Origin of the sequence: Xenorhabdus sp. KJ12.1 (genome assembly GCF_963876495.1) — a bacterium.
Classification (GTDB): domain Bacteria; phylum Pseudomonadota; class Gammaproteobacteria; order Enterobacterales; family Enterobacteriaceae; genus Xenorhabdus; species Xenorhabdus stockiae.
This window is the reverse complement of record NZ_CAWNQH010000061.1, coordinates 57,672-233,951: the sequence shown is the minus strand read 5'-3', so window position 1 is coordinate 233,951 and position 176,280 is coordinate 57,672. Positions and strand designations below refer to the sequence as shown.

The window sequence follows — 176,280 nt, the reverse complement described above, 5'->3', positions numbered from 1 at the left end:
GGGCAAGGCAGAAGGCCGCACCATTCAGGCGGTTAATGGGAAAGTGATCACGGTCACGACGACGTATTCTGAAACGCCGATTGCCGAGTCCGTCTGGGCGATTGATGCCACCGATTTAGCCATTCAGTTATTCCGTGTCACCGGCATTAAAGAAGGGGATGACGGTGTTTCGTTTGAGATTACCGCCATTGAGCATAACCCGGATAAATACGCCCACATTGATACCGGTATTCGTATTGATGAACGGCCCATTTCCCTTATTCCGCCGGGGGTACAGTCGCCGCCGAAAAAGGTTGCGATTAGCAGTGATTCGGTGGTTCATCAGGGCATTGCGATTACCACATTGCGGGTGTCGTGGGACGCCGCCGAAAGTGCCATTGCCTATGAAGCCGAATGGCGTCGGGATAACGGTAACTGGATAGCCGCACCAAGAACCTCAACGCAGGGTTTTGAGGTGCCGAATATCTACGCCGGACGCTATCAGGCACGGGTACGGGCGATTAATGCCGCTGAAATCTCCAGTCTGTGGGTCAATGCACCGGAAACGCACCTGAAGGGCAAAGCCGGTAAGCCACCTGCGCCGTTAGGTTTTAAAGCCACGCCGATTGTGTTCGGTATCCAGTTAGACTGGGGTTTTGCACCTCACACGGACGATACGCTGAAAACCGAAATCCAGTACAGCCCGACGAGTGACGGCGAGGGACTGATGTTATTGTCGGATATTCCCTATCCACAAAAGACCTATGTGATGCAGGGACTGGCTGCCGGGGTCGCGTTCTACTTCCGTGCCCGACTGGTGGATAAATCCGGTAATCCCTCCCCGTGGACGGACTTTCTGCGCGGCGAATCCTCCACGGATGCGAGCTGGATTATTGATGCTGCCGGTAATCAGTTTCTGACAGCGGAAGCGGGAAAACGCCTGCAATCGGATATCGATTTTACCAATGAGGCGATTTTAGGGAATGCGGCCCTGATTGGTTCCGTAGTCCAGCATCAGCTGAAAGAAAATGGCGAGATGCGTGCAGAGATACTGGAAGTCAGAACCACCCAACTGACCGACAAAAAAGCCCTGGCTGAAAAGCTGGAGAAAGTGCAGGTCGATGTCGGTAAAAATGCCGCGGCTGTTCAGACCAAAGCGACGGCGGTATTTGATATCGACGGGAACGGGTACGGGATTTATGACGTTGGGGTCGGCGTCAAGTACAACGGTCAGTTCTATAAAGCCGGGATGGTACTTGGCGCTGAGGTGAAAAACGGCAAGGTGACGACCAGCATTGGGTTTAACGCGGAAAACTTCGGCTGGTTTAACCCGGTTAACGGGAAAATGGAGCCGTTTATGGTGGCAAAAAATGGGCAGTTGTTTGTGCGGGATGCCTTTATTGATGTGGCGAATATTCGCAAGTTGGTTGTCGGGGATGAAATTAAATCCGCTAACTTCGATCCCCGCAACAGAACCGGCTTTAGGCTGGATATGCGCACGGGGGAAATGACCAGTTACGGTCAGGGTTCAGGTGGTTACTGGGTCGAAACCAACAACCTGAAGCAACTGTTTGACAGTCGTGGCCGCTTGCGTATCCGAATGGGGTTTTGGTAATGGGCATGGGATTAGAGATTTATGACGAGCAGGGGCGGGTGATTATCACCACAAACAACATTATTCCGCGTTTTCTCGGTACACACCAGATCCCCCTGAGCAAGTCCGGCAGCCTGTATTTGCCGGGTCTGAGTGAGGGCGGCAATGTCACTGCCCGGTTCTTTCTGCGTATGCGTAGCTCCGGAGGCTCCGGGATTCAGATTGCCCAGCTTAGCAATGAGTTCACCACGTTCAGCGTCTCTGGCAGCACCTTCAGCTATCACGTCGATTATGACACCTATCGCTGGGAAAACATGGGGCGTGGGGGCGGACAATCTAGTCCGTGGGCGGAAATGCAAAACGTTGTCACGATTTGGGCGATTTAAGATGCTGGGATTAGAGTTTTACACCGATAACGGACTGGTGCAACTGTCCGATAAAACACCGTCACTGGGCTTTCTTAGAAAGGCCGGAGCGGATGAAAGCAATATCGGCTGGGACGAGCGCTACTATAACTATGCCGAAGTGTACGGCGCAGGCGGGAAGTATTTCTTTGCGCCTATCTCACAACTGTCTGTCCGGGGTAACAGCGGACTGGAGGTCTACAGCGAGCGCGGGGAGCTGATGTTCTCGTCGGCCATGAAATTACTGTCGTTTGTGCGGTATTTTTCTGTTGATGTGCCCAATAACCAACACCGACCACTTGTGCATGTGGGAGAGGCCGGGCGGCGTTACGGAGTTATGCTGATAAAATCCCAGTCTCGCCAGCATTATAAAAATATCCGGTTCTCGCCGGGGGCCGATAATCCGCCTTTTTATGATGATGAATGGGATTATGATGTGTATGTCGAGTCATTCAAGCCCCGGTATGGTAATGGCCGGATTGAACTCGCTTATACCTATGACTATCTGCGTCATGAGGCCAGCCCGAGTAACCCCGGTACATGGCGTGGCCCACCGCCCTTAATGGACGGCTTTATCGTCGATTTAACCATGATAGAAGGTTAACCCTCTCCGTTTTATTCATTTTGGAACTCAATCATGATTTATTCACAAGGCACCCTTTCTACCGTGTCTGGTTCAGCGCGTGTTCGTGGAACGGGGACGCAATGGAAAAGTAACATTAACGGTATTGCAGCCGGGCAAATTATCAGCATCCGGACTGATAACGCAATCGTGCAAAATGTTATTCAGTCGGTGAACTCAGACACCGAACTGATACTGGCTTTTGAAATATCAGTCACGTTAAATCAGACCCGTTATGTGATATCCACCACGGTTCCCGATACCGTTTCGGATGGTGTGAGGCACATGGCGGCCATTAACAGCTACATAACCCAATTCTTGCAGAACATGGATAAGTGGATGAGCCAGAACGGGGTAGTGAATATGATATTGCCGAACGGGCAAACGGTGTCGTTACAATCGATACGGGCATTGCAGGCAGCGATGGAAGGGAAGCTGGATAAAAGCCGGAATGGGGCGGACATTCCAGACAAACCGGGGTTTATGGGAAATCTCGGTTTTACTGGCTCACTGCGTACGCCGGGATATGCAGTTATCCCACTAAACAATAGGAAATTGGTTATCCAATGGGGGACGGCGGCAATCCCTATCGCAGGTTCTATAACGGTCAGTTATCCGTTATCAGTGGGTCAAAAGTTTGCTCAGTTTGTGAGTTCAATGGATACAGGTTCAGTCAATAATTATCGGGTAAGTATTGCTGATTCGACGAATAATACACTCACGCTGACATCCACAAATGCACATAATATTACCGGGGTTATGTGGTTAGCCATCGGGGAGGTTGTATGAATCAATATTATTACTCACCAGAAGCAAACGGGTTTTATCAGCGTGATGTGCATACCGACATGCCTTCTGATGTCGTTGAGATAACGGATGATGAATATTTGATTTTGATGGGCGCGGCATCAACAGGGCGGGAGATTAAAGCCGGTAAACATGGCAGACCGGTTATCGTTGAACCTGTCCTTGATCATATTGCCATCGCGGAGGCGCAGAAACAGGCATTGCTTATTGCTATTAACCAGAAAACACAGGCATGGCAAACGCAGTTAATGCTCGGCATGATCACGGAGGAGGATAAATTAACCCTCACACAATGGATGCGCTATAGCCAGAAAGTTCAGTTGGTGGATTGTTCCACTGCCCCCGATATTGCATGGCCTGAACAGCCGGAGTGAGCCTGCTGCTTGGATGTCCGTGTCCAGATGCCGGCGAATTCGGTGTGGAATGTGAGGCAGAAGGCGGTAGAGGTTGCCACTGATATTGAACAGACTGAATCGGTGGAGTAACGGCATGATTAACCCGCAGAAAATTGCGGGTTAGATGGTTACTCAGAATTAAGCGGCTCTGACGATGTAATTGAAGGCTACATTACGGGGGCGGGTTTCGTCCGCAACAGAAAATCCACCATAGACACTTGTACTATAGGTTCTAAAATAATTACCATTCCACAATCCAGCGTTATTTCCGATCGGATCTTTTGTCGTTTCTATATTCACAGCGAAATTATCGGCTTTCCCATCGCTAAAAACAGTTGTGATCCCTTTTTCCAACATTTCATTATCACCATTACTTGTTGGTAATGCATGAAAATGGTTCTGAAATGCAAAATTTTGGTGGCTAAGGAGAGAACGATTGGGATCAATCTTGCCACTATCATCCCAGCCACGAATAAATTCCCCTCTCAAATCAGGTAATACACCGGACGGATAAGCAAGAGCAAGTTTAGGATACCTTGATTTATTAAATGAATTACCATTGCATATCAGCCAGCCTTCAGGTGGGTTTTCTGTCGGCCAAGGAACAGGAACACCAACAGGCAAGGATAGTCCTTCCATTATTGGCTCTAATCCGAGGTTCTTAACAAACTCTTCCTTATTAGGAATATCTGCTCCATTTTGGTCTTTTGCTAAACGAGTATTGGCATTATCATTTGCGTTATTCGCGTTTTGATTAGCTGTATTGACTAAGTCATTTACTGCTTTAACGGCTTTAGATGTTGCTGCATGAGTTTCACTATCACTACACGCATCATTACTGAGAGTAACAAATCCTCTATCATTCAATGTTGCATATGGATGATTACGACTTGCAGCGTGTTCTGCAATAGCTTCTTTGATTGAATCTTTGACATATTCCGGTGTGGTAACAGTAACCAGATTGCTATTTTCTGAAATGGATACATCTGGCTTTTTATCTTGCATATTCATTCCCTCATCTAATCAACAATTCAGATTGCTAAATAACATGAAGGCGGTGGGAGACTTCTCCGCCAGTGAACATCAATAAAAAGGTTCATCAATACGGGAAAGTACGGCTTGATTTACTTCAGTGAATTAATAAACTATCTGTTATGCTTCTGTGGGAGTGAGTGTAAAAATAACCTTCTCGAACGTGTATATATCATATATACCTGCATCTGTTGTGTATGTCCGTAATCCGCTCATAAGTAAATTCCCATTAGCCATTCTGATGCCGTTCCAATGGTCCGCTATAACATAAGATTTTGGGGTAGGCCTAAAACCAGAATAAAAGCCTATTTGAGCTGGCCAGTACTTAGTATTAGAAACAAATTCATATTCTCCACTTACCCATTCGTAAGTTATCTCTCCTATGGATAAGTGACTACTGATAAAAGAACCACTAAATGAACCGTTGGTATCATTACTGTTAGTTATCGTAAGAGTGTGTTTACGATCTTCACTTATATAAATACCATCTATTGAGCCCATAATATTACCCTCTCATCATTAGTTAATAATGCGCTTTATTAAATAATCCATACTAAAAAATGAATACCAAAAGAATCGTAATAGAATGTGCTAATTATTAAATAACAATAAATGATAGAGGAGTTATAAAGAGGTGTTCATTTTGTAGGCATATCAAATTTTCATAATTGGTTGTATTTTAACCTAACGAAGTGTGTGTCAGAATTAACAAATCCTACTTTTTAACCAATTAACTGCTGATTCTACGTTGGAGTAATAAAACCAATCACTTATCTAAATAGGATAATTCTCCCCTTTTAACTCATTGATTTAATTGAATTCCGTTTCTGAGCCGGAAATAAGCAAAATCAAAAGGTTACGTAAAGGTGAGAAATCTCACTTTTAACTTTTCCGCATGAAATTTAGGAGTCACCGATTTGGGAGGCTCCTCCTGTCATTCAGGAGGGTATACGAAAATTTTCGGACACCTGCGGCAACTTATTGATTATTCCGTGGTCCTCACTTTGGCTCAATCCTTCCGTTTCAAATAGAAAGATTGACTCACCAGTATAAAAGTAAATTTTATGTACAACGCTATGTGCGTTTTATGTATGTACATATTTATGTGCATTAATTGGTATCTTAGTGGTTAATTTTAATTTATCTTTTTGTTTTAAATGAAAATATTTTTGTTAGATATCTTTTTTGTATAAAGATAACTATTTGAGGATAGGTTATTTTTGTGAAAAATGGCGAATTTCAAGAGAAATTTATTTTTAATTGAAAAAAGAAAAACTGCCTCTTTTGAAGACAGTTTTTTATTTAATTAACAGATTTTTATTTTGAAATAGGTAACTTTTTTATTTAGGGAATACTTGTTGGAAAAAGATAAGGATGTGGTTCAGGATCTCATTATGAATTTCTTTCCGGCTTCTATCTCCACCATCTTTACAAATAACTCCACCCTTTGGGTTATTTTTTTCAATAAGAGCGATTGCATTGGGTTTACAATTTGGCCTAAAGCTAAAATGCATTGCATCGTCAATAACGATGTATTTTGATTTCTCTTTTGGAAGGTTTTTAGCCAGATGCTCAGATTCCAGTTCAGCAGGCATATCCCCCACATCAACGCCAGCGGCTATCACGAGTGTTGGTATATTTACCATGCTTAAACTTTGAGGTGAAAAGCCTCTGGTTAGTGCCAGATCAAGGGAAATAATAGCTTTAACTCTTTGGTCACCCAAATCACCATCTAATTTTGCTTTGGTGATTTCATTTTTACCTATTCCTAATTCAGATAATATGTTGCAAGAAGCAAGAATTTGATTGGTTTTGCAGTCAGTACCTAATAAATCTGAGTTGAATCTAGCACCTGTGAGTTCAACAACAGACCAGCCACCTAATGAATGACCAATTGCTGCTATTCGTTCTTTATCAACTAACTCGGCAAAATCAGATTGCTCTAGGATAAAGTCAATAACACGGCTGAGATCCCTCGGTCTTTCCCATAATTGTGCAGCTGATAGGGGATTTCTATCTTCTGTTGTTGTGCCTGGATGATTTGGAGCAGCCACGATAAAACCCTTTTTGGCTAATTCCCCTGCAAGCCAATTAAGATTTCGCCAATTTCCCCCATATCCGTGCGACAGAACGACAAGAGGATGTTTTTCTATATCAGGAATAGCATTTTTTATTACTGAAATACCATAATAAGTGGGATGTTCACCAACAATTACAGTATGTCCAATATTATCGGAGGGGTACCACATCACAAAATGTAATGGACGTTCAGTGTTCTTATCTAAAAATATTTCCCGGAAACCTATATTTTCTGATGCGCTGATTTTCACAGAAAAGCATAGAAACAGGAAAATAGTAGTAATTATACGTTTAGACATTACATCCTCAGCAGACAATAAATTTGAACTGTCTTGTTTTGTAATAAAGCATTACTCAGTAGAGCATTCCTTTTAGTTAATTATCTGATTGCTATTATCTTGAATTAAGTAAGGCATTTAACGAGGCATAGCTTAACTTTGACTGCTCACTATTCTGCAACAAGCCATCCCGTAAAAAATGCTCCATACTCGTCAATGTAGATCCATAAGCTTGTTCGGCAAAGAAAGATCCGCCAGAAACCCTTCTTGCTCCGGCAGCAAAAAACTCTTTTACACTCGGTCCTCCTGCTTGAGCCATAATATTTAATGGGCCATTTATGCGGGAGCTGATAGCCCGGCATACTGATAGATCGGTTAATCCGGGGATAAAAATACCATCGGCACCGGCAGCAAGATAAGTATTAGCACGGGAAATTAAATGCTCGGGATTGGTATCTTCTCCACGAATCCATGAGTCTATACGTGCATTGATGAATAAACTGTAATGTATTTTATTTGCTGCGGTACGTACAGAGGCAATGCGTTCAGCACCATCATTTATAGACCTTGATTTGCCATTGTTGGAATCTTCAATATTAATCCCAACACATCCGACAAAATATAAATCTTCAACAAGATCATCCATACTTTCATCAGGTGCTAATAAACCATCTTCAACATCCGCTGTTACAGGTAGATTGGTACTGGAAGTAATTAAACCCAGTGCCTTCATTACGATTTTTCGGTCAGCCAGTTGATTATCTGGATAGCCTAAACTCCAGGATATTCCGGCACTGGTTGTTGCAATGGCTTTGGCTCCGGATTTTTCTGCTAAGCGGGTACTCATAACGTCCCATGAATTGGCTAATATGAGTTTTCCTTCTTCGTGTAATTGGCTAAAAATTTGAATTTTTTCATCCAGGCTTATTCTTGTCATGTTGGTTTCTCAATATTTTCTTATAAATATATTCCATAATTGTAAATATCATGGATATGCGTTTTCAGAGTGTTACTAAATAATTGCACTGTATATTTATATAGTCAATGTTTTGATCGATAAAAAACACTCAAAATTAAAGCTGTAATATCATTATTGCCGTTATTATTATTTCAAGTGAAAATATATCTATGTGACTGAGTTCTATTCTGGTCTGTGTATCTATGCTATTGGTCATGTTTAGAATGGATATAATATTTATTCGTCATCTTTTAATTTATGAAGACGGATAAAAGCCCCGTCATTTGAAACGGGGAAGTTCATTTATGATTATAAATTATTAAATAATTTTAGTTATCAATGAGATGAAAGATTGCATCAGTGATTTGAACTAAAGGGATATTGTTAACATTTTTGGCATCATATAAGGTAATACACATATCTTTTGATGCTAGTGGGGACCAGTTTTCAGGTTTTGTGATACCATAAAGTGCAACAAGTTTTTTCTTTAGTGCTGCAGCTAAGTGGCAAATACCACCATCGCCAACGACGATTAAAGTCATTTCATTTAATAATGATAAGAAAGAAGGTAATGAATTACATATAACGATTTGGCTATTCCCATTTATACGGGAAACTAGATCTTCAGCTAAATTTATATCATCTGGTAAAGTAGAAATGATAAAATTTGCAGTAGGATGTTTTTTTGAAATTTTATCTGCAATTAGTGCAAGGTTTTCATTGTTAATTAAACTGTTTTTTCTATTGTTGGAAACTGAAAATAAAATCAATGGATTTCCTGAATAAACAGGTTTTGATTGATTGATTATTTTTATCTCAGGAAATAAATCTGATTCTAAATATTGCTCTTTTGGGGAAATTATGCGTAAAACCTTTAATGCCTGATGATAACCTTTTACCGATTTTTTATTAATCGGATAGTTAATTAATTTGGAATCCCATTTTTTATCTGCAACAACAGCATAACGTTTTTTAGCTCCAAGTAACCATAGGAATAAATTATTCAGTTTCATCGGGCTGGGTTTAGCAGAAATGGCAATGTCAAAGTGCTTTTTGCGGAATTTGAGAGCGGTTTTGGCGATAGAAAGATATTTGTTCCCTTTGGGAAGGATGTTGATGTCTACATCAGGACATACATACTTGGCGAGATCATGGTTACCCCGTTCTATGAATAGGCTAATCTCTGCATTTGGGTATTTTTTCTGTAAAAACTTTATTAATGGTTGGGTACAGATAAGATCACCCAGTCCATTTCTGCGTAATATAGCTATTTTCATATTGAATAATAAAAGAAAACTCTTTTTTAATGATAGATTTATAATCTAAAAATAAACCATTTATTTAATATATTCAACGTATTATGTTTTAAATTTCATATTCCTGTTTTTTATGACGACAGCATAGTGTACTTACAGTAATTGACTATAATCTAATCTATCTGATGCTCATCGAAGGAAAAACTCAATGACTATGTTGAAAGAGAGACAACATATGATTGTTCGGGCTATGAATGATAAAAATCATGTGATGAAACCTATCAGTAAGGAAAAACTTCAATTCTTGGGGGAAGCATTTGGATGGGATCAGTTGGCTGACGATATAAATTATTTAGTAAAAGTTGGTTTAGTGAATCATTTCGCTATTCATTTTGATGATAATGGAGGTTATGGCTTTAATCCTGATTCAATGGCTCTTACTGCTGCTGGTGTTGATTACGCTAATATGGATACAATTGATGATGAGATGAAGTCATTCACGATAAAGGTTCATAAAAATACACTTGAACAGATTGAAACAGTCATTAAAACGGCAAATATTCCAGATAATGAGAAGAAGGTGATCTTAGAGTTTATTAGCGAGCAAGGTATTGAAACCGTGCTTGGTAAGTGTATTGATACTATGCTGACGAAGGTAGATCTTGCTACACCTCTGTTTTCTGAAGTTGCCAAAATGAGATGAAATTGGCAGGAAGGATTATCTCTTCCCTGAAGTTTTTCTCTTTTTAATAGTGATACTGGGCAAATTTAAAGATATATCCCGGAAGTGAGGGGAGAGCGCAACTCACTGTTTGTCTACATAATCACCGCTCATTTTGATTACCATTAAAGAAAAATTGGCAGTATATTTAGCGTGGGGTCCATTAATTGAAATACATTAACGAGCGGAAGTAGGCAATGGCAAAAGTGATTATGCGGAGAACAGTATGAAGTATCGTCTGAGCGGGGTTGCTCTTACAGCAGTATTACTGGCGGGATGTGCAAACTCATCAAATAATTATGAACAAGGGCGCTCTGATCCGCTGGAAGGGTTTAACCGGACTATGTTCAACTTTAACTATAATGTTCTCGATCCTTATATCTTACGGCCTGCTGCTGTTGTCTGGCATGATTATGTACCGATGCCGGCGCGAAATGGTATTGGCAATTTCATGAGTAATTTGGAAGAACCGGCCAGCATGGTGAATAGTTTTTTGCGCGGAGATATAAAGGAAGGCGCAAAGCATTTTAACCGATTCTTTTTGAATACCATTCTGGGTATGGGGGGGCTTATTGATGTTGCTTCAATGGCAAACCCCAAACTGGCAAAACAGGAACCAATGCGTTTTGGTAGCACCCTTGGGTACTATAATGTTGGTTATGGTCCTTATGTTGTTTTGCCGGGATATGGTAGTTTTACTGCGCGTGACGAAGGTGGGAATATGGCAGATATGACTTACCCTGTATTGAGTTATCTTACCCCTTGGATGGCTGTCGGAAAGTGGGTATTTCAGGGGCTCGAAACTCGCGCACGTTTGCTGGATTCAGATGGCCTGATAAAAAATTCTTCAGATCCGTATCTGATGATGCGTGAAGCCTATTTCCAGCGCCATGATTTTCTGGCTAACGGAGGAAAACTGCTACCGGAAGAAAATCCTAATGCTGCTGTTATTGAGGATGAATTGGATTCTATCGATTAATTTATTGATAGAATTAACAAAAAAGGATAGCTGGAGCTATCCTTTTGAGATCATCGAAGATAATTAGAATGCGTAGTTAAGGCCGACACCGGCTAACCATGCGGTTCCTTTAGAATCGAACTCGTATGGTGCACCATATCCTAATTTATGGAATTCTGTTGGCAGTTTTTCACTCACGTGCACTTTCTTACCACGCATGTAAGAAATACCCAAATCTACAGAGGTGTCCTTATTAAATGCGTAAGTCGTTCCCGCGCTTAACCAGAAACGATTTTGGTCTGGAATGGAAATAGAGCGATTTTCAGCAGGTACTGGGCTTTCATCGAAAGCGATACCGGTACGGAATGTCCAGTTGTCATCATGGTAGTATGTGGTCCCCAGTGATATACGGTAAGCATTACGAAAGTCTTCATGTTTCTCAAATGCGACTTTACCATTATCGTTTCGGGTTGCTTTTAGTTCTTTGAACGTGCTCCAGCCTGTGTACAGGAAGCTGTAGTGAATTGCCCATTGTGGTGCTACGCGGTTATAACCGGAAATTTCCCACATATCAGGCAGATTCAGATCCAACCGTCCCTGAACTGTCTTACCGTTTAATCCACCCAATATTTCTGGCAGCTCATTACTGTAATCACCTTTTTTGAACTTAATTTTAACTTTTGAACGGTAAGTTAAGCTGTAACGATTATTTTCATCGAACTGGTACAAAAGACCAGCATTCCAGCCATAACCCCAATCTTTCCCTTCTAAACGGGCTATTTCTGTGGTTGCAGGGAGTTTTTTTGGGAGATAGGGGCTGGAACTTACTTCGCCCAGATGCCGTACGATCTCAGCATCAGCATAAATGGTATTTAAACCCAGACCAAAACTAAACTGCTCATTGAGTTTATACGCACCGCCCAGATTAAGATTCCCGGTTACGAGTGAGGTCTTCCCACCAATTGGGCCGGCAGCATAGTTATTACTGAAATTTGTGGATAAACCAAAGTTGCTCGTGAGTGATGCACCCACAAACAATTCATCGGTGACTGGTGTAATGAAATGCAGATTTGGTACTGGGGCATTTGGTGCGATATTTTTTGCGTCAGTGCTGTTTTTTTCGCCAGTAATATCAACTTTTGGCTTAACATAAATAAAACCGCCGGAAAAGGATGGGCGATCAAATAGGGTCATGGCTGCAGGGTTGCGGCTGCCTTCAGAGGCGTCTTCTGCAACAACACCTGCCCCAGAAAATGCACGACCTAGTCCTGATGATGAATATTCATTCAATTGAAAACCTGCAGCATTAGCGTTAGATGAAAGAATCGCAACCGCCACTGCTAATGCTGAACGTGAAAATAGGTTTTTCTGGTTCATAACCAAAACCTCATTGTTTAATTATTATTTAACATGCTACTCAAGTAGCTGAGAGCGCGGAATTGTAGAGTCGGTTCATCACAATGACAAATCAGACCAGTGTGAGAAGTATAGGCCTGAGATCGCAATGTGTTGCAAGAATGTTTTTAAAATATGACGAAAATGATTACTAAAATGGGACTTGCTTAACAAAAAATAGACAGTTGGTGTTAACGAGATGTAAACGCGATTTAATTAACGTGCTGAGATCAATAAAGAGTGAAATAAATGGTATTACGCAGTGTAATTAGTGGTTATTAAAGGAAAGTACAACGTAAAATCAGATTTGGATTTTTATTGTCGGAGAAATAAGATGACTGATGTAATTAAGCGCCATGGGGTTAACGAAACAGCCGCTTGCTGTTGTGTTGATGTTGGTACAGTCATTGATAATGAAGAGTGCACGGCTTCTTATCAACAGATTTTTGCCAGCAGTCAGGAAGCAGATGCAATGCTTAATATATTGACAGAAAAAGCAAAAAAGGTGGAATCTGATCCTTGCATCATCAGCCATAAAATAGAAGAAGTGCATGAAGGTATGCAATTGACCATAGATTTTACATTTAGTTGTCAGGCAGAGGCTATGATATTTCAGCTGGGATTGCGTTAACTACTTTCAGAGTTATAGTTTTCCCATTGTGGTCAAAAATAGTCATACCAATGGGAAAGCTGATGATTATTTGTTGTAACCAATAAGTGTTTCTTCATCTTTTTTTCGCATGCTATCTGTTCAGATCGTATAAATTATAAATCTATTAAAGTTGCGCTTGCTCGCATTTTTAGTTTATTCCTGTTTGCTATTTCCCAACATTACGTTAACAATGCTTCATCAGGTCTGACCTCTTATGAGGTGAGTAAATAATTTTAATCAGTTGATTTAATTAATGATTATTGCAGGAGTTGCTATGAGTCGTTCTTCAACAAAAGTGGCACAACAAAAGGAACGAGTTGCTATTGTCAGTGGGTTGCGTCTTCCTTTTGCTAAACAGGCAACGAACTACCACGGTATTCCGGCTGTTGATTTGGGGAAAGCTGTTGTCAGTGAGTTGGTTATCAGAAGTGGGCTGCCACCAGAGAAGATCGACCAATTGGTTTTTGGTCAGGTTGTTCAAATGCCTGAAGCCCCGAATATTGCACGGGAAATCGTGTTGGGGGCTGGTTTAAGTGTTGGTACAGATGCGTACAGTGTTTCCCGGGCCTGCGCAACCAGTTTTCAGGCGATAGCTAATGTAGCAGAAAGCATTATGGCAGGAACCGTGAATGTGGGAATTGCTGGTGGTGCTGATTCTTCATCTGTTCTGCCAATTGGGGTGACCAAATCACTGGCTCGTACTCTGGTTGATATGAATAAAGCCAAAAGCCTTTCACAACGCCTTAAATTACTGAGCAAGTTGAAATTAAAAGATTTACTACCCGTATCGCCAGCAGTTGCTGAATATTCCACCGGGTTAAGAATGGGCGATACTGCTGAACAAATGGCGAAAACTTACCATATCAGTCGTGAAGCACAGGATGAGCTGGCGCACCGATCTCATTTGATGGCGGCTAAAGCCTGGGAAAAGGGCCTATTACGTGATGAAGTGATATCGGCACATTTTCCTTCATATCGCGAATCTTTGCAGGAAGATAATAATATCCGCAAAAACTCAGAACTTACGTCTTATGCGAAATTACGCCCGGCTTTTGATCGCAAATATGGCACAGTCACTGCGGCCAATAGTACTCCGCTGACTGATGGTGCCGCGGCAGTGATTTTGATGAGTGAATCCGCTGCTAAAGAACTTGGCATGGTGCCATTGGGCTATTTGCGCAGTTATGCATTTTCAGCCATTGATGTCTGGCAGGACATGTTGTTGGGGCCATCATATGCAACTCCACTGGCACTGGACAGAGCAGGGATTACGTTAAGTGATCTTTCCCTTATTGATATGCATGAAGCGTTTGCCGCTCAGACTCTGACAAACCTGAAAATGTTTGCCAGTGATAAATTTGCCCGCGAGAAATTGGGGCGTTCTCAGGCGATTGGTGAGGTTGATATGGATAAATTCAACGTACTAGGTGGCTCAATTGCTTACGGGCATCCATTTGCTGCCACCGGGGCCAGAATGGTGACCCAGACTCTGAATGAACTGCGTCGCCGGGGAGGCGGGTTTGGGCTGACAACAGCCTGTGCAGCTGGTGGCTTGGGTGCGGCGATGGTATTGGAGGTGGAATAATGGCTCTGGATGAAACAATCATGTCAGCAGAACAATCGGTATTCAGTTTTTCTGTCAGAGATGACAGAGTTGGCGTTATTACTATTGATGTTCCGGGTGAGAAAGTTAATACGCTGAAAGCGGAGTTTGTTGAGCAATTTCTGGCAGTTTTCGAGCAGGCACAACAGGTTTCCGGTTTAAAAGGGCTGGTGATTATATCCGGTAAGCCCGACACCTTTATTGCCGGTGCAGATATCACGATGATCGCGGGTTGCCAGACTCAACAGGAAGCAACGGCTCTGGCTGAAAAAGGTCAGGAATTATTTGATAAAATTGCCAGTTATTCTTTACCTATTGTTGCGGCTATTCATGGTGCATGCTTAGGAGGTGGGTTGGAATTTGCATTAGCCTGCCATGCACGTATTTGTTCTCTGGATGATAAAACCCGTCTTGGTTTACCTGAAGTACAACTCGGGTTGTTGCCGGGTTCCGGCGGGACTCAAAGGCTCCCCCGTTTGATTGGTGTCAGCTCTGCATTAGATATGATCCTGACAGGGCGTCAGCTCAAAGCAAAACAGGCAAAACGGCTGGGTGTTGTTGATGATGCTGTTCCTTTGGATATTTTGCTGGATGTGGCAGTTCAATATGTTAAGAAAGGTGTGGCTAAGCGCAAACCTCTGGCATGGTCACAACGTCTGTTAGCGAGCGCTCTTGGCAGGCCATTATTATTCCGTATGGTTCAGCAAAAAACGCGGGCCAAAACTCACGGTCATTATCCCGCTCCAGAACGGATCATTGATGTGATCCGTCTTGGTCTGGAGAAAGGGCAAAAAGCCGGTTTGCAGGCAGAATCCAAAGCATTTGGTGAGCTGGCTATGTCGTCAGAATCATCGGCACTGCGTAGTCTGTTTTTTGCTACCACCTCATTAAAAAATGAGACGGGTTCTTCGGAACTGCCTGCTCAGATCAGGCATGTGGGAATTTTAGGTGGTGGCTTGATGGGGGGCGGGATTGCTAATGTAACCGCAACTCGTGGTCATTTACCGTCGCGTATCAAAGATATTAATGAGAGAGGCATTAATCAGGCCCTGAAATATACATGGGATATGCTTTCCAAGCGCGTCAGTCAACGGCGTCTGACTTCATCGGAGCGTTCTCGTCAGATGTCTCTGCTTTCTGGTACTACAGATTACAGTGGTTTTAAACAAGCTGATATTGTGGTTGAAGCTGTATTTGAAGACTTGGTACTGAAACGTAAGATGGTCGCAGAAGTTGAAGCGAATACAAAGGCGGAGACTATTTTCGCGTCTAACACGTCTTCATTGCCGATTCACCAGATTGCGGAAATTGCTAAACGACCGGAGCAGGTTATTGGCCTTCATTACTTCAGCCCTGTAGATAAGATGCCATTGGTGGAAGTCATTCCACATGCAGGAACAAGTGAAAAAACAATAGCGACAGTAGTCGCATTGGCGAAAAAACAGGGTAAAACAGCCATTGTTGTGGGAGATAAAGCCGGGTTTTATGTTAACCGAATTTTATCTCCATATATTAATGAAGCGGGCTATTGTCTGGTGGAAGGGGAACCTATCGAACATATCGATAAGGCTCTGGTTGATTTTGGTTTCCCGATTGGGCCAATCAATTTACTGGATGAAGTCGGTATTGATGTCGGAACCAAAATTATTCCTGTGCTGGTGGATCAATTAGGGGATCGGTTTACACCGCCGGCAATTTTAGATGCTGTGCTGAGTGACGATCGCAAGGGTAAGAAAAACGGTCGTGGTTTTTATTCTTATGCAACTAAAAAGAGTAAGTTCTGGTCATTGAGGAAAAACAGCAAAGAGGCTGATTCTTCCATTTATTCCCTGCTGAAAGTTCAGCCTGTTGCAAAAATGTCACGTCCAGACATTGCTCAACGTTGTCTGATGTTGATGTTAAATGAAGCTGTACGTTGTCTGGATGAAGCTATCATCCGCAGCCCTCGTGATGGTGATATAGGTGCCGTATTTGGTATCGGTTTCCCGCCATTTTTGGGAGGGCCATTCCGTTATATGGATAAGCTTGGTAGCCGTCATGTTGTGGAAACTTTGCAACGTCTGGCGCAGCAGTACGGAGACAGGTTTGCACCCTGTGAACGTCTGATTCAGATGGCTGAACAGGATAAGAGATTCTACGAATAACGCATATACACTTCCTCTGGTATTTTTTTAAATAAGTGATACCGGTTCTTTTAACTTAAAGGGCCGGTTTTATCTATAATTGCTAAACAATATATTGTGTATGAATTTTTTATTGTTAAGTTATCAGCTTAATATAATAGCCAAACAATACATATATCACCCATTATTAGTAATTTTATTTAACCGTATTTTGCGGCAGAATATCCTCCAATTTTCATTGAGACCTTTTATCAAAGGTTCACAGTTCGTTCTCAATAATATTATTTTGCTTTCGTGATAAGTTACCTGAAAATGGGTGACTTCAATTCAGCTAATTACCTGAATAATTTCAGGGTTATTTTTGGTAGAATGAAAGTAACTATTAGAATTAGTTCTGAAATTTAACTCAACGGTGAATTATGTTCGTGTTTATTATGCGTCATGGTGATGCTGCTTTTAACTCAATTAGCGATGCAACGCGGGAGTTAACGCCGCGCGGCTGTCAGGAATCGCAGAAAATGGCGCTTTGGCTTGGGCAACAGAAGCCCGAGATTGATTGTGTGCTGGTCAGTCCTTATATCCGGGCGGGGCAGACTCTGCAAGTAGTGCGTGAGAGTCTGGTATTACCTGATAGTGAGGAAATGTTAGAAGAGCTAACTCCGTCGGGTGATGCTGAGCTGGTGGCAAGTTACTTACAGGTTTTGGCAGAGCAAGGAAAAAAAGCCATCTTGGTAGTTTCTCATTTACCTTTAGTTGGCTATTTAGTGTCTGAACTTTGCCCTGCGCAAACGCCTCCGATGTTTTCGACATCCAGTATTGCCTGTGTGGAACTGGATAAGCAGACACAAAAAGGCCGCCTGCTATGGCAAACCTCTCCGGCACAATTGTAGCCCTGACCAGACCGCAGGTTAAAACGTGCTTTAGCTAACGCTGTATAAACTCATCCTGTTCAACCAAAATGAGTAACGCAGCGTTTCCTCCCCATTCTTTAGGTGCCTGATGAAAAGCGATAATATCAGGATGTTGCGCGAGCCATAGTGGTGTTTGTTGCTTGAGGATATGCTTACCGTGGCCATGCATAACACAGGCACAATAGACATTTTCTCGACGACAGGCCGCGATTAACGCCCCGATTTCCTGTTTAGCCTGTAACTGAGTTAATCCGTGTAAATCCAGAAAAAGTTCGGGGGGATAATCACCTCGCCGCAGCTTTTTCAGTTCATAATGATTGGCTCCTTCTCGTACATAACGAGTCGGGCCTTCCATATCCAGATTAGGCTGAAACTCGTCAGAAAAATAGTAACTGGCATCGACCTGTTCTTGCATCAGGCGCTCAGGTGCCATTTGACTGATTTTTTTTCTTTTGGGGGAGTGTAAGACTTTATCCTGAGCAATCTGACGGGTTCCCACTACTGACGTTCTAAATAGACTGATGTCTTCTTCATTTAATGTTTTTTTCTTCTTCATTACATACTAATTCATTAACAACTTTCGGTGATTGTACCCGATTTATTAAGATTTTGCTTAGACGCTATTATTTTTGGGTACATGCTGTTCATAAAATTATTTGACAATTGTGTCTGGTTATAAAATAAATGTATATACAACATAACAGGTGTCAGTAACAACAAAAAAATAACAGGACGAAAATAATGTCGATTGAACTGAAAGATACCGACATTATCTGGCGTAATGCCAGACTTGCCACAATGAACCCTACAATCAGTAACATGGATGGCAAGCATAATTACGGTATTCTGGAACAATATGATTTGATCATACGGGATGAAAAAATTCTGGCCGTTCTGCCAACGGAGAGTGTGCCAGCTAACCGTTGCAAGGTGATTGATGCAGAACAGCGATTAATTACTCCCGGCCTGATTGACTGTCATACTCATCTGGTTTTTGGTGGTAACAGGGCATCAGAGTGGGAGCAGCGTCTGAATGGTATTTCTTATGCACAAATCAGTGCTAAAGGAGGTGGTATTAATGCCACAGTCAATGCCACCCGGCAAAGTTCAGCCCAACAACTGGAAATCTCGGCTCAAAAGCGGCTGAGTGCGTTAATAGCTGAAGGTGTTACAACCATTGAAATGAAATCAGGCTATGGGCTGGATTTAGAGAATGAAGAGAAACAACTGGACGTTATTCGGATATTAGGGCAGAAAAACCCTGTTGAAATCAGCCCGACTCTGCTTTCTGCTCATGCTGTTCCTCCCGAATACAAACATAATCCTGACGCTTATATTGACTTAGTTTGTAACACTATTCTGCCCAGTCTTTGGCAAAAACAGTTATTTGAATCTGTGGATGTGTTTTGCGAAAGCGTTGGATTCAGTCTTGAACAGACTAAACGCGTTTTTGATGCGGCCAGAAAATTAAATATTCCCGTTAAAGGCCATGCTGAACAGCTTTCCAATCTGGGGGGAACTGAACTGGTTGCTGATTATCAGGGCTTATCTGTTGATCACATTGAATATCTGGATGAAAAAGGTGTTCAGGCAATTAGCCGCAGTGGAACGGTTGCGGTTTTATTGCCGGGTGCATTTTATTTTCTGAAAGAGACACAATGTCCTCCGATTGCTTTATTACGTCAGTACCGCGTACCGATGGCGATTTCTACGGATTTTAATCCGGGAACCAGCCCGTTCACGTCACTACGCATGATGATGAATATGGCTTGTGTCCAGTTCGGTCTGACACCGGAAGAAGCATGGCAGGGGGTGACTATTCATGCTGCCCGAGCATTGGGCAGATCCGAAAGTCATGGTCAGATAGCAGCAGGTTATATGGCTGATTTTATTGTTTGGGATGCAAAAGAACCCGTAGATATATTATATGAGTTAGGTCGTAACCCCTTGGTTTACCGTGTCTATCGCGGCGTAATTACGCATAATTTTTTGTGAACAGTCTTTTATGAACAATAAATATTAATGAGGGAAATAGCATGAAATTATGGCATCCGACATCAGAAAACATTTGGCAGGGGCGTAATGATCTTGCCGAAGCTAATAATGCTTTACGCATGTTCCAGACGATAAAACAACCCGCTGATTTTTCCCCTGAGCAATATCCGAATCATATTGCATTGTTGGGTTTTGAATGTGATGAAGGAGTGAAACTCAATCAGGGGCGGCCGGGAGCAAAATCAGGGCCTGAGTATTTGCGTCAGTCGCTGGCAAATATGGCGAGCCATGATGGGCATGAATTGCTGGTGGATTTGGGTAATATCCGGGCGAATAGCGGTCAGTTAAGTGAAGCCCAAAGTGCTCTGAGTGAAGCTGTCTATGCCTGTCAGAGCCAGAAAATGCGTACCCTCATTTTTGGTGGCGGTCATGAAACTGCATTTGCTCATGGTATGGGCATTTATCGTGCGTTTCCAACACAGCGGGTAGGGATTATTAACTTTGATGCGCATCTGGATCTACGAAATGCGCCACAGGCAACATCAGGCACGCCATTCCGTCAGCTTGCTGATTATTGTCACCAGCAACAGCGACCGTTTAATTACAGCTGTGTGGGTGCTAGTTTGGCCTCAAATACTCAAGCCTTATTGGATGAAGCGAATCACCTTGATGTCACTATTATTTGGGATACTCAATGTATTGATTCTATGTTGGATAAGGTTCAACAACAGATACAGGATATGCTGAATCAGGCTGAAATCATCTACATGACGATTGATTTGGACGTGTTACCGATTTGGCAAATGCCGTCAGTTTCAGCTCCGGCTGCGCTCGGTGTTCTGTTAGAGCGTTTATTGTCACTGATCCAGCCGATTTGCCAGAGTAAAAAATTACAGGCTGTTGATCTCGTTGAGCTGAATCCATTGTACGATATTCAGGGTATGGGCGGTAAAGCCGCGGCTCGCCTTGCATGGCAAATAGTGCATTGGTGGAATGGATAATTGGCAATACGCTCGGGAGTAGAAAGGAATTTATTGTGACTATTGATTTATCAGACAAAATAACTAAACCCGTACCTCTGTATGCGAAAGTCAAACAATCAATTATTGAAAAAATCCATACCGGGGAGTGGCAACCCCATGACAGAGTGCCTTCAGAATCTGAATTAGTAAAACAATTTAATTGTAGTCGCATGACAGCAAACAGGGCGTTACGGGAACTGACGGCAGAAGGGCTTTTATTCCGTTTACAGGGGGTTGGCTCATTTGTTTCAGAGCCGAAAGGGCAGTCCGCCCTGTTTGAAATTCACAGTATTGCTGATGAGATTGCGGCACGTACCCATCGCCATAACTGTAAGGTATTAAAGCTGGCGGAAGTCACCGCTAATATGACTCAGGCCAAGGAGCTGGGCATAAAAGCAGGTACAGCGGTTTATCACTCAATTATTCTCCATTATGAAAATGACGTGCCCGTACAAATTGAGGATCGTTATGTTAATGCGTTAGCGGCACCGGAATATCTGCGGCAGGATTTCCATCAACAGACAGCTCATGATTACTTATCGATGGTGGCACCGCTGACGGAGGGAGAACATATTGTAGAAGCTGTTGCCGGTGATGCCCGCTCCTGTCGTTTACTGCAAATAGAGGAGAATTCTCCCTGTTTGTTAATCAGTCGCCGAACTTGGTCGAAAGAACATATAGTTTCCAGTGCCAGATTATTATTTCCCGGTCACCGTTATAAGTTGAAAGGGCGTTTTAGCTCGTGAATTGACGTTATGATTGGTTTTCTCTGTACTCAAAAATCTCCTCTTTGCTTTATGCATGAGAGGAGAAGGTAACAAAAATGTAAAGCATATGTGATGTAAAACACAAAACCAGCAAAATCCCTTTCTGAGATTTTGCGAGCAAATTATAACCATCCTATTGATATTCAATAAAAAAGAAAAATAACAAAATTATTGACTTTATCTCCGTCACACTTTTGCCTATTGAATATACATGTATATACAACTATACAGTTAATAAATTTTCATAAATATGAAAAAGGAAAAACTGTGACAACGCAAAATAATAAATTCAGTAATGCGGTTATCCGTGCTCCCAGAGGAACAAAACTCACAGCAAAAAGCTGGCTGACAGAAGCCCCGCTTCGCATGCTTATGAACAATCTTGACCCTGATGTTGCAGAGAATCCCCATGAGCTGGTGGTTTATGGTGGTATTGGTCGTGCAGCCAGAAATTGGGAATGTTATGAAAAGATTGTTGAGACTCTGAAAAACCTTGAGAGCAACGAGACATTACTGGTTCAGTCAGGCAAACCTGTCGGTGTTTTCAAAACACATGAAAATGCTCCCCGTGTACTGATTGCCAACTCGAATCTGGTTCCTCACTGGGCAACGTGGGAACACTTTAATGAACTGGATGCCAAGGGATTAGCGATGTACGGCCAGATGACAGCCGGCAGTTGGATATATATCGGCAGTCAGGGAATTGTACAGGGTACTTATGAAACATTTGTCGAAGCCGGGCGTCAGCACTATAACGGTGACTTGACCGGTCGCTGGGTTCTGACAGCCGGGTTAGGTGGTATGGGAGGTGCACAGCCTCTGGCCGCAACACTGGCAGGTGCCTCATCGCTGAATATTGAGTGTCAGCAAAGCCGGATTGATTTTCGTTTACGTACCCAGTACGTGGATGAGCAGGCCGCAGATCTGGATGATGCGCTGGCACGTATTGAGCGCTATACCCGCGAAGGTAAAGCAGTATCAATAGCATTGTGTGGTAACGCAGCGGAGATTTTACCAGAGCTGGTTCGCCGTGGTGTTCGTCCTGATATGGTAACGGATCAAACCAGTGCTCACGATCCATTACATGGTTATTTGCCGGTAGGGTGGACATGGGAAGAGTATTGTTGTCGTGCTGAAACTGAGCCGGAACACGTTGTTCAGGCAGCAAAAGCATCAATGGCACAGCATGTAGCAGCGATGCTGGACTTCCAGAAACAGGGTATCCCTACTTTTGATTATGGCAATAATATCAGGCAGATGGCCAAGGAGATGGGCATTGAAAATGCCTTTGATTTCCCCGGTTTTGTTCCTGCTTATATCCGCCCGCTTTTCTGTCGCGGCATAGGCCCTTTCCGTTGGGCTGCACTTTCTGGCGACCCTCAGGATATTTATAAAACAGATGCCAAAGTAAAAGAACTATTGCCGAATGATAACCATCTGCATCGCTGGCTGGATATGGCTCGGGAACGCATCAGCTTTCAGGGCTTGCCAGCACGTATTTGTTGGGTAGGGCTGGGCGATCGCGCCAAATTAGGTTTGGCTTTCAATGAAATGGTTCGTAATGGCGAACTTTCCGCGCCAATAGTGATTGGACGTGACCATCTGGATTCAGGCTCAGTAGCAAGCCCTAACCGTGAAACGGAATCAATGAAAGATGGCTCTGACGCAGTATCTGACTGGCCATTGCTGAATGCCCTGTTAAATACCGCCAGTGGAGCAACATGGGTATCGCTGCATCACGGCGGCGGGGTTGGTATGGGCTTCTCCCAGCACTCTGGCATGGTGATTGTCTGTGATGGTTCAGATGAAGCGGCGGAGCGCATTGCCCGGGTACTCCATAATGATCCGGCGACAGGCGTTATGCGCCATGCAGATGCAGGTTATGAACTGGCAATTCAATGTGCAGAAGAGCAAGGGCTGAATTTACCTATGCTCAATACCCGAAAAGAAGACACTCAAGCGGCAGAAATAAAATAAGGAGCGTTATTAATATGAAAAATATCACTATTCATCCGGGAAAAATGACGCTTGAAGAGTTACGCCATATCTATCAGCATCCCGTACAAATAACGTTAGATGAGCAATGCTTTCCGGCGATAGAAAACAGTGTTGAATGTGTTAACCGCATCATCAACGAAAACAGAACTGCTTACGGAATTAATACGGGTTTTGGGTTACTGGCAAATACTCGAATTGCAGAACAGGATCTAGAAGAACTGCAACGTTCGATTGTTATGTCACATGCGGCGGGTGTTGGTGAACCACTACCGGATGAAATTGTCCGTTTGATGGTCGTATTAAAAATTAACAGCTTAGCTCGTGGTTACTCAGGTATTCGGCTGGAAGTGATCCAAGCCTTGATAGCATTGGTGAATGCCGAAGTTTACCCTTGTATTCCGGCTAAAGGGTCGGTTGGGGCTTCTGGGGATTTGGCTCCGCTGGCACATATGAGCTTGTTATTGCTGGGTGAGGGTAAAGCCCGTTATCGCGGGGAATGGTTGCCGGCAAAAGAAGCTCTGGCAAAAGCGGGTCTTCAGCCGTTTACGCTGGTCGCAAAAGAGGGGCTGGCATTATTGAACGGTACTCAGACTTCAACGGCATTTGCCTTGAAAGGCTTGTTTGCAGCGGAAGAATTACTGGCATCAGCCGTTGTGTGCGGTGCGTTATCAGTTGAAGCGGCTCTGGGTTCCCGTAAGCCATTTGATGCACGTATTCATGAAGTCCGTGGGCAGCAGGGGCAAATTGATGTCGCAGCTTTATACCGCTTTGTATTGGAAGAGAAAAGCGATATTTCTGCCTCCCACGAAAACTGCCCGAAAGTTCAGGATCCTTATTCACTGCGTTGCCAGCCACAGGTTATGGGCGCTTGCCTGACCCAAATTCGCCATGCTGCTGATGTCATTATGGTTGAGGCTAATGCTGTTTCTGATAACCCACTGGTTTTCACTGAGCAGGACGAAGTAATTTCTGGCGGGAATTTCCATGCTGAACCTGTCGCGATGGCATCGGATAATCTGGCTCTTGCGCTGGCGGAGATTGGTGCATTGGCAGAACGAAGAATTGCTTTGCTGATGGATAGTAATATGTCTCAGTTACCTCCGTTTCTGGTCAAAAACAGCGGGGTGAATTCTGGTTTTATGATTGCTCAGGTGACTGCTGCTGCACTGGCAAGTGAAAATAAAGCGCTAGCACATCCTTCCAGTGTTGACAGCCTGCCAACGTCAGCGAATCAGGAAGATCATGTTTCTATGGCACCGGCAGCAGGTCGTCGCTTGTGGGAAATGGCGGATAACGTCAGGGGTATTCTGGCAATTGAATGGCTGACGGCATGTCAGGGCATCGATTTCCGTGAAGGGTTAAAGAGTAGCCCGACGCTAGAGAAAGCCCGCCATATTCTGCGTAATAAAGTGAAGTATTACGATAAAGATCGTTTTTTCGCACCGGATATTGAAGCAGCTATTCAATTATTGGCAGAACAGCAACTTTCTGCATTATTACCGGCAGATAAGATCCTGCCGATTGGTAATATCCTGAAAAACCACATAAACTAAATCGTCTGAAGGCCGGTTTTCCCGGCCTTATCGTTGTATTTATCTTTCACATCTAATAATAAAAGAAATAGGGATAAATCATGCAAAACACCTCACAACTCAAGCGTGGGCTAAGTGTTCGTCATATTCGGTTTATGGCACTGGGGTCGGCAATTGGTACCGGGCTTTTTTATGGTTCAGCGGGAGCTATTCAGGCCGCAGGGCCGGCGGTATTGCTGGCGTATATTATCGGAGGGGCCGCTGTTTTTATGGTTATGCGGGCATTGGGGGAAATGGCGGTTCATAACCCTGTGCCCGGTTCATTCTCTCATTATGCCAGCCATTATCTGGGGCCACTGGCGGGTTTTCTGACCGGATGGACTTATGTCTTTGAAATGCTGGTGGTCTGTCTGGCGGATGTCACCGCATTTGGCCTCTATATGAAATTCTGGTTTCCCCATGTTGATCAATGGATTTGGGTTCTCGGTATCGTCTTTTTTATCGGGGCAATAAACCTGTGTAACGTTAAAGTTTTTGGTGAGATGGAGTTCTGGCTTTCCATCATAAAAGTGGTTGCGATCATAGCGATGATTGTTGGCGGCTTTGCAATCATGATGTACGGGTTCGAGCAGGGAACCGGTTTCTCAAATCTGTGGGAACATGGCGGCTTTATGCCGAATGGTGTTACCGGGATTATTGCTTCATTTACCGTTGTGATGTTTGCATTCGGTGGTATTGAAGTTATCGGTATTACCGCCAGTGAAGCGAAAAATCCGGTATATTCTATCCCACGAGCTATCAATGCTGTCCCTGTGCGCATTCTGTTGTTTTATGTTCTGACCCTGTTTGTTCTGATGTGTATTTATCCGTGGAATCAGGTTGGTCAGAACGGCAGCCCATTCGTGCAAATTTTCTCCAGCCTGCAATTTAACTATGCCGCCCATATTTTGAACCTTGTTGTTATCACGGCAGCAATCTCAGCCATTAACAGCGATATCTTTGGTGCAGGGCGAATGATGTACGGCATGGCGCAGAAAAAGCAAGCACCTGCTTTTTTCAACAAACTGACAAAACATGGCGTGCCGTGGGTGACAGTACTGGTGATGTCAGTCATTTTGCTGGTCGGTGTATGGTTGAATTATATATTACCGGAAGAAATCTTCTTGATTATTGCTTCTATCGCAACTTTTGCCACGGTATGGGTATGGCTGATGATCCTGTTATCGCAATACATGATGCGTCAGAAAATGCCTGCGGAAGAAGCTAAACAACTGCAATTCCCTGTACCGTTCTGGCCGATAGCGCCAATGCTGACAATCGCATTTATGGCGTTCATCATAGTGGTGCTGGGTTATTTCCCGCATACACGTGTTGCGTTATATGTGGGGCTAGGTTGGGTGGCATTACTGACTGCCTGCTATTTCCTGTGGGTCAAGAAATCGGGTGAGAAAAAAGCCTGATTAATAAAAAAGATAGTGTTTATGAAAGCCATCTTGTCAGAGCAGGATGGCTTTTATGTTTTTGTCGAACTCACATATGCTTTTCACCTGAAATAATTCACATGCTCAGATAGCTGATTTGTGGCGGGGATCGTGGCAAACTAACAGACTTAATATTATTGAGGTTTAGAGGTGCTTGTGGATAAGATTTTTGTAGATGAAGCCGTCGCGGAGCTGCATACCATTCAGGATATGCTGCGCTGGGCAACCAGCCGTTTCAGTGCAGCCGGCATCTATTATGGTCATGGGACAGATAACCCATGGGATGAGGCTTTGCAATTGGTTCTTCCAACATTGCACCTGCCTATCGATATACCAGAAAACATGATGACATCCCGCCTGACAACAACGGAGCGTCATCGAATCGCTGAATGTGTTCAGCGCCGCATCAACGATCGCATTCCGATCGCTTACCTGACTAACCGTGCATGGTTCTGTGGGCATGAGTTCTATGTTGATGATAGGGTTCTGGTACCACGTTCACCTATTGGTGAGTTGATTAACAATCAATTTGCAGGGTTGCTCCCACAGGAGCCAGCAACCATTCTTGATCTGTGCACCGGAAGCGGTTGTATTGCAATTGCGTGTGCTCATGCTTTCCCTGAGGCAGAAGTTGATGCAGTTGATATTTCTGCTGATGCCTTAGCTGTGACAGAACAGAATATTGAAAACCATGCTCTGTTACATCGCGTCATACCAATCCGCTCTGATATGTTCCGCGATATGCCTCCAATGAAATACGATCTTATCGTGACTAATCCACCTTATGTGGATGAAGAAGATATGAGTGATTTGCCGGATGAATTTCATCGTGAACCGGAGCTGGGTCTGGCTGCGGGAGTGGATGGGCTGGATCTGGTTCGTCGTATTCTTGCGACCGCCCCGGATTTCCTGACAAAAGAAGGTGTGCTGATATGTGAAGTCGGTAATAGCATGGTTCACCTGATTGGACAGTATCCTGATGTACCATTCACATGGCTGGAATTTGAACATGGTGGCGGTGGCGTCTTTATGCTGACCCGTAGCCAGTTAGTCGAATATCACGAACATTTTCACCTGTTCAAAGATTAAAGTTCGTTACACACAATATTAAGCCCAATGGTTAAAGTGTTCTTTAGCACATTTTATGCCCGATAAACTTCAAGTTACAATTGGTAATATGAGGTGAGCCCTTATATCTCCCTGCATTGCGGGGAGATATCACACGCCTCTTGAAGTTGAATTGGTATAGTCAAATAAATCGGGTGAAATAAATTATGCTTTAACCATTTGTTAGTTTATTGTTATTTAACATCTAATCTTAATACATAAGAAATAATGGCAGGATAGGTATGGCAGGCAACAGTATTGGACAGTTTTTCCGTGTTACTACATTTGGTGAATCTCACGGTCTTGCATTGGGTGGAATTGTTGATGGTGTTCCACCTGGTATTGTTATTTCGGAAGCCGATTTGCAAATTGATCTGGACAGGCGTCGTCCCGGGACTTCCCGCTATACCACTCAGCGCCGTGAACCCGATGAGGTTCGCATACTTTCTGGTGTTTTTGAGGGAGTAACAACCGGAACCAGTATTGGCTTATTAATTGAAAATACCGATCAACGTTCGCAAGACTACAGCGCGATCAAAGATGTTTTCCGTCCCGGTCATGCAGATTATACCTATGAACAAAAGTATGGGTTGCGCGATTATCGCGGAGGTGGCCGTTCATCTGCCCGTGAAACTGCAATACGTGTTGCTGCGGGAGCGATTGCCAAAAAATATTTATTCGAAAAACATGGTATTCGTATCCGTGCCTGCCTGACTCAGATGGGAGATATTCACTGTGAAATGAAAGATTGGGATCTGGTTGAGCAGAACCCATTTTTCTGTCCTGATGAAAGTAAATTAACTCAGCTTGATGAATTATTACGTGCCCTGAAGAAAGAAGGGGATTCCATTGGTGCCAGAGTGACCGTTGTGGCTGAAAATGTTCCGGCTGGATTAGGAGAACCGGTTTTTGACCGTCTGGATGCCGACATTGCTCATGCCCTAATGAGCATTAATGCTGTGAAAGGCGTAGAAATTGGTGATGGTTTTGGCGTAATTGGCCTGCGTGGCAGCGAAAACAGGGATGAAATCACCTCTCAAGGTTTTACCAGTAACCATGCGGGAGGCATTCTGGGTGGGATCAGTAGCAGTCAGCCCATTGTTGCCCATATTGCGCTGAAACCGACATCCAGCATTATGGTTTCAGGAAAAACCATTAATCGGCAGGGCGAAGAAGTGGATATGGTTACCCGTGGTCGGCATGATCCTTGTGTTGGTATCCGCGCAGTGCCTATTGCAGAGGCGATGATGGCGATTGTCCTGATGGATCATCTGTTGCGCCAGAGAGCACAATGTGCAGATGTGTCACCTTCGCTTCCAAGCTGGTGAACCAGAGCTTAACAAATATGAATAGGTGCCGAAAGACACCGTGATATCGGATAAGCAATTTTCTGGAGAAATACATCATGGAATGGTCATTACTGGGTCCGGAAGTTTATGGTTTACTCTTTTTAGTTGCTCTGGTTGCAGGTTTTATCGACTCAATTGCAGGTGGTGGCGGGCTGTTAACGATTCCCGCTTTATTATCTACAGGTATTACGCCGGTTCAGGCACTGGCAACAGGGAAACTTCAGGCTGTAGGTAGTTCACTCTCTGCCAGCCTGTATTTTATCCGCCGAGGAATAGTAAACTTACGTTCTCAACGATTTGCTATCACTATGACGGTTCTGGGTGGTATGGCAGGCGCATTACTGGTTCAGTTTGTATCACCGGATTTACTGCGCTATGCCTTACCGGTTCTGGTTATGATTATCGGTCTTTACTTCCTGTTGGTACCCAATATAGGTGCAGAAGATCGACCGCGCCGTCTGGGTCCGATAGCATTTGGTTGCCTTGCCGGGGGAGGGATCGGGTTTTACGATGGTGTATTCGGGCCGGGAACCGGCTCTTTTCTGGCACTTTCTTACGTCATGCTCTGTGGTTACAATCTGGCCAAGGCAACTGCACATGCAAAAGTGCTGAATTGCGCAGCTAATCTCGGTGCATTGGTTTTCTTTATTCTTGGCGGGCAGGTTTTATGGCTGCTGGGTTTTGTTATGCTGGCCGGTCAGATGATTGGAGCACGCTTAGGAGCCGGTTTGGTATTAAGCAGAGGGCAGAAATTGATTCGCCCGATGCTGGTAACCATCTCTTTTTTAATGAGTATCAAATTGCTCCATGAACAGCATGGTGAAACCATCCGTTCCTGGCTGGCATTTTATTTTTAATTTTATATCTGCTGTCTTTCGAGTTACCTTTTTGTCACTTTCTGGTCGTAACTCGAATGTTATCGGATATAGGACATTAATTTTTAGGATTGTATTAATAAATGGCTGAACATCATTATCAACAACTAATTGAAATTTTTGATGATTGCTTTAGCGATGACTATAACACCCGTTTGATCAAAGGTGATGATGAGCCAATTTATCTACCCGCAGATGATAAAGAAGTTTATAACCGGGTCGTATTTGCCCACGGCTTTTACGCCAGCGGATTACATGAAATTTCCCATTGGTGCATTGCAGGTACAGAGCGTCGTAAATTGGTTGATTTTGGTTATTGGTATTGTCCCGATGGCCGCGATGCTCAAACTCAGGCTGAATTCGAAAAAGTCGAAATTAAACCCCAGGCGTTAGAGTGGCTATTCTGTATGGCTGCGGGCTTTCCGTTCAACATTAGTTGCGATAATCTGGACGGTGATTTTGAGCCGGATCGTTTTGCTTTTCAGCGGAAAGTTCATACTCAGGTCATTGCATACCTTGAAAATGGAATCCCCCTACGTGCGGCGCGCTTTATTCGCGCCCTGCAATCGTTTTACAATACCCCTCCACTAAAGGCAGAACATTTTCCTGACCCGGAAGATCCTTTTGCTAACTGATTTGATTTTTGAGGAAAAACAATGCTCGCAGAGTTTGAAACACGCATTCTGGCACAGATAGATGACATGGTTGCATATGCCAGTGATGACGAATTATTTGCTGGTGGATACCTCCGCGGGCATCTGACACTGGCTGTTGCTGAACTGGAGCAGGAAGGTGCCAATACTATTGAACAGCTTCATCAGCGTGTAGAGGAAAGCGTTCAGAAAGCGATTAAGGCTGGCGAATTGACACCGCCGGATCAGGTTTTGATTTTATCCACTTGGAAAAAGCTACTGGATAGTGCGAGATCATAATTTTTGACGCTATTTTGAGGGTTGTTTTACAGCCCTCTCTTACATAGAAATGCGTAGCGCTTCGCAATTAATGATAAATAACAGATAATCTTAAATATTGAATGTTCTTTTATGAAAGAAATAAAGTAAAATTATTGGGTAGTAAGATTTGATTTTTATATATTAAAGTTACGTGTCTGCGTAATTTAATGATTTTGTTATATATTATTTGAGATTTTATTTTGTTATTAGTGGAACAGCTGATGATTTAAAAAATGAATGATGATAGAGTTTGTAGCATTATGGAAAAACAATGTATTTTAAATTTATTGCTAATGTATGAATTTAAAATGCAATTATTAATCTGTTATTTAAAAATTACAAATGTAAATTCTCTTTAAAAACACAGAATAGAAAAAGGATATTTCGGAGGTGGTATATGAGAATTGAGGACAATGTTGTTCAAAGGGAATATGGGGATCACAATCAGCAATATAAAAAGTACTTTTTACCTGAATCGATAAGTTTTAGTACTTTCAACCTGACAGGGAGAACGGAAATGAATGTAATATTAGAAAAAAGATTTGAAAATATGGGGGTAGATGTTTCACAATTAAAAACAGATGTTTCACTGTTAAAAATAGACGTAATAGAGCTAAAGACAGATGTAAAACAATTAAAAACAGACGTAATAGAGTTAAAATCAGATGTAACAGAGCTAAAGACAGATGTAAAACAATTAAAAACAGACGTAATAGAGTTAAAGTCAGACGTAGCAGATCTAAAAACAGATGTAACTGAGCTAAAAATAGACGTAGGAATTATAAAAAATACCTATGCAACTAAGGCTGATATTGAATCAGTAAAGGTGCTTATCCATACTGAGATTGCATCTGTAAATAAAGAAATGGCATCTATCCATAAGACGCTATTAGAGAAAATAACATCTCAGACAAAGTGGATGGTAACAATGATGTTTGGTTTTTCTGGTATTATTATCGCCGCAATGAAATTGATGCTTCCATCCTGAATAATTACCGAGGTGGTATAATGTTTACTATTCGGCCAACACAGTTATCAGATATAAATCAGTTAGCTATAATTGAACATTCCGCTGCGCAACTATTTTGTCTTATACCTGAACTAGCCTGGATTTCTGATGGTCATATACAGACTGAACAACAACATTTGGGTTATATTGTGCAACACAATAGCTGGGTTGCAATAAATAATAAGGGTGTTCCTGTAGGTTTTATTCTGGTGAAAACTCTGGAGGACGGGTTACATATTTTTGAGCTATCTGTGCATGGAGATTGGCAAAGAAAGGGTATAGGCAAGGAATTAATAGAAACAGTTATTCAAGTAGCTAAGCAACGCAAATTACAGTCTGTCACTTTAACAACTTTCCGTAATGTCCTTTGGAATGCGCCTTTTTACCAAAAACTGGGGTTTGTTATCTTGGAACCGCAAGAAATGGGTGAGGAATTACAACAGATTTTGCAAGGTGAAATTGAATATGGTTTTTCGGCAGAACAGCGTTGTGCTATGAAACGCCCTATAATTATATGAACCGATTGTAATTCAGTTAGTGCCCCCAGTCACATAACTTATCTACGTGACTGGAGATTAGTTTCATTATTGCCGTGCGACATCAGTGTAATTTAAGGTTTTTCTGTTTTTACCTTTTTTCCACGTAACAGTTTTCTGACCCAGAAGCGATTAGGGTTTAAAGCCGCTAATGTTTCATCATCAAGCGGTAGAGCTTCACCAAAAATTTGTCCTGCGAGTAACTCAGCACTTAAAGAGGCAGAGCATAATCCACGAGATCCTAACGCACCAATAACAAACAGGTCAGGATAACAAGGGGACTCGTCAATTTTCTCTCCGGACTGCATTTGTTGGGGCAAGTTGGCATACTTTTTCAGAATCTCTTTGAGAACAGGCACATTACCCACCATTGGCATATGATCCCGAATGACACAGCGTATTCCCTGACGAGACTTATTTTCTGATATATCAACCTCTTTTACCCACTCAACATCAGGAAAACACTTCAATAAACGGTCTCGGTTTTCTTGTTGCTCGACGGTGGAATATTCAATATCCAGAAAATTACGCTGGTAACTTGCGCCAATACAGTGATATTGATTCTGTGGATTGGCAGGCGTCATATAACCATCGTAACAGAGTACACTTTTTAGCTGGCTGAGATGCTTGGTAGTTGGGATATGACTAACCTGTCCACGAACAGCAGTCACTGGGAGCTTTTCAGTTTGTTCAAATTGTGGCAAACAGTGTCCATTGGCAATAACAACCACTTTATGGGTTTTAAGCTGTACTTGTCCCTGATGTTCAATATGTAGCTGCCAGCCGTTTTCATATTGAGCCAGACGTATTATTTTATGGTTGAAGTGCGTACACATACCACGTTGTTGTGCGAGCTTGATGGCTTCCTGAGTCAACTGTCCCGGATATAACCATCCGCCCTGTGGATAATGTACCCCATGATAATTGACATCCAGCCCACTAATCTGGCTCAGTTGCTGGCGATCCATTTCAACAGCAATTTCTTCTGGCCATACTGTTTGGAGTATCCCAGATATTTTTTTATCCGATTTTTCATCGTAGGCCAGCTGGCTAACTCCATCCCACTGATGATCAAATAAAACGCCCTGATCAGTCAGGTGATCATATTGGCGACGGGCAAAGGTAAATGCGGAGGTGAAAAATCGCTCTAGTGGATCATTCTGACCATTCAGTAAGGGGTACAATGCGCCTTGTTGATTACCTGATGCATTCTGTGCGAGGTGTTCATCCTGACAATACAGGGTGACTTTTGCACCACGACGCAATAAAGCTAGGGCGGTCAGTGCGCTGGCAATACCGCCGCCAATAATGGCGATATCGTCAGTGTATGTTGCGCTTTGGCGGGTAAACCAGGGAGTATCGGAGCTGGGATTATGAACTGTGGGAAGTAAAGTGCCCGTCAGCATCTCTCTTTTACGTCCGAAACCTTTTATTTTTTTGACATCAAAGCCTGCTTCTTGTAATCCACGGCGAACTAAACCAGCGGAAGTAAATGTCGCAAATGTTCCTTCCGGACGGGAAAATTTTGCCATAGAAGTGAACAGTTGTTCGCTCCACATTTGTGGATTTTTAGCTGGGGCAAAACCATCTAAAAACCATGCATCAATTTTGCTTTTCAAGCCAGAAGTTATCTTGGGTAATAGCTCATTTACATCACCAAACCAAAGATCCAGCGTGATAGCACCATTATCCAGAATTAATCGATGGCAACCTGAGAGTGGTAAGGGCCACTGTTGACATAATTTCTCAGAGAATGGCTGAAGTTCTGGCCAGCGCTGATGGGCATTTTTTAGGTCTGCGATTTTTAATGGATATTTTTCAAAACTAATGTAATGCAGTCTGTTTAATGTGGCATCGGGTGACTGCTGCCTGAAAGCTGAGAAAGCGCGCCATATCGCCAGAAAATTTAACCCTGTACCAAATCCGGTTTCAGCAATAACGCAATCAGAACGAGGGTGTGTGTTAAAACGTTGAGGAAAATGATTACCTTTCAAAAATACATATACCGTTTCTTCCAACCCGTCTTGATTTGAAAAATAAACATCATCAAACTGCTCAGAAATAGGTGTTCCCTGTTCATTCCAGCTTAGGGTCGCGCTACTGATAGCACTGTTTTTCACGATACTGTTTTTCAAAATAAGACCTGTATTGTTGCGAAGAATAATGGGGGATTTTAACGGTCTTGATGCGGTTACACCACCTATAGAGGATCTTAAGAACTGACTCTGATCAATTGTTCCACGATTTTTAACCTGATCGGACTTGTTCAGCGTACAAGTGTACGCTAAAGTGCGAGTAGGAAATCCCGCAGGTAAACATATTGATGAGGTAATTAATGAAAAGAGCAGTAATCACTGGTCTGGGAATTGTTTCCAGTATTGGTAATAACCAGAAAGAGGTGCTTAAATCTCTGAAAGAAGGCCTTTCCGGGATAACTTTTTCCGAAGAATTCAAAGAAATGGGGCTTCGCAGCCAAGTTTGGGGAAATGTCAAACTGGATACAACAGGTTTGATTGACCGAAAAACACAGCGCTTTATGAGTGATGCTTCTGTTTATGCTTACCTGGCAATGGACGAGGCAATTAAAGATTCCGGCCTGTCAGATGATCAGGTTTCTAATTTACGCACAGGGCTGGTTGTCGGCTCGGGTGGTGGCTCTCCTCATAATCAGGTTGTCTGTGCGGACGGTATGCGTTCCCGTGGCTTACGGGGAGTCGGGCCTTATATGGTTACAAGAACAATGGCTTCCGGTATTTCAGCCTGTCTGGCAACACCATTTAAAATTAAAGGCGTGAACTATTCGATCAGCTCCGCTTGTTCGACCTCTGCGCATTGTATCGGTCATGCTGTTGAATTAATTCAGCTTGGCAAACAGGATGTTATTTTTGCTGGTGGTGGTGAAGAGCTTAGCTGGGAAATAGCCTGTGAATTTGATGCAATGGGTGCGCTTTCCACCAAATATAATGAAACGCCGGATCGTGCTTCCCGTACTTATGACCAAAACCGTGACGGATTTGTTATCGCAGGCGGTGGCGGTATCGTGGTTGTTGAGGAATTAGAACATGCATTAGCCCGTGGCGCGCATATTTATGCTGAAGTTATTGGTTACGGAGCAAATTCCGATGGTATGGACATGGTAGCACCTTCAGGCGAAGGGGCTGTTCGCTGTATGAGAATGGCTATGGACGGTATGGATGGTGAAGTAGACTATATCAATACACATGGCACATCGACACCGGTTGGTGACCTGAAAGAGCTGGAAGCTATCAGAGAAGTATTTGGTGATAACACACCTGCAATTTCAGCGACTAAGGCGATGACCGGGCATTCTTTGGGAGCGGCGGGTGCTCAGGAAGCAATTTATAGCCTGTTGATGCTGGAGCACGGGATTATTGCACCGAGCATTAATATCGAAGAGTTGGATGAAAAAGCGCTTGGTATGAATATTATTACAGAACCGACCGAACGCGAGCTAACAACAGTGATGTCCAATAGCTTCGGGTTCGGTGGTACAAATGCATCTTTGGTAATGCGTAAATATTCTGACTGATTTTCTGAAACTGAAAATTTTATCATTCTGAATAAAAGCCAATTCATCAGTTATGTGGATTGGCTATAAATTTTCCTGCTCTTCTGCCGTTTTTTGCGAATGATCAGTAATGTAGGCGGAATAATAAGAACCAGTGCAGCTAAAACCAGCAGAGACTGAGCGATAGCACTGCTCCACAGGATATCAAAACTACCATTGCTGATTGAAAGTGCCCGCCTTAAGTTTTGCTCCAGCATTTCACCAAGCACAAACCCCAGAATAAGTGGCGACATTGGGAAGTTCATTTTCCTGAGAATGTAACCAAAAACCCCCAGACCAACCATTAACATCAGATCGAACGTGGTGCTGTGTACAGCATAAACGCCGACTGCTGAAATACTGGCAATGACCGGCACTAAAAACCACAGTGGAATACTTAGCATACGGGTAAATAGGCCAATCATTGGGATATTCATAATTAGCAATAGAATATTAGCAATAAGCAGTGCAGCGATTAGTCCCCACACGATATCTGGCTGTTCGGTAAACATCGCAGGTCCCGGAGTGATGTTATAGAGCGTCAGTGCGCCTATCATTACCGCAGTAGTGCCTGAGCCGGGGACACCAAGTGTCAGCATGGGAATGAAGGAACCACAAGCGGATGCATTATTGGCCGCTTCAGGGGCAGCAACCCCCCGGATATCACCTTTACCGAACGAATCACTGTTACCACTGATTCTTTTTTCTGTCATGTAGGTGATTGCGCTGGCAATGGTCGCTCCGGCGCCGGGCAGTATTCCGACAAAGAAGCCAATAACTGATGAGCGTAATATTGGCCCGGTACAGGCTTTAGCTTCTTTTTTATTAAACAGTAATCTTCCGGTTTTACTTATTACTTTTTGGCCGGTAGACGTGCTTTCCAGCATCAACAGAATTTCGCTGACAGAGAACAGCCCAATGACAACGACAATAAACTGAATTCCGTCGGAGAGGTGGACACTATCGAAGGTGAAGCGATAAACACCGGTATTGGAATCAACGCCAACGGTGGCTAAACCCAAACCAATCAAGGCCGCCAGTAGCGATTTCACCGGGTTTTGGCTCATCATGCTACCAAGACAGGCAATTGCAAAAACCATCAGGGCAAAATATTCGGCAGGCCCGAATGCTAAAGACCATTTTGCCAGAAGAGGCGCAAATAAAATGATCCCGGCAATAGCCAGAATTGAGCCACAGAATGAACTGACTGCTGAGATAGATAATGCAACCCCGGCTTTCCCTTGTTTTGCCATCGGGTGCCCATCCAGCGCGGTCATAATAGCAGCGGCATCCCCCGGCACATTCAGCAGAATTGAAGATATCCTCCCTCCATATTCACAGCCAATATAGACCGTTGCCAGTAAGATTAAGGCGGATTCTGCCGGGAGCTTCAGAGCAAAGGCCAGAGGTAATAAAATTGCAACACCATTGATTGGGCCAAGACCCGGAAGCAGGCCAACAACAGTACCAATAAAACACCCGATTAATGCAATGACCAGATTTTTAGGGATTAATGCGACTTCAAAACCCTGTGTTAGGTATATCCATGTATCCATTTTGATCTCCTTACCTGAACAGGCTACCAATTGGCAGAGTGACATCTAACAGGCGATCAAAGATAAAAAAGAGAGAGGTGCCTAAGATCAAGCCAGAAACAATTGCCGCGGGAAGCGTGGCGTTAAATAGCAATGCGATACTGACAGTCAATAATGTTGTTGCCAGAGGGAAGCCTAACCACTCAAACGTTCCGGCATAAAAGATCAGTGAGGTAATCAGCAATAATAAACGGAGTAATGTTTGTGGAGCAGGCCAGTTAACTATTTCAGGTTTTCTGAATAGTAGCAGCAGTGCGCACAGTGCCATTAACGAAATAATAGCAATCGGGAAAGGGCGCGGGCCTAGTGGTTCATAACTGTATTCACTATGGATACCCCACCCAATGACTAGCCCTATTCCGCATAGCGCTAACCAGATGACGGCAAAAATACGATCACTCATAATTCAGTCCTTCTTATTTTGCTAAACCAAAAGATTTAGCCATTTCATGGTACTGAGTAACCTGTTTTCTCACATAATCATCCAGCTCTTTGCCTGTCATATTGAATTCAAACAGACCTCGCAGCTCACGCTGTTTTTTAAATTCGTCTGTTTGTTGCAGTTTGTTGAACGTGTCAACCCACCATTGATATTGTTCATCAGAAACTTTCGGTCCCATGTAAAAACCCCGGATCACCGGCCATACAATGTCGTAACCCTGTTCTTTAGCTGTCGGGATATCCGCCAGAACGCCATCAAGTCTTTTGTCTGCATAGACAGCAAGAACACGAATCTTATCACTTGTCAGGTAAGGTAGCGCTTCGCTGATATCGCCGGAAAAAACCTGAATATGGTTACCCAGCAGGGCCGTAAGCGCTTCTCCACCACCTTCAAAGGCGACATAACGCATTTTGTGTGGATCAATACCAGCTTCTTTGGCTAGTAATGCAGTTTTCATCCAATCCTGACCGCCGATGGAGGCACCGGCACCAAATACAATATTGGCGGGATTGCTCTGAAATACATTGATGAGATCTTTTAAAGTCTTATAAGGAGAGTCCTGACGAACGGCAATCATACCGTAATCAGTACCAACACCCGCCAGCCAGCGCACATCATTCACGTTGTAGCGCCCGAATTTTCCCTGAGCAAGATTTAGTAGCGAACCACCGGAAAAGGCGACAATCGTCCCCGGCTCAGCAGGCCGCTGGGCAGCAATAGCATTGTAGGCAACAGCACCGACTCCACCGGGCATAAATGTGACCCGCATAGGAGAATTAATGGCTTTAGTTTCTAATAATGAGACTTGAGCTAATTTACAGGTTAAGTCAAACCCGCCACCGGGTTTGGCTGGAGCGATACATTCAGTTCTGTCAGGGGCGCTGGCTGCAAAGGTATTGACACTGAAAAGTAAACCAGTAGTCACTAATAATGTTTTTAATATTTTCATTTTTTATTCCTCATATGGCACCAGTCCAGTAATGATGACAATGCAATAAATCTCCGGTGCATTATTATTTATAGAACTGAAACCTCTTATTAGCCGTGAAAAATGCCTATATGTGACATTAATCACCTAATGTCATATTTGACTTACTTTGAAATACACCGAAATGTTTAATGCTATGTATAACTGAAATAGAGTAAATCTGATCTTATGTTTTTATATTATATAATCTTATTTAAATGTATCTTTAATAGAATTCACTATTAGAATTCGTTAATGATGAATAAATTTACTTTATGTGTTTTCCTGAAAGAATTTGATATTCATGAAAATAAATTTATAGATTATAGAATCAATAGGTTTCAGTTGAATACTTCACAAGTCGGTCATGAACAATAAATGCTGGGAATGGTAAATAAGTTCAGTTAGGAGGGTATTTTATTATGATCTGTTTTTGTAGTTATCGCCCAATGATATTATTGGGCGATAACCGGTGACAAAATTATTTAAAATTTCTGATGATTAACTTTTGATACTTTTTTCAGTTTGTTTTTTATAACTGTTAATTGGAGTACGTAATTGTTGGGCAATCATCACACCAGCTAACACAATACCTCCTCCGATAAGGTGGTAGCTATACATCTTCTCATGAAGCACTACAATCGCAATAATGGCAGTAAAGACCGGAGCCAGATTCATAAATATCGATGTCATATTTGCACCCAGTCGGCTAACTCCCTGTATCCACACATAAGGTGCAATAATTGAAGCCGGAATACCCGCAAACAGTACAAGAGGGATATTATCACTGGTTAGCTGGACATCTTCTGTCATCATGAAGTTGGGCGAAAGTAACAGCACACCAAACCCGATCTGTATATAAAGTGCCTGCCAGTTGGGTAATGGAATTGCCCAACGTTTGGTCAGGACGCCGTACAGAGCGTAAGCGGCTGATGCAATAAACATCATTACGTCTCCGATCCCTAATCCGTTCTCCAGCAAAGTAGACGGTTCACCTTTACCCACTAGCCATATCAGCCCAAATAGTGATAAAGCACTTCCGAGTATAATTCCAACGGTCGGTGTGATCCGTAGAACAAATATACTGAGTATGATCGTCAGCAACGGAATTAATGAGGTTAAGATCCCAATCAGTGTTGCACTGACAGTATGAGCGGCATAGTAAATCAGGCTTTGATTAAGAACCATACCAAGAAAACCCAGAATCAATAATTTCCACCAGTGTGGGATGATTGTTTTCCACTGTTTTAGTACCGGCAGTAAGATAAAAGGCGTCAAAATCAAAAACGCGACAAACCAGCGATAGAAAGCGATAGCGCCGGGTTCAATTGAGGTTGCTGCGGACTTACTGACTACCGCATTAGCTGACCAAATCAGGACAGCAATAAGGGGAAATAATAAATTTTTCATTGAATTTAATTGTGTGTAGAACATCGTGCACTTAGTGTAGCAGTGACCGATTTATTATATATATCGATAATCCGCCAACTGATGAGGCAATCAGGACAATTTATAAATTCTTCTCCGTTTTTGGAAGTAAAAATGAATTTTTTGAAAGGGAGTTAACCAAATGATGTTTCAGTTACCGGACTGGGATATGCCCAACACTCTCATTTTTCGTGATGAAACCCTGAATGCTGATACTGAATTTATGTTGCATTCCCACCCATTCGGGCAATTGATTTATGTTGTCTGCGGCGTTATGGAGATGACTGTGGAAGGACAACGTTTTCTGGCTCCACCGGAGTTTTGTATCTGGATCCCGAAAAATAGGGTTCATTCGAGTTATAACCGGAAAACAATGCGGTTTTGGATAATCGATATTTCACCGCAATTGAGCAAATCTTTGCCCTCTCATCCATGTATTATCCGGTTAAGTTCTATTTTTAATGCCATTATGCAGGATTTCTTTAGCCGTAAGGTTATTCGGCCACAGACCAATAAAGATCAGCGTCTGGCACAGATCCTTATCGATCAGTTGGAACTTTCACCAAGCCAGAATACTTACCTGCCTTCATCAAAAGATAAACTTCTCGCGCCGATTTTACAGGCACTAGAGCATAATCCCGCTGATAACACGCCATTGGTAGAATGGGCAAAGAAACGTTATACCTCGGAAAGAACCTTATCACGTCGCTGTCAGCAAGAGTTAGGAATGTCTTTTAGTGAGTGGCGACAGCGTCTGCGTTTTCTGCATGCAATTTCTTTACTGGGACAGGGAAAAAGCGTTCATGAAGTTGCATTTGATGTTGGCTATAGCTCATCGTCGGCTTTTATTGCCATGTTTCAACAAATTGCCGGAACAACACCAGAGCGTTTCAGGAAAGGGTGAGTTGAAATTAACACCAATCAGAGTGCATGAGGCTGCGGAAATTTCTAATAAAGAGCCAATCAGAAAGAGAAAGGGAGATTAGTCATTACGTCGATTAAATGGCAGAATAGCGGATCACGCCCACTTAAGTCGTTGGATAAGAAAAGTGAAAATTTTAGTCGATGAAAATATGCCTTATGCTGAACAACTCTTTAAACAATTAGGAGAAGTTCAGGTAATTCCGGGGCGCCCTGTGCCTGAGGGTGTTTTGGAACATGCAGATGCCTTTATGGTGCGTTCTGTCACTAAAGTTAATGAGTCCCTGTTAAAAGGCAGTGCTGTAAAATTTGTCGGTACAGCGACTGCGGGCATGGATCATGTTGATCAGCCGTGGTTAGAGCAGGCGGGGATCGGCTTTTCTGCTGCCCCCGGATGCAACGCAATTGCTGTCGTTGAGTATGTTTTCTCCGCGCTGATGATATTGGCAGAGCAGGATCAATTTCAGCTGAAAGATAAAACTGTCGGTATTGTCGGTGTTGGTAATGTCGGGGGGCGTCTGGCAGCACGACTGGCCGCTCTGGGCGTGAAAACCCTGTTGTGCGACCCGCCACGGGCAGATCGGGGAGATGAAGGTGAATTCTGGCCTTTGGAAAAACTGGTCAAAGAGGCAGATATTCTGACATTCCATACCCCGCTCAATACATCAGGCCCTTATCAGACTTATCATCTGGCCGATGCAGAACTGCTTTCTGCCTTGCCGGATAATCGCATCTTAATTAATGCCAGCCGTGGCGAAGTGGTTGATAATCAGGCACTGTTATCAGCTTTACAAAACGGAAAAAAATTGCGCGTCGTACTTGATGTCTGGGAACCAGAACCTAACCTTTCATTACCTTTGCTGGAGCGGGTGGATATCGGTACACCTCATATTGCGGGATATACTCTGGAAGGCAAGGCTCGTGGTACAACTCAGGTTTTTGAGGCGTATTGTGAATTTTTAGGGAAGCCACAAAAAACCGCATTGTCTGACTTACTGCCTGAGTCTGATTTCAGCCATATCACTGTTCGTGGTGAAGTGACACAAAGCATCCTGAAGCGTCTGATGCATTTAGTGTATGATGTGCGCCGTGATGATGCACCATTGCGTCAGGTAGCCGGGCAGAACGGTGCTTTTGACCAGCTGCGGAAAAATTATCCGGAACGCCGTGAGTGGTCTTCCCTGACAGTGCATTGTGATTCTGAAAGCAGTGCTCAATTACTATCCCAGATTGGATTTGACGCTAAAGTCATTTAAAAACATTTGATCAGCGGAATTCAATTAACCGTATTGAATTAACTGTATTGAGTTAACAACAGGCAGAATTCTCTGCCTGCCAGCAAAATAAAAGAGAAGTGGAGAGAACCAACATGTCAGAAGGTTGGAATATTGCGCTGTTGGGTGCAACGGGCGCAGTAGGTGAGGCGATATTGGCGTTATTACAGGAGCGCCAGTTTCCGGTTGGTGAACTGCATCTTCTTGCCAGTGAACAAAGTGCCGGTAGCATTAAGCGGTTTAACGGTAAGAACGTTACTGTTCGCGATGTTGCCGAATTTGACTGGTCACAGGTACAGCTAGCATTTTTTGCTGTGGGTATGGAAGTCACAGCACAACATATTGCACAGGCAACAGAAGCGGGCTGTCTGGTGATTGATAGCAGCGGGTTGTTTGCCGCTGAACCGGATGTTCCATTGGTTGTGCCGACAGTAAACCCGCATGCGCTGGCTGAGTATCGTAACCGTAATATTGTTGCGGTTGCAGATAGTGCAACCAGTCAGGTGTTAACGGCTATCAAACCTTTAATTGATACTGCGGGTATCGCGCGTTTACAGCTGACCAATATCCTGCCGGTTTCTGTTCATGGTAAAGCCGCTATTGACGAATTGGCGGGGCAAAGTGCCCGTTTATTGAATGGTATTCCACCAGATGAAGGGCGTTTCAATAAACAATTGGCATTCAACTTACTGCCTTTGCTGCCTGATGTGGAAGGAACAGTGCGTGAAGAGCGCCGGATTGTCGATCAGGTTCGCAGAATATTACAGGATGAAGGTTTACCTGTTTCAGTCAGTTGTGTTCAGTCTTCCGTTTTCTACGGTATTGCCCAGATGGTCAGTGTAGAAACACTGCGTCCGGTTGGCGTAGAAGAAGCGCGTGACGAATTTGAACGTCTTGAAGAAATTCAGGTCTCAGAAGAGGGTGATTACCCGACTCAGGTCACTGATGCATCAGGTGCTGATGGGCTGAGTATCGGTTGTCTGCGGAATGATTACGGAATGCCGGAGATGTTACAGTTCTGGTCTGTTGCCGATAACATCCGCTTCGGTGGTGCATTGATGGCGGTTGAAATCGCAGAAAAACTGATGCAGGAGCAATTTTACTGATGTCTGATACAGAACTGAATCAGTCTGTGCCAGAAGCAAAAAAAGTGAAAATTGCACTGGGGATTGAATACGACGGCAGCCGCTATTACGGCTGGCAGCGTCAGCAGGAAGTCAGAAGTGTTCAGGCATGTCTGGAAAAAGCGCTGTCAAAAGTTGCAAATGAGCCAATTGCTGTTTTCTGTGCAGGCAGAACGGATGCGGGTGTCCATGCAACGGGGCAGGTTGTGCATTTTGAAACTTCGGCACAGCGTAAAGATGCTGCATGGACAATGGGCGTTAATACCCATTTACCTGCGGATATTGCGGTGCGTTGGGTGAAAGCGGTAGATGATGAATTTCATGCCCGTTTCAGCGCAACAGCACGCCGGTATCGGTACGTTATCTTTAACCATCGTTACCGTCCTGCGGTATTGGCGAAAGGAGTCACGCATTTTCATTATCCGTTGGATGAGAGAAAGATGCATGAAGCAGCACAATGTCTGTTAGGAGAGAATGATTTTACGTCTTTCAGGGCAGTGCAGTGCCAGTCCAATTCGCCTTGGCGCAATCTGATGCACATTAATGTCAGTCGTCACGGACATTATGTTGTCGTGGATATCAAGGCGAATGCGTTTGTCCATCATATGGTGCGTAATATTGTCGGCAGCTTGCTTGAAATTGGCTGTGGCAATCAGGGCGTACAATGGATGGCTGAGCTGTTAGCACTGAAAGATCGGACAAAAGCAGCAGCAACTGCTAAAGCTGAAGGGCTATATTTAGTTGCGGTGGATTATCCTGCTCATTTTGGGTTGCCTGAGCCGGTGATGGGGCCTTTGTTTTTGGCTGATGAGTTAGTTTCTGACTGATGAACTGGTTTTTGACTGATAAATGCTGATTTTTTCGAATGACGGCAGGGATGTTTGAGTACTACGAGGAATATTATGGAGTTTTTTACTCATTTTATTGATTTCGCGAAGTTCATTGTTGATTTTATTTTACATATTGATGCCCACTTGGCTGAATTAGTTGCCAATTATGGTGACTGGGTATATGGGATCTTATTTTTAATCGTATTTTGTGAAACGGGGCTGGTGGTTACACCGTTCCTGCCGGGAGACTCACTGTTATTTGTAGCAGGAGCGCTGTCGGCATTGGATTCTAACGATCTTAACGTACATATTATGGCCGCATTGATAATTGCCGCGGCAATTATCGGGGATGCTATAAACTATACTATTGGTCGTGTTTTCGGTGAGAAACTGTTCAATAATCCAAATTCCCGGATTTTCCGTCGCAGCTATCTGGATAAAACTCATCAGTTTTATGAGAAACATGGCGGAAAAGCGATAATTCTGGCGCGGTTTGTGCCAATCATCCGAACATTTGCTCCATTCGTTGCCGGGATGGGAAAAATGTCTTACCGACATTTTGCTGCATATAATGTTATTGGGGCATTGATATGGGTATTATTGTTCACTTATGCCGGTTATTTATTCGGTGACATGCCGATTATCCAACAGAATCTGAAATTATTGATTGTTGCAATCATATTTATTTCTATTCTGCCGGGTGTGATTGAAATCTGGCGTCATCGCCGGGCGACATCTAAAAAAGCGTCAGATAATAATTAGATGTCACTAAATGATAGATAGCGACAAACAGGTTTGAGCAGTTTTTTATCCACTCTGTTATAGCATTGTGGTTTAATGGCACGTAAAACAAAAGCTGGCTTATACCGAGGAAATGCAGCCCACGTTATAGGCCAGAATCAGACGGAAAGGTTCATTAATGAGCTGGATTGAAAAGATTCTAAACAAAAGCAAAATCATGCAAACTCGCAAGGCAAATATCCCTGAAGGAGTTTGGACTAAATGCGACAGTTGCAGTCAGGTGCTTTATCGCGCTGAATTAGAGCGTAACCTCGAAGTGTGTCCAAGATGTGACCACCATATGAAAATTTCTGCCCGTCAGCGTTTGCAGTCATTTTTGGATGAGGGAAGTACAACAGAGTTAGGCAGCGAATTAGAGCCTAAAGATATCCTGAAATTCCGCGATATCAAAAAATATAAAGATCGCCTGGCAGCAGCTCAGAAGCAGACTCAGGAAAAAGATGCCCTAGTCGTTATGAAAGGCTTGTTACATGATATGCCGGTTGTAGCGGGCGCATCTGAGTTTAACTTTATGGGCGGTTCAATGGGTTCGGTTGTCGGCGCTCGTTTTGTGCGTGGCGTTGAACAGGCACTGGAAGATAACTGCCCGTTTATCTGCTTTGTCTCCAGCGGTGGAGCACGTATGCAGGAATCACTGATGTCACTGATGCAGATGGCAAAAACCAGTGCTGCATTAGCGAAAATGCAGGATCGTGGCTTACCTTATATTTGTGTTCTGACTAACCCGACGTTTGGTGGTGTGACTGCAAGTATGGGTATGTTGGGTGACATCAATATTGCGGAGCCTAAGGCATTGATCGGTTTTGCTGGCCCACGGGTTATCGAGCAGACCGTACGTGAGAAATTACCGGAAGGTTTCCAGCGCAGTGAATTCCTGTTGGAAAAAGGTGCGATTGATATGATCATGCGCCGTCCGGAAATGAGAGAAAGAATTGCCAGTATGCTTGCCATGCTGACTAATCAGCCACATCCCGACGCGAAAAAAGAAGTAACAGAAATTGTTGCCGAACCTGCTGACGTCGAAGTTGACATAAACATCAACCCTAATAAAGAAGATGTCTGATACTTTACAAATTCCTCAAGCCACATCGTCACTGACGATGTGGCTTTCCTACCTTGGAAACCTGCACTCGAAAGCGATTGATATGGGGCTTGAGCGTATCGGTACGCTTGCCGATAAACTGGATTTATTACATCCGGCCCCTAAAGTCATTACAGTATCCGGTACCAATGGTAAGGGCACAACCTGTCATACCCTTGAATCCATTTTTCTGGCTGCGGGCCTGAAAGTCGGCGTTTACAGCTCTCCACATCTGGTGCGCTATACCGAGCGGGTACGTATTCAGGGTAATGAACCGACAGAGCAGGATTTTTGCCGTGTATTTGCCGGTATTGAATCTCAGCGTGGTGATATCTCCTTAACCTATTTTGAATATGGAACACTGGCGGCATTGCAGCTCTTCAAAGAAGCTGATCTTGACGTTGTGATCCTCGAAGTAGGGCTGGGTGGTCGTCTGGATGCCACTAATATTGTCGATGCAGATATTGCCGCTGTTACCAGCATTGCACTGGATCATACGGATTGGCTTGGCGCGGATCGTGAACATATCGGGCGCGAAAAAGCGGGTATTTTCCGTCATGGGCACTTTGCTGTCGTTGGCGAGCCGGATATGCCTCACTCCATTGCTGATGTTGCCGATGAACTGGGAGCAAAATTATTCTGCCGGGGTAAAGACTGGGATTTTGCCCAAGAAAAAGAGAGCTGGCACTGGCGCACAGTCGATAGACAATTTAACTCGTTGCCGATCCCTAACCTGCCATTAGCTAATGCTGCAACTGCACTGGGCGTCATTCATTGTCTGTTACAGCAGAATGATAAAGTCAGTCAGGCGATTAATGAACAGGCTATTCATGATGGCTTGAAGCGTGCCCAGTTACCGGGGCGTTTTCAAATCATAGGAGAAAAGCCGCGTATCATTCTGGATGTGGCACATAATCCCCATGCAGCCGGATATCTGGCACAAAAACTGGCGGAGTTATCCCGTTTACCGGGCAGTAAGGTACGGGGTGTTGTCGGCATGTTGCAGGATAAAGACATCGCGGGAACGCTGGTCTGTCTTAGCGGGCAAATTGACGAATGGTATTGTGCATCACTACATGAATTTCGTGGTGCAGAAGCGGCTGTGCTGGCTGAACACCTACCTGATGCCCGGATATTCCCGGACGTTGAACAGGCATGGCATCAGGCTATGGAAGAGGCATCAGAGCAGGATATTATCGTGGTCTGTGGTTCTTTCCATACGGTCGCTCATGTTATGGAGTCATTGGAGGAGATAAAGGGACGTGGCAAGTAAATTTCAAAATCGCTTAGTCGGAACCATCGTTCTTGTGGCACTGAGTGTCATCGTGCTGCCGATGCTGCTGGACGGCGATAAGAAATACAATGAGGAAAAATTCGCTTCTATACCATTAGTGCCTAAGCCGGGTGATGAAGAGAATATTGATTCGATTCCGCCACTGACACAAAGTATGCCGTCTGCACCTCCGGAAGGGGCTGCAGAGGCGATGCAGACACAAGTTCAGGAGCCGCAGCAAGATACGGATACATTTTTCGACTCTTCAGCCCCGGAATCAGTATCTGAGCCACCGGCAGCAACGGCAAGAGACACCGGAGAACAGGTAAAACCTGATCTTTCTGTTGTTCCTAAAACAGAAACCAAACCGCAGGTTAAGGTAGAGAATCGCACTGAAAGCCAGCCGGAAGTGAAACCCCGTGCTGCTGAACAGGCACCGCAGGCCGTTGCTTATGTTGTGCAGCTTGGGGCATTAAAAAATGCGGATAAAGTGAATGAAATTGTGGCTAGGCTACGTCTTTCAGGGCATCAGGTCTATACGGTTCCTTCTTCAGCAGTACAAGGCCAGTTAACCCGTATTTATGTCGGGCCGAATGCATCAAAACAGGCTTTGGGGTCTATTTTGCCTGAACTGAGAGAATTAACCGGCTTACAGGGGCAAATTAAAAATTACACGCCATAACATCATGCTGTTACATGCTGGGCTAAAACCCGCCGTGAAAGATCTGGAACCCTTCATAATGCACATAGCTTGTACAGGCAGATATGAACGGTTCCTTAAATTATTTTTAATAGCAGAGTGATAAATCTGCTACGCAAACGTTTTCGTTTTCTGTTAGAATGCGCCCGACCTGAAAGTCGGGAGCCTGTTTTGGATTAAAATATGGTCTGGATAGATTATACAATTATTGCCATTATTGGTTTCTCTGCACTGGTCAGCCTGATTAGAGGCTTTGTTCGTGAGGCACTTTCACTGATCACTTGGGGATGTGCTTTCTTTGTTGCAAGCCACTTCTATACTTACCTGGCGGTTTATTTTACCCGTCTTGGAGATGAGCTGGTGCGCAATGGGGTAGCGATTGCTATTTTATTCATTGCAACACTGATTGTTGGTGCAGTAGTAAATTATGTGATTGGTTCACTTGTTCAGCGAACAGGCTTATCAGGTACTGATCGGGTTCTGGGGATCTGTTTCGGGGCGTTGCGTGGTGTATTAATCGTTTCTGCCATTTTGTTTATTGCAGACTCATTTACTCCGCTTCCCCAAAGTGCGGACTGGAAACAGTCGCAGTTGATCCCTCAGTTCAGTCAAATTATCAGGTGGTTTTTTGACTACCTGCAAAACGCGTCGAGTTTCCTACCGGAGAAATAGCCTTCTCCGCCTGACTGATGAGGAAAGACTACATGTGCGGTATTGTTGGTATCGTTGGTTTTACATCGGTTAACCAGTCGATTTATGATGCATTGACGGTGCTTCAGCACCGTGGACAGGATGCAGCAGGTATTGCGACTATTGATGGTAACAATGAATTCCGTTTACGTAAGGCCAATGGTTTGGTTAAAGATGTGTTTGAAACAAAACACATGTTACGTTTACAAGGAACAATCGGAATTGGGCATGTCCGTTACCCGACAGCGGGCAGTTCCAGCGCTTCTGAAGCCCAGCCTTTTTATGTGAACTCACCTTTTGGTATCACATTGGCACATAACGGCAATCTGACAAACGCACCGGAACTGAAAAAAAGTCTGTTTGAAAATGCCCGTCGCCATGTCAACACAACGTCTGATTCTGAAATCCTGCTGAATATTTTTGCTGATGAGTTAACTCAATTTCCGCATTTCCCATTAGAGCCTGATGATATTTTTGCGGCAATTGCGGCAATGCACCGGAAAATCCGGGGAGCTTATGCCTGTGTCGCGATGATTATCGGGCATGGTTTAGTGGCTTTCCGTGATCCGAACGGGATTCGGCCTCTGGTATTAGGGAAACGTACACTGGCAGATGGCCGCAGTGAATATATGGTGGCATCGGAAAGTGTGGCACTGGATACCTTAGGGTTTGAGTTCCTGCGGGATGTCGCTTCAGGTGAGGCTATTTATATTACTGAACAGGGGCAATTATTTACTCGCCAGTGTGCAGAAACCCCCTCATTAACTCCCTGTCTGTTCGAATTTGTTTACCTTGCCCGACCAGATTCCTTTATAGATAAAATTTCCGTTTATAACGCCCGGTTACGGATGGGAAGAAAATTAGGGGAAAAAATAGCTCGTGAATGGGAAGATTTACAAATAGACGTTGTTATCCCTATTCCTGAAACTTCCTGTGATATAGCACTGGAAATCGCCCATATTCTGGATAAACCTTATCGTCAGGGGTTTGTTAAAAACCGTTATGTCGGGCGTACCTTCATTATGCCCGGCCAGCATGAACGCCGAAAATCAGTCCGGCGTAAACTGAACGCCAACCGTGCTGAATTCCGTGGCAAAAACGTTTTACTGGTGGATGATTCTATTGTCCGTGGTACAACTTCGGAGCAAATTGTGGAACTGGCCCGGGAAGCTGGCGCTAAGAAAGTCTATTTTGCTTCGGCTGCTCCTGAAGTCCGCTTCCCGAATGTCTACGGGATAGACATGCCAAATGCTAATGAATTGATAGCGCATGGTCGTGAAGTTAATGAAATTCGCCAGTTGATTGGTGCTGATGCTCTGATATATCAGGATCTTTCTGATTTAATCACGGCGATGCATGAAGAAAACCCGGATATTGAAAAATTTGAATGTTCAGTTTTTGACGGTATCTATGTCACGAAAGATATTGATCAGACTTATCTCGATTATCTGGAAAACCTGCGTAAAGATGATGCCATGAAATTACAGGGACAGAGCGAAATCGAGAGTCTGGAAATCTATAATGAAGGATAATAACATTCCTATCATTGAGTTATTTCCGGTATTACTGAGGAGCGCATGAAAAAACTGATCGTCGGTCTGACAGGGGCAAGTGGTGCGATTTATGGTATTCGGCTACTACAGGTCTTACAACCTGTAGAGGGCATTGAAACACATCTGATAATCAGCCAGTCAGCCCGGCAAACACTGGCACTGGAGACAGACTACACTTTGCGTGAAGTGCAGTCCCTTGCTGATGTGGTACACGATAACCGTGACATTGCCGCCTCTATCTCTTCGGGATCATTTAAGACATCAGGGATGGTGATCTTACCTTGTTCCATCAAAACATTATCGGGCATTGTGCATAGCTATACGGATGGCCTAATCACCCGTGCTGCTGATGTTGTTTTGAAAGAGGGGCGTAAACTGGTGCTGGGGGTCAGAGAAACACCATTACATTTGGGGCATTTAAGGTTAATGACTCAGGCCGCTGAAATAGGGGCAGTAATTATGCCGCCAGTACCCGCATTTTATCATCGGCCTGAATCTGTTCAGGATATTGTCGACCAGACAGTCAACCGTGTGCTTGATCAGTTTGATATCGACCTGCCAGAAGATCTATTTAATCGCTGGCAGGGAGCAAAACCTGTCAATATTTAACGTATCAGTATTTAAAACGTCAGCGTTCAGTACTGCCTGACGTTTTCCGTCAGTAAATGTTTTAGGGCTTCTTCTAATTCAAAATAGCGGAAGCCGAATCCGGCTTCTTCCAGCCGCTTCGGTATCGCCTGTTGCCCGCCTAATACCAATGCTGCGGCTTCTCCCATAACTATTTTTAATACAAAAGCAGGGATTCGGAATACAGCAGGGCGATGCAGTACTTTTGCCAGTATTGCGCTGAACTGATCATTATGAACAGGATAGGGCGCGGTCATATTGAAAGGGCCCTCCAACTCAGGAGAGATCAGCAGATAGTAAATGCCATTGACCATATCATCAATATGGATCCACGGCATATATTGCCTACCATCCCCTATAGCTCCCCCAAGCCCTAAACGGAACATAGGCAGCATTTTACTAAGAGCACCTCCCTGACTTGCCAGCACAATACCTGTCCTCAGCAAACATACCCGGGTTTTTTCACTGTTAGCCTGTAAGGCCAATTTTTCCCAGCGTTCACAGAGTTGGTGGGAAAACTCATCATGGGGAGGCTCATCTTCTGATACAACGGACTGCCCTTGATCGCCATAATAGCCGACGGCTGAACCGGAAATAAAAACAGAAGGAGGAGACTCACCTGCTTTTATCAGTGCACTTAATTTTTCGGTCAGTTCCCAGCGGCTCTGGCAGAGTTTATCTTTTTGTTTTGGTGTCCATCGCTTATCTACGATAGGCTCACCGGCAAGATTGATAACTGCATCAAAGCCATCCAGAGTGTTCCGGTCATTCAATGTTGTCCAGCATTCCACCTGATCACTGAATAAAGAATAAACTTTTTGTGGAGACCGGCTCAGAACAGTGATGGAGTGGGAGAGTGAAAGTAATTGATAGACTAACCGTCGGCCTATCAGTCCAGTTCCCCCTGTAACTAAAATATGCATAACCACTCCTTGTGAACAAAGCAAAAGCGGGTATATCAGGGATCTCTCAGGCACACCAACTAGGCGGTATCCTGAAAAACGTAAAGTAACTATAGCAAGGGATGATGTATGCAGCAGCGAGATATGCTGTTATCTGCTATCGGCATCAAGTTTTCAGATGAAAAATTCACGTGGATAAATAATTAGGCCCGGTATATTTCGGGCAACTTCACAGCGACAAAGAAGCGACAAGTTTGTTGGGAACAAATTTGACCAGCCAAAGGCTGGCCTTAGGTGAAAGGCAGGAGCCTTTCATTAGCCCCCGATAGCGTAAGTGATGTTACCGGGGGAAGTGCAGCTAGCAAAAAATCAGTTTGGAGAGCTTACTTATTGTAGACGGCCTGCGTAGCAGGACGCTGGCTGATTTTTTCTAACCATTTTTCTACAGCGGGATAATCCTGCAAATTAATTTTTTGATATTCATAGCTATGCGCCCACGGATAAGTGGCAATATCCGCGATACTGTATTCATTGCCGCCGAGAAAAGGTGTTTTTTCCAGCTGGGTATTCAGTACTTTGTATAGCCGCTGAGTTTCTGTTACATAGCGATTTATTGCGTAGGGAACAACTTCAGGCGCATAGCGGTTAAAGTGATGATTTTGCCCGAGCATCGGGCCGAATCCTCCAACCTGCCAGAATAGCCATTGCAACTGCCGGATACGTTCCCGTTCATTCTGGCTCAATAGTTTTCCGGTTTTTTCGGCCAAATAGAGCAAAATAGCACCTGATTCGAAGAGCGATAAAGGTTCTCCTCCGTCGGCAGGTTGATGGTCGACAATAGCAGGAATTTTATTATTGGGTGAAATGGCGAGAAACTCTGGAGTGAACTGTTCATTGGCGCTTATATCGATTGGATAAATCGTATAAGGGAGGCCCACCTCTTCAAGAAACAGCGCAATTTTATGGCCATTAGGCGTAGGAGCATAGTATAGGTCTATCATATAACCTCTAGTAATAATAACGTTAGGATTAATGTTAGATTTATTACATTACCATTGTTCCTGTTTGGCTGTAAAATTCCACCGAAGCAAAAGTCGGCATATATATTATTTAGTAAAGGTTTGAAGATGACTCAAGAAAAATCAGTAGATATTGAGTGGGTTGATATTGTCAATGAAGAAAATGAAGTCATCGCGCAGGCAACCCGTGAGCAAATGCGTAATCAAAACCTGAGGCATCGGGCAACTTATATCGTTGTACATGATGGCATGGGGAAAATTCTGGTTCAGCACCGTACAGAAACAAAAGATTTTTACCCCGGCAAACTGGATGCAACTGCTGGTGGAGTAGTAACGATGGGAGAGCATCTGCTTGAATCAGCCCGTCGTGAAGCAGAGGAAGAACTGGGAATTGCGGGAATTCCTTTTGCTGAACATGGCATCTTCTATTACGAAGAAGACATTTGCCGTATATGGGGAGGCTTGTTCAGTTGTGTCAGCCGCGGGCCATTCGCATTACAGGAAGAAGAGGTTTCTGCGGTTTACTGGTTATCACCTGAAGAAATTACCGCCCGATGTGATGAATTTACGCCAGATTCTTTGAAAGCTCTTTCTCTGTGGCTGTCACGTAATAAAGATCTATCCTGATCCAATAAATATTCCCTTTTCATTGCCTATAAGCAGAATGGAGCCATAACGCTTCATTCTGGTTAGCAAAATCTGATGTCAACTCCCGCTGAATACCGGCAGGAGTGCAACATATTATTCCCAGTAACTCTGTACCAGCACTTTCTCCGTCTGTTGTGCCTTTTCCAAAACCTTCAAAGTGACCAATTATATTAAAACCATTCCAAAACGGCATACTGCCCGCAAGAAATGTGATAACAGAAGAATAGCTGTTCCGTTTTTATATAGAAAGTCAATATCATCAGAAAGCCCTAAGGATCATATTTGATAAACAAAAAATCTTATTTTAAATGCTGAATTATAACTCATGGTTTTATCTGATAATGTTTTTTCTCAGGTTTTATCTATATCTTTTAATCTTTCCTTTAACAGTTTAGCGAGAAAGCCAGATGTTTTTTATTTCCATTCATTAAGTCATGTTTTATTTACCATCTCCTCCTGATATTTTTTATCTATCACATATTAATTAATCTTTTTTTGTGTCGAAATGGTGTTATTTGTTTGTTTTTAAAGAATAACTTTTGATTTTACTTAGATTAAAGTAATTTTTTAAATTGAAACAACAATGGATTAAAGGTATACCAATACCCTGTTACGTAAAACGTTAGTCGTTTATCTTTATAGCGACAAACGTTATAAAATTTATAATGAACAAAATAATAAATATACTTAATATAGGCTTCGTCTTTTAGGTTGGATTCATTAGGGGAATGTTATGGCTTCATTGAATCACGAAAAAAATCTGACAATGGCCGATTTTTACAATGCCATTGTGCGTACCTTTATTGATGTCACCATTATTGGCGGAATTTATTTTTTCCTGTGTGGTTTACAGGGAGAAGCGCCTTCGGCCAGTGTTTATCTTATCATTTATCCTTTAGTTTCGATTGTTACAGTTTCTTTTGAGATTATATTTGATAATGTCAAATCTGCTCCGGATAAATATAGTCATAAGACTCTATCAAATAATGTTAAAAAGTCAGGCGTCCTGATAAACAAGAATGGCAGTGTTTATCGTTTATGGGGACTGATTACCCTCTATGCCTTTATGTTTTATATTATACTGATCCTGCCATTTTGTTTTTTATTACAGAGTATTTCTATTTCGTCACAATTAAATATTTGGTTAGCATTAATTGGCAGTTTTTTATTGATTTCACTTTCAAGTTGTTTCATTGTATCCAGACTTAAACATTACGCTATTGAACTGTATGGCCAACTATTCTCCGCTAAAAAAGGTGAAGTAAAAAAAGAAGACAGTGATTCTCATATAATATTTAGTTATTTTTTACCTTGGGCAATTATTGGTGCTGCGATTGCAGGTTTATTAGCATATGGTTATTTTCGTGCCGAAAGTGGTAATTTTACCGATGTAATTACCGTTTCAATGGTAGCCTTCAGTGCAGGCGGAACATCTTATATTATTTCTCTATGGATAGCTTATGTAACACAAAAACAAGCTATCCTCGATATCAAAGCAAATTTATTACATTTTGAAAAAGATGATAAGCTTGATGAATACTCAATGTATTTTCTCATTCATATCTTCAGTGGTGCTGTCATAACATTAATTTTTATTGCGTCTAAGTTTTTATCGATTGAGCATTTTTCTCTGATACAAATCATAGTTATTGAAACAATTGCCGGCGCAGCAGCTGCTGTAGCGGGTGCATTAGCGGGGTTATTAAGAGGAAGATCAAAAACGTTATCCTAAAAAGTTTAATTAATATTTTTGTCAGAATATCTTGCTAATCTATTTTGGCTGCGGGTATTTGAATACATATTCTAAAATATACTCAATAGATTGAGAATGGTGTTCCTGATAGCAGTGAAAACACTCAATACAGTGCATGAAATATGCGCTGGATACGGGATTGCTTTATTCAGAACGCGAGGGATGTATGTCCAGGACATATTTTTTGCATGACAGAAAAATTAATGGAGATATTGCGATTGTCGGGATGGCAACTCATTTCCCTGATGCCCCGAATTTATATCAATTCTGGGAAAACATCATAGGCAAAAAGGATTCTCTGATCGATATCACGGAGATGTCAAAAGAAGAATATTGGAAAAAAGAAGACTTTTACCATCCAGACCCGACAGCTACTGATAAAACTTATGGTCATCGAGCTGGCTTTGTGCCTGCGATTGATTTTGATCCGGTAGAATTCAAAATTCCTCCTGCAATTCTCGATTCACTCAGTACTGCTCAGTTATTTGCCTTGTATGTGGCTAAACAGGCAATGCAGGATGCTGGCTTGCTGGATCAGCAAAACAGTAAAACTGACCGTGATCGTATTGGTGTGATTTTAGGCGGTGGTGGCAACGGCAATACATCATTTTCGCTGGCTGCCCGCCAACAGGCACCTTATTTGCGTGAAATCATGACAAAGGCAGGTCTTTCCGAAGAAGTCGCGGATGAAATTATTGAACGTGCACACGGAATGTATCTGGAATGGAACGAAGACAGTTTTCCGGGATTTTTGGGGAATGTGGCTTGCGGCAGGATCGCCAGTTATTTTGATCTTGGCGGGACATCCTATATGGTGGATGCCGCTTGTGCCAGCAGTCTTGCCGCAATCAAGGCCGCTATCGGGGAATTACATTCCGGTAGCTGTGATGCTGTCTTGACGGGCGGCGTCAATCTGGAAAACTCCATTTTTTCTTTCCTGTGTTTCAGTAAAACCCCCGCCTTATCGAGAAATAACGTATCCCGCCCCTTCGATCAGAGTGCTGATGGCATGATGCTGGGGGATGGTGTGGGAATGCTGGTGTTAAAACGCCTTGAAGATGCAGAGCTGGATGGCGACAAAATCTATGCAGTCATCAAATCCGTTGAAGCTTCCAGTGATGGCCGTGCAAAGAGTATTTTTGCACCCCGTCTAGAAGGGCAGGTAAAAGCACTGAAACGGGCTTATGCCAGTGCAGGTATTATGCCGGCTGATATTCAGCTCGTTGAAGCACATGGCACCGGCACAGCCTCCGGCGATGATACTGAACTCAAGAGTTTGCACGCAGTCTTTGGGGAATTTCAGCTTCCGCCGAAATCGGTGGCAATCGGCAGTATCAAATCCCAAATTGGTCATACCCGTTGCGCCGCTGGCGCTGCTTCTATGATCAAAGTGGCACTGGCATTACACCATAAGGTATTACCACCAACAATTAATGTGGAAAAACCGACAGATTTGCTAATGTCGGAAAGCAGTCCGTTCTATGTCAACAGTGAATCCAGACCGTGGCTACGTTCAGTCAGAAATGCGCCCCGCCGGGCGGCACTGAGCGCATTTGGTTTCGGCGGAACTAACTTTCATGCCATTCTGGAAGAATATGAGAAACAGGCAAATGGCCGTTATCGGCTGAATGAATCCCCCTGGGTTGTGCTGCTTAAAGGGGAAAACCCCGCTGAATTACTTACGCAGTGTGAAGCCACATTATCCCTCTTTACCCGTAATTCAGCGGAAAATGCCATCCGCCGGCATCTTGAACAACAGGATATTGATAATTTACAGCGGCATCAGGCCAGAATACTGTTCGTTTCTCAGTCGCTAGAACAAACGGTGGAACTGCTTTCTACTGCGATCAGGCAATTACAGAAAAACAGCACAGAAGGCTGGGAGCACCCTCACGGGATCTATTATCAGCCTGAAGGGAAAATGCTGGATGGCAGAATCGTTGCCCTGTTTCCGGGGCAGGGTTCGCAATATGTCAATATGGCGCGGGATATTGCCAATGATTACCCTGAAATGCGTCAGGTACTGGAAGTACTGGATGATGTTGCCGTCAGTGAATCAGGTCACGAATTATCCCCGATCATTTACCCTGTTCCGGCTTTCTCAGATGAAGAATATGCCGGACAGCAGCAGCGGCTGACAGATACCGCTAATGCTCAGCCTGCATTGGGTGCAGTCAGTGCAGGTTATTTCAATATATTGGGAAATATGGGATTCAGGCCTGATTTTGTGGCTGGTCACAGCTATGGTGAGGTAACGGCACTTTGGGCAGCGGGCGTTCTTTCCGATAAAGATTTTCATCGGGTTTCCCTTGCCAGAGGCAGAGCCGCCGCATCAGCGCATCAGCTTTGTGGCACAGGTTCTGATGCCGGTGCGATGCTGGCGGCATCATTACCCCATGACCGGCGTGGAGAAATACTCCACCGTTATACAGGCGTTATTATTGCCAATGATAACTCTGAACAGCAGGTCGTCTTCGGAGGAGATACTGCTCAGATTAATCAGCTGCATAATGAATTGAAAAAACAAGGCATTCATTGCCGTATTCTGCCGGTATCTGCCGCTTTCCATACCCGGTTTATCCAGCCCGCTTATCAGCCTTATCGTGAATATCTGGCGGATATTAACTTCCAGTCACCGGAGTGCCGGTTATTTTCCAGTGCAACGGCAGAACCTTATAGCCGCTCACCTCAGTTGATCAAAGAATTACTGGCAGAGCAGCTGATAAAACCCGTCCAATTCCGCCAGACCATAGAAGCAATTTACCAACAAGGAGGGCGTTTATTTGTTGAGTTTGGGCCAAAAGGTGTTCTGGGCAAACTCGTATCCGATATTCTGAAAAATCGGGAGCACACTGTGATTTCAACTAACCCCACCGATAAAGGGGAGGAGAGATTACAGCTAGCCCGTGTTCAGGCCCGGTTATTGGCAGAAGGTGTAAAACTGCGGGATATCAACCGGTATGTCCGTATTCAGCCTGTGGAAGAAGAAAAGAACAGGCGTCTGACATTCAGATTAAGTGGCGGTTTCTTCTTGTCTGAGAAAAATAAAGCCCGGCGTCAGCACGCCTTACGTGTTGGCGACCATGCTGTTGTTGAGCGGTTTATCGCAGGATCTTTGCCTGTACAGGCAGAAATTGAAAGTCCCCCTGTTTATGAAGTTGAAAGTAGAGTCGAAGTTATCGCTGAAAGTGATCTTAAAAGCGAGATTGAAACCGAGATTGAAACCGAAAAAATGGTAGAGCATAACCAGCCCGTTTCAGCCGAATTTATCCGACAGAACGTACTGACAATTATTCAAAAACGAGATAACCCTATGGAACAGAATAATAAAATAAGTGAAAGCCTGAATGCCGACACACTAAATGAACTGTTGCAGGCCCAGCAAGTGATGAGCCAACTACATCAGCAATTCCAGACAAATCAGAAAGAATATATTCAGTTGCTGAGTATGTTATTGGAAAAACAATACAGTTTGATGGAAACCTGCCGGGATCATCAGAATCTGCCTGTGATGCTCTCCAGCCTGAGTCAGAGTGTTCAATTGTTGGATAAAAATCTTGAACTGTATCATACCAACCACGAGCGTTATTTCATGACTCAGCAGAGTCTGTTCCAGTCCGGACAGGTAACTTCTGCTATGTCATTATCGTCTATGCCATCCTCGCCTAAGTCATCACCATCGGTGAGCCATGTGACATCGCCTGCTGTTGAATACTCTGCTCCGGTTAAACCTGTGGAACCAATTTCGACAGCAGTGACAAACATCCATTCAGCAGAAAAAATGGAAGAGATTGTAGCTGTACGCCCAGTCGTGCCGGAAATGCCTGAAACCGAGGAAATGCCGGTTGCGCCGATGATATCGATGGCTGCTTCCGAACCTGCCAATGAGCCTGTTAAACCAGAGCCGGAGCCGGTTGAAATCAAAGTAAAAACACAGAAACTCACTCCGGAAATAGAAAAGCTGGTCAGGCGTCTTGATCAGATCACCGAAGAAAACATTATCAGCCAACTTGTGAATATCGTCAGTGAAAGAACGGGTTATCCGCAAGATATGATCAGCCCGGAAATGGATCTGGAAGCCGATTTGGGGATCGACTCCATCAAACGGCTGGAAATTTTTGGCGCAATGTTTGATGCCTTCTCGGCAAATCTGGAGTTGTACGGTGAAACATCAAGAAATAAAGACTTGGAAAACTTCGAAGTCGATTCACTGAGTACTATCGCCAGAATGAGTAGCTTCTTCAGGGAGATGGTCGATGAAGCGATTAATGCCTTATACAGCAGGGAGAATGGTTCGGGATCAGCGCAATCTCCATCACTGACAGAAAACCATCCTGCTGAAAAACAGCAGAAAGAAATGAAAGAAATGGTGGCGGACAGAGGCGAGAAATCAGATAAATTACGTTCCCTGGGATTCGTTACATCAACGACATCATCTGCGAGTGCCAATGTAAAAAAGCAGTTGGCTGAATCGCAACGGATAGAGACCTCTGCGGTTCAGCCTGTACTGAATCATCACGCTGTATTGAATAAAGAAGCACCGAACAAAGAAACTGAAAAAGATCCTTTTGCTGCCTCGCCTGTTTCGCGTTTTGCCGTGGTGAAACAGGCATTGCCGATGCCGGAGCGTTTGCAGGATGTTTTTGCATCCCCGAAATGCTGGCTGATCGTCGATGAAGAAACAGCCGGTTCGACCTGTGCGGATACTTGTGCGAATACTTGTATGAATAGTATTGCTGAGTCACTGAAAACGCAGGGCCAGAGAGTCGTCATTATGTCACTGAGGCGGGATCAGGCGTCAATGAACGATGAATCGCTCCTGGATGCTGCCCTGACAGATATTGAACAGCAACATGGCCCTATTGACGGCGTTATCTATTTGCAGGCGGTCAAACAGCAAGTTAAGGGGCTGACTGATGTATTCAGTGAGCAGGATTATCGTTCAGTTGAGACAACTTTTCTGCTGGCTAAACGCCTGCAGGGGAGTCTTACCGGTGATGGGAAAAGATCGGGGTATTTCATGGTGATTATGCGGGGGGATGGTGAACTGCTGACCTCCGGCCGTGAGTACTTACCTGTCGTTTCTGCGGGTATCACCGGGCTGACAAAATCGCTGAACATTGAATGGGTTAATGTTTTCTGCCGGACAGTAGACATTGATACCAGAATCAAAGACAGCGATGTGGCAAAAATAGTGATGGAAGAACTTCAGGATAGCCGGACTGAGATAGGCGAAATCGGGCGTGGCATGAATAATGAACGCATGACATTATCACTGAAGGAAGAAAAAGTACTATCAGTGACGCCCGAGATGCAGGTCAGCACCCGCGATGTTCTGGTTGTCACCGGAGGTGCCCGTGGCATAACTGCACACTGTATTACTGAACTGGCAAAACAGAGTCAGGCGGCGTTTATCCTGCTCGGGCGTACTGATATTACCGCACCGCTGCCGGCATGGTCAGCAGGTAAAACAACCCTGTCTGAACGTAAAGCCGCAGCCATTGATTACCTTCAGGAACAAGGTATTCAGCCGACACCGGTTAAAGTGAATAACATGCTAAGCCGCCTGATCCATATTGATGAGATTAATGCCACATTACAGGCGATCAGGCAGGCGGGGGCACGGGTGATATATCTGCATTGTGATATTACTGTGCCGGAACAAGTGAAAACTGCACTGGAGAAAGCACAGCAGCAATTCGGTCAGATAACGGGGTTGATTCACGGTGCCGGTAATCTGGCGGATAAGCGGATCGAAAAGAAAACGCTGGCCGATCTACATTCAGTTTTTCATGCCAAAGTGAGGGGACTTGAAAATGTGTGTCGCGCAATAGATTGCACATCTTTGCGCCATATCATCCTGTTTTCATCCGTTGCCGGATTTTTTGGTAATGCTGGGCAGACGGATTACTCGCTGGCGAATGAAATACTGAATAAATTTGCTTACCTGTCATTTTGGAACAAAAACAAACAGATAATTCGTTCGGTGAACTGGGGGCCGTGGGATGGTGGTATGGTCAGCGATGTGCTTAAGCGGGCCTATAAAGCTCAGAACATGGTGATTATCCCACTTGAAGAAGGAATACAGCGTTTTGTCCGTGAGTTCTGCGACTCCCGCACACGCCAGATTACTATTGGTGGAAGAATGTATATGGCCCCGAAAAAAATGACACCATGATACTTTAACGGATTTCAAGGTGCGTCGTAGTGGTAAGTTAGCGCCGACGACAAAAATGCACCTTGAAAAACGAAGTGTATAGCAAAAAATAATTATGGCTTGTAAATAATAAAATAATAGACCTGAACGAAAATATCCGCTCAGGGAAACGCTATCATATTAAGGAGTCTCTCCTTTATGGAACATATTGCTATTGTTGGAGTCGGATGTTTATTTCCCGGCGCGGATTCCCCTGAAAAATATTGGGATAATCTATTACATGAAAAAGATTGTTCCACCCCTTTATCCGCTCAGGAATTAGGTGTTGATCCGGCCTGTTATTATTCTTCTGAAGCGGCTAAACCTGACACAATTAATTATATTAATAATGGTCATGTTCGTGATTTTCATTTTGATGGCAAAGGTTATCATTTGCCGGAAGAAGAATTAAATACACTGGATGATCTATTTAAATGGACAATTTATGCCGCAGATCAGGCATTAAATGATAGTGGCTATCGCCAGCATAAAAATATTTTGCAAAAAACCGGATTAATTCTTGGCAGTATCGGTATGCCGACTCACTCCACTAAACAATTAATGAATCCGTTTTATCACAAAATATTACAGCCTTATATTCAGGAATTAATTGCTCAACCGAATTTTAAGTTTAATCAATTTTGGCCTCAGGCTAATCATTCTGAGCAGAATCTAATAACCGGTGGCTATAACGCCACAATTGCTGCATTAGCATTAGGGCTGGCCGGGCCTCGGTATTGCCTTGATGCCGCCTGTGCATCGGCATTGTATGCCATCAAACTGGGAGCGGATTATCTTCTCAGTCATAAGGCTGACATGATGTTGGTTGGCTCAATCTGTCATGTGGATCATATTTATATCGATCACGGATTTAATATATTGCAGGTTTTCCCGGAAAAAGGGGATTCTATTCCTTTTGATAAATCATCCAAAGGGGTAAAAGCCGGTGAAGGTGTTGGCGTTGTAGCTATCAAACGTTACTCCGATGCAGTTCGTGATAACGATAAAATCTATGGGGTGATTGAAGCCATTGGGTTATCTAATGATGCTGGTACTAAACATTTGTTGGTGCCGGATCAACAAGGACAGAATATTGCACTGGAGCGAGCCTATCAGAACTGTCTGCGGGAAATTGATTATATTGAATGTCATGCTACCGGCACCAATATCGGCGATCAAATCGAACTGTCAACGATTGAAGCCTTTTTTGGTGGCAGTAAAAATTCGGATGAAAGTGAAAACATCCCATTAATTGGTGCGAATAAAGCCATCAATGGCCACATGCTGACGGCATCAGGTATGGGTAGTCTGCTGAAAGTGCTGTTAGCCATGCAGCATAATCTGATCCCCGCCACGCCACGGGTCAATCAACTGGTCTCGACACCGCAAGGCAAGCTTAATATCAGTCATATCGTACGGCAGGCGAGACCCTGGCCTGAGCGTCATCGTCCCAAAAGGGCCGGTATTAATGCTTTTGGTTTCGGCGGTGTCAACGGGCATATGGTCATCAGTGAAGATAGTCCTGAACGGCGATCTGCCTGTATACCCTCCCAGATGCAAAAAATGCAGAAAACGGAACGTCTGGCGATTGTTGGTATTGGTGTTCATCTGGCAAAAACGGAAGATAACCAGACGCTGGATCAGGCGTTACAGCAGGGAACCCAACACTTTTATCCGCTGCCGAAAACCCGTTGGATTGGCATGGAAAAACGCCCGGATATTCTGGCGATGCGCGGGATCAGTCAGCCACCGTTAGGCTCCTATATTGAAACTTTTGACGTTGATTGCAGGAAATTCAAATTACCGCCCAATGTTATCGGAGCGCATCTAAGCTGCCATCTATTTTTGTTACCTATTGCGGAGCGGGCTTTTCTTGATGCGGGATATCAGCTGGATGGCAGCAAACGAAATATCGCTGTCATTGTGGCGGGAGGCATTGACTACAGCTGCCTGCGTTATCAGATACGTAATGAAATTAGCTGGCAGCTGGAACAAAGTTTAGCGAGCCACGGCATTCAGCTATCGGCAGAAGATACCATCGCATTACAGGAAATTGTTAAAGATAGCCTGTTCCCGAAACCTTATCCCGAAGGCATTACAGGCGGAATCGGTAATATTGTGGCGAGCCGTCTGGCTGCACATCTGAAACTGAATGGCCCGGCCTTTACGCTTTATAATGAAGAAAGCTCCCCCTTTAAAGCTCTGGAGCTGGCGCAGTTTATGCTGAGCAGACAGCATGTGGATGCAGTTATGATCGCCAGCAGCAGTTTTGGTGGCAGTCTGGAAAATGTGTTATGGGATCACCAATCCGAGCATGGAAATCAGATAGTCGGAGACGGGGGAGGTGTGATTGTCCTCAAACGTGAACAGGATGTCATCAAGGAGAAGACACCGGCCTATGCCATGTTAGATGGAATTGGCATCAGTTACGTGCCTGACCATTCACTTGATTTCCGGATAAATGAAGACGCGATTGTTGCTGCTGCCCGGTCAAGCCTGACTGCTGCGGGCTGTAGTGTGGATCAGGTTGGCTATATTGAACTGTATGCCGGGGGAAGATCCGGCGAGATTGCGACGGAACTGTCCGCACTCGGGCGGGTTTATGGCACACCAGACGGAAAACCCTCCGCCGCTATTGGTACGCTGAAAGCAAATTATGGTCATTTATCGGCATCTGCGGGTTTGCTCGCCATTATCAAATCCGCCCTGCAACTAGCACAGTGTTACTTGCCGATATTACCGGATTATCCTCAGAGACAAGCACTGGCCCAGCATGCTGCGGGTAAATTCCATTTACCGGTACGGACTCAGGAATGGCTTGCTTCAGAGGGTGCTCCGCGCCGTGCAGCCATCAGCCACTTAGGTATTGACCGTTCTTACAGCCATGTCATTTTAAGTGAACCACAAAACGGCAAACGAGTGCATTTGACACAGCCATCGCTATCAAATCAGCCCGGTCTGAAAGTGACGACTTATACCGCACGAGAAAAAACAGTAGAAGAATTTATTCTCAATGAGCAGACACTAGCCCGTTTCGCACCTTTGAGAGCCATTTCTGTACAACAACAGGCCGTATCAGCAAAAGAAACGGAAACTACTCAACCAGCCCTTCCACCAGCGGAAGTGAGCCATTTCATACGCAATGCCCGTACTCAGTTGTGTTATCTGCAACTGGAACAGACATTTTATCAATTGATAAAGCAGAATTTAGCGCAATCCACGGATATAAAATCAACCAATCAGGCGTCGCCAATAGCGAAGAAAACCGCAGTAGCTGCCCCTGTTATTTTTGATGAACATCAATTACTGGAGTTGACCGACGGAAGCGTGGCAAAAATACTGGGAGCGGATTATGCCGAAGTCGATAACTACCCGATCCGTACCCGTATGCCATCCCCTCCGTTTATGTTTGTTTCCCGTATTACGGGGCTTTCTGCGGTTAAAGACAAGCTGGAGCCTTGCTACATCGAATGGGAATACGATATTCCTGAAAATGCGTGGTATGCCGTTAATGGCCGCGTTCCTTCCTTCGTCGCGCTGGAATCATCCCATGCGATGATTGTCGCGTTTACCGTGATTGGCTGTGACATGCTGTTCAAAGGGCAGCTTTGTTACCGCGCGGTTGACTGTAGCACGACAATTTACAGCGAAATGCCGAAAGCAGGAGAAGTATTGCGCGGACGAGTCAATATCACTTCTGTCATACGGGTAGGAAGCCGGTTTCTGGCGGGCTACGAATATCTTTGCTATGTGGGGGATCGTCTGGTTTTCCGGCTGGTGGCCACATCAGGCTTCTTTAGCCGTAAGGAAATCGAAAAAGCGGGTGCATTTGATAGCAAGGCTTATTTCGCCAAGGCCAGAGCCGCAGTCACGGAAAACCCCTTCACGCTTTTAGTCACTGATAAACCTTACCCGAATAAGGTATCACCAGACAGACAGGGACAGAAAACGCCATCGTATGCTGAATTCCTGCCCAGCGCATTTCTGCACTGCGACAAAACCACATTTAATCAACAAGATATCACGCATGTTATGAATGGGGATTTGTCTGCCTGTTTCGGCTCCCGCTATGGGCGCATCCATAGCGAAAACCTGTGTACGCCGGATACCCGTATGTTAAGCCGGATCCTGAGCGTTGACAAAATGGGTGGAGAGTTTGGTCTGGGGCAGATAGTGGGGGAATTTGATATCGATCCTGAACACTGGGCGTTCAGGGCACATTTCAAAAATGATCCGGTTATGCCGGGAACACTATTGGTAGAAGGTTCAGAGCAATTGATGAAATTCTACTTGTTTTATCTCGGATTACATTCTCTGCCGGATCTGGAAGCACAAACACTGACAGAACATACAACCAGCGCCAAATTCCGTGGTGAAGTGAAATGTACGCGGGATGTACTGCAATTCCGGCTGACCTGTAAATCCATTGATGCCCGCTATACCGCTGATAAACAGCAGGACGGCACACTGGATTCAATCACCTTGTTTTTCATCGCAGAAACCCTTTATCGCGGCAATGTTGTAGGTATCAGTGACAACATGGGGGTGAAGTACATCCGTCGTCAGCCACAGCAAACGGCAGAGCCGGAACAGGAAGCCGCAAAATGAATCAGCCGAAAGCTATTTCGTCAAACTTGTTAAAAAACAGTTTATTAAAACACCCCTTATCGATGGAAAGTGTTCCTCGCTTGCAGGATTTGGGCGCTGAACTAAGGGTAGTTAAATCCGGCACTTCTATTTTATTGCTATCAACGGAATTGTTATCAACGGATGAACCAATAACAGACCCGGTTACTGTGCTGGGGAGTCTGCCTGCAATCACGGCAGGCAGTCTGGGGAATGCCGGTTTTATGGCGGATTATGGTGTGGACTACGCCTACTATGCCGGTGCGATGGCAAACGGTATCCATTCTGAAGAGATGGTTATTGCATTGGGGCGGCAACGAATTCTGGGGATCTTTGGTTCCGGTGGTTTGCCTATTCCCCGGATTACCGCAGCGATTGCCCGTATCCGGCAGGCATTACCGGAAGGGCCGTTCGGGGTAAATTTGCTGCATAACCCCGGTAACCCTGACTGGGAAATGGCCTGTGTGCGTCTGTGCATAGAAAATCAGATTCGGGTAATTGAGGCTTCAGCTTATATCAACCTCAGTCCGGCACTGGTTTATTATCGTGTCAGTGGGCTGGCTCAACAGCCAGATGGCTCCGTATTGCGTCGCCATCGCCTGATAGCGAAAGTTTCCCGTCGGGAAGTCGCCCAACATTTTCTGCGCCCGGCACCCGAAAATCTGCTGCAAAAACTGCGGGCCGACGGCCTTATTACGGCTGAACAGGTTGAGTTGGCCCGTCAGGTTTCAATGGCAGATGATATTACCGTAGAAGGTGATTCCGGCGGGCATACCGATCAGGGCGTACTGGCCTGTATTTTCCGTTCGGTTGTACAACTACGGGATGAAATTGCGGCAGATGAAAGCCAAATCGGTTATCAGGTGCGGATCGGCGCAGCAGGAGGCTTGGGAACACCTCATGCCATTCTGTCTGCTTTCGCACTGGGAGCGGCTTATGTCGTCACCGGCTCAGTCAACCAGAGTTGTGTGGAAGCGGGAACATCCTCTGCCGTGAAAAAAATGCTGGGGCAGGCTCGTATCAGTGACGTTGCTACCGCGCCATCAGCGGACATGTTTGAACTGGGTGCCAAAGTACAGGTATTGAAACAAGGCAGTATGTATGCCGTACGGGCACAGAAACTGTACAGCCTGTATAAACAATATGACAGTCTGGATGATTTACCAGAGCAAGAAATAACGTTGCTGGAAAAACAGATATTTCATAAACCGCTGTCAGACATCTGGCAAGAAACTATCGACTATTTCCACTCAACTCATCAGCCCGACATTATCGTCAAAGCAGAAAAACAGCCAAAGAAAAAAATGGCGCTGGTATTCCAGTGGTATCTCGGTCAGTCGTCACGCTGGGCGATTACCGGCGATCCTGTGCGCAATATGGATTACCAAATCTGGTGCGGTGCGGCAATGGGGGCCATGAATGAATGGCTGAAAGGGACTCCTTTTGAGGCGGTTGAAAACCGGCACGTCAGCGACATTGCCAGACTTCTGATGAATGGGGCGGCCTGCCTTACCCGCATAGCATTACTCGAATTACTCAATGTTGCTGTACCTGAACAGATAAAACAGCATCTGTTGTTGAATCATGGGCAATACAGCTCAGAACAGTGTGTCACAGAACAAAATGTTACAGAGCAAAGCGTTACAGAAAAAATAGTTACAAAACAAATGCCTGACCAAAAAATAGAATCTAATCAAAAAACAGAACCTGATCAAAAATCAAAGGTGAGGAGTAAAGAATCTATGGATGCTTCAACAAAACTCTGTCTGGATAACTCAAAAGGCTTTTATAAGAAATGCTGGGATCTGATGCCCGGAGGATCGCACTATAACTTTGGTGATCCTGAGCGTCCGTTAGTGATCCCGTTTAATCGCGGGGAAAAATCCCGGGTATGGGATCTGGATGGTAACGAACATCTGGATATGTTTTGTAAATTCGGTGCATTACTGGTCGGGCATCACAATGAGGCTTACAACAGCTCATTGATCGAATATATGAATAAAGTCACTTCCGTTGATACCTGTGATTTGGAAGTTGCTGTCTGTGAAACGATGGTCAGACATATTCCTTGTGCTGAAATGGTGCGTTTCTGCCTGAGCGGAACCGAAGCTGTACAGAATGCGCTGCGTCTCGCCCGTGCTTTTAGTGGTAAAAACCGTTTTATCCGCTTCCACGGTCACTATCATGGTAATGCAGACAATATCATGGGTTGGCGTAAGAAACAGGATCTGACTTATCCGGTGCCGGAGCAGTTCAAGGGTGATCTGCTGGATACATTGGGACGTGATCCTAACGTGATGACAGATCAGTCTTTTATGTTGCCGTGGAATGATATTGATATTCTGACAGCGACGATAGAGCGTTACCACGATGAAATTGGTGCCGTTCTGATGGAGCCGATCTGCATTAATGGCGGGGGTATTTTCCCGGTCGAAGGCTATCTGGAGAAAACCAAAGCACTGTGTGAAAAATACAATATCGTGCTTATTTTCGACGAAATCATTACCGGCGTTCGTATCGGGCTGGGTGGAGCACAGAAAATACTGGGTGTGACACCTCATCTGGCGACGTTTGGTAAAGCGCTGGGAGGCGGAGCCATGCCAATCTCTGCCATTGCCGGGCGTCGGGATATTATGAATCTCTATACCCGCGGCAAAGTTATTCACGCCGGAACTTTCAACGGTTATCCACTCGGACTGGCTGCCATTCAAACCACTTTCAGCCTGATTGAACAGGACCCCGGTTGTTATGACCGGATGGGCGATATCATGCGCCAGATTTCGAATATCTTTGTGAAAGCGGCAGAAGCTGTCGATTTACCACTGGTAGTACAGGGTATGCCGACGGCGCTGGTGTATCACTCTCAGAATACACCGGTTATGTCTACTGAAGGTTACAGCGATAAAGTCAAATTCTGCGACATCATCATTCGTGAAATTTCCAAACGCTATGGCATTCAGTTCTCTCCATTGTCCCGTATGTACCCCAATCTGCTGATGTCACAGGATGACGTACGTTTCTTCGAAGAGCGGATTTTCGATGCCATGGAAAATGCCCGTAAAGTGATTGATATCGCTTTTAAAGAAGGGATCACCGGATGAGTCGGCAGATTGCTGTTGTAACCGGGGCTGGTGGGGGATTCGGCACCGCGATTGCCAGAACTTTGCTGGATATCGGTTATCAGGTGGCTGCAACAGATATCAGCATACAAAAACTGACGCTCCTTAAGGAGCGTCTCGGGCAGCCGGAATCTCTGGCGATATTTGAAATGGATGTTACTGATCCCGCCTCTGTTGAGCAGGCGGCACAACAGATCACTGAAACATGGGGTAAAACGATCACGGTACTGGTGAATAATGCCGGCATTATTCACCGGACTTTCTGCCTGTCAGGTCAGGGATTACCGGAAGTCGCCAAAATGATAGATGTCAACCTGACAGGCGCCTTTAACTGCACATCGATTTTTGTCCGTTACATGGCAGCGCAGAAATACGGACGCATTATTAACATCGCCTCGATTGCCGGTATTTGGGGAGCGGCGGGTGGTGCGGCCTATGGTGCATCAAAAGCAGGGCTGATTTCTGCCACCGAATCCTGGGGGCGCGAACTGGGGCCTCTTAATATCAGCGTAACCGCAATTGCTCCGGGAGTCTGCAAAACTGACATGCTGGAGCAGTTTGTCAATTCAAGCCCAATGGAATCAGCAGCGGAAGATAAGATCGTACGTTCCATTGTACCTGTCGGACGTTGGGGAACATCTGATGATGTGGCGGAAGTTGTCGGATTTCTGGCGAGTTGTAAAACCAATTATCTCAATACTGCGGTGATCCCGCTGGATGGCGGAATGCGCGTCGGCACCATATGAAACCTGTTTAACCCATTAACGTAGATAGTGTAGAGGATGAACATGCTCAACAATACTCAAAAGGATATCAAAAACATTCTGGTGACCGGTGCAACGGGTGTTATGGGAGGAAGAGTTTTACTTGAAATTCTGATGACAACTGATGCGAATGTGTATTGCCTGACAAGAGCTGAAAATAATCAGCAGGCACTGATGCGTCTGGAAGATTTTTTATTTACCTACGATCCGGAAAAACGGAGCCGCGACAGTTTACATCGCATTATTCCTGTATTGGGTGATATTACAGAAACAAATCTTGGGCTGACAGAACCCTTTTACTCTGAGCTGGCCGGTAAAATTGACAGGGTGATCCATTGTGCTGCCTGGACAAATCTGGTCGCATCTTATAGCCGTCTTGCTGCCGTCAACGTGACGGGAACGGGTCATGTTATTGAATTTTGTCTGCGGGGTGATATCCCCATGCTCTATACCTCCAGTTTCAGTATCGTGGGGGAAAACCTGTACCGTGATGGCTTTGTCATGCATGAAACGGATCTGGATGTGGGGCAGAGATTCGATGACATGGATTATGAGCGCACGAAATTTGAAGCAGAACAGGCTGTTCACCGTGCGGGGGAAAAAGGACTCAGGTGGGTCATTGTGCGTCCGGGTAACATCTGGGGCGATAGCGCCAATGGCAATTACCCACTGAGAAATACCAGAGTCAAAGGTCTTTATTATGAAATGGTCAGGGCGCTGGTCGAAACCGGGCTGACTTTTAGTGCAACGGACGATTTCGATATTACACCTGTTGATTACATCGCGCAGGCATCATTGTATGCCATTTTGAATATCGACAAATTTAACGGCAAAACCCTTCACCTGACGACGCCTAATCCAATCAAATACAACGATATTGTCGCTTTCCTGCGGGAATTCGGTTACCGCATTGAAACCATCAAAAATGAAGTTTACATGGAAGCATTAGCCCAAAGCTGCCTGTATCTCAATGGGCAACCTTATCGTTCAGTTTTTACTGATTTGCTGGCGCTGGTTCATGGTGGTGGAGAAATGAATGAAACGGCCAAATATGCCACCGAAATAACGACAGATTTACTCAGTGGCAGCGGTATTCAATGCCCGCCATCAGATAAAAAACTGCTTTCCTGTTATGTGAACTACCTGATTGAAAATAACTTTATTCCATCACCTCAACAGCAGGGTGAACAGGCCGAAATCCGCTCATTGTCAGCGGGTAGCGGTTATATGGAAAATTTGTTTGATGCAGATTTGTAATAAAAATACGAACTAAAACGGAGTTTACAATGATTGAACAAGATCTCTGTGTGACATTAATTCAAACCGATTTGTTTTGGGAAGATGCAGAAAAAAACCGGGAACACATAGAAGGCTACATCACGCAGCTGGTTGAGAGTGATCTTATCGTTTTGCCGGAGATGTTCACGACCGGATTCAGTATGAAGCCGCAGGCTATCGCAGAAACAATGGATGGCCCCAGTGTTCTGTGGATGAAAAAACTGGCTGCTGAGAAAAACTGTGCAATTGTCGGCAGTATGATCATCACGGAAAACCAGCAATTCTATAACCGTCTGTTATGGGTCAATGCAGATGGCTCCATTGCCTATTATGACAAAAAACATCTCTTCACTTTCGCTCATGAAGATCACGAATATACCGCGGGCAATACCCCACTGATCGTAGAGTACAGAGGGTGGAAAATCGCCACGTTTATCTGTTATGACCTGCGCTTCCCGGTATGGTCACGCAATACTAACGAACAATATGATGCTGCACTTTATATCGCCAGTTGGCCAGCCAGACGCTCTCTGCACTGGCGTACCCTGTTGCAGGCACGGGCAATTGAAAACCAGAGCTATGTCATCGGCGTTAACCGTGTAGGGCAGGACGGAAACCAGCTCGACTATACGGGGGATTCCATGCTGGTTGATCCGTTAGGTGAAATCCTGCTGTACGAAAAAGAAACCGAAGCAGTAAAAACCATGACCATCTCTCTTGCCCATGTTCGGGAAACCAGAGAACGCTTTCCTTTCCTGAAAGATGCTGATCCTTTTGTTTTTCCACCGTCGTTTTAATAGACGCGCTTTAAAAGAAGCGTCTTAAAAAGATCATGTGAAAAGGATCGTTGTAAGGCACGTTTCAGGGCTGTCTGGTTACACAACTGTTTTAATTCAAAGCGAATGTTTTTAATTGAAGGAAGATGGCTAATGGTGATTTCAACCGAGTTTGAGCAAATTGCTGCACGTTTCCCGGAAAATATCGCGGTGACACAGGGAAATGAAAGTCTGACCTATCGCATGCTGTCAGAGCACGTAACTAGACTCAGCCAACCGTTGCATGATCAGGCTGGCAGTCAGTTCGTCATGACATTGATGGAAGAGAGTATTTCTCTGATAACCGCAGCATTAGCCATTATGAAAGCAGGCAAAGTGTTTGTGCCATTATCGCCAAAACTGCCGGAACAACGTCTTGCCACATTGCTGGCCCAATTTCGTGGCACAACGATTGTGACCTGTCGTCAGTGGTTGCCACTGCTGGAACATTTGTCCGAAGATTATTCGCTGGTGTTGGCAGATGAAGTGCTGGCTGATGAAATTCAGGAACAACATTCAATCATTCCGCCTGTCAGAGTAGCTGAAAACGCATTGCCTACCCGGATTCATAACAGTGACATTCAGCACCACAGACTGGCGTATGTCTATTTTACCTCTGGCTCGACCGGACAGCCCAAAGCCATTTTAGGGCGCGAAGACAGCCTGCTGCATTTTATCCATTGGGAAAGCCGTGAGCTGGGAGTGACGCCTGCTGACAAAGTCAGCCAATTGATCAATCAGATGTTCGATCCTTTCCTGCGGGATATGCTGCTGCCTTTGTTGAACGGTGCAACCCTGTGTATTCCTACTGTCCATGATATCCGTTATTCACCGCAGGAATTGCTTGGCTGGATGCGTGAACAGCAAATCAGCATTACCCATCTCATTCCTTCCTTGTTTCAGGTTTTACTGGAATGTCCGCAATCTTCTCATGACCTCCGGTCTCTGCGCTATGCGGTGTTGTCAGGAGAAATGTTGAAAGGTTCGCTGGTGGATCTGTTTTATCAGCGCCGGTTACCGCAGGCTCAATTGATCAATCTGTATGGAACGACGGAAACCACACTGGCACGAGTCTGTTATCGGGTGACAGAGAAAGACAGACAGCGGTCACTGATCCCTGCAGGTAAGCCCATCGATGATACCGTTATCGCCGTGGTAAATGAGAGGGGAGAAAGTGTTACGGCCGGTAGGGAAGGGGAGATCTGGATCAGCACGCCCTATATGAGTGCCGGTTATTTGTCATCGGGAGCTGAAAATAATGCACGTTTTATCACACCGGAACAGGGAGAGCTGGCGGGCCAGCCGGTTTACCGAACCGGTGATCTGGGGCGCATTGATGAACAGGGGAATTTACTCCTGCTTGGGCGAAATGATTTTCAGATTAAAATCAACGGGCAGCGCCTTGAAACAACAGAAATTGAGAGCCTGCTTGAACAGCATCCTGCGGTACAACAGGCCATTGTGCAGGCATTTGAGCAACCGCAGGGTGTCAGGCTAGTGGCCTTTATCCGTCCGGTTCCTGAGACAACCGTGACAGAGACGGCATTAGAGACTTATCTGTCACCCCATCTGGCTGCGGCCATGCGCCCCGCTGATTATCAGTTCCTGTCACAATTCCCGTTGTTATCCAATGGAAAAATTGATCGTAAAGCATTACAGGCACCGACTATTCGCCACAGCTCTATTCACCGGCAGAATCCGGTTCCTCCACTAGGCGAACCGGAAATAAAGCTGGCAGCTATCTGGCAGTCACTACTGCATGTTGACCCGATTGGACGTGACGATAATTTCTTTGCTCTGGGAGGTGATTCTCTACAGGCAATCCGCATGATTGCTCAGGTGTGGGAGCAAACGGGGCTGAAACTGCATTTCAGTGATCTGTTCCGGCAGCCGACACTGGCCCAATGTGCGGCCATGCTGCATGCCAGCGAACAGCCAGAAGAGATAACGGCAGATTTACATACAGCCAGTTATGAACAGCAGGGCATTTATCTGATCCAACAAACGGTTCCTGACCTCCCGATTTTCAATATGGCCTATGTTACCGAATGGCAGGGAGCGCTGGATCAGCATCGTTTACAGCAATCCCTTGATGCTTTATTTGCCCGTTATGATGTGCTGAGAACCGGTTTTGTCATGCAGGAAGGCGAGATTTCCGCCCGGATAGCAGCGACTGTTTCTGCCGATATTCTCTGGCAGGATCTGACCCGATACGGTGCGCAGGCATCATTGCAGGCAGAAAATATTATCAGCCAGTTTGCTTCCTCATCCTTTGAATTAGCTCAGTCACCATTGTTACGCTTGGCAGGGTTGACACTGAGACCGCACAATCATCTGATTGTACTGGTTTTTCATCATTTGATTGTGGATGAAGAATCAGTCAGACAGTTGTGGGATGAATTACTGGAAAACTACACGCAGTTGCAGGCAAGAAAAGAGCTTACTATCCGGTCATCTCATTATGGTCAGCGGGAACATGTACGTATCCAGCATCAGCGGGTGAACGGGAAAACCGGAATGGCGGCCCGTGAATACTGGCAACAACAACTGGCAGGAACACTGCCGTTACTCCAGCTGCCTTATGATTTTCCCACCCCCGCCGTCCGCAGTTATCGGGGACGACATATGTCCTTTAGTCTGCCCTCAGCAGCCCATAAACAGATTGAGAAACTGGCCTATCAGTATAGCGTCACGCCTTATCTGATTTTACAGGCGGGATTTATTGCATTTCTGGCTCGTTATTCACGTCAGAGCGATATTCTGCTGGGAACACCGGTTTCCAATCGTCATTATAGTGAGGAGCAGCAGCCGGTTGGCCTGTTACTCAGCTTATTAGTGATACGAAATCAGGTTGATCTCAGTCATTCATTCGAACACTTGCTGGAACAGGTTAAATCTACCTTCATTGATGCGATTGCACATCAGGATCTGCCCCTCAGCCAGTTGTTACTTTTGCTCAAAGAGGATTCAGGAAAAAACGGAGGTGAAGATAATCATCATCCGGGGATCTCGCCACTGTTTCAGACCCTGTTTACCTACCAAAACACACCCGTTACCCACAAACATCTGGGGGCAGTACAACTTTCTCCGTTACGCCACTGGGATGTGCAAATTGCCAAATATGAGCTGGCACTGGAAATGTGGTGTGAAGACGGAGAATTACAGGGCGTATTTCAATATGCCAGCGACCGTTTCCTGCCGGAAACCATCTCCCGCATGGCGGAAAACTTCTGTTATTTCCTGCCACAATTAATGAACCAGCCACAACAGGCTGTAGGGCGTGTAGCCCTGCTCAGCCCCGGCCAGCAACAGCAACTGACTGAATGGAACCGAACGGAACGCCCTTTCAGCGATAATATTGCGCTGCATCAGCTTATTGAGCGTCAGGTACAACGAGTACCTGATGCCATTGCCGTTGAATTCGGTCAGCAATGCCTGACTTACGCTGAATTGGATCAGCGCGCCAACCAATTGGCCCGTTTTTTGATTCAACAAGGTGTCGGGCCTGAAATTTGTGTCGGATTGAGTGTTGAGCGTTCACTGGAATTAGTGATCTGTTTTCTGGCGATCCTGAAAGCGGGTGGGGTATATGTGCCGATTGATCCTGACTACCCGCTGGATCGCAGCCTTCATGTGATTGAAGATGCGGGGCTACGCTTGTTGATAACACAGGAGCAGTTTGTGTCACGTTATCAGGACGGTAATGTTCCTCTGTTCTGTCTTGAAACGCTGATGCCTCAGCTTTCTGCGTTCAGTACTGATAATCCACAGGTAGATGTCCGGGCTGAAAATACCGCCTATATCATCTATACCTCCGGCTCGACCGGCAAACCGAAAGGCGTTCCTGTCCGCCATCGCGGAGTCTGTAATCTGGCAGAAACGGAAGTGGAATTTTTAGCTATACCGCCGGATAGCCGGATACTCCAGTTCGCTTCTTTTAGTTTCGATACTTCCGTCTGGGAAATCCTGATGGCGTTCTGTAGCGGCAGCACATTATTAATGGCTTCCCGCCTTGCTATCATGCCCGGCCCTGATCTGCTGGAGCAGCTTATTACCCGACGTGTGACTCATGTCACTTTACCTGCATCGGCACTGGCTGCACTGCCTGTGGCTGATTTACCGGATTTGCAGGTGCTGATCGTCGCCGGAGAAGCCTGCGGGCCGGATTTGCTGCATAAGTGGGGGAAAAATCGTCGTTTTATTAACTCCTATGGCCCGACGGAAGCTACAGTGGGGACGACGAATGCCGAGTTGACGACAGATGATAACCAGATTCATATCGGCCGCCCAATCGCCAACTCACAGGTCTGGATTTTGGACGAATATCAGGCACCATTGCCGATTGGTGTTGCGGGCGAACTCTACATCGGCGGGGTGGGTGTGACGGCGGGTTATCTGAATCGGCCTGACCTGACTGCATCTCATTTTATCCCCGATCCGTTCAGCTCCCGACCGGAGGCCCGCCTTTATCGCACCGGCGATCTGGCTCGTTACAGAGCTGACGGCAATATTGATTATTTGGGGCGCATTGACCAGCAAATAAAAATTCGTGGCTATCGCGTAGAACTTGGCGAAATTGAAAGTGCCCTGCGCCAGTATTCTGCTATTTCTGATGCAGTAGCAATGGTACGGGAAGATTACCTGAATGCCAGTGCAATCGTCGCCTATATACTTCCCAACGCGGGGTCTGAACTTGATCAGGCACAGATTGAATCGTATCTGAACGGCTTATTGCCGGAATTTATGTGCCCGTCCTGCTATGTGTTTTTGCACGAATTTCCTCGCCTGCCGAATAATAAAGTAGATAGAAAGCGTTTTCCCAAACCCGTCAGGCAGGAAAACGAAATCGTTGCAGAACCCGCTCAGAACGCCACAGAACAGGCTATTATTCAGGTCTGGCAGGATTTGCTGGGGCATCAGGGGATTGGACGTAATACCTCATTTTTTGCCGCAGGCGGACACTCACTGCTGGCCGCTAAAATGGTCGCTATGCTGGCTGAGCAGTTCCGGCTGTATTTCAGAGTCAGTGATGTGTTTATCTGCCGTACTCCGATGCGGCTGGCAGAAAAAGCCGATTTAACAGCCCGTGTTCATCCTCTGCATCTGGAAGCCGTGCATGAAGCTCCGCTGAGTTTTGCCCAGCAACGGATGTGGTTCCTTGATCAGCTATACCCTGATAGTTGTCGTTATCACATCACCAGTATCAAAACGTTTACCCGCGCTGATTCACCGACCAACACAACCGGAAACTGCGGAGATGCTGAACGGATACAAAACAGCATCATGTTGCTGTTTCGTCGCAATCCATTGCTCAATCTCCGTTTACGGATGGCAGGAACCACACCACGGCAATACTACAGTGAGCAGTTACCTGATTGCCCGCACGAAATTATCGAAGTACAGAATGAGCAGGAATGGCAGCAGCAGTTACAACTGCGGGCCATGCATATGGCGGAAACGCCCTTTCAGTTGATCGGACAACCATTATATCGGCTATTGCTGGTCACGGATGCAAGACAAGGCAGCGCACTGATTGTCTGCCTGCATCATATTCTGGTGGATGAGCAGTCACTGGCGCTGCTGGATAATGAGTTACTGTCATTGTATTTGACAGAAGAGTATCTGGCAGAAGAGTATCTGGCAGAAGAGCCTCTGGCAGAAGAAAACGCCATTCAACCAGTAGCCCCCGATTATATGCAGTTTGCCGCATGGGAACACAGCACAGAAGCCCAGCAAATCTGGCATAGCCAATTAGATTACTGGCGTCAGGTCTATCATCACCTGCCACCGGTAGCGACATTCCCTCAACAGCATTCTGAACGGACTGACGATGTAAAAGCGGCTTATCACCGTCTGCCGCTCTCCTGTGAACAGACCGCCGCCCTGCGCAGGCTGGCAAAACAGCAGGATACAACACTGTTTACCCTGATGATGGCGGCGTTCCAGATTTTATTACAGCGCTACTGCGGGGAAGGTGACGCAACGGGGGATATTGTCGTTGGGATACCTGTATCGCTGCGTGACAAACCCGAACTGCAATCTGTGATTGGATTATTACTCAATACGCTGGCTGTACGTCAGAACGTGGATATCAGGCTGTCATTTACTGAGTTCCTGCATAGCAGTGTGCAGACACTGAATCAGGCAATGGTGAACAAAGATGTACCGTTTGAGCAGGTTGTGGATGCGGTATTACCCGCAGAAAAACGCTCTCTTTCTCCGCTGTTCAGAGTCATGTTTGTATTCAATGCACAGCAGCATAATCAGCAATGCCGGACTGGCACAATAAACAGTCAGTCGATAAATAATCCAGAAGCTAAATTCGATTTAACGTTGTTTGTTCAGGAGATGTTTGTTCAGGAGATGCCTGAGCCGGAAATGACGGATAGCCTGTTATTAACCGTGGAATATCGTCAGGCGTGCTTTGCACCGGAAATGGTGGCGCAACTGGTGACGCATTATGTCCGTCTGCTGAACAGCTTGTGTGATACACCAGAGCAGTCAATTTATCAGTTGCCTATGTTGTCACCACAAGAATATCAGCAGCAGGCGAACGAACTTAATTCCACGGCTCAGCCGCTGTTATATCCGATGGTACACCAGCAATTTGAACAACAGGTGAGCCGGACGCCACAGGCGATTGCCCTGCGGGAACAAGATGAAACCGAATTTGCGTTGAGTTATGAACAGCTCAACCAACATGCTAATCGACTGGCGAATGATTTACTGAAACAGGGTATTGGTCAGGGATCGCAGGTGGGGATCTGTCTGCCGCGCTCCGCCATGCTGGTTGTGGCGATCCTTGCTGTTCTGAAAACAGGGGCAGCATATGTACCCGTTGACTGCACTTATCCGGCAGAACGTGCCCGGTTTATGCTGGAAGATGCACAGGTCGCACGGGTGATCACCAACCATGAGCAGTCGGCCAGATTAGCTCTGCCAGCGCAGCAAAGTATTCTGTTGAATCCTGAACCGTTTATTTCAGAAGCCGTTACCGATTATCAGGGGAATATTGCTAATCCGGATATTGCGATTTCACCGGAGCAGCCCGCCTATATTCTCTATACATCCGGCTCGACCGGCAGGCCAAAAGGTACGATCATTCCGCATCGTGGGCTGCAAAACTATCTCCAACATGCCTGCGAATATTATGGAGACAGGAGCAGACAGGGAAATACTCTCCATGCTTCTATCTCCTTTGATGCCACTATTACCAGCCTGTTCCTGCCGTTATTACAGGGGCAAACCCTGTTTATTCTGCCGGAAAGAGATGATATTCCGGCGTTAATTCAGGCGTGGCAGCAGTTGCCGGATTTAACAATGGCGAAGATCACTCCGGCCCATCTGGAACTGCTGAGCCAGCAGTTATCACCGGAACAGGTAGGGCGGATACCTCTGCTGGTCATTGGCGGAGAAAGTTTGTCTGCCAGTTCCCTGCGCTTCTGGCGACAACATGCACCACAAGTCAGAATTATCAATGAATATGGCCCGACGGAAGCCACAGTGGGCTGTTGTATCTACGACACACTGGCCGGAGAGATAAAAGGTGATGGCGCATTGCCGATTGGCCGTCCGATAGCCAATACACAGCTTTACCTGCTGGATGAATGCCAGCAGTTGGTGCCGTTTGGCTCTGTGGGGGAACTGTATATTGGCGGAGAGGGGGTAGGGCTGGGGTATTTTAATCGTCCGGAGCTGACTGAAAGCCGCTTTATCACCTCTCCTTTCTCTTCATCATCACAGAAAAAACTCTATCGGACAGGCGATCTGGCCCGTTATCTGCCGGACGGCAATTTGTTATTTTTGGGACGCAAAGATCAACAAATCAAACTGCACGGTTACCGAATTGAACTGGAAGAAATAGAGGCTCAACTTTCAGCCTGTCAGGGTGTGGCTCAGGCAGCGGTAGGGATTAGAGACGTTCACGGTCGTCAGCATCTGGTTGCTTATCTGGTCATGAACAAACCGGTGGCAGGCCAGACTGTAACAGAGACAGAAAATGTGAGGCAAGCACTGAGCCAGCGCTTGCCAGCATATATGTGCCCGACTCAATGGATCATACAGGAAGTACTGCCACTGACGGCTAATGGCAAAATTGACCGCAGAAGTCTGGCACAGATTTCGTTACCCGAACAACCTGATTACCCGCATCGTCGGATGCCGGTGACAGCACTGGAAAAACAGCTGACAGAAATCTGGCAACAAGTATTGGATCAACAAAACTTGGGCATTGATGATGATTTCTTTGTGCTGGGCGGAGATTCTATTCTTAGCCTGCAAATTGTGTTCAGAGGGCGGGAAATTGGCCTGCGGATCACACCGAAAATGCTGTTTGATTATCCAACTATTGCAGGATTAGCCGCTGTCGTGACGCAAGACCCTAACAGTAAAATGGCACAGGCAAATAATGCTGATGGTAAAGCCGAAAACAATGCTCAATCCGTACAGGGAGAGTATGCCCTGTTGCCAATTCAGCGCTGGTTCTTTGCCCATCACCATGCTAATCCGCACCATTATAATCAGTCCTACCTGTATGCTCTGGAGCCGGAAACAGATATTTCGCGGCTGGAGCAGGCATTGGCACTGGTAGTTAATCAACATGATGGACTGCGTTCACGTTTCCCGCTGACAGGTGAGCAGGGCCGGAGTTATGGGAGAATAGGTGAAGCGGTCACAATATTGCCGATAGAGCGGTGTCGGATCACAGCAATTCCGGCGAGAAAAGCCCTGCTGCAAGCCGTGGCTGAACGGCAGGCCCAACTGAATATAGAGCATGGCCCGTTACTGACAGCAACTCATTTCATGACCACTGAAGGAGACTATTTGTTGCTGACCGTTCACCATATGGTCATAGATGGTGTTTCATGGCGTATTCTGACCGAAGATTTAAGCCACTATTACCGGGCAATGCTGGCAGGGGGAAAACCGACCCTGATGACAAAAACGGCCTCTTTGATTAATTGGTCATCCCATCTTATCGATTACGCCCAGTCTGAGCAGGCTCAGGAAGAATATCGATTCTGGCAACAAAAACTGAATCAGGCCGTGCCTGCTCTGCCCTGCGATCAGGGAGAAAAACCGTTCCCCGGCTTAGTCAGAGAATCAGCGAAATACCGGCTGGCATTAGCGCCTTCTGTTACCACGAATCTGGTGCAGCACACCGGATATGCCTATCGCACCCATGTAGGCGATTTATTACTGGCAGCGCTGGCGGCAACACTGCAACAGTGGAGTGGTTCCGGATTGCTGCATGTGGATATGGAAGGGCACGGGCGGGAAAGTCTGCATGAAAATGTGGACGTCAGCCGTACAGTTGGCTGGTTTACCGCCATTTATCCTCTGTTACTGGAACTGCCAGCGTTCTGTTCACCGGATAAATTGATTCAACGAGTGAAAGAAGCTGTGCGTCAGGTTCCTTATAGCGGCACCGGATATGGTGCATTACGCTATTCCCAGACAAATGCCAATCATCAACTGCCCGCAATTCCGAAGGCTGATATCTGCTTCAATTATCTGGGCCAATTTACCCGTACCTTCCATCAGACACCATTACAGGGTGTTGCAGATATGGTGCTGGATGATCGTTATGCCGCGGATAATACCGCTTCATATGCACTGGCAGTAGATTGCTACATTGATGAGGGGCAATTACAGATAGAGTGGACGTATAACCGTCAGTGTTATCGGGATGAAACTATCAATAAACTGGTGATGGTGATGAAAGAGCAGCTTCTCCTGCTGACAGATCACTGCGTGGCTCAGACCCTGACAACATATACGCCATCTGATTTCCCGCTTGCCAGCCTGAATGCGGAAACCCTGCACCAGTTGCAGCAACGGTATGGCGTAATAGAAGATATCTACCCGCTGACTTACACGCAGGAAGGGATGCTATTCCATTCAATGGCAGAGCAGGGCCACGGGCTGTATCACGAACAACTCTGCTTTACCCTCAGTCAGCATGAAATAGATATTTCCCGCTTAAAGAGAGCATGGCAGCAAGTAACTGACCACTATCCTGTTCTGCGCAGCCGTTTTGAAATGAGACTTGCCAGTCAGCCGTTGCAGATTGTCACGCCCAATCAGGAAGTGGACTGGCGTCAACATGATTTAAGGTCTTATAGCCGACCGGAAGCTGAGCAACATTATCAGAACCTGTTGGCCGCGGATCTGGCAGAAGAATTTACACCGGAGCAGGGAACGCTGTTCCGCATCACCGTGCTGCAATTGCCGGATGAGGCGATACGCCTTCTGTTCAGCCATCATCATGCCATTCTTGATGGCTGGTCAGTCAGGCTATTACTGACAGCCGTTGAGTCTATTTACCAGCATACTTCTCGTTACCAGCAGGTTTCCCAGCCTCTGAATAATATCCTGCCACCCGCGCCGGCATTCCGATCATTTATTCGCTGGCAACAAAATAACCGCAGAGCGTGTCAGGAATACTGGCAGGTGCAATTAGCTGATGTTGGCGCAGCCACATCCTTGCCCGCTGCTCATCCGCTCAGGGCGGCCAGTCAGTTAAAACAACGTCATACCTTCCGGTTGCCCGCCGTACTTTCGGAGCGGCTGGCTGAAACAGGCCGCCGTTACCGCTTAACCATCAATACGTTGGTACAGGGCGCATGGGCTTTATTGTTACAGCGTTACAGCCAGCAGGATAAGTGTCTGTTCGGTATGACGGTATCCGGCCGGCAAGCAGAATTAGCCGGCATTGATAAAATGGTTGGGCTGTTAATCAGCACACTGCCAATCCATATTGTTACTCACCATTATCAGACGACCACAGACTGGCTGAACGCTATTCAACAGCAGCAGCGGGAACATGAAAGATTCAGTGATATCTCGCTGGCTGATCTGAAATCAGCCTGTGAACTGCCGGAGTTTGAAACGTTACTGGTGTTTGAAAACTACCCGCAACCCAAACAGGGCGATGCCCGGAAAAATCTGTTCCAATTTACTCAGGCGACGGAAAGCACGAATTATCCACTGGTGCTGGTGGCATCATTTTCTGACGGCCTGCATGGTACGTTGGTGTACGACACAGGTTTGTATGATGCCGCTACCGTAGCTCGTCTGACAGGGCATTTTATCCGCCTGTTAGAGCAGTTAATCAATAATATGACGGGAAGACCGGACGATATTGCCCTGCTGGACGAACGGGAAAAGCAGCAGCTACTGACACAATGGCAAGGGGAAGCATTGCCTGTTTTTGCCGGGAATGTGTATAGCCTGTTTGCCCGTCAGGTTCAGAAGTCTCCCCGTCAGACTGCTGTGATTGATGGGCATCAGCAGGTCAGTTATGCCGAATTAGCGCAGCAGGCTGAACAGATTAGCCTGCGTTTGCACCACAATCGGGTTAAAGCGGGAGACAGAGTTGCGCTTTATTTACCCCGTAGTCTGGATTATATCGCTGCGATGCTGGCTGTCAGCAGGATCGGCGCTTGTTATGTGCCGATTGATACGTCTTATCCCACGGAGCGGGTCACTTATTTATTGTCAGACAGCCAAAGCTGTCTGGTGCTGACTTATCAGGCTCTGGCTGCCAATCTTACATATGATATCGCTGTTTTGGCTCTGGATCAGAAGACAGAGCCGTTACCATCGAGCGCGTTACCTCCGGTCATTGATGACGCCAGTGCATTGGCCTATCTGATTTATACCTCCGGCTCCACAGGCGCACCGAAAGGCGTCATGATTGAACATCACAGCCTGATTAACTATCTGACAGATGCCGCTTTGCGTTATCAGGTGACGACCGGAACTCAGAGCCTGTTCCATTCTTCCGTCAGCTTTGATGCCACCCTGACCAGTCTTTACCTGCCGTTGTTACATGGCGGCACCATCACCGTGATTAAGGATGACGCGGATATTGCCGCGATAGCAACGGCATTACAACAACCGTCACCCAAAGATCGGCATTTATTGAAAATCACGCCGGCTCATCTGGGCGTGTTATCGGAATATCTGGATGCTACCGCGAGATCCCATGTGCATTCATTGGTGATCGGAGGCGATGCGCTCAGTTGTGAAACCGTACAGGGATGGCTGCCGGACGGAGGAGATATCGGTGTATTCAATGAATACGGCCCGACGGAGACCGTCGTCGGCTGCTGTGTCCATCGTGCGGACAAACAGCAGGATTTACAGGGCATGATGCCGATTGGTTTACCTATCGCCAACACGCGTCTGTTTGTCCTGAATGATGATTTGTCACCGACTCCCTTTGGCATGGTCGGTGAGTTGTATATCGGTGGGTTGGGAGTGGCGCGCGGGTACTGGGATCGCCCTGAATTAACAGCAGAAAAATTCATCACATTGTCCGTTCCGCTGGAAGGTGGAACACAGGAAAGCATACGGGTTTATCGCACGGGGGATCGGGTTTGTGCTCTACCGGATGAGAAACTGCTCTATCTTGGTCGCCGTGATCGGCAAATCAAGCTTCGGGGTTACCGGATAGAACCGGGGGAGATTGAAGCACAACTGATGCAGCATCCATATGTACAGCAAAGTGCACTGCTTACCTATTCCGATAAAGTATATTCTGGTAAACAGGAAGACATGCAGTTGGTGGCTTGTGTGTCTCTTAAACCTGAGTTTCTGAAACCGGATTCACTAAAGCCAACCGTAAATGACGGTATACCTTCCGACTCTCTATCAGAAATATCAGGACAAATACTCGGTTTCCTCAGCCGGTATCTGCCAACTCATATGTTGCCGCATGTCATTGTACCAATGGATGAAATGCCGCAGACCATCAATGGCAAGATTGATTATCGGGCTTTGCTGGGGCGTTTGCCGGAACTCCTGTCCGGATTGAAACATCTCTCCCGTCAACCGCAAGAAGAAAACGCGTCGTATTCTCCGCAAACGGCACTGGAAAGCCATCTGCGGGATATCTGGTGTGAAGTGCTACGACAACAACAGATTGGGTGTGATCAGAGTTTCTTTGCTCTGGGAGGGCACTCACTACATGCCTTACGTATTGCAGCCCGTATTGAACAGCAACTGGCAGTCAGGCTCTCTCTGGCTGAACTTTTGCAACACCAGACAATTAAGCAACTTGCTCATTTTCTGGATTCTCGTATGACCGGAAAGGTGATCGACAAGAATACACAGTACAACACGATAAAACGTGTCGTACGCGGACGGAAATAAAAAACACAATAACAATGGAATATACCCGAAACCCGCAAAGTTACGGGTATTTAGCCGGAGGTTTTATGCAGGAAAATATATTTCAGTTTAAAGCATCCCTTGCGCAAAAACGTTTATGGTTGCATGAACAACTCGAACAAAAATCCGCCATTTATCACATCACAACTGCGCTGGTGCTTGAGGGACATTTGGATATACCGGCACTCACACAGGCTATCAGCGATATGGTGGAAAGACACGAGTCTTTTCGCACAGGTTTTGTGTATCAGAATGGCTCACTTTATCAGTGTTGCCATGAATCCGTATCTTTACCGCTGGTCACGGTTGATTTGTCTATGCTGAGTGAAGAAGAACAAAAGCAGCGTTTACAGCACGACAGTCAGCAACCGTTTGATTTACAGCAGGCTCCGTTATTGCGTTTTACTCTGTATCAGTGTGGAACTGAACACGGGGAGGAGCGTCATTATCTGGTGATGGTGCTGCACCACATTATTTCAGATGGCTGGTCTGCCGGTATTATCAGCCGTGAACTGACAACATGCTATAACGCACGGCGACAGGGCAAATTCCCCGAATTGCCGGAGTTACCCATACAGTACATTGATTATTCAGAATGGCAGCACGATCAGCATGAAAATGCTGCATTAGCTGAATCGTTGGTATGGTGGAAAGAAAAACTGTCCGGCATTGAGCCTATCGCGCTGCCTTTTGACCACCCACGCCCCAGCCGTCTGAGCCTGCGCGGTAAAACGCACTGTTTCGCATTATCGCCTGAACTGACACAGGCACTGGATCGACAGGCACGTCAGCAAAATAAAACCCTGTTCTCCACGCTATTAAGTGCATTTTACCTGCTGCTTTATCGCTACAGTGGTCAGACTGATCTGGTTATCGGTTCGCCGGTCTCCGGGCGTGGGCAGTTGGAGCTGGAAGGTATTGTCGGATTCTTTGTCAATACACTGGTTTACCGGATTGAGCTGGATCCTCATGCTAATTTCACTCAATTACAGACGCAGGTTTTTAATACTGTACTTGATGGTTTATCCCACCAGCGGGTGAGTTTTGAACAACTGGTGGAAGCTATCAACCCCAGACGGGATCTGAGCTATGCTCCGCTGTTTCAGGTCATGTTTGCCTTTGATAGCTCAGACTCTGCCGGATGGCAGTTAGATGGAATAAAAACCACGCCATTCACGGTTGTGGGGGATTACGCCAAATTCGATCTGACGCTCTCGATGGAAAAAATCTTACAGGCAGATGGCAGAGAACAATTGCAGGGCACATTTGAATACAGTACTGACCTGTTTGATGAAGCAACGATTAAACAGGTTGAGGCTAATTTCTGCTTTTTGTTGCAGGAAATAGCCCGGAACGCCCATGCTGCGCTGACTGAGTATCAATGTATCAATGAAGCGGAAAAACAGTGGCTACTGCAAGAGTGGCCACGCAGCCTGAACACTCATCCGGTCACACACACCTTACATCAGGCATTTGAGCAACAGGTCATGCGTCGTCCGCAGGCTATTGCTCTGAGCACTGACAATGGCAAGACGCTCACTTATGAACAGCTTAATCAGCGGGCCAATCAACTGGCACACCATATTTTGAAAATCAAGATGCTGAAAATCAGGCAGCAAACGGAGGGAACGGTAGAATCAACGCCATTGATCGGCCTTTGTCTGGAACGTGACGAAGAGATGCTGGTTGCTATTCTGGCCGTATTAAAAGCAGGGCTGGCTTATGTACCCATCGATGGCAGCCATGCACCGGAACGGGTTCGTTTCTACGTTGAAGATGCGGGTATTCAGCTGGTTATCGGCACTCCTGTATACCGCACTCTGTTTGATCACGAAAAAGTGGATTATCTCTGCATCGATACTGAAAAAACCTTTATTCAGACTATGCCGCTGGATAACCCTGATATGGCCTGTCAGCCTGATGCACTGGCTTATGTGATTTATACCTCCGGCTCTACCGGTGTACCGAAAGGCGTGGAAATCCCGCACGCCAATGTCATGCGGTTATTCAGTGCCAGTCAACGTCATTTTACCTTTAGTGAAAATGATGTCTGGACACTCTTTCACTCCTGCGCGTTTGATTTCTCGGTATGGGAAATATGGGGGGCATTACTGCACGGCGGACGTCTGAGCATTGTGCCTTATTGGACCAGCCGGACACCGGGCCATTTTTATCAGTGGGTACAACAGGAAAAAGTGACCGTGCTGAACCAGACGCCTTCTGCTTTCCAGCTATTTATGGCGGCTGATGAACAATTAAATAAAGAGGATAAAAACGGAATAAATTCACCTCTGTCGCTGCGTTATGTGATTCTGGGAGGAGAAGCGCTGGAGCCGGCTAATTTGTTGGGCTGGTTTAAAAAACATGGCGATGAGCAGCCTGAAATCATCAATATGTATGGCATTACTGAAACGACAGTACATGTGACCTATCGCAGGATCAGGCAGGCGGATGCCTTGCAGGGGGGAAAAAGCCCGATTGGTGAAGCGCTGGACGATCTGGAGATTTTTTTACTGGATGGACAAGGTAGATTGTCTCCACTGGGAGCCGTAGGAGAGATATACGTTGGTGGTGCCGGTGTGGCTCGCGGCTATTTGAATCGACCTGAACTGACGGCCCAGCGTTTTGTCGATAAACGACAGTTTTTCCCGCAGGCAGAAGCAGGGCAGCGGTTATACCGGAGCGGGGATTTAGCACGTTTGCGGCGGGATGGTGCGTTAGAGTATCTCGGACGTGCTGACCATCAGGTGAAAATCCGGGGCTTTCGCATTGAGTTGGGCGAGATTGAAACAGCCCTGAAACGTATTGATGAAATAGAACAGGTGGTCGTGATGGCTTACCAGAACGAAGGTGAGCATACTTCGCATCTGGTGGCGTATATTGTGCCGGCGGGAACACGTTCGGCTGAAGCATTGTCTGTCGATATGCTCAGGGCTGAACTGAAGCGTACTCTGCCGGACTACATGCTGCCATCTGCCTTTATTTTCCTTGATGCCCTGCCACTGACCAGTAATGGAAAAATTGATCGCAAAGCCCTGCCCGCGCCACAACAGGTACGTCCGCAACTCGCCAGTGAATATCGGGAAGCTCGCAATGAAACCGAACGTGAATTGCTGAAGTTATGGCGGGAAACATTGCCGGTATCGCGGATTGGCATTCATGATAACTTCTTTGCGCTGGGAGGCGATTCCCTGCGAGGTGTCCAACTGACGGGTAAAGCACAGGAGCAGGGCTGGCTGCTGACGCTGGCGGATCTGTTCCAGCACCAGACAGTAGCAGAACTGGCAACCCTGATTGATGAACGTCGCAAAGAACATCAACTGTCAGCGCAAAGTATTGCACCATTCAGCCTGATATCAGAGAAAGATCGCTTGCATTTACAGGCGCAGGCACAGGAAAGATCGCAAAAAATCGTTGATGCCTACCCGCTCAGCCGGATGCAGGCGGGTATGTTCTACCATATGAATATGTCACCGGATGCCAACGTATATCATTGTACCGGAACGTCTCATCTGCGTATTAACGGGGCGTTTAATGAGCAGGCATTCAGGGAAGCAACCGCTCAGACCGTGGCAGCCCATGATGTACTACGCACGGCGTTTGATATGGAGAATTACAGTGAGCCGTTGCAATTGGTCTATGACTTTGCTGAATTACCGATTGTTGTAGAAGACTTGCGTCATTTATCGGAACAAGAGCAGGATGTGCGGGCAAAAGCATTGCTGGAAGCAGAACGGGTGAATCCGTTTGATCTGCTGAATCCGACCCTGCTGCGTTTCTTCATTCAACTGCGCACTGATAACTCCTTCCAGTTTACGATGACCGAATGTCATCCGGTCTTTGATGGCTGGAGTTATAACACCATGATTGTGGAAGTCTTCAATCGTTATGCCACGCTGACAGGACAGACAAGCTGGCAGGCACCGGATAAAAAATCACTGGAGTATCGTGATTTTATTGCGCTGGAGCGGGCTGCTATTGCTGATGAACAACAAAAAAATTACTGGGCCCAGAAACTGGATGACTGCACCATCCTTGAATTGCCACGTAAACAACATACGGAGGGTATTCAGAGTGCTCATTCCCCTGCAACCAGCCCGAAACTGAAATCTGTTTCCCTGACGCTGGATAGTACTGTTTATCAGGGATTACGTCATTTGATGCTGCAACTTGGCGTCCCGCTGAAAAGCGTTTTGCTGGCAGGGCACGTCAAGGTCATCAGTATTTTCAGCGGAGAGAATGACATTCTTACCGGGATCAGCGCGAACGGACGCCCTGAGGCGCAGGGAGGAGAGCATCTGTATGGTCTGTTCCTGAATATTCTTCCATTCCGTCAAATCCTGACATCTGTCTCCTGGAACGAGTTAATCCGGCAGGTCTTTGCTAACGAAATTGAAGCAATCCCGCATCGTCGTTATCCATTAGCCGAAATTCAGCGCCAGTTCGGTCAGCAGCCATTACTGGATGAGGTGCTGTTTAACTATATTGATTTCCATGTTTACGGCCAGATGGCAGCGGAAGTGGGGCTGGAAGTGGTGGACAGGCTGCATACGCAGGACGTCTACGAAGGCACCCATTTTACACTGGATGTCCATTTTCAGCATCTTACGCTCTCTTCGGCGCTGGCCAGTGATCAAATCTCCATCCAACTTGATTACGACGAAAATAAAATCAGCCGTGGATTGGTATCAACGATGGCGGAATGCTATATCGCGGTATTTACGGCGATGGTGGCAGATCCACAGGCATTGCATTGCGCCAATCATTTCCTGCCAATGGTACAGCAACAGAAACTGGAAAATTTCAGTCAGGGAGATGCTGGCTATCAGGGGCCAGAAACACTGGCTGGATTATTTGCTGAACAGGTAGCCCAAACACCGTCTGTGCTCGCGGTTGAATTCGGGGAGCGGCAGCTCAGTTATCTGGAGTTACACCAACAGTCCAACCAGTTAGCACATCTGCTGGCAGAAAAAGGGGTGAAACAAGGACAGTATGTGGCGCTATTGCTGGGGCGCAGTGTTGAATTGATCGTTTCGATGCTGGCACTGGTAAAACTCGGCGCGGTTTACCTGCCACTTAATACCGACGACCCGGATATCCGGTTGATCGAGCAGATAGAAGATGCTCAGTGTGATTTGTTAATCATTGATAGGCGGGTAACAGACCGGTGGCTGCCTGACACTATGCCAGATCTTCCGCCTGTTTTATGGCTGGATGAAGAACAGTCTGCACTGGCACAAATGCCGGTGAGTGATCTGCCGGATTACCTGAATTCTCACGCAGAACATCAGGGCGGTCTGCCTGCTTATATCATGTACACTTCTGGCTCTACCGGTAAACCGAAAGGGGTATTGATCGGGCAAAAAGGTATTATTCGTCTGGTTAAAAATGTCAGCTATATTGATTTCCACGCCTTTAAGCGTTATCTGCAACTGGCTTCCGTCAGTTTTGATGCTTCAACATGGGAAATCTGGGGACCGTTACTGAATGGCGGTTCAATAGTGATCTTCCCGCAAGGTGTGGTTTCTGTCCTTCTGCTGGAAAAAATCATTAAGGAATCGCAGATAGAAAGCCTGTTCCTGACGGCATCCTTGCTTAATCTCATCGTTGATGAACGCCCCCAGCTATTGCAACCGGTAAAACAATTGATTTCCGGTGGTGAGGCGATGTCATCATGGCACGCAGCCCGCATTAAGGAGCGTTATCCTGAACTGATCCTGATCAACGGTTATGGCCCAACGGAAAATACCACGTTTACCACCAGCTATCGTTATCGGGGAACCGAAGGTCATAGTGTGCCAATCGGCAGACCGAATGAGGGCAATCAGGTTTATATCCTTGATAGCTTCCTCCATCCTGTTCCTGTTGGTACTGCGGGGGAGCTATACATTGGAGGTGAGGGGCTGGCGATAGCTTATCTTAATCAGGAAAACATCTACCAAACCCTGTTTATTGAAAATCCATTTGATAAATCCCTCTCAGACCGGCTGTATAAAACCGGTGATCGCGGGCGTTTTCTGCCTGATGGCAACATTGAATACTTGGGGCGTATTGATGACCAAAACAAGATCAGAGGTTATCGAGTGGAAACCGGGGAAATTGAAGCCGTCCTGTGCAAACATCCGGATGTGGAACGTGCAGCGGTTCGGGTGATTGAGGAAAACCGGGGTAAACGGATCGCGGCTTATATCGTTCTGCATGTCGGACAGGCTCTGAATACGATGGAGCTGCGTAATTATCTGGCGGAAAGGCTGCCACGTTACATGATACCGGCCTATTTTCAGGCTCTCTCTTCTCTGCCACTGAATGCAAACGGCAAACTTGATATTGCCCGATTGCCACAGGATATCCCACAGCAGGCTGCTTATCATGAACTGAGTAACGTTTCCCCATTAGCGGAGACGGTTCCCGCTGTCGCTGAGGAAAAAACCAATGTACTGACCGATCCTGTCGTGCTTGCCATTCAGCAGGTCTGGGCCGAAGTGCTGGACATGGAATCTCCCGGTTGTAATCAAAACTTCTTCGATCTGGGGGGAGATTCACTGCTGCTGGCCCGTGTTCATCTGAAACTGCATGCGCTGGGTTATACCCGACTTTCCATTATTGATTTACTGAATTATTCCACCATTCACCAGCTTGCCCGCTTTATCAACGGAGGGCACGGACAGAGTGAAAACGCAGGAACTTCATCGGCCATGAAGAGGATGCAGGGTGCTAAAGAAACCAGTCTGAACAACATCACTGATGGTCGTCAGCGTCTGGCGGAAATGCAGAAAAAAATGCAGCAGAAAAGGTAGCCGGAAGATGAATAGTGGGAATGAGGAATAACGGATCATGAATAACACCGATGGTAATAACGTTCAGAGGGAACAGGCAGTGGAATCAGTGTCTGATTTGGAAATGCACGGTTTTGAAATCGCCATTATCGGTATGGCGGGACAATTTTCCGGCGCGAGTGATGTTGAACAATTCTGGCAAAATATCGCGGCGGGAGTTGAGTCTGTCAGGCCATTGACTGATGCCGAACTGGATGCAGAAGGAATATCAGTGGAGGCCCGTTCGCGGGCCGATTTTATCCGCAATGTTTCCGTGCTGGAGCATCCTGAAGATTTTGATGCTGAGTTTTTTGGTTACTCTCCGCGGGAAGCTCAGGCGATAGATCCACAGCAGCGCTTGTTTCTGGAAACGTCATGGCTGGCATTGGAAAATGCCGGTTATGCAGCGGAAAAGTTTCAGGGACCAATCGGCGTGTATGCCAGCAGTTCCAGCAGCAGCTATTTTATGAATTATCTATTGAATCATCACACTGCCGAAGGGCCGTATTTATCGGACATGCTGCTATTTGGCAATAATAACGATCTGCTTTCGACACGGGTATCCTACAAGCTCAATCTGCGGGGGCCGAGTTTCACTATCGGGTCGGCCTGCTCCAGTTCAATGGTGGCGATACACTATGCCTGCCAGTCTTTATTAGCCGGAGAATGTGACATTGCACTGGGCGGAGGTGTTCACGTTGGTTTTCCCTCCCACAGTGGCTATCACTTCGAGGGCAGCGGCATTCTTTCCCATGACGGGCATTGTCGAACTTTCGATGCTGAGGCATCCGGTACTCTGAGCGGTGATGGCGTTGGTGTTGTGGTGCTGAAACGGTTACAGGATGCACTGGATAGTGGCGACCATATTTATGCAATTATTAAAGGTTCTGCGGTCAATAACGATGGGGCCGAGAAAATCGGTTTCACTGCGCCTTCGGTAGCAGGTCAGACAGCGGTTCTTCAGCGCGCATTGCTGGTGGCAGACGTGGCACCAGAAAGTATCAGTTATATCGAAGCTCATGGTACAGCCACGCACCTTGGCGATCCGATGGAAATGAAAGCCCTGCTCAGTGCTTATGAGCAGCCGGAAACAGGGCAGACGCGCTGTGCGGTGGCTTCTGTCAAAGCGAATCTGGGGCACGTAGACTCGGCGGCAGGCGTGACGGGCGTAATGAAAGTTGCACAAATGATGATGCACCGTTATCTGCCACCTGCGGTCAACTTTACCCGCCTCAATCCTGAAATTAATCTGACCGGTTCAAGATTCTATATACCGACAAAAGGTGAAGCGTGGCAGTGTCAGGGCGTACGCCGGGCGGGTGTCAGTTCCTTTGGTATTGGAGGAACCAATGCCCATATGATTTTGCAGGAAACCCCTTATACTTCCCCGTCAGGCCCGTCTCACCCGCAACAGTTGCTCTCTTTTTCAGCCAAATCACCGCAAGCATTACAGGCAAAGTTACTTAACTTCCGTGATTGGCTGGAAAAATCTCCCCGACTGCCATTAGCTGATATCGCTTATACCCTGCATGTCGGCCGTCATGAAATGGATTATCGGCATAGCCTGGTATGCCATGATCACATCAGCGCGATTACGGCACTGGATAATTATTTATCCCGGGCAGTACAGGAAAATACGTTACGTACCGTTGCTTCGTCTGTCATTTTTATGTTCAGCGGGCAGGGAGCACAATACCCCGGCATGATGAAGGGGTACTACGATCAGGAGCCAGTATTCAGGGCCGCAGTGGATAGATGTGCGGAGATAATGCTGCCTTTGCTGGAGCGTGATATCCGTCCGTTAATCTTCGATACGGCTGAAGCGAATAAAACCCCGGCGTTATATCAGACACGTTATACCCAGCCAGCTCTGTTTGTTGTCGAATATGCGTTGAGTCAGTTGCTGATGGCATGGGGGATACGTCCTACGGCTTGCATCGGTCACAGCATCGGAGAATATGTTGCCGCCTGTATTGCGGGTGTTTTCACTCTGGAAGATGCAGTGAAGATTGTGATCAGGCGGGCTAACTTAATGAATCAGATGCCTGCCGGAAAAATGCTGGCGGTAGAACTTAATGAAAGAACATTACAGGGCTATCTCACTGAGGGTGTTACATTGGCTGCTTATAATGCGCCTGAACTTTGTGTGGTATCCGGCGAAACAGAAGCCATACTGATGCTTGAAGCGCGTCTGTCGGAGGATAATATCGAATCCGGTACGCTGCATACTTCCCATGCTTTTCACAGTGCGATGATGGATGCGTGTCTGGAGCCGTTCAGACAGACATTTGATGGCATAACACTATCAGCGCCAGAATTACCCTTTATTTCTTGTGTAACGGGAACATGGATCACTGCTGAACAGGCTATGTCGCCGGATTACTGGGTACGTCAATTGCGTGAACCGGTTGCGTTCAGTCAGGGAGTGGCGTGCTTATTGTCTCAACAGGAAGTTACTTCAGTCTCCCATATACAGCAATCTCAATCACAAAAAACCTCACCTTCAAAAGCGCCAGTTTTACTGGAAATGGGGCCGGGCAGTGCTCTGACCGGACTGGCAAAAATACAGCTTACAGGTTCAGCGGCACATCAGCGGGTGTTCAACAGTACCCGAAGTATCAAACAAACTATCCCGGACAGACAACATTTACTGAATCTATTAGGGCAGCTATGGCAACAGGGGGTATCTGTCGACTGGTCTGCATTTTATCAGCCACAGAAACGCCACCGCCTTCCTCTGCCCGGATATACATTCCAGCGTCAGCGTTACAGTCTGGATTCATGGATTAGTGATACCTCGCATAAAAAGGCTTCTCATACCCGACAGACGGCTTCAGATAACGGGCGGTTGCCACTGGAGCAGTGGAGTCACCAGATCCGCTGGAAACAGATGACCATACCGGTGGCAGATTATGCCCGGTTAAACGGGCAGGTTTTCCTGATTTTTATGGACGGTTCAGGAGTAGGCAAACAGCTAACAGCTGAACTGACACAATTAGGTGGTGAAGTCTGGCAGGTGATACAGGGCGGACGTTTTAAAGCAGATACAAACACACGTCAGGTCATCATCAATCCGCAGAGCAGCGAAGACTATCAGACATTGGCGGATTTATTTAACAACCGGAAAGTGAAGGTCACTCACATCATTCATGCCTGGTCAATAACGCGTTCAGCTTCCATTGCATTGAACACGGCCTTTACCAATTATGAATCTCTGTTGCATATCGCCCGGCAATTTGCGGTAGACCGATTAGCAACAGATGGAATAGATGAGGATCAACTGAAAACGGTTTCACTAAAAATAGATATCCTCTCCAACCGACTGCATTCGATTACAGAACAGGACAGAAACGATCCGGCTAAAGCGCTGCTGCTTGGCCCATGTCGTGTCATTCCAAAAGAGTTTGAACAGGTGCAGTGCAGGAGTATTGATATTGCCCTGCCTGCTCGCTGGTCACTGCCTTTACTGAATCCTAAGCCGTCTGATGCCGTAATATCAGCATTACTGACAGAGATCCTCAGACAGCCGGAAGAACAGGAGGATCAGGATAATATCGTCGCGCTTCGCGGAAGGCATCGTTATGTTCCGTTGACTGAAACCGCAGTTTTACCCGCGACGGCATCCCCGCTATTAAGACATGGGGGAAACTACCTGATTACGGGCGGATTTGGCGGTATTGGAGCCACAATAGCACTCTATCTGGCGAAGCATTATCAATCCCATTTGATTTTCATCAGCCGCAGTGAATTACCGCCCAGTAATGAATGGTCAGACTGGCTGGAAACTCATGATGCAGACAATAAGCGCTCACGCCATATCCGTTTGTTACAACAGTTAAAGCAGATGGGCGCGTCTGTTTCAGTCATTTCTGCCGATCTGGCGGATGCTTCAAGAGTCAACAAAGCACTGACCGATGTTGTTCTCCAGTATGGGCAAATCCACGGGATCTTTCATTGTGCAGGTATTGCCGATGGCGGGCTGATCCAGAATCGCAGATTCGAAGACTCACTTCAGGTATTCCGGTCAAAAGTACTGGGAACACAGGTTCTGGATAACTGGTTTAAACGTCGCCCACTGGATTTTTTCGTTTTAAGTTCATCACTGGCATCCCACATAGGTACAATCGGGCAGGTCGCTTATTGTGCAGCCAATGCTTTTGAAGATGCTTACGCTTTATCACGTCATCAACTTGTTTTAGATGAGAAAAATTTCAGTAAGTCACATTCAGGCACGAAAAAATCTACCCGCTATCTTGCTATTGGCTGGGATGCATGGCGTGAGGTAGGAATGGCTGTGGATAGCCTGCGTCAGTGGTATCAGGATAATGAAGAACAAGAAAGTATCAGGCACGGTATTCTGCCGGCAGAGGGTTGCCGGTTACTGGAATTATTACTGTCACATGGGGACAGTGTTTATGCTGTTTCTACCCGCGGCTTACCGTTACCGGATACTGACCACACGGTGGAAAACAATATCCCAGCGGAACAGGACCAAAATACGGCAAACACGGGCGAGCAGAATCTGTATCCCCGCCCAGTATTAAGTGTCGCTTATCAGGCTCCCCGCAATCAGACGGAAGAAATTATTGCTGATATCTGGCAGGAAAAAATGGGTATAGGCCCATTAGGGGTGTTTGATGATTTCTTCGAACTGAATGGTCACTCACTGATGGCAGTGCAGATCATCGCAAAAATTAAACAACGGCTACAGGTGGTATTTCCTGTCGGGTTTATTTACGAGCACTCCACGATTGAACAATTGGCTGAGCAGGTCAATCTGCGTAACAAGGTGCAGCCGGACAACCTGATAGGCAGTTCGGAGGAAAGGCGATGATAGCCAAAATGCACAGAGGCAAGGCCGCCAGAAACTCGCACGGCACCGGGAATAACAAGCAGGGAAACTGGTTCCCGTTGGGATATGCCCAGCACTGTTTCTGGTTTGTATCTACTGCACTGGGGGATACAGCTAACAATCAGGTTGGTATTCTGATTGAAGGAGAACTGCGGATAGCGGTGCTGGAACAGGCTATCAATACGCTAATCCAGTCGCATATTTCCCTGCGCACGGAAATACTGGATTACGCACCAATGCAGCGGCTTTGCCAGATGCGGGAGTTTGATCTGCCGCTGTTGGATCTGTCAGCTTATGATGCCGATAAGCAGGAACAACAGGTGACTGAAAATAGCCAAAAATTCCTGCATACGCCATTTAACCTCAAATCGCCTCCCCATCTGCGGGCACAGATTTTCCGGTTGGCAGAATCAAAACATGTATTGTTTTTATGCTTTCCTCACATTGTGGCGGATGGCGGAGCCATCCACTTGTTTGAGCAACAGCTCTGGCGGCTTTATGAACAGGGATGTCACGGGAAAAAAAGCCAGTTAAATTTACCTGATCAAATGCAAATTGATGAATGGGTCTGTTATGAGCGGGAAACCCATCATCAACATGGTCAGCAAGATTTGGCTTTCTGGCGGCAGCATCTGAAGGGATATCCTTATGCGCGTTTTCCTGCTCGCTATCTCAACCAGAATACTCTGACCGATCATGAGTTTTACCTGCCATTTCCTGAAAATAGCTATGACTTGCTGGACACGCTGGCTAAACAGCAAAAAGCAACATTGCAGATGGTTTTTCTGACATTGGTTGCAGAGGTGATTTACACCATGACAGGGCAGTCCCGTTTCTCGCTGAATTCAGTGCTGGAAGGCAGGGAACAGCCCGGAAGTGAAACATTGATGGCACCCATGCTGCGTGTTATGCCGGTGCCTGTCAATCTGGACAGCCTAAAGGATAGAGAAGGAAAAAATGAGGCGACGACAATTGCTTTATTGGAACAGGTCAGGGAAAAGATTTTATCGGCCTATGACCACATGGAATGCCCGTGGAGTTTGCCGGTAGGTGTACTGGCTGAACAGCGCTGGCATAGCAGCCCCGGTATTTATTCTCTGGCAATCCGTGCAGGTAGCTGGCTTTACAGCAAGGTATTCCGGCGTGCCCGGCTCTACCCGCATTTTCTGGCTGATTTTTTGTTTATGGAACCCAGACCACCGCAATCTATCATTCGCCGAGCCAGACGCAGCGTAGAAATTTCACAACCAACGATAAACATTAATATATTACAGGATGTATTCAAATCTGAGACGTCGGGTAGCAGGCTGGATGGGTTACGCCTGAGCAGCTACTGGAAAAGTGAACATCGGGAACATCAGGCGTTGCCCGGTCAGGCCATTTCTACCCAATGGGAAAATGACTCTATCAATATTTACGTCACACTTTCTGAAGATAGCAAACCAATCATGCAAATTAACTGCTGCTGCTTTAATCAGGCAGGGATGGCCTGTTTTACCGGATTGCTGAAGGAAAAACTATCTTCTCTCTCCCAACTTATCACTGAATGAGATACAGAGAATGGCTATTCAGAAACAAGAAGAGAAAGTGATTGAGTTTAAGCAGGTCAGGAAACAGTACAAAGATTATCAGGCGCTGAAAGGCATTTCTCTGGACGTTTATCGTGGTGAGTTCATTGGTCTGCTCGGCCCGAATGGTGCGGGAAAAACGACACTGGTTGAAATACTGGAAGGACTAAAAAAAGCAGATTCAGGCTCTGTCAGGGTATTGGGAAAAACATGGCAGCATGATGCACCTTATCTGCGTCGGCGTCTCAGCGGAGTCTTGCAGGAAACGTTATTTATCAACAAACTCAGAGTGAAAGAAGTGCTTACTCTGTTCGGTAGTTTCTATGGCTGTTCACGTCATCGGGTGCAGGAAGTGATGGAACTGGTTGAATTAACGGAGAAGCACCGGACTTATGTGGAAGGGTTATCAGGAGGCCAGCGCCAGCGGCTGGCTCTGGGTGTTGCCATTATGAATGAGCCGGAAATTCTGATACTGGATGAGCCGACAACAGGGCTTGATCCGCGTTTCCGGCATGATACATGGGACATTCTGAGCAAACTCAACCGGGAAAAAAAATCCACTATGCTGCTGACAACGCATTATATGGAAGAAGCTGAGTATTTATGTGATCGGATTTGTATCATGAATAAAGGAGAAATTATTGCACAGGGTGGCATGGATGAATTACTGAAAAAATACTGTAACGGCGATCTGATTGAGCTGACGACCCGGTTCCCTGAACGTTTGCAAGCACTGAGCCGGCATAATCGGGTATCAAGTTATGAATACGATGAATCAAAAAACAGGATCCGTATGATAATTGACGATTCAGCCAGCTTTGTGACTGAGCTTTTTGAATGTGCCAAAAAAGCCGATACCGATATCAATGAACTGGTGATCAGAAAGAAAACACTGGATGATTTGTTCATGACACTGGCAGGGAGACGCTTCCATGAATAGTGCGCTGATCAACCTGATGAAAACACAATTCAGGCAATATATCCGTGAGCCGGAAATTCTGTTCTGGTCATTTGGTTTTCCGCTTTTGCTGGTCTGGCTATTAGGGCTTTCGTTCTCATCACAGGATATTCCCGAAAGATATATCGGCATTGTTCTGCCAACAGAAGTGGCGGAACAACAGAAGATCAAACAATGGGGAGAGCAGTTTACAGCGCATGAACACACTATCTCCGGCATTATCAATCAGGATGAAATCAAACGGAATAATCTGGTAAAGGTTAAATATCATATAAAATATTACCCTGACCGTGAAGCGGTGATCCTCGGGTTGAAACGGGGTGATATTCAGATGTTCATTGAACAGAATACACAGGGAAAACAGATTCACTACCTTGATCCACAGGATGGTGATGCTCTGCTGACTTACTATTTGCTCAATCAGCAAGAGGGAAAGCAAACAGATAAAAATCTTTTCATTCTGGAAACACCGGGGCTGCGTTATCTGGATTTTCTGATACCGGGATTACTGGCGATGGCAATAATGGAAACCTGTTTAATTGCCGTCGGCTGGGCACTGGCAGAAAAACGTCTCGCGCGGGTTACTCGTCAGATGTGTATTACACCAATGCGTAAGACCACCTTTCTGATGGCACATATTCTGGCCTGTCTTATCATCAACTTCGTTGAAATACTGATTATTTATCAGTTTGCTAAGATCTATTTTGATATAGAAATACAGGGTTCGTTTTACGCCTTCCTGCTTTTACTTTTTGCCGGGAATATCTGTTTTTCTGGTGTGGCAGTGCTGGTGGCATCCCGGGCACGCAAGGCTCAGACTGCGAACGGCTTACTGGAGGTTTCGATTCTGATACTGGTTTTGTTATCTGGGATCTTTTTCAGCTATAAACACTTTCCACAGTGGATGGTCAACATTGTTGAATATCTTCCGTTAACCATTCTGGCTGATAATATGCGTAAAGTATTTATTGAAGGCGGGGACTTATTACAGGTTGTACCTGCCTCTATTGCACTGGTTGTCATTGGTATCATGACTTTTATATTAGGAATGCGAATTTTCCGCTGGTATTAATCTGTCAGTGGCTGCTTTGGCAGCCACTTGAAAAAGTAGATAATGGAAATATTCCACTCTGGTTGGTTTTTTGTTTTTTTATATGGAAAGTTATATGGAAAGAAATCTGATATAGGAAATTTAAATATTAATTTATGAGATTATAATATGTTAAAAAATATTCCGTATATTATTTTTGACGCAGAACCATTCTGTTTTGGTCCGATATCGACTACATTAAATATTGTGGAACAATTAAAGCATCGAAATAAATTGATATCGGATGCTAAGTTAATTTTATTAGGTACACTTACCTCTTCTCAATTAGGTGAAAAATCGAATTTATTTGATATTATTTATGAGTGTGATACGACTTCTGTTACTGAGCTTTTACGTTATTCAGAGCTGATTTCAGGAGCCAGTCTTTACATTAACAATACCAATCCCGGCTCGATCAATTTTGTTTCGCAACTGGGTACACCCATTGTCTATATCGATACGCTATTCTGGATGTGGAGTAATCTCCACGCTGATCTGCACCAAACCGAAAAAACATTTATTCAGAATTTTCATGGAATAGAACGAAATCTTGCCAAATTCCGTGATAAACTTGGTGATTATCAAGTTATACCCCCCATTCTTTCTGATTCTTTGCAACAATGTTTAATGGATGATCATCCATTAGAAGGTGTATTAATTACCCTTGGTGGTATTGACACGGTTTACAGCGAGACAACTGATTTTTACTACCATTTTCTTCAGGAATTGCTATCTATTCCCAATCTGAAAAATGAAAAAAATATTACGATTGCAGGTGGAGGAAGAACAATCGGAAATCTGAAAAATATACTCGCTGAAACACACCCTCATATCCATGTCGATTGTTTTTCAAGACATGATTTTCTGAAAAAATTACGGCGGGCCCGTAAAGTATTATCGAATGCAGGGCTTACCACATTTTATGAATGTGTTGCGCTTAATAAAGATGTTTTTTTCTTGCCCCCACAAAATTATAGTCAACAATTACAGTTAGAAATATATCTTCAACATTATTATCCCCCTGAGTATGGTTTTCTGTGGCAGCCGGAATATGGATACCCTGAAATCCCCGCCTACTTATCAGAGAGAGACGGGCTAGCATTAACTGATAAATGCATCGATTTATTTATTAATCGTCCTATAGAAAGAAAGCGTGCTCTGGAGATGATTGACCAGTTTCTCTCGAAAGATAAAGTTAATGCTCATTTTTCCCAGGATATCTTTGAACATAATGCGAGTGATATTATTGTCGACTATATTGAAAAAACGTTTTTAGCCAAAAGGTTACAGAGTGAGAGAGAAAAGTAATAGGAATATTGTTACTCTGATTTATTGCGTTCCTGTTTCTTACGATATGAGCGCCAGCGATATCGGGGCCAATAAAAGCTGAATAGGATCATCAGTATGGTCAGTGGTGTTCCGCAAAAAGTGATCATGGTATCAATGGGAAACCCGGCTCGATTTGCAAGAATATAAAGCCCGACTGCTTTTGACAGGTAGACCAAAATCCAGGCGATAGAAACTTCGTGCCATACTCTGTCATAGATGGGCTTGCCATAAACTGAGATAGTTTTTAATCCCGGCATGGCTTGCTCCGCCATTGTTTTTGCAGCCGGCTTTCCTATTAGTGAATAAAAACAGAAGACTGCAACCAGTGATGCCGCACTGCTAATTGAACCGAAAACTTCCTCCAGTTTTTTATCAAACAGGGTATATCCGTGTATATAAAGATAGTGACTTAGCCCTGATACTAACAACAGAGCGATCACTACCCAAATACTTTGTGTTTTACTGATAATCCTGAGAATAACTGAATATATTGTTGTCAGCAGTAAGGCAGTACCTACACCGCCTACATGGAATGCAGCATGATACAGAATAATCGGTATAATCATGTTGAGCATCACATCCCGTGATATTAAATAACGCCAGATAGATAAGTTTGTTTGCTGCATTTTTTTACCTGATATTTAAGGGTATTCGGGCTACATACAAAATGGAAACTAAAAGAAAATAAATAAACATGCTGAATATTAATATATAGTCGGAAATGTTTATCCCGCAAGAAATAAATAGAGTTATATTTTTTATTTGAGATGTCTAAACTATTATTAAACCACTCTGTTTTTTGTTTATGGATATTCTTAATGTTATTTCCAATAAATTATGCTTAATGATATTTAAAGTCAGTAATGTGGCATACGATGATTTCCTTTTCTATCTCTTCAGTTGTTAAGAATGTTCTGAATGCAATGTGATTTTTTTTCGTGTAATTAACATCATTATCAGATAAAAAAACTTCACTGTTGCTGCTTGTTATTTTCATTTTGTATTTTTATAAGTGAATTGTTTTGTTTTTGGATTTTTATCCTGATTGAGAGATGCTTTCAATTCACTTGAATTATTATTGCGTTAATTGGATAAATATCTCTAATTGATGCATGATGATTTGTTAAGTAATCTTATTGTAGTTAAAAGATGTATTTTGCCGTTCTGAACTGAATATATCCGAGAATTAATTGGGTATTAATAAGATAAAGGTGCGAAAACATGAGTGTCTGTGAGTCTAAAGAAATATCAGAAATACAACTAACGCGTTGCATACAAACATTGACACGTGCTTTTGATGGGTATCCTTTGATGCGGCATTTTCTGGCTGAGGATAGTCACCAGCAGAGAGTACAGCGTTATCTGGAGGCTTTTCTTCGAAAAGTCGGTATGGCAGTAGGGCATGTGTGGGCTACTGATGATGGAACGGCTGTGTCTATTTGGACGGCTCCCGGTATTGAAGATGCAGCGTCTGTTTTTGTTCCGCTGTCCGTTGAATTTGAAAAGATCGCAGGAGAAAGAGCGAACATAATGCAGGCATCTGAAGCAGTTATGGCGAAAGAACGCCCTGATTTTCCGTGCTGGTTTTTGGGGGTAGTCGCCGTAGATCCTGACTTTCAGGGAAAGGGGCTGAGTCGTGCGGTTATTGATCCCGGGCTTGAGAGAGCTGAACGTGAAGGGTTTCCTGTGTTTCTTGAAACCTCGAATGAAAAAAACGTCAGAATTTATGAGCGGCTGGGGTTTGAAGTCACCGCTGAATATCCGCTTCCTTTCAATGGTCCCATGATGTACGCAATGCTCAGGCAATGACTCGACTCAGTGCAGAAGTACCAATATTCTTCTGCACTTTTTTCTGTTTCAGTTCTCTGAAAAAGTACATTCCCTTTATTTAGTTGATTAACGGGAAGATCATTCATGTAACCGGAAGTTGTTGAACTATCATCAGGCCAGTTTATCTGAATAGTCATGATAATATCTGAGATTTAATTAATATAATCTATTGATTTTAAATAACTATATTTATTTTTTTGTAAAAATTCGTATTTGCAAATATTTTTTAATATACCTGATTGTAAAATGTACCTTCAATAAATGAATAATTACCGAGCAAAACACGGCTGTTTTTCGCTCTGCCTAATTATATACCTCCTTTTATTTATTTTTTATGCAATGTTTATGCATAAACTGAATAAAAAATCATTTTTATAAATTGTGAAAAACATCAAAAAAGTAAATTCATTGTGATTACGTTGTGTTGACTTTGTTAAAAATCAAAGAGATGATGCGATTAATTGTTAATCAGGCCTGGCAATGAAAGGTGTTGAAAGATTAATTTTAAGTTTCAGAAAAGCATTGATTCAATGAATGAATAAAACTAAAAATTAATAGAAATAATTAATGGAAAATATGAGCATATCCATTAATTTAAAAGACTCTTTAAATACACGCCTATTACCACCTTTCTTGTTAATTATTCGAGGTAAAACAAATGACGAAAGAAATTCAGAGAAGTTGGTTTGAACAGTATATGGTTCCTTGTTTCGCACCAGCTCCGTTTATTCCTGTCAGAGCTAAAGGCTCCAGAGTATGGGATCAGGATGAAAAAGAATACGTTGATTTTGCTGGAGGTATTGCTGTTAACGCATTAGGACATGCTAATAATGAATTAAAAGAAACATTAAACAATCAAATGGAAAACCTCTGGCATATTGGTAATGGTTACACTAATGAACCGGTCTTAAAGCTGGCAAAAGATTTAGTCGAGAATACCTTTTCTGATAAGGTTTTTTTCTGTAACTCTGGTGCTGAAGCAAATGAAGCTGCGCTGAAAATTGCCAGAAAATATGCTTTAGATAAACATGGCAGCCATAAAAGCGAAATTATCTCATTTGAAAACTCTTTTCACGGAAGAACATTATTTACAGTGACAGTAGGTGGACAACCTAAATATTCACAAGATTTTGCTCCTCTTCCACAACAAATCACTCATCTCCCTTATAACGATATTGAAGCCATTAAAGCACATATTTCTGATAAAACCTGTGCCGTCATTGTTGAACCCATTATCGGCGAAGGTGGTGTTATCCCGGCAACGCCAGATTTTCTGAAGGCGTTAAGAGAGCTGTGTGATGAATATCAGGCATTGCTGATTTATGACGAAATACAGACCGGAATTGGCCGCACGGGGTATCTGTATGCCTATGAAGAAACGGGAATTGAGCCGGATATACTGACCAGTGCAAAAGGATTGGGCGGTGGGTTCCCAATCGGAGCGATGCTGGTTAAACAGCATGTTGCAGAAGTATTCCAGCCGGGTTCACATGGCACGACATTCGGTGGTAACCCACTGGCAAGTGCAGTTGCTCATAAAGTGCTGAACATAGTGAACCAGAAGGCGTTTTTGGCAGGTGTGCAGGAGCGCCATCAGGAATTCATCCGGCATATGACTGATTTGAACCAGCGTTACCAAGTGTTTAGTGAAATACGTGGTAAAGGGTTATTGCTGGGCGCAGAACTGGCGGACAAATATCAGGGTAAAGCGAAAACATTAACCAATCTTGCTGCGGAAGAAGGGTTAATCGCGCTGATTGCTGGGCCGAATGTACTGCGTTTTGCTCCGGCATTAAATATTGAACAACAGGATATCAACGACGGTTTTGCCCGGCTTGAAAATGCCCTCAAGCGATTTGTTCAGGAATAAACCCAGTTTTTGAGGTGATATCATGATGCTATTTAGATCCGTTCAACATAAAGATTTGGGGGATATCCTCGATCTCTCGTCTCGCGCTGGAGTGGGTTTGACGTCGTTGCCAAATAATCAGGAATATCTGGCAGCCCGGATTTCACGCAGCATTGATTCATTCCATGATGGGCGCGAGCGTTCACAACAGGGATTCTTGTTTACTCTGGAAGACACGGAAAAGCATCGTGTTGTTGGGGTGAGTGCACTGGAGGTTGCGGTTGGGCTGGAGGAGCCTTTCTACAATTACCGTGTTCATAAATCGGTGCGCTCATCCCGTGAATTGGGAATTTACAATTCGTTTGAGACTTTGATTGTAGGGCAGGATCACACCGGATACAGTGAGTTGTGCACCCTGTTCCTTGACCCGGCTTATCATGGGGGGCGCAATGGTATTTTCCTTTCCAGAAGCCGCTTTTTATTTATTTCAGCGTTTCGCCATCTTTTTCCGAAAACTATTTTTGCGGAAATGCGCGGAGTAGTTAATGAACAGGGTGAATCACCATTCTGGAATGCACTTGGGCAACACTTTTTCAACGTCCCGTTTGCGCAGGCTGATTATCTGACAGGCATTGGCACCAAAACATTTATTGCTGAACTTATGCCGTTCCATCCGATTTATGTTCCTTTGTTGCCGGAAGAGGCACAGCGGGCTATCGGGCAGGTACATGAGAATACAGTGCCGGCCCGCGCGATTCTGGAAAAAGAAGGTTTTTCCTACCACGGTATGGTCGATATTTTTGATGCCGGCGCTATTTTGCAGGCTGAGATCGATGATGTGCGAACCGTAAAAGCCAGCCGGCTAGTGTCTGTTAAAAGAAAAGAGAATGCCTTCAGACAGAGTGATGGCAGGCTATGCATTGTTTCTAACCTACATTTTCAGGATTTTAAAGCGTTGCTGCTGAATATCTCTGACGCTATTGATAGTGATGAACTGCGCCTGACTGGCGCAGAAATGGAAGCACTTCAGGTAGAGGAAGGGGATTTAGTTCGCTGTGCTGCTCTTTTTTCCGAGGAAACTTCACAATGAGTGATCAGGCAAATTACATTGATGGTAAGTGGGTAACCGGGCAGGGTGTGCAGGTAGTTAAACATTCGCCTATTGATCAGCAAATTCTGTGGCAGGCACGCAGTGCTTCTGTTAAGCAAGTGGAAGAAGCTGGTCTGGCAGCACGCAGGGCATTTTCAGACTGGGCAAAGCTGGCAGTTGAAAAACGTATTGCCATTGTTCAGGCATTCGCTGATTTACTGGCACAGGAAAAAGAAACAATTGCCCGTGTGATAAGTGAAGAAACCAGCAAACCATTGTGGGAAACCCGGACAGAAGTTCAGTCTATGATTGGTAAAGTTGCTATTTCCATTGAGGCATGGCAGCAACGGACAGGTTATTCAGAAACCGCTATGCCGGATGGAAAGGCAATATTACAACATCGTCCTCACGGCGTGATGGCCGTTTTTGGGCCTTATAATTTCCCCGGTCATTTACCTAACGGCCATATTGTTCCTGCTTTGATTGCCGGTAACACATTAATCTTTAAGCCAAGTGAATTAACGCCGATCACAGCAGAAAAAACCGTGGAGTTATGGATAAAAGCCGGATTACCTGCGGGGGTATTGAACCTCATTCAGGGGGGCAGGGAAACCGGTGGTGCGTTACTGGATTGTCGGGAGATCGACGGAGTACTGTTCACGGGCAGTGCAACAACCGGTTTTCATTTCCACCGCCTGTTGGCTGGTCAGCCGGAAAAAATGCTGGCACTGGAGATGGGGGGAAATAATGCCCTGATTGTCGATGATTATGATGATCTTGATGCGGCAGTGTATACCATTATCCAGTCTGCTTTTATTTCCGCGGGGCAGCGCTGTACTTGTGCCCGCCGATTGTTGGTAAAACAGGGTGAGAAGGGCAATGCCCTGATTCAACGGCTGACTGAAGCTGCTCGTCAGATAGTCCCGTCCCGTTGGGATGCTGAACCTCAGCCTTTTATGGGCGGAGTGATCTCTTTGGCAGCGGCAGAAAGTCTGCTGAATGCTCAATCAGGGTTGCTGGCACTGGGCGGCAAGGCTCTGCTGACACTCACACAACCGGATCCGCATTCAACCTTTATGACCCCCGGCATTATTGAACTGACAGGCATTAGTCAGGTTCCTGATGAAGAGTATTTCGGCCCTCTGCTGACCTTGCAGCGTTATGACACCTTTGAGGAAGCGATTTCCATCGCCAATGATACCCGTTTCGGTCTGGCGACAGGGTTGATTTCACCTGATGAGAGCCTTTTCCTTCGATTACAGGAAGAAGCAAGAGCCGGGATTGTGAACTGGAACAAACCACTGACCGGCGCTTCCAGTAAGGCACCTTTTGGTGGGATTGGAGCATCAGGTAATCATCGTCCAAGTGCTTACTATGCTGCTGATTATTGTGCATGGCCAATGGCATCTTTGGTGACGGACAAACTGTCTCTGCCAGACACATTCGTCCCCGGGCTTGATTTTTTCCGCTCTTAATTTTTTCAGTTAGCTTTTTTCTGACCAGCCGGTTTCTAAAGACCAGCTGGTTTTCTAAGGACAGCAGGGAGAACAGAGGTCACTATGTCGGGAATTGAAGCAAATTTTGATGGTTTAGTGGGAATGACCCACCATTATGCCGGGTTATCAATGGGCAATGAAGCCTCGATAAATCATCGCGGGCAGAAATCCAACCCTCGTAAGGCGGCCTTACAAGGGTTAACAAAGATGAAAGCACTGTCGGATATGGGATTAGTGCAGGGGGTTTTACCTCCACAACAGCGGCCTGATTTATCTGCTTTACGGCAGCTAGGGTTTACGGGAAATGATGCACAGGTGCTGAATAAAGCGGCAAAGTATTCACCATTGCTGTTATCCAACCTCAGCTCAGCCTCTTCCATGTGGACAGCTAATGCAGCAACAGTATCTCCTTCTGCTGATAGTGCTGACCAATGCGTCCATTTCACGGTGGCAAACTTAAATAACAAACTCCATCGTTCACTGGAAAGTGTGACAACATCCCGGGCGTTAAAAGCGGTTTTTTCAGATCCGAATTACTTTGTTCACCATGCACCATTACCTCAACATGCTGACTGGGGAGATGAAGGCGCGGCAAACCATAACCGTTTTTGTGGTGAATATGACGAAGCGGGTGTGCAGCTATTTGTATATGGCCGCAGTGCTTTCCGGGCAGGGCCTGTACCAGAGCGTTATCCCGCCCGCCAGACACTGGAAGCGAGTGAAGCCATTGCACGCTTACATCAGTTAGATGAAAGGCAAACTGTTTTTGCTCAACAGAACCCTATCGCCATTGATAGCGGCGTTTTCCATAACGATGTCATTGCGGTCAGTAACAGGAATGTATTCTTTTATCATGAGCAAGCATTTTTAAATCAGCAGTCAGTCTTGGCTGAAATTGAGGAAAAGCTGGCGCACCTGGGGCAAAACCTGATCCCTGTTGAAGTGCCTGCATCAAAGGTATCCATGCAGGATGCAGTCAGTTCTTATCTTTTCAACAGCCAGTTATTGAGCCTGTCAGATGGCAGTATGGCGCTGATTTTACCGGAAGAGTGCCGCCAGAATACCAACGTATCATCCTATCTACAGTCTCTGGTTGCGACGGGTGAGAGCCCTATCAGTCAACTCCATTTCTTTGATTTGCGCGAAAGTATGCGTAATGGCGGTGGGCCTGCCTGCTTGCGCCTTCGGGTGGCGATGCAAGAAAAAGAACTGGCAGCGGTTAATCCGGCAGTGATTATGACACCGGATCTGTATCTGAGCTTAACTGACTGGGTTGAGCGCCATTATCGAGATTCTTTATATACCGCTGATCTGGCAGATCCTCAGTTGCTGACAGAAGTCTGCTCCGCTCTGGATGAATTAACCCAGATCCTCAGACTTGGTTCAATCTATGAATTTCAGCGTTAATCAGGAGGATTGATGGATTTACTTTCCCCATTACTTGAAAAGAAACTTGAAAGTACACTGAGTTTCCCGTCGACATTAACCACTAAATGGCTGGCAGATGGTGTATTACAGCTGATCCCGCAAGAGAGTAAAAGCGATACGCTGATTATTTCCGCAGGAATTCATGGTAATGAAACGGCCCCGATTGAAATACTGCTCCAGCTATTAACACAACTGGTGCAGGGGAGTCTGTCGTTGCAGCATAACCTGCTGCTCATTTTCGGCAATTTGCCTGCCATGCGTGAAAGCAAGCGCTATATCCATAACGATCTGAATCGCATGTTTGGTGGCCGGTATCAGAATTTTCCTTCCGGAAATGAGACACAGCGTGCAGTTGAGCTGGAATCTGTGATACAGCGTTTTTTTCAGGAGCCTGCGGTTATGGCATCAACACGCCGCTGGCATCTTGACCTGCATACAGCAATTCGTGGCTCCTGCCATGAACAGTTTGCCTTGCTGCCTTTCCAGCAGCGTGAATATTCGCCTGACCTCCTACAATGGCTGGAAGGCAGTGATATTGATGCGATGGTTTTTCATAAAAGTGAAGGCGGAACATTCAGCCAATTTACCAGCCAGTATTTCAATGTAGATAGTTGCACGATGGAAATTGGCAAAGTCTACTCGTTCGGGCAGAACGATCTGGCTAAATTCAGCAATATTACAACAGCATTACAGAAGTTGATTGCTGGCGTATTTTCTGTGAAGCGGCAAAAGCCGGAAATAAAACGTTACCGGGCAGTCGATTCAATTATCAAACAGGACAGTAGTTTCCGGCTTCATATTCCGGAGGATACAAAAAACTTCACGGCCCTGCCGGACGGTTTTGAAATTGCCAGTCAGGAAAATCAATCCTGGAAAATTACTTCTCCGGCAAACTTTATTTTATTTCCTAACGCTAACGTTGCCATTGGTCTGAGGGCAGGCCTGTTATTGGAGCAATTAACCTGATCAATTCATATCTATTCATATAAGAAAACCCTGGAGGTTAATGATGACGAATACGGTAAAAACACCTGCGGAGCAATCCGCAGGTGCGCAGAAACTTCACCGTGGATTAGGAAAACGTCATGTCCAGTTGATTGCCATTGGCGGTGCCATCGGGACTGGTCTATTCATGGGAACAGGGAAGACTATAGCTGTATCAGGAACTTCTATTATTCTGACTTACCTGCTGATCGGCTTTTTTGCCTTTATGGTGATGCGGGCGATGGGAGAGTTGTTACTCTCCAACTTGGATTACCGTACCTTTGCTGATTTTGTCGCTGACTATCTTGGGGAAAAAGCCAGTTATTTTCTGGGCTGGACATACTGGATGAGCTGGGTAGTGAGTTGTATTGCGGATGTCGTGGTCTGTGGTGGCTATATTCAGTATTGGTTTCCTGATATTTCCCTCTGGTTTACCGCGCTGTTTATTCTTGGATTAATGTGTTTATGTAACTTTTTTTCAGTCCGGTTGTTCGGTGAGACGGAATTCTGGTTTGCCATGATTAAGGTTGTGGCGATAGTTGCACTGATTATTGTTGGTGTGGGTATGGTTGCTATTGGCTGGACATCACCAAATGGTGTCACGGCTTCTGTTCGCCATCTGACTAACCCGGAAGTTTTTCTGCCCAATGGTGTATTTGGTTTTCTGGCCGGTTTTCAGATTGCGATTTTCTCTTTTACTGGTATTGAACTAGTGGGCACTGTTACCGCTGAGACGAAAGAGCCGGAGAAGATTTTACCGAAATCCATCAACAGTATTCCCATTCGCGTTATTATCTTTTATGTGTTTTCCATGATGTGCATTATTGCCGTGACTTCATGGCCTCACATTTCTCCGGAAGTCAGCCCGTTCGTTACGCTATTTGCACTGGCAGGATTACCGGCTGCCGCCGCAGTGATTAATTTTGTGGCACTGACATCGGCAATGTCTTCAGCAAACAGCGGATTATATGCCTGTACCCGTATGTTATATGGCCTGTCCACTGAAAAATTGGCTCATGGTTGGTTCGGGCGGCTTTCAGTAAATAGTGCAATTCCTGTTTTCAGCCTGATATTTTCTGTTGTTTGCATGGCAAGTGGTGTACTTCTCTTGTTTATCGTTCCCGATGTGATGAAGTTATTTACCATTGTTTCCACTGTAGCCGCCATCATGGTTGTTTATAGCTGGTGTATGATATTGCTTGCTTATCTGGCTTACCGTAAAAAACGTCCTGACTTACATGAGAAATCCATCTATAAAATGCCGATGGGCATTCCGATGACATGGTGCACTCTGATATTTTTCGCTTTTACCGTGGTTATCATGATTTTTGATTACGATACGCGTATTGCCTTATATGGCACACCAATCTGGTTTGTTATCCTTGAGGTTTTATGGCGTATGCGGAAAAAGCGGCAGCAGCAAAGAAGGGTTATAGATGCAGTTGATTAATTGATAATGTTGAGGATTCATTGAGCCAAAAGATCTGTTTAAATGCTATTTATAGCGCTCGGCATTATCTTATGTTTAATAGCCAGCCAGATGGCTTTTTCCACCGAATCATCTGGCCGGAATATAAGGTAAAGTCAGCGTTCTAAAGCCTCTACGCGCAAACCTGCTGCCCGCCATCCCGGAAAACCTTCTCCGACTCGCAGCGCTTTAAATCCTTCCGACCGCAGTAATGAAACAGCCTGAACAGAGAGTACACAGTATCGTCCGCCACAGTAAGCGAGAATATCCTGATTACGTGGTAACTCATCAAGGTGGTGTTCAAGGGTTTCTGTCGGTATGTTAATGGCGCCGGGAATATGCCCTGCGGCGTAATCTTCTTCTGAGCGGACATCCAGCAATAGTACCCCGTCTTCTTGTCTGCTGAGCAATTCTTCAATAGAAATACCTTCGAAGTGCTCCGGATAACGAATGCTGTCAGAAACGACACGCTGGATCTCAGTTTGCTGATAGGCGAGATAGTCCCGTAAAGCAACAAGTATGTTTGCTACCGGTCCATCGCCAATTCTGTACAGAACATGCTTGCCTTCACGACGGGTCTGGACGAATCCGGCACGTCGCAATTGCTGTAAATGCTGTGAAGTATTGGTAATGGATAGCCCGGATATTTCTGCTAAATATTCCACTGAACTTTCACGCCTAAATACGGCTTCAAGCAGGGTTAGTCGATGTGAGTGCCCGAGTGTTTTAGCAAAATCAGCCATTTCATTAATAGCATGAGCAGTAGGATCAACTGTTTTCATAAGCAACCGTTTCAGATAACAAAAAGTTCGAATATCGAAATGTGCAATATAAATAGCATAGTTAATTCATCTTCACCATTGATCCATTAATTGTTGGAATGATAGATTAATGACCTGATCGCAAAATGAGCAACCCTATGTATAAAACTGATGAGGTAATTTATGAGTTCTAATATTGCCCCTTCTTGGGGGGAACTACTTTCCGGCCGCAACGGCCTGATTTCAATTGCACTCGCAGGTGGCGTCGCATTACATGCAATCAATATCTATATTGCTACAACAATTCTGCCATCCGTTGTTCGGGATATTGGCGGGCTTGAGTATTATACATGGAATACAACTTTATTCATGGTCGCATCAATTATTGGTGCGCCATTGTCTAAAAACGTGCTGAGTCGTTTCGGACCTCGCGCTGCTTATCTTGTGGCGCTTGTCGTTTTTTGTGCAGGAACGCTGATATGCGCAGCAGCAACAGATATGCAGTGGATGCTTGTTGGGCGTTTTATACAGGGTTTTGGTGGCGGGATTTTGTTTGCCCTCAGTTACGCACTCATTCGTATTGTATTTGATGAACGATTATGGCCCCGAGCGATGGCGATGGTATCTGGTATGTGGGGCATTGCAACACTTTGTGGCCCGGCTATTGGTGGGATTTTTGCGAACGGGGATACATGGCGTCTCGCATTTATTGCTCTTTTGCCGGTTGCTGCTGTACTTGCTGTGATTGTGCTTGTTCAGTTGGCGATTTATCAAAAATCTGTGGTGCAGACAGAGCGGGCTGCAATTGGCAAGATCCTGCTACTTGGTGTATCAGTGCTTATTATTTCGATGGCAAGCCTGTCGAAGTTGGTTTTTATCAATATTGCTGGTGTCGTTATGGGACTTGCGATTGTGGTATTGATTGCCCGCTTTGATCGTGAATCGAAAATTAAACTGTTGCCGACAGGTGCTTATGATATCCGTGCTCCTCTTGGCGCCATTTATGCCTGTATGAGCCTGCTTGTTATCGGTATGACAACTGAGATATTTGTACCTTATTTTTTGCAGGTCATTCATGGTTATCGTCCACTAATAGCGGGTTATGCGACTGCATTGATGGCGGCGGGCTGGACGCTTGGTTCGTTGTTCAGTTCCGGGCGTAGCACACAGATTGCACAGATGTTGGTTCGGCATGGCCCCATTCTTGTTGTAATTGCGCTTATCATGCTGGCAATCATCATGCCATCGCAATATCTGTTCAGCCCGGCTTTCGGCATTATATTGATGTGTATTGCACTTGCTGCGGTTGGTATTGGCATTGGCGCTGCCTGGCCGCATATGCTCACACAGGTATTTATGAGCGCGCCTGTCGGTCAGGAAGATCTGGCATCGACCTCGATCACAACCGTGCAATTGTACGCGACAGCAATCGGCTCCGCACTTGCTGGTATTGTGGCAAACATTGCCGGATTCTCTGAACCGGGTGGTTTAGCCGGCGCTCAAGGTGCCGCAGTGTGGCTGTTTGCGGTCTTTGCGATAGCTCCGGTGCTAGCTGCATTTGTTGTGCGTCGTGTACGTATTGGGTGATAAATTAATCAGGCGCTGGTCACTTATGTTGGTGATTAGTGCCTTTTTGTCAGCATTTTTATCAGGCTAATTTATAAGTAATACACTCCGTCAATAAAACTGAAATTAAAAGAGGTAGGGATTATTTTAATTGGGATATTGGTTTGTAACTTTTTTTAGGTAATCTATTTTTCATATTTAATTTTTATGTTTTAATTTGTTTAAAATAGAGTAACTATTATTGGTACAGGTGTTTTACTTGTTGGTATATTTATTTGTTAATCACATTCGGTGAAAAAATGGAATGGATGTTTTTTTAATATTTCTAGTTTAATATAAGAGGCTTCATTGGCTTGATATATAAAATCAATCTGTTTAACCTTTAGGTTTATCTCACAATGAACCTTAAGGGAAATGAAAATGCCAAAAAAAACATTAAGTAATGGTGTTATTTTTTATACTGGAAAAAATTATAGTGGAAGCTTGTATGAATATCCAGAAAATAGTAAAGAAGTAAATTTGATTGGTACACCATTAAATGATAAATTTCTTTCTGTTGAAATAGGAACAAATTCTATTGTGTTTGCCTGGAGACATGGCAGTGATAGCCAATCTGGGCAAATTTACCGTGAGTGGGATACAAGCCAGCCAGATATCAGTGATATCGAAGGGTTATCAAAATTTATAGTCTCTCCGGTAAACCGTGATTTACTGGCTATAAAATTAATTAACAAATCAGGTATTAATCAAGTGTTTAGGGCTAACATTAGGACTTATACAATTCCTGATCCTGTAGATTGTCTTTCAGGCGGAGATTATGAAGTTGTTGGTCTAATTCCCAAAGATGGTCAGATGTATATTACCTCTGTTGTTGTTTTTGATCAGAATAATATTCCAGTTACTCAAGGTGCGGTTTATTTTAAATATAATGGAACTGATATTGATATTATCACTTATAATGAAACCAAGCCTCTTTATATGAAATTTGAAAAAGAAGATAATTATAGGTTTAATTTTATCTTGGAAAAACTTCCTGTTAATCAGTAAAATAAAAGCAATTCACTAGTAAAAATAAAGGGGATGTATTTGAAATATATACACAATGGATTTCAAGGCATGTAGCCAACAAAGAGGCAACCTGTAAGATGAAATGTATACATCCCTGATAATAAATAAGTCGATTTCCAAGTCACATAACTGCATCGTTAGTTATGTGACTTGAGTACTTTTATTGCGGTTTCCGAGGCTCCAGAATTCTACTGACAGAGTCGGCTAGTTGGTTAACCAGGGGGTGTCGCATAATCGAATAGTGTGTGCCACCGATAGGATGGAGTGTGGAAGAGTTTGCCACAACGCCCTGCCAGCCGTGCCATTCATCTCCATCAATAATAAAGTTTTCCGCTTTATAAAGATGGATCGGTAACTCTGACGCCTGTGGAATATAATCTGTGCTCAGCTGATCCAGAAACTCAATCGTACCAATATGCAGGAAGAGATTTTCACGTGTGTAATAGGTAGGTAACCATTGGCAGTCTATACAATGATTAACGATCTGTTCAACATCATTAAACTGATAAAGCACTTCCAGCGTATGATCATTAATCTCCGGTATGGATATTTGCAGATATTTGATAATCCTGTTGATACGTTGTTGTGTCGTATTCATTAATTTATCAGGCAGGGTGGAATATCGACTGATGTTTCCCGAATCAATCATGCCCAAAAATGTGACTTCCTCACCATCATGCATTAATTGCATGGCTATTTCATAGGCGATTACGCCTCCCAGAGACCATCCGGCAAGACGATAAGGGCCGTGAGTCTGTACGTGCCGAATAGCCTGTATATGACTGGTCGCCAGAGCGTTAATAGATATCGGTGGTTCGGCGAGTGTATGAATACCAAGCGCCTGTAGCGCATAAATGGGTAATTCAGGAGGAAGCAGGGCAGCCAGAGATGAATAAACCAGCGGGTTGCCAGTAAGTTCGTGTACAAAAAACAGTGGTGGCAAACTTCCCTCAGGGCTTAGCGGGACTGGATTGATATTGCGGGAGAACGCAGGGGTAATCGTCTGTTTACGCACGGCGATTGCCAGTTCACACAATGTCAGGCAAGTAAACAATGTGGTCAGAGGAATTTCCATGCCTTGTTGATGCATACGTGCTAGTAATTGTGTTGCATTGAGTGAGTGACCACCCAGTTCGAAAAAATTGTCATAGCGACCAACACGATCTAAACCCAGTAATGTCTGCCAGATTTCAGCCAGTGTAGTTTCCAGAGCATCCATCGGTGCTTCGTAATTGTGGGTTATAACGGCTGTCTGATCCGGTGCGGGTAATGCCTGAAGATTTAGTTTGCCGTTGACGGTTAGCGGAAAGGCATCAAGGATAACAAACGCACTGGGGAGCATATAATCGGCAAGCTCTTGGGAGAGTTGCTGGCGGAGATCAGCAGGTATCAGTTTTGCCTCCGGTTCAGCTATCCCCTGTTCGGGAATCAAATAAGCTACAAGGCGCTTATCGCCGTGCTGGTCTTCACGGGCGACCACAACAGCCTCTCGTACTCCGGGATAGCGAGTCAGTTTAGCCTCAATTTCCCCCGGTTCGATGCGAAAACCACGTAGTTTAATCTGAAAATCATTGCGTCCCAGATATTCAATGTTGCCATCGGGTAACCAACGCCCTAAATCGCCGGTTTTATACAGTCGGGCTTTGGTTTCTGTTGAAAACGGATCAGGCAAAAAACGCTCTGCGGTCAGTTCAGGGCGATTCAGATAACCACGGGCAACTCCGCTTCCACCGATATAGAGTTCTCCCATAACACCCATTGGGACGGGTTTACCATGATTATCCAGAATATAAATTTGCGTATTGGCAATGGGATAACCAATCGGCAGGGTTTCTCCGGTATAAGCAGAATGACGATCAACTTTCAATACGGTGGCAATAACAGTCGTTTCCGTCGGGCCGTAAGAGTTAATCCAGTGGCATGACTGGGTTTCCGGCAATGTTTGCCAGATCATCAGGTGGCGTAGTTCAGCTTTTTCACCACCCACAATCACCAGCCGCAGAGACGGGCTGAAACCACAACGTCCGGCGACCATTTCCTGTACCCACAGATGCCAGAATGCCGTTGGTAAATCAGCGACTGTGATTTGCTGCTGTTGCAGGAATCGGGCAAAAGTATTATCCGGAACTCGCAGTTCTGACGGGCACATCACTAAGGTTGCACCGGTGGCGAGTGTGGCGAAGATATCTGATACGCTGGTGTCGAATGCAACGGAGGTAAACTGGAGTACGCGGTCAGCTGGTGTTAGTTCATTGATCTGGCGTTGAACGTGTATGAAGTTAACCACATTGTGATGTTCAATCATCACGCCTTTTGGCTGACCGGTGGAGCCGGAAGTATAGATAATATAAGCCAGATGGTGTGGTGCCAGCCCCAGTTGCTGCGAATCCGGATTATGTGTTGGTTGTTGCGCCATACATTCGGTATGACTGTTATCATCCAGCACCCATATCGGCATATCGGCAGATAAACGGGTTTTTAGGTGTTGTTGGGTCAGTAATAACGTCGGTGTACAGTCTGACAGAATATAGTTCAGAAGCTCGGTCGGGTAATTCGTATCCAGCGGTACATAACCCGCGCCGGCTTTCAAAATACCGAGCAAGCCAATCACCATATCGACACCACGTTCGACACAAATCACGACACGATCATCCGGTCGTACACCGGCATCAATCAGGGCATGAGCCAACTGGTTGGCTTTTTGGTTCAGTTCGCGGTAGGTGAGCTGAACTTCTCGATTCATTGGCTCTGCGTGAATCAGTGCGATGACATCCGGTGTGAGGGTCGCCTGCTGTTCAAACAACTGTTGGAGTAACATATCCTGTGGGCAGTCAATTCTGGCACTGTTAAATTCTTCCAATAACTGACTGCGTTCTGCCGGTGGCAGAATACTGAGGGATTGAATATTCTGTTGCGGCATATTTTGCAATGTTGTCACCAGTGTTTTCAACGCAGTATTCATATAAGCGTTAATACGTGCCGGATTAATCTGATGATTGCATTGTGCGGTTAACGCAAAACCATCTTCGAAATCATCCACATCCAATGACAGCGGATAATTACTACGTTCTTCACTGTTGAATATCTGAATACCTTCCCATACCGGCGACTCGGTTAGTTGATTGCTACGTGGGCTATGACGGAAGTTAAGCAGACTGTTGAAAAGGGGGTGGGGTGCCTGAATACCACTGCAATACTGAGCAATCGTCAGCGGAGTCTGTTCATGTTCCAGCAATTTGCTGAGTTGCAGGTGAGTCTCCTGTACCACTTTTTGTACAGTGCGTTCATGCAACATAATGCGCACTGGCAGCGTGTTAATAAACATACCAAGAACCTGAGAAACCCCCGCACCTTGTAATGAACGCCCTAATAAAACGGTACCGAAAATAACATCTTCCCGTCCGCTGCATTGCGCAAGAACCTGTGCCCATGCGATATGGAACAGAACGGCAGTACTGACACCCTGTTGACGGGTGCAGTCACGTAGCTGATGCGTTAATTGATCATCCAGTGTCAGCCTGGCTTCCTCTATCTTATTGAGTCCTTCATGATTTCCCCACACATTGCGTAAGTTAAAGGGCAGAGTTGGTTCGTCCACATCTCCCAGCAGCTGGTGGAAATAGTCCCGATGTTTTTCAATCGGCACAGTGCGGATCTGAGCGATAAAATTACGGTAAGGCTGGGCGGGAGGTAATGTTAGGGAATGGGGCTCTTTGCCACGAACGGACAGTAATTCCCTGATTTCCGCAATAATCAATCCTAGCGTAGTATGATCGCTGACCAGATGGTGGAAGCACAGGGACAGCAGCCACTCGTTCTTATGGGGATTATAAGCAATATCGGCAGAGAAAAGCGGTGCCTGATTCAGATTGAGGCGCCGCTGGTGTGGATCGGTATATGCCAGTAACTGAGATGAAACATCCTGTTCGTCATCCGGAGCAATAAAAGTATTTATTTTCAGGGTGGCCTGTCGCCAGACCACCTGAACGGGTTGGGTCAATTTCTGCCAGCAGAAAGCAGTCCGCAGGATATCATGGCGGTCTATCACTTGTTGCAGGGCCTGAAGGAAAGCCTCCCGCCGTTCACCGGAATCAAAGGCCAGCAAGCAGCTTAACAAATACGCATCGCCGTTTTCCTGCATCTGGTGATGGAACAGGATACCGGCCTGTAATGGGGAAAGCGGGTAAATATCCTGCACATTAGCCGCACCGCCGGTGACAGTGGCAACAATGGTATCAATTTCGTTTTGTGATAGCGTCACCAGTGGCAACATATCGGGTGTTATTGCTGTGCAATCGTCAGGAATGCCATTGGGGGGAATAAGATTGTCCGACGCTCCTCGTCGCACCTGTATTGCCTGCGCCATATCCATAAGTAATGGTGCAGTAAAGATACTGAGTACGTCCAATGCATACCCTTGGCTGCGCAGTTGTTCAATCAGGCTAACGGCAATCAGCGAATGGCCGCCCAGTCTAAAGAAATGATCGTGACGACCGACCCGTTCCAGCCCCAATAAATCCTGCCAGATGTCCGCCAGTGTAGTTTCTACCTCACCCACCGGCGCAACATAATCACGCGTGATTATCGCGGCGGGGTCAGGGCCGGGAAGCGCCCGACGGTCAAGTTTGCCGTTAGGGGTCAGCGGGAAAGACTGTAAGATAATAAACGCACCGGGCAGCATATAATCGGCAAGGCGCTGGGATAGTTGCGCATACAGTTCCGCCGGAATGAGCTCAGCGCCGTCCTGCGCCAGCAGATAAGCCACCAGTTGTTTCTGGGAGCTTTCATTATCGTCACTGGCATTGTCACGAAGCATAACAACAGCCTCACGTACTCCCTCGCATCGCATCAAGCTGGCTTCGATTTCTCCCGGTTCAATGCGGAAACCCCGCAGTTTCACCTGAAAATCATTGCGGCCAAGGTAGTCAATATTGCCATCCGGCAGCCAGCGCCCGAGGTCGCCGGTTTTGTACAGTCGGTCATTCGGTTCAGTGGAGAATGGGTTGGGCAGGAAATTCTCGGCGGTCAGATCAGGGCGGTTCAGATAACCCCGTGCCACTCCGGCACCGCCAATATAAATTTCACCGGTTACCCCCAGCGGCACCAGTCGCCTATGTGAATCAAGAATATAGATCTGAGTGTTGGCGATGGGGCAACCAATCGGAATGGGACATACAACATCAACAGGCGATGTTATCGCATAGGTGGTTGCAAAAGTGGTGGTTTCTGTCGGGCCGTAGCCGTTAATCAGATGAGCAGGCCGGCACTCAGCCAATTGCACCCGCTGTATTTTGCCCGGATCGAGGACATCCCCGCCGACCAGCAGATAGCGCAGTTGCCCGAACAGCGGCATCAGCGTTTCCCGATAAGCATTGAACAAGCCGGTCGTTAACCACAGGGCTGTGACTTTCCCGCAGATCAAGGTGTCACGGAAATGCTCGGGGTTGAGCAGCACGGATTGGGCAATCACATACAGACGCCCGCCATTGAGCAGAGGCGTCCAGATTTCCCACGTTGAGGCATCAAACGCAATATTAGCGCAATGTGCTACGCAGTCATCCGCTCCGATATCCGCATAACTACTGTTGATCACCAAATGATTCACATTGCGGTGTTCAACCATAACGCCTTTTGGTTGTCCCGTTGAACCGGACGTGTAAATCACGTAAGCCAGATGGCGTGAGGTCAGCCCCCATGCCTGAGCATTCGGGTTATGGGTTGGCAGTTCCGGGGCCGCCTCTAAAGTTCCGGAAGCGTCCAGTGTGTATACAGGCACGGTATCAGGCAGTTTGTCGCGCTGCGCAGCCTGAGTCAGTAACACGACCGGAACGGCATCGTCCAGTATATCCGCCAACCGTTCGGTCGGATAAGCCGGATCAAGGGGCACATAAGCCCCCCCAGCTTTCAGGATACCCAACAGGCAGACGATGAAGGCCGGACTGCGCTCGATACACACGGCGACCCGATCATCAGGTTGAACCCCCAAGGCAATCAGAGCATGTGCCAGTTGATTGGCGCGTTGATTCAGTTCGTTATAGCTGAACGTCTGTGTTTCGCCGACGACAGCAATCGCCTCCGGTGCCAGTATGACCTGTTGTTCAAAGAGCGTTTGGATAAGAGCGGTTTGCGGGAAATCAGACTGTGTGGCATTGAAGTCCACCAACACCTTTTTTCGCTCTTCTTCGGGCAAAATAGGCAAATTGATTATCGGCGTATCCGGTGAAGTCAGGGCTGCATCAAGCAGGACAGCAAGACGGGAGCGGAGAGCCGTCACTTCCGTGGCAGTCAGATATTCACCAGAGTATTTGAACTCAATGGTGGCAGACTGAAAAGTATCTTCGGGAGCCGCAGTATCTATAAATTGCTTGATTCTGACGGAAAGGGGGTAAGGATTTCTATTTTGTGTATTAACACAGGTAACGCGGGTGTCCTCTCCTTCCAGATGTAGATTGGCTTCAAACGGTTCGAGTGACAGGGTGATATCGAATAATTGAGTTATTTCTGTTTTCTGCTGAATATGAATGTGCCGGTTAAGATCTGCAATCGGGAAACGGTGATGTTTATAGCAACTTTTCACCTCCGCGGCTGTTTTGTTCATAATGTCACGGAACGTATCTTCCGGAGAAATGGTCACTTTTATCGGGAGCACGGATGCAAAAAGCCCGATGGTGTGTTTTTGTCGGGTATTTTTGCGGTTGTGTATAGGCATCCCGATGACGATTTCATTCACATCCGTTGTCCGGGCAAAATAGCACACCAGAGCGGAATGTATAATGTACAAGAAGGACGATTTCTGTTCGGTGGCAATGTTTTTGATACGGTTAAAAAGTGTCTGGTCAATTAACCAGAAAATAGGTTCAGTTTGACTGTGCTGCATTCCATACTGCATCGTGCGATTGGATTTCATCGGGTGTAGCAAAGGAGATGGCGGATTTTCATAGCGTTCCAGCCAGAATTGCAGGTCATCCGCGTAGTTTGGTGAGGCCAGATAAGCCAGATCATCTGTAATAAAATCAAGGTAAGAAGGGGCAACTTTGTTCAGAGGTTCTCCCTTCATTAGCCGGTTATAACGATCAATAACCTCCTCAAGTAGTATGAACGCTCCAATCCCATCAATGATTATGTGGTGACAGCAAAACTGCCAGTATCGACGTGTATGACTCACTTTGAATAATTCGGAATGCCAGAGCGTTTCATTTAAGTGAAACGGTTGCATAAATCGGGTATCGAGATATTGCCTTGCTTTGGTTTCTGCATCTGGATGCGATGAAAAATCATAGATGGGGACGGATACAGGGCAATGATCAGCCACTGTCTGAACCGGAAGAGTATGGGTATTAGTGAGCTGTAAACGTAGGGCATCATACTGCTCAACAACCGTTTCAAAGGCGTGAATAAACTGGGTCTCGTCCAGAACGCCTTCAATACAGATAAAAATACCAACATTGTAGTTGGATTGATCTGGTTGGCTGACTTGATCGAACCAGATAGCCTGCTGTGGTGAGCTGAGAGGATAGGAAATCAGATCGGAACTTGTAATGGCTAAGGAACTTTCAGAGGTACGGTTGTGATTGTATGGCATACCTATTTCTCCTAATAGCAATTCAAAATAGTTTTCGAAACTAAAATTTTCACTTTATTTTTATATGGTTAGCGTTATTTCCTTTTGCCTTTACAGACAAATCAAAGATGTCAGAAAAATCCGGACCCTGATGAGATGATTTGTGCTCAAAAGCGTTGTGACTGGCAGAAATAATAAATCAGCAAAACTATATCTATGCAAATTTTTTTTATGGTGATTAAGTGAGCGCCAGAACGTATGTGATCAGGGTTTGTGGGTATGAAATGTGCGTTGTGAAATGGTTAATCGACAATGATCACTATCTGAAACAGGATAATGGCGAACTGAAAGGGGATACGTAGCTGTGGTTTTATAAACAATCCCGGCAATTTGCCGGGATTGTTCAGATAAGAATAACGCGGCAGGAAATTACGCGTTTTCTTGCTGAGTTGCCTGAATAGCAGTCAGAGCAACGGTATAAACGATGTCATCAACCAGTGCGCCACGGGACAGGTCGTTAACTGGTTTACGCATACCTTGCAGCATTGGTCCGATAGAAACCAGATCCGCAGAGCGCTGTACCGCTTTATAAGTGGTGTTACCGGTGTTCAGATCCGGGAAGATAAACACGGTAGCCTGACCAGCAACTGGTGAGTTTGGTGCTTTGGATTTCGCTACATCTGCCATGATAGCCGCATCGTACTGCAATGGACCATCGATGATCAGATCAGGGCGTTTTTCCTGCGCCAGACGGGTTGCTTCGCGAACTTTCTCAACATCACTGCCCGCACCAGAGTTACCGGTGGAGTAGGAGATCATGGCAACGCGAGGATCGATACCAAATGCTTTTGCTGAGTCTGCGGACTGAATGGCGATTTCAGACAGTTGCTCTGCGGTTGGATCCGGGTTGATTGCGCAGTCACCGTAAACCAGTACTTGTTCTGGCAGCAGCATAAAGAACACGGAAGAAACCAGAGAGCTGTTTGGCGCGGTTTTGATTAACTGCAATGGCGGACGAATAGTGTTTGCCGTTGTATGAACTGCACCGGAAACCAGACCATCAACTTCGTTTTGTTCCAGCATCATGGTGCCGAGAACAACGTTGTCTTCCAGTTGCTCGCGAGCCACAACTTCAGTCATGCCTTTATTTTTACGCAGTTCAACCAGACGTGGAACATAACGTTCACGTACAGTTGCCGGGTTAACGATTTCAATACCCGCACCCAGTTCAACACCCTGAGCCGCTGCAACACGGCGGATTTCTTCTGGATCACCCAGAAGAACACATTCCGCAATGCCACGCTCAGCACAGATAGCCGCAGCTTTAACGGTACGTGGCTCATCACCTTCTGGCAGAACAACACGTTTGCCAGCCTGACGCGCCAGTTCAGTCAACTGGTAGCGGAATGCTGGTGGTGACAGGCGGTTCGGACGTTCAGAAGTCGCTGCCAGAGAATCGATCCATTCGTTGCTGATATGCTGCGCAACATAGTTTTGCAGTTTCTCAATACGCTCGTGATCATCCGCAGGAACTTCCAGGCTGAAGCTTTGCAGGTTCAGGGAAGTCTGCCAGGTGTTAGTGTTCACAGTGAAAACTGGCAGGCCAGTATTGAATGCACGCTCACACAGTTCACGAATGGAATCATCAATTTTGTAGCCGCCGGTCAGCAGAACTGCACCAACTTCAATGCCGTTCATTGCTGCCAGACAAGCCGTGATCAGAACATCAGGACGGTCTGCGGAAGTCACCAGCAGAGAACCCGGACGGAAGTACTCCAGCATGTTAGGGATGCTGCGAGCACAGAAAGTCACAGATTTGATACGACGGGTCTGGATAGCGCCTTCGTTAACGATCTCAGCTTTCAGGTGTTTTGCCATGTCAATCGCACGGGTTGCGATCAGATCAAAACTCCATGGAATGCAGCCGAGAATTGGCAGCGGGCTGTTTTTGAATACGGTTGCCGGATCGACATTGGCAACAGTTGCTTTTGTTGCTTCGTCGAAGATTTCAGACAGATCCGGACGGGTACGGCCTTGGTCATCAACCGGTGCATTCAGCTTATTGACAATAACACCGATGATGTTGTTGTTCTTGCTGCCACCGTATTCTGCACGACTCAGTTCAATCTGCTCTTTTAATTGCTCTGGAGTGTGAGTACCCAGTGCAGTGACGAACACGATTTCTGCATTCAGTGTTTTGGCAATTTCATAGTTCAGAGACTGGGCAAACGGATGCTTGCGGGTCGGAACCAGACCTTCGATCAAAACCACTTCAGCGTCTTTGGTATTAGCGTGGTAGTTAGCCACGATTTCTTCCATCAACACATCTTTTTTATTCGTGGCCAGCAGGGATTCTACATGAGCCATAGCCAGTGGTTCAGCAGCGTGAATACTGGTGTGGGAGCGGATGATCGTTGTGGTTCTGTCTTGGGAGCCGCTGTTACGTGGCTGGGCGATAGGTTTGAAGACACTCAGGCGAACGCCTTTTTGCTCCATGGAGCGGATTACACCCAGGCTGACACTGGTTAAACCAACGCTGGTGCCAGTAGGGATCAACATAATTGTACGGGACACGGAAACCTCTTTAACGGTTGCTGGTCAGTCAAGCAATAACCGCCAGCATGGCTGGCGGCTACCGGAAATCTATTACTTATGCAGTCAGGCGAGCTGAATCCTGAGCGATCACCAATTCTTCATTGGTTGGGATCACCAGAGCAGGACGGCTGTTATCAGTTGTGATCACACCGTCTTTACCGAAACGTGCTGCAAGGTTGCGATCGTGATCGTACTCGAAGCCCAGCAGAGCAATTTTCTTCAGGGTCAGTTCACGAACCAGTGCAGAGTTCTCACCGATACCGCCAGTAAATACGATTGCATCCAGACGGCCTTCCATCAGTGCGCTGTAAGCACCAATGTATTTAGCCAGACGATGGCAGTAAACATCCATTGCACGCTTAGCGTCAGCTTTGGTTTCGTAGTTATCTTCAACGTAACGGCAGTCGCTGGTCACTTCAGTCAGGCCCAGTAAGCCAGATTCTTTGGTCAGCAGAGTGTTGATCTGGTCAATGCTCATGCCCATAGCGTCGTGCAGATGGAATACGATAGCTGGATCGATGTCACCACTACGAGTACCCATTACCAGACCTTCCAGTGGAGTCAGACCCATTGAAGTGTCAACACACTGACCGTTAACAATCGCAGAAACAGAACCACCGTTGCCCAGATGGCAAATGATAGTATTCAGTTCTTCTGCTGGCTTGTTCAGCATTTTTGCGGCTTCACGGGAAACGAAGAAGTGGCTGGTGCCGTGTGCGCCGTAACGGCGGATTCCGTGCTCTTTATACAGGTTGTATGGCAGAGCGTACAGGTAAGCTTCTTCAGGCATAGTCTGGTGGAAAGCAGTATCGAATACGGCAATGTTTTTCTCAACCAGATGAGGGAATGCTTTTTTCGCTTCAGCGATACCGATCAGGTGTGCAGGGTTGTGCAATGGTGCGAATGGGATCGCAGCTTCGATGCCTTCGATAACTTCATCAGTGATGATGACAGAAGAAGTGAATTTTTCACCGCCGTGAACGATACGATGACCGATGGCTGAAATTTGTGCAGAAAGTTCTGGCTTTTCAGACAGAATAGTATTAACAATGAAGTTCAGCGCTTCACTGTGTGCTGCGCCGGCACCTAAAGCAGCTTCGTTTTTCGCGCCATCAATTTTCCATTTGATACGAGCTTCAGGCAGACCGAAGCACTCAGCCAAACCAGAAAGATATTCTTCACCATTAGCAGGATCGATGATAGCGAATTTCAGAGAGGAGCTACCGCAGTTAAGAACCAGTACCAGCTTACTTGACATGGAATTACCTATTATCTTGTTGTGATCTAATCTTAAATAAGAAAAATGTTAAAAAAAGAAGCAATTTATTAACAAACGGAACCAAAGTGTTGCGAAAACAGGCGGGTTTTCTGTTTTGTTGCTGCAACCACACAAAAGTCTGTGTAGGATACCGTTTGCCAGCATTAAAGACAAAATATACTTAATGCTATTAATACTACAAAAAAGATTTTATCTTTTGTAGGTATTTTTTAAAAACTATACCTTTAATTGATTGAGGTCATGATGAATACGATGCCACCTGCCAACCAGGGTTGGTTCAAAAAAGTCCAGCTGGGGCAACAATATCTGAAGACGTGGCCACTGGAAAAACAGCTTGCTCCTGTGTTTCCTGAAAATCGCATCATTAAAGCGACCCGTTTTGGCATCCGTTTTATGCCACCGTTGGCGATTTTTACTCTGACGTGGCAAATCGCACTGGGCGGGCAGTTAGGCCCATCTATCGCAACCGCTCTGTTTGCCTGTAGCCTGCCATTACAAGGGCTTTGGTGGCTGGGAAAACGTGCGGCGACTCCTTTACCGGAAAGCTTGCTGAAATGGTTTTACGAAATTCGTGAAAAATTTGCCGAAGCAGGGATCGCGATGATGCCAGTCGAAAACACGCCAACGTATTTATCCTTGGCTGAATTGCTGAAACGTGCGTTCAAACAACTGGATAACTCATTTCTTGATGATATTTAAACTGTCAGTGTGAATTCTGACAGTTTTTGTATCGGTTGACTGATAAATTTCCCATCCAATAAATTTAATACGGTTTTTCAGATAGGTTTTTCATGATCAGAAAAATCTATCTTATCCCGATGTATCCCTGTCCTTTTATTGATTGATGAGCTGGCATTTATTATGCTCTTTCATTATTTAACTTCCTACACCTGCCGTTTTTTAAGTTGTCTTTTTTGGCGGGCAGCTCGAAATCTATAGAGGATAATAGAGCTTACAATAAAAGGTTAAGGGACATTTAATCTTTTTTAAGGGATAAATATTGATGTCGCTGAATAAATATTTATTATCGAATTTATCTATAATTATTGCTATTTTGTTAAAGGGTTTATTATGTATCGTGATATTTTGTAATATATATTAATTATCTTTTGTAAGAGATTTAATTTAATTTATTGGGTGTTTTTTATTTTGTTTTTTAATGGTAATTTGATTTATTTAAATTATTTTCGTTTGAGTTTTTAAATAAAAAATGTTGTTTTGTTACTGTCAGGGGAAGTACTTATTGAATTTGTTTTTGATGATGGAATTGAAAGTTATTCTGGAAAATTAATTTCATAAAATATTTGCTTTATATTAATATGAGGGAATTGTTATGATGAAATTATATTCTATGATTTTTTTTATTATAGTATCATTGTTTCAATATGCTAATGCGACTGAAATGATCAAAGGGGATTTTGATCGTTTTGAAAACTTTACTTTAAAATTTAAAAATAACTCTTCAGATAGAACGCTAACAATAGATAACATAGAGCCTAAGTGTATGTTTGGGGAAGATAAACAACCTATTACTTTGAAAGCTGGCGATAAACATAATGAGAGTTTTAGCGATAGTAATTCAGGTGATTGTATAGCTAAGAATAAATCTATAGAGTGGAATATATCGTCTGATGATGGGGACTCTTGTTCTATTGAGTTGGATCATTATTATAATGATACTGGCTGGTATGTTTTTTTTCATAAAAAGAGTGAGTGCGCTAATTTTAATATTAGTGCTACATGTGATGAATCAAATTGTTTAGATTACACCGTTCGTTTTTATCCTGATACTGATTCGATTAACATTGCTCTTAATATCATAAAAAATGATCCACCTCCATCTCCACCTCCGCCTTATTGTGATGATTGTTTTGATCCTCCGTGTCCTAGTGGGTGGAAAATTGGTGGTTTTGGCGGTGGGGGATGTTGCCCTAGACATGCAATATGCTAGACTTTTTCTTTACAATAATATTGTTGAATTAGAGGTAAATAAAATTTAATTAAGTTGTCACTGAGAATTCTTTTTTTATTAAAGAATTTTTTGGTGGCAACTTTTAGATTTTATTGGAGGAGGAATATTATCATATTGCATATGTGCGATTTTATTTGGTTTTTCAGGTTATGTTTTAAATTTGCAGAACGCGATAAAAGATAAATGGAATTGATGCTTTAATTTTTTTACCTTCGTCAGTACTATCTGAACTTAGTTGAGATTACACTAATTATTAACACATAACTGAGTTTAAAGGAGTTGGGTTTGGAGCTGAAATGTAGAGGTTTTTTATTTGATTTGGATGGTACGCTGATCGATTCACTGCCTGCTGTTGAACGGGCATGGATTAAATTCGCAGATAAGCTGGGTATTGACCACGATGAAGTGCTGAACTATGTGCATGGTACACCAGCATTATTATCAATACGCCATTTTATGCCTGATGCCACAGAAGAAGAGATTATCAGTACGTTTAAGTGGATTGAAAAAATCGAAACAGAAGATATGGAAGGTATTACTGCCTTGCCCGGTGCTATTGCCCTGATTGATAAACTGAATGCGCTGGAGATCCCCTGGGCCATTGTCACATCAGGAACGATCCCGCTTGCTTCTGCCCGCCATAAAGAAGCTGAATTACCAGAGCCAGCCCATTGGGTGACAGCCGAATCGGTTAAAAACGGTAAACCAAACCCTGAGCCTTACTTGCTGGGGGCACAAAAATTAGGGCTGCTGCCGGAAGAGTGCGTGGTTTTTGAAGATGCGGCAGCGGGTATCCATGCCGGATTAGATGCGGGCTGTCAGGTTGTGGTTGTTCATGATGAACCGGGCATTCCCCGTCGTGATGAAATTCATATGACTGTTACCAATCTGGAAGATATCGAAATTGTTAAATCAGGCGGCTATGTAACGATTTATCAAATGAATCAGATAGATTGTTGATCTGAGCCGAAGAATTCTTCATATAAAACAGGTTTAATGCTCCCAGTATAGGTTCTTGTTGATAATCCCCGGCCTGCCTGCCAGCAGGCCGTCTTTTCTGATAGAGGCTGTATTGAATACTGAACTGTTGTGGGTATTGACCCTGTTATTAGTCGCGATTGTCCTTTTTACAACTAATAAAGTCAGAATGGATGTCGTGGCTTTGTTGGTTATTACTGCTTTTGTCCTGAGTGGTACGCTTTCCTTAAATGAAGCCACTATCGGTTTCAGCGATCCTAACGTTTTATTGATTGCAGCACTGTTTGTCATTGGTGAAGGACTGGTGAGAACGGGTGTGGCCTATCAGATGGGAGACTGGTTGGTTAGGGTGGCGGGTAACAGTGAAACTAAAATGCTGGCTTTACTGATGTTATCCGTTGCCGGACTGGGTGCTTTCATGAGTTCCACGGGCGTTGTAGCCATTTTTATTCCGGTCGTTTTAAGTGTGGCAGCCAGAATGCAGACTTCATCCGGGCGATTAATGATGCCATTAGGGTTCGCTGGCCTTATCAGTGGTATGATGACGCTGGTTGCAACACCACCGAATATGGTGGTGAATAGCGAACTGGTGCGTGAAGGGCTGCAAGGTTTTGGTTTCTTTTCCATTACGCCTATCGGAATTTTAGTTTTATTGGCGGGAATTATTTATATGCTACTCGTCCGCCGTTGGCTGGGAAGTAAAACACCGCCAAGACCTGATGAACGCTACCATCGGTCATTTCGTGATCTTATCCGTGATTATAAATTATCAGGGCGCGCCCGGCGCCTTGCTGTTCGGCAGAGTTCACCATTAATAGGCCATACTCTGGATGAATTAGGGTTACGCGCACGTTATGGGGCTAACGTAATTGGTATTGAGCGCTGGCGAAAATTCCGCCGGGTTATGGTTGCTCCAACCGGCGAGACAGAACTGCGTCAACAGGATGTATTACTGGTGGATATGTCCGACAGTGATATAGATTTACGCCAATTCTGTAGTGAGCAACAGTTAGAACCCATGATATTACGCGGTGAATATTTTTCTGATCAATCCCGGGAAGTCGGGATGGCAGAAATTTCCGTGATCCCTGAATCGGATTTATTGGGGCAATCACTGCGTAGTATGAAATTCCGTACCCGCTATGGATTAAATGTGGTAGGTATTCGGCGTAGTGGTAAGGCTCTGGCTGGTAAGCTGTTTGATGAGCCTTTGCTGCTGGGCGATACTTTGCTGGTAATCGGTGACTGGAAGCTGGTACGTGAGCTGAGAACTAAAGCACCGGACTTTATTATGCTGAATTTGCCTATTGAAGTAGAAAGTGCCGCACCAGCCGCATCTCAGGCTCCTCATGCCTTGTTTTGCCTTGCGTTAATGGTGGCGATGATGCTGACCAATGAAGTTCCGAATTTTATTGCTGCTTTGATCGCTTGTTTGCTGATGGGGCAATTTCGCTGTATTGATATGGAGAGTGCTTATCGTGCCATTCACTGGCCAAGCATTATCCTGATTGTTGGTATGATGCCATTTGCACTGGCACTACAAAAAACCGGCGGGATTGATTTGATTGTCAGCGGATTAATGGATATTGCCGGTAATATGGGCCCACGCGCTATGCTGGTTTGTTTATTTATTCTTTGCGCCGTTATTGGGCTGTTTATTTCCAATACAGCAACTGCGGTATTAATGGCACCCATTGCGATTGCAGCAGCCAAACAGATGGCAGTATCTCCTCTTCCTTTTGCAATGATTATTGGAATCGCGGCTTCGGCGGCATTTATGACACCGGTTTCTTCACCGGTTAATACGTTGATATTAGGGCCGGGTGGATATCGTTTTGCTGACTTCCTGAAATTGGGTGTACCTTTTACTTTGGTTGTCTTAGCTATTAGTGTGGCTGTTGTGCCTGTTCTTTTTCCTTTCTGAGTATTTTTGTTGGTTATGTATCTTGAAATCCATTGGGTATAATTACGTGATGTATTTTGAAATAGATTGAACAGATATCAGGCAGCTTAATAAGAATGTTAAGCTGCCTGATTTTTGCAGACCTGGCTGTTTTTATAGGCTAATTTCATCAAGGGAAAGGCTAAAACTCGGAACAAATACGGTTATGAAATAATCCATTTCCTGACTGTGGCGTTTTTCTAATGTTTTTTCTAGCCTGATTTTGGCCTGATTAAATTCAGAATTACCAGCGGATAATTCTTCCAGACATTTTAAATAAGCACATATTGCATCAGCTTGTTTAATAATATGAGTTTCTTCTTCAGTATGATATTGATCATCTAAAATAGAACGGAAATCATTTTGTAATTCAATCGGTAACATATCTATTAATTTATGTTGGGCGATTTTTTCTATTTTTTTATATTCATGAGCAATTTGAGGATTATAGTATTTTATTGGGGTTGGCAAATCCCCGGTAATAACTTCACTGGCATCATGATACATTGCTAATATTGCAATTCGTTCTGCGTTGATATTCCCATTAAATTTACGGTTTTTTATTATTGCCAAGGCATGTGCAACAAAAGCAACCTGTAAACTATGTTCTGAAACATTTTCTGTGCGTACGTTACGCATAAGAGGCCAGCGATTAATCAGTTTAAGGCGGGATAACTGGGCGAAAAAATGGCTCATAATCTTCTCTTACAATGAAACAGGGTGATTATGATTGTGGGCGTTGGTTGGGAGGAAGTAAACCCACAGCCTTCAAGTTGTCTCTTTTTGTTGGCTGCGTTCACTCATCTCGGTCGCATAGTTACCTATGCGACCGGAGATAACTGAGAGGCTAGCCTTTGGTGAGGTAAATTCGTTCCTGACGAATTTGTCATTCCCTCGTCGCCGTGATGCAACTCGAAACCCATAGGGTATATTGGCTGCATCCTGAAGGCTGTGAAATATATAACTGATTTATTTTTAAGTTATTTTTGCCGGTAATTGCCAAGGAAGCGGGCAAATTTTTCAATGGCCATTTGCAGATCTGCGGTATGTGGCAATGTGACAATACGGAAATGATCCGGTTCCGGCCAGTTAAAAGCTGTTCCCTGAACTAATAATACTTTTTCCTGTAACAAGAGATCCAAAACCATCTTCTGATCATCATAAATATTGAAACGTTTTGTATCAATTTTAGGGAACATATAGAGAGCGCCCATCGGCTTCACACAGGAAACACCGGGGATCTGGTTGATTAATTCCCAAGCATGGTTGCGCTGCTCGTAGAGGCGTCCACCCGGAAGAATGAATTCACTAATACTTTGATAACCACCGAGTGCGGTTTGAATGGCGTGCTGCATCGGCACATTAGCGCAAAGACGCATAGATGCCAGCATTTCCAGTCCTTCGATATAACCTTTTGCCTGTTTTTTCGGGCCGTTTAGTACCATCCATCCCTGACGGAAACCAGCAACACGGTAGGTTTTTGACAGACCATTAAAGGTGACAGTAAAAAGATCCGGTGCCAGTGCAGCGATGGAATGGTGCTGGGCTTCATCGTACAGGATCTTGTCGTAAATTTCGTCCGCGAAAATAATCAGGTTATGCTGGCGGGCAATTTCCACGATTTCCAGCAGGAGTTCTTTACTATATACCGCGCCAGTCGGGTTATTCGGGTTAATGATGACGATACCACGGGTGCGGGGGGTTATTTTACGGCGGATATCATCTAAATCAGGGAACCAGCCTTGTTGCTCATCACATAAATAATGGACAGTTTTACCACTGGAAAGAGAGACGGCAGCAGTCCAGAGCGGGTAGTCAGGAGCCGGAACCAGCATTTCATCACCGGTATTGAGCAAGGCCTGCATAGACTGAACAATAAGTTCAGAAACACCGTTACCGATAAAGATATCCTCAACGGTAACATCCAGCATATTCCGCGCCTGATAATGTTGCATGATCGCTTTACGCGCTGAGTACAGGCCTTTCGAATCAGAATAGCCCTGGGCAGTTGGCAGATTGCGGATAACATCAACTAAAATTTCATCAGGTGCTTCGAAACCAAATGGAGCCGGATTACCAATGTTTAATTTCAGTACCTTATTCCCTTCCTCTTCAAGCCGTTTAGCTTCTTTAAGGGCGTTACCTCGAATGTCATAGCAGACATTATCTAATTTGCTGGATTTATTAATGGAAAACATAGGGTGCCTTAACCTTTTTCTTGGCAAAAGTGGATTTTATCCGGCTTACAAAAAATCTAATGTTCAATGTACTCCTCTCAGTCAATCTTTTGAAGAGCCCATGATATCTTTGGTTAAAACGGTTGTTTTAAAGTCTAATGAATAAGTCTGCTATCTAAAAACATGAGTTTGGTTGGTTTATAGTTCTGGTTGTTTTTTATTTTTTGGAATTTAACTCTGCATAATGAGGCGTTTTTAGTTGACGAACTGTTAAAAGATAAGGAATGATGCTGATTTTTAGTTTAAATCATAAAGGCGGGCTGAATTGTCAATAAAAGTAAGATAATTTGTATAATGTATTCTTATAATTTATCTTTGCCGACATAAAATTAATTAAGGTTTTTATCTTAGATACTTCGAGAATCTTTTTGAATTTTTACCCGTAACATTTTCATGACTTTTCAATAAAAGTATTAATTCATTAAAAATACTAATATTGTTTGCTTTGGTTAAGTTTTGCGAATTGAAGTTATGTTATTCTTTGAAGCAAGTCAGAAAAAGACTATTTGTACTGGAAATTGGTGGTTATGTAAGGTAAATAGGTTTTTACTTAGCCATTAATTCAGTGATTGCATAAATTTTGTTAAGAAAGGAGAAAATAAAACCCATGATGATATAAGTAGTAAAAAAATGCAGTAAACCTTTGCCCTCTTTAATAGAGTAGAGTAGTGTCAGAATTGGTATTATTTTATTTGATACTGCTGAAGTAAAAACACCAGGTTAGTTAGTAATTAAAATCAAAAAAAAGTGATGAATAAACAATGATAAATGCAAATCGTCAGATAATAAACCTCGATCTCGATCTGCTAAGGACTTTCGTTGCCGTTGCTGACTTAAATACTTTTGCAGCAGCAGCAGCAGCAGTTTGTAGAACGCAATCGGCTGTTAGTCAGCAAATGCAACGTTTGGAACATTTAGTGGGGAGAGAATTATTTGCTCGCCATGGACGTAATAAGCTCCTTACCGAGCATGGGCTTCAACTTCTTGGTTATGCACGCCAAATCCTGCGTGCTAATGACGATGCTACCGCATCATTGACATATAATGATGCAGACGGTGAACTCAGAATAGGAGCGTCTGACGATACAGTCGATACTCTGCTTCCTTTCCTGTTAAACCGTATTGCTTCTGTCTATCCACGTATTGCTGTTGATGTGCGTATTAAACGTAGTCAATTTATTGAAAGTATGCTGGATAACCATGAAATTGATTTAGCATTAACCACAGCAAAAATTAATCATCATCCTAGTACTGTACTTCGTTCTTCACCAGTATTGTGGCACTGTGCGCCTGACTTCCAGTTGCAGGTAAATGAGCCGGTTCCCCTGGTTGTGATGGACGAAACGAACACTTTCCGTCAAATCGCACTTGATACTCTTGATATGAGTGGTATTCCGTGGCGTATTGCCTATGAAGCTGCATCCTTATCCGCTGTTCGCTCTGCTGTTAATGCAGAGGTTGGTATTACTGCCCGTCCTTTGGAAATGCAGAATGCTGACTTAAGAATTTTGGGTGAGAGTGAAGGGCTGCCGCGTTTGCCAGAAATACAGTTCTTCTTGTATCGAAACAGTAATGAACAAAATGAATCAGTTCTGACAGTTTTTGATGCTATAGAAAATAAGAAAACACCTTATACCGTGACATCCATTGAATCAGATGAAACAGATGATATTGATGAATCTGATGACTCTCTTGAATCCATTGAAGAATCCTCAGTAGAAAATATAAACGAGTAATATTACGTGTGTTTTATAGGCTAATATTTCCATTTTATTTGTGGAAATATTAGCCTGTTTCTAAATATATATTAATAACCTTTTCCTGTTTCCATTCTAATTGCTGATATTTACTGTCAGAAATATCCCTTATTAATTTTATTATCCTTTCTAATTTTAGTTAATGTAATGTTTCTTTGTTAACAACTTTCATTTTTTAAACTGATAAAATAGATCTATTTTCAGAAATAGTCGCGTAATTAAACTCAAATTGTTCCTTTTAGAAACAGTCCATTAATGGTTGAATGAAAACTGTTCTGTTGTTGAATGTTTTTCAATGAAACTGTGCACTTGATCATAAAAATATCCCCCCCTGCACAGTGGAAAGACAGGTTTTTCCTGAGATAATAGTGTAGTAAAGTCGAGTTATCGGTTAGACTAGTTATAGTGTGTTGTTAGTTTTTTGTCCTACTGACACGTTTTAGCGATACACCAGCACAATTCGTTAATCAAAAGTTTGTGCTTTGTAAAATAAATTAGTAAGCATATTTGTCGTAACTGACAAAATTGTTGAGAGGAATAAAAACCAAAATGATCCATGCCTTTCAAGCTATTGATTAGCACTGTTTCAGATTTGGTTGTTATCCCTTCCCATGAATCGATGTGGTGCAACACTGCCGGTTAAAAGAGCAGATACCTTGACACCACTTTTGATGAGTAAGCAACGAGTATGTCAACATCTACTGGAGTTTTGGCCCATAACTGGGCATTTGCGATTTTCCTGATAGGTGCTCTTGGGTTGGCTGCGTTCATGTTATTGGGAGCGTACTTTCTTGGGGGCAGAGCAAAAGCCAGAGCAAAACACGTCCCTTATGAATCGGGTATCGATTCTGTCGGCAGTGCCCGTCTTCGTCTGTCGGCGAAATTTTATCTGGTTGCCATGTTTTTTGTCATCTTCGATGTTGAAGCCCTTTATTTATACGCGTGGTCAGTCTCTATCAAAGAGAGTGGCTGGCTGGGCTTTGCCGAAGCAAGTATTTTCATTTTGGTCTTATTAGCAGGCTTGGTTTATCTGGCTCGCATCGGAGCACTGAACTGGACACCCGCACGTTCAAGACGTCAGGTCAGTCATCCCAGTGCTGATGTTCATACCGCTGATGTCAGTACCACTAATGCTAATACCACCAATGTTAATACCAACAACAGTCAAATGCAGTAATAGCGAGGCATAAAGATGGATTATACGCTCACCCGCATAGATCCGAACGGTGAGAATGACCGTTACCCCCTGCAAAAGCAGGAGCTTGTCAGCGATCCTCTGGAGCAGCACGTCCACCGTAGTGTCTATATGGGTAAATTAGAACATGCTCTGCATGACATGGTGAATTGGGGAAGAAAGAATTCCCTGTGGCCTTATAACTTTGGCCTTTCCTGTTGTTATGTAGAAATGGTGACTTCTTTTACCGCAGTTCATGACGTTGCCCGTTTCGGCGCTGAAGTACTGCGGGCATCTCCCCGTCAGGCTGATTTCATGGTTATCTCAGGTACATGCTTTGTCAAGATGGCACCTGTGATCCAGCGCTTATATGACCAGATGCTGGAGCCTAAGTGGGTTATTTCGATGGGAGCCTGTGCAAACTCAGGCGGGATGTACGACATTTATTCTGTCGTGCAGGGAGTTGATAAGTTTATTCCCGTCGATGTCTACATTCCCGGCTGTCCACCGCGCCCTGAAGCTTATATGCAGGCACTGCTGTTATTGCAGGAGTCTATTGGCAAAGAGCGCCGCCCGCTGTCATGGGTCGTTGGTGATCAGGGGGTTTACCGCGCAAATATGCAATCAGAAAGAGAACGGAAGCGTGGTGAACGTATCGCAGTGAAAAACCTGCGTACCCCAGATGAGATTTAAGGCTTTTAGCCGCTATTTTAAGGCTTTTCAGCCATAAAAATAACCAGAGCAATGTCGTAACTCAAGATTATGTTGCGATCACATTAAACCCTGATCAAGCGTTGTGGTGAAGAATGATGACAGATCAGATAGCGCAAGAAAGCGTACGGCCTGCTTGGGAAACCAGAGATCACCTTGATGATCCGGTCGTAAGTGAGCTTAATCGCCAATTTGGCCCTGATGCGTTTACCGTCCAGCCTACCCGCACTGGTATGCCGGTTGTCTGGATTAAGCGGGAACGGTTAACGGAAGTAATCACGTTCCTGAGAAAGTTGCCCAAACCTTATGTCATGCTGTTTGATTTGCATGGCGTTGATGAGCGTCAGCGTTCTCACCGGGAAGGTCTGCCGGCGGCAGATTTTTCGGTGTTTTATCACCTGCTTTCCATCGAGCGTAACCGTGACATTATGTTGAAAGTCGCACTTGATGAGAGAGACCTGAATATCCCGACTATCACGTCAATTTTCCCGAATGCCAATTGGTACGAACGTGAAACGTGGGAAATGTTCGGTATTACATTTAATGGTCATCCGAATTTACGTCGTATCCTGATGCCACCTACTTGGGAAGGTCATCCGTTGCGTAAAGAGTATTCAGCTCGCGCCACGGAATTCGATCCTTTCATGCTGACCAAACAGAAAGAAGATCTGGAAATGGAAGCCCTGACTTTCAAACCAGAAGAGTGGGGCATGAAACGTGGAACCGAAAATGAGGACTTCATGTTTCTTAACCTCGGGCCAAATCACCCGTCAGCGCATGGTGCATTCCGCATCATTCTTCAGCTTGATGGTGAGGAGATCGTTGATTGTGTTCCTGACATCGGCTACCACCACCGCGGTGCGGAAAAAATGGGTGAGCGTCAGTCATGGCACAGTTACATCCCTTATACCGACCGGATTGAATATCTGGGGGGATGCGTTAACGAAATGCCTTACGTACTTGCGGTTGAAAAACTGGCGGGTATTGAGGTGCCTGAGCGTGTGAAAGCTATCCGCGTCATGCTGTCTGAACTGTTCCGCATCAACAGCCATCTGCTTTATATCAGTACCTTTATTCAGGACGTTGGTGCGATGACCCCCGTGTTCTTCGCCTTTACCGACCGTCAGAAGGTTTACGATGTTGTTGAAGCTATTACCGGCTTCCGTATGCATCCGGCCTGGTTCCGTATCGGTGGTGTTGCTCATGACCTGCCGCGAGGCTGGGATAAACTGCTGCGTGACTTACTGAACTGGTTGCCGAAACGTTTGAATTCTTATGTCAAGGCGGCACTGAAAAACAGTGTTCTGAAAGGGCGTTCTGTCGGTGTCGCTGCCTACAATGCGAAGCAGGCTCTGGACTGGGGCGTGACAGGCGCGGGTCTGCGTGCAACCGGTATTGAGTTTGATGTGCGCAAATGGCGCCCTTATTCCGGTTATGAAAATTTCGACTTTGAAGTACCGGTTGGTTACAACGGCGATTGTTATGACCGCGTGATGCTGAAAGTGGAAGAGATCCGTCAGAGTATGCGCATCCTTGAGCAGTGTCTGAAACATATGCCGGAAGGCCCGTTCAAGGCTGATCATCCACTGACCACGCCGCCGCCAAGAGAGCGCACCCTGCAACATATCGAAACCATGATTAACCACTTTTTGCAGGTGTCATGGGGGCCGGTCATGCCAGCCAATGAATCATTCCAGATGATTGAGGCGACTAAGGGTATTAACAGCTACTACCTGACCAGTGATGGTAGCACCATGAGTTACCGTACCCGTATCCGCACACCGAGTTTCGCACATTTACAACAGATCCCTTCGGTGATACGCGGCAGTCTGGTTTCTGACCTGATCGTTTATCTGGGTAGTATCGATTTTGTTATGTCTGATGTGGATCGCTAACGATGCAAAGTGAATTTAACGCAAACAAGCAGGCACGCCTTGATGTGGTCAACGTGACAGACGCTCAGATACCGGATGAGTTTGTACTGAGTGCCGGGGAACGTGATGCTATCGAGCAGGAAAAACACCACTACGAAGATCCGCGTGCAGCGTCAATCGAAGCACTGAAAATTGTACAGAAGCAGCGTGGTTGGGTGCCGGATGGTGCAATTTCGGCCATTGCAGAAGTATTAGGTATTCCCGCCAGTGATGTGGAAGGCGTGGCGACATTCTACAGCCAGATTTACCGTCAGCCGGTAGGCCGCCACATCATTCGTTACTGTGACAGTGTTGTTTGTCACATTACGGGCTTTCAGGGGGTTCAGGCGGCAATTGAAAAACATTTGAGCATCCGTCCGGGTCAAACCACGACAGATGGCCGTTTCACATTATTGCCAACCTGCTGTCTGGGTAACTGTGACAAGGGGCCGACCATGATGATTGACGATGACACTCATAGTTATGTGAAACCCGAAGAAATTGAAAAATTGCTGGAGCAGTATCAATGACAACGCATTCAGGAGTGAAAGAAATTATCCGCACAGCGGAAGCTCATCCCCTGACATGGCGGTTGCGTGATGATCAACAACCTGTCTGGCTGGATGAATACCGTAGCAAAAATGGTTACAAGGGAGCCGAAAGAGCACTGAAGGGCATGGCTCCTGATGAAATCACCGCACTGGTGAAAGATGCTGGCCTGAAAGGGCGCGGCGGAGCGGGCTTTTCCACGGGGTTGAAGTGGAGCCTGATGCCGAAAGATGAAAGCATGAACATTCGCTATCTGTTGTGTAATGCCGATGAAATGGAGCCGGGAACTTATAAAGACCGTCTTCTGATGGAGCAATTACCGCATTTGCTGGTGGAAGGCATGCTGATAAGTGCTTTCGCGCTGAAAGCATATCGCGGTTATATCTTCCTGCGCGGTGAATATGTTGAAGCTGCTGTTCATCTGCGTAAAGCCATTGAAGAGGCGAAAACAGCAGGGTTACTGGGCAAAAATATTTTGGGCAGTGGTTTTGATTTTGAGCTGTTTGTGCATACCGGCGCGGGACGTTATATCTGTGGTGAAGAAACCGCACTGATTAACTCCCTTGAAGGGCGCCGTGCCAACCCTCGTTCCAAGCCACCATTCCCGGCAACAGCAGGTGTCTGGGGAAAACCAACCTGCGTCAATAACGTAGAAACCCTGTGTAATGTTCCGGCTATTCTTGAACACGGTAAAGAGTGGTACATCGGTTTAAGTGAAGGCAAAAGTAAAGATGCCGGCACTAAACTGATGGGGTTCTCCGGCCGGGTCAAAAACCCGGGCTTATGGGAACTGCCATTTGGCACCACTGCCCGCGAAATTCTCGAAGATTATGCTGGTGGTATGCGTGACGGGCTTAAATTTAAAGCCTGGCAGCCGGGGGGAGCAGGAACCGACTTTCTGACCGAAGAACATCTTGATCTGCCGATGGATTTCGAACACATCGCCAAAGCCGGAAGTCGTTTAGGCACCGCGCTGGCAATGGCAGTTGATCACGAGATCAATATGGTTTCCCTAACCCGTAATCTTGAAGAATTTTTCGCCCGTGAATCCTGTGGCTGGTGTACGCCATGCCGTGATGGTCTGCCCTGGAGTGTCAAAATCCTCCGTGCCATTGAAGAAGGGAAAGGCCAGCCCGGTGATATCGAAACCCTGGAGCAGCTCTGTCGCTTCCTCGGCCCCGGCAAAACTTTCTGTGCTCATGCTCCCGGTGCCGTAGAACCTTTGCAAAGTGCAATTAAGTACTTCCGCGAAGAATTTGAGGCGGGGATTGTCACCAGAGATTACGGGAATACCAGCCTGATTGCAGGCATCCAGCCAAACCTGCTTAAGCAGCGTTGGTAGAGAAGAATTTTTGATTAACGCCTGCCACGGCAGGCCATTGGGAAGCATGCTGACTATGGCTACGATACATGTAGACGGCAAAAATTATGATGTAAACGGGGCTGATAACCTGTTACAAGCCTGCCTCTCGCTGGGGCTTGATATCCCTTATTTTTGCTGGCATCCAGCGCTGGGAAGCGTTGGCGCTTGCCGCCAGTGTGCGGTTAAGCAATATCAGAACGCGGAAGATACACGTGGTCGTCTGGTGATGTCCTGTATGACGCCGGCCTCAGATGGTACGTATATCTCCATTAATGATGAAGAAGCAAAACAGTTCCGCGCAAGTGTGGTGGAATGGCTGATGACTAACCACCCTCATGACTGTCCTGTCTGTGAAGAAGGTGGTAACTGCCATTTGCAGGATATGACGGTGATGACGGGGCATTCATTCCGTAAATACCGTTTTACCAAACGCACACACAAGAATCAGGAACTGGGCCCATTTATTGCTCATGAAATGAACCGCTGTATCGCCTGTTACCGCTGTGTCCGCTACTACAAAGATTATGCGGACGGCACGGATTTGGGTGTTTATGGCGCACATGACAATATCTACTTTGGCCGCCCTGAAGATGGCACGCTGGAAAGTGAATTTTCCGGTAACTTAGTCGAAGTTTGCCCGACAGGGGTATTTACCGATAAAACGCACTCTGAACGTTATAACCGTAAATGGGATATGCAGTTTGCACCGAGTATCTGCCAGCAGTGCAGTATCGGCTGTAACACCAGCCCGGGAGAACGTTACGGAGAATTACGCCGCATTGAAAACCGCTATAACGGCACGGTTAACCACTATTTCATGTGTGACCGTGGCCGCTTTGGTTATGGCTATGTCAATCGCGGTGATCGCCCTCGTCAGCCACAACAGCTTCGTGGTGATCAGTGGATTTCACTGAATGCCGAGCAGGTGATGCAGGGCGGGGCAGATATTCTGCGTCAGGCGAAAAACGCGATTGGTATCGGTTCGCCACGTGCCAGTATCGAAAGTAACTTTGCACTGCGCGAATTAGTGGGTGCGGAGAATTTCTATAGCGGCATTTCAGCAGAAGAGCAGCACCGTCTCGACATGATGCTGGAAATTCTGCAACAGGGTGGAGTTTATACACCATCTTTGCGGGAGATCGAAGATTACGACGCTGTGTTAGTGTTGGGTGAAGATTTGACACAGACAGGTGCCCGCATGGCGCTGTCGGTACGTCAGGCGGTTAAGGGCAAAGCCCGTGAAATGGCGGCAGCTCAAAAAGTAGCGGACTGGCAAATTGCAGCAGTGATGAATATCGGTCAACATGCCAAATATCCGCTCTTCCTGACCAGCGTTGATGATACTCGTCTGGATGATATCGCAGCATGGAATTATCGTGCACCCGTTGATGATCAGGCCCGGTTCGGTTTTGCCGTGGCACATGCCCTGAATAGCATTGCTCCTGCTGTCAATGACCTGCCGGATGAACTGAAAGCGAAAGTAGAAATCGTTGCTCAGGCACTGCGTGGAGCGAAAAAACCACTGATTATCAGTGGCAGCAATGCGGGCAGTGATACCCTGATTCAGGCTGCCGCTAATATCGCATGGGCATTGAAAGACAGTGGAGCCAATGTCGGCCTTTCCTATGTAGCTGCTTATGCGAACAGCCTTGGTCTGGCGATGATGGAGGCACAGTCGCTGGATGTTGCTTTACAGCGTATTGCTAAAGGCGATTCAGACACGGCTATCGTGATGGAAAACGATCTCTACCGTCACGCTCCTGCCGATAAGATTGACAGTGCACTGGATAGCCTGAAAAATCTGATTGTTGTTGATCATCAGCATACCGCCATTATGGATAAAGCTAATCTGATCCTCTCTGCTTCCAGTTTTGCAGAAAGCGATGGCACGCTGGTGAATCAGGAAGGCCGTGCACAGCGATACTTCCAGGTATATGAGCCTGCATTCTATGACAAATCTGTTGTCATGCTGGAAAGCTGGCGCTGGATGCACTCTCTGCATACAACCTATACACAGCGTCAGACGGACTGGACTCAGCTTGACCATGTGATTGACGCTTGTGTCAAAGAAATGCCGCAATTCAAGGGCATCGTCAATGCTGCACCGGATGCCACATTCCGTATCCGTGGTCAGAAACTGGCCCGTTCACCTCATCGTTACAGTGGCCGTACAGCCATGCTTGCCAATGTCAGTGTTCATGAACAGCGCCAGCCGCAAGATATCGATACGGCGTTTGCCTTCTCAATGGAAGGGAATAACAGCCCGTTTGCGGATCGTCAGCAAATCCCGTTTGCGTGGGCGCCGGGCTGGAACTCACCTCAGGCATGGAATAAATTCCAGGCAGAAGTGGGCGGTAAGCTGCGTTTCGGCGATCCCGGTGTACGCCTGATTGAGACAGTGGATGGTGGTCTGAACTACTTTGACAGCATTCCGGCTGCTTTTAGTGCGCAGAAAAATGAATGGTACATCGCACCTTATTTCCATCTGTTTGGTAGTGAGGAGTTATCCCAGCGGGCAGATGTCATTCAGGAGCGTATGCCTGAGCCGTATGTGATGATGAACCGTCAGGATGCTGAACATCTTAATGTGAAAGAAGGTTCCATGATGGAATTTGATTGTTCGGGGCAGCAATTGCGCTTAGCGGTGCGCCTGAGCAGCAATCTTGCTCAGGGGCAGATTGGGCTGCCATTGGGAATGCCGGGTATTCCGCCGGTTCTGGCAGGCAGAGCAGTCAATAACTTACGGGAGGTTGCATAATGAACTGGCTGACTCCCGAATTGACAGAAATTTTGATTTCTGTTCTTAAAGCGATTGTTATTCTGCTGGTTGTGGTTGTCTGCGGAGCATTCATGAGTTTCGGCGAACGCCGTCTTCTTGGTCTATTCCAGAATCGCTATGGGCCAAACCGCGTAGGGTGGGGCGGCTCATTACAGCTTGTCGCTGACATGATCAAAATGTTCTTCAAAGAAGACTGGGCACCACGCTTCTCAGACCGGATGATCTTTACTCTGGCTCCTATCGTTGGTTTCTGCTCTCTGTTACTGGCTTTTGCCATTGTACCTGTCAGCCCGACATGGATGGCGGCAGATCTGAACATCGGTATTCTGTTTTTCATGATGATGGCGGGTCTGGCTGTTTATGCGGTGTTGTTCGCCGGATGGTCGAGTAACAACAAATACTCGCTGTTAGGCGCAATGCGGGCATCAGCACAGACACTGAGCTATGAAGTTTTCATTGGTCTATCCATGATGGGAGTCGTCGCACAGGCTGGCTCCTTCAATATGGTGGATATTGTTAACTCCCAGCAGCACCTGTGGAATATTATCCCGCAGTTCTTTGGCTTCCTGACGTTCGCTATTGCGGCGGTTGCAGTATGTCACCGCCACCCCTTTGACCAGCCGGAAGCAGAGCAGGAGCTGGCAGATGGTTATCATATTGAATATTCCGGCATGAAATTCGGTATGTTCTTTGTGGGTGAATATATCGGTATTGTGACGGTGTCCGCTTTAATCGTCACACTCTTCTTTGGTGGCTGGCATGGGCCTTTCCTGCCTCCATTCGTCTGGTTTGCGCTGAAAACAGCATTTTTCATGATGATGTTCATTCTGATCCGTGCTGCGTTACCGCGTCCGCGTTATGACCAGGTGATGTCATTCGGCTGGAAAATTTGCTTGCCGTTAACTTTACTCAACCTGCTGGCGACTGCCGCAGTGATTTTGTACAACGCTCAATAAAGGGGTGATTAAACCATGACATTAAAAGAGTTATTGGTTGGTTTCGCCACCCAGGTACGCAGTATTTGGATGATAGGGCTTCATGCCTTCCATAAACGCGAAACAAAAATGTATCCGGAAGAACCGGTTTATTTGCCACCCCGTTACCGTGGGCGCATCGTTCTGACGCGTGACCCTGACGGTGAAGAGCGTTGTGTTGCCTGTAACCTGTGTGCAGCTGTCTGTCCGGTGGGGTGTATCTCCCTGCAAAAAGCCGAACATAAAGACGGTCGCTGGTATCCGGAGTTTTTCCGTGTCAACTTCTCACGCTGCATTTTCTGCGGACTGTGTGAAGAAGCCTGCCCGACTACGGCTATCCAGTTGACACCGGATTTTGAACTGGGTGAATTCAACCGTCAGGATTTGGTGTATGAAAAAGAAGACCTGCTGATTTCCGGGCCGGGTAAATACCCTGACTATAACTTTTACCGTAAGTCAGGTATGGCGATTGATGGCAAAGACAAAGGCGAAGCCGACAATGAAGCCAAACCTATCGACGTTAAAAGCCTGTTGCCATAAGGAGCGATATTCATGGAATTTGCATTTTATATCGCAGGGTTGATTGCCATTCTGGCAACACTCAGGGTAATAACGCACACCAATCCCGTACATGCGTTGCTGTACCTGATTATTTCCCTGCTGGCGCTTTCAGTCGTGTTCTTTTCTCTGGGCGCTTATTTTGCTGGTGCACTGGAAATCATCGTTTATGCCGGGGCGATCATGGTGTTGTTCGTCTTTGTTGTGATGATGCTGAACCTTGGCAAATCAGTCGCTGATCAGGAAAGACAATGGCTGAAGCCGAGAGCCTGGATTGGGCCTGTAATCCTTTCGGCCATTTTACTGGCTGTCCTGATCTTTGCTATTCACAGCCTGCCTGAAGCTGCAATCAGTGGCGAAGTAGTCAGTGCCAAAGAAGTGGGCATTAGTCTGTTCGGCCCTTATGTACTGGCAGTCGAGCTGGCATCCCTGCTATTACTGGCCGGGCTTGTAGTGGCTTACCACGTTGGTCGTGAAAGTCGTCAGGGTGAAGTACTCAGCAATCGTGTGGAGGACCAATAATGATACCTTTGGAACATGGTCTGATTCTGGCGGCTATTCTGTTTGCAATGGGTTTCACTTGCCTGATTATCCGTCGTAATCTGCTATTTATGCTGATCGGGCTGGAAATCATGATCAATGCTTCAGCGCTGGCATTTATTGTTGCCGGTAGCTATTGGCTCCAGCCTGATGGTCAGGTGATGTACATTCTGGCTATTACACTGGCAGCCGCCGAGGCGAGTATCGGTCTGGCTCTGTTACTACAGCTATACCGTCGTCGCCAGAACCTGAATATTGATATAGTCAGTGAGATGCGCGGATGAACTTACTCTATTTAACAATTCTGTTGCCACTGCTGGGATTTTTGCTGCTGGCATTCTCCCGCGGCCGCTGGTCTGAAAATCTGTCAGCGACCGTTGGAATCGGTTCTGTCGGGTTGGCCGCATTGGTGACTCTTTGGGTCGGGATGGATTTCCATACTCAGAATGAAGCTGGTGGGTTTGTCTATAGCCAGACATTATGGAACTGGATGAGCGTAGACAGTTTCAGTATTCCGGTCAATCTGGTATTGGATGGTCTGTCATTAACCATGCTGAGTGTAGTCACCGGTGTCGGTTTTCTGATCCACACTTATGCTTCATGGTATATGCGTGGTGAAGAAGGCTATTCCCGTTTCTTCGCTTATACCAACCTGTTTATCGCCAGCATGGTGGTTCTGGTTCTGGCAGATAACATGCTGCTGATGTACCTCGGTTGGGAAGGGGTAGGGCTGTGTAGTTACCTTCTGATTGGCTTTTATTACAAAACGCCTGCCAACGGTGCTGCGGCAATGAAAGCCTTTATCGTAACCCGTGTGGGTGACGTATTCCTTGCCATCGGTATGTTTATCCTCTACGACCAGTTGGGTACGCTGAGCTTCCGCGAACTGGCGGTACTGGCACCGCAGCATATTGAAGCCGGTTCGACAGCAATCACATGGGCAACCCTGATGATTCTGGGTGGTGCAGTAGGTAAATCTGCTCAGTTGCCATTACAGACATGGCTGGCAGATGCGATGGCTGGCCCGACGCCGGTTTCTGCTCTGATCCACGCAGCAACGATGGTAACAGCCGGTGTCTATCTGATTGCCCGCAGCCATGCTCTGTTCCTGATGGCACCAGATATTCTGCATCTGGTGGGTATTATTGGTGCCGTTACCCTGCTGCTGGCGGGTTTTGCTGCACTGGTACAGACGGACATCAAGCGCGTACTTGCCTATTCCACCATGAGCCAGATTGGTTACATGTTTATGGCGTTGGGTGTACAGGCATGGGATGCGGCGATTTTCCACCTGATGACTCATGCCTTCTTCAAGGCTCTGCTGTTCCTTGCTTCTGGTTCGGTCATTCTTGCCTGCCATCATGAGCAGAACATTTTCAAAATGGGTGGCCTGAGCAAACGTATTCCGTTTGTTTATCTCTGCTTCCTGGTGGGGGGGGCTGCCTTGTCTGCCCTGCCGTTGCTGACAGCAGGCTTCTACAGTAAAGACGAAATCCTGTGGGGCGCGCTGGCAAATGGTCATATGAACCTGATGCTGGCAGGTCTGATAGGTGCATTGATGACCTCTCTGTATACCTTCCGCATGATCTTCATTGTGTTCCACGGGAAAGAAAATACCAAAGCGCATTCAGTTAAAGGTATTACCCATACGCTGCCGTTGTCAGTGCTGCTGATATTGTCCACTTTTGTTGGTGCGTGGATTGAACAACCGCTGGCAGGTGTTCTGCCGGGTAACGGTGCAGAAGGGCATGACGGCAAGATGACGCTGGAGATTGTTTCCGGTGTGGTTGCTGTGCTGGGTATTTTACTGGCTGCCGCGTTGTACCTTGGTAAACGGAGTTTGGTCAATGCAATTGCCAACAGTGCTCCGGGGCGTTTCTTCTCAACATGGTGGTTCCATGCCTGGGGTTTTGATGCTCTGTATGACTGGGTATTTGTGAAACCATTCAAAGGTATTACACAACTGTTACGGAATGATCCTCTGAACTCACTGATGAATATCCCTGCAATATTGTCACGTTGGGGCAATAAGGGACTTGGTTTGAGTGAGAACGGACAGGTTCGTTGGTACGCTACCTCTATAGGGTTGGGTGCAGTGCTGGTTTTAGCTCTGCTGCTTTTGGTTTAATTAAGGGACACATTGCGCCATGCTACTACCTTGGCTAATTCTTCTGCCCTTCATCGGAGGCCTGCTGTGTTGGCAGGCAGAACGCTTCGGCACCCGTGTGCCGCGTTGGATAGCGTCTCTTGCGATGGGGCTGACTCTGCTGCTTTCTCTGTACCTCTGGATGCAGGGAGGCTATACGCTGACCAACCCACAAGGCATTCCACAGTGGCAATCAGAATTTATGATGCCGTGGATACCGCGCTTTGGCATCTCCATTCATTTGGCTTTGGATGGTTTGTCACTCTTGATGGTCGTCCTGACTGCGCTGCTGGGTTTAATGGCAATTCTTTGTTCGTGGAACGAAAACCAGCCGTATCAGGGTTTTTTCCATCTGAACCTGCTGTGGATCCTCGGTGGCGTGATGGGCGTATTCCTTGCCATTGACCTGTTCCTGTTCTTCTTCTTCTGGGAAGTGATGCTGGTTCCGATGTACTTCCTGATTGCACTTTGGGGTCACAGAGGATCACAGGGCAAAACCCGTATTACGGCAGCGACGAAATTCTTCATTTATACTCAGGCCAGCGGTCTGGTGATGCTGATTTCGATTCTGGCACTGGCATTCATTTACCACGATGCAACCGGTGAGTGGTCATTCAGCTATGAAAAACTGCTGGATACCCCGATGTCACATACGGTTCAGTATCTGCTGATGCTGGGATTCTTCATCGCGTTCGCTGTGAAAATGCCTGTTGTACCTTTGCATGGTTGGTTGCCGGACGCTCACAGTCAGGCACCAACGGCAGGTTCTGTTGACCTCGCGGGGATTTTGTTGAAAACAGCGGCATATGGCTTGTTGCGTTTTGGTTTGCCTCTGTTTCCTCAGGCTTCTGCGGAATTTGCACCAATCGCGATGTGGCTGGGTGTCATTGGTATCTTCTACGGTGCATGGATGGCTTTCAGCCAGACCGATATCAAACGTCTGATTGCTTACACCAGTGTTTCGCATATGGGCTTCGTTTTGATAGCTATCTATACCGGCAGCCAACTGGCTTATCAGGGTGCAGTTATCCAGATGATTGCCCACGGCTTGTCAGCGGCCGGGCTTTTTATTCTGTGTGGTCAGCTCTATGAACGCCTGCATACCCGTGATTTACGTCAGATGGGTGGCCTATGGGGACGAATTCAGCTGTTGCCGGCCATATCTCTGTTCTTTGCGGTAGCAACATTAGGTATGCCGGGCACTGGTAACTTTGTGGGTGAGTTTATGATCCTGCTCGGCAGTTTCGGTAAATTTACCCTGATTACTACGGTATCTGTGTTTGGTCTGGTTTTCGCCTCTGTATATGCTCTGTACCTGATGCAGAAAGCTCACTATGGTACGCCAAAATCTGATGAGCCATTGCCACGGATGGATGCACGAGAAATTTCCATTTTGCTGCTGCTGGGTGCCCTGTTGGTGATTCTTGGTGTTTATCCACAACCGATTCTTGATACTTCGGCTGCGGCAATGAGCAACATCCAGAATTGGTATTCAGCTTCACTTTTAACTACAAGGCCGTAATTCGCCATGACAATAACTTCTGAACAATTGATCGCACTGTTGCCGCTATTAATCGTCGGATTGACGGTGGTGGTTGTGATGCTGTCCATTGCATGGCGACGCGATCATTTCACTAACGTCACCCTGACGGTAATTGGCCTGAATCTGGCACTGCTTTCTCTCTATTTTGTCGGGCAACAGGAACCGATGGATGTCACTCCGTTGCTCCATGTGGATCGCTTTGCCATGTTCTATACAGCACTGGTGCTGATTGCGAGCCTTGCAACGACGACATTTGCCTATTCGTGGCTGGAAAATTATCCCGATAACAAAGAAGAATTTTATCTGCTGGTGTTGATTGCAGCTGCTGGCGGTATTCTGCTTTCTGCGGCCAATCATATGGCATCCTTGTTTATCGGTATTGAGCTAATCACTCTGCCGCTGTTTGGCCTGGTTGGTTACGCCTTCCGCCAGAAACGCTCACTGGAAGCGAGTATCAAATATATGCTGCTGTCTGCGGCGGCATCCTCGTTCCTGTTGTTCGGTATTGCTCTGCTGTATGCTGAATCAGGTGATTTGTCCTTCGCATCACTGGGCAGAAGCCTGAGCGACAGTAAACTCCATGAGCCGCTGGTTCTGGCAGGTCTGGGGATGATGATTGTCGGGCTGGGCTTCAAACTTTCCCTCGTTCCCTTCCAGCTTTGGACGCCGGATGTGTATCAGGGCGCGCCAGCACCGGTATCGACCTTTCTGGCAACGGCGAGTAAAGTGGCAATCTTTGCTGTTGTGATGCGCTTGTTTGTACAGGCACCTGTAACAGACAGTGAAACTCTGCGTATTGTACTAACAGTGATTGCAATTGCCTCAATCCTGTTTGGTAACCTGCTGGCACTGACACAGAGTAATATCAAGCGTCTGCTCGGTTATTCATCCATTGCACATCTGGGATATTTGCTGGTGGTCTTGATCGCTATTAAAGATCACAAACTAGCAGAAGAAACAGCCGGGGTTTATCTGGCTGGTTATCTACTCGCCAGCATTGGCGCATTTGGCGTGGTCAGCCTGATGTCCAGCCCATACCGAGGCCCTGATGCGGAATCACTGTTCTCCTACCGTGGTTTGTTCTGGCACAGGCCAATTTTATCCGCTGTCATGACTATTATGATGTTGTCATTGGCAGGTATACCGCTGACATTTGGTTTTATCGGTAAATTCTATGTTATCGCAACAGGTGTTGAAGCCAGACTGTGGTGGTTGACCGGTGCGGTAGTATTGGGAAGTGCGATTGGTCTTTACTTCTACCTGCGTGTGATGGTGAGTTTATACCTGCCAGCACCAAAAGCACTGAACCGTGATACCCCAAGAAACTGGGCCCGAACTTCTGGTGGTATTGTCGTGTTACTCACTGCGTTACTGGTCCTGCTCCTCGGTGTCTGGCCACAGCCACTGATTGAGATCGTCCAGCAGGCGAAAAGCGTCATGTAGGGTTTACTCTCAAGCAATGATATAAAGCCCCGGTTATGACTGACCGGGGCTTTTGAGTTTATTTATGCTGGATATATACAATAAATTCAGCACACAATTGGATTTAATTGTGTGCTGAAAATAATTCAAATTCTATCAGGGTATATTAAATAATAGGGAGAGTGTTGAATATCGTTCAGTTTTCACCATTTTGATGTTTTTGTCGTACGTGTTCTGCATATTTACCCCATGCGGCGTCTTCCTTTAACTTTTCAATATTTTTATCTCTCTGAGCAGGACTAGAAAAAGGATTAAAAGTACTCGATATTATCTGCAAAAAATTTGGTGTCTCTACCCAAGGTGGAGCAACGGGTTTACCATCAAGCCAAAATTGGATTTTTGCAGCAACTCTAGAATCTCCTCTATTCCTGAAAATCCACCTTAGCTCTTGTCCTGTTATGCTTTTCACCAAATCTATCCTAGCGGCCCAGTCTGAGCCAATTACATTACGAGGCACTTTGTTTTTGTTAATGAGACCAAGCATATCGATATCATCAAGTATGAAATGGACATAGATACCATTTGTAACTGCCCATGATAACCCACCTTTACTTTTTCTTCCGAAATCCTTGATGGCTACAGCCTCAAATTTTTCAACATAATCGCGTTCAGAATCACAGAGTGTGTTATTACGCTTATCAAATTTGTCCCAATACCTGGGATACCTACGATTTGTAGCTATATTATTATATTTACTAGGTAATTCATGTTTTAGGTGATTAAAAAAACTATTTTTATTTTCCTCATAGTTTGGATCATTAATATGTTTAGGTAGTTTAACACTTAGGGGTGGTCTAGTTTTTATTTCTTCTTCGATTATTTCTCTTTCAAGAAAATAATCATCTATAAAAATTGGCGGTACATTACTCTGATCATGGTGTTCTTTTGCATCACTAAAAGCAGGCATGTTGTCAATATATTTAGCTCTGCTATTATGTAATCCATATATCAAATCACCTACATGAAATCTATCTCTGAAAGGATGTTTAAAAGGCATATAACTACCCTTCTGTTATTTATAAGATATATTAAACATAGCAATGTATGGGAATAGTGCTTTAAACAATTGTTAAACATTAGTAATTAACTAATTTATTTAAGTTATATTTGTTATCATATAATATGTTAGTTTAGGAACTATCATAGTGTGTAATTATATTGACTTGATATATTATGAGATTTATTTTTTATTTGGTATGCTAATTATATTAAATTGTTACTGGGGTATGTATTTATAATGGAGTGAATGCTTATTCAATTGTATGTGTCGAACACTTATCTGGAATATTTAATTTAATATTATTAGGTATTGTGAATATTAAAATTCAACTTCAAGATGCGTATTGTATCTCTCCGTGATGCTGGAGAATATAAAGGTTTACTTAATATTACTAGTTGTAAATTGAAGTTTATCGAGTATATATTAAAATTAGAATCGAAATTATGTGACTTTAATAAAAAGAGAGTTTTTATTTATAATCTTAGAAATAGATTGGTGAGAGTAATGAAAGATTATATATCACGATTAATAAATTATCACTAACCGCAGTAACATGTAAAAAACAGTGTCAGAAAACTCTCTTCTTCACTGTAATACGAGCCAACAAAATTTTGTGGTTTAACCCTCAACCAGTTGGTAGGCAAGGCGATTATGCTGTTCAATAATGACAGGAACATCCACGGTAGTTACTTTACCGTCTTCAACTACGATGCGGCCGTTGATGATGTTGTACGCCACTTTACCCGGGTTACAGAACACCAGCGCTGAGACCGGATCGTGCTGTGCGCCTGCAAGACCAATGCCGTCAAGATTAAACACAGCAATATCTGCCATCATACCCGGAGCCAGCGCACCTATATCATCACGGTTGAGGTTTTTTGCGCCCCCAAGTGTTGCGATTTCCAGTGCTTCACGGGCAGTTAATGCTTCCGGGCCGAAACCTACGCGCTGTAATAGCAGCGCCTGACGTACTTCTGCCATCATATCTGAGCTGTCGTTAGAGGCGGAGCCATCGACTCCCAGCCCCACATGCATTCCTGCGTCCAGCATATGCCGTACTGGTGCGATACCGGAACCCAGACGCATGTTGGAACATGGGCAGTGTGCTACACCGGTGCCGGTACGGGCAAACAGCTTTATGCCGTAGTCGTCGAGTTTCACACAATGTGCGTGCCACACGTCGTGACCAACCCACTCAAGATCTTCCACATACTGAGCCGGGGTTTTGTTGAAGTTTTTTTTGCTGTAATCGATATCACTGATGTTTTCTGCCAAGTGAGTATGCAGTGAAACGCCGTGCGCTCGGGCAAGTTTTGCTGATTCACGCATTAATACTTCACTTACTGAGAACGGAGCACAAGGTGCAACCACGATGCGGATCATCGCACCGCGCTTAGCATCATGGAACTGCTCAATCACACGCAGGGTGTCTTTCAGGATAAATTTCTCATTCTCAACAAGGGAGTCTGGTGGCAGGCCGCCCTGTTTTTTCCCCATACTCATGCTGCCGCGGCAAGCGTGGAAACGCATTCCCATTTCTTGTGCTGCTTCAATACTGTGATCAAGCTTGATGCCGTTCGAGTAGATATACTGGTGATCGCTGGAAGTGGTACAGCCAGAAAGCATCAATTCAGCCATCGCCGTTTTGGTTGCCACTTTCATCATCTCCGGAGTCAGTTTTTCCCAGATCGGATACAGTGCGGTCAGCCAGGTAAACAGTTCGCCGTCTTGTGCCGATGGCACGACGCGGGTCAGGCTCTGGTACATATGATGGTGAGTATTAATCAGGCCCGGAATAACAATATGCCCTTTGAGATCGATAACTCTATCGGCTGTTTGCGGTACTTCGCTTTCCGTTCCGACAGCAACAATGATATTACCCTTAATAAAGACACAACCTCTTTTAATTTCTCGCCTATCTTTATCCATGGTCACAACCATGTCAGCATTTTTCAGTAATAGCGTTTTTCCGGTTGTTGGTATCGCACCGGGGGATTTATCTCCGATGAAATATGACACCAGTCTTTCTTTTGCAGAGGCGGGAAGTGTTGTGAATAAGGGAACCAGCAGCGGGGCTTTTACTAATAGGCGACGTAGTTGGTCAGGTTCTTTATCCTTCATGACTACTCCTAATTTTAATAAGAGACAATAAATCTTATTGTTTAATAGTGAGATGCATATTCTTCTTATTTTAGAAATCAAACTTTGGTTGGGGAGTTTGTTATTCCTATATTCTATCATTCAAGATACATTGAGCTGTATATCATGTTTTTCAATAATCATACAACAATAAATTCGATGTTTTTAAATGGTTTTGATTTTATTGAAATATTTACTGTGAATGTCGTTAATTTCATCAATGGTGGTTTTTTTTATAAGATGTGTTTTTTAGCCATGTGCTTAACTCACTAAATATTAAATTGTTATCTGGTGTTATATGTATTTATATTTATTGCATGTTGTTTCATTGAGGTTTTGTTTATTGTTAATGCAATATGATTTTCAATTTATTGATGGCTTTGCTATTTTTTCGTCATTCAAGGTTTAAATAATTAATTAAATTGAAAATGATGTCATGTCATGTCATGTCATGTCATGTCATGTCATGTCATGTCATTTTATTGCAATCCCACGTTTTTATGATTTTCAGGCCATGGTTTCAATTTATTGATAGTGATAGCTTTATGAAAAAATCATCTTTTCCAATTAAAATTCCACTCTATTATGTCAGGGGCGGGACGTCTACAGGTGTAGTTGTATTACAAAAATATTTACCAGAAAAAAGAGAATTAAAGGAAGAGATTCTTAGGCACATAATGGGTGTTCCTTTGCTAGGTACTGTTAAAGATAATACCCAATCACATGGATTAGGCCGAAGAGTGATTACCAGCAACAAAGCATTTATCATTGATATAGATGATAAATCTAAAAAAGTTATTAGTACGTTTGCCCAGCTTGAAAAAGATAGCAATACGATATCATGGGAAGTTAATTGTGGAAATATGACTTCATCAATACCATTGGTGATAAGAGGTTTACCTGAAGAGAAATTGCTAATGCCTGATGGCAGGCTAAATATTTATAACACTAATACGCGTAAAAATATTTTATGTTCAATGGCTAATGTGTCTCCTGAATATCAATTAACATCTATCCCCGGTGTTATTGGGGATTTTCCGGAAGTTCATGTTTTATTTGAGTCTCCAGCCTGTTCAAAAACATCATCGATTTTTCCTACAGGAAATTTAATTGATATATTTAATGATATTCCTCTTACTTGTATCGATGTTGTTGTACCCATGATCATTATCAATGCAAAAGATTTAGGGATCACTGGTTATGAAAGTGTCAAGGAAATTGAAAATAATACATTATTACAAGAAAAAATTTTGGCAATAAGATCAGGGATGGGGAAAAAAATGGGAATTATTAAGCATGATGGGAAATTAATGAATGAGGATGATTTAAAAAAATCTATAACTCAGCCCAAAATAGCGATTATTGCGCCTCCTGTAAATGGAGGTGATATCAGCATCAGATATCTTACTCCCAAAAATGTTCATTCATCGGTTGCTGTTTCGGGTGGTTGTTGTTTGACTGCTGCCAGTTGTTTTTCTGGAACTATTGCCAGTGATATCCATTATTCCCGCAACGGTAGTGATGATAATGCTACGGTACGTATTGAACATCTGTCGGGGATATCTGAATTCAGTATTATTCTTGATGGTGAAAATATAGCGTATGCAGGTGCTCAAAGAAATGCCCAAATTTTAATGGAAGGTGAGTTTTTTATTTACAATCCGAGTAATGAATTAGAAAGAGTAATGAGAAATATGTGTTACGGTTGATGAATTATCATCAACCGTAGGAGAATATGAATAATAAATTATTCTGAGCGACTATAACTGTTTCATATCTTTAAAAGTCGGCCCCTGAAAATAAATTGCACTGACATGGCAACTGCGGGGCTGGGTCAGAACAAACCGTATGGATTCCCATACCGAACGGCCATTCAACATTTGTTTACCCATTGTTGTGTGATCATCCAGAACTTCATCAAACCCATTAAGTTCAAAGTCGGGAGGGTATATCCCTGTCACGCGAATATTATCTTTACTTAACTGGTGTGAAATCGTGTTGCAGAAACCACTCATAGCATGTTTGGCTGCAAAAAAAGCCGGATGGGCGACAGAGCGGGTGAAGTTCGGGATACCACAGACCGATACCATCGCAATAATATCAGCTCCCTGAGACTGTCGCAGGCTTGGTAATAGCATTTTGGTTAATAACATGGAACCAGTCGCTCCAGAATTTATCGTGCTGATAATATCTTCATCACTATTATTCTCACTCAGATTACCCTCCAGCCATTGCGCAGCACTTAATATCAGAATATCGATGGGCTTACTGTCCTGTAGTAACTGATCGGCAAAATCGCGTACTGATTGTGCATCACTGATATCGCACTCATAGCTTCTTGCGACTCCTCCTTCATTCTGAATAATTTCACAGGTCGCTTCAGCACTTTTTAATTGGCGAGCACAGAGGTCAACATGGGCACCTTCCCGTGCCAGCCAGACAGAAATAGCCTGCCCAAAATCACGCCCCCCACCTGTAACCACAACTCGCTTGCCTTTTAACCCATTTGGTCTGTTTAACGCGTTTAACATGATGTTAACTTCCTTATGTTAGTTATTAACCTGAATGAGAAATCGTTGCACTATTAATTAAATACTATTAATGAATTACACGAAAAATGAGGTTAATGTTTTTTGTTTTCAACTTATTAGCTATTGATGTTATTAATTTGTTAATGCCATTTTTTGTATAACTCTCTATAAGTACAGTTGGTCTGATTTTTATGTTAAGGTGATCATGAACGTAAAAATTGAGTAAATTATGAACACAAAATGTTTGCGTGGCGGGTAACTCCTGATGGGGTTATTTAATTTTATTAAAATTTCGACAAAATTTTTTTGAATGATATAGGAGATAGTGTCGGACACTAATTTTTGAAGGATGAGTATGAGTCAAGATAATACTGGACAGGTAGAAACGAAAACTTACATTAACCCACCAGTCTTTTTCTTCTCGGCATTTTTGATCATTGCATTGGTCGCATTTGCTGGTTTGAAACCAGAGCTTGCCGATAGGTGGTTTAAATCTTTGCAGCAAGACTTGTTTGTTAATGCTAGTTGGTTTTATATCCTTGCCGTTGCGTTGATTTTACTTTCAGTGACCTATCTGGGGTTATCCAGATACGGCAATATCAAGCTTGGCCCCGATCACGCTGAACCCGATTTTAGTTATTTTTCCTGGTTTGCCATGTTATTTTCTGCGGGTATGGGTATCGGGCTGATGTTCTTTGGTGTTGCTGAGCCGGTGATGCACTACCTGTCACCACCGGTGGGTACTCCTGAAAGTATTGCCGCAGCTAAACAGGCTATGCAATTAACTTTCTTCCACTGGGGGCTACATGCCTGGGCGATCTATGCCATTGTGGCTTTAATTCTGGCATTTTTTAGTTATCGTCATGGATTGCCTTTAACCCTGCGTTCAGCGCTGTATCCGATTATTGGCGATAAAATTTATGGGCCGATTGGTCACACGGTAGATATTTTTGCCGTTATCGGGACGGTATTTGGTGTTGCGACATCTCTGGGCTACGGCGTTCTTCAGGTGAATGCAGGCCTTAACCATCTATTTGGCCTGCCTATTAATGAAACGGTACAAGTTATACTGATCATTGCGATCACTGCTCTGGCGACTATTTCTGTTGTTTCCGGTCTGGATAAAGGCATCCGGATTTTATCCGAAGTGAATTTAGGTCTGGCTGTACTCTTGCTTGTGTTGGTCGTCGCTTTAGGGCCAACCGTGCTGTTGCTGAAATCCTTTGTGGAAAACACCGGCGGATACTTTTCTGAAATTGTCAGCAAAACATTTAACTTGTATGCCTATGAACCTAAGTCCAGTAACTGGCTGGGGGGATGGACATTACTGTATTGGGGATGGTGGTTATCCTGGTCTCCGTTTGTTGGCATGTTTATCGCCAGAGTCTCCCGGGGGCGGACAATCAGGGAATTTGTAACTGGTGTTCTGTTTGTACCCAGTGGTTTTACCTTGATGTGGATGACGGCATTCGGTAATAGTGCTATCGACCTGATCGCCAATAAGGGAGCCAAAGAATTAGCTACTGTCGTACAGACAGATGTTTCTCTGGCCCTGTTTAATTTCCTGGAATATTTCCCTCTGCCGATGGTTTTGTCATTTATTGCAATGGTAATGGTGGTGATGTTTTTTGTTACTTCAGCAGATTCCGGGGCAATGGTAGTTGATACACTGGCATCTGGTGGTGCTCATCATACACCTGTCTGGCAAAGAATTTTCTGGGCGGGATTAATGGGCGTTGTGGCTATCGCCCTACTGGTTGCAGGAGGATTATCGGCTCTGCAAACGGTAACCATTGCCAGTGCGCTTCCTTTTTCAATTGTGGTATTAATTTCGATATATGGCTTGCTTAAAGCATTACGGATTGATGCCTATAAGAAAGATAGCCAACAGATGACGACGATAGCGCCTACGGCCAGCCGTAATCCGATACCGTGGCAGCGTAGGTTAAGAAATATTGTCTATTATCCTAAGCGATCGCAGGTAAAACGTTTTATGAGCGAAGTTATCCAGCAGGCTATGAGCATGGTTGCCGGAGAGCTGGAAAAACAAAATAAAGCGGTTTTGATTAATGATGAAGCTGAAGATCGCATTCATCTGGAAGTAGACTTTGGTGAAAATATTAGCTTCGTTTATGAAGTACGCTTACGGGGTTATATTCAGCCAGCATTTGCTCTTGCAGGTTTGGAAGATGAAGAAAAAATTGAAGAACAAAAATATTATCGTGCGGAGGTTTACCTCAAAGAGGGCGGTCAGGATTACGACCTGATGGGATGGACGCAGGAGCAGATCATCCACGATATTTTGGATCAATACGAAAAACACATTCACTTTTTGCATTTAGTCCGTTAGCCAATAGTGGCTATTTGTATGCGTTAATATAACCTGCTAATCCCCGAATTTTAGATTCGGGGATTTTTTTACGTATCTTCTCATCGTTTCCTCATAATGTGATTTACTCCGTATTATTGTGATTTTTATTTCTTTCCGTCAGTAGATTTGATTTGCACTGGCTATTCTTTTATTCATCGATGCCCTTTATGGAAATAACCGCCTGTTAACGAAATATACTGGTTGGATTTCAAAATGCCGCCACAAAGAGGTAATTTGAAAGACGAAGAGTATACGGGGAAATTCAATGCTGAGAACCTTATTAACCCGCGATGTCATCCAATGGTTTCCTGATGTCAGAGATTGGCACGAGGCCATTGAAATCGCCTGTCAGCCACTGATTAATAATGGTGCGATTCAACCCAGTTATGTCGAAGCGATTTATGAGTCCCATGAAAAATTTGGTCCTTATTATGTTGTGGGTTCAGGTATAGCAATACCACATGCCAGACCAGAACAGGGCGTTAATCGGCTTGCTCTGAGCCTGACATTAATAAAACAGGGTGTCAGATTTGGGTCAGCAGAAAATGATCCGGTTAAATTATTGTTTGTATTTGCTACAACAAGTAATTACAGCCATATAGAAGTCATTGCTGAACTGGCTGGGTTATTTGATGATCAGGAAAAAATTAATCGATTAATGCAGACCCGAAATCAGGATGAAATTTTTTCCATTATTCAGGGGTATTAGCCACTACTTTTAGTTAACAGGAAAATAAGATGAATATAACCGTCGTTTGCGGTCATGGTTTGGGCACCAGCCTAATAATGGAAATGAGTATTAAAAGTATTTTGCAGGAATTAGGTGTTGAAGCCAGTGTCGGACATACCGATTTAGGTTCAGCAAAAGGAATAAAGAGCGATATTTTTGTTGCGACAAAAGATATTGCAGAACAACTAGCTGAGCAGCAGGTACATGGAAAAGTTGTTGTATTAGAAAATATGCTCGATAAATCTGCAATGAAATTACGCTTGTCTGCGGCATTGCAAGATCTTGGTAGATTGTAACCGGAGACGCATATGGATTTTTTCCGCTTTCTGATGAATGACGTATTGGCAGAGCCTGCTGTTTTAGTCGGATTGATTTCCTTGATTGGTTTGGTATTGCAGAAAAAACCTGTGACCGAGTGTATTAAAGGTACAGTAAAAACCTTGCTTGGGTTTGTTATCCTGGGCGCTGGTGCCGGAGTTATCGTCTCTTCATTGAGTGGATTCGCCGTTATTTTTCAACATACTTTTGGCATTCAGGGGGTTGTGCCGAATAACGAAGCTATCGTATCAATCGCGCAGAAAAGTTTTGGCAAAGAGATGGCGATGATTATGTTTTTCGCAATGGTGATTAATATTCTGATTGCCCGTTTTACGCCGTGGAAATTCATATTCCTGACCGGGCATCACACATTATTTATGTCGATGATGGTGGCCGTTATTCTTTCTGTTGCCGGGATTCATGGTGCGGCGCTTGTTGCGACGGGATCAATTGTTGTTGGTGTTTCAATGGTCTTTTTTCCGGCAATTACTCATTCTTATATGAAAAAAGTGACCGGTTCTGACGATGTAGCCATTGGGCATTTTTCGACACTCTCTTATGTTCTGGCTGGGTTTATTGGCAGTAAACTGGGGAATAGGGAGCATTCCACGGAAGAAATGAACGTACCAAAGAGCCTGTTATTTCTGCGTGATACATCTGTTTCCATCTCTCTAACGATGGCAATTATTTTTCTTCTCACTTGCCTGTTTGCTGATCAGGAATTTGTGCGACAGATCAGTGGTGGAAAAAACAGCATCATGTATTCTCTGATGCAATCGATCACATTTGCCGCAGGGGTTTATATCATTCTACAGGGGGTCAGGATGGTGATTGCTGAGATTGTGCCTGCATTTAAGGGTATCTCCGATAAATTAGTCCCGAACGCCAAACCCGCACTGGATTGCCCGGTAGTTTTCCCTTATGCCCCCAATGCGGTGCTGATTGGTTTTCTGAGCAGCTTTATTGCTGGAGTCATCGGCATGTTTTTACTTTATTGGCTGAATATGACGGTGATTATTCCCGGCGTAGTTCCTCATTTCTTTGTTGGCGCAACTGCGGGTGTTTTCGGTAATGCAACGGGAGGAAGAAGGGGAGCAATCCTCGGTGCCTTTGCACAAGGCCTATTAATTACATTCCTGCCGGTATTTCTGCTGCCTGTACTTGGCGATATCGGCATCGCCAATACCACATTTAGCGATGCTGATTTTAGTGCTGTAGGAATTTTACTGGGGCTGATTGTTCGTTGATTTTGCCTATGCTGTGAAAGTGAGATTTCAGCTCTTCCTGATGAATATACCATTTGTGATATTTGCTATTGGGAAGATGATCCGGTGCAATATAAACATCCTGACCTTGCCGAAGGTGCTGATTCTATGAGTTTAAATGAAGCCAAAAATGCCTTTAAACAAGGTAGAAGAGTAGAGTGATTTTATGTATTGTGATTTATAGTAAATTTTACGGAATAAAGAATAATAAAATGGAAATCTATAAAAAATACACGATGGATAAAGCGGATAGAATGTTACAGCCTATCATTGGTGGTGAGCTTATCTTATTAAGTTATATCAGTTTTTCACTGGAGGGTAGATTTAAATTTCTGGGTAAAGTAGAAAACTGGGAAAATCAATCCGATACCAAAATATTAGCGGCCATGAATTTTAAAAGATATCTTTCAGATGATATCTTTATAATTAATGATAACTCTTATATAAAAGATGAGGTTTATTTTATGGATGTCAGATATGTTGAGTTATTTGTAAGTGATTATTTAAATAAAAACTCAGAATGTTTCTTTAATGGAGATGCTTTTTTTATTTCTCCGGCTAGAAAAACACTCATTGAGTTTCAACATGACGGTTATATTTTTTTACATCAATTGCCCATTTTGATTAGTGAGAATGAAAAGAAAGTAATTTCAGTAAAAGGATGATAAAAATCTATTTGCTATGAGTTTCAAGTTCACGATTTTCAGTGTAGTCATATGATTTATTTTAACCATTTATTAACAAATTCTTCCGGTGATATAGGGCGATCAAAGTAATAACCTTGTAGGTAATTGACCGAATAGTTTTTCAGCTGATTTGCCTGTTTTTGATCTTCAACACCTTCCGCGACAATTTCTAAATTAAGCCGTAAAGCGAGGTCAATAATATTTTCAACAATATGCTTTGAAAACATATCACTGTTCATTTTACTAATGAAATTATGGCCTATTTTTACTACATTAATGTTCAATTTTTGTAAATAAGCATGATTAGAATGGCCTGTACCAAAATCATCTAAAGCGATTAATACACCTAATTTATCTAATTTATTAAATAGTTCGAGTGTATGTGCATCCAGTTCGAGTAATTCTCTCTCGGTAATTTCTAATATCAGATGGATTGCATCTTCAGGAAATGCCTGTAGAAAGTCGCGGCAATCCTCAACTAAACCACTATCTTTATAATGTTTTGCATTGATATTGAAATTAAAGTGAAAATTTGGCGGTAGCTGATAGGCCAAAGAGGCAAAAAAATCACGAACTTGAGTAATTAAGTTATGTGTTAAGGGAATAATGAGGTCCGATTTCTCAATTTGTGAGATAAAATTTTTAGGCTCTATTAACCCTTGTTTTGGGTGTTGCCAGCGAACAAGGATTTCACATCCGATAAGGGCGTTATTTTTACTACAGATAATGGGCTGAACATAAGGAATAAATTGTTTGTTTTTAATGGCTTTTTTAAATTGATAGTCTGGAATAATAACAGTTTTGGTGTGTTTATATAAAACGATGGCGTATAAAAGTATGAGTATTGTCAATGTTAGCAAAACCCACTCTAATTCTATATCAGGCCTGATATTATTCCGATAATCAGAAAATACTTTCCATAATAGATTACCAGCACTCAGAGTGATGGCGATGAATAGTACCACAAATGCCCGATACAACGTTCGGTATGATTTAAAATTCAGCCCCATCATTTCTCCTTTTTGATAAAGCCCATCATCCAACAGTAGTCTTACTGTCTAGATTTGTAAAATTTTGTGAGCTTGCTGCTGATAAAAAAATGACTGTTTGCTTAAAAAATAACGCTGGCTATCTTACAGGAAGATATTGAATACAGGAACTATATATATATTTATATAGCAAGAATTGAACAACAAATTACGTAATCGGTGGCAGTAATTAAAATAAACCGATTATTGTTTCCATCCTTGGTGAAATAATTAAATTATTTTATTGATTAATGTCAATATTTTGCCACATTATTCCTTCTTTTATTTATTCCCCTCGTATTTTAAGTTATATCTTAAAATCTATTGAAAGTTTATTGTGATGTAATCACAATCGCCACTCGACGGTTCTCTGCCCTTCCTTTTGAACTGCGATTATCCGCAACAGGCTGGCTTGGCCCCAATCCACGGGTTTCTAAGTTAGATCTGTTCATTCCTCCCCGTGTCAGGGCATCTGCAACCGTGTTAGCCCGTCTTAGCGAAAGCTGGTTGTTATAGCTTAATTCACCGTAGTTATCTGTGTGACCATCAAGGCGTGCATGTTCAATGCCTGTTTTGGATAAAATAGCAGCCAGCTTTTTCAATTTTTCCTCCCCAGCAGGTTGCAAGTGAAATTGGTTATTACCAAAAAGGACTTTTTCTGACAGACCAAATAGCCATCCTTCATCCGTTTGCTGAAATCCTTCTTGTTTAAGGACTTTGATTTGTTCCGTTGTCAGTTTGCCCGTATGTTGGCAGGCATTGAGAAGAAAAGGGCTAATCAATGAAATCATTAATATAAAAGCGCGTTTTTTTATCATGATGAATTTCTCGATAAATAGTTTACTTTTGTTGTGTCAGCGGAGTGCCAGCCACCGCCGCGTTGTTTAATGTGATACATGGCGGCATCCGCTTCAGACAGCAACTGTTCTGCTGTTAAAGCACCATTTGACAGAGCAATGCCAATGCTGAGTGTGATACGTAGTTGTTGGCCGCTGGGAAGCTGAATCGGGGTATCCATCGCGTGAATGATATTTTTAGCGATCCGCTCAGCATCTTCTAAACTGGCTGAAGGCAATAAAATGGCAAATTCATCACCACCGAGGCGGGCGACAGTATCTGTTTTCCGCACTTTCTTTTTTAAAGTATCGGCAATTGTGATAAGGACGTGATCGCCTGCTGCATGCCCATAAACATCATTGACATATTTGAGCCGATTACCGTCAATAAATAAAATGGCAGCGCTCTCCCGCATGAATTTGTCATTCATCACTGTGGACAGAACACGCTCAAAAGTTGCACGGTTGGGTAATGTCGTGAGAGAGTCATGTTGTGCCTGCCATGTCAAAGCGGCTTTTTCCGTTTGTAAATGATGCTGCCACTCTTCCAGTTCTTCCAGCAGGTGGTTAAAAACCTGACTGAGTTCATGCAGTTCTGCAATTTGAGCGGAAGGAACCCGCTGAGAAAATGCCCGCCGCTGGCGCACATCATGGGCAACACTGGCAATGTTTTGTAGTGTTCTGACAACGCCGTCATGCATACGCAGGGAAAGGTAGAGTGAAAGTATGGCGCTGATCAGTAGGCAGGCAAACAGTACCAGCAAGGCCTGATAGATAAATTTGGTGATATGTTCACTATTGCCGATTAACCAGACTGAACCCACTTGTTGTTGGTGGTGATAAATAGGAAATGTAACGGGTTCAGGGAATATCCAGTATTCAACCAGTTTCTTAAAATTACCTGTGCGTGTTATCTGGTTGGCATGCCAGCTGGCTAATACCTGATTTTTTGCATCGAAAATCTTTGCTTCGGTAAAACTATCGTGAGCAGCAATCATTTCCAATATTTCGTTTGCAGCTGTTTTATCATTAAATACTACCGCTGCCTGTACGGTATGGGCTATTGTCGATGACATCTGTTTCAGATTATTTTCAGCATATTTCTGCATGGCAAAGAGTGCCAGTAAAGAAAGAAACAGACCGACAACCGATAATGTAACAATAGTAATGATCAGATGGATACGGTGAACTGTCTGACGTAATGTCGGGCGTGATGGCATTAATGAATAACGCTTTTTCATACAGTTATTCCGCCTTACGAGCCAATTGCAGGACATTTGGATCTACGCGTATACCACTGCGAGTCAAAATATCGAGATTAAGGTTAAACGTTGTTTGGGTGCTATCTATATTGAGGCAGAATGCACTACCGATTTCACAATGTTGGTTTTGTTCAGCAATAGTAAGAAGTGGTTTATTATTTTTCTGATTAAATACTTGATGTTGAAGTATAGGATCAATCTGACCGTAGTAAATAATATCACACTTATTGACTAATTGTTCTGTATTGAAATTTAGAATTTCTATCCGTAATTCTATTTCATCAGGAAACATATTAATATTTTTTAAAGCACGAATGTATTTAGAAGGGGTGACCAGACATAAGTGTAATGTCGGACGTGTGACTGGCCAATATGTATAACTGATAATGCCAGAGACGACACGCACAACATTTTCATTTATTTTTATTTGCTCTTTAGTTTCAGGCATAGCTGTTACTATTGAATTACATATCACCATGGTTATACATAAAACCGTCAATACCCGTAAAAATAATTTGGAAGCACAATGTTTGACAACACAGAGAATCCATTCAATTAAGCACATAACGGGATCCCGTTTTTATCTTTCATATTATTAACAGTCATTAATATACACTTAGTCTTTCAAGTCGCCTCTTTGTTGGCTGTATTTACTCATTTCAGTTACTTTTTTTATTAATATATGGTTATCCGTATCACAGGGTTGTCATTCTAAATATATTGGATATGGAACCTATCTCATCATGGCATTCTGTACAAAAATCATTAATCACCGGTTGTAAATGGTCGTATATGAGATAGGTTGCAAAATATATTAAATAATAGAAGGATGAGTTATAAAAACTATTTCCTTTATTTATTAATTTGGTTTTTCAGCAACTCCTATTATGTGCCCATGATTATTATAAGTAATATCAGACACTTTTCCTTGATTCAATCTGTCTATTATGTTTTCTTCTAAAGAAAAGCTTGTTGCAATCTCATCATGGTTTAACGCAGGCCGGTGGCGACGGCGTTCAATACGAAAACGAATTTGATTATACTTTGCCCAGCCGATCAGAAGGAATGCATTGAATATAGCGACAATGATATAGAGGGCAATTGAGCTTAATTCCGAGCTGAATATATACATAATAGGCTTAGGGCCATGATGGGGCGAATTAAATAACCCCGAAATAAACAAATAGACAAATCCACACCAAGCTAAAATAGTCAGTGTGACATCAATAAGACGAGGTAATAATTTCTGTTCTGTAAATATTAAGGGATCTTTCATTATTCTATTCTCTCTATTCCACGATCAGGGCTTTCCCAACGAGCACGTTTGCGGTGGACTTTAAGCATAACTTTGGGAAAAGAGACTAATGTCGTAAACAAGTTCAGCATCCAATATACGACCGGATACCAGATCACCCAGAAAAGTGATGATGCGACGTGTTTTTCATAGCGACGTTCAATTAACAGGCTGACAGTAAACTGAATCAGACAGGTTGCGGCTAATACCAACCCGGTATATCCGGGCGGGAAGAGGGTATAAACCCGAATGGTTTCAGGTAATGTGATAAACATGCCGAGGAAAAACAATATAATCGAAAGGGCAAAGGTAAATGACCAGATTACCGAACAGCAGAATTCGGCAAATAAAACCCACATACGGCGATATTCCCATGCCCAGAGTTTCCGCAGATTTTTGAGAAAGACTTCTGCTCCACCCTGCGCCCAGCGTAATCTCTGTTTCCATAATCCACGAAGCGTTTCCGGCATCAGGATCCAGCAGATAGCCCGAGGCTCAAAGAAGACGGACCAATGACGTAATTGCAGTTTCCAGCTGACATCAATATCTTCTGTAATCATGTCGTTGCTCCAATAACCCACATCGGCAAGAGCACGGCGGTTAAAAGCAGCAACCACACCGGAAACGGTAAACACCTGACCGTAAATCCGCTGAGTACGTTTGATAAGGCCAATGATAGAAGAAAATTCACCTACCTGAATTCGGCCAACCAGAGTAGAGCGGGTACGGATCCGAGGGTTACCGGTCACTGCACCTACACGGGGATGGTCAATCATCGGTTTCACCATCCATACAGCAGCATCACGATCTAACAGAGCATCACCATCAATACAGACCAGATAATCACTGTTGGCAGCAGCAGCTCCGGCCTGAAGCGCGGTAGCTTTCCCCTGATTCTGTTTCAGATGTATCACTCTCAGGGCGCTATGCTGTTTCGCCATATCATCAAGTTCATGGGCGGTGCTGTCGGTTGAACCGTCATTGATTGCAATCACTTCAATATTGGAGTAGCGCTGATTCAGTGCTGCCTGTAGTGTCTCATGCACATTCGGGCCTTCGTTATAACAGGGGATCAAAATGGATATCAGAGGCTCGCCCTCCAGATGGGGCGGCTCATCACTTTGTTTCCAATGTCTTTCACGATAAAACCAGAAATAAACCCCACCTGAAATCCAGATGGCAGACATAAACAGGGGCCAGAAAAACACAAAGTTCAGCATAACTTCACCGGTAAAGGTGACGGCAATACCGATGGGAATACTCAAAACAATACAGAGCACAATAAAAGCAAGAATACGATCAATCATTGAGTGGATACCATTCTGAGGAAAGAACAGGACGGATCGAGTTCATTTCTGGTTGATTATTAATAAAGTCATCAGGGTAGTAACCAAAATTTTGGGCACCATTCAGCTGTAACTGGCGCATCCATTCAGCGAGTTGTTCGCCTGATATCATTCTTTTATTGGATGGTTTGCGCCAGTCTACGGCTTGCAGTTCAAATACCGTTTTACTCAGAGCATCCGGGCGCTGGCCCACAGCTTTCACTAAACGGGATAGCCACTGATTACTTTTTGACAGCGGGATATTTTCCATTAATGGCATTGCCATCGGTGCAACCCAGTCATAATGGGCAAGAAAATCATCCAAATTCTGGGCAAACCACTCTTCGCTGTCCGGTTCCAGAATCGGCAGCGCAAAAATATTACGGGCAGTTTTTACCTGATAACCCCGGACAGATTTGATAGCTTCAGTGAGTTCCTGAGTGAAATCGGTCAGGTATCGGCTTTTGAAGCGGCTCCAGCGGGCGAATTTTTCCGGATCCTGACGAATTTCGGCAATGGAGGCCGGAAAACCTTCCCGCTGATAAACCCTGATTGCATCCGGGCCGGCATCCTCAAAATCTGACATGATGGCATCATCGTGATACAGCACACCCTGAAAAATGGAATGAGCAGCTAGATCCTGATAAATCTCTTTAATTCTGCGGCGGTTTTCTAGGTTATAAGGCGATAACCGGCGGTATTGTGCTTTGTTTACGGATAACTCACCGCTATTTTTGTCATAGCTCAATACGCGGGGCAGGGAAGGCTCTAATTCAAATGCCAGAACCGGCATCCATGCGTAAACATCAATATTTAACCGGCTGTGTATCTGCCAGGAAACCCGGTTAAATAAATCGGCCCGCATTGGTAACCAGCGATTAGGGAAGTAAAGTTCACGTACAGTGCCATCGCCGGTAGGATCTGCAAAAGCCTGTAGGAAAACCGTGTTAATACCGAGGTCGGCAACACGCTGCACCAGTTTGTCGAGATTACTTGCCTGCTGAACAGGGTCAGGATCATAAACATAATCCAGATCAATATGGGCGATACGCAGCGGGAATTTATTCTGAACCTGAATAACCTGTTCCGCGAACTCTTTCAGTGTTGGGTTATTTGTCAGCAAGATCCGCGGAACATTATCCAGATTTTTGGCATTAGCCAGACCGGTATCGAGAGTCAAAGCCAGTTTATAGCCGTGCTGCTTTGCTATATCCAGCGTGACACCACTGTCAATACCGTAAGGCCAGACCCAGACACGCGGCTTTTTACCTGTAGCAGAGATGATCCGCTGAGTGATTGTCCTGACATCCCGCTCCATACGCTGACGGAATTCCTTTTCAGTTTCATATTTGCCTGTTTTGGGATCATAGATTCGGGTGGCAGCGGCAGGTTCGGTATTCCCCTGTGGATTACTAAGAGCACCGTAATGATGCTGATAAGTATGTGAACCAATTTCCACCAGACCGGAGCGGGACATTTCGGCAACCTGTGCCCAGGTGGTAAAACGTTCCCGCGGTACTTGCAGGCCACCAAAATTTACCGGTTTCCCGGCGGGAGCATCAACCCAAATACCGACGGGGGCCAGAATAGCAGGCCAGTTATAGGCTTTCAGTAAAGGAAATACGCGGTGATAGAAACTGCTGTAACCGTCATCAAAAGTGAGTAGCACGGCTTTAGGCGGCAGTGGTGTTCCCCCCTGATTAGCCGTGAGGATCTGATCAACGGTAATAGGTTGATAACCATTGGCGTGCAGCCAGGCAAATTGATCATTCAGAGCACTGGTACGGACGGACATAAAACGTTGGTCAGCACCATCATCTTCAACATCATGATAAGCCAGTACGACAAAACTGTTATGGGGCCAGGGCCGTTCGTTCATCGATAAAGGGCGCTCCGCCGGTGGAACGAAATCAGGCTTTCCGGCGTGGGCCATGACACTGAGTTGAGAAATAAGCAGGCTAACCAGCAAAGCTGAAATCATTAACCAATAGCGAATTACGTTAAAAGTCATAGAAAATCCTTTAGAACCGATACGTTAAATCAAAAGCAGCTTGCAGGTTTTTTTCACGTCTACCGTCATAAGGGCGTTTATCCAGAGTGAGCCGTACGCCTGCATCCACAACATCATTCCACTTAATACGTTGCCCATAACTGACCGTAGTTATCAGCCCTCCGCCATAATCTTTCTGCCAGTACTCGCCGATACCTGCCGTGAGTTGCTGGCTCCAGACGGTCTGATAATGCCGATAAATGATGTGATCCGCTTCCAACGCCGGAAGCAGGGTAAAATCATTTTTGGGATTGAAATAAGGGGTATCTTGCTTGCTGTTATGTGTTGTACCGACTTCCAAAGTTGCATCGAGTTTCAGATAAGGAGCAGTATAGATGCGTTGCATTCCGTTAATGGTATAAGCAAACCGGTTATTACCATCGGAAAAAAAGGAAGGTGCAAAACTGGCACTCCACTGGCTGCGTTCGCTGTATCTCCAGCGGCTATAGATTTGCCCGCCATTAGCGTAAATATTATTGGTTAATGCTCGCAAGGGAGTATTTCGTGCCAGCCGTTCTGCTGATCCACCCAGACGCCATTCATCATTAAAATCGTACCAGCCGGTAAAACGCAGGCCGACATTATTGCCATGACGATAATTCCGGCCAGAAACTTCACCCTCCAGCCAGATATCCCGTGCCCGCCATTCTAAACCGCCACGTAAATCACGGTTTAATCCACGGCCTTCGCTGAACTGAGCGCGGTTATACGCACCACCGGCAAACAGACGCCAGTTATCGTTAATGGGCGGGCTATAAATAACAGCATCAATGTCTGAACTGCTTTTACCGCTGGTGGGGCTGTCTGAATCAATACCCTGATTAACCCTGACACGCAGCTCTGACATATGATGAACATTGCGCAGGCGGTTAAAACGTTTGCCCAGTACATTCTCTGGTGCGCGGGAGATGACATCATCAGCCAGTAAATCAACCTGTTTCCACTCTTGTAGTGCTAAAGCAGTATAACCTTGCTGGATTTCCAGTGATAAATTACGGTGATCAAGCCCTTCAGCCTGTTTTAATTCACTCTCGGCCCGACGAGGCCAGCCTCGATCCAGCCAGATTGCCGCCAAATCGAGACGCAATTTTTGATTGGAAGGGGCTGTACGGGCTAAATGCGTAAAACGCTTTTCTGCCTCAGGTAAATCTTCATTAAGTTGCGCTGATTCCGCCAGAAATTGTTGCCCTTGCAGCCAGCCGTCATTAGGAACCCGGATTGGAGAGCCGTAAACATTCACCATATAAACATTACGTTGTTTGATATTGGCAGCGAGTTTTTGGGCTTCATTTAGGTGCTCACTTTCCACATCGGAATAAAAAAGAACGCTGTCATCTTCCAGTGTGATATGGGAAGTCGGAATTCCTTTATCAGGGTATTTCCCGTTCGGGTAACTCAGCGGGCGCAGAATGTTCCTTGCTTTATCTGGCTGGCGAAGATTCAGATAGGCCGCCGCAGCCCATTTATGGGCATAATCCGGTATTTCTGTGTTTTCTTCTGTTGATGAAGGCTGTTGCAGGCGTAAATATTCTTCAATAAGTTCCTGTGTCCGGAAACGGGCGAGTAATGCCCCAAGGCGATCAATCCGGGCACGTCGGTAATCCTGTTGGGCATCTGGCTGTTCACGCCACTCATTTAGCATATGCTCATAACGGACAAGTGCTTTGTCAGCAATATCAAACCGCTCTGTTTCACTGCGATTCGGGATTATGGCAAGACGAACTAATTCAGCCGCTGCATCGGCTTCCAGCCTGCGTTGTTGACCCGGGGATAACTGTAATTTAGAGGAATTTTGTTGTTCTAAAAGCCATGCTGGGCCATTGATACGGTTGTTTTTTAGACTGAACAGATAATCGTGAGTGGTATTTTTATCATTAGGGAAACGCTCATGGGCGGTGGAGAGCATTTGCATGGCATCCCATGTGCGACCGGCTGCTTCATCAACATAGGCCATTAAACGGTAATTAGCGGCATTGGGATGTTGTGCCAGTAACCTTTTTGCCAGCTGCCGAGCCTCACTGTCTCGCTTGGCATCTGCCAGCGTCATAATCAGGCCTGCTTTTAGATCGTGGTTTTGTTCTTCAAGGACAGAAGCCAGATGCCATAATTGGACGGATTGTGTCCATTGGCGCTGATTGCGATAAGAACGCGCTGCGGCAGCAATACCTCTGGCTGGTAATTCCATAGAATGATAGCGTTGCCAAAGTCCAATCACTTCATTATCTCGCCCGGCCCAGCCTGCAATTTGTAACCAGTCAGCAACCTGAGAAGACGAAAGTTTCCGCCGCTTTTCTTCTTGACGAATATATTCAAGCATGGGGATGGTATTGCCATTTCTGGCTTGCAGGATTAACTCGTCATAATCCGCTTTTGCGGCTTCTGACGTTATTAGACAACTTAGTGATACGAATAACGATAATAGTTTATACCGATATCTATGAAAGCCTATCGGCTTAAAATAAAGATATAGCACGACATCCCCTTTTATACTGCTTATTTAGAAAACAGCAGAATCAGACGAAGTAAAATTGAATTTAGATTAAGAAAAAACTTTTGTTTCTTCATTTTTGAAGAGGCGAAATAATACGTATTGCGTGACTTTATATCAATGGGTAATTCATGAAAAGCAATAAATAAAATATAATTACACTTAGAATAAGTAATATCGTATTGTTACATTTATGGGTAATAATTTAATTAATATTAAAATCAATGTCTTATTATTTTAAGATTTTTCTTATGGTATTTTTTAATTAAATAAATCCATTAAATTCAGAGCTGATAAAATATATTTATTAACAGTATTGATATTCTTTATTGATGATTCGTTTTACTGCTTTTAGTAAGTCGTGATTGTATTTTTCCCACTTTTATCTTCATCAATTTTCCGAATGAGGTCTATATTATTTTGTGACGGTTATTTTATAAAAAATATCCATTTTTATAATTAAATGTGGTGTTTAGGCTTTGTGTTGTTTATTTTTAAAATAAAACATCTTTTATCTTCGAGGGATGATGCATTATCGATGGTTTTATCCATTTGAATGAATAATATTGTGTACGATTTTTTTGATCAAAAAACACAGAAACTCGGTAAAGAATAGCGAATTTAACATGGAATGCCTTTTCTGAAATTAACCTTAGTAGCAACCATACAAACAATAAGTGCTTTAATAATTCCGGCTGGTTCGTATAATCCTGCCTTTTATTATGTTGTTAGTGAGGGAAGTTGTGGATCAGATTGCCAGTATCATCGCTAATGTATGCGAAACTCTCAGAACCAAAAATGTTAGCGAAGTGGGTATTCAATCGTTCAGTTTTCCCCTTTCTGTAACCGATGATACTGACTGGCTGGAATGGTTGGCTGCTCAGCCGCATTACCCTCAATTTTACTGGCAACATCGTGATGGACACGAAGAAGTTGTTGCCTGTGGGCAAATCCGCCTCTTCAGAGATGCCACTCAAGCAGAGAATTTCTTAAATCAACATGCTCAATTTCCTCAAATGCGTATTTGGGGCTTGAACGCGTGGGAAAGGGAAGAAAATACAGATAATGAAGAAAGTTATCTGTTCTTGCCAAGAATAGAAATACGTCGCTGTCATAAGGCCACTTATTTATATCTGAATATTGATGGGCAGGCTGACATCGATAATATTTACGTGTTTCTCAGAAAAATTGCACCCCACCAGCCATTTCAATCATCACGAGTAACGATTTTAAATACCACGCATCGGCCTGAAAGTGAGCAGTGGAATACACTGCTGGAGCAGGCGCTGGATGCCATTACCCGCAAAAAAATGGAAAAAGTGGTAATGGCCCGCAAAACAGAACTCATGCTGGATATGCCTTTGCAAGCAGGCCAATTTATGGCGGCCAGCCGTGAGGTGAATCATCATTGTTATCACTTCATGCTTGCTTTCAGTGATACACAGGCCTTCCTCGCTTCTACGCCTGAACGGCTCTATTACCGCCACCAGCTACAGTTATTTACTGAAGCTCTGGCGGGAACAACAATAAATTCTGATGATGACCAAAAAGCAAAAGAGCTGGGGCAATGGTTATTAAAGGATAAAAAGAACCAGCATGAAAATTTGATTGTGGTGGATGATATTTGCCAGCGTTTACAGGGAGGTGTGACAGCAATCGATGTTGCTCCACCTGATGTTATTCGTTTACGTAAAGTACAACATCTGCGCAGACATATTAATGGTTTTTTAAATCAGGTCTCGGACAGTGATTGCCTGAGTCGTTTACAACCAACCGCTGCTGTTGCCGGTTTGCCACGAGAAGCCGCCCGGCAGTTTTTGGCTGAGAATGAACCTTTTCGCCGGGGGTGGTATGCCGGATCTGCCGGGTATTTGGGACTTGAGCAGAGTGAATTTGCCGTTTCGCTGCGGTGCGCGTACATAGATGGCGCTTTATTGTCATTGTATGCCGGGGCAGGGATTGTTTCCGGCTCAGATCCTGAACAAGAATGGATAGAAATTGAGAATAAGGCAGCAGGGTTACGCTCATTGCTCAGTAATTTATCTATGGAATAGCTGCATGAAATGATGCATGGAGTATTGTCAATAAAATGATATTTCTTTGAACTATCACAAGGAAAGTGTTTTTAAGGGAATGGGAACGGCGAATATCTTATATAATTCATTTTATTAAATAATGAGTTTTCTTTTTAAATAAGTTTCGAACATCTTATGTCAAACAGCGCACTGAACCGTCGTTGGGCGGAACTTTTACTGGAAGCATTGACCCGCCACGGTTTGCGTCATGTGTGTATTGCACCCGGCTCCCGTTCTACTCCACTGACACTTTCCGTTGTAAAACTTTCCGTTGTAAAGAAAGCTGCTGCCCAGAACGGTAAGCTGATATGCCACACTCACTTTGATGAGAGAGGGTTAGGCCATCTGGCACTGGGGCTGGCAAAAGCGAGCGGGGAGCCCGTTGCTGTCATCGTGACATCAGGAACCGCAGTTGCCAATCTCTATCCTTCGCTGATTGAAGCGGGTTTAACCGGAGAACGGCTGGTATTTCTCACCGCAGACAGACCTCCGGAGCTGATTGACTGTGGTGCGAATCAGGCTATACGTCAGCACGATATTTTTTCCTCACATCCGTCACAAACACTCACTTTGCCGCGCCCAACCACTGATATTTCAGCCGGCTGGCTGGTCTCTGTTATTGATAATGCGATGTCTAATCTCAGGCAGGGAGGGCTGCATATTAACTGCCCTTTTGCAGAGCCTTTGTATGGTGATGATGATCAATACCAGTCATGGTTACAGACTCTGGGAGACTGGTGGCAGGGGGATCAGCCGTGGCTTCGGCAATCGATGATGACTGTGACAACCAAAGTTACTGACTGGAATTGTTGGCGAAAAAAACGGGGGGTTGTTCTGGCAGGGAGAATGCGTGCTGAAGAGGGGCAGCTTGTTGCACAGTGGGCAAAAGACATGGGATGGCCATTAATTGGTGATGTCTTGTCTCAGACAGGCCAGCCTTTGCCTTGTGCTGATTTGTGGTTGAATCACCCTCGTACACAGGAAATTCTGGCACAAGGCGAGCTGGTTATTCAGTTTGGTTCCAGCCTGACCGGAAAGAGACTATTGCAGTGGCAGGCAGCATGTCAGCCAGAGGAATATTGGATTATCGATTCTATTGCGGGAAGGCTTGATCCT

119 protein-coding genes and 1 pseudogene (1 of these 120 cut by a window edge) are annotated in these 176,280 nt (G+C 44.9%); 87 read left to right on the top strand and 33 right to left on the bottom strand.

Features of this window, described 5'->3' with window-relative positions; genetic code table 11:
* The 5 genes from AACS92_RS08170 to AACS92_RS08150 form a co-directional block, all read left to right on the top strand.
* A partial coding sequence (locus AACS92_RS08170; RefSeq protein ID WP_153044725.1) for a host specificity protein J occupies window positions 1–1,594 on the top strand: 1,594 nt, incomplete at its 5' end.
* Window positions 1,588–1,959, top strand: coding sequence for a hypothetical protein (locus tag AACS92_RS08165; protein WP_099108465.1), 372 nt, complete (start codon window positions 1,588–1,590; stop codon window positions 1,957–1,959). The genes AACS92_RS08170 and AACS92_RS08165, both read left to right, overlap by 7 nt.
* Window positions 1,937–2,581 (top strand): hypothetical protein, encoded by a 645-nt coding sequence (locus tag AACS92_RS08160; protein WP_153044724.1) that lies wholly within the window; start codon window positions 1,937–1,939, stop codon window positions 2,579–2,581. The genes AACS92_RS08165 and AACS92_RS08160 overlap by 23 nt, the downstream gene beginning before the upstream one ends.
* A gap of 33 nt (window positions 2,582–2,614) precedes the next feature.
* Window positions 2,615–3,388, top strand: coding sequence for a gp53-like domain-containing protein (locus AACS92_RS08155; RefSeq protein ID WP_193756841.1), 774 nt, complete (start codon window positions 2,615–2,617; stop codon window positions 3,386–3,388).
* Window positions 3,385–3,780, top strand: coding sequence for a tail fiber assembly protein (locus tag AACS92_RS08150; RefSeq protein ID WP_099108463.1), 396 nt, complete (start codon window positions 3,385–3,387; stop codon window positions 3,778–3,780). The genes AACS92_RS08155 and AACS92_RS08150 overlap by 4 nt, the downstream gene beginning before the upstream one ends.
* A gap of 159 nt (window positions 3,781–3,939) precedes the next feature.
* Here AACS92_RS08150 and AACS92_RS08145 read toward each other — a convergent pair whose 3' ends face one another.
* The 5 genes from AACS92_RS08145 to AACS92_RS08125 form a co-directional block, all read right to left on the bottom strand.
* Entirely contained in the window at window positions 3,940–4,806 is an 867-nt protein-coding gene (locus AACS92_RS08145; RefSeq protein ID WP_241537854.1) for a phage tail protein, read from the bottom strand.
* A 147-nt stretch (window positions 4,807–4,953) separates the two neighbouring features.
* Window positions 4,954–5,334, bottom strand: coding sequence for a hypothetical protein (locus AACS92_RS08140; protein WP_099108461.1), 381 nt, complete (start codon window positions 5,332–5,334; stop codon window positions 4,954–4,956).
* Between the two features lie 839 nt (window positions 5,335–6,173).
* Window positions 6,174–7,211 (bottom strand): alpha/beta hydrolase family protein, encoded by a 1,038-nt coding sequence (locus tag AACS92_RS08135; RefSeq protein WP_099108460.1) that lies wholly within the window; start codon window positions 7,209–7,211, stop codon window positions 6,174–6,176.
* A gap of 94 nt (window positions 7,212–7,305) precedes the next feature.
* Window positions 7,306–8,127 (bottom strand): isocitrate lyase/PEP mutase family protein, encoded by an 822-nt coding sequence (locus AACS92_RS08130; RefSeq protein WP_099108459.1) that lies wholly within the window; start codon window positions 8,125–8,127, stop codon window positions 7,306–7,308.
* Window positions 8,128–8,477: 350 nt separating this feature from the next.
* Complete coding sequence (locus AACS92_RS08125) at window positions 8,478–9,425, bottom strand: glycosyltransferase family 9 protein (RefSeq protein WP_099108458.1); 948 nt, start codon at window positions 9,423–9,425, stop codon at window positions 8,478–8,480.
* A gap of 187 nt (window positions 9,426–9,612) precedes the next feature.
* On the opposite strand from AACS92_RS08125, the gene AACS92_RS08120 reads away from it, so the two are divergent.
* On the top strand, window positions 9,613–10,107 hold the full coding sequence (locus AACS92_RS08120) for a hypothetical protein (RefSeq protein WP_099108457.1): 495 nt from the start codon (window positions 9,613–9,615) through the stop codon (window positions 10,105–10,107).
* A gap of 244 nt (window positions 10,108–10,351) precedes the next feature.
* Window positions 10,352–11,104: a phospholipid-binding lipoprotein MlaA gene (mlaA, locus tag AACS92_RS08115; RefSeq protein WP_099108456.1), complete on the top strand. Its 753-nt coding sequence runs from the start codon at window positions 10,352–10,354 to the stop codon at window positions 11,102–11,104.
* Between the two features lie 63 nt (window positions 11,105–11,167).
* On the opposite strand, the gene fadL is transcribed toward mlaA, so the two are convergent.
* Window positions 11,168–12,460 (bottom strand): long-chain fatty acid transporter FadL, encoded by a 1,293-nt coding sequence (fadL, locus tag AACS92_RS08110; protein ID WP_099108455.1) that lies wholly within the window; start codon window positions 12,458–12,460, stop codon window positions 11,168–11,170.
* A 352-nt stretch (window positions 12,461–12,812) separates the two neighbouring features.
* Here fadL and AACS92_RS08105 point away from each other — a divergent pair, with 352 nt between their 5' ends.
* The 4 genes from AACS92_RS08105 to sixA all read left to right on the top strand — a co-directional run bounded on the left by AACS92_RS08105 (window position 12,813) and on the right by sixA (window position 17,746).
* Window positions 12,813–13,109, top strand: coding sequence for a YfcZ/YiiS family protein (locus AACS92_RS08105; protein WP_099108454.1), 297 nt, complete (start codon window positions 12,813–12,815; stop codon window positions 13,107–13,109).
* 295 nt (window positions 13,110–13,404) lie between these two features.
* Window positions 13,405–14,715 carry an acetyl-CoA C-acyltransferase FadI gene (gene fadI, locus AACS92_RS08100; RefSeq protein ID WP_099108453.1) on the top strand — a complete coding sequence of 437 codons (1,311 nt, stop codon included), beginning with the start codon at window positions 13,405–13,407 and terminating at the stop codon, window positions 14,713–14,715.
* Window positions 14,715–16,877 (top strand): fatty acid oxidation complex subunit alpha FadJ, encoded by a 2,163-nt coding sequence (gene fadJ, locus AACS92_RS08095; RefSeq protein WP_099108452.1) that lies wholly within the window; start codon window positions 14,715–14,717, stop codon window positions 16,875–16,877. Before fadI ends, fadJ begins: the two co-directional genes overlap by 1 nt.
* A gap of 398 nt (window positions 16,878–17,275) precedes the next feature.
* Entirely contained in the window at window positions 17,276–17,746 is a 471-nt protein-coding gene (gene sixA / locus AACS92_RS08090) for a phosphohistidine phosphatase SixA (protein ID WP_099108451.1), read from the top strand.
* A 34-nt stretch (window positions 17,747–17,780) separates the two neighbouring features.
* Here the strand turns inward: sixA and smrB are convergent, their stop codons facing one another.
* Window positions 17,781–18,323: an endonuclease SmrB gene (gene smrB / locus AACS92_RS08085; RefSeq protein WP_099108450.1), complete on the bottom strand. Its 543-nt coding sequence runs from the start codon at window positions 18,321–18,323 to the stop codon at window positions 17,781–17,783.
* A 185-nt stretch (window positions 18,324–18,508) separates the two neighbouring features.
* Here smrB and hutI point away from each other — a divergent pair, with 185 nt between their 5' ends.
* The 13 genes from hutI to AACS92_RS08020 all read left to right on the top strand — a co-directional run bounded on the left by hutI (window position 18,509) and on the right by AACS92_RS08020 (window position 32,373).
* Window positions 18,509–19,762: an imidazolonepropionase gene (gene hutI, locus AACS92_RS08080; RefSeq protein WP_099108449.1), complete on the top strand. Its 1,254-nt coding sequence runs from the start codon at window positions 18,509–18,511 to the stop codon at window positions 19,760–19,762.
* Window positions 19,763–19,803: 41 nt separating this feature from the next.
* Entirely contained in the window at window positions 19,804–20,763 is a 960-nt protein-coding gene (gene hutG, locus AACS92_RS08075) for a formimidoylglutamase (protein WP_099108448.1), read from the top strand.
* Window positions 20,733–21,530, top strand: a complete 798-nt coding sequence (hutC, locus tag AACS92_RS08070; protein WP_193756840.1) for a histidine utilization repressor — start codon at window positions 20,733–20,735, stop codon at window positions 21,528–21,530. The genes hutG and hutC overlap by 31 nt, the downstream gene beginning before the upstream one ends.
* A gap of 288 nt (window positions 21,531–21,818) precedes the next feature.
* Window positions 21,819–23,528, top strand: a complete 1,710-nt coding sequence (hutU, locus tag AACS92_RS08065; RefSeq protein ID WP_099108447.1) for a urocanate hydratase — start codon at window positions 21,819–21,821, stop codon at window positions 23,526–23,528.
* A gap of 14 nt (window positions 23,529–23,542) precedes the next feature.
* Window positions 23,543–25,102, top strand: a complete 1,560-nt coding sequence (gene hutH / locus AACS92_RS08060; RefSeq protein WP_099108446.1) for a histidine ammonia-lyase — start codon at window positions 23,543–23,545, stop codon at window positions 25,100–25,102.
* Window positions 25,103–25,182: 80 nt separating this feature from the next.
* Window positions 25,183–26,541 carry an amino acid permease gene (locus AACS92_RS08055; RefSeq protein WP_099108445.1) on the top strand — a complete coding sequence of 453 codons (1,359 nt, stop codon included), beginning with the start codon at window positions 25,183–25,185 and terminating at the stop codon, window positions 26,539–26,541.
* Window positions 26,542–26,718: 177 nt separating this feature from the next.
* Window positions 26,719–27,651, top strand: coding sequence for a 50S ribosomal protein L3 N(5)-glutamine methyltransferase (prmB, locus tag AACS92_RS08050; protein WP_099108478.1), 933 nt, complete (start codon window positions 26,719–26,721; stop codon window positions 27,649–27,651).
* A gap of 260 nt (window positions 27,652–27,911) precedes the next feature.
* Window positions 27,912–28,997 carry a chorismate synthase gene (aroC, locus tag AACS92_RS08045; RefSeq protein ID WP_099108444.1) on the top strand — a complete coding sequence of 362 codons (1,086 nt, stop codon included), beginning with the start codon at window positions 27,912–27,914 and terminating at the stop codon, window positions 28,995–28,997.
* Between the two features lie 77 nt (window positions 28,998–29,074).
* Window positions 29,075–29,875, top strand: coding sequence for a sulfite exporter TauE/SafE family protein (locus tag AACS92_RS08040; protein WP_099108443.1), 801 nt, complete (start codon window positions 29,075–29,077; stop codon window positions 29,873–29,875).
* Between the two features lie 101 nt (window positions 29,876–29,976).
* Window positions 29,977–30,528 (top strand): elongation factor P hydroxylase, encoded by a 552-nt coding sequence (locus AACS92_RS08035; RefSeq protein WP_099108442.1) that lies wholly within the window; start codon window positions 29,977–29,979, stop codon window positions 30,526–30,528.
* Window positions 30,529–30,549: 21 nt separating this feature from the next.
* The gene (locus AACS92_RS08030; protein ID WP_099108441.1) at window positions 30,550–30,825 is read left to right on the top strand and encodes a YfcL family protein; all 276 of its coding nucleotides are present in this window, start codon (window positions 30,550–30,552) and stop codon (window positions 30,823–30,825) included.
* A 418-nt stretch (window positions 30,826–31,243) separates the two neighbouring features.
* Window positions 31,244–31,834, top strand: a complete 591-nt coding sequence (locus tag AACS92_RS08025) for a hypothetical protein (protein ID WP_099108440.1) — start codon at window positions 31,244–31,246, stop codon at window positions 31,832–31,834.
* Between the two features lie 20 nt (window positions 31,835–31,854).
* On the top strand, window positions 31,855–32,373 hold the full coding sequence (locus AACS92_RS08020) for a GNAT family N-acetyltransferase (protein WP_099108439.1): 519 nt from the start codon (window positions 31,855–31,857) through the stop codon (window positions 32,371–32,373).
* A gap of 92 nt (window positions 32,374–32,465) precedes the next feature.
* Here AACS92_RS08020 and mnmC read toward each other — a convergent pair whose 3' ends face one another.
* Window positions 32,466–34,511 carry a bifunctional tRNA (5-methylaminomethyl-2-thiouridine)(34)-methyltransferase MnmD/FAD-dependent 5-carboxymethylaminomethyl-2-thiouridine(34) oxidoreductase MnmC gene (gene mnmC, locus AACS92_RS08015; RefSeq protein ID WP_099108477.1) on the bottom strand — a complete coding sequence of 682 codons (2,046 nt, stop codon included), beginning with the start codon at window positions 34,509–34,511 and terminating at the stop codon, window positions 32,466–32,468.
* 215 nt (window positions 34,512–34,726) lie between these two features.
* Here mnmC and fabB point away from each other — a divergent pair, with 215 nt between their 5' ends.
* A complete protein-coding gene (gene fabB, locus AACS92_RS08010) occupies window positions 34,727–35,941 on the top strand; it encodes a beta-ketoacyl-ACP synthase I (protein WP_099108438.1) in 1,215 nt (404 codons plus the stop codon).
* Window positions 35,942–35,991: 50 nt separating this feature from the next.
* On the opposite strand, the gene AACS92_RS08005 is transcribed toward fabB, so the two are convergent.
* From AACS92_RS08005 to AACS92_RS07990, 4 genes are all read right to left on the bottom strand, one after another.
* A complete protein-coding gene (locus AACS92_RS08005; RefSeq protein ID WP_099108437.1) occupies window positions 35,992–37,515 on the bottom strand; it encodes a tripartite tricarboxylate transporter permease in 1,524 nt (507 codons plus the stop codon).
* Window positions 37,516–37,525: 10 nt separating this feature from the next.
* Window positions 37,526–37,957: a tripartite tricarboxylate transporter TctB family protein gene (locus AACS92_RS08000; protein WP_099108436.1), complete on the bottom strand. Its 432-nt coding sequence runs from the start codon at window positions 37,955–37,957 to the stop codon at window positions 37,526–37,528.
* A 13-nt stretch (window positions 37,958–37,970) separates the two neighbouring features.
* Window positions 37,971–38,945, bottom strand: coding sequence for a Bug family tripartite tricarboxylate transporter substrate binding protein (locus AACS92_RS07995; RefSeq protein ID WP_099108435.1), 975 nt, complete (start codon window positions 38,943–38,945; stop codon window positions 37,971–37,973).
* Between the two features lie 519 nt (window positions 38,946–39,464).
* On the bottom strand, window positions 39,465–40,373 hold the full coding sequence (locus AACS92_RS07990) for a DMT family transporter (protein ID WP_099108476.1): 909 nt from the start codon (window positions 40,371–40,373) through the stop codon (window positions 39,465–39,467).
* A 160-nt stretch (window positions 40,374–40,533) separates the two neighbouring features.
* On the opposite strand from AACS92_RS07990, the gene AACS92_RS07985 reads away from it, so the two are divergent.
* The 11 genes from AACS92_RS07985 to AACS92_RS07935 all read left to right on the top strand — a co-directional run bounded on the left by AACS92_RS07985 (window position 40,534) and on the right by AACS92_RS07935 (window position 51,247).
* Entirely contained in the window at window positions 40,534–41,295 is a 762-nt protein-coding gene (locus AACS92_RS07985; protein ID WP_099108434.1) for an AraC family transcriptional regulator, read from the top strand.
* 145 nt (window positions 41,296–41,440) lie between these two features.
* Entirely contained in the window at window positions 41,441–42,568 is a 1,128-nt protein-coding gene (gene pdxB / locus AACS92_RS07980; RefSeq protein ID WP_099108433.1) for a 4-phosphoerythronate dehydrogenase PdxB, read from the top strand.
* Between the two features lie 113 nt (window positions 42,569–42,681).
* Window positions 42,682–43,692 carry an aspartate-semialdehyde dehydrogenase gene (locus AACS92_RS07975; RefSeq protein ID WP_099108432.1) on the top strand — a complete coding sequence of 337 codons (1,011 nt, stop codon included), beginning with the start codon at window positions 42,682–42,684 and terminating at the stop codon, window positions 43,690–43,692.
* Window positions 43,692–44,537 (top strand): tRNA pseudouridine(38-40) synthase TruA, encoded by an 846-nt coding sequence (truA, locus tag AACS92_RS07970; RefSeq protein WP_099108431.1) that lies wholly within the window; start codon window positions 43,692–43,694, stop codon window positions 44,535–44,537. The genes AACS92_RS07975 and truA overlap by 1 nt, the downstream gene beginning before the upstream one ends.
* A 75-nt stretch (window positions 44,538–44,612) precedes the next feature.
* Window positions 44,613–45,302, top strand: coding sequence for a DedA family protein (locus tag AACS92_RS07965; protein ID WP_369800367.1), 690 nt, complete (start codon window positions 44,613–44,615; stop codon window positions 45,300–45,302).
* Window positions 45,303–45,459: 157 nt separating this feature from the next.
* Window positions 45,460–46,404, top strand: coding sequence for an acetyl-CoA carboxylase, carboxyltransferase subunit beta (gene accD, locus AACS92_RS07960; protein ID WP_099108430.1), 945 nt, complete (start codon window positions 45,460–45,462; stop codon window positions 46,402–46,404).
* Window positions 46,397–47,695 carry a bifunctional tetrahydrofolate synthase/dihydrofolate synthase gene (gene folC, locus AACS92_RS07955; protein ID WP_099108429.1) on the top strand — a complete coding sequence of 433 codons (1,299 nt, stop codon included), beginning with the start codon at window positions 46,397–46,399 and terminating at the stop codon, window positions 47,693–47,695. The genes accD and folC overlap by 8 nt, the downstream gene beginning before the upstream one ends.
* Window positions 47,685–48,377, top strand: a complete 693-nt coding sequence (gene dedD, locus AACS92_RS07950; protein ID WP_099108428.1) for a cell division protein DedD — start codon at window positions 47,685–47,687, stop codon at window positions 48,375–48,377. Before folC ends, dedD begins: the two co-directional genes overlap by 11 nt.
* 201 nt (window positions 48,378–48,578) lie before the next feature.
* Window positions 48,579–49,067: a colicin V production protein gene (gene cvpA / locus AACS92_RS07945; RefSeq protein WP_099108427.1), complete on the top strand. Its 489-nt coding sequence runs from the start codon at window positions 48,579–48,581 to the stop codon at window positions 49,065–49,067.
* 32 nt (window positions 49,068–49,099) lie between these two features.
* Window positions 49,100–50,617 carry an amidophosphoribosyltransferase gene (gene purF / locus AACS92_RS07940; protein WP_099108426.1) on the top strand — a complete coding sequence of 506 codons (1,518 nt, stop codon included), beginning with the start codon at window positions 49,100–49,102 and terminating at the stop codon, window positions 50,615–50,617.
* 45 nt (window positions 50,618–50,662) lie between these two features.
* A complete protein-coding gene (locus AACS92_RS07935; protein ID WP_099108425.1) occupies window positions 50,663–51,247 on the top strand; it encodes a UbiX family flavin prenyltransferase in 585 nt (194 codons plus the stop codon).
* 26 nt (window positions 51,248–51,273) lie between these two features.
* Here AACS92_RS07935 and AACS92_RS07930 read toward each other — a convergent pair whose 3' ends face one another.
* Both AACS92_RS07930 and AACS92_RS07925 read right to left on the bottom strand, forming a co-directional pair.
* Window positions 51,274–52,188, bottom strand: coding sequence for a TIGR01777 family oxidoreductase (locus tag AACS92_RS07930; RefSeq protein WP_099108424.1), 915 nt, complete (start codon window positions 52,186–52,188; stop codon window positions 51,274–51,276).
* Between the two features lie 362 nt (window positions 52,189–52,550).
* The gene (locus AACS92_RS07925) at window positions 52,551–53,168 is read right to left on the bottom strand and encodes a glutathione binding-like protein (protein WP_099108423.1); all 618 of its coding nucleotides are present in this window, start codon (window positions 53,166–53,168) and stop codon (window positions 52,551–52,553) included.
* 126 nt (window positions 53,169–53,294) lie between these two features.
* Between AACS92_RS07925 and yfcD the strand changes: the two genes are divergently transcribed.
* Window positions 53,295–53,813, top strand: a complete 519-nt coding sequence (yfcD, locus tag AACS92_RS07920) for an NUDIX hydrolase YfcD (RefSeq protein ID WP_099108422.1) — start codon at window positions 53,295–53,297, stop codon at window positions 53,811–53,813.
* Window positions 53,814–53,832: 19 nt separating this feature from the next.
* Here the strand turns inward: yfcD and AACS92_RS07915 are convergent, their stop codons facing one another.
* Window positions 53,833–54,027: a hypothetical protein gene (locus AACS92_RS07915; RefSeq protein WP_099108421.1), complete on the bottom strand. Its 195-nt coding sequence runs from the start codon at window positions 54,025–54,027 to the stop codon at window positions 53,833–53,835.
* Window positions 54,028–54,567: 540 nt separating this feature from the next.
* On the opposite strand from AACS92_RS07915, the gene AACS92_RS07910 reads away from it, so the two are divergent.
* The 14 genes from AACS92_RS07910 to AACS92_RS07845 all read left to right on the top strand — a co-directional run bounded on the left by AACS92_RS07910 (window position 54,568) and on the right by AACS92_RS07845 (window position 102,152).
* A complete protein-coding gene (locus AACS92_RS07910; RefSeq protein ID WP_099108420.1) occupies window positions 54,568–55,566 on the top strand; it encodes a DUF6347 domain-containing protein in 999 nt (332 codons plus the stop codon).
* Window positions 55,567–55,753: 187 nt separating this feature from the next.
* A complete protein-coding gene (locus AACS92_RS07905; protein ID WP_099108474.1) occupies window positions 55,754–61,765 on the top strand; it encodes a type I polyketide synthase in 6,012 nt (2,003 codons plus the stop codon).
* A 177-nt stretch (window positions 61,766–61,942) separates the two neighbouring features.
* Window positions 61,943–66,391, top strand: coding sequence for a hotdog fold thioesterase (locus tag AACS92_RS07900; protein WP_099108419.1), 4,449 nt, complete (start codon window positions 61,943–61,945; stop codon window positions 66,389–66,391).
* A 62-nt stretch (window positions 66,392–66,453) separates the two neighbouring features.
* Window positions 66,454–69,510: a PfaD family polyunsaturated fatty acid/polyketide biosynthesis protein gene (locus AACS92_RS07895; protein ID WP_099108473.1), complete on the top strand. Its 3,057-nt coding sequence runs from the start codon at window positions 66,454–66,456 to the stop codon at window positions 69,508–69,510.
* The gene (locus AACS92_RS07890) at window positions 69,507–70,274 is read left to right on the top strand and encodes an SDR family NAD(P)-dependent oxidoreductase (protein ID WP_099108418.1); all 768 of its coding nucleotides are present in this window, start codon (window positions 69,507–69,509) and stop codon (window positions 70,272–70,274) included. Before AACS92_RS07895 ends, AACS92_RS07890 begins: the two co-directional genes overlap by 4 nt.
* Window positions 70,275–70,316: 42 nt before the next feature.
* Window positions 70,317–71,549 carry a thioester reductase domain-containing protein gene (locus tag AACS92_RS07885; RefSeq protein WP_099108417.1) on the top strand — a complete coding sequence of 411 codons (1,233 nt, stop codon included), beginning with the start codon at window positions 70,317–70,319 and terminating at the stop codon, window positions 71,547–71,549.
* Between the two features lie 29 nt (window positions 71,550–71,578).
* The gene (locus AACS92_RS07880; protein WP_099108416.1) at window positions 71,579–72,367 is read left to right on the top strand and encodes an amidohydrolase; all 789 of its coding nucleotides are present in this window, start codon (window positions 71,579–71,581) and stop codon (window positions 72,365–72,367) included.
* Between the two features lie 132 nt (window positions 72,368–72,499).
* Window positions 72,500–85,543: a non-ribosomal peptide synthetase gene (locus AACS92_RS07875; RefSeq protein ID WP_193756839.1), complete on the top strand. Its 13,044-nt coding sequence runs from the start codon at window positions 72,500–72,502 to the stop codon at window positions 85,541–85,543.
* 65 nt (window positions 85,544–85,608) lie between these two features.
* Window positions 85,609–92,358: a non-ribosomal peptide synthetase gene (locus AACS92_RS07870; RefSeq protein ID WP_099108414.1), complete on the top strand. Its 6,750-nt coding sequence runs from the start codon at window positions 85,609–85,611 to the stop codon at window positions 92,356–92,358.
* A 37-nt stretch (window positions 92,359–92,395) separates the two neighbouring features.
* The gene (locus AACS92_RS07865; protein WP_241537850.1) at window positions 92,396–97,210 is read left to right on the top strand and encodes a type I polyketide synthase; all 4,815 of its coding nucleotides are present in this window, start codon (window positions 92,396–92,398) and stop codon (window positions 97,208–97,210) included.
* Window positions 97,207–98,778, top strand: a complete 1,572-nt coding sequence (locus AACS92_RS07860) for a condensation domain-containing protein (RefSeq protein ID WP_099108413.1) — start codon at window positions 97,207–97,209, stop codon at window positions 98,776–98,778. The genes AACS92_RS07865 and AACS92_RS07860 overlap by 4 nt, the downstream gene beginning before the upstream one ends.
* A gap of 10 nt (window positions 98,779–98,788) precedes the next feature.
* A complete protein-coding gene (locus AACS92_RS07855) occupies window positions 98,789–99,736 on the top strand; it encodes an ABC transporter ATP-binding protein (RefSeq protein WP_099108412.1) in 948 nt (315 codons plus the stop codon).
* Window positions 99,729–100,826 (top strand): ABC transporter permease, encoded by a 1,098-nt coding sequence (locus AACS92_RS07850; RefSeq protein ID WP_099108411.1) that lies wholly within the window; start codon window positions 99,729–99,731, stop codon window positions 100,824–100,826. Before AACS92_RS07855 ends, AACS92_RS07850 begins: the two co-directional genes overlap by 8 nt.
* Window positions 100,827–100,973: 147 nt before the next feature.
* A complete protein-coding gene (locus tag AACS92_RS07845) occupies window positions 100,974–102,152 on the top strand; it encodes a hypothetical protein (protein WP_099108410.1) in 1,179 nt (392 codons plus the stop codon).
* An 11-nt stretch (window positions 102,153–102,163) separates the two neighbouring features.
* On the opposite strand, the gene AACS92_RS07840 is transcribed toward AACS92_RS07845, so the two are convergent.
* Window positions 102,164–102,799 carry a hypothetical protein gene (locus AACS92_RS07840; protein ID WP_099108409.1) on the bottom strand — a complete coding sequence of 212 codons (636 nt, stop codon included), beginning with the start codon at window positions 102,797–102,799 and terminating at the stop codon, window positions 102,164–102,166.
* A 595-nt stretch (window positions 102,800–103,394) separates the two neighbouring features.
* Here AACS92_RS07840 and AACS92_RS07835 point away from each other — a divergent pair.
* The 7 genes from AACS92_RS07835 to AACS92_RS07805 all read left to right on the top strand — a co-directional run bounded on the left by AACS92_RS07835 (window position 103,395) and on the right by AACS92_RS07805 (window position 112,300).
* Window positions 103,395–103,982, top strand: coding sequence for a GNAT family N-acetyltransferase (locus tag AACS92_RS07835; protein WP_099108408.1), 588 nt, complete (start codon window positions 103,395–103,397; stop codon window positions 103,980–103,982).
* 679 nt (window positions 103,983–104,661) lie between these two features.
* A complete protein-coding gene (locus tag AACS92_RS07830) occupies window positions 104,662–105,873 on the top strand; it encodes an aspartate aminotransferase family protein (protein WP_099108407.1) in 1,212 nt (403 codons plus the stop codon).
* 22 nt (window positions 105,874–105,895) lie between these two features.
* A complete protein-coding gene (gene astA / locus AACS92_RS07825; RefSeq protein ID WP_099108406.1) occupies window positions 105,896–106,942 on the top strand; it encodes an arginine N-succinyltransferase in 1,047 nt (348 codons plus the stop codon).
* Window positions 106,939–108,417 (top strand): succinylglutamate-semialdehyde dehydrogenase, encoded by a 1,479-nt coding sequence (astD, locus tag AACS92_RS07820; protein ID WP_099108405.1) that lies wholly within the window; start codon window positions 106,939–106,941, stop codon window positions 108,415–108,417. The genes astA and astD overlap by 4 nt, the downstream gene beginning before the upstream one ends.
* An 84-nt stretch (window positions 108,418–108,501) precedes the next feature.
* Entirely contained in the window at window positions 108,502–109,845 is a 1,344-nt protein-coding gene (gene astB / locus AACS92_RS07815) for an N-succinylarginine dihydrolase (RefSeq protein WP_099108404.1), read from the top strand.
* A 12-nt stretch (window positions 109,846–109,857) separates the two neighbouring features.
* The gene (gene astE, locus AACS92_RS07810) at window positions 109,858–110,832 is read left to right on the top strand and encodes a succinylglutamate desuccinylase (RefSeq protein WP_099108403.1); all 975 of its coding nucleotides are present in this window, start codon (window positions 109,858–109,860) and stop codon (window positions 110,830–110,832) included.
* A 43-nt stretch (window positions 110,833–110,875) separates the two neighbouring features.
* On the top strand, window positions 110,876–112,300 hold the full coding sequence (locus tag AACS92_RS07805) for an amino acid permease (RefSeq protein ID WP_099108402.1): 1,425 nt from the start codon (window positions 110,876–110,878) through the stop codon (window positions 112,298–112,300).
* 134 nt (window positions 112,301–112,434) lie between these two features.
* Here the strand turns inward: AACS92_RS07805 and AACS92_RS07800 are convergent, their stop codons facing one another.
* Window positions 112,435–113,100 carry an ArsR/SmtB family transcription factor gene (locus AACS92_RS07800; protein ID WP_099108401.1) on the bottom strand — a complete coding sequence of 222 codons (666 nt, stop codon included), beginning with the start codon at window positions 113,098–113,100 and terminating at the stop codon, window positions 112,435–112,437.
* Window positions 113,101–113,262: 162 nt separating this feature from the next.
* Between AACS92_RS07800 and AACS92_RS07795 the strand changes: the two genes are divergently transcribed.
* A complete protein-coding gene (locus AACS92_RS07795; RefSeq protein WP_099108400.1) occupies window positions 113,263–114,666 on the top strand; it encodes an MFS transporter in 1,404 nt (467 codons plus the stop codon).
* Between the two features lie 399 nt (window positions 114,667–115,065).
* Window positions 115,066–115,692 carry a beta/gamma crystallin domain-containing protein gene (locus AACS92_RS07790; protein ID WP_099108399.1) on the top strand — a complete coding sequence of 209 codons (627 nt, stop codon included), beginning with the start codon at window positions 115,066–115,068 and terminating at the stop codon, window positions 115,690–115,692.
* 181 nt (window positions 115,693–115,873) lie between these two features.
* On the opposite strand, the gene AACS92_RS07785 is transcribed toward AACS92_RS07790, so the two are convergent.
* From AACS92_RS07785 to ackA, 3 genes are all read right to left on the bottom strand, one after another.
* Complete coding sequence (locus AACS92_RS07785; RefSeq protein WP_099108398.1) at window positions 115,874–123,295, bottom strand: amino acid adenylation domain-containing protein; 7,422 nt, start codon at window positions 123,293–123,295, stop codon at window positions 115,874–115,876.
* Between the two features lie 408 nt (window positions 123,296–123,703).
* A complete protein-coding gene (gene pta / locus AACS92_RS07780; protein ID WP_099108397.1) occupies window positions 123,704–125,848 on the bottom strand; it encodes a phosphate acetyltransferase in 2,145 nt (714 codons plus the stop codon).
* Window positions 125,849–125,924: 76 nt separating this feature from the next.
* A complete protein-coding gene (gene ackA / locus AACS92_RS07775) occupies window positions 125,925–127,127 on the bottom strand; it encodes an acetate kinase (protein ID WP_099108396.1) in 1,203 nt (400 codons plus the stop codon).
* Between the two features lie 264 nt (window positions 127,128–127,391).
* Between ackA and yfbV the strand changes: the two genes are divergently transcribed.
* The 4 genes from yfbV (at window position 127,392) to AACS92_RS07755 (ending at window position 132,022) form a co-directional block, all read left to right on the top strand.
* On the top strand, window positions 127,392–127,847 hold the full coding sequence (gene yfbV / locus AACS92_RS07770; protein WP_099108395.1) for a terminus macrodomain insulation protein YfbV: 456 nt from the start codon (window positions 127,392–127,394) through the stop codon (window positions 127,845–127,847).
* Window positions 127,848–128,481: 634 nt separating this feature from the next.
* Entirely contained in the window at window positions 128,482–129,099 is a 618-nt protein-coding gene (locus AACS92_RS07765) for a hypothetical protein (protein ID WP_099108394.1), read from the top strand.
* Window positions 129,100–129,405: 306 nt separating this feature from the next.
* The gene (locus AACS92_RS07760) at window positions 129,406–130,080 is read left to right on the top strand and encodes a sugar phosphatase (RefSeq protein WP_304440759.1); all 675 of its coding nucleotides are present in this window, start codon (window positions 129,406–129,408) and stop codon (window positions 130,078–130,080) included.
* Window positions 130,081–130,192: 112 nt separating this feature from the next.
* Window positions 130,193–132,022: an SLC13 family permease gene (locus AACS92_RS07755; RefSeq protein WP_099108471.1), complete on the top strand. Its 1,830-nt coding sequence runs from the start codon at window positions 130,193–130,195 to the stop codon at window positions 132,020–132,022.
* A gap of 132 nt (window positions 132,023–132,154) precedes the next feature.
* On the opposite strand, the gene yfbR is transcribed toward AACS92_RS07755, so the two are convergent.
* Both yfbR and AACS92_RS07745 read right to left on the bottom strand, forming a co-directional pair.
* Window positions 132,155–132,736 (bottom strand): 5'-deoxynucleotidase, encoded by a 582-nt coding sequence (yfbR, locus tag AACS92_RS07750; RefSeq protein WP_099108392.1) that lies wholly within the window; start codon window positions 132,734–132,736, stop codon window positions 132,155–132,157.
* 284 nt (window positions 132,737–133,020) lie between these two features.
* Window positions 133,021–134,238 (bottom strand): pyridoxal phosphate-dependent aminotransferase, encoded by a 1,218-nt coding sequence (locus tag AACS92_RS07745; protein WP_099108391.1) that lies wholly within the window; start codon window positions 134,236–134,238, stop codon window positions 133,021–133,023.
* Window positions 134,239–135,038: 800 nt separating this feature from the next.
* On the opposite strand from AACS92_RS07745, the gene hexA reads away from it, so the two are divergent.
* From hexA to nuoN, 14 genes are all read left to right on the top strand, one after another.
* Window positions 135,039–136,013 carry a transcriptional regulator HexA gene (gene hexA, locus AACS92_RS07740; protein ID WP_099108390.1) on the top strand — a complete coding sequence of 325 codons (975 nt, stop codon included), beginning with the start codon at window positions 135,039–135,041 and terminating at the stop codon, window positions 136,011–136,013.
* Between the two features lie 709 nt (window positions 136,014–136,722).
* A complete protein-coding gene (locus tag AACS92_RS07735) occupies window positions 136,723–137,211 on the top strand; it encodes an NADH-quinone oxidoreductase subunit A (RefSeq protein WP_241537845.1) in 489 nt (162 codons plus the stop codon).
* A gap of 15 nt (window positions 137,212–137,226) precedes the next feature.
* Window positions 137,227–137,901 (top strand): NuoB/complex I 20 kDa subunit family protein, encoded by a 675-nt coding sequence (locus AACS92_RS07730; protein ID WP_099108389.1) that lies wholly within the window; start codon window positions 137,227–137,229, stop codon window positions 137,899–137,901.
* Window positions 137,902–138,014: 113 nt separating this feature from the next.
* Window positions 138,015–139,814, top strand: coding sequence for an NADH-quinone oxidoreductase subunit C/D (gene nuoC / locus AACS92_RS07725; RefSeq protein ID WP_193756838.1), 1,800 nt, complete (start codon window positions 138,015–138,017; stop codon window positions 139,812–139,814).
* Between the two features lie 2 nt (window positions 139,815–139,816).
* The gene (gene nuoE / locus AACS92_RS07720; RefSeq protein ID WP_099108387.1) at window positions 139,817–140,362 is read left to right on the top strand and encodes an NADH-quinone oxidoreductase subunit NuoE; all 546 of its coding nucleotides are present in this window, start codon (window positions 139,817–139,819) and stop codon (window positions 140,360–140,362) included.
* Complete coding sequence (nuoF, locus tag AACS92_RS07715; RefSeq protein ID WP_099108386.1) at window positions 140,359–141,723, top strand: NADH-quinone oxidoreductase subunit NuoF; 1,365 nt, start codon at window positions 140,359–140,361, stop codon at window positions 141,721–141,723. Before nuoE ends, nuoF begins: the two co-directional genes overlap by 4 nt.
* Window positions 141,724–141,778: 55 nt before the next feature.
* A complete protein-coding gene (gene nuoG, locus AACS92_RS07710) occupies window positions 141,779–144,502 on the top strand; it encodes an NADH-quinone oxidoreductase subunit NuoG (RefSeq protein WP_099108470.1) in 2,724 nt (907 codons plus the stop codon).
* Window positions 144,502–145,479, top strand: coding sequence for an NADH-quinone oxidoreductase subunit NuoH (nuoH, locus tag AACS92_RS07705; protein WP_099108385.1), 978 nt, complete (start codon window positions 144,502–144,504; stop codon window positions 145,477–145,479). Before nuoG ends, nuoH begins: the two co-directional genes overlap by 1 nt.
* A gap of 15 nt (window positions 145,480–145,494) precedes the next feature.
* Entirely contained in the window at window positions 145,495–146,037 is a 543-nt protein-coding gene (gene nuoI / locus AACS92_RS07700) for an NADH-quinone oxidoreductase subunit NuoI (RefSeq protein WP_099108384.1), read from the top strand.
* A 12-nt stretch (window positions 146,038–146,049) separates the two neighbouring features.
* Window positions 146,050–146,577: an NADH-quinone oxidoreductase subunit J gene (nuoJ, locus tag AACS92_RS07695; RefSeq protein ID WP_099108383.1), complete on the top strand. Its 528-nt coding sequence runs from the start codon at window positions 146,050–146,052 to the stop codon at window positions 146,575–146,577.
* Window positions 146,577–146,879: an NADH-quinone oxidoreductase subunit NuoK gene (gene nuoK, locus AACS92_RS07690; protein ID WP_099108382.1), complete on the top strand. Its 303-nt coding sequence runs from the start codon at window positions 146,577–146,579 to the stop codon at window positions 146,877–146,879. Before nuoJ ends, nuoK begins: the two co-directional genes overlap by 1 nt.
* Window positions 146,876–148,723, top strand: coding sequence for an NADH-quinone oxidoreductase subunit L (gene nuoL, locus AACS92_RS07685; protein WP_099108381.1), 1,848 nt, complete (start codon window positions 146,876–146,878; stop codon window positions 148,721–148,723). The genes nuoK and nuoL overlap by 4 nt, the downstream gene beginning before the upstream one ends.
* Before the next feature lie 19 nt (window positions 148,724–148,742).
* Window positions 148,743–150,263: an NADH-quinone oxidoreductase subunit M gene (nuoM, locus tag AACS92_RS07680; protein WP_099108380.1), complete on the top strand. Its 1,521-nt coding sequence runs from the start codon at window positions 148,743–148,745 to the stop codon at window positions 150,261–150,263.
* 6 nt (window positions 150,264–150,269) lie between these two features.
* Window positions 150,270–151,727, top strand: coding sequence for an NADH-quinone oxidoreductase subunit NuoN (nuoN, locus tag AACS92_RS07675; RefSeq protein ID WP_099108379.1), 1,458 nt, complete (start codon window positions 150,270–150,272; stop codon window positions 151,725–151,727).
* Window positions 151,728–151,902: 175 nt separating this feature from the next.
* On the opposite strand, the gene AACS92_RS07670 is transcribed toward nuoN, so the two are convergent.
* Window positions 151,903–152,763 (bottom strand): hypothetical protein, encoded by an 861-nt coding sequence (locus tag AACS92_RS07670; protein WP_099108378.1) that lies wholly within the window; start codon window positions 152,761–152,763, stop codon window positions 151,903–151,905.
* A 621-nt stretch (window positions 152,764–153,384) separates the two neighbouring features.
* Window positions 153,385–154,887 carry an 8-oxoguanine deaminase gene (locus AACS92_RS07665; RefSeq protein WP_099108377.1) on the bottom strand — a complete coding sequence of 501 codons (1,503 nt, stop codon included), beginning with the start codon at window positions 154,885–154,887 and terminating at the stop codon, window positions 153,385–153,387.
* Window positions 154,888–155,450: 563 nt separating this feature from the next.
* Between AACS92_RS07665 and AACS92_RS07660 the strand changes: the two genes are divergently transcribed.
* Window positions 155,451–156,614: a PrpF domain-containing protein gene (locus tag AACS92_RS07660; RefSeq protein ID WP_193756837.1), complete on the top strand. Its 1,164-nt coding sequence runs from the start codon at window positions 155,451–155,453 to the stop codon at window positions 156,612–156,614.
* A gap of 51 nt (window positions 156,615–156,665) precedes the next feature.
* Here the strand turns inward: AACS92_RS07660 and AACS92_RS07655 are convergent, their stop codons facing one another.
* The gene (locus tag AACS92_RS07655) at window positions 156,666–157,436 is read right to left on the bottom strand and encodes an SDR family oxidoreductase (RefSeq protein WP_099108375.1); all 771 of its coding nucleotides are present in this window, start codon (window positions 157,434–157,436) and stop codon (window positions 156,666–156,668) included.
* A gap of 355 nt (window positions 157,437–157,791) precedes the next feature.
* Between AACS92_RS07655 and AACS92_RS07650 the strand changes: the two genes are divergently transcribed.
* The 6 genes and pseudogenes from AACS92_RS07650 (at window position 157,792) to AACS92_RS07625 (ending at window position 162,785) form a co-directional block, all read left to right on the top strand.
* The gene (locus AACS92_RS07650) at window positions 157,792–159,786 is read left to right on the top strand and encodes a BCCT family transporter (RefSeq protein ID WP_099108374.1); all 1,995 of its coding nucleotides are present in this window, start codon (window positions 157,792–157,794) and stop codon (window positions 159,784–159,786) included.
* Window positions 159,787–160,072: 286 nt separating this feature from the next.
* The gene (locus AACS92_RS07645) at window positions 160,073–160,516 is read left to right on the top strand and encodes a PTS sugar transporter subunit IIA (protein ID WP_099108373.1); all 444 of its coding nucleotides are present in this window, start codon (window positions 160,073–160,075) and stop codon (window positions 160,514–160,516) included.
* A 29-nt stretch (window positions 160,517–160,545) separates the two neighbouring features.
* A complete protein-coding gene (locus tag AACS92_RS07640) occupies window positions 160,546–160,833 on the top strand; it encodes a PTS sugar transporter subunit IIB (protein WP_099108372.1) in 288 nt (95 codons plus the stop codon).
* A gap of 12 nt (window positions 160,834–160,845) precedes the next feature.
* The gene (locus AACS92_RS07635) at window positions 160,846–162,102 is read left to right on the top strand and encodes a PTS ascorbate transporter subunit IIC (RefSeq protein WP_099108371.1); all 1,257 of its coding nucleotides are present in this window, start codon (window positions 160,846–160,848) and stop codon (window positions 162,100–162,102) included.
* A gap of 15 nt (window positions 162,103–162,117) precedes the next feature.
* A pseudogene (locus tag AACS92_RS07630) lies at window positions 162,118–162,282 on the top strand (CPCC family cysteine-rich protein); the annotation flags it as partial.
* Window positions 162,283–162,332: 50 nt separating this feature from the next.
* Window positions 162,333–162,785 (top strand): hypothetical protein, encoded by a 453-nt coding sequence (locus tag AACS92_RS07625; RefSeq protein ID WP_153044723.1) that lies wholly within the window; start codon window positions 162,333–162,335, stop codon window positions 162,783–162,785.
* A gap of 56 nt (window positions 162,786–162,841) precedes the next feature.
* On the opposite strand, the gene AACS92_RS07620 is transcribed toward AACS92_RS07625, so the two are convergent.
* From AACS92_RS07620 to pgaA, 8 genes are all read right to left on the bottom strand, one after another.
* Window positions 162,842–163,849: an EAL domain-containing protein gene (locus tag AACS92_RS07620; protein WP_241537842.1), complete on the bottom strand. Its 1,008-nt coding sequence runs from the start codon at window positions 163,847–163,849 to the stop codon at window positions 162,842–162,844.
* A 317-nt stretch (window positions 163,850–164,166) separates the two neighbouring features.
* The gene (locus AACS92_RS07615; protein WP_099108367.1) at window positions 164,167–164,652 is read right to left on the bottom strand and encodes an OmpA family protein; all 486 of its coding nucleotides are present in this window, start codon (window positions 164,650–164,652) and stop codon (window positions 164,167–164,169) included.
* Entirely contained in the window at window positions 164,649–165,911 is a 1,263-nt protein-coding gene (locus AACS92_RS07610; RefSeq protein WP_099108366.1) for a diguanylate cyclase domain-containing protein, read from the bottom strand. Before AACS92_RS07610 ends, AACS92_RS07615 begins: the two co-directional genes overlap by 4 nt.
* Before the next feature lie 4 nt (window positions 165,912–165,915).
* Window positions 165,916–166,380 carry a YfiR family protein gene (locus tag AACS92_RS07605; protein WP_241537840.1) on the bottom strand — a complete coding sequence of 155 codons (465 nt, stop codon included), beginning with the start codon at window positions 166,378–166,380 and terminating at the stop codon, window positions 165,916–165,918.
* A gap of 411 nt (window positions 166,381–166,791) precedes the next feature.
* Window positions 166,792–167,208, bottom strand: a complete 417-nt coding sequence (gene pgaD, locus AACS92_RS07600; RefSeq protein WP_099108364.1) for a poly-beta-1,6-N-acetyl-D-glucosamine biosynthesis protein PgaD — start codon at window positions 167,206–167,208, stop codon at window positions 166,792–166,794.
* A complete protein-coding gene (pgaC, locus tag AACS92_RS07595) occupies window positions 167,208–168,533 on the bottom strand; it encodes a poly-beta-1,6-N-acetyl-D-glucosamine synthase (RefSeq protein WP_099108363.1) in 1,326 nt (441 codons plus the stop codon). The genes pgaD and pgaC overlap by 1 nt, the downstream gene beginning before the upstream one ends.
* Window positions 168,526–170,562 carry a poly-beta-1,6-N-acetyl-D-glucosamine N-deacetylase PgaB gene (gene pgaB / locus AACS92_RS07590; protein WP_099108362.1) on the bottom strand — a complete coding sequence of 679 codons (2,037 nt, stop codon included), beginning with the start codon at window positions 170,560–170,562 and terminating at the stop codon, window positions 168,526–168,528. The genes pgaC and pgaB overlap by 8 nt, the downstream gene beginning before the upstream one ends.
* Window positions 170,563–170,572: 10 nt before the next feature.
* Window positions 170,573–173,074 (bottom strand): poly-beta-1,6 N-acetyl-D-glucosamine export porin PgaA, encoded by a 2,502-nt coding sequence (gene pgaA, locus AACS92_RS07585; protein WP_193756836.1) that lies wholly within the window; start codon window positions 173,072–173,074, stop codon window positions 170,573–170,575.
* Window positions 173,075–173,832: 758 nt separating this feature from the next.
* Here pgaA and menF point away from each other — a divergent pair.
* Window positions 173,833–175,143: an isochorismate synthase MenF gene (menF, locus tag AACS92_RS07580; RefSeq protein WP_241537839.1), complete on the top strand. Its 1,311-nt coding sequence runs from the start codon at window positions 173,833–173,835 to the stop codon at window positions 175,141–175,143.
* A 156-nt stretch (window positions 175,144–175,299) separates the two neighbouring features.
* Window positions 175,300–176,280, top strand: the 5' portion of a protein-coding gene (gene menD, locus AACS92_RS07575; protein ID WP_099108360.1) for a 2-succinyl-5-enolpyruvyl-6-hydroxy-3-cyclohexene-1-carboxylic-acid synthase. It continues 729 nt past the right edge of the window; 981 of the gene's 1,710 nt are visible here — the first part of the coding sequence; its start codon is at window positions 175,300–175,302; the stop codon falls past the right edge of the window.

Bases quoted from the DNA above. Each gene is read 5' to 3' on its own strand.
- nuoC (WP_193756838.1), top strand. From the start codon at position 138,015: ATGATGACAGATCAGATAGCGCAAGAAAGCGTACGGCCTGCTTGGGAA.
- AACS92_RS07605 (WP_241537840.1), bottom strand. From the start codon at position 166,380: ATGCCTGAAACTAAAGAGCAAATAAAAATAAATGAAAATGTTGTGCGT.
- fadL (WP_099108455.1), bottom strand. From the start codon at position 12,460: ATGAACCAGAAAAACCTATTTTCACGTTCAGCATTAGCAGTGGCGGTT.
- AACS92_RS07885 (WP_099108417.1), top strand. From the start codon at position 70,317: ATGCTCAACAATACTCAAAAGGATATCAAAAACATTCTGGTGACCGGT.
- pgaD (WP_099108364.1), bottom strand. From the start codon at position 167,208: ATGAAAGATCCCTTAATATTTACAGAACAGAAATTATTACCTCGTCTT.
- AACS92_RS07805 (WP_099108402.1), top strand. From the start codon at position 110,876: ATGACGAATACGGTAAAAACACCTGCGGAGCAATCCGCAGGTGCGCAG.
- astE (WP_099108403.1), top strand. From the start codon at position 109,858: ATGGATTTACTTTCCCCATTACTTGAAAAGAAACTTGAAAGTACACTG.
- AACS92_RS07865 (WP_241537850.1), top strand. From the start codon at position 92,396: ATGAATAACACCGATGGTAATAACGTTCAGAGGGAACAGGCAGTGGAA.
- AACS92_RS07800 (WP_099108401.1), bottom strand. From the start codon at position 113,100: ATGAAAACAGTTGATCCTACTGCTCATGCTATTAATGAAATGGCTGAT.
- AACS92_RS07790 (WP_099108399.1), top strand. From the start codon at position 115,066: ATGCCAAAAAAAACATTAAGTAATGGTGTTATTTTTTATACTGGAAAA.
- AACS92_RS07850 (WP_099108411.1), top strand. From the start codon at position 99,729: ATGAATAGTGCGCTGATCAACCTGATGAAAACACAATTCAGGCAATAT.
- AACS92_RS08025 (WP_099108440.1), top strand. From the start codon at position 31,244: ATGAGAATTGAGGACAATGTTGTTCAAAGGGAATATGGGGATCACAAT.
- AACS92_RS08105 (WP_099108454.1), top strand. From the start codon at position 12,813: ATGACTGATGTAATTAAGCGCCATGGGGTTAACGAAACAGCCGCTTGC.
- nuoN (WP_099108379.1), top strand. From the start codon at position 150,270: ATGACAATAACTTCTGAACAATTGATCGCACTGTTGCCGCTATTAATC.
- nuoI (WP_099108384.1), top strand. From the start codon at position 145,495: ATGACATTAAAAGAGTTATTGGTTGGTTTCGCCACCCAGGTACGCAGT.
- AACS92_RS07785 (WP_099108398.1), bottom strand. From the start codon at position 123,295: ATGCCATACAATCACAACCGTACCTCTGAAAGTTCCTTAGCCATTACA.
- AACS92_RS07925 (WP_099108423.1), bottom strand. From the start codon at position 53,168: ATGATAGACCTATACTATGCTCCTACGCCTAATGGCCATAAAATTGCG.
- AACS92_RS08130 (WP_099108459.1), bottom strand. From the start codon at position 8,127: ATGACAAGAATAAGCCTGGATGAAAAAATTCAAATTTTTAGCCAATTA.
- nuoL (WP_099108381.1), top strand. From the start codon at position 146,876: ATGAACTTACTCTATTTAACAATTCTGTTGCCACTGCTGGGATTTTTG.
- AACS92_RS07905 (WP_099108474.1), top strand. From the start codon at position 55,754: ATGTCCAGGACATATTTTTTGCATGACAGAAAAATTAATGGAGATATT.
- nuoM (WP_099108380.1), top strand. From the start codon at position 148,743: ATGCTACTACCTTGGCTAATTCTTCTGCCCTTCATCGGAGGCCTGCTG.
- sixA (WP_099108451.1), top strand. From the start codon at position 17,276: ATGTTCGTGTTTATTATGCGTCATGGTGATGCTGCTTTTAACTCAATT.
- mlaA (WP_099108456.1), top strand. From the start codon at position 10,352: ATGAAGTATCGTCTGAGCGGGGTTGCTCTTACAGCAGTATTACTGGCG.
- AACS92_RS07845 (WP_099108410.1), top strand. From the start codon at position 100,974: ATGTTAAAAAATATTCCGTATATTATTTTTGACGCAGAACCATTCTGT.
- smrB (WP_099108450.1), bottom strand. From the start codon at position 18,323: ATGAAGAAGAAAAAAACATTAAATGAAGAAGACATCAGTCTATTTAGA.
- AACS92_RS08135 (WP_099108460.1), bottom strand. From the start codon at position 7,211: ATGTCTAAACGTATAATTACTACTATTTTCCTGTTTCTATGCTTTTCT.
- AACS92_RS07995 (WP_099108435.1), bottom strand. From the start codon at position 38,945: ATGAAAATATTAAAAACATTATTAGTGACTACTGGTTTACTTTTCAGT.
- aroC (WP_099108444.1), top strand. From the start codon at position 27,912: ATGGCAGGCAACAGTATTGGACAGTTTTTCCGTGTTACTACATTTGGT.
- AACS92_RS07855 (WP_099108412.1), top strand. From the start codon at position 98,789: ATGGCTATTCAGAAACAAGAAGAGAAAGTGATTGAGTTTAAGCAGGTC.
- AACS92_RS07745 (WP_099108391.1), bottom strand. From the start codon at position 134,238: ATGTTTTCCATTAATAAATCCAGCAAATTAGATAATGTCTGCTATGAC.
- pgaC (WP_099108363.1), bottom strand. From the start codon at position 168,533: ATGATTGATCGTATTCTTGCTTTTATTGTGCTCTGTATTGTTTTGAGT.
- AACS92_RS07730 (WP_099108389.1), top strand. From the start codon at position 137,227: ATGGATTATACGCTCACCCGCATAGATCCGAACGGTGAGAATGACCGT.
- AACS92_RS07660 (WP_193756837.1), top strand. From the start codon at position 155,451: ATGAAAAAATCATCTTTTCCAATTAAAATTCCACTCTATTATGTCAGG.
- astD (WP_099108405.1), top strand. From the start codon at position 106,939: ATGAGTGATCAGGCAAATTACATTGATGGTAAGTGGGTAACCGGGCAG.
- AACS92_RS07640 (WP_099108372.1), top strand. From the start codon at position 160,546: ATGAATATAACCGTCGTTTGCGGTCATGGTTTGGGCACCAGCCTAATA.
- cvpA (WP_099108427.1), top strand. From the start codon at position 48,579: ATGGTCTGGATAGATTATACAATTATTGCCATTATTGGTTTCTCTGCA.
- AACS92_RS07860 (WP_099108413.1), top strand. From the start codon at position 97,207: ATGATAGCCAAAATGCACAGAGGCAAGGCCGCCAGAAACTCGCACGGC.
- AACS92_RS07975 (WP_099108432.1), top strand. From the start codon at position 42,682: ATGTCAGAAGGTTGGAATATTGCGCTGTTGGGTGCAACGGGCGCAGTA.
- AACS92_RS08125 (WP_099108458.1), bottom strand. From the start codon at position 9,425: ATGAAAATAGCTATATTACGCAGAAATGGACTGGGTGATCTTATCTGT.
- AACS92_RS08020 (WP_099108439.1), top strand. From the start codon at position 31,855: ATGTTTACTATTCGGCCAACACAGTTATCAGATATAAATCAGTTAGCT.
- AACS92_RS07835 (WP_099108408.1), top strand. From the start codon at position 103,395: ATGAGTGTCTGTGAGTCTAAAGAAATATCAGAAATACAACTAACGCGT.
- yfbV (WP_099108395.1), top strand. From the start codon at position 127,392: ATGAATACGATGCCACCTGCCAACCAGGGTTGGTTCAAAAAAGTCCAG.
- nuoF (WP_099108386.1), top strand. From the start codon at position 140,359: ATGACAACGCATTCAGGAGTGAAAGAAATTATCCGCACAGCGGAAGCT.
- AACS92_RS07635 (WP_099108371.1), top strand. From the start codon at position 160,846: ATGGATTTTTTCCGCTTTCTGATGAATGACGTATTGGCAGAGCCTGCT.
- AACS92_RS07900 (WP_099108419.1), top strand. From the start codon at position 61,943: ATGGAACATATTGCTATTGTTGGAGTCGGATGTTTATTTCCCGGCGCG.
- fadI (WP_099108453.1), top strand. From the start codon at position 13,405: ATGAGTCGTTCTTCAACAAAAGTGGCACAACAAAAGGAACGAGTTGCT.
- AACS92_RS07935 (WP_099108425.1), top strand. From the start codon at position 50,663: ATGAAAAAACTGATCGTCGGTCTGACAGGGGCAAGTGGTGCGATTTAT.
- yfbR (WP_099108392.1), bottom strand. From the start codon at position 132,736: ATGAGCCATTTTTTCGCCCAGTTATCCCGCCTTAAACTGATTAATCGC.
- yfcD (WP_099108422.1), top strand. From the start codon at position 53,295: ATGACTCAAGAAAAATCAGTAGATATTGAGTGGGTTGATATTGTCAAT.
- AACS92_RS08040 (WP_099108443.1), top strand. From the start codon at position 29,075: ATGGAATGGTCATTACTGGGTCCGGAAGTTTATGGTTTACTCTTTTTA.
- AACS92_RS08005 (WP_099108437.1), bottom strand. From the start codon at position 37,515: ATGGATACATGGATATACCTAACACAGGGTTTTGAAGTCGCATTAATC.
- hutG (WP_099108448.1), top strand. From the start codon at position 19,804: ATGAAATTATGGCATCCGACATCAGAAAACATTTGGCAGGGGCGTAAT.
- astA (WP_099108406.1), top strand. From the start codon at position 105,896: ATGATGCTATTTAGATCCGTTCAACATAAAGATTTGGGGGATATCCTC.
- AACS92_RS07915 (WP_099108421.1), bottom strand. From the start codon at position 54,027: ATGCCGTTTTGGAATGGTTTTAATATAATTGGTCACTTTGAAGGTTTT.
- AACS92_RS07765 (WP_099108394.1), top strand. From the start codon at position 128,482: ATGATGAAATTATATTCTATGATTTTTTTTATTATAGTATCATTGTTT.
- AACS92_RS07665 (WP_099108377.1), bottom strand. From the start codon at position 154,887: ATGAAGGATAAAGAACCTGACCAACTACGTCGCCTATTAGTAAAAGCC.
- hutI (WP_099108449.1), top strand. From the start codon at position 18,509: ATGTCGATTGAACTGAAAGATACCGACATTATCTGGCGTAATGCCAGA.
- AACS92_RS07610 (WP_099108366.1), bottom strand. From the start codon at position 165,911: ATGAAAAAGCGTTATTCATTAATGCCATCACGCCCGACATTACGTCAG.
- nuoJ (WP_099108383.1), top strand. From the start codon at position 146,050: ATGGAATTTGCATTTTATATCGCAGGGTTGATTGCCATTCTGGCAACA.
- fadJ (WP_099108452.1), top strand. From the start codon at position 14,715: ATGGCTCTGGATGAAACAATCATGTCAGCAGAACAATCGGTATTCAGT.
- hutC (WP_193756840.1), top strand. From the start codon at position 20,733: ATGGCAAATAGTGCATTGGTGGAATGGATAATTGGCAATACGCTCGGG.
- AACS92_RS07625 (WP_153044723.1), top strand. From the start codon at position 162,333: ATGGAAATCTATAAAAAATACACGATGGATAAAGCGGATAGAATGTTA.
- AACS92_RS07880 (WP_099108416.1), top strand. From the start codon at position 71,579: ATGATTGAACAAGATCTCTGTGTGACATTAATTCAAACCGATTTGTTT.
- AACS92_RS08035 (WP_099108442.1), top strand. From the start codon at position 29,977: ATGGCTGAACATCATTATCAACAACTAATTGAAATTTTTGATGATTGC.
- fabB (WP_099108438.1), top strand. From the start codon at position 34,727: ATGAAAAGAGCAGTAATCACTGGTCTGGGAATTGTTTCCAGTATTGGT.
- AACS92_RS07830 (WP_099108407.1), top strand. From the start codon at position 104,662: ATGACGAAAGAAATTCAGAGAAGTTGGTTTGAACAGTATATGGTTCCT.
- hutH (WP_099108446.1), top strand. From the start codon at position 23,543: ATGAAAAATATCACTATTCATCCGGGAAAAATGACGCTTGAAGAGTTA.
- ackA (WP_099108396.1), bottom strand. From the start codon at position 127,127: ATGTCAAGTAAGCTGGTACTGGTTCTTAACTGCGGTAGCTCCTCTCTG.
- astB (WP_099108404.1), top strand. From the start codon at position 108,502: ATGTCGGGAATTGAAGCAAATTTTGATGGTTTAGTGGGAATGACCCAC.
- AACS92_RS07890 (WP_099108418.1), top strand. From the start codon at position 69,507: ATGAGTCGGCAGATTGCTGTTGTAACCGGGGCTGGTGGGGGATTCGGC.
- AACS92_RS07930 (WP_099108424.1), bottom strand. From the start codon at position 52,188: ATGCATATTTTAGTTACAGGGGGAACTGGACTGATAGGCCGACGGTTA.
- nuoH (WP_099108385.1), top strand. From the start codon at position 144,502: ATGAACTGGCTGACTCCCGAATTGACAGAAATTTTGATTTCTGTTCTT.
- AACS92_RS07670 (WP_099108378.1), bottom strand. From the start codon at position 152,763: ATGCCTTTTAAACATCCTTTCAGAGATAGATTTCATGTAGGTGATTTG.
- nuoG (WP_099108470.1), top strand. From the start codon at position 141,779: ATGGCTACGATACATGTAGACGGCAAAAATTATGATGTAAACGGGGCT.
- AACS92_RS07990 (WP_099108476.1), bottom strand. From the start codon at position 40,373: ATGAAAAATTTATTATTTCCCCTTATTGCTGTCCTGATTTGGTCAGCT.
- AACS92_RS07735 (WP_241537845.1), top strand. From the start codon at position 136,723: ATGTCAACATCTACTGGAGTTTTGGCCCATAACTGGGCATTTGCGATT.
- nuoK (WP_099108382.1), top strand. From the start codon at position 146,577: ATGATACCTTTGGAACATGGTCTGATTCTGGCGGCTATTCTGTTTGCA.
- AACS92_RS07840 (WP_099108409.1), bottom strand. From the start codon at position 102,799: ATGCAGCAAACAAACTTATCTATCTGGCGTTATTTAATATCACGGGAT.
- AACS92_RS07985 (WP_099108434.1), top strand. From the start codon at position 40,534: ATGATGTTTCAGTTACCGGACTGGGATATGCCCAACACTCTCATTTTT.
- AACS92_RS07965 (WP_369800367.1), top strand. From the start codon at position 44,613: ATGGAGTTTTTTACTCATTTTATTGATTTCGCGAAGTTCATTGTTGAT.
- AACS92_RS07615 (WP_099108367.1), bottom strand. From the start codon at position 164,652: ATGATAAAAAAACGCGCTTTTATATTAATGATTTCATTGATTAGCCCT.
- truA (WP_099108431.1), top strand. From the start codon at position 43,692: ATGTCTGATACAGAACTGAATCAGTCTGTGCCAGAAGCAAAAAAAGTG.
- AACS92_RS08000 (WP_099108436.1), bottom strand. From the start codon at position 37,957: ATGAGTGATCGTATTTTTGCCGTCATCTGGTTAGCGCTATGCGGAATA.
- AACS92_RS08030 (WP_099108441.1), top strand. From the start codon at position 30,550: ATGCTCGCAGAGTTTGAAACACGCATTCTGGCACAGATAGATGACATG.
- nuoE (WP_099108387.1), top strand. From the start codon at position 139,817: ATGCAAAGTGAATTTAACGCAAACAAGCAGGCACGCCTTGATGTGGTC.
- AACS92_RS07875 (WP_193756839.1), top strand. From the start codon at position 72,500: ATGGTGATTTCAACCGAGTTTGAGCAAATTGCTGCACGTTTCCCGGAA.
- AACS92_RS08145 (WP_241537854.1), bottom strand. From the start codon at position 4,806: ATGCAAGATAAAAAGCCAGATGTATCCATTTCAGAAAATAGCAATCTG.
- AACS92_RS07895 (WP_099108473.1), top strand. From the start codon at position 66,454: ATGGAAAGTGTTCCTCGCTTGCAGGATTTGGGCGCTGAACTAAGGGTA.
- pgaB (WP_099108362.1), bottom strand. From the start codon at position 170,562: ATGACTTTTAACGTAATTCGCTATTGGTTAATGATTTCAGCTTTGCTG.
- AACS92_RS07645 (WP_099108373.1), top strand. From the start codon at position 160,073: ATGCTGAGAACCTTATTAACCCGCGATGTCATCCAATGGTTTCCTGAT.
- AACS92_RS07870 (WP_099108414.1), top strand. From the start codon at position 85,609: ATGCAGGAAAATATATTTCAGTTTAAAGCATCCCTTGCGCAAAAACGT.
- AACS92_RS07795 (WP_099108400.1), top strand. From the start codon at position 113,263: ATGAGTTCTAATATTGCCCCTTCTTGGGGGGAACTACTTTCCGGCCGC.
- purF (WP_099108426.1), top strand. From the start codon at position 49,100: ATGTGCGGTATTGTTGGTATCGTTGGTTTTACATCGGTTAACCAGTCG.
- AACS92_RS08120 (WP_099108457.1), top strand. From the start codon at position 9,613: ATGACTATGTTGAAAGAGAGACAACATATGATTGTTCGGGCTATGAAT.
- AACS92_RS07650 (WP_099108374.1), top strand. From the start codon at position 157,792: ATGAGTCAAGATAATACTGGACAGGTAGAAACGAAAACTTACATTAAC.
- AACS92_RS07910 (WP_099108420.1), top strand. From the start codon at position 54,568: ATGGCTTCATTGAATCACGAAAAAAATCTGACAATGGCCGATTTTTAC.
- AACS92_RS08055 (WP_099108445.1), top strand. From the start codon at position 25,183: ATGCAAAACACCTCACAACTCAAGCGTGGGCTAAGTGTTCGTCATATT.
- AACS92_RS08140 (WP_099108461.1), bottom strand. From the start codon at position 5,334: ATGGGCTCAATAGATGGTATTTATATAAGTGAAGATCGTAAACACACT.
- AACS92_RS08150 (WP_099108463.1), top strand. From the start codon at position 3,385: ATGAATCAATATTATTACTCACCAGAAGCAAACGGGTTTTATCAGCGT.
- folC (WP_099108429.1), top strand. From the start codon at position 46,397: ATGTCTGATACTTTACAAATTCCTCAAGCCACATCGTCACTGACGATG.
- AACS92_RS08155 (WP_193756841.1), top strand. From the start codon at position 2,615: ATGATTTATTCACAAGGCACCCTTTCTACCGTGTCTGGTTCAGCGCGT.
- AACS92_RS07655 (WP_099108375.1), bottom strand. From the start codon at position 157,436: ATGTTAAACGCGTTAAACAGACCAAATGGGTTAAAAGGCAAGCGAGTT.
- hexA (WP_099108390.1), top strand. From the start codon at position 135,039: ATGATAAATGCAAATCGTCAGATAATAAACCTCGATCTCGATCTGCTA.
- accD (WP_099108430.1), top strand. From the start codon at position 45,460: ATGAGCTGGATTGAAAAGATTCTAAACAAAAGCAAAATCATGCAAACT.